The following is a 225,951-nucleotide window of genomic DNA, read 5'->3' as shown; positions in this document are numbered from 1 at the left end:
GCTGCTGGGCTCGCTCCTGCAGGTGCTCAAGTTCAACGTGGACCGCAAGGCTCAGCGCGTGCGCGTGTTCGAGCTGGGTCGTGTGTTCTTCAAGGACGAGTCCGTGGTTGACTCCGACACCACCGTCAAGGGCTTTTACCAGCCCATGCGCGTGGCGGGTCTGGCCTACGGCGCTGCCGACCAGCTGCAGTGGGGCAGGGCAGAGGCCAAGGTCGACTTCTACGACGTCAAGGGCGATGTGGAAGCGTTGCTGGCCCCGGCCAAGCCCGTGTTCGAGCCTGCCGAACATCCCGCCATGCACCCCGGCCGCTGCGCACGCGTGCTGCTGGACGGCAGGGCCATCGGCTTTGTCGGCGAGCTGCATCCCCAGTGGCGCCAGGAATGGGATCTGGCCCAGGCTCCCGTGATGTTCGAGCTGGAACTCGATGCCGTGCTGGCCCGCGAGGTCCCCGTGTTCAAGCCCGTGGCCAAGCACCAGGCCGTGGAGCGCGACATTGCCGTGGTCGTCAAGGAAGCCGTGACCCACGCCCAGGTGATGGAAGCCGTGCAGCAAGGTGTGCAGGGCGGCATTCTGCGCTCGGCCGTGCTGTTCGACGTATTCCGTCCCAAGAAGCTGAAGGCGGGTGAGGAAGCGGCGCCGGGCAGCCTGGCCCAGGACGAAAAGAGCCTGGCCGTGCGTCTGACGCTGGGCAGCGACACCGCGTCGCTGACCGATGCGGAAATCGATGCCGCCATGCAGGGCACAATTGCAGCTCTGGTTGAACGCGTTGCGGCTCGCCTGCGTTGATATGTTCAATCCACAAGGAGATCGACCCATGGAGCTTGCCGTAGAGAGCATCGACAGCCCCGCGTTGACCAAGGCGCAGCTGGCCGATCTGCTGTTTGACGAAATCGGTTTGAACAAGCGCGAAGCCAAGGATATGGTGGATGCGTTTTTCGACCTGATCTCGCAAAAGCTGGTGGAAGGCGAAGATGTCAAGCTTTCGGGCTTTGGCAACTTCCAGATTCGCACCAAGGCACCACGTCCCGGTCGCAACCCGCGCACTGGCGAGCTGATTCCCATCGCTGCGCGCCGCGTGGTGACCTTCCATGCCAGCAGCAAGCTCAAGGAGCTGATCCAGGGCGAGAGTTCGGGATCTTAAGCAATTGGCACACGGCTGATGCACTGTCAAGCGGAGCATCGGTCATTGAAGAGCTGACAGTCTTGCGTCGCGTGCGGTGCAAGGTCCTGTCAGCTCTTCGCGCTATATTGCTAGGACTTGCACAAACAGGAATGCATGGCGGGCATTTCTAATGACAAAACACCGTGCCTGACCCGAATTTGCGCAAGTCGTGATTGCATATCTTTCACCCATCCCTTCACTGACCGCTTGCAACCAGCCATGGCTTCTTCTTTGCCAGCAATTCCCGCCAAGCGCTATTTCACCATCGGTGAGGTCGCGGATCTTTGCGACGTCAAGCCTCATGTGCTGCGTTACTGGGAGCAGGAGTTTGTGCAGCTCAAGCCCATGAAGCGTCGTGGCAACCGCCGTTACTACCAGCATCATGAGGTGTTGATGGTGCGTCGCATTCGCGAGCTGCTTTACGAGCAGGGCTTCACCATCAGCGGTGCACGAAATCGTCTGCGCGAACTGGTGACGGGTCACGGCAGGGCAGTCGAGCAGCAGCCGGTGCTTGTGCATCCGGCCCTGCCCCTGCAGGAGGAAGAGCTGGCGCAAAGCCATCTGCTGGCTGCAATGCTGGAACAGGGCCGCTCGGAGCCTGCCGGTGCAATGGGCATGGAGGAGGTCAAAGAGGAGCTTTTGCAGATCAGGGCGCTGCTTTCTCTTTGATGTTGAATTTCTGTGTATAATTCAAGTCTTCGGAATGTAGCGCAGCCTGGTAGCGCACTTGCATGGGGTGCAAGGGGTCGCGAGTTCGAATCCCGCCATTCCGACCAATTAGACAAGGGCTTCTGACTATTCAGTCAGGAGCCCTTTTTCTATTGCGGATCAATTCATTGTCAATTGTTCGATTACGACTTTGAATGCAGGCTGATTTCACTTTGTAGCGCGTGCGCCGCTATGGCTGCGGTGCTGGAAGCGGTATTGATTCTTAATTTCTTTGATATAAAGAAGGAATGAAAAGAATTGCCAATTCCCGGCAAAAAATTCGAAGTTCGGCTAGTTGAGTGGTTTTTTGAAACAAATCCTTGCATGCCTTGTGCTAGATTTGCAACTGAATCCATTTGTTTGATGGTGTTGCCAGGAGATCTGCCATCAACGCACGGCTTCGCATGCAGGGTTATGCGTCAAGAACACCGGCCGGAAACCGGAGGCTCCGCCTTGCTATCGTGGAAAGGAAAATCTCCAAATGCGCTGTGTCTAGCCTATAGACGCTCCACAGCCTGTCCGCGCGATTTGTTTGGCCAAGGGGTTGGCGATGTCATCCCTGTACCACTGCTGAGTGGTGGCTCGTCAAGCAAAAATAGTGAGTTTTGTCGATCAGGCAACAAGCTTGACCTGGCCGTCAGTCTCCTGTGCGGTGTTGGCATGACGCCAAAGGCTGTGAGCACGAGAGTTACAGAATTCCATTTTGCGAGTTCTGAGGCCGTATGCAATGCCTTTTCGGGCAGCAGCGAGCCGATCCACATTAACAACCAGCTTCCGCGGGAACGATTTGTAGAAGTCGTACCGATTGCTCTCGTCAATTTGTTGGCGGGCTAGGCATCGCATTGCCCGGTCGGAGTCAAACAAGAGGGATAACAATGAAATTCAGTCAGATTGCACAAGTGGTAGCCACTCTGGGTGTGGCCTCGTGGGCCATGGGGGGTATGGCTCAGACGACCATGAATGCGCAACAAGCCAACGAGCAGGGTGTTGCACTGCAAAAGGTTGTCGAGCAGGCACTGATGACTCATCCGGAAGTGCAGGCGCGCTTTCAGGATTTCAGTTCGTCCGCTGAAGGTCAGAATGTGGCTCGGGGAGGTTGGCGTCCGCAAGTTACCGCGCAGGGTTGGGTCGGTCGCGAGTGGCGTAGCCATATTCAGGATGCTCCATCGCAGAACTGGAGCCGTCCGGGCTGGAACCTGCAACTGCGTCAGCTGATCTTTGATGGCTTCACCACTAGCAGCAATATCCGTCAGTTGGGCTTTGAGAAGCTGGCCAAGTTCTACGATCTGCGCGCCACCACTGAAAATTTGGCCAATGATGTTGTCGCCGCCTATCTGGATGTGCAGCGTTATCGCGAAATGGAAAAGCTGGCCCGTGAGAATTTCGGCACGCACCAGGTGACGCTGGGGCAGTTGCGTGAGCGCCAACAGTCCGGCGTGGGCCGCGGTGTTGACCTGGAGCAGGCAAGTGGTCGTCTGTCGCTGGCGCAGACCAATCTGATGACCGAGAGCAACAACCTCAACGATGTGCTGCAGCGCTACCGCCGCGTGGTGGGTGAGTATCCTGCGGCCACGCTGGACCCGGTGCCCGATGTGAGTGCCAAGCTGCCTGCTTCCGGGGTGGCCAAGGATTTCGGCGAGTCGCTGCGCGCGAGTCCGCTGCTATTGTCGAAGCAGGCTCTGGTGCAAGCGGCGGAGGCCGGTCAGAAGGCTGCCAAGGGGGCGCATATGCCCAAGCTCGAGCTGCTGGCGTCCACGGGGCGTGATCGTGATCAGAATTCGCCGGCCTACTGGGATGTGCAGAGTTCGCGAGTGCAGCTGATGCTGACTTACAACCTGTACCGCGGTGGTGCAGACGAGGCGCGCCTGCGTCAGACGATTGCCCAGGGCTATGCCGCACAGGACGTGCGCGATTACACCTGCCGAAACCTCCAGCAGGAACTGTCGATTACCTGGAACAACATGGCCCGCCTGCGTCAGCAAACGCCGTTCCTGCGTGAGCATGTTCTTTCCACGGCCAAGGTTCGCGTGGCGTATCAGCAGCAATTCAAGATCGGTCAGCGTTCGCTGCTGGATTTGCTCAATACGGAAAACGAGTTGTTCGATGCCCAGCGCGCTCTGGTCAACGCTCAATATGACCTGAAAAAGGCCGAGTACCAGTGGCTGACCTTGTCCAGCCAGATCCTACCTGTACTGGGGCTCGCGCAGCCGCATGACGACAGCCGTCCGGATGAGCAGCAGGCGCTGAACTTGCCGGATGATCTGCTGCGTAGCTGCAAATCCTCGGTGCCTGACACCAGCAATCTGACGCCTGTGCCTGCCAGCGCGGCGGTTGATCTGGGGGCTCCAGCCCAGGCGCCGGTATCTGGTGCGGCTGGCCGCCAGTGATAGCTGGTGGTGTCTGGCGCAGCTTTTAGTGGGAGTTGATGAACAAGATGGATAAAAGCGATTCACCACCTTCGGAGCAGTCCTCCCGGCAGGAGTTGTCGGCACTGGATGCGGATTTCATCCGCGTTCTCGAGGATTTGATTGACGCCTTGCTTGCCAATGGGGCTTTGCGCTTGACGGATCTTCCGCCGCAGGCGCTCGACAAGCTGAACCAGCGCAAGCAGGCGCGCCAGCGTATGCGTAATTCGCTGGACTTGATTGATGACGACGAAGAGCTTTTATAGGTTGATTGTTGAAGATGACCAGACCAGACTTTGAGCCTTCATTGGCATCGAGCAACGGTACGGATGCGACTCAGAAGACCGGGCAAGGTTCTATGCCGGAAGCCGCGGCAGCGGCGGAGCAGGCCGGCCCGGCCTTTCTGGGAGCGCGAAGCTCGGCGCGTGCACCGGCGGGGGACTGGCGCATGCCGGCCCATGAGACCCATGCTGATCCCTTGCTGGATTGCTTGGTGCAGCTCACCCACCTGCATGGCAAGCCCTATACGGCTCAGGCACTAAGCAATGGTCTGCCGTTGGTGGATCAGCGCCTGACGCCTTCATTGCTGGCTCGGGCTGCGGCTCGCGCACAGTTCAGCACGCGTATCGTGCAGCGCAGTCTTGACGACGTTCCTCAGGGCTTGCTGCCGGCAATTTTGATTCTCCATGGAGACCGTGCCTGTCTGTTGCTCAGAGCGCTGGAGAGTGGTCGCTTCCTGTTGCAGTATCCGGAGTCGGAGAGTCCGGTCGAGGTAGAGGCCCAGGTCTTGCAGCAGGACTACGCTGGGCTGATGTGCTTTGTGCGTCCGCAGTTTCGCTTCGAGCCGCGCTCCGTGCAGCAAGGCATGGAGCCCCGCAGCAGTCACTGGTTCTGGGCGGTGATCCTTGAGAATCGACGCTTGTACCGCGATGCCCTGTTGGCAGCCGTACTCATCAATGTCTTCGCACTGGCAATGCCCTTGTTCAGCATGAATGTGTATGACCGGGTGGTGCCCAACAACGCGGTGGAAACATTGTGGGTGCTGGCTATCGGCATTTCTTTGGTGCTGATCTTCAACTTTGTGCTGACGACGACGCGTGCCTATGTTGTGGATGCCGCGAGCAAGCGTGTGGATGTGCAGTTGTCCGCGCAGATCATGGAGCGCGTCCTGGACTTGCGCATGGAGAGCCGACCCGCATCCGTCGGTTCGTTTGCGGCCAATCTGCGCTCATTTGAGTCGGTTCGTGACTTCATTGCGTCTGCAAGTCTCACGACCTTGGTGGATCTGCCTTTTGTGCTTCTGTTTTTGGTGGCGATTGCATGGGTTTCGCCCTGGATGCTGATTCCGCCTGTGGTGGCGATCGCAGCGATCTTGCTGGTTTCCTTCTGGGCCCAGGCACGCATGGAGAGTCTGACGCTCAAGACCTTTCAGGCTTCGTCTCAGCGCAACGCGCTGCTCGTGGAGTCGCTGACCAACCTGGAGGCGGTCAAGACACTCAATGCCCAAAGCGGAGTGCAGCGGCTGTGGGAGAGTTCCACTCAGTACATTGCCTATATGGGGGGCAAGATCAAGTTCATCTCGTCCGGTACGGTGAACTTCGTTCAGACCTTGCAGCAACTGGTCACCATAGCCGTGGTCGTCATCGGCGTGTACCAGGTGCAGGATGCGTCACTTTCCATGGGTGGCATCATTGCAGCTTCCATGATTGCAGGGCGTTGTCTGGCACCCTTTGGTCAGGTGGCGGGGCTGATGATGCAGTTTCACAATGCGCGTACCTCGCTCAATTCCATTGACAACTATATGAAGATGCCGGTCGAGCACGAGGCTGAGCGCGAATTCGTCTCACGTCCGGATCTGCGTGGCGCCATCGAGTTTCGCAATGTCAGCTTCAGCTATCCGGGAAGCGAGCAGGCCAGTCTTTCGGGGGTGAGCTTTTCGCTCCGGCCTGGCGAACGGGTTGGCATCATTGGGCGTATCGGTTCAGGCAAAACCACGCTTGAAAAGCTGGTCCTGGGTCTGTATCAGCCCAGTGAAGGCTCGGTTCTGATCGATGGTATGGATGCCCGTCAGATAGACCCGGTGGATCTGCGTCGGGCCATCGGGCATGTGCCGCAGGACCCGATGCTGTTCTATGGCAGCTTGAAGCACAACTTGCTGGTGGGCGCGCCATTCGCGGATGAGACGGACATGCTGCATGCGGCACGCATCGCGGGTGTGGATGATTTCGCGGCGCGTAATCCCAAGGGCTACGACATGTTGGTTGGCGAGCGGGGCGAGTCACTTTCTGGCGGCCAGCGCCAATCCATTGCTGTCGCTCGTGCCCTGATCAATGACCCGGCCATATTGTTGCTGGATGAGCCTAGCAGCAATCTGGATAACCAGAGCGAGGCACAACTCAAACGTCGTCTGGAAGAGGCTTCCCAGGGCAAGACCATTTTGCTGGTTACTCATCGCACGGCCTTGTTGACCTTGGTTGACCGGCTGATCGTGATTGATGGCGGCAGAATTGTTGCCGATGGAGCCAAGGATCAGGTGATCGAGGCCCTGAAGCAGGGGCGGATTGGTGGAGTAGGAGGGCGAGCATGAGCGAGTCCAAACCAGAAAAAAAGCCGTCGCACTTCAAGGGTGCGCTCAAGGAGCGTTGGACGCGAGTGGAGCGATGGCTGCTTGACGGCAGCGAGGTTGTCGGAACGCATCGGCCAGATGACCTCAAGGCCGATGCGCAGTGGGCTGCCGGGCAGCAGCAGGCGCGTGGTTCGCGTCTGTTGATATGGGTATCTCTGGTCACCGTGGTGGTTCTGCTGCTCTGGGCTTGCCTGGGTCGCATTGATGAAGTGGTGCGAGGCCAGGGCAAGGTGGTTCCTTCTCGTCAGGTTCAGGTGGTGCAAAGCCTGGATGGTGGCATCGTCAAGGAAATTCTGGTGCATCCCGGCGAGCATGTGGAGCAGGGGCAGGTCATCTTGCGCATCGATCCAACGCGCTACAGCTCATCCCTGGGTGAGAACAAGGCCGAACTTCTGGCCTTGAAGGCCAAGGCCGCGCGTCTTCAGGCCCTGGCATCGGGCGAGCCTTTCAAGGCTCCGGAAGATGTGCAGGCTCTGGCGCCTCAGTTGGTGGAGATGGAGCGGCGCATGTGGGAAAGCCGCTCCCAGGAGCTCAACACCAACGTCAATATTGCGCGTGACCAGCTGCGCCAACGTCAGCAAGAGCTGCGCGAAACCCAGGCCAATCGCGACCAGGCCTCGTCCAGTTGCAGCTTGACGTCCGAAGAGCTTTCGGTGACTCGCCCCTTGCTCAAGAGCGGGGCAGTGTCCGAAGTGGATTTGCTGCGCCTGCAGCGTGATGTGGCTCGCTTCTGTGGCGAGGCCAAGGCGGCCGGTGCGCAAATCGGGCGCATTCAGGCCGCGATTCAGGAAGCGGAGCGCAAGATTCAGGAGTCGGAACTGAATATGCGCAATCAGTCTCGCTCCGAGCTCTCGGAAACCCAGGCCAAACTGGGCACCCTGGAGCAGGGCAAGGTGGCGCTGGAGGATCGCGTCAAGCTGGCCGAGGTGCGCGCGCCCGTGCGCGGCACGGTCAACACCTTGATGGCGAATACCGTCGGCGGTGTCGTGCAGCCGGGCAAGGACATCCTAGACATCGTGCCGCTGGATGACACCTTGTTGATGGAAGTGCAAATCAATCCACGCGATATCGGCTTCCTGCATTTTGGTCAGCAGGCCGAAGTGAAGTTCACTGCCTATGACTTTGCCATCTATGGAGGTCTGCAGGGGAAACTGGAGCAGATCGGTGCCAACACCATTACCGACGAAAAGGGGAACTCCTTTTATATCGTGAAGGTGCGCACGGAGAAGGCTCACGTGGGCGATGACTCGCGCCCCATCATTCCCGGTATGCAGGCCGAGGTGCATATCCTCACGGGCAAGCGCACCCTGATGCAGTATCTGCTCAAGCCGATTCTGCGTGCCAAGTCCAACGCATTGATCGAACGTTAGTTCATGGATCGCCAACAATTACAAAGGAACTCTATGAATGCCTTGCCTGTATTGATGCTGACTCAGGATGCCACGCTGTGGCAGGAATGGCAGCAGATCGCAGGCCCTCAGTGGATGCCTGCGCGCGGCCAGAGCCTGGCCGATTTGCAACGTTGGAAGCAGCAAGGTCGTACCGTGGTGGTGCTGGATGCAGCCCTGCCATCCTTGCCCGAGTCGACTGCGGCCCGCTGGATTGAGCTGCTGAAGGATCTTCAGGTTCTGGTTCTCAGCAACCGTCCTCGCGATGAGGAGGGGCGAAACCTGCTGTCCCGCGGAGCATCGGGCTACGCCCATGCGCAATCGAGCCCGGAGGTGCTGTCGCGGATGCTGCAAAGCATGGCTGGCGGCAATATCTGGCTCGGACGCTCTTTGCTGCAGCGTTTGCTGCGCGATGTGGACGCCCGCCTGCCTGAGCAGGAGTCAGACTGGGCCGAGCCGTTGTCGGCACGCGAGCAGGAGGTGGCCCGCTATGCATCGCTGGGCGACAGCAATGCCGAGATCGCCGAGCGCATGTCTATCAGCGAGCGTACCGTGCGCGCCCATCTGTCTGCGGTTTTTGAAAAGCTGCAGGTACAGGATCGATTGGCGCTGACCCTGAGGGTTCACGGTATCGGGCGCAAGCAGCTGGCTTGAACCTGATTTTTGGGCTGCTGATGAATACATAGTCACCTCTTTCCTCTCGAGTGCCTGTTGCTGAAAAGCCTGAAGCCTGCATATTGCAGGCTTCAGGCTTTTTTGATTTACAGCAGCAGAGATCGAATAAAACAGATCCCGATTGGCTTTGGCGCCAATAGTGCTGTGGGGCCTTGGCTTCTAACATTCAGCTGAAATATTGGAGAGGTGCCTTTGTGCACCTTCACTTTTTAATCTGACTGGATAGGCAGACCCTCATGGCAGCTCAAACCGTTCTCGTTACCAAACTCACTGGCCAAGCTTGGATGCGTGGTCCTGATGGCAATCTGACGGAACTCCGTGAAGGCATGCGCATCCCCGCTGACGCCGAGATAGTGACGGCTTCCGGCAGCACCGTGCAGTTGCAGGTGGGTGGCCAGCCACCGCTGATGGTGGGCGAGAATCAGGATGTGCATCTCACTGCGGACCTGATTCAGCCGCCCACCGTGGAAGAGGCTGCTGTGGCGAGCCCCGCGAATGCACAGATTGACCAGATCATTGCGGCCATCAACGCTGGCCAGGATCCGTTCGATGAGCTGGATCCCACGGCGGCCACATTGTCGGGCGGCAGCGAGGGTGGCAGTACTTTTGTGCGCCTTTCCAGCATCATTGAGGCAGTGTCGCCGCTGGCGCTGGAGTATGGACGTTCTGTACCAGCGACTACCGTCCTTCCACTTTTTAGTGGGGTGAGCGCTTTGGCGGACAACACGGATCAAGTTACGCCGCCTCAGCCTGTCACAAGCATTCCCCAGGCAAGTGCTGATTCGGGTGCGATCTTCGAAGATGCCGTATCTGCCTTGCAAGGCAATGTGCTCGCCAACGACAGGTTGGGTGAAGGGACTCTGACAGAACATCGAGTTGTTCTGGTCGGTGCAGATCAAGGGCAGTACGGCAAGATTACCCTCAATTCCGATGGCAGCTACAGCTATCAGCTTGATAGCAGCTTGAATGCTGTGCAGGCATTGGGTGTGGGTGAGACCCTGGTCGAAACTTTTACGTATACCCTGGTCGATAAAGACGGCGCCAGTTCTTCTGCGACATTGACTGTCACCATCGTTGGCACCAATGACGATCCCGTCCTCACCGGCAAGGCCGATGGGGCTTTGGCCGAAGACGGCGTGTCGGTGGTCACCGGCAAGCTCGACGTGGCCGATGTCGACATCACCGATACCCACAGCTGGAGCGTCAGCAACGAAGGTAAGGGTCAGTACGGCAGCTTCTCGGTCGACCAGAACGGCGAGTGGACCTACGTGCTGAACAACGACGATCCCAAGGTGCAGGCCCTGGCCGAAGGTCAGAAGGTCACCGACACCATCACCGTGACCGTCGACGACGGCCACGGCGGCACAGCGACTCAGACCATCACCGTCACCATCACTGGTACCAACGACGGTCCGGTTTCCACTTCCATTTCCGACACTTCGGGCATCGATGCTCAAACCGGTGTGAGCTATGACGTATCCAGCCATTTCTCGGACCCTGACACCAGCGATAAGCTCACCTACACTGCGACCGGCTTGCCGCCCGGCCTGAGCATCGATCCGAACACCGGCCTAATCACTGGCAGCATCGATCATTCCGCTTCGCAGGGCGGCAACAACGGTGTCTACACGGTCACCGTGACTGCGACCGACCCGTCCGGTGCTACGACCTCCCAGAATTTCAACTGGGACGTTACCAACCCGGCCCCCTCTGCTGCCGACGATACTGGTACCACGGACGAGGACACCACGCTCAACGTCGACGCTCAGAACGGCGTCCTGGTCAATGACGTTGACCCGGATGGCGACATCCTGACTGTCTCGCAAGTCAATGGTGCCACTGCCAGCGTGGGCACGCCGACGGCTGGCTCCAACGGCGGTACGTTCATCCTGAATGCCGACGGTTCGTACTCGTTCAACCCCGGCAATGCTTTCCAGTACCTGGCTACCGGCCAGACGGCAACCAGCTCGATCACCTATACCGTCACGGACAGTGAAGGCGGTACCAGCACCGCCACGCTGACCATCACCATCACGGGCCAGACGGATGCGCCCCCGGTCATCACCCCCGAGGACAGTGACGGCACGGTCACCGGCGCCCACAACAGCGTGGTCGAAGGCACGGGCGACACCGTCACCGGCTCCGTGACCGTCACCGCCGAAGCCGGCATCGCCGGCGTCACCGTCGGCGGCCAGGACGTCACCGGCGCCACCGCCGCCACCCCGGTCGTCATCACCACCGACAAGGGCATCCTGACCGTCAGCGGCTACGACGCTGCCAGCGGCAAGATCACCTACACCTACCAGGAAACCGGCGGCGCCGACGACCACACGGCAGGCGACGACAGCGTCCAGGACCACTTCACCGTCACCGTCACCGACGTGGCCGGCAAGTCCACCAGCAACGACCTGGTCATCCAGATCATCGACACCGCCCCCGTGGCCAAGGACGATGACGGCGGCACCGTCACCGAAGACGCCACCGCTGCGATCACCGGCAACGTGCTGACCAACGACACGCTCGGCGCCGATGCCAGCACGGTTGTCATCACCACCGGCGACGCCAAGTACGGCACGCTGGTGGACAACGGCGACGGCACCTGGTCGTACCAGCTCAACAACAGCCTGTCCGCTGTCCAAGCCTTGAAGGCGGGCCAGCTCCTGACCGAAACCATCCGGTATACCGTTACCGATGCTGATGGCGACTCCAGCGTGGCAGTGCTGACCATTACGATCAAGGGCACTAACGACATCCCCGTAGTGACCAATGATGCGAAGTCGGTCACCGAAGACGCGGGTGTATCCGACGGCAAGCTCAGCGTGAACGGCGCCGTCACCATCAGCGATGCTGACACCGGCGAGTCCACCTTCAATACCGGCAGCCTCAAGTTCACCGGCAGCACGCATGTCGGCGGCCAGCTGGGCGGCATCACGATCAACCCCGACGGAACCTACACCTACAAGGTCGACAATGCCGCGGTGCAGTTCCTGAAGGCCGGCCAGTCCATCGTCGAGACCTACACGGTCGCCTCCGCCGACGGTACCGCCACCAGCACCATCACCATCACCATCAACGGCACCAACGACGTGCCGACGGTGACAAACGATGCCAAGTCGGTCACCGAAGACGTGGGTGTCTCCGGCGGCAAGCTCAGCGTGAACGGCGCCGTCACCATCAACGACACCGACACCGGCGAGTCGACCTTCAACGCGGGCAGCCTCAAGTTCACCGGCTCCACGCATACTGGCGGCCAATTGGGCACCATCGACATCAACCCCGACGGCACCTACACCTACAAGGTCGATAACGCCGCGGTGCAGTTCCTGAAGGCTGGTCAGTCGATCGTTGAAACCTACACGGTTGCCTCCGCCGATGGCACCGCCACCAGCACCATCACCATCACCATCAACGGCACCAACGATGTACCGCTGCTCCAGGCCCAAACCAACCAGGGTCTGGAAGACCACTCGGTGTCCGGCAACGTGCTTGTCGGCGCCACCGATAAGGACGGCGACACGCTGACCGTCGCTGAATTCACGATCAACGGCACGAAGTACACGGCAGGCTCCACGGCCAACGTCATTGGCGTCGGTGCGATCTTCATCAAAGCCGACGGCAGCTATATCTTCACGCCGAACGCCAACTGGAACGGGGTAGTCCCGACAATCACGTACACCGTATCGGACGGCACCGCCCAGGTTTCCTCCACGCTGAACATCAATGTCCTGCCGGTCAACGATGCTCCCGTATCCAAGGACGGTTTCGGCCATGTGACCGAAGGCAAGGACTACGTGTTCGGCACGAAGGACTTCGCGTTCTCGGATCCAGTGGAAGGCCATTCGATGAAGTCGGTGATCATCGATTCCCTACCTTCCGGTGGCACGCTGTACTTCAATGGCCAGGCTGTGACGCAAGGTCAAGAGATCAGCGCGGCGGATTTGCTGGGTGGCAAGCTGGTGTATACGCCGAATGCCTCGAACGTCGGCGAAAACGCCGGCGCATCCTTCCAGTTCCATGTCAAGGACACTGGCGGTACCGCCAACGGCGGCCAGGACTCGTCCAGTCAGCAGACATTCACACTGCACGTGGATCAGTTCGCGACGGGCAACAACGGCGACGAAACCGTGAAGGGAGGTTCGGGCGACGACGTGCTGCTGGGAGACCAGGGCGGCATGCTGAAGAACGTGACGCCGGGCACCAGCTACAACATCGCGCTGGTACTGGACCTGTCGGGTTCGATGGACTACACCTGGGGCAGTGGTTCCAACCAGGAAAAGCGCCTCGATACTGCCAAAAAAGCACTCAAATCGCTGCTGGAAAATCAGCTGGCAAACCACGATGGCACTATCAACGTGTCGCTGATCACGTTCGCGGATAGCAGCGCCAAGATGCAAAAGGCCATCTCTGGTCTGACCCCCGACAATGTCGATCAGATGGTGAACATCCTGCTGGGTCTGAAGGCTGACGGCGGCACGCCGTATGGCGCCGCTTTCCATGAAACCAAGTCCTGGTTTGACGGACAGCCCACGGTGGATAGCAACGGTAACGCGTACAAGAACCTGACATTCTTCCTGACCGACGGTGAACCCACTTCCGAAGGGCTGTGGGGCTATGACCGCAACACTGAGTTCAGCTCCCTGGCCGGCGTCAGCGAAGTACATGGCATCGGCATCGGCTCGGGCGTCTCCACCTCGACGCTGAACAACTACGACAACACCGGCGGCCGCTTCTCCACTGGTGGATCAGTCTACGTAGATTTCTCCGGAGGAAGCTCCCCCACGGGCGCGAATAATCCGAACACGTGGCAACAGGACGGCACGGGTTCCGTGACGAGAATTGGCAGCAACAACAACAATGGCAGCAATAGCTACAAAATGCGCGTCACGGATACCTCCGCTGACGGTCAGGCATTTACCGTGACCATGAATGCGGCCAACAAGATTACGGTAACCAATCCCGCTGGCGCCTCGTTCGGATTCGATGCAACTGTCGCAAACAAGAATACGGGCGATACATTCAAGTGGGTTCTGTTGAAGTGGAACGGTTCGGAATGGAAGGAAGTTGAGTCTGGTACCGACGCCAATACCAAGACGAGCGGGATTTATGGTCCGGGCGACTACCTCTATCAGTTCGTTCTGAACGACAAGACCTCGGGTAGCAGCCAACTCCGCGTGGACATCGACAACATCCGTACGTACACCACCGGCCGTACCGACAACTCGCAGGTCGTACTCAATCCGTCGGACCTAGCGACTGCGCTGATCGGCGGCAGCACGACCAGCGAACTTGCGCCTGTCGGCAACGACAAGATCTTCGGCGGCGACGGCCATGACATCCTGTTCGGGGATGCGATCAACACGGACCAGCTGCCGTGGGGTGTCAACGGCAATCCCGCCAAACCCGCCGATTACCTGGACGGGTCCGGCCTGGATGGACTCAAGCAGTTTCTGTTCCTGAAGAACGGCGTACAACCTACGGACGCCGATCTGCACAAGTTCATCTCGGATAACCATGGGATGTTCGACGTGCAGGGCGATACGCGTGGCGGTAGTGACGAATTGCATGGCGGCAACGGCAACGACATCATTTACGGCCAGGGCGGCAACGACACTCTGTTCGGCGACGATGGCAATGACATCCTTTACGGTGGAGTTGGCAACGATACATTGGATGGGGGCTCCGGCAACGACACGTTGATTGGTGGCAAGGGCGACGATATTCTGATCGGCGGAGCGGGCGACGATATCTTTGTCTGGCTCAAGGGCGATCAGGGAACACCTGACGCTCCTGCCAAGGATGTGATCAACGACTTCGGCAAGGGCGGCTCCGACGTCAACGGCAATGATGTGCTGGACCTGCATGATCTGCTGCAAGGAGAGGAGAGCAGCACGGATCTGTCCAAGTTCCTGAACTTCTCCAAGAGTGGTGCAGATACCGTACTCAAGGTCTCTACCGATGGAAATTTGGGTACCTCAGGCTCCAACTACGATCAACTGATCACGTTCAAGGGAGTGGATCTCACCGCTGGGCACTCGTTGACCAGCACGGCGGATCAGAACGCCTTGATCAAGGAGCTGATCGATCAAGGCAAGCTCAAGATCGACCACAGCTGATAAGCAGTCCCCGGTGAGGTCAGGCAGAAGTCTTGAAATATCAAGTCTTCTGCCTCTTCGCTCGGCTGTGATCGGCAGGTTGTTTCAAGAACTTGCTTGATTGGTTACATTTGTGAGCATTGAATCTTGTCTGTGTTCTCGTCGACCTTTCAAGATTCATAGCAGTCATCACAATATTTACAGGCGTCTCAAGCAATTTATGTCTTGCGCGCTTGCTCTTTTTGCAACTCGCTTGAGTACTTCGCCCAGCCTACTGTTTCCACAGCCCGTGGAAAAAACGCAGCGCCTGTCGCGCAGAGGTATGCTTTTGTATGGCTCGGCGATTCTCGGAGCCTGGGCGCTGCAGAACGGGTTTGAAGCCGTTGCGCTGGATTTCGACGGCGAGCGGCTGCAGAGCAGCATGCAGTCCCGCTATGGTGCCGCAGGTGTCCAGAGGCTGGGTCAGTGGCTGACGATGCTGCAAGCCCAGAAAGACAGGTCGCTGCAGCAGCAACTGCCGGCCGTCAACACGTTCTGGAATCGCGCAGTGCTGCAGTCGGAGGACAGCGTCCTCTGGTCCCAGTCGGACTATTGGGCCACGCCCCTTGAAACCCTGGGCAGGGGGGCTGGAGACTGCGAGGATTACGTGATTGGCAAGTATTTCTCGCTGCTGCGCCTGGGCATCGCGGTAGAGAAACTGCGCCTGATCTATGTGCGTGCCCGCCTGGGGGGCGTGGGTAGTACGCAGAGCATTGCGCATATGGTGCTGGGCTATTACGAGACACCCGCAGCCGAGCCGCTGGTGCTGGACAGTCTGCTGGACAACATCATGCCGGCAAGCCAGCGCAAGGACTTGACTCCTGTATTCAGCTTCAATGCACAGGGTGTATATGTCGCGGGCGCACAGCCTGCTTCGGTGGACAGGATCACGCGTTGGCGCGATCTGCTGGCGCGCATGAAGCAGGAAGGTTTTTTGCCATGAATGCCATGTTTGGCAGTGCGGACAGTGGGGCGATGTTGAATGGTCGACACAGATAAGGCAGCAAGATGTCGTTGTTAAAACAACTTTTGATCAGCGTGACGGTGGCCATTGTGGCAATCTTGATCGGCACCCTGGCTTTCAGCATCGGTGCTGCGCGCCAGTATCTGGATGGGCAGTTGCAGTCCGAGAGCGAGAACGCAGCATCTTCGCTGGCCTTGTCGCTGTCGCAGCCGGCCAACCAGGATCCGGTCACGCAGGAGTTGCTGATGATGGCCTTGTTCGATGGCGGGCAGTTCAAGCTGATCCGCCTGGCGTCCCCGCAGGGCGAGACCTTGTTCGAGCGCAGACGCGACAACGGCGTTACCGATGGTTCTGCCTCTGCAGCCAAGCTCAAGGACAGTGCTGCTCCGCCGTGGTTTGTGGAGATGCTGCCGCTGCGTTCGCCAAAGGCAGAGCGTGTGATCAGCGACGGCTGGAAGCAGGTTGGGCAATTGACGCTGGTTGTGGACAACAGCTATGCGAGCCAGGCACTGTGGGGCAGCAGCGTGCGCTTGACGGGTGTGGTGGTGCTGGCCGGGCTGGCCTGGGCTTTCTTTGTAGTCCTGCTGTTCAGATGGTTTCGCAAGGTCTTGCAGCAGGAAATCTCGGCACAGGTTCAGGCGATTGGACGTCAAGCCGGCAGTGAGGTACTGGCGAAGCCCGCCAGGGCCGTCGTTGCCGAGCTGGTGCCCGTACTCAGTGCCATTGCAGACACCCGAGAGCGGGTGCAGGCTACGGCGCAGGAGCAAATGGCGCGTATCGAATCACTGGAGCTGGAGGTCAATCGTGATCCTGTTACTCAGCTGCCGAATCGCAAATACTTTGTCAATGAGTTGCGTCGTGCGCTCAGCGGAGCTGATGGCGTTGCGGCACATGGCCATGTGATGCTGTTCAGGCAGCGAGATCTGCTGGCTCTGAATGCGCAGATGTCCCGAGCCAGTGCCGATGCCTGGCTGGCCGCGATGGGTGAACAGGTCAATCAGGTGTTGAGGGGGCGTGCCGAGTGCAAGGCTCAGCTGGCACGCCTCAATGGCTCGGACTTTGTGGTTCTCATGCCGGCCCTGGCCGGGCCCCAGGCCATGTCGCTGGTGCAGCAGATCCGACAGGTGCTGCTGTCCATGCGTGTGACCTTGAGCAGCGGCCAATGGTGCCGCTGGAGCTTTGCCCTGACCGATTACTCGGCATCGAGTTCGGTCACAGGCGTGCTTGCGCGGCTGGACTACGGTCTGATGCGAGCCGAGAGTTCGGGCCAGGCAGAGGTGGAGTATGTGACCTACGGGGATGATGAGGTGGTCTCTGATCTGGCTGGGGAAACCTTGTGGCGTCAGATGCTGATTGGTTCATTGGAGGCTCGGGATACGCTTTCCCTGTCCGTTCAGCCCCTGCAATTCAGGGGCAGGTATGGGCTGCAGGAGCGTGGCGAAGCCTCGCTCTCGCTATGCACTGCTTCAGGTGAGACCTTGATGGGGTCGTTGTTCCTGCCGGTCGCCGTGCGCCTGGGCTTGTCGGCAGAATTCGATTTGCGAGCGGTGGCCCTCGGGGCTGCGTGGCTTGAACAGAACGACTGCGAGCTGGTCATTCGAATCTCCTTGCCCTCGCTGGCTCAGCCGGACTTCCTGGGGCGACTGCGTGAAGAGCTGAACGCTCCGGGATGGGCGCGCCGCTTGCCGCTACTCTGTCTGGAGTTGGATGCGCACGGACTTGCGGCGTATCCCGATGAAGTCACTGAATTCTGCCAGGCCATGGCAATGGCTGGTGTGGGCGTGGGGCTGCGTCGCCTGGATCAGCAGCCCATGGGCTTGACCAAGCTCCATACCTTGCCGCTGCGCTATGTGAAGCTGGGGGGAGAATTCTCGGAGCAGGCTGCGCAAAGCCCTGGTGCCTTGCATCTGTTGCAAGCCATCGTCGAGACTGCGACAGGGCTTGGAATTCAAGTGGTGGTGACCGATGTCGTCAATGCGGAGGCTGCGAAGCTGTTGCATCAGCAAAACGCGTTGACGCTGGCTACTTGAAATGACTGATCTTCCATGAAAAGAAAAAGGGGCGCATGAAGCGCCCCTTTTTATGGGTCTTGTGCTCCTAATGAGCTTCGCTCTGGTCGGCGATCTGCACACGCTTGGCATAGCGCTGCGCCAGCACGGCGCAGACCATGAGCTGTATCTGATGAAACAGCATCAGCGGCAGCACGATTGCACCCACGGAGGCGGCGGGAAAGAGCACATTGGCCATGGGAATACCACTGACCATGCTTTTCTTGGAGCCGCAGAAAACGAGAGTGATCTCGTCCTCCTTGCTGAAGCCCAGGCGGCGTGCACCCCAGGTGGTGATGAGGAGCACGACGGCCAGCAGAATGCAGCACAACACGATCAAGCCCAGCAGCGAGGGCAGTGGTGTCTGCTTCCACAGGCCGCTGATGACGGCAGCACTGAAGGCCGCATAGACCACAAACAGGATGGAGCCCTGGTCCACCAGCTTGATGATGGACGCGCGACGCTGCAAAAAGCCGCCGATCACGGGGCGCATCAGATGGCCGATGACAAAGGGCAGAAGCAGCGTCATGGCAATCTTGCCAATGGCATGCAAGGCATCGCCGCCTTCCGCATTCTTGTGCAGGATCAGGCTCACCAGAATCGGCGTGACCAGAATGCCCAGCAAGGTGGAGGCGGACGCGCTGCACACGGCGGCGGGCACATTGCCGCGCGCCATGGAGGTGAAGGCAATCGCCGATTGCACCGTGGCGGGCAGGGTGCAAAGAAACAGCACGCCGATATACATCTCGGTGGTGACCATGGGCGAAAGCACCGGGCGCAGTACCAGTCCCAGAACGGGGAACAGTACAAAGGTGGCGATGAAGATCCAGATATGCAGGCGCCAGTGACCTATGCCCGCCAGGATGGCCTGGCGCGAGAGCTTGGCGCCATGCAGAAAGAACAGCAGGCTGACGATGCCTGTGGTGACAATTTCCACATACTCGGCCAACTGGCCGGATGCAGGCAGAAAGCTGGCGAGGACGACGGTGGCAATCAAAGCCAGCGTGAAGTTATCGGGGACAAAGCGGGGGCGAGACATATTCTTGAACTGAAGCCATCCATGCAAAGCACCGGGCCGGTGCGCGATGGCTGCGTATTGGACACGCAATCCATTTAAAAGAGAAATGGATTTATTCGATAGACCTATAATTTTTTGATATGAATATCAGCCTGCGTCAACTACGTGCCTTTGTGGCAGTGGCCCAAAGCAGCAGTTTCAGTCGTGCGGCCGACGCCCTGGCATTGACCCAGCCTGCCGTCAGCCGCAATGTGACGGATCTGGAGCAGGCCTTGGGCTTGCTGCTGCTGCATCGCACCACGCGTGAGGTGGAGCTGACCGAAGCCGGACGTCTGCTATTGGGTAATCTCTCGCGCGTGCTGGAGGACCTGGATGCCTGTCTGCTGGAGGTGCAGGGCCTGGCGACACAGCGCAAGGGGCGCGTCAAAGTGGCAAGCAGTCCCACACTTTCCGCGAATCTGCTGCCGCAATGCATTGCGCGTGGCAGACAGCAGTCGCCGGGCGTCAATATCCAGCTGCTCGATCGTATTCAAAGCGATGTGCTGCTCAGCGTGCGCAGCGGGGAGGTGGATTTTGGGGTGGTGATTGACCCATCCGAGAAACAGGACCTGCATGCACAGACCATCCTGACCGAGCCTTTTTGTCTGGTCTGCCTTTCCTCGAATGGCCTGGCGCGCAAGCAAGAGGTGCACTGGGCACAGCTGGCGGGTGAATCGTTGGTGTTGCTCGATCATGCATCGGGCAGCCGACGCCTGATCGATGCCGCACTGCAGGCGCATGGCGCGGCTGCATCGGTGGTGCAGGAGGTGGGGCATACGGCCACCATCTACAGCATGGTGCAGCAAGGTCTGGGTTTGAGCGTGGTGCCGCGTCTCGCTATTCCCTCGGCCTGGGCAACTCAGGCTGCTACGACCGCGGCAGCTGGTAGTGCCGCTTTGGTCAGCCGTCCTCTGGTGCCCAAGGTGCAGCGCAGCATCATGCTGGTCAAGCGGCAGCAGCGTGAGCTATCGCCTGTCGCGCATCTGGTCTGGGATCTGATTGCAGAGGAGGCGGTCGATCTGCTGGGCGAATAGCGGTTCAGGGCCTGAGCACGATGCGTGAATCAATCACCAGCCCTTGCGGTTGCGGCGCGACATATACCGGCTGGGGCGGGGCTACATAAACAGGTTGTGGCGCATAGTAGGCATCTGGGCGGTTTCTGCACTTGCGCTTTTCCTTGTACTCGCCATTGCTCTTCCACTTGCGCTCCACTTTGCAGTGGCCGTCCCAGTACTCTTCTTTGTGCTCGCGCTTGTGGTGGTGATGGTGATGGCGGTCATGTGCCTGGCTGCTCAGTGGTGTGGCAATCAGCACCACAGGCAGGCAGATGGAAACAAGAGCAAGGATTTTCTTCATGGTGGGTGGGGCAGTCCATGGTCCGAGCCATGGCCGCATCGGTTTCAAAACGCTACGAGCATAAGCGCAATGCACCGAAGAGACTGTATCAATTCATGAGCGAGACTTGTGCTGTGGCTGTGCGCCGGACGTGCGTGAGGTGCTGGTTCTTATAAGAAAGAGAGCGGCTTGTGCTTGAAATACATTAGCCTTGACATGATTTCTATCTGAAATCAAGTAAATTCAATCGGAACAAGCTATTCAAAACATAGCTGTTCAATAGATGGCTGCTTTGACCTGGACCGTGGTAGATGCAACCACTTGAATGCCATGGCTTCAGGGGGGCATTGATCTCGCAAACCGGCGCCGGGATTGGCTGAGCCTTGCAAGACCGCTTTGAGCCAGATCACCTGTTTCCTATCGAGGCATGTCTGCGCCAGAAGAGGCTTCGAACTGCTGGATTGCAAGTCTGGGCCATGGCGGCCGCTTTCCGGGCAGATGTTTCCTGACGGTATTGCCTTGGTTGCTGTAGCTGGCGCGTGCTGGCAGGTGATGGCTCGGCGCTGGTGCCGTCTATCGCCGGATCAGCGGCTCCATAGGGGACAGGGCCCATGTCCTGCTCACTGGATGGATCACCCGTCTGCCTGCCGTTCCCATCGGCAAGCCGGGCAGGCAGAGCCTGAATGGCTTCTGTCGATGGGCACCAGGCACAGTTTGGCAGATGCTGCCGCAGCCCTGGGATCTGTACCGTATGTTTCTTTGGGCAGGAATGATCGCTGCGGCCGCGTTGGCAGCGATTGAACCGTAGCTTCAGATTCTGCCTCGTCTGCTGCTCTGTTCCATGTCGTTTCACGAGATGGTGGAAAATCCGTCCGACCCTGTCCAATCTGAGCAGGGAAACAGCAGGCAATGCAAAAGTGCCGCTCTTGCCAGGTTGACGATGAGAGGAATGTCGAGGTGTGGTGTCGAAAGAAGAAGAGGGAGACCGGCGTCACCAGTCGTGATGGCGTGTGCAAAGTTCTGGCTGCCAAGCGCGATGCTCAACTGGCGACTAGTCTGTTGTTGGTAATCTGGGTCTCCGTACTGGTGGCCACCAGCTGGCAAATCTGGTCGGCGCATCAGCGCACACTGAGCGAGATTGATACCAACAATCGCAATCTTGCACAGACGCTGAACACCTATGCCGAGGGTGTCTTCACCCAGAGCTCCATGCTGCTGCTCGGCATGCTTGAGCGGCTGGAGGTGGAGGGCACCACGCCTGAGCATCTGGTCCGCATGCAACAGCTGGTCGCTCGCCAGGAGCATCTGCTTTCCCAGCTCAACGAATTGCTCGTCATCGATGCGAGCGGTAAATGGCTCATGTCATCGAGAGGGAGATTTCTCGAGGGAACCAACAGCGCTGACCGTCGCTTTTTTTCATATCACCGGGATAACCCGTCGCACCAGATCTTCATCGGTGCGCCCATACGCAGCCGTTCTACGGGTGAATGGGTGCTTACCATCAGCCGGCGATTTGAGAACCAGGAAGGCGACTTTGCCGGGGTCATCGTTGTCGTGCTGGGGATAGAGAACTTTCTGCACTTGTTCGGCAAGATCGATGTCGGCGAGCAAGGATCTATTGGATTGGTAATGACCAGCGGACAGTTGCTGGTGCGCTATCCATTTCGTGAGCAGGATCTGGGGCACGACTTCTCTCGCTCACCCAACTTTCGGCGCTACTACTCAAACCTGAAATCCGGCACGGCGTCCTTTGAGTCCGGCATAGATGGAACGGAAAGGCTATATGCCTTCAGGAGCAATGATCGTTATCCCATTTTCACGGTGGTGGCCCGGGGGCGGAATGAGGCACTGCAAGCCTGGAGAAGCCAGGCGCTGCTGACGGCAGGTGTGGTGCTAGGACTGCTGGCAGTTGTCACACTGATAGGCTGGCGCCTGATCCTGCTCATCCGACAGCGTGCGCAGGCCGAGACATCCTTGATGGCAGTGCGTGAGAAGTTATTGGATGCCAACCTCGAACTGGAGCGGTTGGCTACCCTGGATTCATTGACAGGGCTGGCGAACCGGCGACGCTTCGACGAGGTACTGCAACTGGAGGTCCGGCGTGCCGCGCGTGACGGGACGGTGCTCTCGCTTTTGCTCATCGATCTGGATCATTTCAAGGGCTTTAACGACCGCTATGGTCATGTCGCCGGTGACGAATGCCTGAAAGCGGTGTCGCGGCAGCTGGAGCTCTCGGCCAAGCGCTCAGGGGATCTGGCAGCACGTTACGGCGGAGAGGAACTTGCCATCATTCTTCCCAATACCGCGCTGGAGGGAGGCATGCGCGTTGCCGAGGAGTTGCTGAAGTGCATACGAGGACTGGGCATTGCCCATGAGTCCAGCCAATTCGGCCATGTCACTGTGAGCATAGGAGCGGCAAGCATGCAGGGCAGGCATGGACTGGCGAGTCCGCTGGATCTGGTTGAAGCGGCCGATCAAGCCCTGTATCGGGCCAAGGCGGCTGGACGCAATCGTGCCGAGTGCTGAGCTGTCGGAGCTGGTCTCTCGGATCCTTTGACGACCGTCAAGCAATCTGAGGGCGCGAGCCGTCATTTCAAATCCGTAGTCTTGCCAAAGGGGAACGCTGCCTGGAGGTATTTGTCGAGCCATGGCCAAGAGGTCGGCGCAGGGCGCAGCAAAAGCACCGAAGCCGGCTAGCGTATTCCTGCGAATATCTGGTCTGAACACTGCTGCCCGCGAAGGCATGCCGGTTGGCCTATCGCATGATTCACGACAGGGCATCATGTAGATGTATGGTTGATGCTGGCTCTGATGGTTATGAGCTGCATCGACGCCAGCGCTACGTGCAGGAAGGTCGCAGATCTACAAGGAAGTTCAACACTTGCAGCGAGAGGCTGGTGCTGGGATGAGGCCGGCGATAGCAACGCCACCGGTGACTGGTGGCGGACTTTGTGTATGCCTGATTCCAGGCTGGATGTGCAGGCTGCGGGAATCTCAAGCAAATGGCGTGAGAGTGCCTCAGCGATCCATATCGACACGCGCTGAAGGCAGTGCGAGCGTCGAAGAGCCAGAGCTGAACGCTGCGATCTGCATCTGGAGCAGGCGGAGCTTGCAATTGAGCTGCAGGCCGGGTGCTTGCGCGGCCCCGTGATCCTGCAGCTGACACAAGCATGTCAGAGCTGGTGACCGTAGCGCACCAGATCAACTGCCGAAGCTTAGTGGCGACGCTGCTGCGGTGCAGGGTTGCTGTTGTTGGAACGCTCGATATGACGGAAGGTCAGGCGACCCTTGTTCAGATCATAGGGAGACATCTCCAGCGTTACCTTGTCGCCGGCCAGCACGCGAATACGGTGCTTGCGCATCTTGCCGCCGGAATAGGCAATCAGCTGGTGGCCGTTGTCCAGCGTCACACGGAAGCGGGCGTCCGGCAAAACCTCGTCCACTCTGCCTTGCATTTCAATCAATTCTTCTTTGGCCAAAATATTTCCTTTCTACAAAGAGGTCAGTTCAACTGGTTGTCCAGCACCATGCTGCGCCCCTCGGCGAGGGCATATTTGCTGGCCATATCCGGGGTGTCGAACTGGCGGATAAACCTGAAAATCCGATCATAGGTTCCGCGTCGGATGGAAACCGCTGCAGCAACCTTGCCGGAGTGAGTCATTTGGGTGAGGGCAGTCACAATGTAGTTGCCGACACGCTCTGTGATTTGTTCTGTGTGCATATCGAGTCAACGGGCGGCACAAACCCAGGGCAGGGCATGCCGACCAATGAAAAATGAAGGAATCCGGCTCTGATGAGCCAAGATCAATAAGCCAGCCGCTTGCGGGTGGCTTGTGCTTCTTGCCATGGAGTGCTATGGCTGTATGGAACCAAGCGTGGGCAACGTGAGAACTGCCTGAGAGATACTGCGCAGGGCAAGTGCCACGCAGCAATCTGCAGATTATAAAGCATTGTTCTTTTATGCGCAAATCGTGATGAAACTGAGGAGCGGCAAAAGAAAAAGCCCCAGGCTCTTGCGAACCTGGGGCTTTTATTCTGGTGCCGGAGAGATGAATCGAACACCCGACCTTCTCATTACGAATGAGCTGCTCTACCGACTGAGCTACACCGGCGATAAGCTATAGATTATAGCGCTTTTTCATCGGCCTCGAGGTGGTAGCTGGTCACGCGTTCCACTTCGTTCTTGGAGCCGAGGACGACGCTCACGCGCTCGTGCAATTGCGTTGGCTGGATGTCCAGGATGCGCTGGCGGCCGTTGGTGGCCATGCCGCCAGCCTGTTCGACCAGCCAGCTCATGGGGTTGGCTTCGTACATCAGGCGCAGCTTGCCAGCCTTTTGCGGCTCGCGCTTGTCCCAGGGGTACATGAAGATGCCGCCGCGGCACAGGATGCGGTGCACGTCGGCCACCATGGCAGCCACCCAGCGCATATTGAAGTTCTTGCCGCGCGGGCCGTCGACGCCGGCCAGGCATTCGTCCACATAGCGCTTCACGGGGGCATCCCAGTGGCGCATATTGGACATGTTGATGGCGAATTCCTTGGTGTCTTCGGGGATCTTGACGTTTTCCTCGATGAGCACGAACGAGCCCTGCTCGCGGTCCAGCGTGAACATGGAGACACCGTCGCCCACGGTCAGCACCAGGGTGGTCTGGGGACCGTAGATGCAGTAGCCTGCAGCCACTTGCTGGGTGCCGGGCTGCATGAAGTCGCTGTCGTGCACGCCTGGGTGGCCTTCAGGCTTCTTGAGCACGCTGAAGATGGTGCCGATGGACATGTTGATGTCGATATTGGACGAGCCGTCCAGGGGGTCGAACATCAGCAGGTATTCGCCCTGGGGGTAGCGGTTGGGCACCACATAGATGCCTTCCATTTCCTCCGATGCCATCGCGGCCAGGTGACCGCCCCATTCATTGGCTTCAATCAGGGTTTCGTTGGCGATGATGTCCAGCTTTTTCTGCACTTCGCCCTGCACGTTTTCACTGCCGGCCGTACCCATGACGTCGCCGAGCTCACCTTTGTTCACGGCAAAGCTGATGCGCTTGCAGGCGCGGGCCACCACTTCCAGCAGCAGGCGCAGCTGGCCCGGGATGAGCCCGTCAACACGTTGTTGCTCGACCAGATAGCGGGTCAGGCTGATGTTTTTCTTCATACTTCAACTCCTTGATATTCGATGCAAATCTGAAATGGACAGAAAACAGGGCAGGGCATCTGCCTTCATGGACGACGCCCCGCAGTGTGCTGCTCCAGTTCCGCCAGCAGTTCCTTGACGCGGGTTTGCTGCTCGCTGTCTTTCTGGTTCAGCGCGTATTGTTCATAGCGGGCCAGCCATTGGCGGGCCTGCGGTTCTTGCTTTTGCTCATGGGCAAGGACCATGAGCTGGAAATAGCTGTCGTAGACAGTGGCATGGTCTTGCGCCGCCTGCGCAATCTGCAGGCGCTCCTGAAGATAGGTGGCAGCCTGCTTCAGATCGCCCAGCTCATAGCAATTTTGCGCAATGTTGGTGAGTACACCGCGTATTTGCTGCAGCTTGCCCATGACTTTGAGGCGTTCACGCGCGACAGGAAGCAGTCGCTCGTTGGCTTGCCTTGCCTCGCGAAATTGCCCCAGTTCATGCAGCAGATATCCTTCGTCCTCATAGACGCCGAGAATCTGCATCTGGCTCGGAAAATCCAGAGCCCGCGCAGGCTTCACGCTTTCGTCCCAGCGCATCTCGGTCGGCAGCTCGGCGATCCGTGGCAGCGGGTACAGAGCCTGAAAGGCTTTGACCTGCCTGAGCGCCGCTTCATGCTGACCGGCCTGCGCCAGCCAGCGAATGCCGGAGTAGCGCAGGAAGAACTGTGCATAGGACAGCTCGGGGTCTGCCTGGGCGCCGGGCAAAGCGGTCAGCGCCGTGCTGGCTGCCTTGGCAGCCTCCTTGGGCATGCTGCGGCGTGCATAGACGCTGGCTTGGGTGTAGTAGAGCCGGAAGCGGTCGCGTGCAGCGGCTCCGGGCTTTTTCAGCAACGGCTCCAGCGCCTGCAGATCGGCACTCATGGTGCTGCCGCTGAAGCTGCCGCCTTCGTCGAAGACCGTGGCATACAAGGGCGAAAAACGCGCTTCGAAACCTGCGTCCGGCCTGGCGGCCTGGGCGCCCAGCGACATGCTCGCCGCAGCGACGGCAAGGGTCTGTAAGCCCCGGGCCGCGCGTCGAGCAAGCATGTGCAGGTCCATCAGTCCGCCAGGGCGCGGGTGATGACCTCGCGCACGTCGTTGGACAGATCGGGCTTGGCTGCCACGCGGGCGATGGCCTCGCGGGCGGCAGAGCGGTAGGGCTCGGCCAGCTTTTTCCAGCGATCCATCACACGGGCCAGACGGGACGCCACCTGCGGATTGAAGCCATCGATCTCGATCACGCGATCGGCCCAGAACACATAGCCCGCCGCATCGGCGCGGTGGAAGGCGCCGGCATTGTTGCAGTAGCTGAAGATCAGGCTGCGTGCGCGGTTGGGGTTCTTGATCTGGAAGTCGGCATGCTTCATCAGCGCCTTGACGGCCGGAAGCACATCGCCGCCGCGGTCGCTGGCTGCACCCTGCAGGGCAAACCATTTGTCCAGCACCAGTGCATCCTGCTTGAACAGAGCATGGAAGCGCTGCAGTGCCTGCTCGGCCAGAGGGCTGGCGCTGTAGACCAGAGCGGAGAGGGCGGCCATACGGTCCGTCATATTGCCGGCGTCCTTGCAGCGCTGGTAGGCCTTGCCGGGCCAGACCGTGTCGCCAGTCCGGGCGGCTTGCAGGCACAGCATGGACAGGGCGCGGCCTGCCAGTGCACGGCGGCCGGCGCTGACATGGTCGGGGCGGTAGGCTCCGGTGTCGCGGTCGGCCTCCCAGGCGGCTTCCCACTCGGGCTGCAGCGCGGTCGCCAGTTGCAAGATCATGGCTTCGCGCACCGCATGAACGCGCTGCGGATCGACCTCGGCCAGCTGTTCGGCGATATAGCTCTCGGACGGCAGCGTGAGAACCAGGTCCTTGAAAGCCGCATCCAGCTTGTCATCACGCAGCACGCGGCGCATGGCTTCGATGAAGTCTGCCGGCAGGATCTCGGCACTGACTTCGCCGCTGGCAGCGATCGCCTTGAGGGCATAGCGCAGGCCCAGGCGCTGGCTGGCTTCCCATTGGTTGAAGGGGTCGCTGTCATGGGCCAGCAGGGTCAGCAGATCGGCATCGCTGAATTCATGCTCCAGCACCACCGGGGCACTGAAGCTGCGCAGCAGCGAGGGCACGGGGGCTTCGCTCACATTGCTGAAGACAAAGCTTTGCTCGGCTTCGGTCAGCACTAGCATGCGGCTGGCGACTGCGTGGGCTGCATCTTCGCCCTGCAATTGCAGGGCGATGGGCTGGCCGCTGGCCGTGAGCAGACCCATTTGCACGGGAATGACGAACGGCAGTTTCTCGACCTGGCCCACGGTGGGCGCGCAGCTTTGCGACAGCGTCAGCGTATAGGTCTGGGCGTCGGCATCGTACTGACCCACGGCCTTGAGCACAGGCGTGCCGGCCTGGCTGTACCAGCGGCGGAACTGCTGCAGATGCTGGGCCAAGGGAGAGTCGGGGTTGGCGTCGGCAATGGCCTGCGAGAAGTCGTCGCAGGTCACGGCCTGGCCGTCATGGCGCTCGAAGTACAGCTTCATGCCCCTGGCAAAGCCTTCGCGGCCGACCAGGTTGTGCTGCATGCGCACGACTTCCGCACCTTTTTCGTAGATCGTGACCGTGTAGAAGTTGTTGATCTCGATATAGCTGTCGGGGCGCACGGGGTGGGCCATGGGGCCTGCATCCTCGGGGAACTGCACGGTGCGCAGCACGCGCACATCGTCGATGCGCTTGACGGCGCGGGCCGAGGCCGTGCCCGCCATGTCCATGCTGAACTCCTGATCGCGGAAGACCGTGAGGCCTTCCTTGAGACTCAGCTGGAACCAGTCGCGGCAGGTGACGCGGTCACCCGTCCAGTTATGGAAGTATTCGTGACCGACGACGGATTCGATATTGGCGTAATCGGTGTCGGTGGCCGTGGCCTGGCTGGCCAGAACATACTTGGTGTTGAAGATGTTCAGGCCCTTGTTCTCCATGGCGCCCATGTTGAAGTCGCTGGTGGCGACGATCATGAAGCGGTCCAGATCCAGGCTCAGGCCGAAGCGGGCCTCGTCCCATGCAACGGAGTGCATGAGGGAGTTCATGGCGTGCTCGGTCTTTTCGAGGTCGCCGGGGCGCACATAGACCTGCAGCAGGTGATCGCGGCCGGCACGGCTCTTGATCTTCTGCTCGCGGGCCACCAGATTGCCGGCCACCAGCGCAAACAGGTAGCTGGGCTTTTTGTGCGGATCGACCCACTTGGCAAAGTGGCGGCCGTCTTCCAGGTCGCCGGACTCCACCAGATTGCCGTTGGACAGCAGCACCGGGTACTGGGCCTTGCTGGCGCGCAGCGTGACGGTGTACATGGCCATCACGTCGGGGCGGTCCAGGAAGTAGGTGATGCGGCGGAAACCTTCTGCCTCGCACTGCGTGAAGAACGTGTCCTCGCTCACATACAAGCCCATGAGCTTGGTGTTCTTGATGGGGGCGCAGGTGGTGAAGATCTCCAGCTCCACGGGCTCGTTGCCCTCGGGCAGGTTCTCCAGCACCAGCTGGTCGCCATCCATCTTGAAGGAGGTTCCACCGCCGTTGACCATCACCCGCGCCAGATTCAGCTCGTCGCCGTCCAGGCGCAGCGCCTGTGCCGGCACTTCGGGGTTGCGGCGCACGCGCATCTTGCTGAGCACGCGCGTCTTGGTCGGGTCCAGGTCAAAAGTCAGATCTACCGTGTCGATCCACCAGGCCGGAGCCTCGTAGTCGGCACGGTAAATGGCGGTGGCCGGGGCTTGCCCGTCACGCAGTTGCAGCATATCGATTCCTTTCTAGGATCAGAGGCCTTGCTTGAGCGAGGCTTCGATAAACACATCCAGGTCGCCGTCCAGCACCTTCTGGGTGGCCGAGACTTCGACGTTGGTGCGCAAGTCCTTGATGCGGCTGTTGTCCAGCACATAGGAGCGGATCTGGTGACCCCAGCCCACATCGGTCTTGGTGTCCTCGAGCTTTTGCTGCTCTTCCATGCGCTTGCGCATCTCGAAGTCGTACAGCCTGGAGCGCAGGCGCTGCCATGCCACGTCACGGTTGCTATGCTGCGAGCGACCGTCCTGGCACTGCACCACGATGCCCGTGGGGATGTGGGTCAGGCGCACGGCCGAGTCGGTCTTGTTGATGTGCTGACCGCCGGCGCCCGAGGCGCGGTAGGTGTCGGTGCGCACATCCGACGGATTGATGTTGATCTCGATGGAGTCATCGATCTCGGGGTAGACGAACAGCGAGGAAAAGCTGGTGTGACGGCCGCCCGAGCTGTCGAAGGGCGACTTGCGCACCAGACGGTGCACGCCGGTTTCGGTGCGCAGCAGGCCGTAGGCATACTCGCCTTCGACCTTGATGGTGGCGCTCTTGATGCCGGCTACGTCACCCGGAGTCTCTTCTTCGACAGTGGCCTTGAAGCCCTTGCGCTCGGCGTACTTCAGGTACTGGCGCAGCAGCATGCTGGCCCAGTCGCAGGCTTCGGTGCCGCCGGCGCCGGCCTGGATGTCGATGAAGCAGTTGAGCGGATCGGCTTCGCCGCCGAACATGCGGCGGAACTCGAGCTCCTCGATCAGCGGCTTGAGCTTGGCGGTTTCGGCTTCGATGGTTTCAAGGCCGGCATCATCGCCTTCTTCCTTGCTCATCTCGAACAGCTCGGAATTGTCGGCCAGTTCGGTGGTGAGCTTCTCCAGGGTCAGCACGACGGAGTCGAGCGACTTCTTCTCCTTGCCCAGCTCCTGTGCCTTCTTGGGGTCGTTCCAGACGGCAGGGTCTTCCAGTGAGGCGTTTACCGTGCGCAGGCGTTCGTACTTGGCATCGTAGTCAAAGATACCTCCGGAGATCTGCCGTGCGTTCGGCCAGATCTTGGAGGGTGTTGCCGATAGAGTTGACGCGTTCTGCTTCCATGGTGAATCCGTTGTTCTTGCTGATAAATAAGGGCTGATTTTCTCATGCCGGACGGCTGTAAGGATGCAATGGCCTTCGACAGGGCTTTTGAGTGCTTCATCGGGGTGTCTTTTGAGCCCAGCTATGCCCCTGATACCACCATCGGTTTTATTCATGAATGCCGTTACTCGAGGTAACAAATTCTGAATAGAATTCGCAGGCGCGCGCAGTGTGTACGCGCTTTCAGGCAGTTTCCCCTATTCCCCATCTCGCAGGTGCCAGACCTTGCAGGTCGCTCAGGCGCCCAATTCCCCCATGAACTTCTTTCGCAACCTCAAGCTGGCCAACAAGCTGCTGGTGTCTTTTGTGCTGATCCTGCTGATCAGTGCGGTATCGGGTCTGTACGGCCTGGTCCAGATGGAGCGTGTCAATGCCACGGCCACCGATCTGGCGCGCCAGTGGCTGCCGGCGGCCCGCAACCTGCAGGACATGCGTTATCAGCTTCAGCGTTATCGCTCGCAGACCATGCAGCATGTGATGGCGCAGTCGTCCGAGGAAATGGCGGTCTATGACAAGAGCATGCCCAAGCTCTGGGACGAACTGGTCCAGAACCAGCAGTCGTATGCCAAGTACGTGAGGACCGACAAGGAGCGAGCCCTGCTGGCCGAAATCGGCGAGGAGCTCAAGGCCTATGCCGTGCAGACGGCCAAGGTGGTGGATCTGTCGCACCAGTTGCTCAATGATGACGCCAGCGAAATCTTGCGCGGCGAGTCGCTCAAGATCAGCCGCGGCATCAATACACGGCTGGACGCTCTCAGCGAGATCAACCATCAGGCGACCGAGGAAACCAATCAGGCCGGCGATGACCTGTATGCCGCTGCCCGCTGGTGGGTGATGGCGCTGCTGCTGGGCTCCATCGTCATCGGTGTGGCGCTGGCGGTGCTGATCGCACGCTCCATCTCGCGTCCTTTGCAGTCGGCCGTTCAACTGGCCCAGTCCGTGGCTGCGGGCGATCTGAGCGCCAGTATCACTGTGCAAAGCCAGGATGAGGTGGGCCAGTTGCTGCAGGCGCTCAAGGACATGAATACAAGCCTGCAACGCATCGTGGGTCAGGTGCGCCAGGGCACGGACTCGATTGCCTCGGCAAGCAGCCAGATTGCCAGCGGCAACCAGGATCTGTCCTCGCGCACCGAAGAGCAGGCCAGCTCGCTGGAGCAGACGGCAGCCTCCATGGAGGAGTTGACCGCCACCGTGCAGCAGAACGCCGGCAATGCACAGCAGGCCAATCAGATGGCGTCTGCCGCATCGCAGGTGGCCGTACGCGGTGGAGCCACCGTGGCCCAGGTGGTGCAGACCATGTCGGCCATCAACGAGTCCTCGCGCAAGATCGTGGACATCATCGGCGTGATCGACTCCATCGCCTTCCAGACCAATATCCTGGCGCTGAACGCGGCGGTGGAAGCGGCCCGTGCGGGTGACCAGGGCCGTGGCTTTGCCGTGGTGGCCTCCGAAGTGCGCACCCTGGCCCAGCGCTCGGCCGAGGCGGCCAAGCAGATCAAGCAGCTGATCGACGACTCCGTGAGCAAGGTGCAGGAAGGCAGCACCCAGGTCGACGAGGCCGGCAGGACCATGGACGAGATCGTGATGAGCGTGCGCCGTGTCACCGACATCATGGGCGAGATCTCGGTGGCCAGCCACCAGCAGACCTCGGGCATCGAGCAGGTCACCCAGGCCGTGACGCAGATGGATCAGATGACCCAGCAGAACGCCGCCCTGGTGGAGGAGGCGGCGGCCGCGACCGATGCGCTGCGCAGCCAGGCCGCCGCGCTGGCCGAGACGGTGAGCTTCTTCAAGCTCGGCGCTCAGTCCGGTCTGCAGGCCACACCGGCCCTGGCGCCTGCGGCGCTCAGGTCCGCGCCTGCCAGGGCTGCGATCAAGGTTCCGGCCCCGCTCAAGGTCCCGTCGGCTGCGCTCAGGCGTCCCGCGATGTCGGCTGCGAGCAAGCCGCCGGTTCTGAGCCCCGGGAAAAGCGCAGCAGCACCCCAGTCGCAAAAGGCCGCGACGGCAGACGATGGCGAGTGGGAGAGCTTCTAAGTCCGGTGGCCGGCTTGGGTCCGGGTCTTGCTATTGACAGGGAAGCGGCTTCCGCATCATTTCATTAAGTTTTGGAATGTTTTATATCTGAAATCATTTGATTTCATGCGAGAGAAGCTTCCTTATTGATAGCAGATCTGCAGTCGGTCTTTCCCATGAAAAACACCCCGCAGCTTCGCTGACGGGGTGTTCTTGTTTCCGGGGCAGGAGCTGCGCAAGCCGCTCCTGCCGCCTTGCATCAGCCGCCGCGCGTGATGGGCACTTCGGCGTTCTTGCCGTAGCTGCCGTATTTGCCCAGCTCCCACTTGGCAATCGCGTTGCGGTGCACCTCGTCGGGGCCGTCGGCAAAGCGCAGCGTGCGTGCTGCGGCATAGGCATAGGCCAGCGGGAAGTCGTCGCACATGCCGCCGCCGCCGTGGACCTGCATGGCCCAGTCTATGACCTGGCAGGCCATGCTGGGGGCCACTACCTTGATCATGGCGATCTCGGTTCTGGCCACCTTGTTGCCGGCCACGTCCATCAGCCAGGCGGCTTTGAGCGTGAGCAGGCGCGCCATGTCGATCTTGCAGCGCGCTTCGGCAATGCGCTCCTGCGTCACGGTCTGCTGGGCCACGCTCTTGCCGAAGGCCACGCGGCTGCTGGCGCGCTTGCACATCAGCTCCAGCGCACGCTCGGCTAGGCCGATCAGGCGCATGCAGTGGTGAATGCGGCCGGGGCCGAGGCGGCCCTGGGCGATCTCGAAGCCGCGTCCTTCGCCCAGCAGGATGTTGCCGACGGGAACGCGCACGTTCTCGAAGTACATCTCCATATGGCCGTGGGGTGCATCGTCATAGCCCATCACGTTCAGAGGACGCGCGATGCGGATGCCCTTGGCATCGGCCGGGATGATGATCATGCTCTGCTGCGAATGCTTGGCCGCTTCTGGGTCGGTCTTGCCCATGGTGATGAAGACCTGGCAGCGAGGATCGCCGGCACCCGAGATCCACCACTTGTGACCGTTGATCACGTATTCGTCGCCCTGGCGCTCGATACGGGTGCAGATATTGGTGGCGTCGGAGGAGGCGACTTCGGGCTCGGTCATGGCGAAGGCCGAGCGGATCTTGCCTTCCAGCAGGGGCTTGAGCCAGCGCTCCTTGAGCTCGGCACTGCCGTAGCGGGCAATGGTCTCCATATTGCCGGTATCCGGCGCGGAGCAGTTGAAGACTTCGGAAGCCCATGGCACGCGGCCCATGATCTCGGCCAGCGGTGCGTATTCCTGATTGGTCAGGCCCGCGCCGTGGTAGCCCGAAGCCTCGGCGCTGTCCACGGGCAGAAACAGATTCCACAGGCCCGCGGCCTGGGCCTTGGGCTTGAGCTTTTCAATGGTTTGCAGCGGCGTCCAGCGCTTGCCGGCGGCCGTGTTGGCCTGCATCTCGTCGGCATATTCCTTTTCCGCCGGGTAGATGTAGTCGTCCATGAACTTGAGCAGGCGTTGCTGCAAGTCCTTGGTTTTGGGCGAGTAGTCGAAGTCCATGAGTGCTCCTTTTATTGTGGGACGGTCAAGTTGCGTGGTGGTGGATAAAAAGTCAGGCGCGCTGGGCAAAGGACCAGGCCAGTTCCGCCATGGGGCGGGCGGTGTCGCCCGAGGCCTTGGCCTGGGCGCTGGAGGCCGTGCCGGCCTCGACGCGCTTCGCAATGCCTTGCAAGATGGCGGCGATGCGGAACATGTTGTAGGCCAGGTAGAAGTTCCAGTCGCGCTGCAGCGTGGCCACATCGGCAATGCCGGTGCGCTGGCAGTAGCGCTGGATGTAGTCGTGCTCGGCAGGGATGCCCAGACCTGCGATGTCCAGCCCCGCGATGCCGCGGCCCAGCTCGGCCGGGATATGCCAGCTCATGCAGTGGTAGCTGAAGTCGGCCAGCGGGTGCCCCAGCGTGGACAGCTCCCAGTCCAGCACGGCAATCACGCGCGGCTCGGTGGGGTGGAACATCAGATTGTCCAGGCGGTAGTCGCCATGCACGATGGAGACACGTCCCTCGTCGCGTGCGCTGGCCGGCATATGGGCGGGCAGCCACTCCATCAGCTTGTCCATCTCGGGGATGGGCTGGGTCACGGAGGCCACATACTGCTTGCTCCAGCGACCGATCTGGCGCTCGAAGTAATTGCCGCTCTTGCCGTAGTCGGCCAGGCCGCGCTCGGCAAACTTCACGCTGTGCAGGGCCGCGATCACGCGATTCATCTCGTCGTAGATCTCGGCGCGTTGCGCAGGCGTCATGCCGGGCAGGGACTGGTCCCAGAGCACACGGCCTTCCATGAATTCCATGATGTAGAAGGCGCGTCCGATGACGGATTCATCCTCGCACAGCGCATACATATGCGGCACGGGCACATCTGTGCCGGCCAGGCCCTTCATGACACGGTATTCGCGCTCGATCGCATGGGCCGAAGGCAGCAGCTTGGCCACGGGACCGGGCTTGGCGCGCATCACATAGCTACGGCCGGGCGTGATCAGCTTGTAGGTGGGGTTGGACTGGCCGCCCTTGAACATCTCCACCTGCAGCGGACCTTCAAAGCCCTGGACATGCCGGCTCATCCAGTTGGTCATGGCATCGATATCAAACGCATGCTGATCGGAAACCGCGCGGGTGCCGACGAAATGCTCATAAGTGCTCATGCTGTCTCAGTCCTTTGTTCGATTTGTGATGGGCAAGGCGCAGCCCGCCACGCCGCACAAAAGTGCAGCGAGCGAATGCGTGAAATGGGAGTGCTGCCGCAGAACGCGGCAAGAGAGAAACGAAGGTGAAAACTGGCGCGATCCCCGCCAGAGATGCCGAGCAAGAGCCGTCTCGCGGCGATGGCATCGTCCCCCTCCCGCAAGCGCAGCGAAGCGAGAGAGGGGGAAGCGGCAAGGCCGCTCAGGGGGTGAATCAGTGATCCGTGTCTGCAATGCGCAGCAGCGTCACCCGGTCGCGCACGATGAGGCCACCCGGCTCGATGCGAATCACTTCCTCGCGCTCCATGGACTTGAGCTCCTGGTTCACGCGCTGGCGCGAGGCGCCCAGCAACTGGGCCAGCTCTTCCTGGGCCAGATGCAGGCCGATGCGGATTTCGTTGCTGTCCGACAGGCTCATCACGCCATAGCTGCGCGTCAGGTGCAGCAACTGCTTGGCCAGGCGCGCGCGCAGCGGCAAGGTGTTGAGGTCTTCCACCAGGCCGTAGAGCTGACGTACTCGGCGTGCATTGAGGCGCAAGATCGCTTCGGAAAACTCCACATGCTCTGCCAGAATGCGCTTGAAGTCCGCCTTGGAGACGCACAGCAACGTGGTCTCGCCATGTGCATAGGCGTCGTGAGTGCGCTTGTCGCCATCTAGAATCGCCACATCCCCGAACCAGATGCCCGGCTCCACATAGGTCAGCGTGATCTGCTTGCCCGTGATGGAGGTGGAGCTGACCCGCACCGCGCCACGTGCGCAGGCAATCCACTCCTCGGGCGGTTCGCCGCGAGCGCAGATGAGCATGCCATCTTTGTATCGTTTGACGTAAGCGCATCGAAGAATGTCGTGCCGCAAAGAGGGCGAAAGGGATGAAAACCAGCGACCAGAGTTGATCGCCTCACGTTCTTCCATACTAAGAATTGGCTCGTCCATGTTCTGTCTTATGCGTGACTGGTAACCGCCCCATTGTCGCGTGTGGGACCGGCTGTGCCGCAACTGCGGGGCTCAGGGTTGTCACCTGTGTGTCCGCTTTTACCGCGAACAGGGCTTGCGCCGATCAAGAAAACCCAGCAGATATGCGGTCTGCACAGCGGCTGCCAGCAAAAATGCCCGCTGGCTGCGGGCATTCAATCTTGTCATTTCCGGAGTTTCGTGCCCCAGGCATGTCCGGCACTGCTGCATTCGTTGAGCATGCAGTAAAAAAAAGCTGCCAGCACCTATATCAAGCGCTGGCAGCCATTAAGTTGGAAGTAGATGCGCTCAGGCTGCGGCCTCCATGCGCTGCAGCAGATGCTGGGCTGCTGCCTCTGGATCGGGGGCGTTGACCAGGGCGCGTACCACGGCCACCGAGCCCACGCCCGTGGCACGAACGGCGGGGAACAGGTCTTCGGAAATACCGCCAATCGCGACCAGCGGGTATTGCTGCATCAGTCGCACATAGGCCGCCAGACGCGCCAGACCTTGCGGGGCCGTCGCCATCTTCTTGAGCGTGGTCGGGAATACGGCGCCCAGGGCGATATAGCTGGGCTGGACGGCATGGGCGCGCACCATCTCGGCGTAGCCATGGGTGGAGACGCCCAAGCGGGTGCCCGAGGTGCGGATGGTCTCCAGATCGCGCTGGCCGATCACGTCCAGGTCTTCCTGGCCCACATGGATGCCGTAGGCGCCTGCGTCCAGCGCGGCCTGCCAGTGATCGTTGATGAACAGGCGTGCATGTGTGCCCTTGACGGCTTCGACAGCAGCCTTGACTTCACGGGCCACAGCGGCCTGGTCGCCGGATTTGAAGCGCAGCTGCACCGTGGGCACACCCGCACGGGCCATGCGGCCCACCCATTCGGCCGTGGGCAGCACGCCATACAGGCCCAGCTCGCGCGGGCAGTGGGCAAAGGCCTGGGCCGGGTCGGCCTTGCCGAGACCGAAGTCGCGTGGGTCGTCGGGCCAGTGGGTGGCATCGAAGTGATTGTTGCGCTCGCTCTGGCACTGCCAGGCCTGGGCCAGTGTCTGCGCATCTACGGCGATAAAGCCCAGCTGGCTGCAGGCCTCCAGCGCGGCCAGATAGGCGGGCTCCTGGCGCAGTGCGGGCGGCACGGGCTGTGGCGTCAGCTCGACCGAGTTGGCATCGTGGTGCAGCTGGGCGCCAAAGTTGGCACTGTGCTGGTGGATGATGGCTTGCACCAGGGCCTTGATTTCTGGGGAGTCCATGGGCCGGCCTTTATTCCTGATGCCAGAAAGGGGTGCCCAGCACGGGCGTGCTGGGCTGGGCTGCGTTCTGCTCTGCCATGGCGCCAGCGCGCCAGGCGGCGTGACCGGCATTGACGGCATCGGAGAACGCGCCGGCCATGGCCACGGGGTCTTCGGACAGGGCCACGGCGGTGTTCAGCAGCACGGCGTCATACCCCCACTCCATCACGGTGCAGGCGTGGGAGGGACGGCCCAGGCCGGCATCGACGATCAGCGGCACCTTCAGGCGCTCGCGCAGCATCTGCATGGCATAGGGGTTGATGGGGCCGCGGCCGGTGCCGATGGGCGCGGCCCAGGGCATGACGGCCTGGCAGCCCACGTCGACGAGCTTTTGGCACAGCACCAGATCGTAGGTGGTGTAGGGCAGGACCTGGAAGCCGTCTTTGATGAGGATGGAGGCAGCCTCCACCAGATTGAGCGTGTCGGGCTGCAGCGTGTAGTCGTCGCCGATCAGCTCCAGCTTGATCCAGGGTGTGTCGAAGACTTCGCGCGCCATATGGGCCGTGGTCACGGCTTCCTGGATGGTCATGCAGCCTGCCGTGTTGGGCAGCACGGGCACATTGAGCTTGCGCAGCAGCTCCCAGAAGCTGGCACCGGTCTCGGCGGCATTGCTGCCCTGGCGGCGCAGCGAGGCCGTGACCATGGCGGGCCTGGAACGCTCCACAGCGGCTTCGAGAATCGCCGGCGAGGGGTAGCGCGAGGTGCCCAGCAGCAAGCGGCTTTCAAAACGCTGGCCGTAGAGAACCAGGGCGTCGTCGGTGGTTTTGGTATTCATGATTTATCTATATCTCTTGTCTTTGTATCGCAATGCGCGTGAAGCCCAATGAACCTCAAACAGGCATGTGCCAAGTCAGTGACACCGAGCATGAACCGCCTCGCTGCGAGGGTGTCGTCCCCTTGGGGAAGGCGCGAAGCGACTCAGGGGGATTCATTCCTAGCCGCCAGTCACCGGAGAGATGACTTCCATCCTGTCGCCCTCACTGAGCGGATGGTCGGTGTACTGCGTCTTGGGCACGAACACCGTGTTGACCGCCACGGCAAACGGGGGCTTGGCCTGCATCTGCGCCAGCGCATCGGCCACGGTGGCATGGGCTGGCAGCTCGGTGGCTTGCTGGTTGAGAGTGATCTTCATGGCATGAAACGGAAAATAAAGCGGGTGCTAAGTTAAACCTCTGCACGACGGTGCTTGCGTGCGCCGGGGGTGCAAGTGCTGTGCGCCAAAGTTCGGGCTCGCAGCTCAGCCGCGATGCACGGCGACATCGAACTCGCGCGCCAGCGGCGAGTCGTTGTGGTCCACCAGCTCCAGCACCACGTCCAGCATGGCGGGCGAGATCATGAAGCCGTGGCGGTAGAGGCCGTTGACTTCCATGACGCGTGGCGTCAGCAGGCGCACGGCGGGCAGATTATCGGGCAGGGTGGGGCGGCACTGGGTGGCGATCTCCACAATCCGGCCTTCGGCAAAGCCGGAGTGCACGGTATAGGCAGCGCTCAGCAGCTCCAGCGTGGAGCGCACGCTGGCCGGCGACATATCGTCGGACTCGATCTCGGTCGCGCCAATCACGAACAGGTGGTCTTCCTTGGGCGCGATATAGATGGGGTAGCGCGGATGGATCAGGCGCGTGGGGCGCTGCAGCGTGACTTCGGGCGCGTGGATGCGCACCACCTCGCCGCGAATGCCGCGCAGTTGCTTCCACTGGCTGCGGGCCCCCAGGCCCCGGCAGTCGAACACGAAGTCGGGCTGGCCGACCTCACCGGGGCGGAAGTCGCCGATCTCGCGCGGGCTGTCCCAGTGCAGCTGCACGCCCAGGGCGCTGAGCTTGTCGACCAGCGCCGTCAGCAACTGGCGGTTGTCGAGCTGGCCTTCGCCGGGAAGATAGACGGCCTGGTTGAAGCGTCCCTGCAGCGCGGGCTCGCAGTCCTGCAGCGCCGCGCCGGTCTTCTCCTGCATGGCCGGCAGGCTGGGGTTGATGCGCCGGTTTTTCTCCAGCAGACCGAAAAAGCGCGCCGCATCGCCCTGATCCTGGCGGTGCCAGAGAATCAGCGTGCCGTTTTGCTGCAGGAACACATGCTGCTCGAGCTGAGCTATGAGCTCGGGCCAGCGCTTGAGTCCATGCTGGCCCATGCGCACCACGCCGGGCTCGGTAATGGCCGACTCGGCCAGCGGCGCCAGCATGGCGGCTGCCACGCGCGCCGCAGCGCCATCGCCTTGCGGGCCATGCGCGTCATAGAGGTCGATGGCATGACCGCGCTGGGCCAGGGCCAGGGCCAGCAGACGGCCCATGAGGCCGCCACCGAGAATTGCGATCTTTGAAGAAGCTTGTAGCAATGACATGTGCAAATCGTTTTCCATCCGGACACAGGAACAGGGCCATGTGCAGGACAAAACGCGGCATGCCTTGCGGCTTGTGAAACTCCCCACGCCAGCATGACCTGGATCGGGTGCAGGGGGCGCAGGGCACGGATGGTGCTCTGATGCGCAGCCGTTGGCTGGCGCAGCCCCAGGGTGTTTCTCAGTCCGCACAGGCTGCTTGCCTGCGGGACACCCCTGTTTCGTCCGTTGGACATTACAGCACAACCGCAAACAGCACGCATTGACCATGCGCATGGGCGATAATTTTTGCCATGACAGTGATTGCTTCTTCCCCCATCTCCGGCGCCGCAAAAAAGCGCTATGCACGCGTGCTCTCCATCGCCGGCTCGGACAGCGGCGGCGGCGCCGGCATCCAGGCCGACCTCAAGACCTGTGCGGCTCTGGGCTGCTACGGCATGACGGCTATCACGGCCATCACCGTGCAGAACACGCTGGGCGTGACGGGTATTCATGGCATTCCGCTGGATACCGTGCGCGGCCAGATCGATGCCGTTGTGCAGGACATAGGCGTCGATGCCGTCAAGATCGGCATGCTGGCAACCCCCGATGTGGTGAGCGTGGTGGCGGATGCGATTCGTCGCCACCGGGTCAGGAACGTGGTGCTGGACCCGGTGATGGTGGCCACCAGCGGCGATCGCCTGATCGTTCCCGAGACGGCCCAGGCGCTGGTGCAGGAGCTGTTCCCGCTGGCTACGGTGATTACCCCCAATCTGGATGAAGCAGCTTTGCTGCTGGGTCGCAACATCGAAGGCATTGGAGCGCTGGATGCGGCCGTGGCCGATCTGCTGGCCATGGGGGCGCCGGCCGTATTGCTCAAGGGCGGGCATCTGAGCGGTGATCTGGTCATGGATGTGCTGGGCCGGCAAGGCCGGCCGGCTGGCGACTATCTGCGCCTGCAGTCGCAGCGCATCGTCACCCATAACGGCCATGGCACGGGCTGCACGCTGTCGTCGGCGATTGCCTCCTTCCTGGCCCAGGGGCTGGCGCTGGAGGCCGCAGTGACCGAGGCGCGCCGCTATATTCTGGGTGCCATCGAGGCAGGAGCCGAGGTCTATACCGGCCAGGGCCATGGCCCCCTCAATCACGGCTATGCGCCACGAGCGCAGCTGATCGTCGAAGGCTGATTGCCGCCGGCGCCCGCAAAAAAGGCCTGCAGCTGCAGGCCTTTGCTTTGGGTGTTCGTGTTGTAGGGCTTACCAGCCCCAGACCAGATTCTTGGCCACCCAGCCGCTTTGGCCATTGCTGCGCTGGACCTGGGCCCAGCTGCCTTGCTTTTTCAGAGTCTGCAGCACCTCATGCTGCTCCAGCTTGCCTACCCGGTTGTGTTTCTGGCCGGGGCCGGAGCGCAGATTGGCCGTGCGCGCCGTCACCACCATGTGCGGGCTCTTGCTGGTCAGCGGAGCGTGGACCCAACCTAGCGTCGACTCATAGTCCTTCACGCGCAGCCACTGGCCCTTGCGCTGGGTGACTTGCAGCGGATAGCCCTTGCTCAGTTCCCAGAGGGTTGCGGAGCGGGTGTTGGGCTGCTCGCGCACATTCACGGTCTTGCCCTTGATGCTGACAAATTCCTGGGCTTGTGCGAGGGCCGGCAGCAGGCCGGCGGTGAGCGCACCCAGCGCGATCAGGCTTGAAGTGGCGGCGGTGCGGATCCAGCGGTTGCAAGGCACGAGGCAGATTCTCCTTTTATCGATTGAAAACAGGCTGTAACCCTCATCGGACTTGCGTGGCTAGCTATAGTTCCTGTAGAAAGCTGACAGGGGCTGAACGCCCGACAGCCATGAAGGAATGCCATGAACCAGCCAACCAGCGCCTATGGGCGCGCCTCGTTGACGACTCGATTGACGCTTGCATTGACAGCTCTGGCAGCAGCGACGCTGCTGACCGCCTGCCAGAGTAGGGCGTCGGCGAATGCTCCGGCTGCAACACCTGCCGCTGCTGCGGCGGCAAAGGCGGGGGACCCGCAGATGCTGGGCCAGCAATTGCTGGCCGCTGCCGCGCAGGGCGATGCCGTGGCGGTGCGCAACCTGCTGGCCGGCAACGCGCCTGTCGACGTGCAGGACGCCCGGGGCAATACCCCGTTGCTGCTGGCCACGGCTGCCAACCATATCGAGGTGGCGCGATCGCTGCTGATGCATGGTGCCAGCCCCAATATCCAGAACCAGATGCAGGACAGCTCCTATCTGCTGGCCGGCGCGCAGGGCCGGCTGGAGATTGTGCGCATGACGATCTCCTATGGCGCCGATCTCAAGAGCACCAACCGCTATGGCGGCACGGCCCTGATTCCGGCTTGCGAGCGCGGCCATCTGGAAACCGCCCAGGCGCTGATCATGGCTGGTGTGGATGTGAACCATGTCAACCGGCTGGGCTGGACCTGCCTGATGGAGGCCGTGGTGCTCAGCGATGGCGGGCCGCGCCATCAGGCCATCATCCAGGCCTTGATCGACGCGAAGGCGGATCTGAATCTGCCCGACAAGGATGGGGTGACGGCCCTGGCCCATGCACGCCAGCGCGGGCAGAAGGCCGTGGTGCAGCTGCTCCAGGCCGCGGGCGCTAGGTAAGTAATAGAGAAAATGGCTGAAGCGCTCTGTTAGAGGGCGCTTTTCGCTATTGATTTTGATTTTTTATCAGGCGGCAACGGAGCGAGGCTGCGGCTGGCGTGTGGCGACTGCCGCCGCAAAGGTCAGCGCCAGCGTGGGCAGTGCCGAACCCAGGGCCGTGCTGACATAGGGCAGCAGGTGATAGAAGGCAATGCCCAGCACCCAGATGGCCACGGCATCCCAGCGCACGGCGGGCGCTTTTTGCATCAGTTGCACGGCATCGGTGCCAAAGGCCAGGCGCCCCAGCATCACGCCGAACAGCGGCACAAAGCAGGAGCTGAGCAACAGCAGAAACGGCTCCAGGCTGTGCATGGGCAGCACCATGGCCAGTGCCGTGCACAGGGCCGCGATCAGCAGGCCCCAGCGGCGAATGCTCCAGCGCGGTTGCAGGCTGTGGGCCGACATGGCACCCGAGTAGGCATCGCCATAGGCGTTGTCCACCTCGTCGATCAGAATCAGCGACAGGGCAATCAGCCCGCCCTGGGCCAGCAGCAGGGCCGTGACCAGGTCTTCGCTGGGCAGGGTCAGGGCCACCAGCACGCCCAGGGAGTAGCACCAGATATTGGCCAGGGCAAAGCCGGTCCAGGCGCCCGTCAGCGCGGACTTGCCGCTTTTGCCGTGGCGCGCATAGTCGGCCACCAGTGGCAGCCAGCTGATGGGCATGGCGATCACCAGATCGACAGCGCCGAGCATGCTCATGCCGCCCGCACCCTCGCGGGCCAGCAAGTTGCCCAGGCCGGTGGCGCCGGCCATTTTGAGGAATTGCCAGCTCAGCCACAGCAGCGAGGCAATCACCAGCGGCAAGGCCACGCGCGAGATGATGCGGCGTACCAGGGTGGTCATGGAGCCGCTCATCAGCAGCAGAATCACGCCACCCCAGAGCAGCGTGGCCAGCCAGGGCCAGTAGGCGGCGCCCATGGTGCCGCTTTGCTTACCCAGCGCCACGGTGGCGTCGCGCATCACCACCAGCTCGAAACTGCCCCAGCCCAGCAGCTGGATGATGTTGAGCACGATAGGCAGTCGTGCGAAGTGGCGGCCGTAGACGCTGTGCATCAGCCCGGCGCTGGACAGGCCGCTGTCGCAACCCAGCTTGCCCACCCAGCCCAGCAGGCCGGCGCCGATCAGCGAGCCGATACCGATCGCGATCAGCGCATGCAGCGGGCTGAGCGCTGGCAGCAGATAGGCCCCCATCTGCATGACCAGCAGGCCCACGCCCAGACTGAACCACAGCGAGGCATGGTCGCGCCAGGCAAAGACGCGCTCCTGGGCCGTCACCGGGGCCAGGGCCCGATTGGCCGATGTGGAAGAAGATGAATTCATGAATGCTCCGCCAGAAAAACGAAGCAGGGGCCGCATGGTTGGCGCGGCAGGCCATCAAAGACATGGCGAGTCGCGGTCTGACACCTTGGACAGCTTCCCTGCGCGAGGATGATCTCGGGCAAGCGGTCGTCAAGACACCGCTTGCGCAATCAGGTTCAAAGGGACTCTCTCAGCCCTGACCGGTCATGGTCAGGACACCCCCAGCATTGCTGCCTGCCTTGGGCCGCAGCGAGCGCGATTGTGCCAGACATGCCGCGTCGGGGCAGAACTGCAGCGCAAAGCTGTGTTGCAAATGCTTGCAAATCAGGGCGCCTGTCCTGACCCCGTTGCGTCTGCTGCTGCGTTTCAGCCTCCGACAAGTTTGTTTCATGCCGCTGTGGCTGTATCTTGAGGAGGCCTTGTCCATGTTGTCTGTCCGTATCGAACCCCAGGTTCCAGGTTTCTTGCTGTCGCGCGGTCGTCTGCTGCGCGCTTCGCTGCTCTGCGCTGCCGCGCTGGCGCTGGCCGCGCCGGCCTCGGCCTGGACGCGTGGCAACCACAAGCTGGCCCAGGTCAGCATCATCGAACGTGCCACGGGCCGGGTACTGCCCCAGTACAGTCACGAGGGGGAGCTGTGGGTGGTGGGCCGTCCCGGTGCCAACTATGCGGTGCGCATCCGCAACCTCGAGAGCCGCCGCATCATGGGCGTCATCAGCGTCGACGGGGTCAATGCCATCAACGGCCGCACGGCGAGCTCTCGCGCCGAAGGCGGCTATGTGCTGGATGCGGGCGACAGCTATGACGTGCGGGGCTGGCGCAAGAGCAATGACAACGTGGCCGCGTTCTACTTCTCGCAAAGCGATATGTCCTATGCCGCCAGAACCGGCAGGCCGCAGGATGTTGGCGTGATCGGGGTCGCACTGTACCGCGAAAAGCTGCCCGAGCCAGCTGCCTACCAGGGGCCGCTCCATGAGCCCGAAGCCTCGGTCGGCGCCTCGTCGGCTGAATCTGCGGCGGCGGATGTCGCTGTGCCGCAGGCCGCCAGCAAGAGCCGCAGCGCCGAGCGTCGGGCACCATCGGCCTCGCCAGCCCCCTCGCTGGGTACGGGCCATGGCGCGGTGGAGCGCTCGCAAGTCACCCAGGTGGACTTCGAGGCCGATACAGACCAGCCCCGGCAGATGGTGCGTATCCGTTACGACAGCTATGCCAATCTGGTCGCCAGAGGCGTCATTCGCGAGCCTCGTCCACGGCCGACCCAGCCGCGCGCGCCCAATCCTTTCCCGGGGGACAACGGCTTTGTGCCGGATCCACCCCGCAACTGAGTTGAATGCGCCGTCGTCGGAGTTTGCATAATCGCAGGCATGCTTGCACCGTCGCTTGCCCAAGCCCAACCCGCCGATGAAGCCCTGATGTGCAGCTATGCCGCAGGGCAGGCCACAGCTTTCGAGACGCTTTATTCCCGGCACAGCCTGCGCATATGGCGCTATTTCTATCGAAACACCGGCGATGCGGCGCTGGCCGACGATCTGGCGCAGGACCTCTGGTTTGCCGTGGTGGATAGCGCCGCCCGTTATGGGGTGCGCAGCAAGTTCACGACCTGGCTGTTCACCATGGCGCACAACCGCCTGGTCGATCACTGGCGCAGGCAGCGGCCGGGCATCAGCCTGTCGGCAGACACGCCAGAGTCCATGCGGCTGGCCGAAAGCCTGTTTGCGGCCTCGGGCTTCGAGCCCGAGCAGCAACTTGATCGCCAGCTCATGGCCCAGGCCATTCTGTCTGCACTGGCCCGGCTCCCGGCCGAGCAGCGCGAGTGTTTTCTGCTGCAGGTCGAGGCTGATCTGACGCTGGCCGAAATTGCCCAGGCCACCGGCGTTGCCGAGGAAACGGCCAAGAGCCGTTTGCGCTATGCGCGTACCAAATTACGCGCCGCGCTGGAGGAACTGGCATGAATATGCACCCCGAAAACCCGTCCGGCGACGACAAGCCCGATGCGCTGCGCGAGCTCTACCACGAGGCTGTGGCAGAGGACCGTGGCCCCAGTGTGCAAAGCAGCGCTGCCATCCTCAAGCGCGCACGCCAGCGCGCGGAAGGTGTGGGGCAGGAGCCCACGGAGCCTATGGACAAGCCTGCAGCCAATGACCGCTTCTGGCTGCGTCATGCGCTGGGCGGATTGGCGGCAGTCGGACTGGTGGGCTGGCTGATGCTGCAGCATGCCGCTTGGTGGCGTGGCCCGGACAAGGAGGGCGAGCGAGATTCCAGGGCCGAAGCAGTCGTCCAGCCAGCTGAATCGCAGCCGGCTCCGGCCGTTGAGGATGCGGATCGCGCCGCCGTGGCGGAATCGGCTCCGAGCGCAGCGGCGCTGGCGCAGAAATCCACGGAAAAAAAGACTCGAATCCAGGCAAAGAAAACACCAGAAGCTATGGATATGGAAGCATCTATAGCTGCATCAGCCCCTGTGCTGCGGCCAGAGGCTGCTCCGGCCTCGGGTGCGGCAGCCTCTGCCAGACTGGCGCGCTCCGCAAAGCCGGCTGCCGAAGCGCCATCCCGCAGCGATGAGACCACAGAATCTGCTGCCACGGCGGAGGCCATGGCGCCGCAGATCTCCAGGTCAAGCGCGCAATTGCCGCTATGCCCCTTGACGGCTGAGGTGCATGGCAACACGCAAGCTGCAAAAGAGGGGGCAGACAAAGCCTCTGGCATCGCAGGCAAGCCCCAGGATTGCCGCCCGCGAAAGCATGGGGAAACGCAGCCGGATGATGCCAAACCTGGGCAGAATGCTTCTAAATATATAGCGGATCCGCCGCAATGAGACAAAAAAAGCCCGCTTGACGCGGGCTTGGGTGATGGTCTGGCCAGTACTTTTGGGTACTGACGTTAGATCATGTTACTGGATTTTTGCGCTTTTGCGCAGCTGATCTTGGAACTGCTGCTCTTTTTGCTGCTGCAGCTGTTGCGTGATCTGGGGTTTGACATCTTCAAACTTGGGCATTTCGGCCTGACGCTCGTCATCCATGCGGATGATGTGCCAGCCGAACTGGCTCTTGACGGGCGCGTCGGTCATCTCGCCCTTCTTGAGCTTGATCAGGGCTTCGGTGAACTCGGGTACGTAGTTGTTGGGGTTGGCCCAGTCCAGATCACCGCCACGGGCACCCGATCCGGGATCCTTGGATTCCTTCTTGGCGATGTCTTCAAACTTCTTGCCGGCCTTCACCTCGGCAATGATGGCCTTGGCGCGGTCTTCGGATTCCACCAGGATGTGGCTGGCCTTGTATTCCTTACCGCCATTGGCAGCGACGAATTTGTCGTACTCGGCCTTGGCTTCGGCATCGGTCACGGGGTTCTTCTTGCGGAAGTCGTCAAACAGCGCGCGGATCAGCACGGTCTGGCGTGCCATTTCCATCTGCTGCTTGTAGGCTTCGGAGCCGGCCAGACCGCGACGGTTGGCTTCCTGCATGAAGATTTCACGCGCGATGACTTCATCCTTGATCATCTTTTCCATCTCGGGCACAACAGGCTGGCCGCTGGCTTCGATCTGGGTCTTCAAGGCATTGACGCGGGCCATGGGAACGGCCTTGCCATTGACGATGGCCACATTCTGGGCCGAGGCGGACAGGGCGGCTGCGCCCAGAACAGCGGCGGCCACGATGCGGGCCAGTTGCTTTTGTTTCATGCTCATTCGAGTTGTGATTGAGAAAAGTGAGTGAAGTTCAGTCCATACGCAACAGGCTCCCGTCAAGGAGCCTGTGGTCAGAACAGTGCGTTCTCAAAGTACTTCAATGGCGATGGCATGAACACCCTGGTCAATGAAGTCTTGCAGTGCATCATACACAAGGCGGTGGCGTGCCACGCGGGTTTTTCCATCAAAGGCAGGGCCGGCGATGCGCACGCGAAAATGCGTGCCCACACCGCTGTCGTTGGCTCCGGCATGACCGGCATGCTGATAGCTCTCGTCGATGACTTCGAGTCTGGTCGGGGCCAGGCGCTGGCGCAAGGCGGCGTCCATGGCTTGGGCACTGATGGTCAGGCTCATGGCTGCTTGTCCTTGGCTTCGGCCGCGTTGGGCACGCCGTCCTGGGGCAGGTAGCGGCTCATGTAGATGGCTTGCGCAATCACGAACACCACCATCAGTCCCATGCCACCAAACAGCTTGAAGTTGACCCAGGTATCGGTGTCGAAGTTATAGGCTACCCAGATGTTGAGTCCGCCCATGGCGGCGAAGAAAGCGGTCCAGGCCCAGTTGAGCTTGAGCCAGATGGCGTCGGGCAGTTGCAGCTGCGCGCCCATGACGGAGCGCAGCAGGTTCTTTTTGAACACCAGCTGACCGATCAGCAGCGCACCGCCCATGAGCCAGTACAGCACCGTGGGCTTCCATTTGATGAAGTTGTCGTCATGGGCCAGTAAAGTGGCGCCGCCGAACAGTACGATGACGCCCAGGCTCATCCATTGCATGGGCTCGATCTTGCCGGTCTTGAAGCGCAGATAGGCGATCTGCACCACGGTGGCGACAATGGCCACGGCTGTGGCGGTGTAAATGCCCCAGACCTTGAAGGCCACGAAAAACAGGATGATGGGAAAGAAATCAATCAGCAGCTTCATGCGCGAAATGGTAGTCGTTCTGAAATTCAGACTGCGTAGCAGCGGCAAGGTTCCCGGTGCTGCGAGCAAAGCCGCATCATGCACCAAAGCCCAGGTCATACTGTGAGCAAAGCCTTGTGCGCCGGACGGAATCAGCTATCAAAGCTGATACGCAACGCCAGCGCAGCAAGCCCGATTGGAAGCGTAGCCCTTGCTGCCCAAGCCTTGGCAGCTCTTATTTTTGGGGCTCGTTCTGGAAATCCAGCGAGGCCGAGTTCATGCAGTAGCGCAGGCCGGTGTCGGTGGGTCCGTCGGGAAAGACATGGCCCAGATGAGCTCCGCAGTTGCTGCATACCGTCTCGGTGCGCACCATGCCGTGGCTGCGGTCCACGATATTGGTGATGGCGCCGGGCACGGCCTGGTCAAAGCTGGGCCAGCCACAGCCGGCGTCAAACTTGGTGTGGGAGTCGAACAGCTTGTTGCCGCAGCATATGCAGTGGTAGCTGCCATCGGCCCAGAACTGCTCGTATTTGCCGGTGAACGGCCTTTCGGTGGCTGCGTGGCGTGTGACCTGGAAGGCCGCGGCTTCGGCACCCTTGTCCTGCAGCAGGGCTTGCCATTCTTGGTCGGATTTCTGGACAGGAAAGCTCATGATGAACAGCTGATTTCAATCGAGGAAGCCCAGTCGGGCGGGAAGCCGGCCCAGTCGGCGTGGTCCGGGTGCGATTCATAAGGCGCTTGCAGCACCGCCAGCATTTGCTGCACAGGCGCAAAGTCGCCTGCCTGGGCGGCGCGAATCACGGTCTCGCCCAGATGGTTGCGCAGCACAAAGCGCGGATTGGATTTTTGCATCAAATCGAAGGCTTGCGCTTGATCCACTTGCGCCAGTTGCTCTGAATAAGTGAGTGACCAAGCATCAAAGCTGGCGCGATCCAGAATGATGTCACGCAGTGGCTCAAAGTCAATTTTCGTTTCCTGCCTCTGTGCAACTGCATCAGTCAGGCGGCTGAAGAAAATGGTGTAGTCCACCTTGCTGTCTGCCAGGATCTGCAGCAGCGGGTTGACCAGCTGCGCAAAGCGGCCTTCGGTGGCAGGCGTGCCGGCCTCGTTCTCGGGCAGGCCCAGCTTGGCCAGCATCTGGCGCGCATAGGCGGCGGGAAAGACGGTCTTGTACGACTCCAGCGCTGCAATCGTCAGTTCTTCGTCGCCGATCAGCGGCAGTAGGGCCTGGCCCAGGCAGTAGAGATTCCAGTAGGCCACCTGGGGCTGGCGGTTAAAGGCATAGCGGCCCTGGCTGTCGCTGTGGTTGCAGATATGGCCGGGGTCGAATGCGTCGAGAAACTGGAAGGGGCCGTAGTCGATGGTCAGGCCCAGAATGCTCATATTGTCGGTATTCATCACACCGTGGCAAAAACCCACGCCTTGCCACTGGGCCATCAGCCGGGCAGTGCGTTCGCTCACGGCCTGCAGCAAATTGGCGTAGGGGTTTCCGTTCAGTGCAGCGGCCGTACGACATTCCGGGTAATGCTGGTCTATGACCAGGTCGGCCAGGGCTTTGAGTTCGGTCAGCATGTCGCGCGCGGCGAAATGCTCGAAATGGCCGAAGCGGATGAAGCTCTCGGCCACACGGGTCACGACGGCGGCGGTCTCCATGGTCTCGCGTGCCACGGGCAGGGGCGAGCCCGTCAGCGCCAGCGCTCGCGTGGTGGGAATGCCCAGAGCTGCCATCGCTTCGCTGCAGAGAAATTCGCGAATCGACGAACGCAAGACCGCCCGGCCGTCGCCCATGCGCGAATAGGGGGTGCGGCCTGCGCCCTTGAGCTGGACTTCAAAGCCCTGCTCAGTCTCGCCCAGCAGAATGGCACGGCCATCGCCAAGCTGGCCGGCCCAGACGCCGAACTGGTGGCCGCTATAGACAGTGGCCAGCGGCTTGCTGTCACTATGGCCCTGAGTAGTCAGAGCATTGCCGCTGAGGATTTGCAGCGCTTCGGCGCTGTGCAGCCATTCGGGGTTCAGACCCATCCAGCGGGCCGTGCTGGTGCTGGTGGCAATCCAGTGCGGCTCGGGTACGGGCGTGGGTTGCAGATAGGTGAAAAAAGCCGGGCCCAGGGCTTCGAAGCGGCCGGGCTTGCGCCATTGCGGGGCAGGGGATTCGCTCATGCAATCATTGTGCTTGAGCAGCATCAAGGACAGGGTTTGCAGGGTTGTTGAGCCGGTTTCCGTTGGAGGGCGGCCTAGGTTTTTCCCTGAGTGCGCGCACATCGTTCAGAGGGAGGATGTGGACAAAGGTCGCCAAGGTTACGCATTGGTGACAGTCCTCAGATGACGGCCCGGAAGCCCGCGCTAGGATGCTTCCCGATCATCACAACGATATCCAGGAGACTGCCAATGTTGGGTCTGATGCAAAGCCAGCCGCTGTTGATTTCTTCCCTGATCGAGTTTGCCGCTCGCAACCATGCCGATGGAGAGATAGTCTCCCGCCGTGTGGAAGGCGATATCCACCGCTATACCTACAAGGATCTGGCGGCGCGCTCGCGTCAGCTTGCCAACAAGCTCGATGCCATGGGCCTGGCCCAGGGCGACAGGGTGGCCAGTCTGGCCTGGAATGGCTATCGTCACATGGAGATGTATTTTGGCGTCAGCGGCTCGGGCCGGGTGCTGCACACCGTCAATCCGCGCCTGCACCCCGAGCAGGTCGCTTGGATTGTCAACCACGCCGAAGACAAGGTGCTGTGCTTTGACCTGACCTTTTTACCCATCATCCAGGCCGTGCATGCCAAATGCCCGCAGGTGCAGCAATGGGTGGTGCTCTGCGATGCAGACCGGCTGCCGGCAGACAGCGGCATTCCCGGCCTCGTCAGCTACGAGAGCTGGATTGCGGGCCAGTCCAATCAATACCGCTGGCCGCAGTTTGACGAGAACACCGCCTCCAGCATGTGCTACACCAGCGGCACCACGGGCAACCCCAAGGCCGTGCTCTACAGCCACCGCTCCAGCACGCTGCACGCCTATGCTGCAGCGCTGCCCGATGTGATGTGCCTGTCGGCCCGTGATTCGGTGCTGCCCGTGGTCCCCATGTTCCACGTCAATGCCTGGGGTCTGCCCTATTCGGCGGCGCTCACGGGCTGCAAGATGGTTTTTCCGGGCCCGGCGCTCGACGGCAAGTCGGTCTATGAGCTGATCGAGTCGGAAGGCGTGACCTTTGCTGCTGGCGTGCCCACCGTCTGGCAGATGCTGCTCGGCTATATGAAGCCGGGTGGCCTACGTTTTTCCAAGCTCAATCGCACGGTGATCGGCGGCTCCGCCTGCCCGCCAGCCATGATCACGGCCTTCCAGGACGACTACGGCGTGGAGGTGCTGCACGCCTGGGGCATGACGGAGATGAGTCCGCTGGGCACGCTGTGCACGCTCAAGAACAAGCATCTGGAACTGCCCAAGGAAGAGCAGATGAAGATCCTGCAGAAGCAGGGGCGCGCGATCTATGGTGTGGAGATGAAGATCGTCAACGATGCCGGCGACGAGCAGCCCTGGGATGGCAAGAGCTATGGCGACCTGCTGGTGCGCGGCCCCTGGATCATCGACAGCTATTACAAAGGCAGCGGCAACCCCCTGGTGCGCGGGGCTGACGGCCACGGTTGGTTCCCGACGGGGGATGTGGCGACGATAGACCCCGACGGCTATATGCAGATCACCGACCGCAGCAAGGATGTGATCAAGTCCGGCGGCGAATGGATCAGCTCCATCGATATTGAAAACATCGCCATGGCCAACCCGGCCGTGGCCATGGCGGCCTGCATAGGTATGCCGCATCCAAAGTGGGACGAGCGTCCCATTGTGGCTGTGGTCAAGAAGCCCGGCGCGGAAATCACGCGTGAGGAGCTGCTGAAGTTCTATGAGGGCAAGACGGCCAAGTGGCAGATTCCCGATGATGTGGTGTTTGTGGAAGCTATTCCGATCGGTGCCACAGGCAAGATGCTCAAGACCCGTCTGCGCGAGGAACTCAAGGACTACCAACTGCCCACGGCGGTCTGAGCGGCCCCCGGCCAGGCCAGAGCAAAGCCATCATCGTGAGATGATGGCTTTTTTGTCTGTGCCTCTTCTGGCGCCATTGGTTGACATCCATGCCTTCAGCTTCCGGTTTTTGCGACTGCTCGCCACCCTCGATATCGGATGGTGGTCGTGCCCACGACTTGCCGCGGCGCCAGCTTCTCGGAGCCGCCTTGCTGGGCGGGCTGGGTGCATGGAGTCTGCCTGCAGCAGCCTGCGGGTCAGAGACTGTCGCCCCGGCCGCACCGCGCAATGTGTGTCTGGAATGTCTGGCACGCCGGGCACAGCAGCGCTCAGCCTTTGTGAACAAGGAGTTGCCATGAGCGCCGGGCCGCTGTGGCCGCAAACAAGGCCTGCACGCAAGAGCTAGCCTCTGCGCTGGTCGCAGCTTAATTCGACCGGCAAGCCAGCAGGCAAGCCCTTGCAGCTGTATCTGTTGCTGGATGCGGCGCAGAACAGTGACTTGTTGGCACAGGTGCCGGAAATCGGTGCCGAGGCCTTGTTTGCTTTCACGCGCGCGAGCAAGGAGGGCAAGCTCAGTCCCTGGTTGGTACACCTCGGCAGCACTGCTCAGGCCTTGAAAAGGCCACAGCAGAATTTTCTCGAGGCCGTGCTCGATGTGGTGCAGGCCAGCCCTTGTGCCAGCTTGCTGGCAAGCGAGTGCGAGATGCCGGTGCTGCTGGCCCATCTGCGCCTGGTCATGGATCCAAGACTGCCTGGCGGCGACGGCAGCTATCTTGCCTTCTGGGACCCTGCCGTGCTGGCGGCCTTGCTCGGACAAAGCGATCCGGACACGCAAACCGGCGTCGAACCCGTGCTGCGCCCCGCCCAGTGCCTGGCCTTGCTGGGTCCGGTTGCACGCTGGTGGTGCTGGAGTCGATCGGGCCGGTTGCATGAATATGCGGTGGCTGATTTTGCCGGGCCTGCGGCGCCCCTGCCACTTCAGTTCAGCACCGCTCAGGTCGATGCGTTGGTAAAGGGCAATGTGCCCGATCTGCTGATCTATTACCTGAATCTGAACCAGGTCCATCTGCGCGACAGATTGCCGCCGCTGGCAATGCATTGGTTTGCGCGTCAGCAACTGGAATTTGCGCGCCGCCATGGGCTTGCTGGTACGCGCGATCTGCTCAACTATCTGTGTCTGGCGCTGATTGCAGGAGCACGCTTTGATCAATTGCCCGGAGTGGCCGAACTGCTGGCCAAGGTCAAGGCCGGCAGGCTGAGCTTCGACGAGTTGATGCGCGATATAGGCCCGCTTCTGGAGGATAGGGAACTGCCGGAACCGCAGGTGCTGACCAGCTCCAGCGGCCTGCCGCTGACGGAAAGCCAGTTGCCGCTCTAGGCCGCTGAATCGGATAAGTCTCTGCATTTTTATAGGCGGGCGCCGGCAGCTATTGTTTTGGGAGCTTCGGCCTGAGGTAAACCCTGCAGTCGCCAAAGTGATATGCGCTAGGGCAACCCCCAGGCTGCAGGCGCTGGCTTGCCCTTTAGTCTGGGCGTCGCTCATAACCACCAACGGAGACGCTCTATGAAGTTTGCAATCAAGGCTTTGACAGCATCGGTGATCCTGGCGTGCGCGGGGAGTGCGATGGCGCAGAAGGGTGAGACCGTCAAGGTCGCCTGGATTGACCCGCTCTCGGGCCTGATGGCAGCGCTGGGATCCAATCAGCTCAAAAGCCTGCAGTACGTGGCCGAGGAAATCAACAAGAGCAGTGCTTCGGGGGTGAAGTTCGAAATCATCGGCATCGACAACAAGCTCAGCCCGCAGGAGACCACGGCCGCGCTGCGTTCGGCCATGGACCAGGGCGTGCGCTATGTGTTCCAGGGCAATGGCTCGGGCCCGGCGCTGGCCATCATGGATGCGCTGGAAAAGCACAATGCGCGCAACAAGGGCAAGGAGGTCGTGTTCCTCAACTATGCGGCGGTGGACCCGGACCTGACCAACAGCAAATGCAGCTACTGGCATTTCCGCCTTGATGCCGATACTTCCATGAAGATGGAGGCCTTGACCACGTATATGAAGGACGTACCCGAGATCAAGAAGGTCTATCTGATCAACCAGAACTACTCGCATGGCCAGCAGGTGTCCAAGTACGCCAAGGAGATGCTCAAGCGCAAGCGCCCCGATGTGGAAATCGTGGGTGATGACTTCTCTCCGCTGGCCCAGGTGCGCGACTTCGCGCCCTATGTGGCCAAGATCAAGCAGTCGGGCGCAGACACGGTGATCACGGGCAACTGGGGTTCGGACCTGGCGCTGCTCATCAAGGCCGCCAACGATGCGGGCCTGAACAACGTCAAGTTCTACACCTATTACGCCATTGCCACGGGCGCTCCCACGGCCATGGGTGCGGCGGCGGCCGGCAAGGTCTATATGGTGGGCTACGGCCACCTGAACATGCCCGGCGCCATGGACAAGATCGTCAAGGGCTTCAAGGCCAAGGTCAACGAGGATATGTACACCGGCACCGTGTACACGGGGCTGAACATGCTCGATCAGGCTTTTGCAAAAGCCAAGACAACCGATCCGGTCAAGGTCGCCGCGACCATGGAGGGCATGAAGTTCCAGAACTACAACGGCGAGGTCGAGATGCGCAAGACCGATCACCAGCTGCAGCAGGGCCTGTACATCGCGCGATGGGAGAAGGCCGGCGGCAAATACCCCATGGACTCCGAGAACACGGGTTATACCTTTGCTCCCGTGAAGTACTTCGAGCCCTATGTGGCCAGCACCCCCACCAGTTGCCAGATGAAACGCCCCTCCTGAGCGGGGAGGCGGGATCGATATTCGGGGCGCCCTGGTGGCGTCCTTTTTTATTCCCTGGTTTCATTCGTCTGCAAGTGCGAGCAGCTGTCGCACAAGTGTCGCCAATTGCCGCGAATCGGCCTTGGAAGTCGCATGCGTGATAGTTCCTAAGGCTTTCCCCAGCGGGAAAAAGTCTACCGACCGGTAGATTGTCGGCAGTCGCTAGCAAAAACAATGAAAGGAGACAAGTATGAAATGGGTTATGCGTGCGGTGGCCCTCTCGGCTATGGCTGTGAGTGCAGGTGGTGCATGGGCTCAGAAGGGTGAAACCGTCAAGGTCGCCTGGATTGATCCCTTGTCGGGTCTGATGGCTGCCGTGGGAACGAATCAGCTCAAGACTTTTCAGCTGCTGGCGGAAGAGTTCAACAAGAAAAACGCCTCGGGCGTGAAGTTCGAGGTCGTGGCGCTGGACAACAAGCTCAGCCCGCAGGAGACCACGGCCGCGCTGCGCTCGGCCATGGATCAGGGCGTGCGCTATGTGACGCAGGGAAATGGCTCGGGACCGGCGCTGGCCATCATGGATGCGCTGGAAAAGCACAACAATCGCAACAAGGGCAAGGAGCTGCTCTATCTGAACTACGCGGCGGTGGATCCCGATCTCACCAACAACAAATGCAGCTACTGGCATTTCCGTCTCGATGCCGATACCTCCATGAAGATGGAGGCATTGACCACATTCATGAAGGACGATGCCGAGGTCAAAAAGGTCTATCTGATCAACCAGAACTACGGTCATGGTCAGCAGGTGTCCAAATACGCCAAGGACCTGCTCAAGAAAAAGCGCCCCGATGTGCAGATCGTGGGTGATGACTTCTCTCCGCTGGCCCAGGTGCGCGACTTTGCACCCTATGTGGCCAAGATCAAGCAGTCGGGGGCCGATACGGTGATCACCGGCAACTGGGGAGCGGATCTGTCGCTGCTGCTCAAGGCCGCCAATGATGCGGGGATGAACAACGTCAAGTTCTATACCTACTATGCCTTCGGTCCTGGGGGGCCTACTGCCATGGGCGCAGCGTCCGAGGGCAAGGTCTATACCGTGACTTACGGGCACTACAACATGGGTGCGCCGATTCAGGCCAGCATGGAAAGCTTCAAGAAGAAGTTCAATGATGATCTGACGCAAAGCTCCATCTACCATGTGTTCGCCTTGCTGGATGCAGCCTTTGTCAAGACAGGCTCCACCGACCCGGTCAAGGTGGCGGCGGCACTCGAGGGCATGAAGCTCAAGAGCTTTAACGGCGAGGTCGAGATGCGCAAGAGCGACCACCAACTGCAGCAAGGCCTGTATATCTCCAGGTGGCAGAAGGCTGGCGGCAAGTTCCCCTATGACGCGGAAAACACCGGTTACACCTTCGCCCCCGTGAAGTACTACGAGCCCTATGTGGCCAGCACGCCCACCAGTTGCCAGATGAAGCGTCCGTCCTGAATCAGGCTCACTCTCCCTCGTGCTGCAGCATCCGTACCCACAAGAACGCATAACAGGTGCAGTGCTGCCGCAGTCTTTTTGCTCATGAGAACAAGGCAAGTCGATGACGCCTGAATTTTTCACCATATCGATGCTCAACGGTGTGAGCTACGGGCTGCTGCTCTTCATGCTCAGCTCAGGCCTGACGCTGATCTTCAGCATGATGGGCGTGCTTAATTTCGCTCACACCAGTTTCTACATGCTGGGTGCGTACTTCGCATACACGCTCAGCGGCATCATCGGGTTCTGGCCCGCGCTCTTTCTCTGCCCCCTGCTGGTGGGCGTGCTGGGGGCGCTGTTCGAGCGCTACAGCCTGCGCCGCGTGCACAAATATGGTCATGTGCCCGAGTTGCTGGTGACTTTTGGCCTGTCCTATCTGATTCTCGAGGTGGTGCAGCTGGTATGGGGGCGGGGAACCGTGCCTTATGCGCTGCCGTCGGCGCTGCAGGGACCGCTGTTTACCTTGTATGGCACACAGTTCCCCAAGTCGCGCTCCTTTGTGATGCTGGTGGCGCTGCTGATGCTGGTGGCCGTCTGGCTGCTGCTGACGCGCACACGCATCGGCCTGGTGATTCAGGCCGCGCTCAAGAACCCCGAAATGGTGGAGGCGCTGGGCCACAACGTACCGCGTGTCTTCATGCTGGTGTTTGGCGGTGGCTGCGCGCTGGCCGGCCTGGCCGGCGTGATCGGCGGCAACACCTATGTGACCGAGCCAGCCATGGCTGCCTCCGTGGGCTCCATCATTTTCGTGGTGGTGGTGGTCGGCGGCATGGGTTCGCTGGCCGGGGCTTTCGTGGCCTCGCTGCTGATCGGTCTGGTGCAGACCTTTGCCGTGGCGCTGGACTGGTCTCTGGCCGGCCTGTTCACCTCCATGGGCCATCAGGTCAATGAGTCCACCTTCGGTTGGCCCGTGCTGCGGCTGACGCTGTCGCAGGTCGCGCCGATCCTGCCTTACCTGTTCCTGGTGCTGATTCTGATCTTCCGCCCCAAGGGCTTGCTGGGTACCAGAGGGGATTGAGCCATGTCTTCGATTGCAAAAACATCCATGAATTCTTCTGCTGCCGACAAAGCTCGGTCCCAGGGACATTACCGCTTCAAGCCCTTGAACATAGGGCGAATTCTGATCTGGGGCCTGTTTGCGCTGGCGCTGATCGTGGCACCGCTGATTTTCACCAGCTCGCTGGCTCTGACCATGCTCAGCCAGATCGGCTATCTGATCATCATCTGCCTGTCCTACAACATCCTGCTGGGGCAGGGCGGCATGCTGAGCTTCGGTCATGCGGTCTACACCGGCCTGGGGTCGTTCCTGGCCATTCATGCCATGAACAAGGCCGCTGCAGGCGAGATGGCCATTCCGCTGGTGCTGATTCCCATCGTGGGCGGCCTGGCGGGCATGTTCTTCGCCGCGATCTTCGGCTATGTGACGACCAAGAAATCCGGCACCACCTTTGCCATGATCACCATGGGACTGGGAGAGCTGGTGGCGTCCATGGCGCTGATGTTTCCCGAGTTCTTCGGCGGCGAGGGCGGCATCACAACGGACCGGGTCTACAGCAAGTTCTTCGGGCTGGATTTCGGCTCGGGCCTGCAGGTGTACTACCTGATTGCCGTGTATTGCTTTGTCTGCACGGCTGCCATGTTCGCCTTCACCGGCACACCGCTGGGGCGCATGCTGAACGCCGTGCGCGACAACCCCGAGCGTGTCGAGTTCGTGGGCTACAACACTCAACGCGTGCGCTACTTCGCTTTCATCATTGCAGGCTTTTTTGCCGGCATTGGTGGCGGGTTGACAGCCATCAATTTCGAGATCATCACGGCCATGGACAGCGTCAGCGTGGTGCGCTCGGGAGGCTATCTGCTGTTCACCTTCCTGGGCGGTGCCACCTTCTTCTTCGGCCCCATCATCGGTGCCGTACTGCTGGTGCTGGCATCGGTGCTGCTGTCCGAGCTGACCAAGGCCTGGCTGCTGTACCTGGGCCTGGTGTTCCTGCTCATGGTCATGTATGCCCCCGGCGGTGTGGCCAGCCTGATCATGATGAATCTGCGTGTGGCCAAGTTCGGGCATTTCAAGCGCCTGCTGATGCCCTATCTGGGCATTCTGGCGGCGGGCATAGTGACGGTGATCGGTGCAGCCTCGCTGATCGAGATGATCTATCACATGCAGCTCAATGCGGCTCTGGGCCCCAAGGTGCCGTTCATGGGAGCCGAGCTGGACACCAGTGCTGCTGCCACCTGGACCGTGGCGATCGTGGTGTTCGTGGTCGGCATGGGCCTGCTGGAGGGCGTGCGCCGACTGACGGCCCGTCGCTGGGGCCGGATACAGGAAGCGATCGAAGAAAGCATCAAGAAAGGGGAGGGCTGAACCATGTCCAGCATCGCCATCCATCAACCGGCTGCGCAAGCGGTGCAGCAGTCGGCTCATGCGCTGGAGCTGCGCGATCTGCGCAAGAGCTTCGGCAAGACAGAAATCATTCGCGGCGCCAATCTGGCGGTCAATGCGGGCGAGCGCGTCGCCATCATCGGCCCCAACGGTGCGGGTAAGAGCACGTTGTTCAATCTGATCAGCGGCCGCTTCGAGCCCAGCAGTGGCGAGGTGCTGCTGCACGGCCAGCGCATTGACGGAAAAAAGCCTTTCGAGATCAATCGCATGGGGCTGTCGCGCAGCTTTCAGATCACGAATATCTTTCCCAAGCTTTCGGTGTTTGAAAACCTGCGCTGCAGCGTGCTCTGGAGCCTGGGCTACCGCTACAGCTTCTGGCGTTTTCTCTCCAATCTGCACGATGCCAATGAACGTGCCAACGAGCTGATGGAGATGATCGGTTTGCACCGCAAGCGCGACACGCTCGCGGTGAACCTGACCTATGCCGAGCAGCGCGCTCTGGAGATCGGCATCACCATCGGCGGGGGTGCCAGCGTCATCCTGCTCGACGAACCTACGGCAGGCATGAGCAATAGCGAAACCGCGCATTTCATTCAGCTGATCAAGAAGGTCACCGAAGGCAAGACGCTGTTGACCGTGGAGCACGACATGGGCGTGGTCTTCGGACTCGCGGACAAGATTGCCGTGGTGGTCTATGGCGAGGTCATCGCCTATGACACTCCCGAAGCCGTGCGTGCCAATGCGCGGGTGCAGGAGGCCTACCTGGGCTCCTCCGTCGCCGATCAACAGGCCTCTGCGCATTGAAGGAGTCCCCATGCTAAAGATCAATGATTTGCACGCCTATTACGGCAAAAGCCATGTGCTGCATGGCGTGGACTTCGAGGTCCATGCCGGCGAGATCGTGGCCTTGCTGGGGCGTAACGGCTCGGGCCGCTCCACCACAGCCAAGGCCATCATGGGCCTGGTGCACTGGGAGGGGGCACTGGACTGGAAAGGCAAGAACCTGCATGGCAAAAAAGCCTACGAGGTGGCCCATCTGGGTATCGGTTATGTGCCGGAGAGCCGCGATGTCTTCCCCAATCTGACCGTGCATCAGAACCTGATGCTGGGGCAGAAAGGCAAGGGCAAAGGCAGTCGCTGGGGCTTCGACGATATGTATGCCATGTTTCCCCGCCTCAAGGAGCGTCAGCACACCGAGGCCGGTGTGATGTCGGGCGGCGAGCAGCAGATGCTCACGCTCTGCCGCACGCTGATGGGTGACCCGGATCTCATCATCATCGACGAACCCACGGAAGGGCTGGCACCCAAGATCGTGGAGCTGGTGGGCGAATACCTCAAGAAGATCAAGGATCGTGGCGTGTCCGTGCTGCTGATCGAGCAAAAGCTGACCATCGCCATGAATATCTCGGACCGGGCGCTGGTCATGGGTCATGGGCATATTGTTTTTGATGGAACTCCCGAAACCCTCAGGGCGAACGAAAAGGTTCGCAAGGAGTGGCTGGAGGTTTGAGCTGACACACCCCTTGAGCGGCTTTGCCGCTTCCCCCTCTCTCGCTTTGCGGGAGGGGGACGACATCCTTGCTGCGGGGCGGTGGGGTCGCCCAGGCCCTTGCTTGATGTCTCTGACATGAGGTGTGCTCATTCTGTGAGCTGTCTCGCTCAGGACAAGCATCAGTTGCGCAACGCAGCAAAATTCGGAAAATAAAAAACGCACGACCGTTCTTTTCTATTTATTGAACAGGGGACAACAGCATGACTGCTGAATACAAAGTGGACGGAGCCATCGCCGTCATTACCTTGAACAACCCGCCGGTCAACGGCCTGGGTCTGGCCACCAGACGAGGTGTGGTTGAGGGTTTGCGCCAGGCTCTGGCGGATGACGCCGTCAAGGCCATCGTCATTACCGGCGCCGGCAAGGCCTTCTCCGGCGGAGCCGATATCACCGAGTTCGGCAAGGAAGATGCCTACCGCGAGCCGCATCTGATTTCGGTCATCCAGCAACTGGACCTGTCGACCAAGCCTGTGATCGCCGCGATTCACAGCGTTTGCATGGGAGGCGGGCTGGAGCTGGCGCTGGGCTGTCATTACCGCATTGCGGCCCCCGGCACGGCCGTGGCGCTGCCCGAGGTTAAGCTGGGTCTTCTGCCAGGCGCCGGCGGCACCCAGCGCCTGCCGCGCGTACTGGGTGTGGAAACCGCACTCAACATGATTGTCAGCGGCGAGACCGTGATGAGCGAAATGCTGGCCATGCTGCTTGGCCAGAAGCTGTTCAGCAAGATGTCTGCTTCGGCCGAGACGCTGCTGGCCGAGGCCAAGGCCTTGGCGCTGGAGGTCGCCGATGTCCGCCCGCTGCCGCGTGTGCGCGACCTGTCCTGCAAGCATCCCCAGGGCGAGGCCTATTTCGAGTTTGCCGCCACCATGGTGCAGGGCATGTCCAAGAACTTCCCTGCGCCCCTGCGCTGCCTGGAAGCCGTCAAGAACGCCACGACCAAGAAGTTCGACGACGGCATGGTGGCCGAGCGCGAAGCCTTCATGCAGCTGATGATGACTCCCGAGTCGCGTTCGCTGCGCCATCTGTTCATGGCCGAACGTGCCGCCTCCAAGATCCCCGACGTGCTTGGCGATACACCGGTGCGCGAGATCCGCGCCGTGGGCGTGATCGGTGCCGGCACCATGGGCGGCGGCATTTCCATGAACTTCCTGAATGCGGGCATTCCCGTCACGATCCTGGAGACCAAGCAGGAAGCCCTGGATCGCGGCGTGGCGACCATTCGCAAGAACTACGAGGCCCAGGTCAAGAAGGGCAAGCTCTCCGAGCAGAAGTACGAGCAGCGCATGGGCCTGCTGTCCACCACGCTCAACTATGGCGATCTGAAGAATGCCGACCTCATCATCGAGGCCGTGTTCGAGGAGCTGGGCGTGAAGGAGCAGGTCTTCAAGCAGCTCGATGAAGTGGCCAAGCCCGGCGCGATTCTGGCATCCAACACTTCCACGCTCGATGTGGACAAGATCGCCGCCTTCACCAAGCGTCCGCAGGACGTGGTGGGCATGCATTTCTTCAGTCCCGCCAATGTGATGAAGCTGCTGGAAGTGGTGCGCGGCAAGGCCACGGCCAAGGATGTACTGGCCACGGTGATGAAGGTAGGAAAGAAGATCAAGAAGACGGCCGTGGTCTCGGGCGTCTGCGACGGCTTCATCGGCAACCGCATGATCGAGCAGTACTCCCGCCAGGCCGGCTTCCTGCTGGACGAAGGTGCATCGCCACAGCAGGTCGACAAGGCCATCGAGAAGTTCGGCTTTGCCATGGGTCCGTTCCGCATGGGCGATCTGGCGGGCAACGACATCGGCTGGGCGATTCGCAAGCGCCGCTATGTCGAAAAACCCGATATGAAGTACAGCGCCAGTGCGGACCGTCTGTGCGAGCTGGGCCGCTTCGGCCAGAAGACCGGTGCGGGCTGGTATGACTATGTGCCCGGCAAGCGCGATGCCATCCCTTCGGAGGTGGTGGCCAAGATGATCGACGAGCATCGCAAGAGCCTGGGTATCACGCCGCGCAAGATCTCCGACGAGGAAATCGTGCAGCGCCTGGTTTATGCGCTGGTCAACGAAGGCGCGCAGATTCTGGAGGACGGCATTGCTAGCAAGTCCGGCGATATCGACATGGTGTATCTGACCGGCTACGGCTTTCCTCTGTGGCGCGGCGGCCCCATGCACTATGCGGGCGAAGTCGGCCTGTTCAACGTGGTTCAGGCCATGGGCCGCTTTGCCCAGAACCCCAACGACGATGCCAAGTTCTGGCAGCCCGCGCCGCTGCTGGCCAAGTTGGCCGCCGAAGGCAAGCAGTTCAGCTAGGCGCGGACGATCTGCCACGAAAAACCCAGAATCAAAGGACAGAACATGACATCCGCAGTGATTGTTTCTACCGCGCGCACTCCGCTGGCCAAGAGCTGGAAGGGCGCTTTCAACATGACTTATGGCCCCACCCTGGGCGCCCACGCCGTCAAGGCGGCTGTGGAGCGCGCCGGCATTGAGGGTGCCGAGGTCGAGGACGTGATCATGGGCATGTCCCTGCCCGAGGGCACGACCGGCGGCAACGTCGCCCGTCTGATCGCCATGCGTGCAGGTCTGCCGGTCACGACATCGGGCCTGACCATCAACCGCTTCTGCTCCTCGGGCCTGCAGGCGATTGCGCTGGCTGCCCAGCGCATCATCGCGGGCGAGAACGATGTGCTGGTGGCGGGCGGCCTGGAGAGCATCTCCTGCGTGCAGCCTCACCTGAATCCGCACATGGCTTTCGATCCCGAGCTGACGGCCATGAAGCCCGAGATCTACTGGAGCATGCTGCAGACTGCCGAGCAGGTGGCCAAGCGCTACAACATCAGCCGCGATGCCCAGGATGAGTATGGCGCTTCCAGCCAGCAGAAAGCGGCTGCGGCACAGGCGGCCGGCCTGTTCGAAGCGGAAATCGCCCCCATGAAGACCGTCATGGGCGTGGCCGACAAGGTGCGCGGTCTGATCACCAAGGAGGTGACCGTCAGCAAGGACGAGGGCATCCGTGAGGGTACGACCAAGGAAGGCATCAGCGGCCTGCGCAGCGCGCTGCCCGGCGGCGTGATCACGGCCGGCAATGCGAGCCAGTTCTCCGACGGGGCAGGCGCCTGCGCCGTGGTCAGCGAGGAATACGCCTCGCGCAAGGGCCTCAAGCCCCTGGGCCGTTTCCTCGGCTTTGCCGTGGCCGGCTGCGAGCCCGACGAAATGGGCATCGGCCCCATCTACGCCATTCCCAAGGTGCTCAAGAAGCTGGGTCTGTCGATCAACGATATCGACCTGTGGGAGCTCAATGAAGCCTTTGCCGTGCAGGTCATCTACTGCCGCGACAAGCTGGGCATTCCGGCCGACAGGCTCAACGTCAACGGCGGCGCGATTGCCGTGGGGCACCCCTATGGTGTATCGGGCCAGCGCCTGACGGGTCATGCACTGATAGAAGGCAAGCGCCGTGGCGCCAAGCGCGTCTGCGTGACCATGTGCATCGGCGGCGGCATGGGCGCGGCAGGCGTGTTTGAAGTCCTGTAAGCAGGGCTTGGTCAAGCCGTCTTCTGGCCACCTTGGGGTGGGAGCAGGAGGCGGCTTTTTTTCTCCTCTGGATATGTGAAATTGATAGCTTCAAGCGCTTTATCCATAAGCGATGAAGCCTGTTTTGATGGGTAATCTATGCGCCTGCGTTCCACCATTGACTTTCTGCTCTACGACTGGCTGCAGGCCGAAGGCCTGACCAGCCGTTCGCGCTTTGCCGATCATTCGCGTGATACTTTTGATGCGGTGATGGATACCTGCGAGCGCATCGCGCGCGAGAAATACGCGCCCTTCAACCGCACGGTGGACTTGCAGGAGCCGCAGTTCGATGGCGAGAAGGTCATCCTGCCTCAATGCACCTATGAAGCCCGCGAAGCCTATGCCGAATCGGGCATGCTCAGCGCGGCCCAGGACTACGAGATGGGCGGCATGCAGCTGCCCTATACCGTGGAGGCTGCGGCCAACTGCTTTTTCGCAGCGGCTTCGATCAGCATTGGCTCGAACATGCTGACCTCGGGCAATGCCAACGCCATCATGGCCCATGGCACCGAGCGGCAGAAAAAAGTCTTTGCCGCCAACGAGTTCAACGGCCGTTGGGCGGGCACCATGGCCTTGTCCGAGCCGCAGGCGGGCTCCTCGCTGTCGGATATCGCCACGCGCGCCGAGCCCGATGGCGTCGAGCATGAGAGTGACGCGCTGGGGCCGCGCTATCGCCTCAAGGGCAACAAGATGTGGATCAGCTCGGGCGACCACGAAATGACCGAGAACATCGTGCACCTGGTGCTGGCCAAGATTCCCGGCGCCGATGGCAAGACCATTGCCGGCGTGAAGGGAATTTCGCTGTTCATCGTGCCCAAGAAGCTGGTCGATGCCGAGGGGCGGCTGACCGGAGAGCGCAACGACGTGGCCCTGGCGGGCCTCAACCACAAGCTGGGCTGGCGCGGCACGACCAATACCTTGCTCAATTTCGGCGAAGGCAAATACCCGGTGCGCGGTCAGCATGGCGGAGGCCTGGACGGGCGCGGCGCGGGTGCGATCGGCTATCTGGTCGGCAAGCCCGGCGAGGGCCTCAAATGCATGTTCCACATGATGAACGAGGCGCGCATCTCCATCGGCATGGCGGCCTCCATGCTGGGCATGGCGGGCTACCACGCCAGTCTCGAATATGCGCAAAGCCGTCCACAGGGCAGGCCCATAGGCGAGGGGGGCAAGGATGCGAGCAAGCCGCAGTCGCGCATCATCGAACATGCCGACGTCAAACGCATGCTGCTGGCGCAAAAGGCCTATTGCGAAGGTGCGCTGGCCTTGAACCTGCTGTGCGCCAGATTGGTGGACGAACAGTACACGGGCGAAGCACAGCAGGCGGCAGAAGCCAGGCTGCTGCTGGAGGTGCTGACGCCGGTGGCCAAGAGCTGGCCCAGCGAGTTCTGCCTGGAGGCCAATTCGCTGGCGATCCAGATCCATGGCGGCTATGGTTATACGCGCGATTTCGCGGTCGAGCAGTACTGGCGCGACAACCGCCTGAACATGATTCACGAGGGCACTCATGGCATCCAGGCCATGGATCTACTGGGCCGCAAGGTCGTCATGGATGGCGGCAAGGGCCTGCAGCTGCTGGCTGCACGCATCAACGTCACCATCCAGCGAGCCATGCAGCATGAGAAGCTGGGCACCTATGCCAATCAACTGGCGCGTGCGCTGGCTGATGTAGGCGCCGCCACCAAGGCGGCCTGGGCGAGCGGCAACCCCCAGGAGGCCTTGGCCAATGCCGTGCCCTATATGCAGGCCTTCGGTCATCTGGTGCTGGCCTGGATCTGGCTGGATGTGGCGCTGGCCGTACTGACCATGGACAAAGATCTGGCGATTGCCGCCCACCGCGGCAGCATGGCGGCGCAGCGCTACTTCTTCCATTACGAGTTGCCGCGCATCGGCGCCTGGCTGCAGGTGGTCAAGGCGCGCGACATGACCTGTGCCGGGCTGGAGGAAGAGGCGTTCTGAGCCTCGCAGCGCTGCAAAAAAGGCCCGCTGATGCGGGCCTTTCTCATGGAGCAGGTTCAGCTCAGGGCTTTTCGCAGTTGCCGCTCATACCCACCATGCCGGACAGCTTTTGAAGGCTGGAGCGCTGTTTCAGGCAGTCCTGATAGCTGGCTTCGGCGGCCTTTTGCTGCGCTACCTGAGTGGCCTTGGCGCGTTCGGCGCGCAACTGGGCGATGCGTTCGCGAATCTGCGGCATCAGTGCAGTGGCGGCCTTCTCGCCTTCCACAATCGCATGGCTGCGCTGCGCGAAGTCGGCCGGGCCGATGTCCAGCACCTTGGGACGAATGATGATGTCGGCTCGCGCCAGCTCGGCCTGGCCCAGCTTCTGGCCCATGATGGCAATCGACTGATTGAGCGCTCCCAGCATATTGGCCGGGGTCTTGCCGCTGGCCTTGTTGGAGATGTCCACGGCGATCACGATGTCCGCACCCAGATTGCGCACGGCATCCACCGGCACGGGGCTGACAATGCCGCCGTCCACATAGTGGTACTTGCCGATGGTGACGGGCTGGAACACGCCCGGCACGCTGCTGGAGGCGCGTACGGCCTGGCCCACGTTGCCGCGTGCAAACACCGTGCGTTCACCGTCCTCCAGGCGCGTGGAGATGGCGACAAAGGGCTTGGCCATCTGCTCCAGCGGTTTGCGGTGGACTTGTTCATTCACATAGTCCTCAAGCTTCTGGCCCAGTACCAGACCGCCAGCGGACAGTTGCAGGTCGCGGATCTTGGCTTCGTCCAGCGCCACGGCTTTTTCCTGCAGCTCAAAGGCGTTCATGCCGCTTGCATAGAGCGCACCCACCACGCTGCCGGCGCTGGTGCCGGCCACGAATGAGGGCGTGAGGCCGTTGGCCTCGAGCATCTTGATGACGCCGATGTGGGCAAAGCCCTTGGCCGCACCGCCGCCCAGCGCCAGGCCGATCTTGATCGGGGGGGCTGATGTAGTTGCGGTGGGCGGCTCGGGTGTCGCTGCGGGGCTGGGGGGATTGCTGCCGCAGGCGGCAAGGCCAAGCAGACTCAAACAGACCAAGGGGCGCAAAAAAGCATTCAGGCGCATGCCGGGAAATCCTGCTGTCATTAGGGCGCAAAGTATAGCGACGGGTGTTTGATGCGTTGGCATACTGGTTTTGATCGTCAAAAAGCATAGCTTCCTGTGCTTGATGGCAAATAGTTTGGGGCATGTATCCTTTGTTTGGCCTATGCGTGCCGATGCGGCTGTGCAGACAATGTTCTCATCACAAGCAAGTGGCTGGCCCGCTCTGACGGCGCGACAGGACGAACGCCTGTGCGCTCTGTCCCTGTCGCAGGTCCGGCACGATCAAGAGGCAGCAAATGTCGCAAAGCAATACATGGCAGGCCGGCGCCACAACGGCACAGGCCTCGGTCTGGTGGGTGGGCTTCGGCCTGGTGGTGGGAGTGCTGGGGGCAGCGCTGATCAGTCCGCTTTATGCGCTCTATCAGCAAGCCTGGCAGTTGCGGCCCAGCGATATCTCGCTGATCTATGTGCTCTATATGTGCGGTGGCCTGTGCGCTCTGCTGTTTCTGGGGCGCCTGCCTGACCGCATCGGCTTTCAGCGCGTGATGCAGTGCTTTCTGTGTCTCACGCTGGCGGGCACCCTGATCTCCATGCTGGCCTGGAATCTGCCCAGCCTGATCGTCGGGCGTTTCATGGTGGGAGTGTCATCAAGCCTCATCACCATCAGCGCCACCACGGGCCTGACACTGCTGGCGGCCAGCGGAAGCACCCATCTACAGCCTCAGCGGGTGGCCATGGTGGCCAGCTTTCTCAATGTGCTGGGCTTTGGTCTGGGACCCTTGATCGGTGGTGTGGCGGGGCAGTGGCTGCCTCAGCCCTTGACGACGGCCTATCTGGTGCCGCTGGTGCTGGGCTGCATCGGTGTGGCGGGCGTTGTCGCGCTCAAGCTGCCGGAGTCGGTGCGGCGGGATCCGGGCCAACTGGGGCAGGCCCAGGGCCGCCTGCACTGGCGGGACTGTCTGCCGCGGCTGACCTGGCCTGTGCGCGAGGATTCCCTGGCCTTTGCACTGACCTGCGGCTACCCGTTCGTGGCGTTTGGCGTATTCGGGCTGTATGCCTCCATGGCGCCGCTGTTTCTGCAGCAGATGATTCCCTGGAGCGGCCCTGTGGTCAGCGGTACGGCCATTGCGGTGATTTTGCTCGTCTCTGCAGGCATTCAGCTGGTGGCTGCCAGCCTGCCGCTGCACCGCTGCGGTTTTGCCGGCATGGCGCTGCTGGTGCTCAGCAACGGCATGCTGTTGCTGAATCTGCAACTGCGATCAACGCTGCTGTTCATCGTGGGCGTGTGTTTGACGGCACTGGGGCATGGCATGTGCATGCTGGCCGGCATGACCATGGTGGGCCGTCTTGCCAGGCCCGACAACCGGGCAGGTATGTTGTCTACCTATCAGACCATCGGTTTGCTGGGCTCCATGCTGCCCATGATGGCAGTGGGCTGGATTGCAGACCACTGGAGCGTCCAGCTGGCCGTGAGCCTGTTTGCCTGCTTTGTGATGCTGTTGGCTACCCTGCTGGGCTTGGCATTTGCACGCCATCCTCGCATGCAAGGGGTTGCGGATTAGCGCATGGCTTGCATAGAGTTTCTGTAAATCACAGAAGAAAACATTTATTAATCAAATGTCACAAATTCGGACAAATTTGTCCTACAGGGATGCGGGAAAAGTTCGTATCCGAGCCAAAATGGTGGTTCGTTACAGTTGACCGTCATGTTTTTGCAAGCATTAAGGGAGAAATCGATATGACCACTATGTTCAAGCGTTCCGCTCAAGTTCTGGCCATTACCGCCTTGGCCTTTGGCTTGGCTGCCTGCGGCAAGTCCGACGACAACAAGACCGCTGGCCAGAAGCTCGATTCCGCCATTTCCCAGACCGAGAAGGCTGCGGAAAATGCTGGCAGCAAGATTGAAGAAGGTACGGCCAAGGCCGGCGATGCAGCTGCCGATGCATTGGCCAAGGCTGGTGAAGCTACTGGTGCCGCCATGGAAAAGGCTGGCAACAAGATGGAGGAAGGCGCTGCCAAGGCGGGTGCTGCCCTCGATGACGCTGGCATCACCGCTGCCGTCAAGACCGATTTGATCAAGGCTCCGGAAATCAGCGCTCTGCAGATCAATGTGGACACCAAGGGCGGCGCAGTGACCCTGACCGGCACCGTGCCCAGCGAAGCCGTCAAGACCCAGGCCGGCGAGATCGCCAAGGCTGCCAAGGGCGTGACCTCGGTCAACAACAATCTGACCGTGAAGGCTGGCTGATACCTTTCGGCCTGCATCTCGCATGAAGCCAGAGCGCGTAAGCCCTCTGGCTTTTTTGTGCTCGCATGGCACTAAGATCAGGGCATGACCCAAGCCGACCACAAGCTTTCCACCCATCTGATTCACCATCCCTACAAGGCTCCGACGGACTTCGAAGGCCCGCAGCCGGCCGTGCACAAGGCGTCGACCGTGTACTTCGAGAACGTGCAGGCCATGCGCGAGCGCCGTTGGCTGGACAAGAGCAGCTACACCTACGGTCTGCATGGCACGCCCACGACCTACACCCTGGAAGAGCGTCTGGCATCGCTGGAGGGCGGTCTGCAATGCCTGCTGGTACCCAGCGGCCTGGCCGCGATTGCCACGGTGTCGCTGGCGCTGCTCAGGACGGGTGACGAGGTGCTGGTGCCCGATAACGTATACGGTCCCAACAAGACGCTGACCGAGGGCGAGCTGGCCCATTTCGGCATTCGCCATCAGTATTACGACCCCATGTGTGTCGAAGACCTGGCAGCCAAGATCACGCCGGCCACCAAGCTGGTCTGGCTGGAGGCTCCTGGCTCGGTAACCATGGAGTTTCCCGATCTCGTCGAGCAGGTGCGCCTGTGCCGAGCCAGGGGTGTGACCATGGTGTTGGACAACACCTGGGGCGCGGGTCTGGCTTTCCGTCCCTTCGACCTGCTGGGCGATGGCAGCCTGGGCGTCGATGTCACGGTCCATGCCCTGACCAAATACCCCAGCGGCGGCGGCGATGTGCTGATGGGCAGCATCATCACGCGCAACCAGCCACTGCATATGCGTATCAAGCTCGCGCACATGCGCCTGGGCCTGGGGGTGAGCGGCAACGACGCCGAAGCCGTGCTGCGCAGCCTGCCCAGCATCGGTCTGCGCTATCACGCACAGGATCGCTCGGCACGCCAGCTGGCGCAGTGGCTGGCCGCCCAGAGTGCCGTGGCGCAGGTCTTGCACCCCGCCATGCCTGACGCCCCGGGCCATGCTTGCTGGAAACAGCTGTGCGGACAAGGCCAGAGCCAGGATGGCGTGGCTGCCGGTTTGTTCAGCGTGGTTATCGACGAGCGCTTCGATCAGGCGGCCGTGGATCGCTTCTGCGACAGCCTGCGCCTGTTCAAGCTGGGCTACAGCTGGGGCGGGCCGGTGAGCCTGGTCGTGCCCTACGAGTTGCCCGAGATGCGCAGCCGTGCCACACCCCATATCAAGGCAGGGACCGTGGTGCGCTTTGCCATCGGCCTCGAAGATACTAGCGATCTGCAGGCCGATCTGGCCCAGGCCCTGCACAAGGCCTTTGGTTGAAGCTATTTACATAGGAGCTAGCAGCGATTGTTGAGAAGCGATTCCAATGCTTTTATTGACTGAAGTCAATAAAAGCTGGGCGCTATAAGCTCTTGTTTTAATAGTGAAAACGCGGGGGCTGGCATGCGGGCTTTCCGCAATGCAGATTCGAGGTTGAGCGGGTAACTTGTTCCTGTCAGCGGCCGCCACCGAGGTGCGGCACGGGCGACAAGGAGGGTCTCGCATGCAAGCTTCCCCTGTTTCCGAAGTCAAGGCCGAGTCCGGCAATCTGCAGATTCTGCAATTGCGCTGGAGCGAGCCTTGGCAATGGCTGCTGCTGGGCCTGAGCGATGTGCGTCGCGCACCCTTCATTGCGCTGTTCTACGGCCTGTGTTTCTGGGGCATGGCACGTCTGATGGCCTGGGTGTTTCGCTCCAGCCCCGAATATCTGATGTCCATGGCCAGCGGCTGTCTGCTGGTCGGCCCCTTCCTGGCCATGGGTCTGTACTACGTCAGCAAGCAGCTGGAGCAGGGCAAGCCCGTTCTGCTGTCGGAGTCGTTGACCTGCTGGGACAAGCATCTGGCCAGCATGGGCATGCTGGTCATGGTGCTGATGGTGCTGGAGATGCTCTGGGGGCGCGCCGCCATGGTGGTGTTCGCCATTTCGTTCGATACCGGCATGCCCAGTACGGCAACCCTGCTGCAGACCCTGCTGCGGCCCGAGAACTGGGAGTTCCTGCTGGGCTACACCGCGGTTGGCGGGATATTTGCTGCCTTGGTGTTTGCCAGCATGGTGGTTTCACTGCCCGCCATTCTCGATCTGGATACCGATGCGCTGACGGCCTGCATTACCAGCATGCGCGTGGTGGGCGCCAACACGGGCGTGATGCTGCTGTGGGGGCTGATCATCACCGTGTTGATCGCGGCCTCGCTGCTGTTCTACAGTGTGGGTCTGATTGTCATCGGGCCGCTGCTGGGCTGTGCCAGCTGGCATGCCTATAAGGCCAGCGTCCGCGCCGAAAGCAAGGAGATCGCTGCCTGAGGCGCAATGAGGGGGATGCCATGGAGTTCTGGAACTGGTTGAAAAAAGTCTTCTCGCCTCAGTCCGGCGTGCCGGGGCGCAGCGCTGATTCGCAGCTGGCCTGGACTTCGGCAAGCAGCCGTGAAGACGGCAGCGACGTCTTCAACGACAGCTATTTTTGTGGCTCGGGCAGTGGCGAAGGTGTCTGCAGCTCGGACAGCGGTGACTCCGGCGGCGATGGCGGAGGTAGCGGCGACTGAGGCCGCGCGGCCGCCGTTTATTTCAGCAAAGGCCTGAGCTTGGGCCAGACGTTGGCCAGCATCTGTGGCTGAGCCTGGGCATTGGGGTGAATGCGGTCGCTCTGAAACCATCGCTCGGCGTCCGCAGCATCGCCGATGCCCGACAGCAGAAACGGCACCAGCGGCAGCTTTTGCGCGTCGGCAATGCTCCTGAACATATCGGCAAACTGCTCGGTATATGCCGCTCCATAGTTGGGAGGTACCTGCATGCCCACCAGCAGCACCTGGGCCCCGGCCTCCCTGGCGGCCTTGATCATGACTTCCAGATTCTGCTGCGTGCTCTGCAGCGCCAGGCCGCGCAATGCATCGTTGCCGCCCAGCTCCAGAATCAAGATGCCCGGCTCATGCTGCCGGAGCAGCGATGCCAGGCGCGCTCTGCCGCCGGCCGTGGTCTCGCCGCTGATGCTGGCATTGACCACCTTGCGCGGATTCTTTTCGTCATTCATGCGCTGCTGAAGCAACTGCACCCAGCCCTTGCCGCGCGTCAGGCCGTATTCGGCGCTCAGAGAATCGCCAAGCACCAGCACCGGGCCGGGTTTCGCGCCGGGAGCGGCCTTGGCCGGCTCCTTGTTCCTGGCGGGCGATGAGGCCACTGCCGCACCGCAAGCCCCTGAAATGGCGAGCGTCAGAGCAACAGCGATACAGTGACGGCGCTGCAGTGCAAAGTGCTGGCTGCGACTCTTGACGTTTTTGCTATCCAATTGATTCATGTCCACAACTCTTGCCATTCCTTTGATTGCCGTTGAGCAGCTGTCCAAATCGGTGAGCGATTCCACAGGCGTGCTGGATATTTTGCGGGATATCAATCTGAGTTTCACTGCCGGCGAAACCGTTGCCATTGTGGGTGCCTCCGGCTCGGGTAAAAGCACTTTGCTGTCGATTCTGGCCGGCCTCGATACCCCCAGTCGCGGCACGGTCCGCCTGCTGGGCCAGGATCTGTTTGCACTCAGCGAGGACGACCGGGCTGCGGTGCGGGCACAGAAGATGGGCTTTGTCTTCCAGAGCTTTCAGTTGCTGGGCAATCTCACGGCGCTGGAAAACGTCATGCTGCCGCTGGAGCTGGCGGGTCAGCGCGATGCGAGAGCACGGGCTTCGCAGATGCTGGAGCGCGTGGGCCTGGGCCAGCGTCTCAATCACTATCCCAGGCTGATGTCGGGCGGCGAGCAGCAGCGAGTGGCCCTGGCGCGTGCTTTTGTGGTGGAGCCGGCCGTGCTGCTGGCCGACGAGCCCACCGGCAGCCTGGACTTCGCCACGGGCCAGACCATCATGGAGCTGATGTTTGCGCTCAACCGCGAGCGCGGCACGACTCTGATCCTGGTTACGCATGACCGCGAGATTGCGGCGCAATGTGATCGAAGCATCACCATAGAAGCCGGGCGCTCTGTCTGAAAAACCAAAAGGCCTGTGTGATCACAGGCCTTTTTGGAGATCTGGCGCTCATCAAATAAGCGCTTGCAGCTATTAAATCCGTGGATTCTGAGTTCAAGCCTCAGATGCGCGCGACTTCCAGTCCAGCCCTGCGCTCTGCGGCGCGGCAGGCGGCTGCGGTAAACAGCACGTCGGTCGAGGAATTGAGGGCTGTCTCGGTCGAATCCTGAATCACGCCGATCACATAGCCGACACCTACCACCTGCATTGCCACATCGTTGGGGATGTTGAACAGGCTGCAGGCCAGCGGAATCAGCAGCAGCGAGCCACCGGGTACGCCCGAGGCACCGCAGGCACAGACCGCAGAGACCACGCACAGCAGTATGGCAGTGGGAATGTCCACCGAGATATTGAGCGTATGGGCAGCGGCCAGTGTCAGCACGCTGATGGTGACGGCAGCGCCGGCCATATTGATGGTGGCGCCCAGCGGGATGGAGATGCTGTAGGTGTTCTCGTCGAGCCTGAGTTTCTGGGCTAGGGCCAGATTGACGGGAATGTTGGCTCCCGAGCTGCGCGTGAAGAAGGCGGTCACTGCGCTTTCGCGCAGGCAGGTCAGCACCAGCGGGTAGGGATTGCGGCGAGTCTGTGTCCAGACAATGACTGGGTTGATCACCAGTGCCACAAACACCATGCAGCCGACCAGCACGGCCAGCAGATGGGCGTAGTCCTTGAGTGCTTCCAGCCCGCCGGAGGAGAAGGTGGCGACCACCAGGCCGAAGATGCCGAAGGGGGCCAGACGGATCACGCCTTGAATCACGCGGGTGATGGCATGGCCAAAGTCCTCCACCATGGTGCGGGTGGTGGGTGTGGCGTGGCGTAGTGCCAGGCCCAGCGCGATAGCCCAGGCAAGAATGCCGATGTAGTTGGCGTTCAGCAATGCATTGACGGGGTTGTCGAACAGGCTTTGGACGACGGTGCTCAGCACCTGGCTGATCTCGCCGGGCACGCTCTGGACTTTGGGCGCTTCACGAAAGTGAATCACCGAGGGAAAGAGCGCGCTGGCTGCAACGGCCACGCAGGCCGCCGCCAGCGTGCCGATGACATACAGCCAGAGCACGGGCTTGATTTGCGTTTCCTGGCCGGGGCGGTGGCTGCTGACGGCCGCCATGACCAGCAGCAGCACCAGAACCGGAGCGACAGCCTTGAGCGCGGCAATGAACAAGCTGCCCAACAGGGAAACCGACTGGGCGGCGGCCGGCCATAGCCAGGCTACCAGTCCGCCCAGAATCAGGGCAATCAGAATCTGCAGCACCAGGCTGCTGCGGTTGAACCAATCGAGCAAGGCGTTGAGCATGCTGGGTATTCGTTATGGGATTGGAGGGGGATGCAAACACGTAAGCCTCCTCATGCCGGACATGAAGAGGCTATATGCGTGAATGCAGGGGCAACAGGCTCGAGCCTGTTGTCAGTCGTTCTGGGTGGCAGTGGAGCTTCATGTAAAGACTCGCACTCGGAAAAAGCTATGCTGGTGCTGCTTGATGAGCCGGCGCCTTGCCCGTTGGGGGCGCAGTGTAGCGGCAATGGAAAACCTCAGCTGCCAGCCCAGACATGGCCCTGCGAGTCTCAGGTCTGCCGTAAACGCCGGGATAATGTGGCCCCATGTCGTCCCCCAAAGTTCTTTTCGGCTTTCACGCCGTAGGCGTGCGTCTGAAGACCGCCCCCCAATCCATCATTGAAGTCTATTTCGAGGCTTCGCGTCGCGATGCGCGCATGCGCCAGTTTCTGGATCGTGCCAAGGAGGCCGGTGTGCGTCTGATCGAGGCGGATGCCCTGCGCATTGCCAAGCTGGCTGGCTCTCACGGCCATCAGGGCGTGGCTGCGCGCGTGGAAGAAGTCAAGGACACACGTACGCTCGACGAGTTGCTCGACGACCTGGAGGAGGAGGGGGTGAAAGCTCCGCTGCTGCTGGTGCTCGACGGTGTGACCGATCCGCACAACCTGGGGGCCTGCCTGCGTGTAGCCGACGGTGCCGGCGTGCATGCCGTGATCGCCCCCAAGGACCATGCGGCCGGCATCAATGCCACCGTGGCCAAGGTGGCCAGCGGTGCGGCCGAGACCGTGCCTTACTTTATGGTCACCAATCTGGCCCGCACGCTCAAGGAACTCAAGGAGCGCGGCATCTGGATCATCGGTACCAGCGGCGATGCCGACAAACATCTCTACCAGATGGATCTGACCGGACCGACGGCACTGGTGCTGGGGGCCGAGGGCGATGGCATGCGCCAGCTTACCCGCAAGACCTGCGATGCGCTGGTCAGCATTCCCATGCAGGGCGCGGTGGAGAGCCTGAATGTGTCCGTGGCCAGCGGTGTGTGTCTTTATGAGGCATTGCGCCAGCGCCTGGCCGCAGCCGTTGCGATCAAGGCCTGAGCCGGCTGGCCCTGCTACTGAAAAGAAAGCAAGGCGTGGCAGCGAAAGCAGCCGCGCCTTTTTTGTGGGCCCGGCCGAACCGTTCTCAGACGGCCGGCAGATCGGCTGGCGTCGTGCAGTCCGGATGCAGCATGCGCTGTACGGTGCGTGCCAGCTCGCCAATCTCCATGGGCTTGTTCAGCACCACATAGCGGCATTCCTGAGCATGCGGCACTTCGGCCTCTTCGCTGCTGGTCATGAGGATGAGCGGAATGAGAACATGCTCACGGGCCAGCTTTTCCTGCATTTTTGCGATGCTCAAGGCGCCGGAAAACTCATCGGCGGCAATGATGAGATCCACCTTCATGCCGCTGTTGATATAGCGCAGCGCGACTTCGGGTAGATAGGCGGTCACGACCTGATAACCAAGTCCGTAGAGCACCTGGGCCATGGCATTGCGCGTGGCCAGATCGGGCTCAATGAGCAAAATCGTTTCCTGCCGGCCCGCCGGGGCCGAGGCTTGCGGGCTCTGCGGCACGACCGGTTGTGCGCGCGGAAAGTACAGGCTCACGATGGTGCCCAGGCCTGGGGTGCTTTCCACCTCGATCAGACCCTGGACATGGTCCATGAAGTTCTTGACCATGGGCAGACCCAGGCCCGCGCCCTTGCCTTCGGGCTTGGTGGTGAAGAACATGTCGAAGATGCGGGCCTTGATCTCTTCACTCATGCCCATGCCGTTGTCGGCCACGCTGATCATTACGTAGTCACCCGCATGGCTGGCGCGCTTGAGCAGCACGTTCTCTGCGGTCAGCGTGATCTGGCCGTGTTCTTCGGTGGCATCACGCGCATTGATGCAGAGATTGATCAGTGAGTTCTCGAAATACAGCTTGTCCACGCTGATGGGCCAGATGCTGGACGCCATGTGCAGCTGCAGTTCAGCGTTGTGGCCGACGGCCTTGCTCAGCAGAGGCTCCAGATCCTGCACCAGTGCACGGGGGTCGGCAGCGGCCAGCTGCATGGATTTGCGACTGCTGAACCCGGTCAGATGCGATGCCAGGCTGCCCGCTTTCTGAATGGTGTTGAGTATCACATCCACATGTTCGAGCTGCTCGGGCTCACCCAGCTGCTTTTCCAGCATGCCGGCATGCAGGCCGGTGATGAAAAGCAGGTTCTTCATGTCATGCGCGACACCGGCAGACAACTGGTTCACCATGCCCATTTTCTGGGCCTGGGCGAGGTAGGTTTCGGCCTGATCCAGCGCCTGCTGCTTGAGTCTCAGCTGGTGGCTCAGCGTGGTGATCTGGTCGCGCAGCTGATTCTCGGATTGCCGGAGGCTGTCTATGCCCAGGTTGGCACCGACCCAGTAGAGAATCCTGCCCTGCGCATTCTTGACGGGAGACAGCGACGAAAAAAACCAGTGGAACTGTCCGTCATGGCGCTTGATGCGCAGCCGGTATCCCGTCGGCTTTTCGGTGATCAGGGCGCGCGACAGACCTGTGTTGACGGTCGCCAGATCGTCGGGATGCACGATATCAATCCAGATGCCTTCGCGCAGGCTCAGGGGGCGTACTTCACGGTAGGCGTATTCATGCAGGGCCCGGTTGAGCCAGGTCACCTCTCCATGGGGTGTTGCAATCCAGACCTGGTAGGGCAGGTGGTCCAGAAAGTCCTCAAAGCGGTTGACATGCCCCAGCCCGAGTTCGTCATCGGGTTCACGAAACGAGGTTTCGGTCGGCAATACATAGCATTGCACCGCTTCTGCCGTGCCATTGCCCTGAATCGGTGAAAAATGCCAGAGCCCGGGGTGATCGGGCAAGTTTGCGGTCGCTTCCAGGCCTGTCTCCATGCACTGCCTGATAGCCAGCCTGGCTGTTTCCAGAATCTCGCGTTCGGGAATGCCGGGTGCCTGGTGACTGGGCTGCAGAAGGCGCTGCAATGCAGGATTGGCAAAGCGCAGTTCCAATGTTTGGACATCAACAAGACCCCATGCCAATGCTGCAGGCGTCATGGCTTGCTGAAGTGCGAACAATTGGCCCGATTCGTTCATATGCTGGTGTGGTGCAATATCAGGCAAAGAAGAAGCTCCGCAGAGGAATTCAAGTATTCCACGTTGCAACTAGATTTTTGAGGTTATAGCCTTGGTTCAAGCACTTATTGACAATTCTTCGACGTCCTTGGGTGCGATTGCCTGCGTGCGTCGCTGGCTGGGCGAGGCGCAGCGACTGGCCGTGCTAACCGGGGCCGGTGTCAGCGCCGAGTCGGGAGTGCCCACTTTCAGGGAGGATGCAGACGGGTATTGGTCCCAGTTCAAGCCCGAGGAAATGGCCAGCGAGGCGGGGTACCGCCGCGATCCGGCTCATGTCTGGCGCTGGTACGAGCACCGACGTGCGCTGGTTGCCAAGGTGACCCCCAATGAGGGGCATCTGGCGCTGGCGCGTTGGGCAAGGCAGCATCCCGGTCGAATGACACTCATCACGCAGAACGTGGATGGCCTGCACCAGCAGGCGGGCAGTGAAGATGTGCTGAGCCTGCATGGGGAGCTGAGCAGGAATCGCTGGCTGAATCGCCGCTGTGCGTCCTGCGACATGGAGCAGGTTGTTCCGGGCGAGCCGCCTCATTGCGCCGCCTGCGGCAATCTGCTGCGGCCTGCCGTCGTGTGGTTTGGCGAGTCTCTGCCCGGCCAGACCTGGGCCAGGGCGGAGCAGGCGGCAGAGCAATGTCAGCTGATGCTGGTGATCGGCACGTCGGGCGCCGTCTACCCGGCAGCAGGTTTGGCCAAGATCGCCAGGCGCAACCGGGCGCGCGTGGTCATCATCAACCCGCATGCCAGCGAGCTGGACTCGGTGGCCGACCAGATGATCGCCATGCCATCGGCACAGGTGCTGCCCTTGCTGCTGGCAAGTCCCGCGTAGGCCAGCATTGGATTGCTAGCGGCTGTCTCAGTAAGGAGACTGCTTTGGCAGTTGACGCCGATCTTCCAACCCCGGGGGGCGGTACTGCGTTTACACCCAGCCCAGTGCCCCCAGCGCCGCGCCGGCAGCCAGCAGCCACAGCAGATGAATGCGTGTGCGCCATACCAGCAATGTGCATGCAAGGCTCAGCAGCCATAGCTTCCAGTCCTTGCCCGGGTTGCCGCTGGCGCTGCCCAGCAGCCAGCCTGTCGCCAGCAGCAGGCCAATCACCAGCGGAGCCATGCCTTGCTTGAAGGCGCGCACGCCGCGTTTGTCCCGGTTGCGCTGACCCCAGCGCGAGGCCTGCCAGGTCAGCAGCGAGCTGGGCAGCAAAATGCCCACCATGCTCACCGCAACACCCAGTGCTCCCAGTCCCCAAGCCACCGGGCCGGCGCCGCCTCCCGCATTCAGACCCACGTTCCAGCCCAGCAGGGCGATGAACAACACATTGGGGCCGGGGGCGGCCTGGGCAATGGCGATGGAACTGGTGAACTGGGTTTCCGACAGCCAGCGATTGCCGTCGACCAGATAGCGGTGCATATCGGGCGCAGCAGTGATGGCTCCACCCACGGCCATCAGCGACAGCGTCAGGAAATAGGCAAAAAGATGCAGCCAGTCCATGGTCTGCAGCTCGATCGTCAGCGTGCTCATGCCAGCCTCCGGTAGGTCAGCACGCAGCCTGTTGCGCCCACCAGCAGCAAGGCCCAGAACAGCGGCAGGCGCAGCACGGCCACCAGCACAAAGGCGGCGATGGCCAGCCCTGCGCAATACCACTTGCCCAGCGGGTGCTTGCGCAGTGTGCCAGCCAGCTTCAGGCCCATGCCGGCCACCAGCCCTGCCGCCACGGCGCCCATGCCGCGCAGTGCTCCGGCGACGGCCGGGTTGGCCGCGAACTGGGTATAGAGCAGGGTGAGGCTGATGACCGCCAGCATGGGAAACGTCAGCATTCCGCACAACCCCACGACGGCACCGCGCCAGCCGAAGTAGCGTTCGCCCAGCATGATGGACAGATTCACCACATTGGGGCCGGGCATGATCTGCGCCACGGCCCAGTCTTCGATGAATTCTTCGTTGCTCAACCACTGGCGCTTTTCCACCAACTCGCGCTGGACCACGGCCAGTACGCCGCCAAAGCCCTGCAAGGCCAGAAAGGTCAGCGACCAGAAAAGCTCGCGCAGATCGCGTGGGCGAGGGCGCGAGATGGCGGTTGGGGCAGGGGTGGTGCTCATAAGTGCCCCGGGGGCGGATGTCGGGTGATCGGGCGGTGCCGCTCATGCTAACCCTGTAGATCGATACTCCGCGCGGCCAAGCCATCTTCAGTGGAGACAGGGGCATCTGTTGCGCAGATGGCGCAAGCCAGGGTCATATCAAAGAGTGACTGCCTAGCTGCCTAGATGTCGCCCAGAATTTCTTCGAGATCTGCTCCGTCTGCATCGGCCTCCAGACGCAGGCTGCCCTGAATGTGATCAAGGTGCTTGAGCATCAATTGTTCGGCCTGCTCGCTGTTGCCTGCAATGATGGCGTCGACAACGGCTTCATGTTCGTCCACCAGGCAGCAGGTATTGACGGCAGACTCGTAGAGAGAAATGGTCAGGCAGGTCAGCGTTGACAGCTCACGCATGCTGCGAAGCAGTGCAGAGTTGCCCGCGAGTTCGGCCAGCAGCACGTGGAACTCGCCTGATAGGCGGACGGTGGCGCGTTTGTCCGCATTTTTTCTAGCGTCTCGCTCGGCCTTGAGGTGGGCCTGGAGTCTGCGAATCTTGGTATTGTCGACATGTTTGACCAGGCGCTGTACCACACCTGGTTCGATCAGGCGGCGCGCTTCAAACACATCCAAGGCCTGATCAATGCTCGGCTTGGCGACAAAAGCACCGCGTTGGGGGAAAAGCTCCACCATCTGCTCGCGGGCCATGCGGGCCAGAACCTCACGAACCCGGGCGCGGCTGGTGTTGAAGATGCTGGCTAGCCTGTCTTCTCCCAGCTTGGTGCCCGGTAGCAAACGATGTTCATGGATGGCAGTCGCAATGCGCGAAGCCATTTCATCTACGGTGATTTCGGAGCGGGAGGCGCTGTTTCGATTGTTCACTTTAAAAGCCGTTTTTGTCGACATGTGGGTGAATTCTAGTATCGGCTGGCAAGCCTCCCGATAGACGCGCGGCATGAGGCTTCTTTGAAGCCTTTACGGCAGCTTGCTCAGGAGCTGAGTCAGTCCAGGAGGAAGGTTCTTGAAGTCCTTGCGTGGCGGCTTGGCGAAGCTGCCGGCCCGGGCGGGCGCGGGAGCCAGCGAGACTAGGCTTTGCGCATGGTTGACGGCGCTGGAGACGCCGTCAACCGCGGGCACCGGCAACTGGTGCTTGATGGAGCGGGCCAGGCCTGCCAGCGGCGCGCCGGCGATGATCAGCACATCGGCGCCGTCATCATGAAAGGCGGCTTCGCACAGGGCCTGCAAGCGCGCTGCATGATCGTCCTGAACGCTGCCGATGTCGCGCAGCGGCTCATCGAGACAACGGATGCTGGCCAAGCGGTCAATCAGGCCATTGCGCTCCACCATGTCGCGATACCAGGCCGTGATGCGCCTGGAGATGGCGATGATGGAAAAGCGTTTGCCCAGCATGCAGGCGCTCATGAGCGCGGACTCCGTCATGCCCAGCACGGGGATGTCCAGCGCCTCGCGCAGGCCTTCGAGGCCCGGATCGCCAAAGGCCGCCAGGATGACGGCGTCATGCTGGTGCGCATGTTCGGCGGCCAGCTCGGCCACGGCATAGGCTGCGATCATGGCCTCGAAACGCGTCTCGATATAAGCCACGCCCATGGGCGCGGTCATCATGGTGATTTCCGTGCCCGGCGCGGCGGCCAGCCTGGCCTCTTTCTCGATGAGGGCGGTGACACTCTCGGAGATATTGGGGTTGATGATGAGCAGTTTCATGGTGTGTTCGTGAAGAGGTTTTACTCCGTTTCTCAATCAACCGAGTGGGCGAAGGCGAAGCGCAGGCAGTGCTGTAGCACGACAAGCGAAGCCGACAAAGTAATCGGTTGATTTAGAAATGGATTCAGAAGCGGGCCTGGTGGCGCTTGGGCAGCAGTGTGGGCGCGCCGCGCTGCAGGAAGCGGCCGCCGCCGGAGCGGCCGTGGAACTGCTCGCCGTCCCAGACTACCTGTCCCGCAGACAGGGTGAGGCAGGGCCAGGCCTTGAGCTGCTGGCCTTCATAGGGCGTGTAGTCCACGTTGTGGTGCAGATCGCGGTTGCTGATGGCGCGTTCGCCTTCCTGCCAGACCACGAGGTCGGCATCGGCGCCGATGGCAATGCTGCCCTTGCGCGGATGCAGGCCGTAGACCTTGGCCGGGTTGGTGGAGGTCAGTTCCACGAAGCGGTTGAGTGTCATGCGGCCCGTCAGCACACCATGCGTGTAGAGCAGCGACAGGCGGGTCTCGATGCCAGGAATACCGTTGGGAATGTGGCCAAAGGAAACCTCCTCGCCATTGGGCTTCTTGCCTTCGGGTGAATCGTAGTTGAACGGCGCATGGTCCGAGGAGAACACGGTGAACAGGCCGTCGTTCAGCCCGTTCCAGATCACTTCCTGGTTGGCCTGGTCGCGCGGCGGTGGGCTGCACACGCACTTGGCACCCTGATAACTGTCGTCTATGCCCAGGTCTTCTGCGCTCAGGAACAGGTATTGCGGGCAGGTTTCGGCCATGATGTTCATGCCGTGGGAGCGGGCCCAGCGGATCTGCTCGACAGCCTCGCGGCCCGACACGTGGACGATGAGAATGGGTACGTCGGCCAGCTCGGACAGGGCAATGGCGCGGTGGGTGGCTTCGCGCTCCACCAGCATGGGGCGAGAGACCGCGTGGTAGCGCGGAGCGGAGCGGCCGCTGGCTTCCAGGCGCTTGGTCAGCCACTGGATGCAGTCGGCGTTCTCGGCATGGATCATGGCAGTGGCGTCGTACTTGCGCGCCACGTCCAGCACGTCGAGGATCTGGCCGTCGTTGAGCTTCAGATCGTCATAGGTCATGTAGATCTTGAAGGAGGTATAGCCTTCGCGGATCAACTGGGGCAGTTCCTTCTCCAGAACTTCGGGCGTGGGGTCGCTGACGATCATGTGGAAACCGTAGTCCACGTGGGCCTTGCCGTCGGCACGGCGGTGGTAGTCCTCCACGGCCGCGCGCAGCGACTGGCCCTTGGCCTGGGCGGCGAACGGAATCACGGTGGTGGTGCCGCCGCAGGCAGCGGCGCGCGTGCCGCTGTCGAAGTCGTCGGCCATGCGCACCGGCGGTTCCATGGGTTGGTCCAGGTGGCAGTGGGCGTCGATGCCGCCGGGCGTGACCACGCGGCCGGCAGCGTCATATTCGCGGGCGCCGGCGGGCAGGTTGGTGCCCAGCTGGACAATCTTGCCGTCGCGGATGGCTATATCGGATTCAAAGATGTCGCTGGCGGTGGCAACGCGCGCATTGCGCACTACGAGATCAAATTCGCTGGATTTCATGCTGAATATCAGAGTTTCGGGGTGTCGGTAGGGTCTGCCGGTGCTCCGGACTTGCCCTGGTGTTGTGATGCGAGTTCGAGTTCGCGCGCCAACGCCTTGTGGCGGGCGGGCGTGGGTTTGGCATGGGCCTGGTTGCTCAGCGCGGGCAGCACGTAGTCATTGACCATGCGGCGGATGGCCAGCACGTTCCGGGATTCGCGCAGGCCGCCTTCGATGGGCAGCATGCTGGTCATGACCACCACGGCATTGCGCTCGGGCAATACCACGATGAACTGGCCCTTGAAGCCCATGGCGTGGGTTTCGGGCTCGGTGGCGACGATGTCGTTGATCCACCAGTAATAGCCATACCATGGCGCCGAGGCGGGCGCGGTCATGGTACGGACCCAGGCCTGGGAGACGATCTGCTTGCCGTCCCAGCGGCCGCCGGTCAGCACCAGCTGGCCTAGCTTGGCCATATCCACGGCGCGCAGGCGCAGCCCCCAGCCGGAGGAGACCAGGCCCTTGTCGTCAGCCCGCTCCCAGGCGTAATGGCTCATGCCCATGGGCTTGAAGAGTCTCTCCTTCGCAAAGTCCTGCAGTGGCATACCGGCGTCGGCCCCCAGCGTGGCGCTGGCCAGGATGGGGTTGACGTCGGTGTAGTCGAAGGTCGTGCCGGGCGCTACCTTGGGCGTGGTTTCGGCCGCCAGCTTGAGACGGTCGGGGGCGCCGTAGTAGATGGGGTCGTCGGTGGGTTTGAAGTTGTAGATCAGGCCCGTGGACATGGACAGCACATGCCGCAGTTCAATGGATTGCTTGTCGGAGAAGGCGTCCTGGAGGTCGGGGCGGGCCTTGGCCAGGATGGGCGCCACTTTCTCGTCGAGCTTGCTGTGGCCCTCGTCCACCAGAACGCCGGCGGCCAGGGCCGTCACGTTCTTGGTGATGGAGTACAGCTCGTAGTTGTGGTTGCGCGTCAGGCCCTGGCTGTAGCGCTCATAGATCAGCTTGCCGTCCTTGACGACGAGAAAGCTGCGCACGTCGAGGTTTTCCTTGCGGATCATCTCGGACAACTGAACCAGAGGGCGCGAATCCACGCCTACGGACTCGGGGGCGGCAGCAGGGAAATCAGGACTCGCCTGGACGGCGACGGAGTTGCGGCTGGCTGGCGTGGCGGCATATGTGCTCAGGGTTGAGGCGATGGCCGTGGCGCAGGTCAGGGCCAAGGCTCGGCGTGTGGGCAAAGGCATGGGGTTCTCCATCAAAGTGTCCAGGCGAGGCGGGGCGGTACTTAGACCGGGATCTTCTTGCTGTAGTCGATCACGATCGACGAGCAGACGAACAGGCCTGCGCCTGCAGCAGCGAAGAGCATCATGGCCATGTCGTAGGAGCCGGTGGCCTGCACGATCACGCCCACCAGAATGGGTACGCCGATGCCGGCGAAGTTGCCGCCCAGGTTCATGACGCCGCCCAGGAAGCCAACGCGCTTGCGGGTGCCCAGAATGGAGGGAACGCACCAGAACAGACCGCACCAGCGCAGGAAGAACAGCGTTACCGACAGCAGGATCACGATGGTCACGGGGTCCTTGAAGCGGGCCACGTTGTAGATGGCGATGGTGGCGATGATCGAGGCGATACCGAACAGCGTGCGCAGCACCTTGGCTTGCGAAGCGCCCGCAGCCTTCCACTTGTCGGCAATCCAGCCGCCGACCATCTCACCGACGAAGCCGGAGAAGAACATGATGAACACGGCGCCGCCCATCTGCTTGATGTCCATGCCATGCACCTTGGACAGGTAGGTGGGCATCCAGGTCAGCAGGCCGTAGAACAGCGCGTTGAAGCACATCCAGCCGAAGAACATGCCCCATACCGAGCGGTACTTGAAGAAGTCCATCACCTTGCCGCTGGCATGGGCGGGTTCGGCGGCGAGGTCGGCGGCATGTGCTTCCTCGATGAAGGCAGCTTCGGCTTCATTGACGCCGGCGTGCTCACGGGGATGGTTGCGGATATACCACCAGGCAAAGACACCCGCGATCATGGTGCCAACGCCCGCGACGACGAAGGATACGCGCCAGGAGTCGAAGTGAGTCAGCAGGCCGGCGATGATCAGCGCGCCCAGGGCCGCGCCCAGCGGTGCGCCACCGTCCAGCAGCGTGGCGCCGCGGCCGCGTTCGTTCTGGGTCATCCAGATGCCGTTGAGCTTGCCGCCTGCGGGGTAGATGGGGGCCTCGGAGGCGCCCAGACCCAGACGGGTGATCAGCAGCGACACCCAGCCGGTGCAAGCTGCGGCGATGGCCTGGAAGAAGCCCCAACCCAGGGTGGAGCAGACGATGACCACGCGTGGGCCGAAACGGTCGGCCAGCATGCCGCCGGGAATCTGCATGAAGGCATAGGTCCAGAAGAAGGAGCTCATCAGCAGGCCCTGAACGGCAGGGCTGAGATCGAACTCCTTGGCGATCATGGGCATGGCCACGGACAGCGATGCGCGGTCAATGTAATTGACCGCGATCAGGAAAAGCATCATCAGGAAGATCTTCCAGCGCACCTTGGTCGGCGCTGCCGCCGCCTGTGGCGCGGCAAGTGTGGTTGGGTTTTGCATCTCGGGTCTCGCTCCATCGGTTGGTTGGTTGTTCGATGTGAGGTCGAAATCTAAATGTCGACAATATTGTCAACAATATCGTAAACACCTATTTGGGAATTTTTCTATGAAATACGCTGTGAGGTGCAAGGTGGCGACGCAGTGAAGATTTTCTTGTCAGATAACTTTGAGCGATTTGATTTTGATTTATTGTCAACAATATTGTTGACGTTTGTTTGGGCGAGGTGAACAATGCCGGCCAACCGGTTTGCCGGTTGGCCATACAACGGAGACAAGCAAGATGACTGCAACTACGACATGCCTGGGCGTGCTCACGCCTTCTTCCAACACCGCGCTGGAGCCTCTGACCAGCGCGCTGGCTGCCAGTGCCGGCAACTGCTCGGCCCATTTTTCGCGCTTCACGGTGACCGAGATTTCGCTGGCCGAGGGGGCACTGAACCAGTTTGACGACAGCAAGATCCTGGCCGCCGCCGAGCTGCTGGCCGATGCCAAGGTGGACGTGATCGGCTGGAGCGGCACGGCCGCAGGATGGCGTGGCTTTGAGACCGACATGCGGCTGTGCGAGCGTATTGCCGAGCGCACCGGCATCAAGGCCACGACGGCCATCCTGGCGCTCAATGAGCTGATGGAAAAGCTCTCCGTGAAGAAGCTGGCCATCGTCAGCCCGTACACGGCGGACGTGCAGCAATGCATCGTCAACAACTACCGCGCCGCAGGCGTCGAGACCACGGCAGAGCGCCATCTGGACATCTCGGTCAACCACAGCTTTGCGCTGGTGGAGCCCGAGCAGCTGCTGCAACTCATCGGCAACGTGATCGAAGAGGGCAAGCCCGACGCCGTCGTGACCTACTGCACCAATTTGCGCGCTGCGCACCTGGCCGAAGAGGTGGAGCGCCGTTGGGGCGTGCCGCTGCTCGATACCGTGAGCACCACGGTCTGGGGCATGCTGCGCGCGGTCGGGCGTGATCCTTCCTCCGTCAAAGGCTGGGGCCGTCTGTTCGATATTGCATGATGAAGGCCTTAGAGGGCGACACTGACCGATTCATAAGGAGACAACCATCGTGAAACTGCTTCGCTATGGCAGCGCGGGTGCGGAGCGCCCGGGCGTGCTGGACGCCGACGGCGTGCTGCGTGATGCATCGGCCCTGGTGCCCGATTGGGGCCCGGGCCAGCTAGGTCCCGATGCGCTGGAGCGCATACGGCATACGGACTGGAGCCGTTTGCCCAGGGTTGACGGAACGCCGCGCCTGGGCTGCCCCGTGGCACAGGTGGGCAAGCTGGTCTGTGCGGGCCTCAACTATGCCGACCACGCGGCCGAGGCCGGACTGCCAGCGCCGGCCGAACCCGTGCTGTTCATGAAGGCCGTGACGGCGATCTGCGGTCCGGGCGATGCGGTACAGATTCCGCAGGGCGCGGACAAGGTCGACTGGGAGGTGGAGCTGGGCGTTGTCATCGGCAGCCGCGCGCGGCGCGTGACCGAGGCGCAGGCTCTGTCCCATGTGGCCGGCTATCTGTTGGCCAACGATGTGTCCGAGCGTGGCTGGCAATTGGAGCGTGGCGGCACCTGGACCAAGGGCAAGAGCCATGACACGTTTGCACCGCTGGGCCCCTGGCTGGTGACGGCCGACGAAATTACCGATCCGCATCGCGTGGGCCTGTGGCTGGAAGTCAACGGCAAGCGCATGCAGAACGGCAATACGGCCAACTTCATTTTCAGCCTGCCCACGCTCATTTCGTATATCAGCCAGTTCATGACGCTGGAGCCGGGGGACGTGGTGCTGACCGGCACACCGGCAGGCGTGGGCCTGGGACAAAAGCCAGAGCCCGTCTTCCTCAAGTCCGGCGACGTGGTGCGGCTGGGAGCTGACGGACTGGGCGAGCAGCGCCAGGTCTGCGTGGCGGTGAACTGACGCAGCTTTTTCCCGGAGAGCTGGTTTTCAGAGCTTTCCGGGAGAAGCCGGGCCGGAAGGCGTGCGCTTTTCTTCGGCCGGTTGGAGTTGCTGGGCCTGCTTGATATCGATTCGCCTAGCCGTGATCCTGGCCACGCATTCGAGTTTTTGCAGGTCCTTGGCCGTCAGGCTTTCATCGGCCGCCTGGCTGAAGCAGCACAGCGTGCCGTAGACCTTGCCGCTGGCCAGCACGATGGGCGTGCTCAGATGGGCGCCCACGCGAAAAGGAGTTGCAGGCAGCTTGGCAAAGGCAGGGTGGCTGGCCGCATCGTGGACCAGGCCGGGCAGAATGCCGTCGAGCACGCACTGGCAAAACGACTCTTCCAGGGGGCTGCCGCCGCCAGTGGCAATCAATTCCTTGCCGGGGGCGGTATCGACATGCTGGAACATACGCTGGCCATTGCGGATCTCTGAGACAAAAATCACCTCCATATTGAGGTGCTGGCGCAGCTCCTGCAGGACCAGGCGCACGTTTTCATCGACCAGTTCGTCGCTTCGATCTGCCGTGGCCAGCAACAATTCGCTGACCCGTACCTCCAGTGCCTCCGGTGCGTAATCCCAGTTGTGAATTGCCATCTCTCAAACCTCTGAGTGTCGCGTAAAAAAATCTCGGGCCATTGTGGCCGAGCAAACAGGGTTCTCAAGTTAACAATACGTGAGACTTCATAGCGAATCCTGGCCGGTCACCGGACTGGCGATGCGGTCGGCTGCAGCCGTCTGGTCGGTCTGGGGCTGAATCAGTGCCAGCACCTGGGCGTGCAGCTCGGCCGGCACGGCGATCAGCTCCATATTCAGCACACGGGCCATTTCCTGCAGAGTGGAAAAGCGTGGGTCTACATCGCCAGTTTCAGTGCGTTGTACGGCCATGCGTGACAGGCCGGCACGTTCGGCCAGATCGGCCTGGGTGATGCGGGCGGTCTTGCGGGCCTGGGCCAGAGTCGTGATGAGTTCGGAAATCATGCGTATCAATATACGCTTTGTAGCGCGGTACAAAAGCATGGCACCTGCTGGAGGGTGTTTCCCCCGGTCAGGCGGACCGCCGCAGTCTGCCATGCCGCTGCCATACTGCGAGGGCATGGTGGTGATGGTTCATCGAACAACAGGAGTGCGCAATTGGACTGGATAGCAATGCAGCTGAGCCACGAGAGCGTCAAGCTCTGGCTATCCGTGGGCTGGTCGCTGTATGTCATCGTGGTGGGCATCTGGATCTTGCTGCAGCGCAGCCAGCCGATTGCCACGCTGAGCTGGCTGTTGTCCATGGCAGCGCTACCTGTGGTGGGTCTGATGGTCTATTACTACTTCGGTCCGCAACGCATGAAGCGCCAGCGTATCAAGCGGTTGCGCTCGCGCAAGCGTTCGCGTGTGCGCAACAGCATGCAAAAGCTAAGGGAACGCATTCCGGCCCAGCAGGAGCGCCTGCGTCAGGTGGCACGGCTGGTTGGCATGACCAGCGATTTCCCGGTAAGCACGGCCACCTCCATGCAGTTGCTGGTGGGCGGAGCCGTGACCTTTGATGCGATTGCGGAGGCTGTGAGCGCCGCACGCCACCATGTGCATCTGGAGTACTACATCTACGAGCCCGATCAGACCGGCACGGCCTTGCGTGATTTGCTGATCGATAAAGCCCGTGAGGGTGTGCAGGTGCGTCTGCTGGTGGATGCTCTGGGCTCCAAGAAGCTGGGGCGCAAATTTCTGGAGCCGCTGCTGCAGGCCGGGGCCGAGGTGCTGCGCTTTCACGACGCCAAGATAGGGCGGAGGCTGCGGCCTGTGGTCAATTTCCGCACCCACCGCAAGATTCTGGTCTGCGATGGCAAGGTGGGCTTTACGGGCGGCGTGAACGTCACCGATGAAGAGAACGAGCGCATTTGTGACGATGCTTATCATGACGTGCATCTCAGGGTCGAAGGCGCCGTCGTCAACTGGCTGCAGACAGTGTTCCTCGAGGACTGGGCCTACACCCGCAGCGACAATCCGCACCGCCTGCCCGACGATCTCGATGACCTGCTGCCCGATTGCGAAGACGGCCCCATCCCCATGCAGGTCGTGACCTCGGGGCCCGACGACCAGCTTGACGCCATCTACCGCGCCTATCTGGCGGCCATCAACGCAGCCCAGCAACGCATCTTGCTGACCACGCCGTATTTTGTGCCGACAGAAGGCGCGCTCACCGCTCTCACCAATGCCGCGCTGCGCGGTGTGGAAGTCCGTATCCTCGTGCCCAAGAAGTCGGATTCGCTATTGGTGACGGCCGCTGCGCGCTCCTATTTTGACGAGCTGATTCGCTGTGGTGTGCATATCTATGAATACGCGGCCAGCATGCTGCACTCCAAGACCTTGGTGGTCGATGACAATATGGCGATGATCGGCACGGCCAATTTTGACTATCGCAGCTTTTTCCTCAACTACGAGGTCTGTGTGATCGGTTACGGGCCAGAGCTGAATCAGGCCATCGCTGCGCAGTTCGAGGCCGACCTGGGCCAGGCCCGAATGGTGCAATATCGCAGCGAAAAAGGTCTGCGGCGACGGCTGGTCGGTTCCGTGGCCCGATTGACATCGCCGCTGCTGTAATGAGTGAAACAGTGAACCATTGTGTGGATGCTCTGGCGCTGTGGCGCCTGCAAGACTGGCTGCATGCGCACCCGCGTGTGGTGGTTATTGGTGGCGCCGGCTGCAGCACCGAAGTCGGAATCCCCGACTATCGTGACCGCAACGGACAGTGGAAGCGCCCCCAGCCCGTGACCTATCAGGCCTTCATGGGCGATGTGCTGGTGCGTCAGCGCTACTGGGCGCGTTCCATGCTGGGCTGGCGCGTGATGGGTCAGGCGCGGCCCGGTTCCGCCCATCAGGCTCTGGCGCGACTGGAGCAGCAAGGCCGACTGGAGTTGCTGATCACCCAGAATGTCGATGGCCTGCATGATGCGGCCGGCAGCCTGAATATCGTGGACCTGCACGGGCGCATCGACACCGTGCGCTGCATGGACTGCGACAAGCGCTCTGCCCGTGCCGATCTGCAGCAGCGGCTGCTGGCGCTGAACCCGGCCTGGGTTGAACTGTATGCAGCACCGGCGCCCGATGGCGATGCCGATCTGGAAAACCAGGACTTCAGCCATTTTGTCGTGCCGGCCTGCCCACATTGCGGAACAGGCCTGATCAAGCCCGATGTGGTGTTCTTTGGCGAGACCGTGCCGCGTGAACGCGTGCAGACCTGCATGGCTGCCGTGGCCAGGGCCGACGCCGTGCTGATCGCCGGCTCTTCATTGATGGTGTATTCGGGTTACCGCTTTGCGCTGGCAGCGCATGAGCAGGGCAAGTCCATCGTGGCCATCAATCAAGGCGTGACAAGGGCCGATGCATTGCTGGCTTTCAAGGTGGAGGCCGATGTGGGTCAGGTCCTGATGGGCCTGATCGAGGCAAGCTAGCTCACTCCCTCCGCGCCTCGTTGAAGTCAAGGATGGCAGCATGCCTCTGGTGTCGCCGATCACGGTCTCGAGTTCGGCGCCACCGGTCGGATGGAAATCGTGGCACAGCTGCGGCGCATGGCTGCACTTCATTAAGTGGCGGGGAGTGCCAAGAGATTTTGTGTGCCGCCATAGAGCCGCAGCCCCGGCGTGAAACTCATGGCGGAGCTTGCGTTGAGCGCATCGCTGCCGGAATGTACGGTGCAGGTAGCCTGGTTCCTGCGAGTTAGAGGGGCGCGTCTTGCGCGTCGGCTCGGTTGACTTTCGCACGGAGGTTCGCTGTTGGCGCGGATCGCAGGTCATAGCGAAAGCCTGGCCTGCGCGCCGTGCGGCATCCGAACGCCGTCTTCACCCCGGGAGCGCTTGATTTCTGTCGGATGTTTTTAGGCTGCTGACTCAAGCGCGGCAAGGGCTCAGTCACCAGAGCACGATCTGCGAGCAACGGAAGAGCGATAGCCTGCGCCCCTTGTCATCGAACAAGGTGGCCGACCAGACCTGCGTTGTCCTTCCCAGATGTTCGGCCACGGCCTCCACGCGCAAGACTCCTTGCTTCGCAGTACCAAGGAAGTTGGATTTCAGCTCCAGTGTCGTGAATCCTTTCGCGCCCTCCGGTAGATGAGCCAGGGTTGCATAGCCGGCGCAGGTGTCGGCCAGCATCACCTGTGTGGCAGCATGTAGAAAGCCATTGGGAGCCATCATCCACGGCGCAATAGTCAGCTCCATGGTCATGCGGCCTTCGGCAAGTGCCAGCGGTCGTGCGCCAAAGGTATCGGGCAGTGTGCCGCGCTGGCGTTCAAGCAGACTGTCCAGGGTTTCGGTGCTACGGAGCATCATGGTTTCCTTGAGTGGAGTTGAAGTCTTGGTCTCTGTCGATATGAGCTCACGGTCTCTCCAGCACCGTAGCAATACCTTGCCCACCGCCGATGCATTGGGTGGCCAGGGCATATCGTCCCTGCCGTCGTGAAAGCAAGGCCGCTGCCTTGCCCGTGATGCGCGCACCAGTGGCGCCAAGTGGATGACCGATGGCCAGTCCGCCGCCGTCAATATTCACGGTCGCCATGTCCAGGCCGAGGTCCCGGATGCAGGCCAGCGCCTGCGAAGAGAAAGCTTCGTTGATCTCAACCACATCCAGATCGGCCACAGAGAGACCTGCACGGGCCAGCGCCTTGCGCGTGGCAGGGATCGGGCCTATGCCCATGATCGATGGGTCCACTCCCACGGTCGCGAAGCTGCGGATGCGCGCCAGTGCCTGCAGACCATGGCGTTCGGCAAAATCGTCTCGGGTGACCAGCACGGCCGCAGCACCATCGGTCAACGGCGACGATGTGCCCGCCGTGACCACTCCATCTGGCCTGAAAGCGGGCTTGAGCCCGGCCAGGGCCTCCAGTGTGGTGCCGGGGCGTATGCAGCCGTCGGCATCCAGCAGCTCTCCGCTTGGTAAAAGAATAGGCACGATTTCATCGACCAGCAGACCCTGGTCGCGGGCCGCGGCGGCTTTCAGATGGGATTGCAGTGCCAGCAACTCCTGGTCGGCGCGGTTTACCTCCCATCTCTGCGCTACGTTTTCCGCTGTTTCGCCCATTGAAATATAGGCGTCGGTATTTGCCTGCAACAAGGGGTTCGGGGAGAAGTTGAAGCCGCCCTGCGGAACCATCGTCATGGACTCCACGCCCACACAGAGGAAGGCGTCGCCCATGCCGGCCTCGATCTGCGCTGCGGCAATATGAACGGCCTGCATCGACGAGCCGCAAAAGCGGTTCACAGTCATGCCGCCCACGGTTTCGGGCAGGCCAGCCAGCAGGCCGACGATGCGCGCCAGATTGTTGCCTTGTGCGGCCTCGGGGTAGGCACAGCCGAGGATCACATCCTCCAATAGTGAAGGATCCAGGTCGGAGCGCTTCAGCAACCCCTGCACAACCTGGGCTGCCAGCGTGTCCGGCCGCACTTCGGCCAGGCGGCCTTTGCGGGCGAATTGGAATGGCGAGCGCGCATAAGCTGCAATAACGGCTTTCATGACATGGGCTCCTTGCGATAGTCAGTGCGCGGCGGCGTAGCGCTGGGCGACGATGTTGCTGGACAGCTGGCCTGCCATAGCTCGGCGTGCGGCCTCATAGGCATCCCACTTCTCGCCAGCATGCAGCGAGGGGATCGAGACCTTTTCTCCTCGCTCAAACCCCAGCAGTGCTGCATCGACGAGGTCTTCGGCGCTCATCACGATGCTTGCATCCAGGTTCTCTATCGGCAATCCACCGATGGCCCAGAAGTCCGTGGCCGTAGCGCCAGGCAACACTGCCTGCACCCGAACACCTTTGTCAGTCAACTCATGCTGAAGCGACTGACTGAAGGCAAGCACAAAAGCCTTGCTGGCACCGTAGACGCCATTCAGCGTCTCGGGGGAGATGGCGACGATGGACGCAATGTTGATGATCGCTCCACGTCCGCGAGCCACGAAGCCAGGAGCCGCCGCATAGGCCAGCCGCATAGGTACCGTGGCATTCAGATCGACCATGCGGGTCATCTTTTCAACGTCGCTGTGCAGCAGGGGCGTATGTGTGCCCATGCCCGCGTTGTTGACCAGCAAGGTGATGCTGGCGTCCGTGCGCAATTGCTCTTCCACGCGCGCCAGTTCAGCGCGGTTGTTCAGGTCGGTCGGCAGGACTTCTACCGCACGGCCGGTGCGAGTGCTGATGCTGCTCGCCAGCGCGTTCAGCTGTTCGCGGTTGCGGGCGACCAGGATCAGGTCATAGCCACGCTGAGCGAGCTTTTCTGCATATAGCGCACCGATGCCGCTGGACGCCCCGGTAATGAGGGCTGTACCGAGATGGGTTTGTGCCATGGTGAAACTCCTTGAGGTTGATGGATGTTGTCCATGGCCTGAATGGTGCGATGTGCGGGGTTTGTCGTAAATGACGTATATAGTCATGAAAAAGGACATTGGAAAGGACGTTCCTTATGCACCGCATCGGTTACATGCTGCCGGAAGGCTTCCAAGTCATGGCGCTGGCCACCCAGGCCGTGTTCGAACTCGCCAACCTGATGGTGGAGAAGCCCTTTTATGAGGTGGAAACCTATGCGATGAGTGGTACGGCCCGAGCCTCGGCCGGGCTTGCATTGCAGGCAAAGCCCCTCACCGTACACAGCAGGGCAGACACCTGGCTGGTTGCGGGCAACCTCACTCCAAGGGACTTCGCTCCGGCACCGGAACTGATCCGGTTACTGAGCAAGGTGGCGGTATCCGCGCGGCGCGTGGCCGGTCTGTGCACGGGCGCTTTCCTGCTGGGCGACGCGGGCCTGCTTGACGGACGCCGCGCCACCACGCACTGGTATTGGGCCGAGGCCTTGCAGCAGCGCCACCCACAGGCGCAGATTGAGGCCGACCGCATCTACATCGCCGACGGACCGATCTGGACCTCTGCCGGTATGACTGCGGAGATCGACCTGGCGTTGGCGCTGGTGGAAAAAGACCTGGGCGCGAAGGTTGCACGGTCGGTTGCACATCGCTTGGTCATGCACCAGCGCCGCTCGGGCGGACAGTCACAGCACTCGGAGATGCTCAAGCTGGCACCCAAGTCAGACCGTATCCAGCAGGCGTTGGAGCATGCACGGCGCAACCTTTCTCAAGCACTGAGTGTGGAAGAGCTGGCCGAGGCTGCCAGCTTGAGTCCACGCCAGTTCAGCCGGGTGTTCACGGCCGAGACGGGCCAGTCCCCCGCCAAAGCCGTGGAGGGCCTTCGGCTTGAAGCCGCGCGGCTGATGATTGAGGGCAGTCGGCATCCGCTGGAGGTGATTGCTCGGGAGACAGGTTTTCGTGACCGGCGCCATATGCGCGAAGCCTTCCTGCGCGGCTTCGGCATGCCGCCACAGGCCGTACGGCGCGAAGCTCGGGTGGAACTGTAAAACACCTGTACACGTTCCGTGAAACGCGTAACTTGCACCTTGCGTGGAGCGACCAGCCGGGCCCCGAGCCAACTGGCCATGATGACAATCTGTGAACTGCGAAGTACCGCCGCAGCCGGCGGGGATATGCGAGTACTTGGATGTCTGCTCTAGCGCGGGGAGGCAGCTCCCCCAGAATCCCGATCCATCACCGTCTCGAATAAGAACAGAGTTGCTGTCAGAGGTGATGACTGGCGGGCATCACGCAGGGCTGGCCGTTGTAATGCTCCCAAGGAGCCACTGGCAGCAGGTCTTGGTGTGTGGAGTTGCTCATCGTCTACGCATATCTGCTGCAAAGCACTGAGTTGTGCAACGACACCGATAGGTTCAAAAGCGGCAGGCTTGACGCCTCACCGCCTTTGCTCACTGGATCTGCTCGGAAGCTCCCTCAAAAAGTTTCCCAGTCATCGCCATTCTTATTCGTAACCTGCTGTGTTCCAGCGATAGCAACTGGGCGACGCAGCACAGGGGACTTGGTGGCCATGAGGGGCTTTGGAGGCGACTCCGATACCTTTGCCACTGTTGCCGTTTTTGTCGGGTTGACCGACGCTGCCTGCATTGCGGAAGAAGCATGTTGTTCGTGCCCTGACAACTTGAAGACTGCCACCGCTTCGACCAGGGCCTGTGCTTGGTTGTGCAAGCTGCTGGCTGCGGCAGCCATTTCCTCGACCAAGGCCGCGTTCTGCTGCGTGGTTTGATCCATTTGGGTAACGGCTTCCCCAATCTGGGCCATGCCCGAGCTTTGCTCATGGCTGGCAGCGCTGATTTCACCCATGATATCGGTGACGCGCCGAATGGCTGTGACCACACCGGTCATGGTCTCGCCAGCTTTGTCCACGAGCAAGGAACCCTGCTCCACGCGCTGGACACTGGTGGTAATGAGCTGCTTGATCTCCTTGGCGGCCTCCGCCGAGCGTCCAGCCAGAGCCCGCACTTCGCTTGCTACCACTGCAAAGCCTCGTCCTTGCTCACCGGCGCGGGCAGCTTCGACGGCGGCATTCAAAGCCAGAATATTGGTCTGGAAAGCGATGCCATCAATGACACCGATGATGTCGGCAATCTTGTGGCTGCTTTCATTGATGCTCTTCATGGTCTCCACTACCTCTGCGACCACTTCACCGCCCTGTGTAGCCACAGAGGATGCATTCACTGCCATCTGATTGGCCTGGCGTGCGTTGTCGGCATTCTGTTTGACCGTCGCACTCAACTGTTCCATGGACGCAGCAGTTTGCTCAAGAGCACTTGCTTGCTCTTCCGTGCGGCTGGATAGGTCGTTATTGCCCATGGCGATCTGAGCGCTGCCCGAAGCAACTCCCTGAGCATTGCCGCGCACCGCCGACACCGTGCTCACGAGGCTGTGTTGCATGCGTTGCAGCGCACTCAACAGTTGACCGGTTTCATCCTGAGATTTCACCGTGATCTGGCCGCTGAGGTCACCTCTGGCCACACGGTCGGCTGCTGCCATGGCCAGGGACAGGGGGCGGGTGATGGAGCGAGTGATTGTGATGGCAAGGGTCACCGCTAGAAGAATGGCGATTGCACTTGTCGCCAACACTTCCTGAAACAGATTGTCGGCAGCAGCTTCTGCCTTCTGGCTGGCCACGTCGGAGCTTTGGGTCTGGTGATCCAGCATGCTGCGGATCACCCGCTGATATTCGAGCTGGTTGGGGCGCAGTTGGGTTTCCAGCAACCTCAAGGCTTCATCTCTTTGCCCCTGATCGATCAGTCCAATAAATTCATCACCGGATTTGAGGAAGGTCAGACGGCGCAGCTTCAGCTCCTCCAGCAGCGATTGGCCCAGGCCCGAGTGAGTGTGCTTGCCCAGCGAATCCATTTCTGCAGCCAGCTCGGTGCGGGTCTTCTGAATCATGGCACGTGCCGAGGCCTGGAGCGTCTCCGTGGAAAAGATCGCGAGGTTGCGGAACTGAATCGCCTGTTCATTGGCGCCATCCGTGATGGTGTTCAGAGTGCGAATGATCGGGATTTGCTTCTGGGTAATGTCAGTGAGGGCTGAGCGCTGAGTCGACGACCCCCAAAGTGCAACGCCTCCCAGCAGTAGTATCAGCACCATCAATGTCATGAACGAGAAAGTCAGCCGAGTGGAAATTTTCAAACGATCCATTTCGTGCGCCTCCTTTAGCAGCCAATGCTTTCGGTTTGAGAGCTCGTGTCAGTTTGTGTCCATGCATTCAAAGTGTAACTTTTTGCAAGTTCCAGGGGCACCTTTTTATGAGTGATTGCGGCTTCTGAGCGACAGAGCCCAAGTCCTTGCCTTCTTCCTCCTTGTCGAACCGTATGAGCGCTGTTCCCTGTCTACTGATTTGCGTCATCCCGTCCTGCACTTTGGAGTAGCCGCCTGGACGCCAAAGCCAAGCTTTTCTGCAGGCCAGGTCGAGATCTGCTCCAACTTTCGCTGGATGGCTCCCACTCGGTTCACTGCAATGTTTCAGCCAATGCCGCAGTGCCATGCGCCGGCAGAGCAAGACCGAGCTCCGATTGAGTCAAGGGTGGATATGCGCCAAGGACTACCTTGACGACTATGTCCCATGCAAGACGTGCAGCAGCATCAGCAGCAGCGGCATGGTCACCAGGGCCAGCAGTGTGGAAAGGGCAATGCTGGCCACCACCTCATCCTCGGCAACCCGGTAGCGCTGGGTGAATAGCAGTGCGTTGGCGCCCACGGGCAAGGCCGAGCAGATCAGCATCACCCCCATGGCCGGGCCACGCAGTTGAAGTGTCCAGGCGCAGACGAGAAACACAAGTGGATGCACCAGCGACTTGACCAGCGTGATGCGCATCGCGGGTCGCCAGTAAGCTCCGATCCTGGTATAGGCCAGCGTGATGCCGACGAGCAGCAACGCCATGGGACCCATGGCCGAGCCGAGCATCTTGAGTGAGGTATCCAGCACGTCAGGCAGAGGCCAGCCTGTCAATGACCACAGCAGGCCGGCCAGAATCGGCAAAGGCACGGGGTGGATGACGCTATTGCGCACTGCCTGCCAGACAGTGCGCCCCATGGACCGTTTGTTGTGGATGTCGTCCGCATGCTGTTCGCGGGAGGATGCCAGCTCGAACACCATGGTCGCGGCCGTCAGCAATACCAGGGCATGCACCGAGATCAAGGTGAACAGCGTCACCAGTCCCCGCTCGCCAAAGGCCAGGCCCACGAGCGGTACGCCGATCATGGCTGCATTGCTGAACATGCTGGCCAATCCGCGCGCCGCAGCCAGAGTGTTGAAGCCGTAGACCAGCATCGTTGTCACGAATACGATGATGGCCGACAGGAAATACACGCCAATCGGTCGGTAATCCAATTCGCCGATATGGACCTGAGCCATGGTGCGAAACAGCAGTGAAGGCAGCAGCAATAGGAACACAAGGTTGGACATATCCTTGACTGCTGCCTGTCGCACCAGCCCGACACGTGCCAAGCCAAACCCCGTACCGATCAACGCAATCACCGGTAGTAGGGCCGCTACTGCGGAACCATTCATTCAACTCTCCAACAAAACCGAATCGCTGCCTGCACCTTGCTCCAAGCTTGGGCATATGCACTTCTCGAGCGCTGAGCTTAACGCCTCTGTCCACTCGTTTTCGGAGCCTGCTTCCCCTGTGCGCTATCGCACAGCCTGCTAAATGAGCAAGTCTTGGTTGCTATTGAGCGAGGTGAAGCCCCAGCCTGGCTTGCCTGATTCACCGGCGAGCAGCAACGTCATATCGTGCCTTTGCTTGAGTGCGGCGGCACGCATGACCTCCGGTGGCAGGTGTACACCCGGAATGGCTTTCTGTTCAATGGCTTGCACTCATGCCTTCGGTGGCCTTGATCCGATCGGCCACTGAGTACACCTCTTGGCCTTGGTGCGGCTCCTCACGCGGCCCGCGCTGTGGTTGCAGCTTTCCAAGCTCTCGGGGTTGCACATGGCCTGGAAAGGCCAGGCAATCATCTGGCGTGCGGCGGCATCATTGGCCGTCATCACTTTCTGTTTGACCGCTTGCAGCTGCAGTCCGTCATTGCCGCCTGCCGCGCATCGACCGCGATGCCCGATACGGGCTGCAAGTTGTTTGACCAGGTGCGCCAGCAAAAAAAACGTGGTCAACGATGCAGACCGGCCGCGCAAATTTCTGCACAAATTTGGTTTGAATTGGGAGCCGCTTAAACAATCATATTGATAGCGGCTTGCGTTTTATCCATAAGCGCTAAAGGCCAAAAAGGCTTTAAGTTGATGAACTGAGCCGCAAGCTGTGCCGGTTCGCAGGCATACTTCGGGCCCATGGCTCATACCTTCTTCTGGCACGACTACGAAACCTTTGGCGCCCAACCGCGCTACGACCGTCCCGCGCAGTTTGCGGGCATACGCACGGATGACCAGCTCAACGAAATCGGCGAGCCCGTGATGTGGTACTGCCAGCCGGCCAATGACTATCTGCCCGACCCGCAATCCTGTCTGATCACGGGCATTACGCCCCAGCGGGCGCTGGAGCAAGGGGTTGTCGAGCATGAATTTGCAGCGCTGATCGAGGCCGAGCTGGCGCAGGCCGGCACGGTGGGCGTGGGTTACAACACCATTCGTTTCGACGACGAGATCACGCGCTTCATGTTCTGGCGCAATCTCATCGACCCTTATGCGCGCGAATGGCAGAACGGCTGCGGCCGCTGGGATTTGCTCGACGTGGTGCGCATGGTCTATGCGCTGCGTCCCGAAGGCATTCAGTGGCCCAGGAAAGAAGACGGCACGCCCAGCTTCAAACTCGAGGACCTGGCCCGCGCCAATGGACTGCTGCACGAGCAGGCCCACGATGCGCTGAGCGATGTGCGCGCCACGATTGCTCTGGCCCGGCTGATTCGCGAAAAGCAGCCGCGCCTGTTTGACTTTGCCTTTGGTCTGCATAAAAAGGACGGCGCTCTGCGCGAGATGGGCCTGCCCGCCACGCAGGAGCACGCGCGTCCCTTTCTGCATGTGACCGGCATGATCAGCCCCGCGCGTGGCTGTCTGGGCGTGATGTGGCCGCTGGCCACCCACCCGACCAACAAGAACGAAGTCATCTGCTGGGATCTGGCGGCCGACCCGGCCGAGCTTTCGGGCATCAGCATCGAGGACCTGCGCCTGCGTCTGTTCACGCGTCAGGCCGAGCTGCCCGAGGGCGTGACCCGTCTGCCCATCAAGAGCATCCACGTCAACAAGTCGCCCATGGTGGTGGGAAGCCTCAAAACCCTGAGTCCCGCGATGGCCGAAAAATGGGGCGTGGACCTGGAGCTGGCGCTGCAGCATGCGGCGATTGCCCGTGACCTGCCTGATATGAGCGCGCAATGGAAGGCGGTCTTCACGCGCGAGGCGGGCGAGCCGCTGGATGCCGACCAGGATCTGTATGGCGGCTTTGTGGGCAATGAGGACCGTCGCCGTCTGGAGCGCATCAAGCGCCTCTCGCCCCAGGAGCTGGCGCTGGACAAGACCGGCTTTGACGATGCACGCCTGACCGAGCTGGCCTGGCGCTATCGTGCGCGCAATTTCCCTCAGACGCTCGATGCCGGGGAGCAGCAGCGCTGGGAGCAGCACCGTGCAGCCTGCCTGATCGAAGGCCAGGGCGGGGCGCGCACGGCGGAGCAGATGTTCGCCATGATCGATGCGCTGTCGGAGTCCGTGGACGAGCGCGGCGAGGAGATTCTGGGCGATCTCTACGACTACGGCAGCAATCTGGTTCCCGAAAGCTGAGCGTAGCCGTTCAACTGAGCCGCATCAGCGCTCCTGCGGCAGGGTGCGTCTGGCAAGCTCGGTGAGCAGTGCGATGAGCACCCGCGCCGGCTCGCTCAGGTGCCGCTCGGCGCGATGCACCAGGCCCACGTCGCGGTGGAAGGTGTGCGCCCCCAGGTCGATGGCGCGCACGGCCGCGGGCCATCGACGCTGCGCCGCGGTCTGGGGAACCAGGGCCACGCCCACGCCGTTGGACACCAGCTTGACGATGGCTTCCAGCTCGTCGGCTTCGCACACTTCCTTCAGCGTGAAGTGCATGCTGCGCAGGAAACGGTCGACCTGACGGCCGCCAAACGAGGCCCGGTCGTAACGTATGAAGGGCTGGCTGGCCAGCAGCTCGGCCCAGTCGTCGCCCCGGGTGGCGCGCGGCACCAGCAGCCGGAAAGGCTCGTGCGCCAGCGCCGTCCAGCGCAGATCGCTTTGCAGCGCAAAGGGCGGGCGTATCAGCGCGGCCATGTCCAGCTCGCCCGCATCCACCAGATTCATCAGTTGCAGCGACACGCCGGGAATGATGCGTGTGCGGCATTGGGGGAACTGCTGGTGGAGTCTGGCCAGCGCATCGGGCAGCAGGGAACGCTGCAGCGATGCTATGGAGCCCAACTGCACTGAAATGCTGGCGGGCTGACCCTGTCCCGAAGAACCCAGGTTGGCGTACAGCCGCAGCAGCTCCTGCGCCTGCAGCAGCACCTGCTGTCCCATCTTGTTCAGACGGGCCGTGCGGCCGATGCGGTCGAACAAGGCGAACCCCAATTCACTTTCCAGGCGCTGCATCTGTGCGCTGACGGCGGCCTGGGTCAAGCCTATCCGGTCGCCCGCCGCAGCGAAGGTGCCTTCGCGGGCCACGGCGATGAAGGTGTTCAGCTCTTTCAACATTCATAAATTTTATTTGTGTATTTGGAAAAAATATATTGATTTTGTTTTTTATCAAGGTTTTTTACGATGGCTGCAGTCTCAGGCATGCGCCGGGTCAGCCGCGATGCCGGACATCGAGGTCCAACGCAGCCAGGCCTTGTCTGCAGGCTTTTCCCGACCCTTGACTCGACCCCATAACGATTTCCGGAGTTTCCCCATGAGCCTGTCTCCCTTTCATTTGGCCATTCCCGTGTATGACCTGCCCGCGGCACGCCGTTTCTATGGCGAAGTGTTCGGCCTGCCCGAAGGGCGCTCCAGCACGCAGTGGGTGGACTTCGACTTCTACGGCCACCAGTTGGTGATCCACGAGCATCCGAAGACTGTCTCCCAGGACAGCGCCCACACCAATCCAGTCGACGGCCACGACGTCCCGGTGCCGCACTTCGGCATCGTGCTCGCATGGCCGCAATGGGAGGCCCTGGCCGAGCGCCTCAAGTCCTTTGGCACCGAATTCGTCATCGAGCCCTACATCCGCTTCAAGGGGCAGGTGGGCGAGCAGGCCACCATGTTCCTGCTCGACCCCTGCGGCAATGCGCTGGAGTTCAAGGCTTTCAAGGACATGAGCCAGCTGTTCGCCAAGTAGGCGGCGAGTTGCGTCCGGGCCTGTTCCCGCAGCGCCCGCAAAGCGATGTTTTTCTCCAGGCAAGAACAAAAAGGATTGAGCGATGAAAGTCACATTGAGCCATATCGTCATGGGGGCGGCGGCCTGCCTGGCCGGCGCAGCGCAGGCCGAGACGCTGGACAGGATCAGGGATACGGGCGTGGTGACCATGGGCGTGCGCGAGGCCTCGGGCACCATGTCCTACACCCTGGGCAACGGCAAGTACGCGGGCTTCCATGTGGAGCTGTGCGAGAAGGCGCTGGCACGCGTGCAGCAGCAGTTGAAGCTACCGCGGCTGGAGATCCGCTACCAGATGGTGACGGCGCAAAACCGCGTGCCCCTGGTCGCCAACGGCACGGTGGATGTGGAATGCGGCACTACCACCAACAATGCGGCGCGTCAGAAGGAGGTGGCGTTCGCGCCCACGGTCTACATGGAGGAGGTGCGCACGGCAGTGCGCAAGAGCTCGGGCATTACCGAGGTGGCGCAGCTCAAGGGACGCAACGTGGCCGCGACCACGGGCGCCACGGCCGTGACCCTGCTCAGGCGCTTCAGCAAGGAAAAGGGCGTGGACTTCAATGTGCTGATGGCCAAGGACAATGCCGAATGCTTCATCCTGCTGGAGACGGGCCGCGCGGATGCCTGCGTGGCGGACGGCCAGATCCTGGCGTCGGGACTGTCGCGGTTGCGTGATCCGGGGCAATACGCCATCGTGGGCGAGCCCTTCAGCGTGGAGCCCATTGCCATCATGCTGGACAGGAAGTCGCCTGAATTCAAGAAGCTGTTCGATGCCCAGATCCGCGAGATGACATCCAGCGGCGACGTCGCCGCGCTCTACGACAAGTGGTTCATGAAGCCCGTGCCGCCGACGGGAGTGGCCATCAATCTGCCGGCATCGGAGGCGACGCGGGCCGCCTGGGCCGCTCCCAGTGACAAGCCGCTGGAGGACTATGTGGCGGTGCGCCTCGTGTTGGGCCGCACGCAATAGCGTCAGGCCATGGCGTGAATGACGACGCCCGCCTGTCCTAGGCCACGGCCCGCTGCAGATTGCTGCGGGCCTGCTGCTCCAGCAGGGCGTGGAAGTGCGAGGTGGCGTAGATGGCCTGGCGCTGAAGAAAGCCCTTGAGCACCTGCCTGCGCTTGAGCGCATAGATGGGGCGCGGCACCCAGGCGTATTCGGCACGCACCTGGGAGTCGTACTCGGCAAACCGGTCGGGGGCGGCACCGAGGATGGCCAGGTCGATGTCCACGAGCAACCGGGCCTCATCGTCCTCGGGCGTGGACTCATGGCAGGTGGCCATGATGAGGGCCTGCACGCGCCGGCAGGCGGCCTCGTCCGCGCCGCTGTTGCCCAGGACCTGGGCCGCCCAGCGTGCGCTGCGCAGCTCATTGTCCTTGCCCTTGACGTCGTAGACGGCGTCATGGAACCAAAGCGAGATCTCCACTTCGCCAGGGTGCCGGGCCTGGTCCGCCACGGTTTCGAAATGTGCCAGACATTCGCCAAGATGCTGCAGCGTGTGGTAGTGGCGCTGCGGCTCGGCATAGGCGGCCAGCAGGGCCTGCTGCAGGCCTTGAGACGGTGTGGCGTGAAGCGCCTGCCAGGCACGCAGCCAGGAGCGCTCAAAGAGGGGGTCTGAAGCTGTCATGCGGTTTCCCGGACATCAACCAAAAAAGCGGTAGCAAACCACGATGGCGGCGACCACGCCAGCCAGCTCGGCCACCAGCGCGCAGGGCACGGCATGGCGCGCACGCTGAATGCCCACGGCACCAAAGTACACGGCCAGCACGTAGAACGTGGTTTCGGTGCTGCCCTGAATCGTGGCTGCGGCCAGAGCCGCAAAGCTGTCCACGCCCTGGCTTTGCATGGTCTCGATCAGCATGGCACGGGCCGCGCTACCTGAAAAGGGCTTGACCAGCGCCGTGGGCAGGGCATCGACAAAGCGGGCATCCATGCCCAGGACGTCCACCGTCCAGCGGATGGCCGACAGTGCATATTCCAGTGCCCCCGAGGCACGAAACACACCCACGGCGCAAAGCATGGCGACCAGATAGGGCAGAAGGTTCCGGGCCACGTCAAAACCCTCCTTGGCGCCCTCGATAAAGCTGTCGTACACGGCCACCTTGCGCAATGCACCCAGACCCACGAACAGCACGATCAGCGCAAACAGCGTGAGGTTACCCATGAGCGAGGAAAGCTGGGCCAGCGCTGCCGCGCTGAGCGTGGCCAGAAAGGCCATGAAGGCTGCCAGCGCCAGCCCCACGGGCACCAGATAGGCCAGCACCACGGGACTGAACAGGGGCAGCCGCTGCACGAATGCGACGCTGAACAGGCCCACCAGTGTGGAAGCGGAAGTGGCCAGCAGAATCGGCAGGAAGACCAGCGTCGGATCGGCCGCACCCTGCTGCATGCGGTACATGAAAATGGTGACTGGCAGCAGCGTCAGCGACGAGGCATTGAGCACGAGAAACAGAATCTGCGCATTGGTCGCGGTGTCGGGCTTCGGGTTCAGCTCCTGCAGAGCGCGCATGGCCTTGAGGCCCATGGGCGTGGCAGCGTTGTCCAGCCCCAGCCCGTTGGCGGCAAAGTTCAGCGTAATCAGGCCCAGTGCGGGGTGACCGCGCGGTACCTCGGGCATGAGCTTGGCAAACAGCGGGCCCAGCATTTTTGCCAGCCATTCGACCACCCCCGCTTTTTCTGCGATGCGCAGAAAGCCCAGCCACAGCGTGAGCGTGCCAAACAGCAGCACCATCACTTCGACGGACAGCCTGGCCATGGCAAACAGGGCCTGCACCATGGACGAGAACACATCTGCCTGACCGCCCAGCAGCCACTGCGCGAGCGCAGCTGCCGCTGCCACGAGAAAAAAACCGAGCCACAAGGCATTGAGCATATAAGCGCCTGTTTTGTACTGCAGCCGATTGTGGCGCGAAACCGGGGCTGCAATGGCACACTGTGGCTCCTTGGTTGCCCGGGTGAGTATGGCGGGCCCTCAGATGTTTTGAATCAGACAGGGACAGTGGACGGATGACAGCAAAGCAAGTTCTCTGGGAGCAGCCCTATGGCAAGGGGCTGGCCCTGTTGATGTGTCTGTTCGGCTTTCTTGGCCTGATGAGCGGATGGATGTTGCTGGAGGCCGATTTTTCAGACGGCTGGCGCACTGCTGCCAGGATCCAGTGGGCGCTGGTGCTGCAGGCCATGCTGGCGCTGAACTCGGCCATGTGCTTCACGCTGGTGTGGCTGCTGTGGACGCGCAATCGCTCGGCTCTGCTGCTGGGCGTTCTTTACGTGGTGCTCGGCGCGGTCAGCCAGGCTGGCATGTTCTGGTATGTCAGAAGGCTCGGCAGCCAGGTCGATATGCTGTCGCTAGGCCTGTGGCTGGGGGAGGCCATCTTCTGGTTCTGTATTGTGGGCTATCTCTACTGGCTCAAAAGCCGCGGCGTGCTGCGCTGATCCGCATTCAAGGCTTTGCCAGCACGCGCATCAATTGCCCATTGGATGAATCGGTGAGCAGGTACAGCAGGCCGTCCGGTCCCTGGCGCACATCGCGTACGCGCTGGCCCAGGCGCGGGAGCAACACTTCGGTGGCGGTGACCTTGCCATCGGCAATCTGCAGGCGCTGCAACTGCATGGCCTTGAGCGCACCCGTGATGAAGGAGCCTTTCCAGGCCATGCCATAGCGCTCGCTGCTCAGATAGGCGAGTCCTGAGGTCGCGATGGACGGTACCCAGTAATGACGGGGTTGCTCCATGCCCGCCTTTTCGGTGATGCCGGCACCGATCTTGCCGCCTCCATAGTTCTCGCCATAGGTGATGACGGGCCAGCCGTAATTCTTGCCCGGCTCGATGCGGTTGAGTTCATCGCCGCCCTGCGGGCCATGTTCCGTCATCCAGAGCTCGTCATCTGGCCCCAGTGCGGCGCCCTGGCTGTTGCGGTGGCCATAGCTCCAGATCTCGGCCAGCGCATCGGGGCTGCCCGCAAAGGGGTTGTCGCGAGGCACGCTGCCATCCTTGTTGACGCGCACGATCTTGCCCAGGTGAGTCTGCAGATTCTGGGCCTCCTGCATGGCCTTGTAGCGCTCTCCGAGCGTCAGAAACAGCGAGCCGTCGGGTTTGCCGTTGACTTTGCGTTCCACGATGCGGCAGCCGAAGTGCAGGGCCGAATCGATCTTGGGACGCTGGCTGAACAGAATCTGAACGTTTTCCAGGGCGCTGGCGTCGGCCGAGAGCCGGGCTTTGGCCATGGCCGTGCTGTTCTTGCCCCGGTCGGCTCCCTGCCCCGGTTCCGAGAAGCAGAAATAGAGCTGGCGGTTGCTGGCAAAGTCGCTGTCCAGCACCACATCCAGCAGGCCGCCTTGCCCGGCGACGGCGATGGCAGGAAGACCTTTGAGCGGGGCGTTGAGCCTGCCCTCTGCCTCCACAATGCGCATGCGGCCAGGGCGCTCCGTCACCAGATAGCGCCCGTCCGGCAAAAAGGCCAGTGCCCAGGGGTGCTCCAGCCCTGTTGTCACGGTTTGCGTGTCCAGCCCGGCGGCAGCCAGGGCTTGCGAGCCGAGCAGGGCCAGCACGCTGCAGTTCAGGGCTTGAACGGTGATGCGGTACATGTTTTCTCCTCTTCGGTGCTGGGCGACTGTGCGCTGTTTGCCTGTGTTTATGACCTGGGCTTGATGCAGTTTGCCGACAAAAGATTGCGCGCGGGTGTATAAATCCGGCTTTTGCTCGCCGCAGTTTTGGCGGGCGGCTTGTGTGTGCACAACGCAGGCTTGGACCATATTCAACAAGGAACGCAGCCATGGGCGCGCAATGGAAAGCAAAGGGCAAGGCGCTGGTCGCCGATGCCAAGGGTAAGCTGTTTGGCAAGCTGGTCAAGGAAATCATGGTTGCTGCGCGCCTGGGCGGCGGCGATCCTGCAGCCAATTCGCGTCTGCGCATGGCGGTGGAAGCGGCCCGCAAGGCTTCCATGCCCAAGGACACGCTGGATCGCGCCATCAAGAAGGGCGCCGGCGTTGGTGCCGACGCCGTGAACTATTCCAGCGTGCTGTTTGAAGGCTATGCCCCCCATCGCGTGCCCGTGATGGTGGAGTGCCTGACCGACAATCCCAATCGCACGGCTCCCAATATGCGTGTCTGCTTCCGCAAGGGCCAGATGAGCGCCGTGGCCTGGGATTTTGACCATGTGGGCATGATCGAAGGCGAGCCCGAGAATGGCGCCGACGTCGAAATGGCCGCCATCGAAGCCGGCGCGCAGGACTTCGAAGCTGGCGAAGAAGAAGGCACCACCCTGTTTATTACCGATATTGCCGATCTGGACGCCGTGAGCAAGGCTTTGCCCGCGCAAGGCATCAAGGTGCTGTCGGTCAAGCTGGGCTACAAGGCCAAGAACCCCATCAGCATGAGCAGCCTGTCCGCCGAGCAACAGGAAGAAGTGCAGGAATTCCTGGCCGGTCTGGAAAACGACGACGATGTTCAGCATGTCTACGCCGGTCTGGTGGACTGAAGTCATTGCCGTCTGGCAAAGAGAGCGGCCCTGGGCCGCTCTTTTTTTGACTTTTCCCTGGCCTACGGGCGGGCAGCGGTTTTCTATACTGCAAGGCTGCTGAACTGCCTTGTGGATTGCCTTCATGTATTTTTTGCCTCGCATCCCCGTGCCTGTTTCCCTGACTGCCATGGCGGTGGTCTTGCTGCTGGCAGGCCCTGCGCCGCAGGCGGCTGAACCTGAAAGGCAGACGGGGGTTGCCCGACAGGCTGATTCGCCTGGCGAACAGGATTCGCCTTTTTTCAGGTTGCGCCGTGCCGTGGTCGAGGCGGCACAGGCCAGACACTGGGACGATGCCATCGCCCAGGCGCGCAAGCTGCTGGACATGACGCTGCCGCGTGGCAATCCTTACGAGCAGCTCGATGCTTCTGGTTTGCTCTACGCCTTGCTTTATCAGCAAGGGCAGTACGCGCAGGCCGTGTTGCAGACCGATCAGATGATGGCTCTGGCTGCAGCCGAGGACTACGACCCGGTCAGCGGTCAGATGCAGGCGCTGATACAGCGCGGTCTGACGGCCGCCATGATGGCCGGTGATCAGGGCGCACTGACTCGCTATCTGCAGGCGCTCCAGCAGGAGTCCAAGGCTTTTGCGCCGCTGTGGCAGTGGAATATGGCAGGCAAGCAACTGCACTACCAGGCAGCTCAGCTCAGCGTGCCGCTGGTGCAGGGGCGCTGGGTACTGGTCCAGCTGGAGCCGGCCCGGGATCGCAACGACTCCGCGAACCTGGAGTACGTCTATCTGAAGCCCGATGGCAGGCGCCTGCGGGTCCGCATGCGGCTCGGTTATGACGATGGTCTGAAAGACATGGACGCTGCAGCCAGGCAGAAGTCGTTGCTGCAGGAGCGCAGCATTTTTGCCGGCGAGCAGACGCCAGAGCCTGGGCTCAGGCTGCCGGCCCTGCCGTTTGCCGACGCCGTGCAAAGCCAGCAGGCCAGCCGCGAGAAAAGAGAAGAGGGGAGGCCCGACATCCTGCATCTGGGCTGGGGGCTGGTGCGCGGTAACTGGAGACTGAGCCTGCATGCCGAGCAATTGGACAGCGAGCGTGACAGCGCACTGCAGCAACTGCCCCAGCTGTGGCAGGCCATGCAATGGCCCAAAGCGCCCGAGCTGCCAACCGAGCTACCGCGCCAGGAGCGCGAGGTGAGCAATGCCTGGCGGGTCGATGACGACTGGCCCAGGGCCGGCCAACTGGCCCGCGCGGCCCTGGCCGATGCGCAGTTCCCCGCCGAGCTGGCGCGCCTGAATACGGTGGCTGGCATCTCGGCCTTCAAGGCAGGTCAGCAAGCCGAGGCCGGCCGCTATCTGGATCAGGCACTGCAGGCCTGGCCCTATGTCAGCCTGTTCAGGCTGGAGTCCGAGCTGGTGGACCTGGCCCAGCAATATGGGGCCGAGCTGGCGGCGCAGCAGGGTCGCGACGCCGATGCCGCACGACTGATGCGCCAGTACCTGCGCAATGCCGGCGGGCTGCAGAACATCTGGATGCAGGCCCAGGACCCGAAGGTGGCCGACCTGGAAAATCGGCATACCGGCATGGTGCTGCCCATGCGTGCGGCGGGTTTTCATCTGCAGGAGCCGCGGGACTCGCAGCGCATGATGTACCGCGATCTGATGACCGGACAGCTGCTGGGCCTGACCACGGGGCTGAAGATCCCCGAGTCCGACGAAGCGCAGGAAAAGCTGTTGCGTACCGCGCTGGAAAAGCAGTTCCGCTTGAAGGCGGGGAGCTTGAAGAAGCGCAGCTTCACTGCGCAGACGCGCTCCAGGGATCGCCGGCCTGAAGGTCGGCAATGGACGTTTGAAGTGAGCCCGCAGGAGAGCCGGCCGGGCGCAGCGCCCGTCAAGCATGTCGTCTTCTGGATCGTTGATCAGGGCGAAAGCCGCGCCATCCTGCGCGCCTCGGTGGCGAGCTTGCGCGAGCAAACCCGGGCCGAGCAGCTGGCGCAGGCGCTGAGCTGGTAGCTTTTTAACTATCGATTCTTATTTGATAGCTGCTTTCGAAGGCTGAGTATGTGATTGCTACTGATTTCTCTGAAATTCATCGGCAATCAGCGCCAGCCCCTGCTGGTAGCTGGTGACGGCAAACCCCGGAAATGTCTGCTTGAATTTGCTGGAGTCAAACAGATTGTCGTGGGCATAGCGGGGCAGCAGCTCTTGCAGCTCGGCCACGGGTTTGGAGATCAGGCCGGCAGCGCTCAGTGCCCAGCGGGGCAGCCTGTGATGGCGGCAAGAGCGGCCAAAGCTCTGGCTGGCCCAGTCGATCAGCTGCTTGTAGTTGGGGCGTGCATCGTCGCATGGCAGATGCCAGGTCTGGCCGTAAGCATCGGGCGTGTTGCCCAGCAAGGCCAGTGAGCGGCTGGCATCGGGGGTCCAGATCAGGGTGCGCAGACGGTCGTCTCGCACCGGGGCCAGCGGTGTCTTGCCGGCCTTGAGCCTGTCAATCACCAGAGTGTTGGTAATGCTCTGCGTCTGGGCCGGGCCGTAGAACTCGGGCGCCCGCGCGATCAGAACGGGAATCTCCCCGCGCTCCATCTCGGACAGCACCCTCTCGGCCATGGCGGCGCGCACCCGGCCTTTGCGCCCCACGGGGGCGAATGCCGTCTGCTCGGTCTGCAGTTGTGCGTCCTGCGGGTACATATAGGTGTTGTCGAAATAGACAAACGGGGCGCCCGCAGCGCGGCTGGCCGCCAGTGCGTTGTGCAGCATGGTCGGAAACTGCTGCTCCCAAAGCTGGGTATCGGGAGGCAGGCCTGCGGTGAAATAGACCACGCTGCTGCCCTGAACGGCTCTGGCTGTCTGCTCTGCATCTAGCAGGTCGGCGGCTTCGAGCAGGTCTGTGTCATGTATCTTGCGCGGCCTGCGGCTCACCAGCTTGAGCTCATCGCTGTAGTTGCGCTTGAGTTCGCGCGCCAGCTCGGTGGCGATCTGTCCGTTGGCGCCCAATATGGTCTGCATTCCTGCTCCTTGATGAATAGCTTCACCAGCCTTGATGACCGGGAATGACGCAAGCGTAAGCTTGAAGCTTGGTTCAAGGTCAAGCGCAATTTGCGCAGGAATGACGGGCCCTCCCGCCCTGCCCGGAAAGAGCGCAGGCTTGGGCGAGGAGTAGCGCGCTCAGCCAGCAGTTGCTATTCAGTCAGCCATCTACTCACCGCTTTGCGCTCAGTTCAACTGCTGGCTATGAACCAGTCGCAGCGCCCTCTGGAATTCCTGGGCCATGGCAGAAAGTGCCTTGCCCCGTCGCGAGATCAAACCGATGCTGCGTAGTACCTGCGGCTCTACCAACGGGATGCCGCAGAGATCGGTCCCGCTGATCGCATGCTGAGGGACTGCGCCCACGCCCACCCCGCGCCGAACCAGGCTCAGCAGGCTGGGAACATGCTGAACTTCGCATACCCAATGGGGCTGGGTGACGGTGTTTGACAGAGCCTGGTCGATGAGCAGGCGATTGCCGCTGCCTTGCGCTTGAGTGACACAGTCCTGGTGTGCCAGTTCGCTCCAGCTAATGCTGCTGCGGGTGGCCAGAGGATGGTCTTTGCGGCAGGCCAGCACAAAAGACTCCGAAGCCAGTTCTTCGAAGTCGAGGTCAGGCTCGCTGGCTCCGAGATAGCCGATTCCGAAATCCACTTCGGAGCGCGCCACGGTCAGCAGGATATCTGCAGCGGGTTGGTCCAGGATGCGCAGCCGAATGCGAGAGAACTGCTTCTTGATCTGATGGATGGCGCTCGCCACCACCGTATCCACCACCGAAGGGATGCAGGCAATGGTCACCAGACCGTGCAGCCGTTCGTTGAGTTCGGTCATCCCTATCAGCGAGGCCTCCAGCTCGGCCAGCACATGCTGGGCACGAGGCAAGAAAACCCGTCCCATGGCATTGAGTTCCACTTTGCGAGTGGTGCGCTCCAGAAGCTTGAGCGACAGGGCCTGCTCCAGTTTCTCGACCCGTCTCGACAAGGCCGGTTGTGAGATGTGCAGCAACTCGGCTGCGCGTCTGAAACTGGCCAGCTCTGCCACAGCCACAAAGGCTTTGAGATCAGCAATGTCGAAATTCATTTGAAAAACGCATCAATGAGAAGATTTTTTGCAATTTACTGCATTAATTAAATCACTGATCATTCGTCCAGAACATAAGAAACGGAGACGAAATGCAAGGCTTGGGTGATTTCAGAAAAGCGTGGCTCGCCGCAGCCGCTGGATTGATGCTGGTGAATTCGGCAACAGCGCAGGGGAAGTGGCCCGAGCGGCCCATTACGCTGGTTGTTCCTTTTGTGGCGGGTGGCGGCACAGACAGCATCGCACGTGACATAGCCAGCCAGTTGTCCCACCGCTTTGGTCAGCCCGTGGTCGTTGACAACAAGGGCGGGGCTGGTGGATCCATAGGTGCGAACTTTGTGGCAAAAGCCAAGCCTGACGGCTACACGCTGCTGTTTGCAACATCCACTTTCGCGACGAACGCAGCCATTGATCCCAAGCTGCCCTACAAGCCGGAAACAGACTTTGCTCCGGTGGCAATGATCGGTCGTGGGCCTCTGCTTTTGGTAACCAACAAGGCACTGGGGGCGAAGTCGGTCGCGGATCTGCCCAAGATTGCCAAAACACGCGAAGGCGGCATCAATTACTGTTCAGCCGGCGCAGGCAGCATCAACCACCTGTCTGGCGAACTTTTCAGGCAGCAGGCGACGCTTCCAATGACGCATGTCCCCTTCAAAGGCAGCGGCCCTGCTGCGCTGGAACTGCTGGCAGGTCGTGTGGATGCATTCTTTGCCACGGTGCCGACCATTCTTCCGCACCTCAAGACCGGCAAGCTGGAGCTTCTGGCCGTCACCAGTGCTCAGCGCTCCAGCCTGTTTCCGCAGGTGCCCACCATGGCAGAAGCCGGGATCAAGGGCTATGACGTGACCACATGGTGGGGTGTGCTTGCGCCTGCCGGGGTGTCACCAGAAATCGTGAATCAGCTCAATCAGGCCGTCAATGCAGCCGCCGCCGCTGAGCCAGTGCGCTCGCGTCTCAAGCATGAAGGTGCAACGCCGATTTCCCTGAGCCCGAAAGCCTTTGCCGCCGAACTTCACGATGAGCTGGGCAAGTGGAACGCTGTGGCAAGCAAGCCTGGCATGGAGCTCTGAGCATGTTGCTATCCCACGATCCATCAGGCCTGGTGTCGAGAAGACAGGTGCTGGCTGCCATCTGCACTGGCTCTGCTGCGGCGGTCGCGAACATGGCAAGAGCGCAGGCAGGCTTTCCCGGGCGGCCAGTCACCGTCGTCGTTCCATATGCGCCAGGAGGACAGGGCGATGTATTCGCACGACTGATTTCCAACGATCTGGGCAAGGCACTTGGGCAATCTGTCATCGTTGACAACCGTCCTGGCGCCAGTGGAGCGCTGGGTACACGCATGGTGGTGCGCGCTCCCGCCGATGGCTTGACGCTGCTGCTGGGCCAGACCGGAGAGATCGCCATCAACGGTGCGGCCATGAAGAGCCCAGGCTATGACAGCCTGAAGGATCTGCAAGGTGTGGCCCTGGTTGGCGACTCTCCGCTGGTGCTGGCGGTTCCTGCCGGCGCACCATGGAAATCGCTGGACGATCTGATCGCCGCTGCCAAAGCAGCGCCAGGCAAGGTGGCATACGCTTCGTCCGGTACGGCAACGCCAGGACATCTGGCAGCAGCAGCCCTTGCAGAGGCCGCCAAAGTTCAGATGGCCCATATTCCCTACAAGGGGGCCGGCCAGGCGATCACCGACCTCATTGGAGCGCAGGTGCAGTTCTTCATGGCCAGCACGCCATCCATCCTGTCACATATCAAAGGCGGCAAGGTGCGCGCATTGGCTGTCACCGGTGTGGAGCCCATTGCGGCCCTGCCAGGGGTGCCCACGGTTGCAGAGAAATTTCCGGGTTTTGAATTCAGCCTCTGGGGGGGCTACTTCGCTCCCAGGCAGACGCCGGCGCCCGTGGTGCAACTGCTGTCGCAAAGAATCAACCAGGTCGTGCAGCAGCCTGCGTTGAAGGCACGTTTCGAGGCAGAAGGCACTTTGGTCAAAAGCTATACGCCGCAGGAGGTGGATGCTTTTGTCCGCAAGGAAATCACCAAATACCGGCAACTGGTCCGAAGCACTTCCGTATTGATCGATTAAGCGTTGAAAAAAGAGAGTTGAGTATGAAATTGGTTGTATTGCCCGGCGATGGAATCGGCCCGGAAACCATGGCCGCCACAGTGGAGGTGCTGGAGGTTGTATCTCAAAAGTTTGATCTGAATCTGGCCCTGGATCACGATGTCGCCGGCCACGAGAGCCTGCGCAAATATGGTGCGACGGTCACGCCGGAACTCCTGGCCAAGGTCAAGGCCGCTGATGGCCTGATGCTCGGCCCCATGGCCACCTACGACTTCAAGGACGAAGCCAAGGGGGAGATCAACCCCTCCAAGTTCTTCCGCAAGGAGCTGGACTTGTTTGCCAACATCCGGCCGGCGCGAACCTGGGCTGGCGTGCCACACAAGGTGGATGATTTCGATCTGGTCGTGGTTCGTGAAAACACCGAAGGCTTTTACGCAGATCGCAACATTGCATCGGGCGGCAGTGAAATGCTGATCACGCCGGATGTGGTCGTCTCTCTTCGCCGGATCACCCGCGAATGCTGCGCACGCGTGGCGCGTTCGGCCTTCGAGCTGGCCCAGCGCCGGCGCAAGCATGTCAGCATCGTCCACAAGGCCAATGTGCTCAAGCTGGGCGACGGCATGTTCATTGAAGAATGTCAGCGTGTCGCCAAGGATTTTCCAGAGATCGAAGTCGATGAATTCATCGTCGACGCGATGATGGCCCATGTGGTGCGTGCGCCTCAACGCTTCGACGTCATCGTCACGACCAATATGTTCGGTGACATCCTCTCTGATCTGACGGCCGAGCTGTCCGGCAGTCTGGGCCTGGGAGGCTCCGTCAATGCTGGCCAGCAATACGCGATGGGGCAAGCGGCTCATGGATCTGCGCCGGACATCGCAGGCCAGGACATCGCCAATCCGTTTTCGCTGATCTTGTCGGCAAGCCAGTTGCTGAACTGGTACGGTCAGCGCAGCAATGACATACGTTTTGTGCGGGCCAGCGAGGCCATCGTCACCTGTGCAGGCCAGGCTGTCGAGCATGGCGAGGCCACGCGCGATGTGGGCGGTCAGCTCGGCACGGCGGCCACAGGCCGCAAGCTGTCACAGCGTATCGCTGCGTTGACGCTGTGAAGCCAGGCAAGGCGAAGTCATGGAGGTAGTTGACCGAAGTTCGAGGACGGGTGCAGAGCCCCCGGCTTTGCGCTGCGACACGCATACCCATGTATTCGGGCTGCAGCAGCAATATCCCATGGATCCAATGCGGCACTACACACCGCACCAAGCATCTGTTCAGGCGCTGCGGCAACATTTGCAGGCCATCGGCATGCAGCGCGTGGTGCTGGTGCAGCCAAGCGTTTACGGGTTTGACAACCAGTGCCTGCTGGATGCTCTGGCCGAGCTCGGCGACAGTGCTCGTGGCGTGGCAGTAGCACCGCGCGAAGTCAGCGAGGCTCAGCTGAAGGTCTGGCATGCAGCAGGTGTGCGAGCAATCCGTGTGAACCTGCAAAGCTCGGGCAACGAAGACGTCGCCTCGGCTTGCAACGAACTCTCATACTGGAGTGAACGCGTTTGCCATCTGGGCTGGAGTATCCAGCTATACATGGCTTACCCGGTGCTGCAAGCCGTGAGCACGCATCTGAGTCGGTTGCCGGGGTCTTATGTCCTGGACCATTTCGCAATGGTGCCGTTCTCGGCAACAGCATCTCAAGATGACGGATTGCTGCTGCGGCTTGCAGAAAGTGGCCGGATATTCGTCAAGCTTTCCGCGCCTTATCGTCTGGCTGAAGCGCAATGGGCCCGCGCCTGGGCAAGACATCTGGTGAGCCATGCTCCACAGGGAGTGCTATGGGGCAGTGACTGGCCGCATACAGCCAGGGATGCTGGCGTCCCCGCCTTGGAACCTAGCCAGTTCCGCATGGTGCCCACCCAGACCATCCAGCAGGACATAGGCCGCTGGCTGATGGATGACGACGAGCAGCAACAGGTGCTGGTGAAAAATCCGGCGCGCCTGTTCGGCTGGGCTTGGGATTGAGTGCTCAATGGGGCTGAAAGTGTCCAGCACATCGGGGCGCAACCGCCTGGCTGCTTCAAAGACAAAGCGCTGGAGCGCCTTGCCAAGGGTGAGGGCTCGCGGGCAGCAGCACCTACCCAAAACATGCCCGGCATCTCAAGGCTGCCAATAGGCCCAGTCCCTTGGGTCCTTTGGCAGAGGCCATCAACCAGAGCCACCTGAGCCGCGGATTCCGCCAAGCTTCAGTGCAGCGCGGCACCCGAGGGGACGACGACACCGTACAAATCGGCAATGGTGGCCAGCGCGCTGTGGTGCAGCTGCACTGCCTCCACCTCTGCCACGGCACTGCGCAAGGGGCGCGTGGCGCAGGCATCAGCCACGATGGTCGGCTGGTTGCCGCGCAGAAAGGCTCCCTCTGCCGTGAATGTCACGCACATATGGGTCATGAAGCCGATGATGATGAGTTGCTGGCGGTCTGCTGCGTCCACCAGCTCCCCGAGATTGGTTCCCACAAAGCTGTTGGGGGCCTGCTTCACCACCACGGCTTCGCCGTTGATGGGTGCCACGCTGGCGTGAATCTGCCCGATGTCCTCCGTGATGTCGTAGGCAGAGCCCGCGCCGCCGTCATGCATCACGTGAATGATCTTTGTTCCCGCAGCACGTGCGCGGGCAAGCAGGGCTGAAGCTGCTTCCAGCGCGGGTTTCCAGCCCGTGAGTTCCATCACGCCGCGCGTGTAGGTGTTCTGGTAGTCCACCAGCACCAAGGTGGCGTTGGCCAGGGTGGCAGGCGAGGTGTCGAGGGCGTTGAGTTCTCTCAGGGTCTTGGAGGGGGTCATGGTCCGGCTTCCTTATCAATGTTGAGCGATGAAGGAATGGTAGGAATGCGGGATGATGTCTGCAATGTCATATAACATGCAGATTCAGACATTCTCTGCAGGCAGCACATGGAACGCCTCATCGTCATCGTCCTGTTCAACCAGGTGGATCTGCTGGACATGACCGGTCCCGCCGAAGTGTTCTCGCTACTCGAGCGCGAGATGGATCAGCCCACAGGCTATCGTGTGGTGCTGGCGGCCGAGACATTGGAGGCAGTGCAGACCTCCGCGGGTGTGCGCGTGCTGCCTGACACCACCTTTGCCCAGTTGGCGCGCAAGCGCATCGACACGCTGGTAGTGCCCGGCGCGGTACAAAGGAATGCGGCGCGCGAACTGCGCGCCGTGGTCGATCCGCAAGTCGTGTCGTGGGTGAAGAAGCTGGCTGCCCGCACCCGCCGCGTCACCTCTGTCTGCGTGGGCGCACATGTGCTCGCCGCAGCAGGGTTGCTGGATGGCAAGCGTGTCACCACGCACTGGTCCACCGCGCAGCAGCTGGCGGCAGAGTACCCAGCCGTTACCGTGGATGCCGAGCCGATCTTTATCCGCGAGGGCAATCTGTGGACGGGCGCGGGCCTGACAGCCTGTTTGGATCTGGCGCTGGCCCTGGTGGCAGACGACTTTGGTGAGCCAGCAGCGCAGCGTGTGGCCCGGCAGCTCGTCATGTTCCTGAAGCGGCCCGGCGGGCAGAGCCAGTTCAGCGTAGCCATAGCCCAACCTTCGACCACACGCCGCATGGACGCGCTACGCCATTACATAGCGCAGAACGTCGCCAGGCCGCTCACGCTGCCGCTGCTGGCCGAACGAATCCACGTCAGCGAGCGACAATTGGCCCGCCTGTTCAAGACCGAGCTGTGCACCACGCCTGCCGCGTATATAGAGTCCGTGCGCGTGGAGATGGCGCGCAACCGCCTTGAGACGTCTGATGAGTCTTTGGTACGCATCGCCATCGCCTGCGGCCTGAGCACCACCGATACGCTGACTCGTGCATTCCGCCGGCAACTGAACACCACGCCTGCCGAATACCGCAGCCGATTTCGCACCCATGAATGAAGAGTCCAGCCGCAGAACCGGGCAACTCATGCGAAGCTACTCCCCAAGCGAGCAAACCAGGCGTCACTGGTTCGCAGCTTGCAAGCGCTGCAGTGCAGAGTGTTTTGCTCGCTCTGGTTCGTAAAGCTTTCGGTTGAAACGGATATCGGATGCCGGGTCATGCATAGGGCGTGTCTGTCAGAGACTGGCATCAATCTCTGCATCGATACGGAAGCTCAGCGGGCGAGCAGGTATCGCAGAATTGCTTTTTGCACGGGCAGCAATAACGACTTTTGACTGTACCCGGAGAAGCGGGGGTATTGCACCGGGTCAAATGCAATCTCGCGCCCAATGGAAAATGGCGGTGTAGCAAGCAGCATGGGCATGTCCATGCAATCCAGATCGGCCACAGTAAGTGACTTAGCCATTGCTTCGGCACTGCTTGGCCAGCCATCGGTAATGACAATGTCAGCGGCTCGGGATGGAGTTGATGAAAATTCAACGTATGGCAGGGTCTCATGCAGCCGTTCATCGCAGATATGCATGATGGGCAGTTGCAGCGAGAAAGCCAGCTCGTGCCACGACCGCAGCACATTGGTTGGCGGGCCCCACAAGCAGATTCGGGCTTGCTCAATGGGCGCTATCGACCTGTCAATGTAGAAAGCGTCAGTCAGCACCTCACATGGATGCCCCAGGCTGGACATGGCATTGATTACCGGGCGTTGTGACGCAAAGGCAAACTCCGCGAGGCGCTGATGATTGGATTCCCTCACGACATAGGCATCGTAAAAAGGGTCGAGATAGCCGGCCAGATCGGCAGCTCTCTCGGGCGTTTTGAGCAAATTGGGTAACTCGACAAATGACAAGCCAAGCTCTTGAAACGCCTGGATGAAGCTTGTGCGAGTACGAATGCCGTTGCCTTCAAACGACCAGCCCACCTTGCCCTGGAGAGGTTGGCAGGGCGTATCGACGAGCGCCCAAATGGCACGCACTCGCTCAGCGTTCAGTTGCGAAAGGTCTATAAGGTTCATGACATGTCGCTCGGCGTGACTCTAGGCAGTATCTCAGAGACTTTGCCTTCAAGCGCCGCAGTCTGGCGAGCCACCCCCAAAGCCACAACTCGTCAGCAATTGTGCTTGACCGAGAGTTGCGATTGAGCTGCCGCGGGTTTCGACCTGTTGCGGCCGTTTGAGTCTTAGTGGTCAGCGCTTTCTGTTCAGCGGATGCCGCCACACATTGCACCAGCATCAAACCGCTTCAAAATGCTCCTTGACTGTATGAATGAAATCCTCCACGGCTTTGGGGCGGTGCTGGTGGGTCGGAAGAACGTAGGAACATTCAAACGGAATCATCGGAAACAAAGGGCGGCTGACCACCAGGGGATCTTTGAAGTTCGCTGCGGTGAATGGATCCACGACTGTGATTCCCAAGTTGCCTCGGACAAAATTGCAGGCTGAATAGGCAAGAGTTGTCTCAATCGGCCTTTGATAATCGATGCCGGCATCACGCAGAGCGGACTCCAACCGAGCTCGCAGTGGGTTGTTCTGGCCCAGCGAGATGATCTGTTCACCGCGCAGGTCGTGGAGATGAACCAAGTCCTGTGCGGCCAATCGATGGCCCGCTTGCATGACGCAAACGGCGGGGACACTTTTTAAAGGAAAGGTGTCGACACCCGGATATTCTGCTTGGAGTTGGTGTACGAATCCCACATCAATCTGATTTGCGGCCGCCAACTCTAAAACACTGAGTGAGTTCCTGACGTCGAGCGAAACTTCAACGCCTGGTCGCGACGCCGAATACTGGTTGATGCACTCGCACAAGACATTGAGGGCAAGGGCGCTGAGCGATGCAATTCGAAGGCGGCCAATGCGTACAGACTTGAGATCCCGCGCAACACGCTCGACTTGTTCGATGCCTCGATAGAACAAGTCGACCTCCCGGAACAGCACTTGTGCCTCAGCTCCCGGAATGAGGCGATTGCCCTCTCTGCGGAACAGACGTATTCCGATGGTCTTTTCCAGGTCCTTGATCAGTCTGCTGACCGCCGGCTGGCTCACCTGTAATCGCTCTGCCGCGACGGTCATGCTGCCTGTGAGCATCACTTTGCGGAAAGCATCTAGCTGTCTTGGGTTGAGTTCCATGCCTCCTACTGTAAGTTGTTGCGTGCTCTAAGGTGCATAACATTTTGTTATGTGCGTCAAATTGAATATGGGGTTGTGTTATGTGTTCGTGCAATTCATCATTTAGTCATTCACGGAACAACAGATACATCTGCTGTAGAAAAAATGACATCAAATACCGAAACCCTTTTGACAGATGCCCGTCTCAAGTCTCCTGCTGCTGCACGACATTTGAAATACAACGAATTACCAAAGCTTGAAGGAGAGAAGAGGAAATTCGATGAATTTATGGCGGTTGATTTAGCTCACACCACAATGCTGGTGGAGCAGGAGATTATTTCTTTCGACGCTGGGCGTGCAATATTGGAGCAGTTGCTCGCCGCTAGAAAATTGGGGCAAGAGGATTTTCCTGTCGATATCCGAAAAGGCAGCTTTTTACTGCAGATTGAATCTTTTTTATTTTCGGAAGTTGGCGAAGATATCGGTGGTCAGATGCATACCGGCCGCAGTCGCATTGACCAAGGTGCAACCGTTCGCAGGCTCTATCAGCGCAATCGCATGCTTGATGTGATTGCGCAGTTGGTCTCATTTCAGGCGGTGATTGTCGAGAAAGCTGGCAGACATGCGAGCACCATCATGCCCGGATACACCCACATGCAGCAGGCACAGCCCTGGGTTTTCGGCCACTACCTGCTCAGTTTCAGTTCTCGGCTGCACGATAGCTTCGAGCGCCTCACCCAGGCGTTTGCGCGGGTCAATCGCAACCCGTTGGGCGCAGTCGGGCTGGCGGGAACTTCCTGGCCTCTGAACCGCAGGCGCACTACACAACTGCTGGGTTTTGATGGTCTGATCGAGAATTCGAAGCTGGGTCGTGAAGCCTTCTACGGTGTTGACGCATTGAGTGCACTGTCGTTCGTGATGGCCGATCTCAATGATCTGGCGACAGACCTGCACATCTGGTCAAGCAGCGAGTTTGGTCTCGTGGAGTGCGACGACAGCTACTGCGGGACAAGCAGCATCTTTCCGCAGAAGAAGAATCCTTCAGCCCTGGAAACCATCCGCCGCGCAGCCGGCGGGTCGGTGACCTGGGTCACAACCGCACTGGCTACTTTCCGGGGCGAAGGCACGGGCGACCAGGCAATGCGGGAGCTACCGGTGCTGGATGAGGCTCTGACGACGACCGAGGCAATGCTGGACCTGTTCACCGGTGTCATGGAAACGCTCATCGTCCATGAAGATCGCATGGCCCAATCACTGGAGAGCAGCTGGTGTACGTCCAGCAACCTCGCAGACCTCATCGTGCGTGAGTGCAAGCTGTCTTTTCGCCAAGTCCATCATATTGTTGCGCGCCTTGTTCGCGACAGCTTGGCAGCAGGTGTTCCGCCTTATGAACTGACTGGTGCGATGCTTGACAAGGCCGCCGTGGATATCGGAGGAAAACCGCTGGGTCTGAGCGACGAATTTATTCAGGCGGCACTGAACCCGCGCCGTTTTGTGGAGACTCGCATAACGGATGGGAGTGTGGGCCCTGCCCAGGTGGCCAAGCTACTCGGCCAAGCGCTGACGGACAACGCAGGTGATATTGGTTGGCTGCATAGCACTAGGCTGAAGCTGGATGCTGCCAATGATGAGCTGGAGCATGCCGTCAACGAGATTGTTCAGGCCTCGATTCACGCGTGACCACCTGTCGGGCAGTGCGCCGACAGCCTGCCCTGCGCCGAGATTTTCGAATAAAGAAGACAAGAACAGCCCTGCCATACCCTCAATGGCAAATGCCTTAAACCTCAGTTGAAAACCCCATTTCCTGACCCACTGGATACTCCGATGATTAAGCACCTTGCAGCTCTCGCGGCCGTACTGACTCTTTCGTTCAATGCAGCCGCAGACACCTATCCCTCCAAGGCTATTACCCTGGTGGTGCCGTTTCCTCCAGGTGGAACCGTTAACTTGATGGGGCGCCTCATCGCAGATCGCATGGGATCACTTTTGGGCCAACCAGTGGTGGTGGACAACCGCGCGGGGGCCGGCGGTACGATTGGTGCAGCCTACGCTGCGAAAGCTCAGGCAGATGGATACACCTTGCTGATGGGCTCCATGGGGCAAGCTGTGCAGCCGCTGCTGTACAAGAAGCTGTCTTTCAACGGCAACAAGGCTTTTACGCCGGTAGCCACCTTTGCCACGGTGCCAAATGTTCTGGCCGTATCCACTAACACTCCTGCGAAGAATCTCTCCGAGTTCGTGGCCTATGCAAAGGCCCACCCAGGTGGCCTGAACATGGCGTCCGCAGGTATCGGCTCCATCAATCATCTGACAGGTGAGATGTTCGAGAGTCGTGCGAACATCAAGCTGACCCATATTCCTTACAAGGGGGCGTCGCCAGCCACCACAGATCTGCAGGCAGGGCAGGTCAACGTTCTATTTGCGAACCTGCCCAATGTTCTGCCGTTCGCCAAGAGTGGCAAGGTGCGGTTGCTGGGAATCGCATCGGACAAGCGCGCGGCCGCTATTCCAGAAGTTCCCACATTTGCCGAGGGTGGTGTGAAGGATGTGGTTGTTGAATCCTGGTATGGAATCATGGCTCCGGCTGGAACTTCGCCTGCCATCGTCAAGAAGCTCCAAGATACGATCCTGGCGATTGCACATGAGAAGGATTTTGTGGCTCATCTGGCTGAGCAGGGTGCATATCCGTATCCCAACAATGCGGCCGACTTCGCCAAGCTGATGGATATGGAAGTAAGGCGCTGGACCGGGATCATCCAGAGCGCGAAGATCTCAATGGACTAACTAAGCCTCAGTCATCCCCTCCAGGCCCGTCAGTCTGACGGCGCAAGCTGGCGGTTATGGAGGTAGACGGGTACAACTCGATATGGCAGACCGTGAATTAATTGTTCCACCGATGATGCAATCCATAGTGGAGCGTGCGGGGTATGTGCCGGCCGTGAAGGTCGGCGCTACCGTTTTCTGTGCCGGGCAGGTTGGGCGCACCATTGATCTAGAAGTGATTGGTGATCCCGAGGCGCAATTTCTGGCCTGTTGGGAGAATCTGCGCGCAGTGCTGGAAGCGGCAGGATGCACATTTGAGGATGTGGTTGATATGACCACCTACCATGTGCAGATGAGCAAACATATGCCCGTGTTTCGCGCGGTGAAGAATAGGGTTTTTCCACGCGGCACCTGCGCATGGACGTCAATAGGCGTTGCTGAACTCGCACATCCAGGCTTGCTGGTCGAGATCAAGTGCATGGCGGTAAAGCGAGAGTGGGAGCCAGCAGCGCCCTTGGCTGCAGAGCGGACTTCTGCCTGAGGCTTGAAGTATTGAACTGGAAAAGATGGTGGCCAGAACTTCAGGTTCTTCAGGCACTTGATGTCACAGCAGCGGATCAAGCAATGGCATTGGGTGTCTTAGCGAACGCTGACATACATCGCAAGCGAATTGCTTGGATGACAGGCGAAAACAGTCGCATAACCCGATTTCCTCAATGGCCGATCAACGACACTCGCAGATCGGCCCTAGTTCGCGCTTGCTTGGGCCTGGCCTTGCCGGAACCTAAGGAGGAGTGTACTGAGCTTGATCCTCGAAGTTCATTGACCACTCAGGCGCTTGCCAAATGACACTGCATAGGCCTGCGAGCGAAAGCGGAGCACCGGATCATTGGTGGGCGCAATGCCGTCGGCCATCACCATCGGATCAAAGTTGACCGGCTCGCACAAGCCTCCTTTCTGAGTCGAAGCGCTCGTGATCGTCAAGGTGCCAGCCTTGAACTCAGGTCGCTGTGCGGGCCATGATTGCGTGGGGTCGTCCTGCGGATCACCCGGCTGCCCGACTGTCACCAGCATGTCCCAGCGAGCCGGTTTTTTCGATGTGCTGCTGATCAAGGCAGTTTCCAGAAAGTCCGTCCCAGCCGTCTTCAGCGCCTCGTTGCTTAGCGGTTTCTCCCCTTCCTGCGGTACGAAGCGCCAGCGCACCAGAGTCACCTTGTCCTGTGCATTGATGAACTTGAAGGTGTGAATGCCAAAGAATGCGCTGCGGGTGTAGCTGTCGGGAGGGTTGTGGCTGGCCAGGTATTGCGCCTGAGCCAGGCTGTCAGGATGGGAGGCCCGAAATGCTTTGAGCTTTTCCGGATCCGGCTTGCCGGTGGCCGGATCGGGGCGCTGAGCTTCGGTCAAGTCCAGAAACGTTCCGGGGTGGGCGGCACCAAACATGGGGGTGTTCAACATGGACATCTGGTGCAACTGGCCCTTGGGGAGCTTGAATTGCAAGGCCATTCCACGCGCGCTTTGGGCAACATCTGGAACCTTGGGGTTTCCTCCTGCCAGCGAGAAGCGCGCAATCACCGCAACGGCTTGGCCGGAAAACAGTGCGGAGCGTGAGTAGCTGGCAGCCTCGGCGGTAGCGGTGAACTCGCCCACTGCGCAGCTCCCCTTGATGTGATTGCGGCGCTCTCCCTGATGCACGCCAAAGGTCGCTTCCAGGGCCTGGACCACCCGCGGTGCCGTCACTTCCTGCTCGGCTGCCAGGGTGAACGCCGGCGGCACCACCATGACACAGCTCAGCGCGAGCTTCATTTTTCTGAACTTCATTGTTTCTTCCTCTTGATGATCCAGGCTTGAGTTCTCAGGGTTTGGCGATGTGCCAGCTGTTGTTGAGCAATCCATCTCCTGTTCTGTCTTCGGGCTTGGCATCCTTGGCCCAGTAATAGAGAGGACGGCCCTTGTAGGCCCATTGCTGATCACCGTTGTCGCGGACAACCAGGCTCCAGTCACCGGTAGCCGTCGCACCCGGGGCCACCATCAGAGGCGGCCAGTTCGTGGCGCAGCCGCCGTTGCATACGCTCTTGCCGGATCCGGCGGCATCCTTGTCGAAGACATAAAGCGTCATCTGGTTGGGGCCCACGAGCACACCATTCATGGCAGAAGCCGGCGTCTGCGCCTGGGCGGCAGTTGTCACGGCGCAGGCCGCCAGGAACACCGAGGTGAGGGTGGCGAAGGAAGCGAGACGGGTCATGGAGATCTCCTTGAGGTTGACCTGCTGTAAACAGTTCAAGGGCGCTGTTTATTCCATTGAAATCTCTGGCCGTTCATCCTCCGAGACTGCCCGGGCAGAAATCGTCGTACTGCGCGCAAGGCGATCTGACCATTGGTATCCGATAGGGATCGGTGCTTCCACTTCTTGACGCATAGGCTTCGCCAGCCTCAACGACCGGGAATGGTGCAGGCGTGAGCTTGAACTCTGGTTCAAGGTCAAGCGCGGATTGCGCGAGAATGACGCACATGAAGATCGGAGAACTCGCCCAGCGCACAGGTCTTGCCGCATCGCGCATTCGTTTCTACGAACGCATCGGCCTGCTGGGCATTGCCCAGCGCCAGGCCAACGGCTATCGCAGCTATCCCGAAGAGGCGGTGCTGGCGCTCAGGCTGATTGCCACGGCGCAGCGGGCCGGCTTCAGCCTGCAGGAGCTGCGCTAGCTGCTGCCAGAGGATCTGGAGCAGTGGCAGCATGACGAGTTGCTGGACACGCTGCGTCGCAAGCTGCAGAGCATCGATCTGATGCTGGCACAGCTGACGCAAAATCGCGCCGAACTGGGCGAGCTGATCGCACAGATCGAGGCCAGACCCGAAGACATGGACTGCGCCGGCAATGCAAGGCGCGTGCTGTCGCAAATGCGCTTGCTGGGGCGGGATGAGGAGGCGGCTGGCCGGCCCGCTCAGCCCAGCAACTGAGCCACCTGCAGGGCAGTGGCCCGGGCCGACTGCGGGTTCTGCCCGGTCACCAGCCTGCCGTCCGTCACGACCTTGGAGACAAAGGGCAGCCAGGCTTTCTCATATTGGGCACCGCGCTGGCGCATCAGCGCTTCGGCGTTGTACGGCACTTTGCCGGCCACGCCGGCCAGCTTTTCCTCCAGCCAGGAAAAGCCAGTCAGCCGGCGCCCGGCGACCAGCAGCGAGCCATCGGACAGACGGGTTTCTAGCAGACCGCAATAGCCGTGACAGACCGAGGCAACGACGCCACCGCGTTCATGGATGTCGCGCGTGATGCGCTGCAGCCCCTGCGAGGATGGAAAGTCCCACATCACTGCATGGCCGCCGGCGAAATAAATGGCATCAAAGTCTTGCGCGTCCATGGCATCAGGGGCGGCCGTATTGGAGAGCAGGGCCATGCGCGCTGCATCCGCCAGCCATGCCCTGGCCGTGGTATCCCGGTTCGGCCATTTCAGCGAGCGCGGCTCCAGCGGCGAGCGGCCGCCAAGCGGGCTGACCAGGTGTTGCGCGTAACCCCGCCGTGCAAAGACCTCCCAGGCATGGCTGAGCTCCGACAGCCACAGGCCGGTGGGTTCGGCAGGGTCATCGTAGTGGGCGACGTTGCTGACGACGTGAAGAATGCGACGGGGCATGGGGAGTCTCCTGTGGCTCCCAACTTAAGCTTGAAGTGCAGTTCAATGTCAAGCATGCAGTGTGCCCGAGGTATTCCTGTTTTGATAGCTTTTATCGCTTTGTGAGTAAGGAATTGAGCTGGTTTTTATTGATATTTTCCGAGCCGCGCTGCCAGCCATCCCGCTTTGTGATGGGGGCTGGCCCCAGCCAGGCTGCCGAGGTTTGCTTTATGCGTTAAGTTTCAAGCTGCTGTCCCTGAGTGTGTGCATGCTTGGCGGACCTGAGTTTCCCGGATTTGTCTTGAAAGGTGCCCATGGTGCACAAGCGTTCTCTTGTAAAAGCCCTGGCGGTTGCCGCCCTGGCACCTGCCGCATTGCTGGCCCAGGCCCAGGATCTGGCCGTGACCGTCGGGGTGACGGCCGGCCCCCACGCCCAGATTGCCGAAGTGGCCAGGCAGGTTGCCGCCAGGCAGGGCCTGAAGGTCAGGCTGGTGGAGTTTGGCGACTTCATCCAGCCCAATGCGGCGCTGTCCGCCGGTGATATCGACGCCAACATCTATCAGCATCAACCCTTCCTCGATGCCCAGAACAAGGACCGTGGCTACAAGCTGGTGCCCGTGGCCAAGGCCGTGAACCAGCAAATGGGCGTGTACTCCAGGAAGGTCAGGAAGCTGGCCGACCTCAAGAGCGGCGCGCGCGTGGGCATTCCCAACGACCCCACCAATGGCTCGCGTGCCCTGATGGTGCTGGCCAAGCAGGGATTGATCACGCTCAAGGCCGATGCCGGTGCGCGTACCTCCGTGCTCGACATCACGGCCAACCCCGGAAAGCTCAGGTTTGTCGAGCTCGAAGCCGCCCAACTGGCCCGCGCCCTCGATGATCTGGATGCGGCGGCCGTCAACAGCAGCTACGCCGTGGCAGCCGGCCTGTCTCCCCAGGGCGATTCGCTGGCGCTGGAAGATGTGAACACGCCTTATGTGACCGTGCTCATCGTCACGCGTGCCGGCCATGAAAACAGCAAAGGCCTGCAGGCCTTTGTGAAGGCCTACCAGTCACCCGAGGTCAAAGCCTTTGTGGAAAAGACCTTCAAGGGTGCTTACACAACCGCATGGTGAGCGCATGAATCAGCCCTGGAATCAACTGGACGCGGCGCTGTTCGAGCGCGCCAAGACCTTGCTGGACGAGGAATGGCTGCGCCGTGATGCCGATCTGGCGCCGCTGCTGCCTGTGGTGCTGGAGCGCGGCGTGGGCCAGGATTGGCACAAGGCCGGCACTTTTCGCCACCATCTGGCAGGCGTGGCGCGCTCTCTGGCGCTGTGGCAGCAACCCAGGCAGGTGCGCCAGCTGGGTCTCTTACACAGCGTCTACGGCAATGCCTTTGTCGATCTGGTCAAGTTCGATGCCGGCAATGAGCGCGAGCAGCTCAAGCGCCTGGTCGGGGAGCAGGCCGAGCGTCTGGTCTATCTGTTCTGCACCATGAGCCGTACCCAGTTCGTGCAAAAGCTGCTGGCGGGCGAGCTGGGAGCCGACGGCAGCCTGCAGATCGAGCGCAACGGCCCCGAGCCGCGCGAGACCATCAGGCTCACGGCCTATGAAGTGGCTGTGTTCGCGATCGTCAGCATGGCCGACAGCATGGAGCAGTGGTTCAGCTGGCAGGAAGACATCTATTCGCGCTTCCCGGCCGTGGACCACAGCCGTCAGCAGGCCGTGCACTGGGCGGCGTCGCTGTGGCCCGGCCCCATGCGCCCCAGCAGCCGTATGCTCAGCCAGATCAGCGGCCTGGGCCGGGCGCTGCAGCATCCTGTGCTCAAGACCCAGCTGCCGCTGCCGCCGGTGTTTGCGAACTGCAGTCAGCTGCTGAGCGCGGGCAACGAGGCTGCGGCCGTGGCGCTGTACTGGTCGGTGATCCAGCTCGATCAGCCGCTGGTCGATCTGGACGCTGCCACCGCCACGTTGGAGCAGGCCGTGGCCCTCAACCCCTGGGTGGGCGAGCCGCAGATGGTGCTGGCCCAGCTGTACCTGAGCGCGGGCCGCAACACCGATGCGGCCAGGGCCGCAGAGAGCGCGCTGCAGTGCTTTTGCACCTGGGGCAATGCCTGGGACAAGCGCGTGCAGTGGGATGCCTGGATCGCCTGGACGCGTATCTTGCTGCAGTCGGCCCGGCAGGGCAGCTGGCCTGCTCGGCTGGACAAGCTCAACAATATGGCGCTGAATCAGATCTGAACTGGATCTGAATTGATAGCTGTCAGCGCTTGATACATAAGCGCTGTAGGCTGTTTTAAGCGTGAAAAAAGCCCCAAGGCTTTGCGCCTGGGGCTTTTTGTTGGCAAGCAGCCGTGCTTACTTGGTGCCGAAGATACGGTCGCCTGCATCACCCAGGCCGGGCAGGATGTAGCCATGGCTGTCCAGCTCGCGGTCCACGGCGGCGGTATAGATGTCCACATCGGGGTGGGCGGCCTGCATGGTCTTCACGCCTTCGGGGGCGGCCAGCAGGCACATGAACTTGATGGACTTGGGCGCGCTCTTGTCCTTGAGCTGCTGCACGGCCGCCACGGCCGAGTTGCCGGTCGCCAGCATGGGGTCGACCACGATCACGTCGCGCTCGCCCATGTTTTCGGGCATCTTGTAGTAGTACTCGACGGGCTTGAGGGTCTCGGGGTCGCGAAACAGGCCGATGTGACCGATGCGCGCGCCGGGCACCACGTTGAGCATGCCGTCCAGGAAGCCGTTGCCTGCACGCAGAATGGAAACCAGCGCCAGCTTCTTGCCGTCAATGACCTTGCCCATGGTTTTTTCCATGGGGGTTTCGATCTCGACATCCTGCAGCGGGAAGTCGCGTGTCAACTCATAGGCCATCAGCGTGGACAGCTCGCCCAGCATGCGGCGAAAGCTGTTGGTCGATGCTTCCTTGCGGCGCATCAGCGTCAGTTTGTGCTGGACCAGAGGGTGGTCGATCAAATGCAGAGTGCTCATGTTCTTGGTCTTTGTGGTGAAGGCAGGCAGGCCCGCTTGTGGCGGACTCGTGCTTGCAAAAAATGGGATCAGGCGGATGCGGGCCGGGCCGCAACGGACGCTATTTTCGCTGTCACTCGGACAGCAGGCTGGCAAAACGCTCTAAATCCACATTGCCGCCGCTGATCACGATGCCCACGCGCTTGCCCTTGAGCGGCAAACCACCGTGGATGGCGGCTGCCAGAGACAGCGATCCCGTAGGCTCGACCACGATTTTCATGCGCTCGGCATAAAAGCGCATGGCCTGGACCAATTGCTCGTCGTTGACGGTAAGAACTTCGTTCACTCGCTGCTGGATGATGGCAAAGGTCAGATCGCCAGGCGCCTGGGTCTGGGCACCGTCGGCAATGGTGCGCGGCGTATCGATCTTGACGATATGGCCGGCGCGCAGCGACTGCTGCACATCGTTGCCGGCCTCGGGCTCGACGCCGATCACCTTGCATTGCGGCGCCAGGGCGTTGGCGGCCAGCAGGCTGCCGGAGAGCAGGCCGCCGCCGCCCAGGCAGACAAACAGATAGTCCAGATCCGGCACTTCCTCCAGCAGTTCCTTGACCGCCGTGCCCTGGCCGGCGATCACGTCGCGATGGTTGTAAGGCGGGATCAGTGTCATGCCGCGCTCGGTCGCCAGCTTGTGGGCGATGGCTTCGCGGTCTTCGGTGAAGCGGTTGTAGGTGACGACCTGGGCGCCATAGCCGCGCGTGGCCGCCATCTTGGAAGCCGGTGCATCCTCGGGCATGACGATCAGGGCTGGCATGTCCAGCAACTGGGCCGCCTGGGCAATCGCCTGGGCATGGTTGCCGGAGGAAAAGGCCAGGGCGCCGCCCTTGCGCTGCTCGGGCGTGAACTGCGCCAGAGCGTTGTAGGCGCCGCGAAACTTGAAAGCGCCTATGCGCTGCAGGTTCTCGCATTTGAAGAACAGGCGCGCGCCCAGCTGTTCGTCCATGGTGCGGCTGGTCAGTACCGGCGTGCGATGGGCTACGCCCTGCAGGCGCTGGGCAGCGGCCACGACATCGTCATAAGTGGGCAGGGGGGCGGTGTTTGTGCTCATGGCAGGACAGGCTGAGGTGGTGACTGAACCCATGATAACGGCGCGTACTCCACTTCAACCCGAATCGCTGCGTAGTCGCTTGGCTCCATGTCGATGGCGCTCAGCGGGCCATCGAAAAGATAGAGGAATACGAGCAGAAAAGGCATGTAGCCCTTTATTGGAAAGGGATGATGGCTATTCAATCAGGAGCGATCGCCCACTTTGGGCAGCGCTGGTGCAAAAGCCTGCAGCGGCTCCAGCGGGGGGAAGTCGCCGGCGCGCTTGGCCTGCATGGCACCCACGGCCTCCATGACATGGCGGTTGCTCCAGATGCCGCTCTGCACCCAGCCCATCTGCTGCAGCGAGTCGCTCACGCTGTGGTCGCGTGCGTAGTTGATCACCTGCTTGCTGCCCCAGATGGCCACGGGCGGCTTGGCCGCAATCTCGCGCGCGCAGGCGAGAGCTGCTGTGACGGTGGCTTCGGGCGTGTCGTAGACGGCGTTGACCAGACCGTGGCTGGCGGCCTCCTGCGCAGTCATGCGGCGGCCGGTGTAGGCCAGCTCCTTGACGATGCCCAGCGGCATCAGCTTGGGCAGGCGCTGCAGACTGCCCAGGTCGGCGGTCATGCCGATATTGATCTCCTGCACGCAGAAAAAGGACTCGGCGCTGGCATAGCGTATGCAGGCTGTGGCCACCAGGTCCAGCCCACCGCCCACGCAGGCGCCCTGAATGGCGCAGATCACCGGCATGCGCAGGGCTTCGATCTTGTTGAAGGTGGACTGCAGCTGGGCCAGGGTGTCGATGATGGCGGCGCGGCCCTCGGGCGTGCGGTCGTTGGGCGCAAAGGCGGGGTCGGCAAAGGTCTCGAGTGCCATGCCGGCGCAAAAATGCTTGCCCGTGCTGCTGATGACCAGCGCGCGCGACTGGCCGCTGCGCTGCAGCGTATCCAGCACCAGGTCCAGCTCCTGCCAGAACCTGGGGTTCAGGGTGTTGAAGGCATCGGGGCGGTTGAGCACCAGATGGGCGATATGGTCGACCAGGTCCAGGCGAAAGCTGCTCAGACCGGCGGTCAGCAAGGTGTCGTCAGAGGTGTGGGGCATGCCGCATGGTGTCTTGCGGCGCCTGGCGGGCCAGTCACAAGCGTGACTGCCCCGGGCAAACCGGGGTGGCCGGCCGGCATGCCCCTGCCGGCTCAGGCCGTCAGCGCCGGTGCTCTGTCTGCGGCCTGAACCTTGAACACGGACACCATGCCGGTCAGACGCTGGGCCTGGTCGCTCAGCGAGACTGCGGCCGCCGTGGATTCCTCGACCAGGGCGGCATTCTGCTGCGTCATCTGGTCCAGGTTGGTCACGGCCTGGTTGACCTGGCTGATGCCGTCATGCTGCTCCATGGCGGAGGCACTGATCTCGCCAATCATGTCCGAAACCTTGCCGACGCTGCTGACGATTTCCTCCATCACGCGCCCCGCCTGGGAAACCTGGTCTGCGCCTTCCTGGGCGGCATCCACGGACGTGGTGATAAGCGCCTTGATCTCCTTGGCGGCCTCGGCACTGCGGTGGGCCAGGGCGCGCACTTCGCCGGCGACCACGGCAAAGCCCCGGCCTTGTTCGCCGGCGCGTGCGGCCTCGACTGCCGCGTTGAGGGCCAGGATATTGGTCTGGAAGGCGATGGAGTCGATCACGCCGATGATGTCGGAGATGCGGTGCGCGCTGTCGCTGATGCGTCCCATGCTGCTGACCACGGACTGAACCACATGGCCGCCGCGCTGGGCGACCTGTGCGGCATTGCCTGCCAGATGGTTGGCCTGGCGGGCGGTGTCCGAGGCCTGGGCGACGGTGGCGGTCAGCTGTTCCATGCTGGCCGCGGTTTCCTCAAGATTGGCGGCAGTCTGCTCGGTGCGTGCAGACAGGTCATGGTTGCCGGTGGCGATTTCGGCCGATGCGGTGCTGATGGAGTGCACGCTGGTGCGTACATCGGCCACCAGGCTGCGCAGTTGAGCTGCCATGGTCGAGACGGAGCTCAGCAGGCGGCCGAACTCGTCATGGCGGTCGTTGCTGGCGGTTACCGTGAGATCGCCCTGTGCAATGGCCTGGGTCAGCTCCACGGCTTCATTCAAAGGCTGGGTGATGGAGCGGGTCAGGGCCAGTGCCAGGCCCAGTGCGGCGGTCAGTACCAGGGCCTGTACCGCCCAGGACAGCCAGATCGCTTTTTGCTGGTCTTGCTGCAACTGAAGGCTGGCTGCGTCGCGCTGCTGTTCCTGCAGCTTCACAAAGTCCTGCAGCGAATCGACATAACGGCCGATGGCGCCCAGATACTGCAGGCGGATGAAGTCGCGCATGGCTTCGATATCGCCGGTCAGCTTGATCTCGCGTGCCTGCTTGTTCAGCGCCAGAACTTCGGCGCGCACGGCTGCGATCTTCTGCAGGGCAGCCTTGTCGGCATCGCTTTGAGCCAGTTTGATGACCTGTGCCTGCAGCGCCCCATTGACGGCCACGCCTTCGCTGACACGCTCGTCCATGCGCTGGGTCAGCGCTTCGTCGGTGGTCATGTTGCTGGTGAGCACGCGTTCGCCCGTGGTCTCGGTCGCACCTTTCCACTGAAGGGCGAGATTGATGCGATTGTCATAGTCGGTCAGGGTCTGCATGCCGGCCTGCAGGGCCTGGGTGGACGAGTGCTGGTTCCATAGCGAGACGGCCAGCATCATGGTCAGAAGCCCGCCCAAAGTGCACCACAGCTTGGTGGATACACGCCATTGATTGAATTGCATTGGCTGAAAATTTGCAAAAGCACTGCCCGGCCCGAGCGAACTGGTGGTCTGCGGCAAGACTGGGCAGCGTGGTTAGCGTAGAGGAAAGAAGCAGCTGTGCCTGCCGGCAGCAGCACATGTCCAAGAGACTGGCGGTTGGCACCAGGGATGGATTTATTATGTATCGACATAATGACTGCCGCCTTGAGCGTTTTCTGTCCGGCGGGCATAAAAAAGGCCTGCTGAAGCAGGCCCTTGGAGCGAGTGGGCGCGTTGGGCTCAGCGCTTCTTGTTGCCCAGAATGCCGCCCAGCACGCCGCGCAGAATCTCCTTGCCCAGGCTGTTGCCCACCGTGCGCACCGTGGACTTGGCCATGGTCTGCACCAGACCGTCGTGCTGGCCGCCGCGCGGGCCGGTACGGCCGAACAGCAGCTCCTTGAGTCCGTCCATCATGGAGTCTGTGGTACTGGCTTGCTGGGTCGAGTCTGCCGCTGTGGCAGCGGCAGGGGCGTCACCGGGCTTGGCAGGTGTGGCGCTCGCAGTACGGTCGCGCAATATTTCGAAGGCCGACTCGCGGTCCACGGCTTTCTCATAGACGCCGGCGACCAGGGAACCCTCGATCAGCGCCTTGCGCTGCTCGGCCGTGATGGGGCCGAGCTGGCTGCCGGGCGGAATCACGAACACGCGCTCGGTCACGCTGGGACGGCCTTTTTCGTCGAGGAAGCTGATCAGGGCTTCGCCCACGGCCAGCTCGGTGATGGCGGCGGCAATATCCAGGCCCGGATTGGGGCGCATGGTGGAGGCGGCCGAGGCCACGGCTTTCTGGTCGCGCGGGGTGAAGGCGCGCAAGGCGTGCTGCACGCGGTTGCCCAGCTGGCCGAGCACGCTGTCGGGAACGTCCAGCGGGTTCTGGGTGACGAAGTACACACCCACGCCCTTGGAGCGCACCAGGCGCACGACCAGTTCGATGCGTTCGATCAGCACCTTGGGTGCATCGTTGAACAGCAGGTGGGCCTCGTCAAAGAAAAACACGAGCTTGGGCTTCTCGGGGTCGCCGATTTCCGGCAGTTGCTCGAACAGTTCGGACAGAAGCCAGAGCAAAAAGGTCGAGTACAGGCGCGGCGCATTCATCAGCTTGTCGGCCGCCAGCACGTTGATCACGCCCATGCCGTTGGCATCGGTCTGCATCAGGTCGTTGATGTCGAGCATGGGCTCGCCAAAGAACTTGTCGCCGCCCTGGCTTTCAATGGTCAGCAGGCCGCGTTGTATGGCTCCCACGCTGGCCGAGCTGATGTTGCCGTACTGGGTGGTGAACTGCTTGGCGTTGTCGCCCACAAAGTTCAGCATGGCGCGCAGGTCCTTGAGGTCCAGCAGCAGCATACCGTTGTCGTCGGCGATCTTGAACACCAGATTGAGCACGCCCATCTGGGTCTCGTTCAGGTTCAGCATGCGGCCGATGAGCAGCGGGCCCATGTCCGAGATGGTGGCGCGCACGGGGTGGCCCTGCTCGCCGAACACATCCCACAGCGTTGCAGGGCAGGCCAGGGGCTGGGGCAGCGTCAGGCCGCGCTCCTTGAGCGAGGTGGCCAGCTTGCCTTCGATCTTGCCGGCCTGGCTGATGCCGCTCAGGTCTCCCTTGACGTCGGCCATGAAGACCGGCACGCCGATCTGCGAGAAGCTTTCGGCCAGTTTTTGCAGCGTGACGGTCTTGCCGGTACCGGTTGCGCCGGTGATCAGGCCATGCCGATTGGCCAGTCCGGGCAGCAGGACACATTCTGTGGCAGAGTGCTGGGCAATCAAAAGGGGTGAAGCCATTTCGGGTTTCCTCTGGGGGGGCATGCAGTCAAAAGTAAAATCGCTCCCGCTAGGTTAAATCAAATATCAAAGGATTCCCTGTGGCAGGACACAGCAAATGGGCCAACATCCAGCACCGCAAGGGTCGCCAGGATGAAAAACGTGGCCGCATCTGGACGCGCATCATTCGTGAAATCATGGTTGCCGCCCGCCAGGGTGGGGGCGATCTGAGCGCCAACCCGCGTCTGCGTCTGGCGGTGGACAAGGCCAAGGCAGCCAATATGCCGGCCGACAATATCAAGCGCAATATCGACAAGGCCACCGGCAACCTCGACGGCGTGACCTACGAGGAAATCCGTTACGAAGGCTATGGCATCGGCGGCGCGGCCATCATTGTGGACACAATGACGGACAATCGCGTACGTACGGTGGCCGATGTTCGCCACGCATTCAGCAAGTACGGCGGCAATATGGGTACCGAAGGCTCGGTGGCCTTCCAGTTCAAGCATGTGGGTCAGATCATGTTTGCCCCCGGTACGGACGAAGAAAAAGTCATGGAGATCGCGCTGGAAGCTGGTGCCGAGGATGTGATCACCGATGACGAAGGTGGCATCGAGGTGCTGACGGCACCCGGCGACTTTGAAGCCGTGCGTGATGCACTGCAGGCTGCCGGCTTTACCACCGACATGGCCGAGGTGACCATGCGCCCCGAAAATACAATCGCTCTTGAAGGCGATGATGCAGCTCGCATGCAGAAGCTGCTGGACATGATTGAAGACTTGGATGACGTTCAGGACGTCTACCACAACGCAGAACTATGAAAATTCTTGTGATTGGCGGCGGTGGCCGTGAGCACGCTCTGGCGTGGAAGTTGGCCGAATCGCCCAAGGCGACCAAGGTCTATGTGGCTCCCGGTAACGGTGGCACTGCCCTGGCTGGCGGCAAGCTGGAGAACCTCAACATCACTGATGTGAAGGCTCTGCGCGAATGGGCTCAGGCCGAAAAGATTGCCGTGACCGTGGTGGGGCCCGAGGCTCCGCTGGCGGCCGGTGTGGTCGATGAGTTCCGTGCCCACGGACTCAAGGTCTTCGGCCCGACCAAGACTGCAGCGCAGCTGGAGTCTTCCAAGGCCTTTTCCAAGGACTTCATGGCGCGCCACAGCATTCCCACGGCGCAATATGAAACCTTCACCGACGCCGTCGCGGCCCACGCCTATGTGGATCGCCTGGGTGCTCCCATCGTTATCAAGGCCGACGGCCTGGCGGCCGGCAAGGGAGTGGTTGTGGCCATGTCGCTGCAGGAAGCCCATGATGCCGTGGACTTCATGCTGGTGGACAACAAGTACGGTGTCCAGCACAACGAAGGCGGTGCACGCGTCGTGATCGAGGAGTTCCTCGAAGGCGAGGAAGCCAGCTTCATCGTGCTGTGCGACGGCAAGAACGTGCTGGCGCTGGCGACCAGCCAGGACCACAAGCGCCTGAAGGATGGCGACCAGGGCCCCAATACCGGCGGCATGGGCGCTTATTCGCCTGCGCCCGTGGTGACTGCCGATGTGCATGCCCGCGCCATGCGCGAGATCATCCTGCCCACCATCCGCGGCATGGAAAAAGACGGCGTACCTTACACCGGCTTCCTGTACGCAGGTCTGATGATCGACAAGGCCGGTCATCTCAAGACACTGGAATTCAACTGCCGCATGGGCGATCCGGAAACCCAGCCCATCATGATGCGCCTGAAGAGTGATCTGGTGGACGTGATGCTGGCTGCCTGCGAAGTCAAGCTGGACCAACTGGAACTGCAATGGGATCGCCGCACCGCATTGGGCGTGGTCATGGCTGCTGCCGGCTACCCCGAAGACCCGCGCAAGGGCGATGTCATCACGGGTCTGCCCGCCGCAGCCGACGATGCCATGGTCTTCCATGCCGGCACCCAGCTGGGCGATGACGGCCAGCCCGTGACCAGCGGTGGCCGCGTGCTGTGTGTGACCGTACTGGCCGACAGCGTCAAGCAGGCGCAGCAGAAGGTCTATGACGTGGCACGCGGCATCCATTTCGATGGTGCCCAGTATCGCCGCGACATCGGCTTCCGCGCCGTCAAGAAAGCCGACTGATGACCCAGGCATCCTCAACTTCCGTGGCTGATCAGCTGCCTGCGGCCGAGGTGCGTGAGTACCTGATGGGTCTGCAGACCCGCATCACCGAGGCGCTGGAAGCGATCGAAGGCGAGGGTGGTGCGCGGTTTCTGTCAGATGCCTGGCACAAGGAGCCAGGCGAGAAGCTGCAAGGCAACGGCGTCACCAAGATCATGGAGGGCGGGCGCGTGTTCGAGCGCGCAGGCTGCGGTTTCTCGCATGTGCGCGGGCCACAGCTGCCGCCTTCGGCCACACAGCACCGGCCCGAGCTGGCAGGGGCACCGTTCGAGGCCATGGGCGTGTCGCTGGTGTTTCATCCGCGCAACCCCCTGGTTCCCACGGTGCACATGAATGTGCGCATGATTTCGGCCGGCCATGAGGGGCAGCCCAAGACCTGCTGGTTTGGCGGCGGCATGGATTTGACGCCGGTCTACGGCTTTGAGGAAGATGCCGTGCATTTCCACCAGACCTGCCGCGATGCGCTGGCAGCGTTTGGCGAGCCGCTCTATCCACGCTTCAAGCAATGGTGCGACGAGTACTTCTTTCTCAAGCATCGCAACGAGCAGCGCGGCATTGGCGGCATCTTCTTCGATGACTTCAGCGAACTGGGACAGCAGCAGAGCTTTGCCATGCTGCGCTCGGTTGGCGATGCCTTTCTGAAGGCCTATCTGCCCATCGTGGAACGCCGCCGGAATGCGGAGTACACGCAGCAGCAGGTGGATTTCCAGCGCTACCGTCGTGGCCGCTATGTGGAATTCAACCTGGTCTGGGACCGGGGCACGCATTTCGGCCTGCAGTCCGGCGGCCGCACGGAGTCCATCCTGCTGTCCATGCCCCCTCATGCGGACTGGAGCTATCAGCGTGAGGATGCGCCCGGTACGCCCGAGCGCGATCTTCTCGAGAAATTCCTGATTCGCCGTGACTGGCTCTGAGGCGCAGGCCTCTGTCCGGTAGGCCGGATTCCCCCTGTTGATCGGGCATAAGGCCCTGTCAGCAGGGAAATTTTTAGAAAACTATAATTTCCATAGCTGGATGCGCGCTATCGACTGGCGCGTCAACCTTTTTCAATGCGTGAAGAGCACAGGCCCTGGCGGTCTGGACGCCTATGTCAACCCAACCCTGATACGGGTGTGGCGCGGCACACGCTATATTGATCCCATCATTTACTGATTCCATCGCCTGATGACCACCTCCACCAAATCGGATTCCGCAGCCAAGCGCGACGTCACCAAACTCCAGCGAGCCATTGTTGACGGCCTCGAAGACGTCAAGGCCCACGACATCCAGGTGTTCAACACCGAAGCGCTGTCCCCGCTGTTCGAGCGCGTGATCGTGGCCTCGGGTACCTCCAATCGCCAGACCAAGGCACTTGCCTCCAGCGTGCGTGAAGCCGTCAAGGAAGCAGGGTTTCCCGTGCCCCGTCAGGAAGGTGAGCAAAACGGCGAATGGATCATCGTGGACTGCGGCTCGGTGGTCTGCCACATCATGCAGCCGGCCATTCGCCAGTACTACCGCCTGGAAGAAATCTGGGGCGAGACACCGGTGCGCATGAAGATCGGTGCCGCCAAGCCCAAGCCCGCCGAAGTGGCCGCCAAGAAGCTGGCGGCTAGGCAGGCCGTGGACAAGGCTGCTGCGGAAAACACCGTGGTCGAGAAAAAGCCCGCTGCCAAGAAGACTGCGGCCAAGAAGCCCGCCAGCAAGACGGCTGCCGGTGCCAAGCCTGCAGCCAAGAAGCCCGCTGCCAAGTCCGCCGCCGCCAAGACGGTCAAGACCGTGGTCGTCAAGCCCAGCACTCCCCGTACTGCCAAGCCGGCTGCCGCCAAACCCGCAGCCAAGCGTGCTCCCCGCGCCAAGGCCTAAATGAAGCTGACCATCGTGGCCGTAGGCCTGCATGTGCCCGACTGGGCGCAGACGGCCTACGACGATTATGCCAAGCGCTTTCCGTCCGAACTCAAGGTTGAACTCAAGGCCGTCAAGACCGAGCCGCGCGGCTCCAAGACGCTGGAGACCCTGTATGCGGCAGAGCGCAAGCGTATCGAAGCAGCCATCCCCAGAGGCACCCGCATCGTGGTGCTTGACGAGCGCGGCACCAATCTGACCACCAAGGCGCTGGCCCAGCGCCTCAAGGGCTGGCAGCTAGAGAGCGACGACGTGGCCCTGGTCATTGGCGGCCCCGACGGTCTGGACCCTGAGTTCAAGGCCGCAGCCCATGAGCGCATCCGTCTCTCGGATCTGACCCTGCCGCATGCCATGGTGCGCGTGCTGCTGATCGAGCAGCTCTATCGCGCCTGGTCGGTCAATGCCGGTCATCCCTATCACCGCGAATAAGCGCTTGTGATCGGACTCTGCGTGCAATTTCACGCAGTGCGTGATACTATGATTTTGATAGCCTGTCGCGCTTGATATATGGGCGCTAGAGGCCATTTTTAATCAAAATCATGGCGCCATTTCTCTATCTTGCATCCCAAAGTCCCCGCCGTCGTCAACTGCTCGAGCAGCTGGGCGTGGCGCATGAATTGCTGCTGCCCAATGTAGCCGGCGATATCGCCGAGGATGCGGAGGCCATAGAGGCCGAGCTGGCCGGGGAAGACCCCCATGACTATGTGCAGCGCGTGACGGCGGGCAAGCTCGATGCGGCCGTGGCCCGCCATGCGCGGCGTGGTCTGCCGGCAGCGCCCATTCTGTGCTCCGACACCACCGTTGCACTGGGCAAGCAGATTCTGGGCAAGCCCGCCGATGCCGAAGACGCGCGACGCATCCTGCGTCTGCTCTCCGGGGCCGAGCATGAGGTGCTGACCGCCGTGGCGCTGCAAAGCGGCGCGCGGCGTCTGCAGGCCCTGTCGGTGTCCACCGTGCGCTTTGCGCCCATGACCGAAGCGCAGATCGATGCCTATGTGGTCACGGGCGAGCCCATGGGCAAGGCCGGTGCCTATGGCATACAGGGCAGGGCGGCCGCGCATATTGCGCAGATCAGCGGCAGCTATTCGGCCATCATGGGCCTGCCGGTTTATGAAACTGCCGAGCTTTTGCGCCAGTTGGGCTGGTCGCTCTGAACCTTTGGCGCAATCAGCACTCTGTTCTTGAAGCTTCCCCCAAGGGAAGGTCTGCATGGCAGCTGTCTTGCGCCAGCCATGCGCGCGTCGCACACTAGGCGCAGCAAAAGCCAGGACATATAAAGAAAGAACGACAGTCAATGCAGCAAGATATTCTGATCAACTGGTCGCCGCAGGAAACGCGGGTGGCGATTGTCGAAAACGGCGCCGTGCAGGAGCTGCACATGGAGCGCCCGCTGGAGCGGGGACTCGTCGGCAACATCTATCTGGGCAAGGTCTCGCGTGTGTTGCCCGGCATGCAGTCCGCCTTCATCGATATCGGCCTGGAGCGTGCGGCCTTTCTGCATGTGGCCGATGTCTGGCAGCGTCAGGAAAGCGGCGAAGCGCCGATGTTCGCGCGCAAGGACCAGCCGCTGATACCCATCGAAAAGCAGGTGTTCGAAGGCCAGTCCATCATGGTGCAGGTCATCAAGGACCCCATAGGGACCAAGGGTGCGCGCCTGTCCACTCAGATCAGCATTGCCGGGCGTCTGCTGGTGTTTCTGCCCCAGGACGACCATATCGGCATCTCCCAGAAAATTCCCCAGAACGAGCGCGACGCCTTGCGTGCCCGTTTGCAGGAGCTGGTCGGCACCAAGGAGGGGGGCGGCGGTGGCGGCTTCATTCTGCGCACCAATGGCGAGGAGTCCAGCGATGCCGAGCTGGCCGATGACATCCGCTATCTGCGCAAGACCTGGGCGCGCATCAAGGATGCGGCGCAGAAGCTGCCCGTCATGTCGGTGCTGCACCAGGATCTGAACCTGCTGCAGCGTGTGCTGCGGGATCTGGTCGGCGAGAACACCCAGAGCATTCGCATCGATTCGCGCGAGCAGTTTGCGCTGCTCAAGAGCTTTGGCCAGGAATACATGCCGGCGGCCGTGCCCAAGCTTGCGCTGTACAAGGGCGAGCGTCCGATCTTCGACCTCTACAACATCGACGAGGAAATCGCGCGCGCGCTGGGGCGGCGTGTGGACCTGAAGTCGGGCGGCTATCTGATCGTCGATCAGACCGAAGCCCTGACCACCATCGATGTGAATACCGGCGGCTATGTCGGTGCGCGCAATTTTGACGACACCATCTTCAAGACCAATCTGGAAGCGGCGCAAGCCATTGCGCGTCAGTTGCGGCTGCGCAATCTGGGCGGCATCGTCATCGTGGACTTCATCGACATGGTGCGCGAGGAGCATCAGGGCGAGGTGCTCTCCGAATTCCGCCGCCAGCTGGCGCGTGACCGCGTCAAGACCATGGCCGGCGGCTTCTCTCAGCTGGGCCTGGTGGAGATGACGCGCAAGCGTACGCGCGAGTCGCTGGCCCATATGCTGTGCGAGCCCTGCGCCGCCTGCTCCGGCAAGGGCAATGTCAAGACCGCGCGCAGCATCTGCTACGAGGTGCTGCGTGAAATCCTGCGCGAAGCGCGCCAGTTCAATCCGCATGAGTTCCGCGTCGTGGCGTCACCCAAGGTGGTGGAGATGTTTCTCGACGAGGAAAGCCAGCATCTGGCCAGTCTTTCGGACTTCATCGGCAAGCCCATTTCGCTGCAGGCCGAGACTGCGATGGCGCAGGAGCAATACGATATCGTGCTGCTCTGAATGAGAGCAGGAATAGTCCTGACACGGACGAATATCTTGCAGGGTCAGTACCTACGGATCAGGGAAAAGCGTGTGCTGGCCCAGCCTGATGCTGAAGGGTGATCTTTGCACGGCCTCATGGGTGCTGCGCGATAGAGCCGAGGGAGCGTGCTGTTGGACTCACGTCTGGGCTCTCCAGCCAGGCCTTGCTCTGGCTGCTTTACGCGGGCTTGTGGCAGAGATCAGGGTACAGGTGCAGCCGTGGAGCGCCCCAGCCTTGTTGAAACCCGAGACGAAGTCGCGAACGGACTGAAGCATGCGGAAGCTGGTGGCGGATTGCCCTGCGGTCGTTTGCCCAGGTCGGGCAACTGTACGCAGCCCGCCTGCAAATGCAGCTCCCGGATGCTGCCATCCCGTTCCGCCAGACCATCGGCTTTGCGCAATCGTTGCTCCCGGCCGGAGGCGATTGAGAGTGCAAAAGCATGCTGCTGAACATCGGTGTCGGAGGATGCCCTCAATACTCGATTTTGACGCTGCCGGCATCGCCTTCGCTGGTGGCCTTGCGCAGCGCCTGCGTGAAGATGCTGGTCGAAACATTGGCAAAGTAACGAGCACCCCATGCGGCGTATTTCTGCTCGGCCTCATGGGTGAGCGCTACCGTGCCCGCGCATTTGCCGGCAGCGGTTACGGCGCGAATGGTGCGCTCCATGGCATTTTCGACATCCGGAGCAGCCCAGTTGTTGTCAAAGCCCATGGCGTGCGACAGATCGTTGGGACCGATGAAGACGGCGTCCACACCGTCGACTGCGGCGATCTCGGCGGCGTTGCGTACGCCTTCGGGAGTCTCGATCATCACGATGAGCGAGATGTCACGGTTGCTGCGTTCGGTGTGCGGCATGCCGCCAAACGCGCCGTAGCCAGCCGCACGCGTGCTGAACGCGCTGCCGCGTTGGCCAATGCGGGGGTAGCGCACCTTGCTGACCAGCTCGCGGGCTTTCGCCGCCGTACTGACCATCGGAATCTGCACGGCGCCAGCGCCCATATCGAGCACGCGGGGCAGGTCGTGTTCCAGGCAGCGCACCACGGGAATTATTCCGCTGGCCCGTGCTGCGCGAAGCATGTTCTCGGTGGTCTCCAGGTCAGCGCAGCCGTGTTCGTTGTCGATGATCACGAAGCGGAAACCGGCATAGGCGCACATCTCGATGATGGCGGGGCTCGGCAAGCCGTTGAAGAGGCCGCGGATGCGTTCCGTTCCATACAGCAGGGGTTGGAGGCGGGTATCGATGGGGTGGCGGATGTCCATTGTGTGTCTCCTGTCGCTTGGTATTGTGGTCAGTGGATCTCATCGGCGTCGTGCATGGCTGTCCGCGACATGTACACGCTGAGTTGGCCGGCTGCATGAGGGCGATGCAGTGTGCCAGTTGCGCAGGACACGGTGACCTGAGCGCCACGGCGGCGTGTCCGGTGCATTTGGGTAGGCTTTGGAGAGAAAGAGCGCAGACACGGATGCGTGCCGTGCCTGCAATGCCCACGACGGAGGGCAGGGCTCGAACGCGGCCTCCATGCAGCTGTCGAAGAGGGCGGGCCTGTTCATGGCCCGTTGCAGCGCATTGCGGATGACGGGTGCACCGATATTGCGCAGGGAGCTGATGATTCCGAGGGGCGCATGGAATAAGGTGTGGCTCAATCAATGGTCAGATTGTTGGACTTGATGAGCTTGTCGAATTTGACGGTTTCATCCCGGATGAACTTTCTGAAGTGCTCGCTGGACATCGAGCGGGCGGTGAAACCCTGGGCGGCGAGCCGTTCCTGGACGGAGGCAGTGTTCAGAATGCTCACCACTTCCCTGTTCAGATACTGCACCACAGGTGCGGGCGTGGCGTCCGGTGCCAGCAGGCCGAGCCAGGTCGCCGCTTCGAAGCCGGGCACACCCGCTTCGCTCAGGGTGGGTAGATCGGGTTGCAGCGGCGAGCGCTTGAGGCTGGTGATGGCAAGCGCTTTGGCCTGGCCGTTCCTGGCAAAGGCGAGCGCCGTGGCCATATTGTCGAACTGCATGTCTATCTGGTTGCCTGCCAAGTCCACCAATGACTGGCTGCTTCCCTTGTACGGCACATGCACGGCCTTGCCGCCGATGCGCTCGAGCATCATCAGCGTAGTCAGGTGTTGCGAGGTGCCGTTGCCGCTGCTGCCGTAGGAGATCGCGTCTGGTTTGGATTTGATGGCGGCGGTCAGTTCCTGCAGGTTCGTGGCACCGGACTTCTTGCTGGCCAGCAGCACCAGTGGTGTGTCGGCCAGTTCGGTGATGGGGGCGAAATCCTTGTCGACGTTGTAACCAACCTTCTTGAGCAGCACCGGATTGACGGCCAGCGCCGTCTGCGTGCCCAGCAGCAGTGTGTAGCCATCGCCCTTGGCACGGGCCACATATTCCGTACCGATGCCGCCGCCAGCGCCGGGCTTGTTATCCACCACCACGGCGGTGCCCCAGCGCTTGCCGAGCTCATCGGCCACCAGCCGAGCGATGATGTCCGTTGCGCCTCCGGGTGCGAACGGCACGACGATGACCACGCGGCCGCTGTGCGGATAGCCATCGGGTCCTGCCGGTGTGGTCATGCTCTTTGCATGGCTCGTCCATGTGGCAAGGCCGCTGCAGGCCAGAGCGGTCTGGGCTGCCAGCAGGATGGTGCGGCGTTTGAGCGAGGAAAACTGGAAAGGAGGTGCTGTTTTCACGGGGTCTCTCTCTGGATCGTAGGATCGTTGTTGTGAGTGATGCTCTGAGTGCGGTATCTCTGCGGTGTGGGTCAATGGATTTCAGGCCGCCACGCGGCCGACGGTGGCACGCTCCACCAGACGGGCGGGTATGACCACATTGCGTGGGTTGACTTCTCCCTGCATCTGCTCGTGCAGCAATGTCACCGTGGCGCTGACCATGTCTTCCACGCTTTGAACCACGGTGGTGAGCTGGTAGGCCCCCCAGGCGGCCTGAGGCACATCGTCGAAACCCACAACGGCTACGTCTTGCGGAACGCGCAAGCCGAGTTCCTGGCGCAGTACGTCCATGGCGGCGATGGCCATGTGGTCGTTGGCGACGAAGACCGCCTCGGGCCTGTGTCGCGCATCGGCGAACAGATCTCGTGTGGCTTGCCGGGCGCCTTCGAAACTGAAGTTGCCGACGGCGCGGCTGTGCAGCGACAGCCGGGCTTCCTCCAGGGCATCCAGAAAGCCACGTTCGCGATCGAGGTTGGTGGAGGAATTTTCCAGACCTGCCAGAAATGCGAGTCTGCGGTAGCCACGAGACACGAGCAGCTCCGCGATCATGCGACCACCACGGTAGTTGTCCGAGGTGACGGAACTGGTGATAGGGCGGGCAAACCCACCCGTATCAGGCACACGGTTGAACATCACCACTGGCACACCCGCATCGGTACAGGTCTTGGTCAGGGCAGGGGACAGCACGGTGGACGCCATCACCACGCCGTCCACCTGGTACTGCAGGATGTCGGTGAGTACGGCATCGGCTTCGTCCATCTCGCTGATGAACATGAGCACGTGGTAGCCCTGCTTCTGCAGTTTCTGCGACAGCGCCTGTATCACCAGCGGATAGAACTGATTTTCGAGATAGCTCATTACCAGCGCGATCATCCTGCTGCGCCGGGTGATGAGGCTGCGCGCCAAGGCGTTGGGCCGGTAGCCCAAGGTCTGAGCGGCCAGAATCACCTTGGCGCGCGTGTTTTCCGAGACGCTTGCCCCGGGGGTGAAGGTGCGGCTGACGGCGGATTGGGAGACCTCCGCGAGGCGCGCAACGTCCTGTGCAGTTACCTGTAGTTTCATGCCGCTGTCCATCCTCCATCGAGCATCAGGGCGCTGCCAGTGACTAGGCTTGAGGCATCGCTGGCCAGGAACACGGCGGCCCCCATGATTTCCTCCGTCCGTCCGAGGCGCCCCAGTGCAATGCGCTCTAGCACCCAGTTTTTGAAGCCCGGTTGCCGGAACATGTCTGCGGTCATCTCGGTCTCGATGAAGGTCGGACACAGCGTGTTCACACGGATGCCAGACCTGCCCAGCTCCCACGCCAAGGCCTTTGTCATGCCTTCCAGCGCATGTTTGGAGGCGCAATACAGCGTGCGACCGGGGCTTCCGACGAGGCCCATCTGCGACGAGACGTTGATCAGGCTGCCGCCTTGCCCCGCTTTCAGCATGCTGCGCGCGACTGCACGCGAAACATAGAACGCGGCCTTCACATTCAGGTTCAGCACGGCATCAATGTCTTCGTTGCCCAGCTCCACCAGGTGCCTGGGACGGTTCATGCCGGCGTTGTTCACGAGAATGTGGAAAGGCGCATGGGCATCAAGCAGTGCATCCACGCTCTGCGGCTTGGTGACATCAAGCACCACATGGTCGCAGGCGCTGCCACCCAACTCGGCGTTGATTCGTGCACAGGCGTCGCGCAGTTCGGGCTCGGATCGCGCAGCCAGCGTGACGGTGGCGCCAGCCTCTGCCAGTGCAACGGCAATGGCCAGACCAATGCCGCGGCTACCGCCTGTCACGAGTGCGCGCTTGCCATCCAGCCGGAAGCTGGGGGTACGGGGCAGTGCGTTCATGCTCATGCCTCTACCGGCACGGGCTGGTACCAAGGCACTTCAGGGCGGGTGCCATAGCGGCGCACACGGATGTTGGCCTGTTCGCCGTGGCCCGCGAAGTTCTCCATATGGCAAAGGCGCGAGCAGTATTCCCCCATCAGCGCGCTGGCTTCGTCGGTGATCACGCGCTGGTAGGTGCAGGTCTTGAGGAACTTGCCCACCCACAGGCCCCCGGTGTAGCGCGCCGCCTTGTTCGTCGGCAGGGTGTGGTTGGTACCAATCACCTTGTCGCCAAAGCTCACGTTGGTGCGTGGCCCCAAGAACAGGGCTCCATAGTTGCTCATATTCTTGAGGAAATAATCGGGGTCCCGCGTCATCACCTGAACATGCTCGGAGGCCAGGTCGTCGGCCACCTGCAGCATTTCCGCGTCGCTGTCGCAGACGATGACCTCGCCATATTCGGCCCAGCTTTGCGCAGCGATGGCGGCGGTGGGCAGGATCTTGAGTTGACGCTCCACTTCGACCATGGTGTCGCGAGCGAGTTTTTCGCTCGTGGTCAGCAGCACCGCAGGACTGGTGGGCCCATGCTCTGCCTGGCCCAGCAGGTCAACCGCGCAGATTTCGGCATCCACGGAGTCGTCAGCGATCACCAGTGTCTCGGTGGGGCCGGCAAACAGGTCGATGCCCACGCGGCCGAACAACTGGCGCTTGGCTTCGGCAACGAACATATTGCCCGGTCCGACCAGCATGTCCACCGGCGCGATGCTCTGCGTGCCCACGGCCATGGCCACCACGGCCTGCACACCGCCGAGCACCAGAATCTCGTCGGCACCAGCCATGTCCATGGCGGTGACGATAGCAGGGTGGGGCTTGCCCTGGAACGGTGGCGCGGTGGAAACCACGCGCTTGACACCCGCCACCTTGGCGGTGAGCACGCTCATGTGGGCAGAGGCCAGCAGCGGGTACTTGCCGCCTGGGATGTAGCAACCCACGGCGCTCACGGGAATGTGCCGGTGGCCGAGAACGACGCCAGGATAGGTTTCCACCTCCACGTCCTTCATCGAGTCGCGCTGGATCTGGGCAAAGTTGCGCACTTGCTTCTGGGCAAAGGCAATGTCCTCGATCTCGCGGGCAGAGAGGCTCTTGCGGGCGGCTTCGATCTCGGCGCGGCTGAGGCGGAAATCCCGTGGATCCCAGTTGTCGAACTTGCGGCTGTACTCGCGCACGGCTTCGTCGCCGCGGGTTTCTATGTCCTTGATGATGCCTTCGACAGTGGCACGCACCTTGGCGTCGTCATCTGCTCGAACTTGCATTTCCTTGCCGCGTTTGAGATATCTGATCATCAGGCTTCCTATCAGTGGGTCAGTAGAGGTTTTGCATACGTATGCAGAGCACTTTCAGTGGCTTGCATTCGTATGCAAATAGGGGTTTTTACTGGGTTTTGTGAGTCCCTGAGTGCACGCCAAAGGACGAGAGCTCTCAATAAGCAGCGCTGCATGGTGCTGCTGCGCGGGGCGACAGTGTGAAGCGCCGACCGCGCTGCCGCTGGCCAGCAAGCTGCGGCTTCAAGCGAAACGAGGCGCCAGGGCGCCTCGTTTCATATGCACGTCGAAAACAGGTGCAATGGCTTAGTGCTTGGCCGCTGCAACAGCGATGGCTTCGCCATCCCGATCGGCGTAGGTCAGCCCTTTGGGGGCGACCAGCCAGTAGAAGAAGGCTCCCAGCCCTGCGGCAATGAACCAGGAAAATGCTGAGACGGATTGCAGATAGGGCACAAAGGCGAAGAGCAGCGAAATCAGGGCTGATGGAATCAGCGCCTGAATGGCTCTGGGGTTGAAGCCGTTGCGGTAGTGATAGGGGCTGTTCGCATTCTGGGTGTACAGAGCCACCACATCCACGCGTTGCTTGCGGATGAGCCAGTAATCGGCCATGACGATCCCGAACAGAGGGCCGAGCAGAGAGCCCAGACCGCCGAGGAAGTACACGATCACCACGGGCGAGCTGTAGAGGTTCCAGGGCAGGATGACAAAGCCCAGGATGGCGCTGACCAGGGCGGCTTTGCGGAAGTTGAGCTTTCTGGGCAGCAGATTGGTCAGAGCCAGTGCGGGAGCTACAAAGTTCGCCATCAGATTGACGGCAATGGTCAGGATGATCAGCGCAAAGCTGGCCAGTATCAGCAGAGGCTTGCTGGGAATCTTCTGGATGATGTCCACGGGGCTGCTGATGAGCGTGCCGTCAATGGAGAGCTGACCGCCGGTCAGGATCACGACGATCAGACCGAAGACCATCATATTGATGGGAATGCCCCAGAAATTGCCCTTGATCACCGCGCTGCGCGAAGTCGTGCCCCGTGTGAAGTCGCAGAAATTCAGAACAAAAGTGCCGTAGAGCGCCACCCAGAGCGAGGCGGCTCCCAGAATCTGCACCCACTTGGAGCCATGGGCCTGCACGGAAGGTGCCGACCAGTGCAACTGCCCGCCCGAGCTGTGGAGAATCCAGCCCGCCAGAGCAATAAAGGTCATGAAGATCACCGGGCCGGCGAAGGCCTCGTACTTGCGAATGCTCTCCATGCCCCAGCAGGCGATGACGACCTGTACCACCCAGAGCAGCGTAAAGCTGATCCAGCCCAGCAGCGGCAGCCCCAGCATCGTCTGCTCCGCCAGTGGCTGCCATTGCGGCAGCAGCATCAGCACCAGCACATCGAGCACCTTGGAGGCCAGATAGGTCTGGATGCCAAACCAAGCGATGGCCACGCCGCCCCGTATCAGCGCCGGTATCTGCGCGCCGCGCGTGCCAAAGCTGATGCGGCTCATGACGGGAAAGGGGACGCCTGTCTTGCAGCCCATGAAGCCGGAGAGGTTCAGAAGCGCGAAAAGAAAGGCGGCGCCCAGCAGCAGAGCCGTCAGGATCTGCCCGCCGCTGAAGCCCAGGGCAAACAGGCCGATGGCAAAAGAGTAGTTGCCTAGATTGTGAACATCGTTGACCCAGAGGGTGAACAGGCTGTAGGCGCTCCAGGATCGACCTTCTTTTGCGGTGGGAGCCAGGTCTGCGTTGTAGAGCGCCGGTGAGACGCCTGGCGGCAAGCCTGGTTGCAGTCGGGGCGCTGCGGTGCTGGGGCTGGGGGCGAAGTGGCCGCCTTCGTTGATTGCTAGGTCTCTCATTTTTGCCTTTATGGGGAGCAGCCGCGTGTCCGGTGCATCGGCTTTTCTCAGGCAATCTGTTCCATCTCACCCAAACAACGCGACATTGGCATGTCCGGGCTTGGGGGCGCCAGACATGCAATCCGATGCTTTGGAGATGAGAGATATCAAGCAACAATCTTGAACATCATCTTGTATACATCGGATAAGTCGAAAAATGTATACAACCCATCAAGGGCTCGAATTGGTGGGAACCCTTGGTCATTGGAGTGCCTACAAATAGTTCCGAATGGGCTGGCTTGCTGCAGCGGTGGTGCGCGCTCCGGCAGCGTGGGATAGGCAGCAGGAGGGCCGGGCCACGAGAGGCTGGAGCAAGGTAAGCAACGGTAAACTGCAGCCTGCCGCGGCAGTCCCTTGTCGTGGCATCCTGAGCAGCAATGGACCGTGTCCTGTGCTGCGCGCCGCCCTGTTGATTGAACGGAGAGTCATGCAGAAGGTATTGTTTTGATTGCCAAGACAAAGATTGCGGAGCGTCTGATCGAGTCCATCCTGACCGGAAGATTGCGGCCCGGGGTGAGGCTGGGCGAGCAGGATATTGCCGATTTGTTCCAGGTCAGCCGTACCTTGGTGCGCGAAGCGCTGATCCAGTTGCAGGCGCGTGGCTTTGTCGAGGTGCGCTCGCGTGTCGGGTGGTATGTGGCCGAGCCCTCGTTTGAGGAGGCCCAGGAGACCTATGCCGCGCGGCGCGTTGTGGAGTCGGGTATGTTGCGCGATGCAGGCAAGCCGCTGCAGGCGGCACTCAAGCGCCTGCGTCAGCATATTGCGGATGAGCAGGAGTCCATCGCTGCCGACGATGCTGCCAAGCGCAGCTCGCTGCTCGCGGACTTTCATATCTGTCTGGCCGAATGCCTGGGCAATCGTTTTTTGACGTCGATGATCGTCGACCTGTCGGCGAGGTCGATGCTGGCTGCGGCGCTATATCACTCCAAGGCAGAAGCCAAGGTCTCCAATGACGATCATGCTGCGATCGTCGAGGCTCTGGCCGAAGGCGATACCGCCAAGGCGGAGCAATTGATGATTGCGCATATCGACGCCCTGAAGTCGCGCCTGGACGAGGGGCTGGCCGGAAATCGCCGAGAGCGCGACCGTCTGCGCGCCATCCTGATTGCGCAGCATTAGCCCAACGCTTCAGTGTCCTGGCTGTGTAGACCCGCTCTGCCTGGAAAGCTCATTCCATCAATGGCACTCGGCGGTCCGCGCCAGCAATACAGGCAGCAGCGATGGCCACAGTACGTTCTAGAGATTCAAAAAATAGCGGCCAGCGCTTTATCCATAAGCGCTGGCCGCTATTTCCATGTATTTCACGATGGGGCGGAGCGTTGCCACCCCGCCTTCAGGTCCAGGATCAAAACAGATCCATGGGCAATGCCATCACGCTGGCCGCGCCGTTGATCACGGCATCGGCCTGACCGGGTACCCGGGACAGGATATGTTCGGCATAGAACTGTGCCGTGGCCAGCTTGGCCTGCATGAAGGCCGCGTCCTGGCCCTTGGCCAGCAGGTCTTGCGCAGCCAGCACCGAGCGGCCCAGCTGCCAGCCGGCGACCAGATTGCCGGTGAGCATCAGATAGGGAACGCTGCCGGCATAAGCGGCATTGGGGTCGGCCTTGGCCTTTGCCACGATGAAGTCCACCACCTGCACAAAGGCCTGACGGGCCTGGGCCAGATTCCTGGCAACGGCCTTGGCCGTGTCAGTGCCGCTGGCAGTGAGGGCGGCTTCGGTCTTCTCGATCTGGGCGGCAATGGCCTTGGCGGTCTGGCCGCCATCACGCGCGGTCTTGCGGCCGACCAGGTCATTGGCCTGGATGGCGGTCGTGCCTTCGTAGATGGTCAGGATCTTGGCGTCGCGGTAGTACTGGGCGGCGCCTGTTTCCTCGATGAAGCCCATGCCGCCATGCACCTGCACGCCCAGGCTGGTGACTTCCAGGCTCATTTCGGTGCTGTAGCCCTTGACCAGGGGCACCATGAATTCATAGAAGGTCTGGTTGGCCTGGCGCACCTCTGCATTGGGGTGGTTGTGGGCGGCATCGTAGGCGGCAGCGGCCGTGGTGGCCATGGCGCGGCAGCCCTCGTTGCTGGCGCGCATGGTCATCAGCATGCGGCGCACATCGGGGTGGTGGATGATGGTGGCGCTGGCCTTGACCGAGCCGTCGACGGGGCGGCTTTGCACGCGCTCCTTTGCGTAGGCCACGGCGTGCTGGTAGGCACGCTCGGCCACGGCCAGGCCCTGCAGGCCCACGGCATAGCGCGCGGCGTTCATCATGATGAACATGTATTCGAGGCCGCGGTTTTCCTCGCCCACGAGGTAGCCGATGGCTCCACCGTTGTCGCCAAATTGCAGCACGGCCGTGGGCGAGGCCTTGATGCCCATCTTGTGCTCGATGCTGACGCAGTGCACATCGTTGCGCTTGCCCAAGGAGCCGTCCTGGTTCACGAGGAACTTGGGCACGACGAACAGGCTGATCCCCTTGACGCCCTCGGGAGCGCCGGCCACGCGGGCCAGCACCAGGTGGACGATGTTGTCCGCCATATCGTGCTCGCCATAGGTGATGAAGATCTTGGTGCCGAAGACCTTGTAGCTGCCGTCGCCCTGAGGCTCGGCCCTGGTGCGCACCAGGGCCAGATCGGAGCCGGCCTGGGGCTCGGTCAGGTTCATGGTGCCGGTCCACTCGCCGGTGACCAGCTTTTCCAGGTAGGTGGACTTGAGCTCGTCACTGCCGGCAGTGAGCAACGCCTCGATGGCGCCGTCGGTCAGCAGCGGGCACAGAGCAAAGCTCAGGTTGGCGCTGTTGAGCATCTCGATACAGGCCGCGCCAATGGTCTTGGGCAGGCCCTGGCCGCCAAAGTCCGCAGGGTGCTGCAGGCCTTGCCAGCCGCCTTCGGCATATTGCTTGAAGGCATCGGCAAAGCCGGGAGTCGTCGTGACCACTCCATCCTTGAAGGACGAGGGATTGACATCGCCTGGCACATTCAGGGGAGCGACCACGCCTTCGCAAAGCTTGGCGCATTCTTCGAGAACGGCCTGCGCGGTTTCCAGCCCCGCATCTTCAAAGCCGGGAATCTGGGCGACCTGCTCGATCTGGGCCAGATGCTCCATGTCGAACAGCATGTCTTTGATGGGCGCTTTGTAGGTCATCGTCTCTGTTTCCTTGAATGCTGGCCCGGCTGGCTGCCAGACCTGGGTTGTGCCTTGGATTGTTGGGGATGTTGCCCGCCACGGATGGCAGGGGCTTCCCTCGACTTCATGTCCGGCGCCTAGCAAGAATGCCAGGCCCTCGCATTGGTTTGACGTTTACGTAAACGGAATGATTCTAGAGGCTGGGACGGGCTTGCCGCAGTCGCAGACGCGCAATATGGTGGCCAACGCTTGCGGCAAGCTTTCATTCAAAGAGAAACTTTGAAGTTAAATTTTTTGACTTGGTATTTACCCGTGGTGTCGCGTAAAGACAAGAGAGCGGCGTTCTCGGGAAATGTCCTGGAGAAGAATTCCCATAAATTCAACCCAGTCTGAATGGAGTGATACCGGGGATATGGCTTAAGTCATTGATTCGTATTGATTCTGTTCGAGGTGAGGCCGTGTGCTGTATCACCTTTCGATTGGTATCTGACTGGGAGTTTGTATGGCTAAAGTAATCCGTTATCACGAAGTTGGCGGCCCCGAGGTGCTGCGGCAGGAAGAAATTGAAGTCGGCCAACCCGGTCCAGGTCAGGTCCGCCTCAAGCAAGGTGCTGTGGCCTTGAACTTTGCCGATACCTATTTCCGCTCCGGTCTGTATCCCGCGCCTTTGCCCGCGGGCGTGGGCAGCGAGGCTTGCGGCACGATCACGGCCGTGGGCGACGGCGTGACGGATTTAAAGGTCGGCGACCGCGTGACCTATACCGGCGCATTGAACACCATCGGCGCTTACGCCACGGAGCGCCTGATTTCCGCTGCCCCCCTGATCCGTCTGCCTGACAACATCAGCTTTGAAACCGCGGCAGCCATCACCATGCGTGGACTGACGGCGGCTTACCTGATGCGCCGCATCTGGGACTTCAAGAAGGGCGACACCATCTTGCTGCATGCTGCAGCCGGTGGCGTGGGTCTGCTGGTGTCGCAGTGGGCAAAGCTGGAAGGCCTGAACGTGATCGGCACCGTCTCCAGCGATGCCAAGGCCGAAGTGGCCAGGGCCAACGGCTGCGTTCACACCATCAACTACAGCCATGAAGATGTGGCCAAGCGTGTGCGTGAACTGACGGATGGCATGGGCGTGAATGCCGTCTTCGACAGCGTGGGCAAGGACACTTTCGAAGGCTCGCTCAACAGCCTCAAGGTGCGCGGCCTGATGGTCTGTCTGGGCACGGCCTCCGGCTCCATTCCTCCATTCAACCCGCAGATTCTGGCCGGCAAGGGCTCGCTCTTCCTGACCCGTCCCGCATCGGCGCATTACATCGCCGACCCCACGGAGCGTGCAGAGCTGGCCAACGAGCTGTTCGCCCATGTGGCCGAAGGCCGTATCAAGGTGGACATCAGCAAGCGCTATGTGCTGGAAGACGCCGTGCAGGCTCACCGTGATCTGGAAGCCCGCAAGATTGTGGGATCGGCCATCTTCACGCTCTGAGATATCGAAGGCAGCACTACGGTATGAAAGGGCTGAGCCATTCAGCCCTTTTTTGTATCAACCTTGGTGACTGCCCAAAGAAATAAATGTCATGACTCAAAGCTCTGCTGCAACGACACTGCAGGTCGACTTTTCGCTGGACCTGATCTGCCCTTGGTGCTGGATCGGTCTGCGCAATCTGCTGGCCGCCCGTGAGATGCTGCTGGCCAGATATCCCGACCAGCAGCTTGCAATCCATTGGCATGCAGACACTCTGCTGCCCCAGATCCCGGAGCATGGAGTGCCTTACCAGGCCTTCTACGAAGCCCGGCTCGGTGGCCCCAGAGCCGTGGAGGTTCGCCGTGCCCAGGTGCGTTCGGCGGCCCACGCGGCGGGCCTGCAGATCAATCATGCGCTGATTGAAACCTTCCCCAGCACGCGCCTGGTTTGTGCGTTGGTCAACTACGCCCAGACTCTGCTCGATGGCGAATCCATGATCCGCTTTGTGGAGTCCATCTTTGCCGCTTACTTTGTGCAGGGCCGCGATATAGGCTCGGTCATGGTGCTGCAGCAGCTGGCGCACTCGGCAGCACTGGACTGGAATCCTTCCCGCTTTGATGCGCTGCGCTACCAAAGCGAGGCCGGCCACACCGGCGGCGTGCCGCATATGGTGTTCAACCAGCGTCTGCAGGTGACGGGTGCGGTGGCGCCCGCGGAGCTGCTGCGCGCCATGGAGCATGCCCGTGTTGCCAACAGCATCTTCGCCTGATACCGCATTGCTGGCCGCTGGCGCCGTGCGGGAATTGCCGCCTGGCGGGCGAAAGCTGGTTTTCACGCCTGGTGGCCAGAGCATCCTGCTGCTGAATGTCGAAGGCGAGTTCTATGCCTTGGAGAACAGCTGCCCGCATGCGGGTGCCTCCATGGCCGGCGGCAATTGCGATGCTCATGTGCTGAGCTGCCCCGCGCATGGACTCAAGTTCGATATCCGCAGCGGCAGGTGCACGGCATCGCCGCAGATGACGATCCCGCTCTACGAAGTTCTTGTCAGGCAGGGACTGCTCTGGCTCAAACCGCCTGACAACTGCTGCTGAACCATCGAGCGCCGATGTGCGATGAAGAAGGCCCGCGGATTTTCTCTGCGGGCCTTTTTCTATGGTTTCAGGATTGATGTCCGCTGGCCGGCAACCGGCAACCGGCAACCGGCGGGCGCCGGTTGCCATGGATCGGACTCAGAACGTGTGGCGAATGCCGATGTCAAAGCCCGAAGCATTGCCGCCTGCGACTGGAATCGGGCCTTGCAGCGCGCCCGTGGCCACCGGCAGGTTGATGCTGCCGCGGTTGTCTACATAGGCATAGGTGCCGTAGAGTGCGGTGCGCTTGGAGAGGTTGTGCACATAGCCCACGGCGTACTTGTTGGAGCTGCTGCCGCTGTTGTCATTGCGGTTCAGGCGCATGAAGCTCATGGGAATGTTGCCGTTGCCGACCTTCCAGATGGCTCCCAGCTGCCAGTAGCGTACATGGTCGGCATTGTCCAGACCTGCCAGGCGGTTGCCGGTGCGGTGATCGGCAGCCAGAACCATGAGGCGGTGGCCCTCCCAGAGGTAGGATGCGGCGGCATTGATCTGCCTGTAGTCGTCGGCGACACGGTTCTTGGTGGACGTGATGGCGACGGCTGCATCCCAGTTATCGCCTCCATAGCCCAGGCGTGCACCATAGACGCGGCCGTCCTGGCGGTTGGGGCCGGCATCGTTTTCACCGAATGCAGTCATCAACTGGTAGAACAGGCCTTTGCAACTGGAGCTGGAGCAGCCGGGCGAGAAGTAGCCAATGCTGTTCGATGCCCGAAAGCCCGTCACAGTGGTGCCGTGCAGCACATGCAGGCTCATGCCCACGCCCAGGCGAAAGGGGTCGTAGTTGAACATGTTCCAGAAGGCGGGCACATAGTCGCGGCCCAGACGTACCTCGCCCCATTGCTTGCTCTGCAGATAGACCAGGGCCTTGCGGTTGAAGCTCAGACCGTTGCTGCTGCCTGCCCCCGAAGGCTGGTTGTTGGTGTTGGAGGCCTGGCCGGTGCCGTTGTCGGTATTGAGGCCCGCCTCCAGATCAAAGCCGGCGGCCAGACCGCTGCCGAGATCTTCACGGCCCTTGAAGCCCAGGCGGCTGGCCTGATTGCCGCTGGAGGTCAGCATCTGACGCGAGCCTGCGCCAGCGCCTCGGTAGTTGGATACGGCCATATCCACTACGCCATAGACCTGCACAGAGGATTGTGCCGAGGCCGCCAGCGGCACCAGCGTGCATGCGAGAACGCTCAGCGCATTGAAAGCCATTTTTTTTGTAGTCATTCATGTCTCCTTGAACCGTTGAAAAAAGATGCCTGATGGCAAACCGACGAAAAACACTGCCGGGCAAGGCCGGGCCTGGGAATGGGGTGAGGGCGCAGGCAAGCTCCAGCTCTAGTCCCGCAAAAGGACTTGAGCCGGGTGCAGCTGCCCACGGTGCCAAGGGTGGGCACCGGGCAGAGGTCTTGAATCAGATAAGTAATGGAGCCGCTTGAGAGCCACTGCTCAAGGACCCGGGCCTCAGTTTTCGGGCTTGTAGCCTATGGACTTGAGTAGGGCTGCCTGCTTGCGGCTGGCCTCTTTGAGGTCGGCCGTCATTTCTGCCGTGGTAAGGGGCTGGCCGGGCTCCATGCCCACCGTGGCGAGCTGTTTGAGCACGGACTCCTTGCGGAAATGTGCCAGCGCCACATCCCGCAGCTTCTGCTGGATGACGGCCGGGGTTTGCGGGTGGGACCACAGGGCGAACCAGCCGGGTTTGGACAGCTGCGGATAGCCCAGCTCCGTGAACGTCGGCACGTCGGGCAGGGCTTGCAGGCGGGTCGGGTAGACGGCGGCCAGTGCCTTGATCTTGCCGCTGCGAATCAGGGGGAGCGAAGTGGTGACGCCATCGAACATCACCGGGATATGACCACCCATGAGATCCACCAGCGCAGGGGGCGAGCCCTTGTAGCCCACATGGCGCATATTGATCTTGGCCAACTGGCCCAGCAGCATGCCCGTTGTGACCCTTCAGGCCCGTGGCGTAGGAGGCAAAGTCCACGCAGTCGCGTTGCTGTCTGGCGTAGCTGATGAATTCGGGCAGGGTCTGGAACGGCAGATCCTTGTTGGCGACCATGACCAGGCCGGTGCGTGTGAGCTGGGCCAGCGGCGTCAGGTCCTTGAACGGGTCGAAACTGACTTTCTGGGCCAGGGGCGCCTCGCTCAGTGCTCCGTCCTGAATCACCAGAAAGGTGTAGCCGCTTTTGCCATGGGACTTGAGGTCCTGGATGCCGATGGCCCCCGAGGCACCGGCCTTGGATTCCACGATCACGGGCTGCTTGAGCTCTTGCTGCATGCCCTCTGCCAGCAGACGGGCCAGGGTGTCAGCTGTGCCACCGGCAGGCCCGGTGACGATCAGGCGTATGGGCCTGGTCGGCCAGTCCGTGGTCTGTTCGGCCTGTGCGGGCAAGGCCAGGCTGGCGGCCACGGCCATGACGGCCAGGCCTAATTTCCGGCGCAGTGCGCAGGCTGTCGCGGTGCGAAAACCTGCGGTGTCCACTGAATTGCGCGAGGCGGGTGTCGTTGCCTTCATTGCTTGTCTCCTTCAATGGGGAGATCTGGCTCCCCATCTGCGCGCACCTTTTATATATTGTGGGTGGCTGCGCATTCATCGTGATGGTCTTCAGGCGGCTCAGGCCGTTGGCTCGGGCTGTCGGGCTTCGATCCGAGCCTGCAAATCCTCGATCAGCTGTTTTGCCTGCGGCCAGGGACCGTGGCCCGAGGCCGGGTTCAGGTGGCCCTGGGGGCCCAGCTCCACCAGCTCGCTCCCCCAGTCGCGCGCAAAGCCGCGCGCGCGCTCCAACTGGGTCAGCGGGTCATTGCTGCTGGCTGCCAGCAGTGTGGGAAACGGCAGGCGCTGGCGCGGGATGGGCGTCCAGCCGTGGGCTGTCAGCACATCCTTGGGGGGATAGCCGGCAGGCATCTGGGTTTCCACATCGGCGGGGGCTGCAAGCAAGGCTCCGAGAATGGGGCGGGCTCGGCGCAGCGCCCAGTGCGCGACCATCATGCAGCCGGCGCTGTGTGCCACGATGATGACGGGGCCGTCGATACCGTCCAGTGCTCGGTCGATCGCGTCCAGGCGGGCCTGGCAACTGAGCTTGTCCTGCTCCAGCGGTGGCACGGTGACGCAGGGGACGGACTGCGCAGTCAGTTCCTTGGCCAGCAGCGTCTGCCAGTGCTCTTGCACATGGTCGCGCAGGCCGGGGATGATGAGAATCGTGTGCTTCAAGGTCATCTTCTGTCTCCTGGCTCAGTCCGTGGGGCCGCCGATGATGGCGGTGCGTTCCATCTTGCGGTGGCAGGGCTGGTAGTCCATCACAGCGTAGTGCTGGGTGGAGCGGTTGTCCCAGAAGGCTACGCTGTTTTTGCTCCATTTGAAGCGCACCTGGTACTCGGGAATCATGGCCTGGCTGGTGAGGTAATTGAGCAGTTGCGAGGAGCCGGGCGATTTGTCTAGGCCGAAGCGCACATTGGCAGGTGTGTTGTAGTTGGTGAAATGGGTGGTGAAGCTGCTGTTGACGAACAGAATCTTCTCGCCGGTTTCGGGGTGGATGCGGACCACGGGGTGCTCGGCGTCGGGGTATTGGGCCTTGAGTGCCAGGCGTTTTTCGATAGGCATGACGGCACCAAAGCTCGCTTCGATGCTATGGCGGGCACGCAGATGCTCGATCTTGACCTTGATGTCGTCTGGCAGGTTCTCATAGGCCATCACCATGTTCACCCACATGGTGTCGCCGCCCACGGGCGGGCATTCAACGCAGCGCAGCACGCAGCCCATGGGGGGCTGCTCGCGCCAGGTGGCGTCGGTGTGCCATGAGTTCTCGTTGCGGTCCAGAGGGTTGTCGGGGGTCTTGTAGATCTGCACCAGGCCAGGGTGCTCGGGGTGGCTTCCCACCACCGGGTGGTCTTCCAGCTCGCCAAATTTGCGCGCAAACGCCACATGCTCGGCGCGTGTGATGTCCTGGTCGCGGAAAAAGATCACGCGGTGCTTGAGCAGTGCCTGGCGGATTTCGGCCATCAAGCCCTCGTCCTCTGCGGCCGCTCCCAGGTGAACGTTGGACAGCTCCGCACCGATGGAGCAGGTCAGAGGATTGACTTCCAGCGAGCGGGTCAAAGAGCTGGAGCGGATAAGGGCGGGTGCTGCGCCAACCTCGTTTTTCATTGGGAAGTCTCCTTATAGAATCAATGTCGCCAGTGTGAAAACTCCCCTCGATCGGCGCTTGTCATTACATGACTGGTGCTTTGCAATTAGTGCCAAGTTAGTGAAACCCCATGGCCTCTCTCGTTCGCGCAGCCTGCTTGACCAATTACGCCGAAGTCGCTCAGGCTTCGGGGCTGAATGGCGCGCGCATGCTGCTCGATGCCGGCCTGAACCCCGGTGTGCTCGACGAGCCGGATCTGATGATTCCGGTGGACAAGGTGGGGCGTTTGCTGCAGGCCTCGGCCACGCAGTCGGGCAATGAAAGCTTTGGTCTGTGCATGGCGCGCTCGCGCCTGCTGTCCAATATGGGGCCGGTGGGCCTGCTGATTCGCGATCAGGCTACGCTGCGCGATTCGCTGAACCTGCTGGTGCGCCATCTGGCCCTGCTCAACGGCGCCATGACGCTGGAGCTGGACGAGCAGGCCGACACGGTGCTGATCCGTGAGCTGTTGCTGGCCGGCCGTGCCCATGAGCCTACGCGTCAGCGCGTGGAGCTGGCGCTGGGCGTGATGGTGCGCGCCATTCGGCAGCTGATAGGTCGCGACTGGCAGCCTCGCATGGTGTGTTTCGAGCACGCCGCGCCCAAGGACCTGAGCATGCATCACCTGATGTTCGGCCCGCGCGTGCAGTTCAATCAGGAGTTCAACTGCATTGTCTGCGTCAAGGCCGATCTCGATACACGCAACGAGTTTGCCGATCCTGCCATGGTGCGCTATGCCCAGAAGCTGCTGGAGTCCGTGGCGCCCACGAGCGAGGAAGCGGTGCTGGACGATGTGCGCCGGACCATCTTGCTGCTGTTGCCCAGCGGTCGCTGCAGCATAGAGAAGGTCAGCGAGCACCTGGGTGTGGTGCCACGCACCATTCAGCGCCGGCTGACGGAAAAGGGGCAGAGCTTTTCTTCTCTGATGAACGATATCCGCAAGGAACTGGCCGTGCGCTATGTGTTTGAGAGCAACCGCTCTCTGACCGAAGTGGCCGAGCTGTTGGGCTTTACGGCCCCCAGCAGTTTTTCGCGCTGGTATCAGAGCCAGTTTGGCTGCAGTGCCAAGGACAGCCGTGCCAAGGCACAGACCGAAGGCACGGGCGGCGCATAAAAAAGCGGGCCGCAGGGGCCCGCCAAACACACTACCAAAGTGCCGCCCCTGGGAGAGGGCGGCTACGCCAGCGTCCTTCAGTTGCTGGCGATTCTGAGCTTGCTCAGAATTTTGCGGTTCTGCTCCACCGTGTTCAGCATTTTTTGTTGCAGCTCAGTCATCGTGCTGGGCTGGGGTGCGTCAAAGCCCTGGGTTTTGAGCTGCGTCTGGAACTTTGGGGATTGGGTCACCTTGTCCATCTCCTGGCGCACCTTCTGGATCAGGGGCGGGGGCGTGCTGCTGAGCACGAACAGTCCCACACTCGCATCGGGCAGAACAAAGTCGGGCATGTTCTGCTCGGCAAAGCTGGGCACATCGGGTAGCAGGCGCGAGCGGTTGGGCGAGACCACGCCCAGAGCCTTGACCTTGCCGGCCTTGACCAGCGGGGCGGCATTGGTCACCACTTCAAAGGTCAGTTGTACCTGGTTGCCGATCAGATCGACGATGGCAGGGGCCGAGCCCTTGTAGGGCACGGCGGTGATCTTGCCGCCGCTTTTCTCGCTCAGCAACTCACCCAGCATGTCGGAACGAGTGCCGGGGCTCAGGTTGGCGATATTGATCGGGCTGCTGCTCTTTTTTGCATAGTCCAGCACCTCCTGAATCCTGTTGGGGGGAAAGCTGTTGTTGGCCACCAGCATATGCACCATGGAGGCCACATCCGAGACATAGGTGAATGTCTTGTGTACGTCAAACGGCGTCTTCACGGTGAGTGGAAAGTCGGTCCAGATGCTGGAGGGCGCAATCATCAGCGTATGCCAGTCGGCAGGTGCATTCATCACGGCGCGCTCGGCAATCACGGCCGAGCCGCCGGGCTTGTTGTCCACCACCACGGGCTGGCCTAGATTGGTCTGCAGATGATCGGCCACCAGGCGCGCCACACCATCGGTGATGCCACCAGGAGGCGCAGGAACGACGAGGCGGATGGGTTTGACGGGCCAGGCGGGTGCTGGGGTCTGGGCTTGTACGGAGGTGCTGACCATTGCGCCGACGCAAAGAATTGCGGCGCAGGAACGCAGGTTTTGAACAATGTTTCGCATGTGTGGGCTCCTAAATGGAGTTGCTCAGATGGCGCTGGAGGGAGAGTCTGTGACCCTCATCTTCAAGAACGTAAGCATTCAGCGCCTGCTTTGCAGCGGCGTTATCGGCTCTGGCTTGCAAGACGCGAATCACTGGCATCACTTGCGGGCCGGGTGGTCCTGCAAAATTCACAGCGGTTGTCATTGATGTCTCCTGTCGTTTTTTCATGGGGGGCAGACATTCGGCATGACGCCGATCTCTGTCTCGCAGGGGGGGCAGACCCAACGAATAGGTGATCCGCTGAATCGGCCGGCATGTCCCTGCGCTCTTGTGCTTGGGGTGTAGGAATGCACCAATTCATGATGGAGGTCCGCAAGTTCGGTGACTTGGCGTTTCATGCCTGCGACTTCGCATTTGATGACTGCAGTACTCCGCACTTACCCGATGTAGGGCTGCAGCCTGCATGGCTTCGAGCGTGCTTGAGGCGCGGTATGGGCGCCTTGCAATCGGAGCCGCGAGGAGGGGGGGGATCGCAGGTTGCCGATGGTGCGCAGCAGTCGCCTGGACTTTTGCAGTGCATGAACCGATTTCGTCTCTCTGTTGCCTGCCCCAATCACCTTCAGGCCTGGTTTGCCGGCCTTGTCGCGTTTGAGAAAGCGCGTGTCTTGAAATGCAAAGTGGCATCTCACACGGCATTTGATACTGGCCTCACGCATCGGCAATGGCCTGAAATCGGCTGATGCAGTTTGTCCAGACACTGATTTCTCGCACTCAAACCGGAGACAACAACCATGAACTTTCTTGACGGTCACCTGTATCCCGAAAACCAGCAACCGCTGATCATCACTGCCGCTCCCTACGCTCCGGGCTGGATTCCCTCGGACTTCCCCGAGGACATCCCCATCACGATGGAAGAGCAGATTCAGAAGGCCGTGGACTGCTATGAGGCCGGTGCCACCGTGCTGCATCTGCATGTGCGTGAAGACGACGGCAAGGGCAGCAAGCGTCTGTCCAAGTTCAACGAGCTTATTGCCGGTGTGCGTGAGCGTGTGCCCGAGATGATCATCCAGGTCGGCGGCTCCATCAGCTTTGCGCCCGAAGGCCCGGATGGCGAAGCCAAGTGGCTCTCCGACGATACCCGCCATATGCTGGCCGAGCTGACTCCGGTACCCGACCAGGTGACGGTGACCGTGAACACCACGCAGATGAACGTGACCGAGCATGCCGGCGAGGATGACTTCCGCGGTGTCTCGCGCGGTTTCCCGCATCTGCACAAGACCTACAAGGACATGATTGTTCCCTCGAACCCCAGCTTCGTTGAAGAACATATCCGTCGCCTGTCCGAAAAGGGCATCCAGAGCGCCTTCCAGGTCTACAACATCAACAGTTTCGAGACCATAGAGCGCATGATCCGCCGCGGCGTCTACAAGGGCCCGCTGGTCATGAACTGGGTCGCCATCAGCGGCGGCATGGACCAGGCCAATATCTACAACCTGGCCAATATGCTGCGCGCCGTGCCCGACAACGCCATCGTGACGGTGGAAAGCTCGGTGCTGAACGTGCTGCCCATCAATATGATCGGCATGGCCCTGGGCCTGCATGTGCGCTGCGGTATCGAAGACGTGCTGTGGAATCAGACCCGCACCGGCAAGATGAGCACCGTGGAGCAGATCAAGCAACTGGTGCGTATTGCGGGCGAGTTCGGTCGCCCGATTGCCACGGCCCAGCAGGCCCGCGAGATCAAGCAGATCGGCGTGTTCTACGAAACCGCCGACGAAACCCTGGCCAGGAACGGCTTCGCGCCCAACCGCAAGGGCGCCAACCAGGGCTTTCTGCGCAAGCCCATGGACGCTGTGGCCTGAGTCTCAAAGCCCGGGTGACCGGGCCCGGCTCATCTAGCCGCTGTGCGTTTGTCACGCTTGCCTGGTGGATGCGTGGCCAAGCGCCTACCCCCGCCGACTTCCTTGAGAAGTCGGCTTTTTTATTTCTCTGGATTCAAGCCCGCAGATAAAGGTCTTCGCCGCGCACGTTGCGCTCCTGCAGGATTTCTCCGACCGCCAGCAGCTCATCCAGATGCTGGGAAATGCTTCGCGTCTCGGCCCCCTGTACCCAGGGCGCATCAAAGCCTTGCGGGTAGAGCAGGCGCTGCTCCACCATCTGCGAGAGCGTCATGGGCCGCTGCCTCAGCCATTCGAGAATGCGTGCACCGCGCTCGTCAATGACCGCAGCAAAGCGCTTGAGGTCTCGCAGAAACGCCTCGCGTTCCGTGTAAATGCCCTTGTGGTGCGAGGTCACCCAGACCCGGGCATCGATCTCGGGCAGCCGCGCCAGGCTGCGGCGAAAGTCCGCCAGACAGGAGCAGGCATCGCCGTAATAAGGGCCGAAGCCTGTCAGGTCGATATCGCCGATAAAGGCAACACCTTCGGGCTCGATCAGCAGCACGGTATGGCCGGCGGTATGGCCAGGCATATGAATGGCGTGAATCTGCGACTGACCCAGCTCCCAGACGGCTCCATCTTCGTAGCCCTTGGCATCGGGTCTGGGGGCGTAGAAGAATTCGCTCTCCAGCTTGTTGCGCATGATGTCGGCCTGAGCCGAATCGACCCAGCCAAAGGTGGCAACCAGGCCCTCCCAGCTTAGCAAGGCCGCAAGATCGCCTACATGAGCAAAGACCTGTGCGTCTGGTAGGCGGTGCAGGCCGGCCATATGGTCTTCATGCACATGACCCATCACCACCAGCTCGGTGGCATCGAACTCGGTCCCGATGTGGTTGGCAACGATAGGCGTATCCAGCGCTGCCAGCGTATCGCTGCCGCGAATCATGATCTGGTTGCCGTCCGGATACTTGCCGCCCTTGGCGCCGCGAAACACCGTCACGCGGCCGAACTGGTGGCGCTGTATGTCTGTCTGGGCTGTGTCGGTGGGATGCATCATGGTCTGAGTGGAGGAAAGTGAAGCCGGCTTCTGCGAAGATTAAGACCTTGGATGTATTTGCGCTGTCACCACAGCGCTTTGAAAGACGAGTCGGAGATGACCCAACAAGACAAACAGGCTCAGGAAGCCCATCTGATCGAGCACCCCATCAAAAGCGAGCTGGTGCATCAGGGCAGTTTTCTGCAAGTAAAGCTTGATACCGTGCGCCTGCCCCATGGCGGTCAGGCCACGCGCGAGTATGTGGTGCACCCCGGCGCCGTGGTGGTGATAGGCCTGCTCGACGATGGCCGCGTGCTGCTGGAGCGGCAGTTTCGCTACCCCGTGGGCCGGGTCATGACGGAGTTTCCCGCAGGCAAGCTCGATGCGGGCGAGCAGCCGCTGCTCTGCGCCCAGCGCGAGCTGCTGGAGGAGACCGGCTACAGTGCGCGCGAATGGGCTTATGCCGGGCCCATGCATCTGGCGATCGGCTACTCGGACGAAGTCATTCACATCTTCTTTGCGCGCGGCCTGACTGCAGGCGAGCGCCAGCTCGATGCCGACGAGTTTCTCGATGTCTGCAGCATGACACCTGCCGAGTTGCTGGACGGCGTGCGTAGCGGCCAGGTCACCGATGCCAAGACCTTGAGCTGCTGTCTGTGGTTGCAGAATGTGCAAAGCGGTGCCTGGTCTCTGGAGTGGAAGCCGGCTTGACTTTTTGATAGCTGCTTGCGCACGTCGAAAATGGGTTTTAGCTATGAAAGTGCCTGAAATTCATATCAGTCGGGCGCTGGCTGCTTCTTTTTCGGGATTGCCTGATGCCAGCCAGTGTTTGTCGTCGGGTGATGACAGGCGCTGCATGACCTTCCTATAAACTGGTGCCATGCACCATGGCGTGCCACCTCTATTTGAATGAGGGTTGCAGTCTGAAGCGGTGTTCAGGAGTGTTTCATGGAATCGTCAGAGCTTGAGGATGACAGCGTTTTCGAGAGTGCGGCCGAGCTGTTCAAAGCCATGGCTGCGCCCATGCGGCTGAAGATCATCAGCGCGCTGTGCAACGGAGAGAAAAACGTCTCCGAGCTGCTGGCTTCCATAGACACGACCCAGCCCAATATGTCTCAGCACCTGAACACGCTGTATCAGTCCGGCATTCTGGGCCGCAGGCGTGAAGGGGTCAGCATCTACTACTTCATCGCCAACGAGAAGGTCGTCCATATGTGCCGCACCATCTGTGTGCAGATTGCCATCGAACAGAACTGATGGCTTGAGCCCCAAAAGAAGAAAGGCGCACCGTGCGCCTTTTTTCATGGCCCCATGCGGTTCAGGGCTTGAGATAGACAAAGCCCTCTTTGGCCTGCAGGCGTGCGACTTCGGCCACACCGGAGGGGACGACCGAGGCTTCCATCAGCAGGCTTGAGGCCTCGAGCTTGCGCGTTTGCAGCGTGTTGTTGCAGACCTTGAACTCCACGCCGCGCCCCACCAGTGCGCTGACCTGGCCGCTGAACTCGCGGCCCTTGCTGTCCTTGGCATTGTTCAGCAGAAAGTCTATGCCGGGCCCATGGGTGACCACCACGATCTTGTCCGTGGGCGAGGCATTGAGTTCGTTATTGATATTGGCGAGTATGGCGGCCGCGGTCTCCACTCCGGTGTTGACGTGATAGACCACTTTCACATCCTGAGCGGCGGCAATCGCCGTACACAGGGCAAAGCTCAGGGCAACAAGTTGGCGCTTCATCGAAGGTCTCCTGTGGGGTCTGTAGGCATCAGGGAAGATGCTGCTGGTTAAATATTGCCACTTGCTTATATTAACGATGACGCAAACATTCAAAAATAGGGCAAGCGCTAGTGGCGACATGCATGCATGACGCGCTGCCCATGCAGGGGAGACAAAGCCATGACAAGCTGGGCAGGAGCTGTGCTGAGGAGCTTTGTGTGGGCAGCGATTGCAGCGACAGGTACAGCGGCAGCGCATGATGCAGCCCCGAGGTCGTTCATTCCGCAAGCGGCCAGCAAGCACGTGATGGAGTTGCAACAGGTGGCTGCCAATGTGTTTTTTGTGCAGGGCGTATCGGCGCTGGGCAGCCCGGCCAATCGCAACTTCATCTCCAATGCAGGCTTTGTCATCACCCATGACAGCGTGGTCGTGATCGATGCGCTGGGTTCGCCCGCACTGGCCGAGGAGCTGGTGCAGAAAATCCGTACGCTGACGCCCAAACCCATCAGCCATGTGCTGCTGACCCACTATCACGCCGACCACATCTATGGCTTGCAGGTGTTCGAGGCTCTGGGCGCAAAGATCGTGGCCCATGTTCAGGCGCGTGAATACATCAACTCAGAGACCGCGCATCTGCGGCTTGAGGCTTCGCGTAAGGATCTGGCACCCTGGGTCGACCGGAACACGCAGCTGGTGTCGGCGAACCAATGGGTGTCGGGCGACAGCTCCACACTCAGGGTCGGGGGCGTGGATTTTGTGCTGCAGCATATGGGGCCATCGCATACGCCGGAGGATACGGCCATCTTCCTGCCGCAAAGCGGCGTGCTCTTCATCGGCGATGTGGTGTTTCGCAACCGCATTCCCTATGTGGGCCAGGCCGACAGCCGGCACTGGATTGCCGCGCTGGACGAGTTGCTCAAGCTGCCCGTCAAGGTCATGGTGCCGGGCCACGGCCCGGCCTCCGAGCAGCCGCGTCAGGACATGCAGCTGACGCGAGACTATCTGCACTATCTGCGCGAGGCCATGGGCAAGGCCGCAGCCAACCTCGACCCGTTTGACGAGGCCTATCAGACGACGGACTGGTCCAGGTTCTCGGCTTATCCGCTGTTCAAGGAAGCCAATCGCATGAATGCCTACAACACCTTTTTGTTGATGGAGCAGGAAAAGCAGTGATGGAAGCAGCCAGCTCCTTTCGTGCCCGCAGAAGACTGTGCTTGCAGCTTTTGCTGGCGGGTGCGGCCCCGGCATGGGCGGGGCTCGATGCCTCGGAGCGTCTGCTGCCCACCAGCCAGAGCCTGCAGCACGACCTGGCCTTGGCGCTGGCTGGCAAGCAGCCGCTGGTGGTGATGGCCAGCCTGCACGGCTGCCCGTTCTGCAAGCTGGTGCGCGAGCATCATCTGCTGCCGCTGCAGCGCTCCGGAGCCCTGGTGACCCAGATTCATTTTCTGTCGTCCGAGCCTTTGCGGGACTGGGATGGCGTGACGACCACGCATGGCGGCATGGTCAGGCAACTGGGCATAGAGGTGGCGCCGACCGTGCTCTTTTATGGAGCCGCTCACAAGGAGGTGGCCGAGCGTTTGAGCGGCAGCTCCATCCCCGACTTCTATGGCGCTTATCTGGAGCAGCGTATGCAGACGGCGCGCGCGGCGGTGCAGGGACGCTGAGCTTCGTTGTTCCTGCTGGGGAAGAACGAGGGTTAGCGCGGGATTTCAAATTCGGCGTCCTGCCCGATACTTTAAATAACAACATGCTTATATATAAATATAAGGAGACCAAGCGATGAAAACTGCATCCTGGCTGAGTGGCTTGACGGTGCTGCTGGGGCTGGCTGTTCCCGCACTGGCACAGGCGGATCAGGCATTGGCGCAGAAGAACGCCTGCATGGCCTGCCATGCGGCGGACAAGAAGCTGGTAGGCCCGGCGTTCCAGGATGTGGCTAGGAAATATGCGGCCCAGGCTGATGCGCAGACCTATCTGGTCAAAAGCATCAAGGCCGGTGGCTCCGGCAAATGGGGGCCGGTGCCCATGCCCGCCCAGCCAGCACTCAGCGATGCAGACACCCAGACGCTGGCGGCCTGGATTCTCAAGGGCTCCAAATGAAACAGGTGTGTCGTGCTTTCCCGGTGAGTGCCACCAACGATCAAAGAGAGAGCTTATGCAAAGCCAGTTGATGGGAAAGGTGCGCAAGGCACCCGAGAACTTTGTGCGGGCGGACGATGTAGGTACGGTGTTTGCCGAAGCCAGGGCAGGTCGGCGTGACTTCATTCGCGGGGCTTTCGCGGCTGCGGCGGCCGGCGCGGCAGCCGTCCATGCGCAGGGCCGGCAGGCCACGAGCGGCGATGGAGATCCGAATATTCTGGAGCTGCCCGCACACAGCAAGGGCCTGGGCCAGCCGGTAGTCACCGACGGCTACGGCAAGCCCTCCAGATACGAGGCCAATGTGCAGCGCCGCCAGAGCCCGGGGCTGACCCAGACCAAGCAGGCCTCGGTATCGTTTGCGCCGCTGCAGTCGCTGTTCGGCATCGTCACGCCCAGCGGTCTGCATTTCGAGCGTCACCATCAGGGCTGGTGGGATATCGACCCTTCCAAGCACCGACTGATGATCAACGGTCTGGTGAAGAATCCCAAGGTCTTCACCATGGACGAGATCATGCGTCTGCCTTCGGTGTCGCGCTTTCATTTCATCGAATGCGGCGCCAACACCGGCATGGAGTGGGGCAATGTGGCCGTGCCCACGGTGCAGTACACACACGGCATGCTGTCGTGCAGCGAGTTCACGGGCGTGCCCCTGATCACCCTGCTGGAGATGGCCGGGGCCGATCTGAAAAAAGGCAGGTTCATCCTGGCCGAGGGAGCCGACGGCTCGTCGATGACGCGCACCATTCCCGTGGAGTTGATCACTTCCGGTGAGGTGCTGGTCGCCTATGGCCAGAACGGCGAGATGCTGCGGCCCGAGCAGGGCTATCCGCTGCGCCTGGTGGTGCCGGGCGTGCAAGGTGTGAGCTGGGTGAAGTATCTGCGCCGTATCGAAGTCGGTGATATGCCGTATGCGGCCAAGGACGAGGCGATCCACTATGTCGATCTGATGCCTGACGGACAGCACCGCCAGTACTCGAGCATTCAGGAATGCAAGAGTGTGGTCACGACGCCTTCCGGTGGGCAGATGCTGCTGGACAAGGGTTTCTACAACATCACGGGGCTGGCCTGGTCGGGCCGCGGCAAGGTCAGGCGCGTGGATGTGAGCGTCGACGGCGGTCGCAACTGGCGCACGGCTCGGCTCGAAGGGCCGGTGATGGGCAAATGCCTGACGCGCTTCAATCTGGACTGGGTCTGGAATGGCGAGGAATGCATCATCCAGAGCCGCGCCATGGATGAGACCGGCTATGTGCAGCCCACCTACCAGCAACTGCGTGCCGCGCGCGGCACGCGCTCCATCTATCACAACAATTCCATCCAGTCCTGGGCGGTACGTGCCAACGGGGAGGTCGCGAATGTTCAGCTTGCATAAACCTCTGCTCCTGCTGGCGCTGCTTGCCATGGGCGTGGCCGCCGGACCCGCTGCGGCGCAGAGCAAGTCTGCCGACGACCGCTATCCCGGCGTGGGCCGCAATGCCACGAGCAAGGAGGTTCTGGCCTGGGATATCGATGTGCGCCCTGACTTCAAGGGGCTGCCCGCGGGCTCGGGCTCGGTGCAAAAAGGCATGGATGTGTGGGAGGCCAAATGTGCATCCTGCCATGGGGTGTTTGGCGAATCCAACGAGGTGTTCAGCCCGCTGGTCGGCGGCACCACGGCCGAGGACATCAAGACCGGGCATGTGGCGCGGCTCAAGGATCCGGCCTTTCCGGGCCGCACGACCATGATGAAGGTGGCCACGGTCTCCACGCTGTGGGATTACATCAACCGGGCCATGCCCTGGAATGCGCCCAAGTCGCTGTCCACCGAAGAGGTGTATGCCGTCACGGCCTATCTGCTCAACCTTGGCGGTGTGGTGCCCGAGAACTTCACGCTCAGCGACAGGAATATCGCCGAGGTGCAGCAGAAGCTGCCCAACCGCAACGGCATGACGACCCGGCACGCGCTGTGGCCCGGCAACGAGTTCGGCAAAGGCGCCAGGCCCGATGTGCTGGCCACTGCCTGCATGAGCAACTGCGGCCCCGAGCCCAGGCTGCGCTCGGCCTTGCCCGAGCATGCCAGCAACAACCACGGCAATCTGGCTCAGCAGAACCGGCTGGTCGGTGCCCAGCGTGGCATCGAGACCGATGGCGGTGCAAGCAAGGCGGTCAAGCCTGCGGTTGACAGGAAATCGGGCAGTGCGGCACCGACGGCCTTGCTGGAAAAGAACGCCTGCATGGCTTGCCACGGCATGGCGCAGAAACTCGTCGGCCCGGCCTTCAGCGAAATTGCCAGCAAGCACAGTGGCCAGCAGGACTATCTGGCAAACAAGATCAGGGTCGGAGGCTCGGGCGTCTGGGGATCAACACCCATGCCACCTCAGCCCAATCTCAGCGATGCTGATGCCAAGGTAATTGCCCAGTGGCTGGCGGCGGGCGCCAAGCCCTGATGCAGCTTGTGTCGTGCGACTGTGAAGTGAATGAAAAGGAGACAAAGATGAAACGTAGAGACGCCCTCAGGAACAGTGCGGCCGTGCTCGGCATGCTGGTGGCTGCCGGCCTGCTGCCGCAAGCAGCGCAGGCTGCCTATAACAAGACCGCTTTCGACGCCAAGACCGTGGCCGATGTGCTCAAGGCCATGGGAGCTGCCGCGCCTGCCGAGAGCAAGGATGTGACGCTGACCGCGCCCGACATTGCCGAAAACGGTGCTGTCGTACCCCTGGGGGCCGCGACTACCCTGCCCAATGTGAAGCAGATGCTGGTGCTGGTGGAAAAGAACCCCAACACGCTGGTGGCGGCCTTTACCGTCAACGAGGCGCTGGAAGCCAATTTCCTGACGCGCGCCAAGCTGGGCCAGTCCTCGGATGTCTATGCAGTGGCCATCACCAATGACGGCAAGGCCTTCTATGCCAAGAAGGAAGTCAAGGTCACCCTCGGTGGCTGCGGCGGTTGATTGAAAAAAGTCATCTGAAACAGGAGAAGAACATGGCTGATCCAATGCGTATTCGTGCCCAGGCTGCGGGTGACAAGACCACCGTGCGCGTGCTGATGTCCCATGAAATGGAGACCGGCCAGCGCAAGGATGCGGAAGGCAAGACCGTGCCCGCCTGGTTTATTCAGGAGGTGACGGCCGCGCACAACGGCAAGCAGGTGCTGCAGGCTGAGTGGGGGCCTGCGGTTTCCAAGAACCCGTTTCTGCAGTTCGTGGTCAAGGGAGCCAAGGCTGGCGACAAGATTTCGGTGAGCTGGAAGGACAACAAGGGCGAGACCCGTACGGATGAAGCGACCGTGAGCTGAGCACGGCAGAGACAGCGGCTGGCCGTCGGCCAGCATTCACCCAAGTCCAGAATCAATCAAAAAACAGAGAGGTGCCCCATGAGACATTCCTCCCCGGGTCAGGCGGCTGCCGCCGTGCTGGCCTTGTGCATGGCCGCGCCGGTGCTGGCGCAAAAGTCCACGGCCGACGGCATTGCCGAGTACCGCGAGATGCTGCAGGACGGCAACCCCGCCGAGCTGTTCGAGATGAAGGGCGAGGAGCTGTGGAAGCAAAAGCGCGGCCCCCGCAAGGCGTCCATGGAGCAGTGCGATCTGGGCAAGGGGCCGGGCGTGGTCAAGGGCGCATTTGTGGAGCTGCCGCGCTATTTTGCCGACACGGGCAAGGTGCAGGATCTGGAGTCGCGCCTGCTGACCTGCATGGAAAGGCTGCAGGGGCTGGACGCGCAAAAGATTGCGGCAACACCGTTCGGCAAGGACGAGCAAAAGAACATGGAAGGGCTGGTGGCCTGGATTTCATCGCAGTCCAAAGGCATGAAGTTCAACCTGCCCCAAGGCCATGCGCAGGAAAGGCAGATGTATGAGGCGGGCAAGCGCATGTTCTATATGCGCGGCGGCCCGCATGACTTTGCCTGTGCTTCCTGCCATGGTGCGGACGGCAAGCGTATCCGCATGCAGGATCTGCCTAATCTGACCAGGAACCCCGGGGCAGCGGAAGGCTTTGGCGCCTGGCCCGCCTATCGGGTCTCATCGGGCGAGCTTTGGAGCATGCAGCGCCGCCTCAACGACTGCTTCCGTCAGCAGCGCTTTCCCTATCCAGGTTACGCCAGCGACGTGACGGTGGCGCTGGGAGTATTCATGGGCGTCAACGGCAAGGGCGGGACGTCGACCGCACCGGCAATCAAGCGATAAGGAGGCCCCATGCGCAAGCAAAAATACATGCCGTACCTGGCCGTGGCCGCATCGTTGCTGGTGCTGGGCTGTGCTTCCGTCGACGGGGCGGTGGACATCGATGCCTTGACGGCCAAGATGGTGCAGACCTCTTTCCGCGATCAGGGCATCGCCAAGGTCGATCGCCTGCAGCAGGACGAATCGAATGCGGCCTGCAGCGCTGCCGATGCATCCGGCAAGCCGCTGGCGCCTGCGCGTGCGCAAGCCATCGAAGCTGCCAATCTCAAAACCGTCAAATGGCCTCAGGATGGCAAGCTGGTCGGCGACTGGAAGGAGGGCGAAAAGATCGCCCAGAACGGCCGGGGCATGACCTGGAGCGACAAGGCGGGCAGCGCCAATGGCGGCAATTGCTACAACTGCCACCAGATCAGCAGGGAGGAGATCTCCTTTGGCACGCTGGGTCCCAGTCTCTACAACTATGGAAAGATTCGCGGCATCAAGGATCCGGCCAGTGCCGAATCCAGAGCCATCGTCGAGTACACCTGGGGCAAGATCTGGAACGCCAAGGCCTACAACGCCTGCTCGGGCATGCCCCGCTTCGGTCACTCCGGCATCCTCACCGAAGCACAGACACGAGATCTTGTCGCCTTGCTTGTCGATCCTGCCTCTCCCGTCAACAAATAGCTTCCTCTGAGCGGCTATGCCGCTTGCCCCCACTCTCGCGTTGCTTCGCAATTCGAGAGTGGATGACCCTTCGAGCCCCTTGCCTGGCATCTGCCAAGCAGTTGTGGCGCGCAGCATTACGCACACAACTTATGCAAATTCGGATCAGGCAGGGTAGAAATGCCCGTGCTTGTCTCCTTGTTCGCATAGGTACCAACGGATATCAGCATGAGTCTTTCCAAACGCGAATTTCTGCAAGTGCTCGCGGCAGCCAGTGTCTCGGGGATGGGATTGCAGCGCTATGCCTACGCCGATCAGTCGCTGGCCGACAAGGCCTTGTATGAGGTGGCACCGTTCGGCAATGTGTCCCTGTTGCATATGACGGACTGCCATGCTCAGCTCAACCCGATTCACTTCCGCGAGCCCAGTGTCAATCTCGGTATCGCTGCGATGAAGAACCAGCGCCCGCACCTAGTGGGCGAGCATCTGCTGCACTCCGTGGGCATCAAGCCAGGCACGGCGTCGGCCCATGCCTTCAGCTATCTGGACTTCGAGGCGGCAGCCAGGCGCTACGGCAAGGTGGGTGGGTTTGCCCATCTGTCCACACTGGTCAAGCGCATGCGCGCCTCGCGTCCTGGCGCACTGCTGCTGGACGGCGGCGATACCTGGCAGGGCTCGGCCACATCGCTGTGGACCAATGCCCAGGACATGGTCGATGCCTGCAAGCTGCTGGGCGTGGACGTGATGACGGGCCACTGGGAGTTCACCTACGGCATGCAGCGTGTGCAGGAGATCATCGACAAGGACTTCGGTACGCAGACCGACTTTGTGGCGCAAAACGTCAAGACGGCCGATTTCGGCGATCCGGTGTTCAAGCCCTATGTGATCCGCGAGATCAACGGCGTACCCGTGGCCATCATCGGTCAGGCCTTTCCGTACACGCCGATCGCCAACCCGCGCTATATGGTGGCGGACTGGAGCTTCGGCATCCAGGACGACAATCTGCAGAAGATGGTGGACGAGGTTCGCGCCAAGGGCGCCAAGGTGGTGGTCGTGCTCTCGCACAACGGCATGGACGTGGACCTCAAGATGGCCGGCCGCGTGCGCGGCATAGATGCCATCCTGGGCGGCCACACGCACGACGGCATGCCAGTGCCCACGCTGGTGCAGAACGCGGGCGGCAAGACCATCGTCACCAACGCGGGCTCGAACGGCAAGTTTCTCGGTGTGCTGGATTTTGATGTGAGGGACGGCAAGGTACGTGGCTTCCAGTACCGCCTGCTGCCGGTGTTCGCCAACATCCTGCCTGCCGATGCCCAGATGCAGGCGCTGATCACCCGGGTGCGTGCGCCCTATGAAAGCCGGCTGGGCGAAGTGCTGGCGCGCACCGACGGCACGCTGTACCGCCGCGGCAACTTCAACGGTACGGGCGACCAGTTGCTGCTGGATGCCATGATGGAGGTGCAGAATGCGCCGATTGCCTTCTCGCCGGGCTTTCGCTGGGGGACCTCGCTGCTGGCCGGGCAGGACATCACGCGCGAATGGCTGATGGACATGACGGCCACCACCTATTCCTATGCCACGGTGACCGAGATGACGGGGGCCACGATCAAGACCGTGCTCGAAGACGTGGCCGACAATCTCTTCAACCCCGATCCCTATTACCAGCAGGGCGGCGACATGGTGCGCGTGGGCGGCCTGCAATACCAGTGCGACCCGGTGGCCGGCGCGGGACGGCGCATCAGCGACATGCGCCTGAACGACCAACTGCTGGAGGCGGACAAGAAATACAAGGTGGCCGGCTGGGCGCCGGTGGCCGAAGAAGCCAAGACGGCCGGCAACAAGCCCATCTGGGAGCTGGTCGAGCCCTGGCTCAAGGACCGCAAGACGCTGGGGCCGCGCCGGCTCGACGAGCCCAGACTGATCAATGTCGGCGGCAACCAGGGACTGGCCAAGGCCTGAGAAAAGTCGATTGGAAAGCCGATTAAGACAGTGTTAGCGCGCGGGCTGGGGTATATGCCAATGCCTTGAAGCCGGGCCGCGCCGTCCAATGCCCGCATGAGTCCTGCCGAGTTTGAATCCCTGACGGCCACCGTTCTGGTGGCCATTTTGTTGCTGGCCGCCGTGTTGGGCTTCGTGATGCGCGAGACCCGCTTTTGCACCGTGGGTGCCATCAGCGATGTGGTGTATCTGCAGGACTGGGGACGGGCGCGCCAGTGGTGCATGGCCATCGCCGTGAGCATGCTGGGCTTCACGGCGCTGGCGCTGTGGGGCCAGTTGCAGGTGGGCGATGCCCTGTATGCCAGCCGCCGCCTGCTGTGGCTGTCGGCCCTGGCGGGAGGGCTGCTGTTTGGCGGCGGCATGGTGCTGGCATCGGGGTGCGGGGCCAGGAATCTGACCCGGCTGGGCAGCGGCAGCCTCAAGGCGCTGGTGGTGCTGCTGGTCATGGGCGTGGCCGCTTTTGCCACGCTCAAGGGCATTACCGCCGTGGCGCGGGTGCGCTGGCTGGACAGCGTGCATCTTGAATTCGCGGGCCCGGCCCTGCTGCCCGAATGGCTGGCCGGCCATATGGCCTGGCCCTTGACGCTGCTGCGCGGCGTGCTGGGCCTGGGTCTGGGGGGCTTGCTGTTGCTGCTGGCCTTCGATCCCCGGCCCGGCGCCGAGCGCAGCCGCTCCCTGCTGCTGGGCGGGCTGCTGGTCGGCCTGTGCGTGACGGCGGCTTGGTGGCTAGGAGGCCATCTGGCGCTGGTGGCCGAGCACCCCGAGACGCTGGAGCAGGTCTATGCCGCGACCTATAGCGGCCGTATCGAGGCCTTCAGCTTTGTCACGCCGGTGGCGCACACGCTGGACTGGTTGATGTTCTTCAGCGATCGCAACAAGGTGCTGACCTGGGGCATTGCCTCGGTGGCAGGCGTGATCCTGGGCAGCTTTGTCCATGCGCTGTGGCGCAGGGACTTCCAGTGGCAGGGCTTTGCCGACCGCAGGGATCTGGCCCGCCATCTGCTGGGCGGACTGCTGATGGGCGTGGGTGGGGTGACGGCCATGGGCTGCACCGTGGGCCAGGGCATCAGCGCGATTTCCATGCTCAGCCTGGGCAGCTTTGTGGCCCTTGCCGGCATTGTGCTGGGGGCGGTGCTGATGCTGCGCCATCTGGCAGAGACGGCATGAAGTTTCTCTAATTCGATAGCTGCTTGCGCCTGCTGATAAACAGATCCAGCATGAAAACATGTTGAAAACGAGAAAAGGAGCGCAGTAGGCGCTCCTTTTTTATGGGCCACAGCGTTTCAGAGCTTGCGCAGGCGCGCGGCAGCCTCGATCAGGGTTTCGTCCTTTTTGGCAAAGCAAAAGCGCACCACGCGCTGATCGAAACCGTCGCCGTAGAAGGCCGACAGCGGAATCGCGGCCACGCCGATTTCCCGGACCAGCCACTGGCAGAAATCGGCCTCGTTGAGATCGGAGACCGTGGAGATGTCGGCACAGAGGAAATAGGTGCCGGCCGTGGGCAGCAGTTTCAGGCGCGAGCCCTGCAGGCCGCCAAGGAACAGATCGCGCTTGGCCTGGTAGAAGGCCGAAAGCTCCAGATAGGGCGCCGGGTCCTGCATGTACTGCGCGAGACCCGCCTGCATGGGCGTGTTCACGGTGAACACATTGAACTGGTGCACCTTGCGGAATTCGGCGCTGAGGGCGGCGGGCGCGGCCACGGTGCCGACCTTCCAGCCCGTGACGTGGTAGGTCTTGCCAAAGCTGGAGACGATGAAGGCGCGCTCGGCCAGGCCCGGGTAGCGGGCGCTGCTCAGATGCTGGGCGCCGTCGAAGACCATGTGCTCGTAGACCTCGTCGCTGATCAGCAGCACATTGGTAGGGGCCAGCAGGGCCTCGAGCTGGCGCATTTCCGCATCGGTCCAGATGGTGGCGCTGGGGTTGTGCGGGCTGTTGATGATCAGCAGGCGCGTGCGCGGCGTGATGGCGGCGGCGATCCTGGCAAAGTCGGGACGGAAGCTGCCGGGCGTCAGCGGCACCCGCACGGCCACGCCGCCGGCCATCTCGATATTGGGCACATAGCTGTCGTAGCAGGGATCGAGCACGATGACTTCATCACCTGCATGCACGGTGGCCAGGATGGCGGTGAGAATGGCCTGGGTGGCGCCGGCGGTGATGGTGATTTCGCTGCCCGCGTCATAGCGGCGGCCGTGCAGCGCCTCGATCTTGGCGGCCACGGCCTCGCGCAGCGCGGGCCAGCCCGTCATGGGCGGGTACTGGTTGTGACCGGCGCGCATGGCGTCGTTGACAGCGTCGAGCAGCCTGGGGTCGCAACCGAAGTCGGGGAAGCCCTGGCCCAGATTGACGGCCTTGTGCTCGGCGGCCAGCGCCGACATGACGGTGAAAATGGTGGTGCCCACATTGGGCAGCTTGCTGGGGAAGTTGGGAGTCACGATAGTCTTGCAATGCATGGGCTGGGCGCACAGGCACCAGCCCTTGAGGCGGGCCGGATCAGAGCCCGAAGTCGTCCACGCTGCCGTTCATGGCGCGCATGATGAGGTCGCGCGAGAGACGGTCGCTGAGCAGCTCGGCAAACCGGTAGACGAAGTTGCGCAGGTATGCGCCGCGCTTGATGGCCACGCGCGCCACGCTGGTGCCGAACAGATGGCCGACGGGGCGTACCACCAGGTCGTTGACGGTGTCGTCGCGCATGGCCATCTCGGCCACGATGCCGATGCCCAGGCCCAGACGCACATAGGTCTTGATCACGTCGGCATCGATGGCTTCCAGCACGATATGCGGATGCAGGCGGCGCATCTCGAAGGCATGGTCGATCTTGCCGCGTCCGGTAAAGGACGGGTGGTAGGTGATCAGGGCCTCCTGGGCGATGTCTTCCAGCGTGATGCGCTCTTTCTGCGCCAGCGGGTGGCCCGTGGGGATGACCAGCACGTGTTGCCATTCGTAGCAGGGCAGGGTCACCAGATCGGGGTAGTCGGCCAGCGATTCCGTGGCCATGCCGATCTCGGCCACTTCGTCGATCACCATGCGCGCGACTTCGGCGGGCGTGGCCTGGTGCAGGCTGATGGTGACCTTGGGATAGAGCTCGCGCAGGCGTGCCACGGCGGGCGGCAGCACATAGCGGGCCTGGGTGTGGGTGGTGGCGATGCTCAGCGTGCCGCTGTCCTGGGCGCTGTACTGCTCGCCGATGCGCTTGAGGTTGCCCACTTCGCGCATGATCAGCTCGATGCTCTTGAGGACTTCCTGTCCGGGCTCGGTGATGCGCTTGAGACGCTTGCCGTGGCGGGCAAAGATATCGATGCCCAGCTCTTCTTCAAGCTCGATGATGGCTTTGGAGACTCCGGGCTGGGAGGTGTGCAGGGCCTTGGCCGCCTCGGTGAGGTTGAGATTGCGGCGGGCGGCTTCCTGAACGAAGCGGAATTGATGCAGGTTCATGACGGCATGGACTAAGAACTTGCATCATTATGCTTCAAATATCTAAAGAAGCTATTTTTTATTTGAAATCTGTATGTTTGAGCGCTTAGGTGCCGGCAGCCGCCTCTATCGCCAGCTGCGCCAGCAGGGACGTGACGCGCGGATTCTCACCCGCAGCGGTCTGCAGATCGAACCGACAGAGGGGGTGCTGCCGGCGCAATTCGTCCAGAAGACGCGGAATGTCTTCTCGTGCATGTTTACCAGTACCGAGAAACAGCGGCAGCACGATCAGATGTTGGACACCTTGCGCAATCAGGGTCTGCGTGGCTGCAGGCAGATCCGGGGCACAGGCGTCCAGATAGGCGCAGATGCAGGGCAGGTCGGGCCGCATTGCCTGTACCCGCTGATGCACGGCTTCTATGGGCTGGCGCCAGAGAGCGTCTCTGGAGCCATGGGCCAACAGGATCAGACCGGCCCGGGCTGGAGAGTGGTTGGCTGCGTCATCCATGGCTAGCGCCTCAGTACCAGCCAGCCAAAGGCCGAGAGCGATAGCGCGGTGTAGAGCAGGCCCGGCGCCGCAGCGGCCAGCCAGGGCCACCAGGATTGCAGGGTGCCGATATAGCCGAACACGTTGTTGAGCAGGAAGAAGCTGATGCCGGCCATCACTCCGCCGAACACATAGGCCGTGATACCGCCCGAGCGGAAATGAAGATAGGCAAAAGGCAGGGCGAGCACCACCATCACCAGGCAGCTCAGCGGGTAGAAGACCTTGCGCCAGAACTCGATTTCGTACTTCTGCGCCGCCTGGCCGTTGTCCTGCAGATGGCGTATGAACTGGAACAGCGCAATCGTGGTCATGCGATCGGGCTTGAGCAGCGCTCCCGAAACCATGGCCGCAGTGACCTTGGTGGGCCAGTTCATGCTGGCTTCGCTGATTGGGCTTAGCTTGGTGACATCGCCATCCTGGGACACCTTGCTGCCTTGCACGCCCTGCAGCGTCCACTGCTCGCTGTCTTCGTCGACCTGGGCCGACTGGGCGTTGATCTGGGCGGCGATGCGGCCCTTGCTGTCGAACTCGAAGATGCGCACATTGACGAAGTCACCAGGGCTCTTGACGGCGCCGACGTTGATGGCGACCGAGTGATTGCCCTGTTTTTCCTTGAGCCAGGCACCGGTGGCGCCTCGGGAGATCTGGCCTTTGCTGACCACACGCAGTTTCTGGCTGAAGTTGTCGGCAGCGGGGGCAATGTAGTCACCCACCAGCACCGTGAGGACTACAAAGCTCATACCCAGTACCAGCAGCGTGCGCAGCGCCAGCCAGGGGCCCATGCCGCTGGTGCGCATGATGGTGAATTCCGAACTCTGGGCGAACTTGGCCATCACGAAGATGGCGCCGATCAGCACGGCAATCGGCATCAGCTCGTAGAGGTGGCCCGGAATGGATAGAGTCACGAACAGCAGCGCGCGCGTGGCGGTGTAGCCGGCATTGCCACTGCCCACCCAGCGCATCTCATCGACCAGATCAAAAAAGAAGAACAGCGCCAGAAAGGCCAGCGAGACGTACAGGACGGCCTGTATGACTTCGCGATAGATCAGGTTGCGCAGAACTTTCATCGTGCGCTCTCCTGAGGTTTGCCCGAGCGCCGCAGCAGATCACGCGGTGACCAGCGGAAGTGGCGCGCCAGCAATACCAGCACGCTGACGATCAGGATGCTTCCATGCAGCAAGCCCAGAATGCCCCACATGCCTATCTTGTTGGCGCTGACCCAGCTCTCGCCCAGGGTCATGAGGTTGTAGTAAACGATAAAGGCGAAGAGGGCGATCATCAGGCTGCTGCTATTGCCCGCACGCGGGTTCACGCTGGAGATGGCCAGGCCCAGAATGACAAAATTCAGCGCGGCAAAGGGCAGGCCCAGGCGCCATGCCAGCACCGAGCGGGCGATCGGCTCGTCCTTGCCGATCAAGTCCTTGGTGGGCATGCTGCGCGCCGCCATCTCCTCAATGGTGACGGGGTTGTCGTTGTCGACCTGCACGCCGTATTCCTTGAATTCGGTAATGCGCACCGAGCCGTCGTCGCTGCGCGTCTCCATGCGCTGGCCGTCCTCCAGGATCACCATGCGCTGGCCCTTGATGACGGCCAGATGCGCGCCCTTGGCGGAGGTCACGGACTCCTTGCCGGGGTCGCGCGAGACCACGAAGACATTGCTGGCAGCCATATCCGAAGGGGAATCCTTGTCGACGAAGAACACGCGTGTGCCGCCCGCCGATTCCTGGAACTCGCCGGGAGCGATGCGATCCAGGTCGCTGCGCTGCTGGAACTGGGTCTTGATCTGCTCAATTTGCTGATAAGACCAGGGCAGCACGCCCAGTGCCAGGACGGCCGTGATGAGAATCACGGGCCAGGCAAAGCGCAGCAGAGGCTTGAGCAAACTGGCCAGACCCTGGCCGGCGGCAAACCAGATGACCATCTCGCTGTCGCGGTACATGCGGGAAAGAGAGCCCACAATGGCGACAAACAGACTCAGGCCCAGAATGGTCGGGAGTTGTCCGAGCACGGTGAAACCCATGACCAGCATCACGTCGGAAGGGCTGACACTGCCCTTGTAAGCCTGACCCAGGGTGCGGATCAGCATCATGGTCATCACCACAGTGATCAGAACCACGGCCGTCGCACCAAAGCTGCGGGCCAGCTCTTTGCGTATGGATGAATCGAATAACATTGGCTAAAAGGAAAACACCGATTATGAACTTTGAACTGAAGGCTCTGACCGCTGCCGCTGCAGCGCGCGAAAAATGTGATTTGCTGTTGGTGCTGGTTTCTGAACAGGCAGCATCGGGCACATTCGGCAGCGACGCCATCGGAGCCATGGTGGCGCATGCGGTGAAGCAGGGTGATTTTGCCCTGTCTTGCGGCAAGCAATTGCCTTTGTACCAAGTGCCCGCCATTGCCGCGCGTCGTGTGGTGCTGTTGGGCGTGGGTGCTGGTACTCCCAAGGACGTGCGCAATGCCTTGGCCGGCTGCGGCGCGGTGCTCAAGACCGAAGGCATTGCCAAGGCCGTTGTGAGCTTTGCCTTTGATGCCGATGTCCAGGCTGTAGCGGCTGCCGTGCAGGCGGTTGCCGATGCGACCTACCTCTATACCCACACCAAATCCCAGGCCAAGCCCATTGCACTGACCAAGCTCGTGCTGGGCGTATCGTCCAAGACGGCTGCTGTTACCGCTGCTTTCAATGCCGCAGTGGCGCAGCAGGAGGGTGTGGCCATGGCCCGCGAATGGGCCAACCGCCCGGCCAACCATGCAACGCCAACCTTGCTGGCCAATGCTGCCAAGAGCATTGCCAAGGCAGCACGCATGAGCTGCAAGATTCACGGCCCTGCCGATGTGGCCAAGTTGGGCATGGGCGCTTTCATGGCGGTGGCCCAGGGCTCGCGTGAGCCCCTGCGCTTCATCGAATTGCACTACAACGGTGCGGCCAAGAGCGTGGCTCCCATCGTGCTGGTGGGCAAGGGCATCACTTTTGACACGGGCGGCATATCGCTCAAGCCTGCAGCCGAGATGGACGAGATGAAGTTCGACATGGGCGGTGCTGCCAGCGTGCTGGGCGTGTTCCAGGCGCTGGCCAGGCTGCAGCCGGCCATCAATGTCGTGGGCCTGATCCCTGCATGCGAGAACATGCCCGACGGTGCGGCCGTCAAGCCCGGCGATGTGGTGACCAGCATGAGCGGCCAGACCATCGAGATCCTCAACACGGACGCAGAAGGCCGCCTGGTTCTGTGCGATGTGCTGCATTACGCAGCGCGTTTCAAGCCCTCTGCGCTGGTCGATATGGCCACGCTGACTGGCGCTTGCGTGATCGCCCTGGGCGGTTTGCGCAGCGGCCTGTTTTCGACCAGTGACGAGCTGGCAGCCGCGTTGCAGACCGCTGGCGATGTGGCGCTTGATCCTTGCTGGCGCATGCCTCTGGACGAGGAGTACGCCGATGGCCTCAAGAGCAATTTCGCGGACATGGGCAATGTGGCAGGGCGCGCCGCAGGTGCGGTGACAGCCGCCAAGTTCCTGCAGAAGTTCGTGGGCGATATTCCATGGGCGCATCTGGATATTGCCGGTACCGCCTGGAAGAGCGGTGCCGCCAAGGGCGCTACGGGTCGCCCCGTAGGCCTGCTGGTGCAATATCTGCTGGGTCAGGAAGGCCGGGTTTCCGCTGCAGCAGCGACTGCTGCCAGGACTCCGGTGGCTCGCAAGAGTGCTGCCAAACCTGCGGCTTCGCGCCGCACGCGTGTGACTGCCAAGGCTTCGGCTTAAGAAAAGTCGGCAGATACGGCCTAATTGCAGGCCGTATCTGCCGCCAAGAGTTGTGACAGAAATTGCCTTTCATTTCAATGCACCAGACAAGCTGGGCTATGTGTGCCGATTCGCACGCAAGGCCCTGCGTCATGGTGCGCGCATCGTGGTTCTGGGAGATGGAGCTGCGCTGAGCCGGCTTTCGCCCCGTTTGTGGAGCGTGTCGGCCACGGATTTTCTCGCGCATGCTTCCGAGTCGGATGGAGCGCAGATGCTTGCTGCTTCTCCCGTCATCCTGGCCGAACACCTGCAGGACTTGCCTCATTACGATGTGCTGGTCAATCTCACGCCGCAGGTGCCATCGGGGTTTGAGCGCTTTGCGCGCGTGGTGGAAATCGTTTCTTCCGGCGATGAGATGGATCGCCAGGATGCGCGTGCCCGCTGGCGCGACTATGCAGCGCGTGGTTTCTCCATTGTTCGGCACGATCTGAATCTCAAGGGCTAGGTCATGAACTCCTCATCCAAAGTTCCGCCACGCTTCGTCCCTACCTTGACCGAGGTAGTCCAGCCCGAAGCTGCCGCGCCCGAAGACACTGCGGACAGCGCTCAGTCGGCGCCGCCGGAGCCGTCTCAGGGCGCTGCGCAGCAGGTGCTAGGCCCGCGGACGCTGGGAGACAGCGTTGTCCCTCTGGCGAGGCCGTCGTTTCACACCTCATGGCTGGCGGATGGTCTCTACGGCCGTGGTCGGCCTGCAGGTATTCCGCATCAGTTGCCCCCTTTGCCGGAGTCCCTGCCGCCGCAGCAGTCATTTGCTCAGAGCATGGCTGGGGAGGTGGTAGACGCAACATCGGCCGGGCAGGTGGAGCCTGAGACTGAGTTGGTAGCTACCGAACTCGTGGAGGCATTTCCGCTCGCAGACCAGGCGGAGCAGCCATCCGTTACGGACGCTGACCAACCCCAGGATGAAGAACTTCAACCCGGGTCTGAGGCACTCGATGAGGAAGCCTCCGAGCCACTCGTCCAGTCACAAGATGTGGAGCAGGCCGCTGAACCCGCCCCGGTCGTCGAGGCCGCCGGCCTGCAGCAGGCACTGGATGCGCACGGTGCCGTGGTGGCCGAAGAATATCTGGTCCACCGGCTCATGCAACGAGTGGATCTTGTGCTGGAGCAGAAGCTCAAGGAAGCAATAGCTCAGGTTGTGGAGGCACAGACCCGGTCCATGGTGCTTCGCCTTCGTGAAGAAGTGGAGACCGTGGTGCGTCAATCGGTCTACGAGGCCGTGGAGGCCGAGTTGGCGCAGCAAGCCCAAGCCCCGCAGTAATCGCCGAGCTCTCGCGGTTAGCGGTTCAAACGCAGTGGGCCGCTGAAAACTTCAGGATTCAGGATGTTGCTGGGCTGGCCGTCGGCAAAGTTCACAACGTTCTCAAATGCAGCACGGAAATACAGCTCATAGCTGTCCTGCTCCACGTAGCCGATATGGGGCGTGCAGATGCAGTTCTCCAGTCTCAGCAGGGCATGGCCTTGCAAGATTGGCTCGCTCTCGAATACATCGATCGCGGCCAGGCCCGGGCGGCCACGGTTCAAGGCACAGAGCAATGCTTCGGGCTCCACCAGTTCGGCGCGCGAGGTATTGACGAACAAGGCTGTCGGCTTCATGCGTGCCAGCTCCTGTGCCGTCACAATGCCGCGCGTCGCGTCGTGCAGACGCAGATGCAGCGACAGCACATCGCATTGTTCAAAAAAAGCTTCCTTGGACGGGGCGCTCAGATAACCATCGGCCTCGGCTTTGTGACGAGAGGCTTCGCTGCCCCAAACACAGACCTGCATGCCAAAGGCCTTGCCATAGCCCGCCACCAGTTGCCCGATGCGGCCGTAGCCCCAGATACCCAGCATGCGCCCGCGCAGCACGCTGCCCAGTCCGAAGTTGGGCGGCATGGAGGCCGCCTTGAGACCGGACTGCTGCCATGCACCATGTTTGAGATTGGAGATGTACTGCGGCAGACGGCGCATGGCCGACATGATCAGCGACCAGGTCAGCTCTGCCGGAGCAATGGGAGAGCCCACGCCCTCTGCAATCGCCACACCACGTTCGGTGCAGGCCTGCACATCGATATGGGCGCCAGCCTTGCCCGTCTGGGCAATCAGCTTGAGCCGGGGCAGTTTATCGAGCAGCTGGCGCGAGATCTGGGTGCGTTCGCGAATCAGGACGATGACATCCGCGTCGCGCAGTCGAACCGAGAGCTGACCCACGCCCTTGATGGTGTTGGTATAGACCTTTGCGTTGAAGGCATCGAGCAGCTTGGCGCAATCGAGCTTGCGAACCGCGTCTTGGTAATCGTCCAGGATAACGATGTTCACCACTGGAATCCTTAAATAAGTGGCTGAGTTTATTGAATGAAATTCAATGCGATCAAAGGCTTAGGATTGCTTCTGTGAAAACTTACGCCAAATCGACGCCACCACATTCCCTACGCGCACCCTACACACTCCAGAGCTTAGCGTAGGTTTGGCGCAGGTTTTGAAAGCTACGCTGGCCCAAGGAATTGGCATGTATCTTGATGCCCATGTCGCAAAAGCTCTGTCCGCTGGGAATGCTATTGTGATCCAAGGTTGTCCTGGGTTGCGACTGGAGGCTGCTGCGTCAGCTAAAAGTTGGGTTTATAGGTATAAGTCCTTGGTAGACCGGCGCATGTGACAGGTCGAGTTCTGGACTTGGCCGAGTACCTGTTTCACCGATGTATCCAAGCCCCTCCCGAGGAGGCAGTGGAAGCGATTCCGAGTCATGTGATTCCCGGTGCGGCTGGCATCTGTCGCTGCCACAAATACGACGCCGAGACGCAGCAATGGTTGCAGCCGTCTGGCACTGGGGCTCTAGGCCGTTGTTCAGGCCGATGCTGTGTGACTGCGAAGAGGCTTTTTTGGCGCCGGTGTTTTCTGGTGACTGCAATCGGGACAAGAGTGCTTGTTCGCCCAGTCGTCAAGAGCGCCAGCCAGCGTCCCGTACCGATTTGTAGAGCTTGGGGGCAACTCGTCTTGCCGAGCGAGGCGCTCAAAGGTCTTCCCGGACAGGCCTGGCAGTTGGGCAGCGACTTCTTTGGCGATGATTCTGGGAGGTCTTGCCTGGGAGGTGCATCTTTGATTCAGTCATGAAAAGCCTGCTCAGAGGAGGGGCCGGGGCGAGTGTTGCGGGTGTGGGTGATCGCAAGCTGCGGTTTCTTGACGGACCTGTGACGAACCAAGGAAACCGATGTGATTTGGAGGAGATTTGCAGGGCTTTCGGCACAATTGCTAACATTCGGTCGTTCATCAGTCCACTTAGCAAATGGACTCCACCTTCTGAGTCTCAGAGCATGGGTCACCACAATTGCGTTGCCGCGTGAATGAGCTTTTCTGATCCGCCAATTCATGCCTAGCAATTTGCAGCTCTACTTGTTGGTCGCGCCGGTATGCATAACGGCACTGGGCGCACTCATGGCTTTTTGCTGGCTTGCACAGCGCCGCTCAGTGTTTCTGCTCTCGACGGCTTGTGGGTTGACACTTACGGGGCTTGCCTTGGGTTGGCAATGCTTGACACCTCACGGACAACTGGTTCGGTGGGCTGTTTACACCGGGCCCATCTATCTGCTTGGTGCCTGGCTCTGTACCTGGGGCGTCGCTCAAAAATTTTCTGTCTCCTCATATCCCAAGATCTCGGCCCTGGTATCGATCGTCGTGGTTGCTGCTCTTTACGAGTACAGCATCGTGCAGGACAACATTGCTGCACGAGTGCTCTGGCTGAACACAGGGCTTGGCGTCATTCACTTCATACCGTTTCCTGCCATCGCGCTAAAAAAAGTCAGACGTGACGGGCTGGAGAAGCTGCTCTACCAGTCCTACGGGGCCTTTGCGATCTATACAGTGCTCAGGCCCATCATGGTGCTGTTTCTTGGATTCACTGAGCTCCAGGACATGCTCAGCTCCATTTACTGGTTGGTCACCATGCTGGGCTCGCTATTGTTCAGCCTGGTGTTCTCGGGCCTCATGCTCATCGTTTCGATGAGGGATGCAATGGCAACACTCAGAGACGAGCGCAATCACGACATGCTGACTGGCGTGTTGAATCGTCGCGGCTTCTGGGAGTTTGCAGACCCGCTGGCCCGGGATCGAAAAGCGCAACCGCTTTCCATCGTGGTAGCGGATCTGGATCACTTCAAGCGGGTCAACGACAACTGGGGGCACGAGTATGGCGACGGAGTACTCAAGGCCGTCGCGGAAGTCATACAGGCAAGTGTCCGCGGCACCGATCTAGTGGCTCGCTTTGGAGGCGAAGAATTTGTGCTGCTGTTGACCCATGCCGACATTGAGACTGCACAACGTGTGGCACAGCGTATTCGTGCCGGAGCGGTCGAGATCATTGCGCCATTGCCCGATGGTCAGCGCGTGACCTTGAGCATGGGTATCGTGGTCAGTCCATTCGGCAGCGATCTGCGCGAAGCCGTAATGAGGGCTGACCAGCAACTCTACAAGGCCAAGGAGCTTGGGCGCGATCAGGTCGTCGCGCATGGACCCGGGGACGTCGCGGCAGCGGCGTGAGATGCCGGAGGCACTCAGCTCTTCTTGCTGAAGAGTGACGGCCGCTCGGCGGACTGCGCTGCATCGCGCATAAATGGCGGCACGGACAATACAAGCAAAAGAGCCGCCAGCGGAACCACGCAGATGAAGCCGATATGCTTGAAGCCGAGTGCACCGGTAATGCCGCCCAGCACAAACATCAAGATCAGCCCTGCGGACACCTTCATACGGCGCCAGTCATGCCGAACCAGGGGTGATAGTTGCAGGCCGGCGTTGGCATGGCGCTTCCAGAAGAACATCTTGCCCAGTTCCATGCCCAGATCCGTGAAATTGCCGGTCATGTGCGTGGTGCGAGTGCTGCCGCCGGATGTCTTGGAACCCACGGCATTCTGCAAACCCATCATGAAGGACAGCAGCAGCACGGTCAGCGGCACTGCAAAGGGCGTGTTCCATGTCAAGGTGACTGTGCCCATCAGGCCGAAGGCAATCAGCATGACGGCCTCCAGCATCAGTGGCAGGGCATAGACGCTGTACAGATGGCGTTTGCGCCCCCAGTTCACCAGCAACGCGCAGACGGCCGCGCCCGTTGTAAAGGCGATGATGGCACCAAGCGCATTCAGCAGCAGCTTGGCGTTCTCAAGCACCAGGCCGTCAGCCAGTTGAGAGGCAAAGCCCGTCATGTGCGAGGTATACATCCGCAGCACAAGAAAGCCGCCAGCGTTGACCGCGCCCGCGTTAAAGGCCAGCAGCAGACCCAGGGCGATATTGGTGGACGGCGTGCGATGCCGGTTGGTGAGATGGCGAAGTCTGCGCATCAAGGATTCCACTGACAAAAGTGCACCCATGACGGGGTGCATCAATGCTGACAAACTGGTTTGCCAGCGACCATGCAGGAATCATTGTGGGCCAAGTTGGATACGTGAGCTGCCAGGTGCGCGATGGCATGGGGCAGCGAATTCACCGGCTTACATCAGCAATGCCATGGGGTGGTCTGCCGGTAGGGTGTGTTCAAAGCTGATGTCCGGGTAAGTGCGGCCTTCCACATGAACGCGGTCCCGGCCAGCATTTTTGGCGCTGTACAGCAACTGGTCGGCTTGCCTCAGTGCACCTTCAAGCTGGTCGGCATTGCTGATTGAAGTGATGCCAAAGCTCAGCGTCAGGGCTGGCCCTTTCGGCAATAGCTCCCGGTCATTTCTCAACTCCAGGCCAATGCGCTTGGCGACTTGCTCGGCACCTTGCAAATCGATCTTTGTCAGCAGAACCATAAACTCTTCACCGCCGAAGCGTGCAACCAGATCATTGCTGCGCACATTGTGCTGCATCGCTCTGGCGACAAGCTGCAAGACCTCGTCACCTTTGTCGTGCCCCCAGTTGTCGTTGATGCGTTTGAAATGATCAATATCGCTGGCCAGAAGCGCCATGGGATACAGGCGCTGGTCGGCCAGGCGATGCTGTGCGGCTTCACTGAATGCGCGGCGATTCAGTATCTGGGTCAGAGCATCCAGGTCGCGTTCAGTGCGCAGTTGACGGACTGTGTCCCTGATGGTGACTGCACAGACTAAAACCGTGAAGAGCAATGCAAAAAGCAAAATACTCATCAGCGTTGTCAGCCAATAGGTTGAACTGGGATCCATGGCATCGCCGAGACCGTTATGCGCGAAAGTCGCGACCAGCGTCGGGCGCAGCATGGTAAAGACGGCATAAGACATATAGGACCACAGCAAAATCCTATCCAGCCAGTCGTTGGTGAGGCCTCGTTTGAGAACTGCCGGCACTGGCAGCAAGAGCATCAGAGCTACGCCTATGCCGAATGTGTGCAGCCGACCCACCTGGTTCTGTGCCACGTTGGCGAAATAGTAGAGCGAGGCCAGCGTCGCGGCACACAAGACAAGGGCAGCAAGCGGATATGTGGGTACGCACCGACGCTCTGAAAAGCTCTTGGAGAAACACCAAGCTCCCGCCAGAAACAGTGCGTTGACGAGAACCACATAGTGATTGAGGACTTCAAACCTCAGCACGCTGCGAATGCTGATGGACATTGCGGTTAGCAGGAAAGCGGCGCACAGCCAGAGCAGAAAGCGTTGCTTGGGCTGGGTCGCCCAGCACACTCCCAGCAGGCCGGCCAGGAAGAGCAGGGACAGAGATGGCATCAACACAAAGATGTGGTCGTTGCTCGTATGCATACACACAGCCCTTCTGCTAGTGATCACCAACAGACAGGCCAGACTGGCCATATCTCTAGTCAAATCTAAATGCCAAGGCGGCCATTAATGTGTCAGCCGCTCATCTTCCGGATCAGAAATTAACAACTTCTTGCGATTTCTGACAGTTCACTTTTCCTTTTTTTGGAGGTGAAATAACTAAAAGTGACATTGGCTGACAGAGTGCCGCCAGCATCGTCGGTGCCAACCCTTAGCCCATATGGATGAAGGAAACGAGGGATTGATGCGAATCAGGATTTTTGGCGGCGCAGCTGAAAAGGCAGCATTTGCTACATTGAACCCATGAAAAAAGCACTTGGAACCACCAGCGCAGTACTTTCTGCACTTGCCATCAGCGGTTGCGCCCAGCCTCAGCCCGCTACGCCTGTGATCGGCATGGCCAACCCAGCATCGGTGTACTGCGCCAAGCTGGGCGGCAAGACCCGCATCGAGAAGACCACTGCCGGAGAGCGCGGCATATGCGTGCTGCCCAACGGCATGGAAGTCGACGAGTGGGAGCTGTTCCGCCGCGACCACCCTGCAAAGTAACCGAACCGTAGTCTTTACACTGGCGGGCTCAAGTGTTGGTAGGCGCCTGGTGCGCGGAGGATGACGCGGGCATGTACCTCGCTGAGGTCAAGGGGGCGGCGTGACCCATCGCGTCTCCGTGAATAGAAAACAAACAAACCCACACTGCGCAGGCTGGGTGGGCTGGATCTGGACAGTTCAGCCAGCGTTACCAATGGGTACTGTGTTGGCTGTGCCCAAAACAGTCAGCACCGCGCCGCCTTGGGTCTGCGCAAAGAAGTCAGCCGTTCTTGGTGCAACTGCATTCGATCTGCTTGCTGTATGCAAATCTGAAAAATATGTGCGAACTTGTGGCGCTTTAGATGGGTCGCGTTGGTCCCCTGTATGTCAAAGCATGCTTTTTGCTGCCAGCCGTGGATTGGGCGGCGCAAGCGGTGCCGTACCGCATGCAGCAATTGGTAACTGATAAGCGCTCCTGACAATGCCATGCGAATGACATAGTGATAAGTTTTTTCATCTGTCCTTCGGCTCACCAGCTATACCTGAAGAATTCCTTGGGGGCTCGAGGTGCAGCTCTTATGAAGGAGAAAATCATGGCCACTCCAGTCAGCGTTGAGAAGCTAGAAGTCAGGTCACACAGCGAGCCCGATGAACTTCGCACACCTAGCAAAACTCGCGTGGAGCTCGTAAAGCTTCAGGGCTACACGATTGGACGGTTCAACTTTGAGCCCGGATGGCGCTGGTCCGAATGCATCAAGCCCGTGGTGAAGACCGAATACTGCCAACTCTCGCATGTGGGGCACGTCGTTTCGGGAAAGCTCACCGTTCAAATGCAGGACGGCTCTCAGAAAATGCTCAGTGCAGGGGAGTCCTACGCCATCCCACCCGGTCATGATGCCTGGGTCGAAGGGACTGAGCCTTTTGTCGGCCTTGAGGTGCTGAGTGCAGAGGTCTACGCAAAACCTTCCGAGTAACGCTCGCGCAAGTGCTTGCGGGCTTGCCATAGCAGATCGAGGTAGCGGTAGTACATGCCAAGCGCTCGGCAAAAAAGCCTGCTGGGCCTGGAACCTTGCGGGCTTTTGTCTGCTTGGCGGGCGCTTTCGAGCTTCTGAATTGGTGATCGCGTTGCGCTTGCCCTATCTGCATTTGAAAGTGTGCTGCTACTGATGGCTGGGCTGTTGCCGGCTTCGCAGACACCAACCTAAGCTTCCTCGAACCTTATCGGACCGATGTACCCAAGCGTCGAGTGCCGTCGCGTCGGGTTGTAGAACCGCTCTATGTAATCGAACACATCCGACTTCGCTTGCTTGCGCTAGCGGTAGACCTTGCGAGCCGTGCGCTCCGTCTTCAGGCTACTGAAGAAGCTTTCCATTGCCGAGTTGTCCCAGACTTCGCCAGCACGGCTCATGCTGCACACGATGCCTTGCTCATTCGGCAGACGCTGGAAGTGCTCGCTGGTGTACTGGCTGCCCTGGTCAGAGCGATGCAGCAATTCCTGCGGCCGTCCACGACGCCAAACAGCCATCATCAGCGCATCCGCCACAAGCTGGCTGGTCATGCCGGACTGCATTGACCAGCCGACGATGCGTCGCGAGTACAGGTCCAGCACCACCGCCACATACAGCCAGCCTGCAGCCGTCCAGATATAGATAAAGTCGGCCACCCACTTGCGGTTCGGTGCATCGGCCTTGAACTGGCGGCCCAGCAAGTTGCCTGTGCTGGCGCTGCGCTCGCCATGGTCCTTAGGCAAGCCTCGGCGACGAGGAAGAGCCTGTAGCGCCTGCTTACGCAGCAATCGTGATACGGTGCAGTCCAGCTCCCCCAATGCCAGCACGTCATGCCGGATGCGCCGTGCCCCGTATGTTCGGTCGCTCCCCAAGAGACTTTGTCGCACCTGCGAACCCAACCGTTCATCACTCAGGCTACGCTGGCTGCGTGGCCTCGCCAACCAGGCATAGAAGCCACTTCGCGAGACACCGAGCGTCTCGCACATCAGATTCATCAGCCAGACCCCTCGGTGTTTCGCAACGAAGCCGAGCTTCACATTGACTCCTTGGCGAAGAAGGCCGTGGCTTTTTTCAGGATGTCGCGCTTCATCTTGAGCTTGGCAACTTCCTTGCGCAGCCGCTCAATCTCGACCTGCTCGGACTTCATCACGCCCGCTGCAGGAAACGCTTGCTGCGGGCCCACCGTCAGCTCGCGTACCCATGCCCTCAGCCGCGTCTCATGCACATCTAGGTCGCGTGCAGCTTGCGTCACTGCAACGCCTCGTTCGGTCACCAGCCTGGCCGCTTCAGCCTTGAATTCCCGGCTGAACTGCCGTCTCGTTCCCATAAACCACCTCCGGTTTCATCTTCCACCTTCACAAGGTGTCTTTAAAACCGGCAACAGCCCAGACATCGTCTGGATTGAACTAGCTGTCTTGCTTTCCATAGTGGACAGCAGTCAGCTGTGTTGGCTGTCGCGGTGCTGCAGATATTGCCGTGCGGTGTCGATGGGGTATGGGCTGTTCGCGGGGGGCTGCGGGGCGGTAGATCAGGGTTTTTCACGCAGGCACTGGACGGTGTGGGCGTCCAGCCATTCGGCGTGCATGCCCGGGCAGGCGAACTCGTCGCGCACGGATTTGGTGAGGGTGGTGGGCTCGTCTGCCTGGGCGTTGGGGGTGGCAAGCCACAGTACGCCCATGAAGATGGCGGCGACGAGGATCAGGGATTCGATGATCTTTTCCATGATATTTCTCCGGTCTGGCGCTTGTCAGGAAAACGCCTGTGGCTATCAAAATCGATGAAGTTGACCGTTCACAGCGGCCAGGCTTCCGGGGTGGTGGCAATGACGACGGCCACGCCGATGAGGCAAAAGATCCCCAGGAGGCTGAGGCCCCATTGCGCGGCGGTCAGTAGCTTTGTTCCAAGACCGGGGCGATCAAGAGCAGGACTGTCAGGAGCAGCGCGAGCAGGGCGGTGGGGATGTGTGGCCATTTCACAGGCCTCCCTTCTCGCGCAGGCGCTGCACGAGGTCTTCATCAACGGGTTGAGGAACGGTGCTGTACAGCATGGAGTCTCCTTTTGGCGAGAAGCAGGCCCGCTGGATGGGCGGGGGCGGATAAAAAAGACCAGCGCTCTTGAGAGCAGGCGAAACCAACAAAGGTATGGAGTGAATGCGCTTCGCGCTCTGGCGCAGCAAGCTGTTGCTTTGAATTTTACTGTTGTTTTTATCAGTGCTGTTCATTTGTACAGTAGTTTAAATTTACCCTGTACAGCGCGTCAACAGACATCGACCTCATGTGTTGCGTGCCTGCACTGAGCGCCTACCGGCAAAGAAAAAGCCCACCGGCGTTGGCTGGTGGGCTTGCGTGTAAAGGCCGATGCCTTGCGGCGTGCCTGGGGAAGCAGAGGGAGGGTAGAGAACCTCAGGCTCGGCAGAAAGCAATGGGTATCATCACCATCTGGTGTGATCGCTCAGACCGCAGCTCACGGCTTGTGCACTACGGCTTTTGATAAAGCGTATTTCAGGCCTCGATTTTGAGCAATACCTTGTATCAGGAGCAATCACACCGGATGGCCCCGCTTGACCCTGCGGGGAGAGGTCGCGCTTAAGGCCCGCGGGGCCAGGAGGCTACATTTGAAAATCTCCGCGCAAAAAAAGCCGACCGCGAGGTGGGCTGAACTCCAACTGGTTGGCGGCCGGCGCCGACCGGCCTGCGGTTCTTCTTGAGTTTGGGCACTAGCGCATGTGTGGTTGCGTGCCGGGGTTAGACAAAGGGCACACCGTAGTGGTCATAAACACGGCGGCCGTAGTCGTCGGTGTATTCGGGCAATGTGCCTCCCTCGTAGCGAGGGGCGTTTTCAAGTCGTTCCTTGGTGACAGAGACCACGTACCCGCCTTGGCTGGGTTCGTATTTGAGGCTATCCCACGGCAGTGGGTAGAGATCTGAGCCGATGCCCAGGAAACCGCCAAACTGCATCACTGCATATCGAATCTTGCCGGTGAGCTTGTCGATCATCAGTGAGTCGATAGCTCCCAGCTTGTCGCCGTTGGGGTTGTAGACGTTGGTGCCGTTGACACGATCGGATGAGATGACAGGTGAGGCTGGCTGCATTCCTGCTCCTTTCTTTGCGTTGTACAGAACAACGCTGGCAAGCTGGGCCAGCGCTGAGACGCTCACATTCACTGCTGGGGCGTTTTGTGCTGCTGCCCAGGCTGCTGTTGCTGAGCAGGGGTCTTCTGCTGTCCTGGGGTTTGCTGTTGCTGCTGGCCGGGTTGGCTGGTGTTCTGGCCTGGTTGGCGTTGCCCAGGGTTTTGCTGCTGCTGTTGCTGCTTGTCCTGTTGGTTGGGGCTGTGCTGCTGGTTCGCTTGTTGCGTCATGTCCTTCACTCCTTCAGGTTGGTGATCAGCAAACCGGGCTGGCTTGCTGTGTGGGCATGGTCGCCGAGTCATGGAAAACCCTTCTGTAGGAGAACGTGGCGCAACGCTGAATTTTGTGAGTTCACGGCCATTACGTAGCATTTGGTTTACGTTTGAGGCGGAACTCTCGATATTCCTCACAGTATTCATCCGGACGCGCAGCAGGATGTGGTGGGTTCTGGGCTCATTCAGGATTGCGGTCGCTGCCTCCCCGATGCAATTCGCTCCGACCGCCGTACCCTAAGGCGGGTCTACCGGCAGGCTCTATGCCCTGGTGAAGGGAGTTGCCGTGATTCCGCCAGTCCTGCCGTGCTGCCCTTGTCCGCACTCGAAAGGCCCATTGGCTTTTTCCAGAGCTAGCCGTTTTGATAGCTTCCGGCGTTTGATGGATAAGCGCTGGACGCCTATTTGACCTAAATGTCTGGATGCGGAGAAAAGTCCCTGCAACTACTGGTTGGCAGGGGCTGTTTTGTTCAGGCCAGGCAGTTCAGGTCGTAGCCCACCATGAAGAGTGAAGCTTCCATGGCGCGCATGCGATCGGGTTGGCCTGGAAACAGGCTGGGGGTCTTGCGCAGGGTCTCGGCCATTACCCAGGCCAGCCGCACCTTGGCGCCTGCCCAGCGCTGGGGCGTGCTTTGGCTGGTGTAGAGCAGGGTGCCGGGCGTCGGTGGCTGGTCAAATAGGCAAGCCAGTTTGTGCTGGGGCTTCTGGCTGCCGCCGGCCAGCGGGAAGCTCAGTGTATCGGGCAGGTGGGGCCTTCCGCTGCTGCGGCGCCAGAACTCCACCAGTGCGGCCGCTGCGGCGCTGACCCGTGAGTCATAGATGGGCAAGCCTTCGGCTGAATAAAAGGCGTGCACCTTGGTGAGCATGGAGTTCATGAGCCGCACTGTCGGAAAGCCGGTGCGCAGGCTGGCTGAGCCAAGCGCCATTTCCTGGTGGGTCTGGGCGATGTAGTGGCTGATGTTCGTGCCAAGGCTCACAAGAAAGGGCCGCGCGCCTTCCTTGGGGTTTCGCTCGCCGCCCCAGTCCAGCACATCGCTACAGGCGGCCAGGGTGGCTGTCGCATCGTTGGCCTGCACGGCAGCGCGCAGCTTGGCAGAAAGAGCGCTTGTCTTGATGCACGACTCGGCCCAGTCGCCCGTTGCCAGGCCAGTCGCCCGCCAGCGGTAGTGATGAGGTACCAGATCGGCAAAACGGGTGGTGGCTTTCAAGCCCGTGGGTACGTAGCTGGAAGAGCGAATGTTCAACTGAATCTGTCGCAGGGGGAGTGTGGCTGCAAGCCAGTCGGTAAAGCCAATGACTTCGGGCTGTTGCAGGAATTCGGTGCGGTTCATTGATGCCTTGTGGCCTGTCGGATTTCTTGTTTTGGTCAGTTCGTGCTGCTTTGACATTGTCGCCCGGCGCGGGCGGCTGATGGAGCAAGGAAAGGCAGGCAGCAGCAATGAGTACGCACGCTCCCTGGTTTGTCCGGCGGCGGTGTGTCGAGCGCGTTTCCAGGCTCTGACTCCTCGGTGGTTGAGGAGGCTTCATGCGCTGAAACCGAGCGAGATCGCGCACCAGGTAATCCATTGCTATGGAGGGCCTGGCGCAGCCTGGTTCGCCCGCAGCGATTGCCATCGCCTATGCCATTGCTGCACGCGGCGTTGCAGCCGCAGGTCTGACGGGCTGGGTGTTGGCTATTCGCAGGTGGTGATCAAAACCTGAACGTCGCTCCGACGATCGGACCGCTCTGGCTGAAGTCCAGTCGCTTGCCGTTGTCGCGGTAGTCCACGCTCAGGTGGCGGTAGCCTACGGACACAAAAATGTTTTCTTTGACCTGGTAGTTCACCGAGGCATGAACCTGCCAGGTGAACTTCGAGCCCACATCCAGGCCGCCCATATCGGCATACACCAAGCTGGACCAGCGCGGCGCAATGTCGTAGCGCCAGCGTGCGGCGACCACGGGGTCGACGAACGAGGTGTTGGACTGCGCGGCAGCCACCCCCGGCACATTCACTTCGGCCTTGATCTGCCACAGGCGCAGGCCCGCCATCAGGTCGAAGCTTGATTGGGGGCTCAGCATCCAGTTGTGCCCGCCGGTCATCGTCAGCGAGGTCTGACGAATCCTGGCATTTGCGCTCAGGCCCAGGGGCAGGGCGGCCTGGTCCGATGTGGCTGCGTAGCTGAAGTCGCCCTGCAGCACATGGCTTCCCTTGCGCGCCGTGCCGTTCACAAAGGCTGCAGCGTCCAGATTCTCCAGAATGTCCGAGAACGATTTGTTCACACTCACCGTGGGCGCTCCCCTGAACGGGCGGACGCTGCCGTCCAGCCCCGTCATCCATACATAGGGCGTGAGCTGATAGCGCCATGCATCGGCCGCCGCTTTGTCCTGAGCCCAGGCCGGCGTGACTGCCAGCAGGCTCGCGGTCAGCGCCGCCGCAGCCATGCCCGGAGTGGTGTTGATGTGCTGGGTCATTTGTCTCCCTTACAGCGTGTTCTTGTACACCTTGCCATCCTTCATGATCAGGTGCAGGTTCTGTTCCGGGTTGCTCAGGAAGTCCAGATTCACTGTCGGGTCGCCGTCGGCCACCAGAAGATCGGCAAATGCGCCAGGGGCGATGCGGCCCAGCGGTTGGGGATAGGGGGTGCGCTCGCCCGACAGGGCCAGCAGTTCGCCGTTGCTGCCCGTGGCCTGCTTCAGCAACGTCATCGGGTCGTAAAAGCGCGTCAGCTTGGCCAGTTGCTTGCCTTGTGTGACAGTGCCCTTGGGGCTGAACAGAATGTCCGTGCCCCAGCCTGTCTTGATACCGTACTTCTGCGCCATCTCATAGGCGCGCACCGTGCCCTGGGCCACGCGTGACTGGCTCTCGCGGCGCACAGCATCGGTGTAGGGGTTGGCGTCCTCGTCCTGCAAAAACGGTTGCAGGCTCCACCACACGCCCTCGTCGCGCATCATGCGCACGCTTTCTTCGTCGGCCAACTGGCCGTGTTCGATGCTCTTCACGCCCGCCTTGATGGCACGCTTGATGCCTTTGGGCGTGTAAACATGCGACATCACATAGGTGTTCCAGTCAGCGGCGGCTTCCACGCCGGCGCGCAGCTCCTTCTCGGTGAACTGGGTGCTGTCCAGCGGGTCGTACAGCGATGCCACGCCGCCTCCCGCCAGCATCTTGATTTGCGATGCCCCCAGCATCAGCTGTTCGCGTACGCGGCGCAGAACCTCTGCCTCGCCGTCCGCAATCATGGCCACGCCGGTTTGCTCCACCATGCTCAGCGGCTCGTTCGCTGCACGCGGAATATCGCTGCGCAGGCGGAAGTCGCCATGCCCCGAGGTCTGAGAAATCATCGCCCCGCTGGGATAGATGCGAGGGCCGGGGATCATGCCCTCGTCGATCGCGCGCTTGAGTGCAAAGGCGGGGCCGCCCGCGTCGCGCACCGCGGTAAAGCCGCGCATCAGCGTGCGCTGCGCCTCTTGTGCGGCGGAGATGTACAGATAGCCCAGATCTGCCGTCATGGCCGTCATTTGCGGCACGGCCGCCAGCATGGTGTGCCAGTGCGTATCGATCATGCCCGGCATCACCAGCTTGCCCTGGCAGTCGATCACTTGCGCACCGTCCACCTTCTCGCCGGCAGAGGGCAGGGCGGCAATCAGCTTGCCCTGGATCAGCACCTGCACGCCCTGGCGCACCGACTTGCCCGTACCGTCAAACAGGCGCAGATTGGTCAGCAACACGGGGCGGCCGGCCGGTCTGGCCGCTCCGCCCACGCCTGTCTCGGCAGCATGCAGGGCCACAAATGGCGCCATCATGGCCGCCACTCCGCCCACAAACATGCGGCGCGACATATCGCTCATCACCCGCTCATGCAGCAACTGGCACACCACGCTGCCGCAGGTGCAGGATCTCGGGCGAATCGGGCCGGTCTGCCACGCCAGGCCGGCATCGGTTGCGATTGCGTGACTCATCTGCTTTTCCCTTTTTTCAAAATGAACAAGAGACGCCGCTGCCGACGTGACAAATGGAACCAACAGTTCACAATTTGATGCGGCGATGCTACACGACGATCGGCCCATGAAAAAGCGCCCCACCGCACGAGGGCGATGGGGCGTTGCTTGCATTATGAGAGCGGCCGGGAAGTGGCAGCGCTGCAGTCGATCAGACCTAAACCGGGCGGTGCACCAGAACCGGAATGCTGCTGTTGACCAGTACGCGCTGGGTTTCGCTGCCTAGCAAAATGCCCGCAATGCCCTTGCGGCCGTGTGATGCCATGCAGATCAGGTCGCAGTTACCCTCCTTCGCCTGCTTGATGATGGCCTGATTGATGGAGATATTCGTTACCCGCACCGTCTGGCAGGCCACGCCCTCGGTCCTGGCAATGTCCAGGGCAGCGTGCAATACCTGATCTGCTTCCTTCTGGGCGCTCTTGTCGAGCTCGGCGGAGTTGTAGGCGATCAGCGCCTCTGCTCCGTAAATCATGGCTGCGTAATCCGGCATCACATACAGCGCGGTCACCTGTGCGCCTTGTTCCTTTGCCAGTTGTATGCCTGCGCGCAGCGCGGCCTCAGAAAGTTTCGAGCCGTCCGTAGGAATCAAAATGTGCTTGAACATATCCAGCCTCCTTGCGCATGGGTGCGCGTCTTGTTGCCAAATCAATTCGATCTATCACTAAGCTCATCCTCACACTCCAGGGCTGCTAATGCAACACCTTGAAATGAGTATTCAGACGGTTTCTTGATGGGAATCAAATTCATGAGGTTGCAGGTAGAAGCCACCTCAAGCCCTTATCCATAAAGCGTTAGAAGCTATCAAAAGCAGACGATCCGAGTTCTGGGAACGTTGCGTCAGTCACAGGGAGCAGGCCGTTGCCAGTTTGGCCAGTCGGGTATCGGCCGCACCGATGATCTCACCGTCGGCAATGCGCCACGGCAGGCTCTCGAAGGAGGCTGGCATCAGGTCGGCTGCAATCGGCTGTGCATGAGTAGGGGCGGCGTAATTCAGGTTCGGCAGATGGCTGCTGCGCGCTCATTTGTCGGCATCGCCCTGTATCAAGGTCATGAACGCAGTGCGGTGCGTCTAGGCAGCAGCCTTTGTGAGCAGATTGAAGGCTAGCCCCATGCACCGGGTGTCGGCCGTCTGGTGCGCATGGCCTCCATGCGATGAAAGGCATCCATACAGGCCAGTTTGAAGGCAAGCGCCTTCTTGCCCGTAAGGCCCGTGGCCAGCAGCGCAAGGCCATCGCGGGCGATGCGGTAATCGGGGAGTGTGCGACCTGTGGAGCCCGCGAATTCGGCCGGGACGTGGAGTCCCGTGATGGTGCTAATCAGATTTCAACTGCGGCCCTTGCCGTGGGGTTGGGCGTGGGCTCGCCAATCTTGTGCAAGGTGTTGCGGTCGGTATGGGCAAAAGGCTCGCTCTGGCCGGGGATGGTCAACGTAGTTTCCTGCTCGTACGACCAGGTGCCGTCCGAGTGCTTGGTGACGGTGATGGTATAGGCGTCGGTTCTGAAGGCGTGCTCCAGAAACGGGTTGCTAGAGATGCCGTTGACGGTGGAGTCGCGCTCGGCCCTGAGAGTGAAGCTGGTGGCGTCGGCCGTGGTCTTGCCCGTGGCCATGGCGGTCTGTCCGCGCGGGATGGTCAGGGTCTGGATGATGTTGCCGGTGGCAGGCTCCCACAACCAGTAGCCGACCTGGTCGTGAAAGGTTTCCACATCGTCGGGCTTGACGATGCGTGTGTGGTAGCGCAGGCCATAGAAGAGCTGTGGCCCGTTGGTTTGCGCATCGATGGGCTGGCATTCCATGTGCTCGATAAAGGCCTGCTTTTCAGGCCCGTCAGCCTTGGGATTGATATCCAGGCCGCGCTTGCCAGTCCAGATGCCGGCCATGCCGGTGAGGGGGCCGAGGTTGGCCAGGGTATTCACATCGGGCGTGGGCTCGGTGTAGATGTCTTTGGGAAAGTTTTCCATATCGTGTAACGGGCTTTCACTTTGAATCTGTTGAAGCCAGTTTACAAGCCATGGACTGAGGGGTTCTTGACAGCAGTCAAGCTGTCAGGTGCTTTCTTCGGTGGTGAGCGTAAAGCGTGCACTTTCGCCGCGCTGGGCGGCTTCACGCGTGAGGAAGATCAGCACGCGATAGCTGGCACCACGCTCGATGCGGAAGGTGCAGATGTTGTTGTTGGCCGAGCCTTGGCATAGAGGCTGGGCAGAGCCGTCCTTGAAGACGTTCATCTGGCTGGACGGGTTGTTGGTGTTGAGCGTGACGGTCATGCGCTGGAAGGGACGCGTTTCGAGCCCGTATTGCACGATGCCGTTGCCCGTGATCTGGCCGCTGTAGGAGTTGGTGTAGCCGCCCGGAGTTGTAAAGGCGGCCTGTGCCATGGAGCTGCTGCTGAGATGTAGCGTCATGAGACTGAGCAGGGCAGCAGTTGCAAGCATCGGTTGGAAGCGGGTCATGCAACTCTCCTGAATGTGTTGGACAGGATGGCGCTCCTGGCGCAGCGACGGGTGTCTATGCCGACAGCCAATCCACCATCCTCCACCGCCGCGCCCTAGCGGCAGGAGACATTGCGCCAACTGAATTTGCCGTCGTTAAAGAACTCTGTCCATACCGACATGATGGGAGCCTGACGGTAAGAGAACGTAATCTGGTTAGGGATCTTTGGCCCTAGTGCGGCAGGCTGTCCATCCTTGTCGAAGACCTTGACGATGTAGAGCGTGACGCCTCCATCCTCGTCTGTGTGCAGGACTACCCGGTAGTCCTTGGTGAAGAGATCCCAGTCGAATTGCTTGGTCACATACGTGTGCAGCCGGACAAAAGCGCGGTTCGCGTTCTTGGCGGCAGGATTAACTTTTCTCATGACAACACTCCCTGTTGCTCAGCGACTTGCCGCAGGACCTGCGAGCTGACATTTCATTGCATTTGACTGATGTTGTATCAAGAGGATGTAAGGAAGTATGTAGGCACTTACAGATCGCGCTAATGGATAGAGCAGATCTGATGTGTGAGCTTCTTTGAAGCTCTGAGGAGGTGCTTTGCCGGTGCCGCTGTCATCTTTTCTTGATGAAGTAGCCGTGCTAAGTAACTGAGTGAAAAGATAGATTTTTTTAATGAAATCTATCTTGAGCTGGCATGGGTTTGAGCGTAAAGATTGCCTGATGATGACAATTTTTAGAGGGGCACATTGAATTTCAGAATGACGATGCTCTAGGCCTGAGTCATCGAAAGAAGGGCTGAATCGCCTTGCCTGAATTCCAACAAGCAAGTCATCGGTAGGTACTCCCGAAAGACTTGGCAATGCGGTGGCTGAGCAGCTGGCAAGCGTCCAAAAGCCAGCTTGTCCAATCCTTGATACATGCCACCGTGCAGGCTCAGGGTTCACCGTGGCTCTGGCCAGTCTCGCTTTGCCAGCTGTCTCTCAGGCCAGTCATCAAGCAGTGTTAAACCCTGAACCTATTGGTGATGTAGATTTTGTTTCTGCTGCACTTTTCGGTAAATTGGGCGTAGGAAAATTCTGATTTTGATGCGCAAGTGGCGATCTAGCCCGATGCCCTACTGAATTCAAAAAAAAGCCCATGTCCCACCACCTGCAATACACTTTTGCCTCCCGTCTAGATGCCTGGATCAGGCATATGAAGCTGGCCAAGCCTTGCCATACGCAGCAGATGGCTTATGAGCTGGTGATCGACAGCTGGGTGCAAACCAATGCAGAGCTCGGTGCTTCGCAGGAATTTTTGAAGGCCTTGCGCCGGCGTCGGCTGTGCGAGGAGCATGGCTGGCGGGGGGTGAATACGAGTGTTGCGCACTGGGATCTGGATGATGCACACACTGTGCGGATCTATCTGCACGAAGACGGCTCCATCGTGGTGCAGCAAATGGACTCGCAGAATCTCCAGATTCTGTTCACCTTGCCAGGGCATCGCGAGCGATTGGGAGAAGTATCGGAGCGATGTGCCTAGCAGCCAAAAAAATGCCCGCGCAAGGCGGGCAAGTTTTGGGGTCCTCTCGATCCGGTTCTGCAGCTCACACAGTCAATGCATTTGAATAGTTGGCAGAGGCGTTACTTTGGCCTCAATCGCCGTTTATCGCTCTTGCACTGTTGCTGACGCGTTTGAACGGTTGACAGGTTGCCCCATCGGGTGCGGCCAGCAACTCCTGACTGGCTGGCCTGCATTTTGCAGCCATGACTTGCAAGTCGCTTGAGCCCATCTTGTATCGAGGCAAGCGTGCGACATGCAGGACTGCTATTCGATATTTCTGGCTCCTTAATGTTTGCCGGTGGAGGCGGGCCGGTGTACCAGCACCGGGACATGGCTGTGCGTCAGAACGCGCTGGGTTTCGCTGCCCAGCAAAATTCCACCGATACCTTTGCGACCGTGTGAAGCCATGCAAATCAGGTCGCATTGCAATTCCTGTGCCTGCTGAACAATGGCTTGGTAAACAGAGGCGTGGGTGACTCGCACAAAGTTGCAGGGTACGCCTTCAGGCTTGGCAATCTGGTCAACGAACTGCAAAGCCGCATCTGCATCGCTGTTGGCACTTCGCTCGAACTCTGTGCTGTTGTAAGTCAGCAGTGCGTCTGCGCCGTAGATGATGGCTCGGTAGTCGGGCATGACATAAAGGCCGGTCACCTTGGCGCCTTGTTCACGCGCGAGCAGAACGCCAGCACGCACGGCAGCCTCTGACAGTTTGGTGCCATCGGTGGGAATGAGCAGGTGCTTGAACATGTTCAGCCTCCTGATGCCGGAAGATGTGCCTGAGAATCAATTTATTCCAATATTTCGAGCCGCGCAATGCCTAGTTCTTGATGCAGCAGAGTTGTAGACAGGAGGTAAGACTCTGTAACGGGGCCGATCGCGTCGAGTTGTCTCATTCCTCGGGCGAAGGAGGAACGCGATTGAGGATTTCGCCAGTGGCCTCTATCTCGAACTGCTGCGGATTGAGCCAGTTGACCTCCTGATGATCGGCAGTTTCAAAGTAAATGGTAGACGGGCGTATGGAGACGCCATGCGGCATGTCGACCTCATCAAAACTCTGATAGACCAGAATCAGGCGCAGGTCTCCATTGGCGTCTTTGGCCTGTATGTGCTGCAAGAGCTTGCGGTAGGCACTCATAAGACGCCCTCGTTGACATGTGTATATGAATGTTTCCACTGTCGAAGAGGTGCCGCAATACCCTGATCCGGGTATCCGTTCTGACGCATATTCGCGCCTGACAAGGAGTTTGGAAGGCTGCGAGGCTTGTGCGAAATGCGTTCCGGCGTACAGGCGCAGGCAGAGCATCGGCAAATAATTTACATGGCGATCCAGATCGTTCGGCGTAAACACAGAGGGCCTGCTCTGGCGATATCGAGTTTTTGGCCTATGCACTGCTGGCAGAGTTGTCTGGCGCCATATCTGCCAGCCGATGGGTAAAGAGCGTTGAGATGGCTTCCTGTTGGATGCATAGGGAAGCTTTGTTGCATCGCCTGCAGGCCTATCGCGGGTCGGGCTCGAGGTTGCATGGGTGCAGGCAGTCAAACCTCACTGTGCTTTCAGACTTGCGGGGCTGTTTGCTCATGGAGTGCCATACGCTCCAGCGCGGCACAGACATCGGCCATGCGTCCGCAGATCAGCAGGCATTCGGGCTGCTTGCGTGGTTCTCGCTGCACGATTTTGAGAAGTCGTGGAGAAGCTGCTTGCCTAGACTCGTCGGTTATTGGCGATTGCAGCTCTGGTGTCGCTGCAAAGGTTTGAGGACAAAGCGTATTGCTGCCCAGGCGACTGCGGCCGCGGTTGGCGCGCATGACAGGAATGCTGATCTGCTTCGCCTTTGGACGATTGGTAGTGAAGGATGCAGGTTTTGCAGCGGTGTCGCTTGCATCATCGGAGCTGAAGTTCGGGTTGAGCGACAGCGTGGCAGGCAGGCTTTTAAGGGTCAGGCGTGTCAACGCCTGCAGTGATGTGGCGAATCCCATTTGGCAACTCCTTTGATGACCTTGCGGCATGGATAAGGGCAGGATTGCATTCTTCCGACAAAGCTCCGCCCAGGGCGAAGCTCAACGGCTTCGCGCCTACCACCTGGGCTTGAGAGGGAAAGAGGCTCGGTGCCTCCGCTGCATAGGCGGAGGGACGCCGTCTGCCGTTTACATGAACATGCTGTTGCGGATAAGGCCTACGGCCAGGCCTTCGATGGCGAATGGCTCTTCAGGATCGACGTGAATGATCTTGTAGTCGGGGTTCTCGGGCAGCAGCTCGATGCCTTGAGGCGTGCGCTTGAAGCGCTTGACGGTCACGTCGTCGCCGAGGCGGGCCACCACAATCTGGCCGTTGCGCGCTTCATGCGTGGCCTGTACTGCCAGCAGATCGCCGTCCATGATTCCCGCGTCACGCATGGACATGCCGCGGACCTTGAGCAGGTAATCGGGCTTGGCGGCAAACAGGCTGGGCTCGACCGAATAGCTCTGATCGATATGTTCCTGGGCCAGAATAGGCGAGCCAGCAGCGACGCGGCCGACCAGGGGAAGCACCAGCGGGGCCAGGGCCGTGAGCGGCAGCGCAAAGCTGGCACCGCGTGCCGCATTGATGTTGCGCACGGTATCGGCGCGCAGGCGAATGCCGCGCGATGTGCCGCTGACCAGATCTATGACGCCCTTGCGGGCGAGTGCCTGCAAATGCTCTTCTGCAGCATTGGCCGACTTGAAGCCAAAGGTGCTGGCAATCTCGGCCCGGGTAGGAGGCGCACCCGTGCGAGCGATGGTGGACTGGATGAGGTCCAGAATCTGCTGCTGGCGGGGAGTGAGCTTGGGGTGGTCCATGGGCATTCCTTGATCGATCGATGATGAATACTGTGTGTTCATCCAGTACCTGTATTTTTAATCAGTTTGAAGAGGACTGCAAGTGGAACGTGACAAAAATATCCTCATCCTGGGCACGGGTGGCACGATTGCCGGTGTCGCCGAGCAGGCCAGCACCAGCGTGGGCTACCGCGCGGCCCAGCTGGGCGTGGCTCAACTGCTGCAGGCCGTGCCGGACCTGGAGTGCGTTGCCGCTGCGTCGCTTCAGGCGGAACAACTGGCGCAACTGGACAGCAAGGATATGGATCATGCGACATGGCATGCGCTCGCGCTGCGCTGTGCCGAGCTGCTCGCGCGTGATGATGTGAGCGGCATCGTGATCACCCACGGCACCGACACCCTGGAGGAAACCGCCTGGTTTCTGCAATGCGTTCTGCGTCCGGCAAAGCCCGTGGTGCTGACCTGTGCCATGCGCCCGGCCACGGCCATCTCGGCCGACGGCCCCGGCAATCTGCGCGATGCCGTGGCCTGTGCGGCCGATGCACAGGCCGCCGGTCGAGGCGTGCTGGCGGTGATGGCGGGCAGGGTGTTCAGCGCACGCCAGGTGCGCAAGGTGCATCCTTACCGCGTGGATGCCTTCGATGGCAGTGGCGCCGGCCCGCAGGGCTGGGTGGAGGAAGGGCGTCTGCGCTGGGCAACGGGCGGGCTGCCAAGAGCCGCTGCGGCTGGCTCGCCTGCAATCGCTTTAGCGCCCGCAGGTCAATGGCCCCAGGTGGAGCTGCTGCACAGCCATGCGGGCTGCAACAGTGCCGTGGCGCTGGCGGTGATGCAGGCCTGGCATGCGGCAGGCGTGCGTGCCGTGGTGGTGGTGGGCACGGGCAATGGCACGGTCCATCAGGCATTGGTGCCAGCCTTGGACTGGGCGCAGGCGCAGGGCATGGCTTTGCGCATCACGACCCGGTGCGAGGAGGGGCCGGTGGTGGAAGCTGATGGAGCGCGGGATAGCCGTGTGAGCAGACTGCCGGCGGCCAAGGCCAGAATCAGCCTGATGCTGGAGCTGATGGGCTGGCCTTGTGCATTGGGTTGATGCTCTTATTCTGAGAGCTGCTGGCCGGTGTTGATGCGGGGTATTGACTGCATTTCTGTCTGAAATTCAATGAATGTAGGCGCAGAAAGCTATGAATGTTGATGACTGCAACGCCATCCTCGGTGCAGCTTTCCCGCATCGGACGGAGGCCGGTCGGAAGGCCTTGAGCTTTGATAAAAAAGGCCGGTGAAGACACCGGCCTTTTTTGCACAGAGATGCCTGACCGCGAAAAGTCGGCAAGGCTCCGTGAGCGAGTGATCAGGAAGCCAGAGCGGCCAGAGCGCGCTCGGTGATTTCTTCCACGCTACCTGTGCCGCTGATAGCGCGGTACTTGGGGGCCGCTGCTGCATCGGCCTTGGCCCAGTTGCTGTAGTAGTCCACCAGAGGACGGGTCTGGCTGCTGTAGACGTCCAGGCGCTTCTTGACGGTTTCTTCTTTGTCGTCTTCGCGCTGCACCAGGTCTTCACCGGTCACATCGTCCTTGCCTTCCACCTTGGGAGGGTTGAACTTGACGTGGTAGGTCCGGCCCGAGGCGGGGTGGCTGCGGCGGCCGCTCATGCGTTCGATGATGGCGTCGAAGGGCACATCGATTTCCAGCACATAGTCCAGCTTCACGCCGGCGGCCTTCATGGCATCGGCCTGGGGGATGGTGCGGGGGAAGCCGTCAAACAGGAAACCCTTGGCGCAGTCGGGCTGAGCAATGCGCTCCTTGACCAGGTTGATGATCAGATCGTCGCTGACCAGCTGGCCGGCGTCCATCACGGCCTTGGCTTGCAGACCCAGAGGGGTGCCAGCCTTGACGGCCGCGCGCAGCATGTCGCCCGTGGAGATTTGAGGGATACCGTACTTTTGGCAAATAAAGGCCGCCTGAGTGCCTTTGCCGGCGCCGGGTGCACCCAACAAAATCAGTTTCATGGAAATCCTTGAGGAGAGTAGAAATTCTTGCTGGCCTAGGCAGACGGGTGGTCGTCCGTAGTCCCCGGGCCGTATTTTTTCGCGGGCAAGGATAGCACGCACAAGACCAACACAGGCTTACACAATTCAGTCAAGGCTGTCACAAGTGCGGCCAATTGAAGGCATGTATCCGCTGCAAACGCGATTGCTGTAGTTGTAATCCAGGTGCCGAAGTCGTTACATATGCTATTCGGACTATGCGGAAAGTATAGCGATCAGCGCTTTCCTGGACTGGCTCAGGGCCCTTTGGGACGGCGTGCGCGGACTGGGCAGCTGCTGGCTTGATGCGTGAGCAGCCCTGGATGAAGACGGCCTGCGCACCGGTGTCGCCAAAGTGCGCAGGTCTTTTTTTCAACCAGCAAAAACAGCGCGCACGCGCTCTAGGTCTTCGGGCGTGTCGACGCCGGCACCCGGTGCATCGGGCGTGATATGCACGGCAATGCGGTGGCCGTGCCAGAGGGCGCGCAGCTGCTCCAGCTGCTCCATGGCTTCGGTGGGGGCGGGCGCGAGTTGCGGGAACTCGCGCAGAAAACCGGCCTTGTAGCTGTAGATGCCAATATGGCGCAGCGGTGTGAAACCTGGGTGACCGGCCTTGGGGGCCGCTGTCTGCCACCAGGCTTCATCACCGTGGTCGCGCGAGAAAGGGATGGGCGCGCGGCTGAAATAGCTGGCCAGACCTTTGGCGTCACAGACCACCTTCACCACATTCGGGTTGCGGTAGTCCGTCAGGCTATCAATAGGATGGGCGGCTGTGCCCATGCTGGCTTCGGGGCGGGCCAGCAGCAGTTGCGCCACGGCCTCGATGAGCCTGGGGTCGATCAGCGGCTCGTCGCCCTGCACATTGACGACCACATCGTCGCCGGACAGGCCCAGCTGCGCACAGGCTTCGGCCAGACGGTCGCTACCGCTGGGATGATCCTTGCGCGTCAGGATGGCCTGGATGCCATGCTCGGCGCAGGCCGCCACAATGCTTTCGTCGTCGGCCGCCACCACGCAGCGGGCTGCACCGGCCAGAGCCGCGCGTTGGGCCACGCGCACCACCATGGGCAGGCCGGCAATATCGGCCAGCGGCTTGCCGGGCAGACGGGTCGAGGACAGGCGGGCCGGGATCAGTACCGTATAGCTCATGGCTTATTGCTTTTCTTCTTCCAGCTCATCGTCGGACAGGGTGCGGGCTTCGTTTTCCAGCAGTACCGGGATGCCGTCGCGCACGGGGTAGGCCAGACGCGCGCTGTGGCTGATCAGCTCCTGATGCTCGCGGTCAAAGCGCAGCGGGCCCTTGGTGACGGGGCAGACCAGCAGTTCGAGAAGTTTGGCGTCCATGGAATATTCCTGCAAAACGGGATGAGGGCGCCAGCAGGGGGGCTGGCGCAGCAAAAAGAGATGATCAGCCGGGGGCCGATCCATAGGCTCAATGATAGTCAGGCTGGCTTGTCATCGCGGCGAATATTGGCGTTGGCCTTGGTCAGCTGCGCATCCAGCAGCTCCCAGAAGGCCTGCGGCAGCTGCAGCTTGAGGGGCACGGCCCAGGCTTCAGGATGGCTGCGCCAGAGCTTGACGGCATCTTTTTCGGTGCAAATCAAGGGTTTGTCGTTTTCCAGCTTGCGCGAGAAGCTCTCGAAATCATAGTGATCAGGCAGGGCCTGGGTTGCTGCCGGAGTGATGCCCTGGGCGGCCAGCATGGCAAAAAAGGACTCGGGGCGTGCCACGGCGGCCACGGCCTCAGGGCTCTGGTCGGCCAGGCTGCGCAGTGGGATGCTCTGGCCATGGCCGTTAGAGGCGGTGTCGGCCAGGCTGCGCTGCAGCGCGAAAGCCGGGGAACTTCCCAGCGGCCTGGGCGGTTGGCCGGCATGCAGTATGGCCGTCACCGGGCGGGGCCAGGGCTCGCGCAGCGGGCCTGCGGGCAGCAGAAAGCCGTTTCCGACTCCTTCATCATTGAAGACGCACAGCTCCACATCGCGTGCCAGGGCCAGATGTTGCAGGCCGTCGTCGCTCACGATCACATCGACCTGCGGGTGGCGCTGGCGCAGCGCCTGCGCCGCCTCCATGCGCCTGGAGGCGACAAAGACCGGCACGCCGGTGCTGCGCGCCAGCAGGGCGGGCTCGTCGCCGACCTCGCTGGCGGGGCTGTCCGGCAGGGCCTCGCGGCAATCCTGCCCGTTCTCGATCCTGCGGCCATAGCCGCGCGAGATGATGGCCGGCCGCCAGCCCCTGGCCTTGAGGTGGGCCACCACGGCCTGGGTCACAGGGGTCTTGCCCGCGCCGCCCGCAATCACATTGCCGACAACGATGACGGGCAACCCCGTGCTTTGCTGGCGGCCGCGCATGCGCCTGGCGTTCCAGGCCTGCAGCATGCGATAGAGCAGCGATAGCGGCCACAGCAGCCAGGCACCCGCGCCACGCCGGCGCCAGAGGGCGCGCAAGCCATGTTGTGAGGTGGATGCTTGGACGGTGTTTTGAGGCATAGGGGTTCGGATCATACGGGCGCGGCCGGAGTTCCCGCAGCCAACCGGCCTGCGTGATGCACAAATACCCGAACGCTGATCCCGGAAGCCTGAGGTCAGAAGCTGCCAAACAGGCTGCCCAGCGCCACGATGACGGCAAGGGCTGCGACGGCTGGGACGATGGCCACCATGGCAATGTCCAGATAGGACTGGCGATGCGTGAGCCGGCAGATGCCCAGCAGGGTGATGACGGCGCCGTTGTGCGGCAAGGTGTCCAGCCCGCCCGTGGCCACGGCCGTGACGCGGTGCAGCAACTGGGGCGACAGGCCGGCGGCCTCGCCCATCTGCAGCCAGGTGCTGCCCAGGGTCTGCAGGGCAATGCTCATGCCACCCGAGGCCGAACCGGTGATGCCGGCCAGAATATTGATGGCAATCGACATCGAGATCAGCGGGTTGTCCGGGTAGATGTTGAGCACCGCATCGCGTATCAGCGTGAAGCCTGCCAGCGAGGCGATGACCGCACCATAACCGACCTGGGAGGCCGTGTTCAGCAGCGGCAGGGCCGAGGCGCTGGCGCCTTCGTCGAGCAGTTGCTTGAGCTGTGGCAGGCGGCTCCACCATAAGGCGACCAGCAGGCAGATTGCCGCGGTCAGGGCCGCAATCACGGCCCAGATGCCGCGCAGCGCCTCGATGCTGGTGGCGCCGAAACGGGCTTCGGCCAGATAGCGCGTGTCCAGACCTGGAAGTACATGCACCGATAAAAGATAGTTCAGAGCGATCACCACGGCAACAGGCAGCAAGGCCTTGCTCAGCTCCAGACGACTGGGGGCGGCCTCTGCTGCCGGAGCAAGTTCGTTCGCCGGCTGCTGGGCTTCATCCTCGGCGGTAAAGCCTTCGCCCCTGGAGCGCGCCTGCGCGCTGCGCCAGTGCAGCCACCACAGGCCGAGCATCAGCATTACGGCTGCGGCGATCAGGCCCAGCCCCGGCGCTGCAAATGGCGTGGTTCCGAAATAGGGCATGGGAATCGCATTCTGGATGGCCGGCGTGCCGGGCAGTGCCGTCATGGTGAAGGTAAAGGCTCCCAGCGCAATCGTGGCCGGCATGAGACGGCGCGGGATGTCGGCGCGCCTAAAAAGCGCTTGGGCGATGGGATACACCGCAAAGGCCACGACAAACAAGGAAACTCCGCCGTAGGTGAGAACGGCACAGGCCAGCACCACGGCGAGTATGGCGCGCCGCTCGCCCAGTGCTGCCGCAATGCCCTGGGCAATGATGTGAGCAGCCCCAGAGGCCTCCATCAGCTTGCCGAAGACCGCGCCCAGCAAGAACAGCGGAAAGTAGGCGATGACAAAGCCGCCAAGGCTGACCATGAAGATCTGGGTGTAGCTGGCCAGCATCAGCTCCGGTGCACCGAAGGCCACGGCCAGCAGGGCTGTCAGTGGCGCCAGCAGCAGCACGCTGACGCCGCGATAGGCCAAGGTGATGAGCAGACCGAGTGAAAGAACGATCCCCAAAATGCTGATCACATGCACCTCCCTAAGCAAACCGTTCAGTCACGGCGTTCAAGTCCAAAGCAGCGCAGCCTGTGGCGGGCCGGCAGCAGCCAGCCAAAGGAGGCTTGATTCTGCCGTCCAGCCCGGCCTGCTCTGCTGCTGCGGTGCAGCTTCGCCACACAGGTGCTGCGCTGCAGGCCCATTGCGCAGCCTCATCGCGACACAGGTATGACAGCGCCGGACCGGCTCGCGCCGCCCAGGTCTAGAAAGGACGGCTGCCCAGCGTTTCCACCACATGCTCCATGAAGCCGGTGATGCTCGCTGCCAGCGCGGTGTTTCGATAGTAGAGCGCATTGATGGGCTGACAGAGGTCCAGCGTCTGCTTGCTGAACAACTGCACCAGATTTCCTTGCTCGCGCTCAGATCGAGGCCAAGGGCCCGACCCGCCATATCGGTATCTCCAACTTCAATATCGAGCTGACCCGTCAGGCCATCGCGGCCGTGGGCCAGGGCGAGATTGCCACCAACCAGATCGAGCTGAACCCCTATCTGCAAGGCTACAAGTTGACGAGCTTTCCTCAAAGAGCAGGGCATTCAGGTCACTTCGTACATGACCCTGGCCTACGGCAAGGTGCTCAAGGGCCCGGTGCTGGCCAAGATCGCGGCCAAGCACAACGCCACGGTGGCGCAGCTAGCCCCTGGTCTGGGCACTGCAGCTGGGCTATGCGGTGATTCGAGAACCTGGCCTGCAACCTGCTGGCGCGCGACCTCAAGCTGGATGCCGAGGACATGGCGTTGATCGCCGCGCTGGAGCACAACGGGCGATAAGTCAGCCCTGATGACCTGACCCATGTGTGGACTGATACTGGTGCCGTATTTGGCCCTTAACCGGGCCGCTTGGGCTGCCAATCCTGCCGCAGCGAGCAGGCCAGAGTACTCTGGCGACGTTTGCGTTTTCTCTTGAGCCAGCGTTCTAGCTTTTTCGCTTGGTCTGGTGTGGCGATCAGGCGCAGGTTCTGGCGTAGCAGGCTTTCGCTGGCGGCAAGATCATTCAGCTCTCCGAGAGGTTGCTGGATTTTCTTGAGGCGTTTGAGCAGACGGTGATGATCTTTGGGCAGCAGAGGTTCGAACAGCTCCAGCAGATAACGAGTTTTCTTGCCAGCCTTTCTGACATCGTGAAATGCTTCGATATCTGGCTTGTTCGCAGCTATTGTCCACTTGATGCGGCGGTGCAACTGCCGCCTGGACTTTGCGACCCGTGCTTCGGCAAGTGCTCCCAATCGCAGCGGGCGAGGCTTGGCGCGCACGCTTGCCTCTGTTTGTGTCAGAGTTCTCAGCAGACATGTCTGTATATGCGCAGGTGACAGGATTTCTCTGCCAGCCTGCAAGGCTGCCTCGCGAGCGACGTATATTGCGGCAATGCCGGCTGCACTGCATTTGTCATGACGGCGCAGCAGCTCGATCAGAATGTCGTAGTCGCGGGCCTTGCCTGCTGCGCTGGCAATCGATTTCAGGCAGCCGCGATGCCGTGCATATTCCTCGGCGCCCATCAGGGGGCGGTAGAGCCACCATAGCGTCAGCAGGTTGCGCAGCGCGACGCGCAATTGATGAATCCCCTCGGCGGCGGGCTCTCGGGCTATGTGCCAAGCCTGTTCGACTGCCGAGTCGACAAGCGGGGATGCGATAGCTGAAAACGCCACTGCGGCGTCTGGTTTGCCTTTGCCCATACGAACTCCCGGGGCAGCTTTCATGAGGCTGAGACAAGCTTGCGACTAGCAAAGCGATGCTCCGGCCCGCATTGCTCTCGCTGCTGTTTGCCACAGTGTGCCATGTTCCCTGCCCTATGTCCGTGGGCAACTTCTGAATCGCGGCGGGAGCGTTCAGGTCGGTGACTGGCTTGGGCCGTGATGAATCTGAAGGCCTGATTTGGCTACTACAGATTGGCAACGAACACGGGCAGGCTCAAGGCTGCTTCTGCACCAGGACCGTTCGGCCCAGATCAGATCAACGAGACCCGGCCCGCGTTCAACGCACACTGGAGCCGGGAGATCGGGCGCTGACGGCCCCTGCCCGCGGCCGGCCAAAAAGCGCAAAATCTGCAAAGGCCGGCCCGCTACATTGCTCTCCAAGGAGACCGCATGAAGCCCGCAACCCTGAATCACTATGGCCAGCGCCTGGAACCCGTCCTGCGCTGGCTGGCAAGCCACCCCGATGCCGACCCGGACCTGTACCGGCTGGCCGAGCTGGCCTGCCTGTCACCGTACCACTTCCATAGGGTCTACCGCGCCATGATGGGGGAGACGGTGAACGCCACCGTGCAGCGCATCCGCATGCACCGCGCGGCGGTGGCGCTGGGGAATTCCGAGGCTTCCTTGCGCGAGGTGGCGCAGCGCGCCGGCTATGAGTCGGACGCAGCGTTCAACCGGGCATTCGGCGCGACCTTCGGCATATCGCCGGGGCGCTACCGGGCTGTCCGCTCCCGTCCCTTTGACCCACAGGAGCTAGGCATGTATCCCATCAAGATCGAAACCTTTTCGGGCGCGACGCTGGCGGTCCTGTCGCATCGCGGCAGCTACCAGGAAATCGGCCCGCTGTTCACGCGCGCCTTTATGCTGGCCGTCAGCCGTGGCATCGCGCAGCCGGAATCTATCGTTTATGGCGTGTATTTCGACGACCCCGAGCAGGTGCCGGCGAGCCAGCTGCGCTCCATGGCAGGCATGTCCGTGGCGGCCGACGCCGACCTGGGCGGCGAGCTGGAGCGCTTTGAGATTCCGCAAGGCCGTTGCGCCATCCTCACCTACACCGGGCCCTACAACGAGATGGACAAGCCCTACAACTGGATGTTCTCTCAATGGCTGCCGGCCAGCGGCGAGGTGCCGGCCGACTTCCCCATGTTCGAGCAGTACCTGAACGATCCGCGCACCACGCCGCCGGCGCAATTGCAGACGCGTATCTGTCTGCCGTTGAAATAGCAGGCGGACACGCGTCCGAGCCTTGCGCGCTCAGCGGGCCGGCGTCTGGAAGCTGACCTGGGCCGGACGGCCCGGCAGGTTCAGGGTGGCGGTGGCGGGCGGCGTGCTCGCCACCACCTGGCCTGCGCGCAGCACCATCAGGCGGGTGGGGCGCAGCGCCTCGACGGCGTCGCGCGCGTGCAGCAGCACCAGGTCGGCGCGCTTGCCGACCGCCAGGCCGGTTTCATCCAGGCCCAGGATCTTGGTCGGCGTGGTGGTGACGGCGTCGAAACAGGCGCGCATGGCGTCCTGGCCCGTCATCTGGGCCACCTGCAGGCCCATGTGGGCCACTTCCAGCATGTCGCCTGAACCCAGGCTGTACCAGGGGCCATCACGCAGTCATGGCCGAAAGCCACGGGCACGCTAGCGGCCAGCAGCTCGGGCACGCGCGTCATGCTGCGGCGCTTCGGATAGGTGTCGTGGCGGCCTTGCAGCGTGATGTTGCTCAGCGGGTTGGCGACGGCCGACACGCCGGCTTCGCGCATCAGCGGAATCAGCTTGGAGACGTAATAGTTGTCCATGGAGTGCATGGACGTCAGGTGCGAACTCGTCACGCGGCCTTGCAGGCTCAGGCGCTGCGTGTGGTACGCCAGCGTGTCGATGTGGCGCGACTCTTGCCTCAGTCGGCGATATGTCCTGCGACGACGGCGAGCTCTGAAGAGGGGTCAATGGCGCAGCCGAAAGGCAGCCGGCCATGTGTGCTGGAGACAAGACTGAAGCGTAGCTGCCTCGTCTGTGCGTCATGCCAGCAATAGAAAAGCATGGGCACATTTCCACTCAATTGCTTTGTCTGGCTGCCGCGACCTGCCCGATGAAGTCGGCAAGGGCTTCTGCGCTGATGCCCCGGGACTCCTCATCGTCCGGAGAAAAGCACCACAGATTGGACGATGCCTCGTGGTTGATGTCGGCGGCGTCGATGACGATCTCGTCATCGCGCGCCATGGACAGCCATCTGCCTAAAGTCGGCGAATCCTTCATCGGGTTTTGTGAATGTCGAGGACCGGTCAATGGAGTTTGCTGTAGCGGTGCTTGTATCGACGCAGCGGTTGATGAGCGCATCCTCGAGAAGCTGGTAGCCAGTCATTGTGATGAGCGCTAAGCTTGCGGCCTCTACCTCAGGAGTCTCGCATGCCACAGACCATTCGACTGCACCGTGTGATCAAAGCTCCGCCCGAGCGCGTCTATCGGGCCTTCACGACCCCAGAAGCCATGGTCAAGTGGTTGCCGCCCCATGGTTTCGCGGCGCAGGTGCATGAATTTGACGCCCGCGTGGGCGGCCGCTATCGCATGAGCTTCATCAATTTTTCCGCCAACAGTCAAAACAGCTTTGGCGGCGAGTTTCTGGAGCTGGTGCCGGGCCAGCGCATACGCCATACCGACCGCTTCGAGGACCCGAATCTGCCGGGTGAAATGATCACCACCGTGACCTTGAAAGCCGTGTTTTGCGGCACCGAGCTGCATGTGGTGCAGGAGGGCGTTCCCGACATGATTCCCGAGCAGGCCTGCTATCTGGGTTGGCAGGAGTCGCTGCAGCTGCTTGCCCTCCTGGTGGAGCCGACCATCCCTGACGGAGCGTGAAAGCGACGCAGAGCGCGACATTGACGGCCTGAGGTCAATGCATGGCGTGATCCATGCGTCGGCGATCCAAGAGAGGTGCAAAACAAAAAAGCCCGCTTTGCAGCGGGCTGTCTTGCTTGCAAGCTCTGGTTTTGCTTGCGATGTTTGGTAGGCGCGATTGGACTCGAACCAACGACCCCCACCATGTCAAGGTGGTGCTCTAACCAGCTGAGCTACGCGCCTGTCGTCGATGGGATGAATTCTAGCAGCGGAAAAATGGTGGTTTGGGCAAAGTCGCGACTTTTTTGCGTTCGAGCCCTATTTTTCTCATTCTGCAACCCAGCCAAGGCTTGGCTGGGAGCTGCTGATTCGCTACTAAACTTTGATGTGTTTTCCATCAATTGAATCGGCAACCCCATGACAAAAGCACAAGCAGGCATTCTGGCGTCTCTTCCTGAACAGGGGCGCTATGTTTTTTTTACCCTGGCCGGTGCAGGTGCAGATTTGCAGAACAGTCTGAAGAAATTGCAGACCAGTGTTGACGGTCAGCAGGTAGTGGCGGGTCTGGGACTGCAGGTGCTGCAGCAACTGGACAAGAAACTGCCGCTGATGCGCGAGTTCCCGCACCTCAAGGGCCCGCAGTTCGAAGCACCCAGCACACCTTATGCGCTGTGCCTGTGGCTGCGCGGCGATCAACGTGGTGAGCTGATCGCCCTGACGGCCAAGCTGACCAACTTGCTGGCACCGGTCTTCAAGCTTGATCACATCGTGGATGCCTTTGTGCACCAGCGCTCGGACAACGGTCATGGCCGTGATCTGACCGGTTATGAAGACGGCACCGAGAACCCCGAGGACGATGAGGCCGTGGCAGCCGGCATTGCGGCAGAGCAGGGGGCAGGCATGGACGGCTGCAGCTACTGGGCCTTGCAACAGTGGGAACATGACTACTCGGCCTTTGGCTGCATGAGCACCACGGAGCAGGACCATGCCGTGGGTCGTCGCCGCAGCGACAACGAGGAGCTGGACGATGCCCCTGAATCGGCCCATGTCAAGCGCACGGCGCAGGAGAGCTTTGAGCCGCAAGCCTTTGTGGTGCGACGCTCCATGCCCTGGTGGAGCGTCAGCCCGCAGGGCAGTGATCGCAGCGGCTTGATGTTCTCCGCCTTTGGCTGCAGCTTTGACGCTTTCGAGGCTCAGATGCGCCGCATGCTGGGCATGGATGACGGCATCAGCGACGGACTGTTCCGCTTTTCCAGGCCGCTGACGGGCTGCTATTTCTGGTGTCCGCCGGTTTCTGGCGGCAAGCTGGATCTGACGGTGCTGGGACTCCAGGCCTGAGAAATGGCATGGGTGCAAAGAAAAACGGGCCATCTGGCCCGTTTTTTCATGTGCTGCCCATTCCCCGAGGGGCTCCTAGTTGGCCTTGCCTGCACTGGCCGAGGTCTGGGTGGCAAACGTGATCTGCGACAGTCCCGCGTGGCGGGCCGCTTCCATGACGGTCACCACCGACTGGTGCGGGGAGTTGGCATCGGCACTGATGATGACCACGCTGTCACTGCCCGCTGTTGCCGCACCGGACAGGGCGGCGGCAACAGAGGAGACGCTGCGGTCATCCACGCCTTGCTTGTTGACGGAGTAGCGGCCGTCAGCGGAGACGCCGACGATGATTTCCTTGGGGCGATCACGTTGCTGCTCGGTGTCGGCCACGGGCAAGGTCAGCTGCAGCTCGGTGAACTTGCTGTAAGTGGTGGAGAGCATCAAAAAGATCAGCACCACCAGCAGCACGTCGATGAAGGCGATCAGATTGATCTCGGGCTCATCGCGGTGACGAGGACGGAAGTTCATGATGGATGCGTTCCGCTTCTTACTTGGCAGGCTTGAGGCGACCCAGATGGCGCACAAACTGCTCGGACGCCAGTTCCATGCCCAGCAGATAGCCGTCCACACGGGCACGGAAATAGCGCCAGAAGATCAGCGACGGAATGGCCACCATCAGGCCGAATGCCGTGTTGTAGAGCGCAATCGAGATGCCATGGGCGAGTTGGGCGGGATTGCCGGCGCCGGAGCTGGCTCCGGGCTGGGAGCCGAAAATCTCGATCATGCCGATCACCGTGCCCAACAGGCCCAGCAGCGGCGCGGCCGAGGCAATGGTGGCCAGGGCGCTCAAATATTTTTCCAGCTTGTGGGCGGCGGCGCGGCCCGCGCCTTCCATGGCCGAGCGCAGCTCTTCCTCGCTGCTTTCGGGATGTGCCTGGCGGGTACGCAGACCAGTGGCCAGAACCTCACCCAATACCGAGCTTTGGGCCAGTTGCTGGGTGGTTTCAGCGCTGGGCAGGTGCTTGGTGGAGACCGAAATCGCTTCATTGAGCAGATTGGTCGGCGCGACCTTGCTGGCTTTCAGCGAGGCAAAGCGCTCAAAAATCAGGGCCAGGGCCAAAATCGAGCAGGCAATCAAAGGCCAGATAGGCCATCCTGCGGCTTGTATGATCGACAGCAACGTTGCTCTCCCTCGTCGTTCAGAAATTGCAGCCGACGATTATGACCCACTGCCGTGCCGCTGCGACCCGTTTTTACAGGCCTCATACGGTAGGCTTGAGCCAGCACAGCAAGATCGTGCGGCAGCGCTTGAAGCGAACGGAGCTTGGAGCGGCAGAGCAGTCACAAAGAGCTTGCGATTATTTGCGAATGCTTTCGCGTATATCACAGAAATCTGTGGATAACTTTGTGATCTAGTTGCTATGCCGGGCGGTTGTCTGCTTCGCTTTAAAGGCTTGTTACGAGTTTGACACCTGTGTGAAGCCTTATAAGTTGTTTTAAATCAATAAGATGGATGATGTTCCTCATGCGCTGTTTAGGATTTTTCCGGCTTTGTCGCCGACAGGGCTGGACGCCGACATCTGTGGAGAATCCGGCCCGCGTAAGACCTCGCTGACACCGCATGAATTCAATGTTTGAACGTCCAAACCCAGCAGCCACGCCGCATGTGTGGGAAGTTGGCGCGCTATGCCACGCCATTGGCGATGCCTTGCAGGCGCGCTTCAATCCGGTCGGGGTGCGTGGCGAGCTCAGTGGCTTTTCGCGCGCTGCCAGCGGGCATTGCTATTTCAACCTCAAGGACGCGAGCGGGCAGATTCGCTGTGCCATGTTCCGTCGTGCGGCCGAGCAGGTCGGCTTCTCGCCGCGTGATGGAGAGTTGGTCGAAGTCAGAGGGCGTCTAGGTGTCTACGAGCAGCGTGGCGATCTGCAACTGGTGGTGGAGAGCATGCAGCGAGCCGGGCAGGGGGCACTGTTCGAGCAGTTTTTGCGCCTCAAGGCCCAGCTGGAGTCCGAGGGACTGTTCGACCCTGCGCGCAAGAGGCCGCTGCCACCCTTGCCGCGCGGCATCGGCTTGGTCACGTCCCTGGGCGCGGCCGCCTTGCACGATGTGGTGACGGCGCTGCGCCGTCGCGTGCCACATATTCCGGTGGTGATCGTGCCGGCTTTGGTGCAAGGCGCACAGGCGCCGCAGTCGCTGGTGCAGGCATTGTCAAAACTGTATCGGCTGGCGCGAGACGGGCAAGGCCCAAGCGGCAATTTGCCTGCTGACCCCGCGCGGCAGCCGGTGATTGACACCATCTTGCTGGTGCGCGGTGGCGGCTCGCTGGAAGACCTGTGGGCCTTCAACGATGAACAGCTGGCGCGCACCATTGTGCAAAGCCCGGTGCCGCTGATCAGCGGCGTGGGTCACGAAACCGACTTCACCATTGCCGATTTTTGCGCCGACCTGCGCGCGCCCACGCCCACGGCTGCGGCCGAGCTGGCAGCCCAGCCGCGCGAGGTCTGGTTGGGTGCGCTGGCTCTGGCCCAGGACCGTATGGACAACGCGGTGCAGCGTGTGCTGGACCGCCAGGCCCAGCGCCTGGATATCGCTGCACAGCGTTTGGGGCGGCCCAGCGAGCAACTGGCGCGCAACCAGCTGCAGCTCAGCCGGCAGGCACAGCGGCTGCGCCATGCGATGCTACTTAAATTGCAGCATTTATCGCAGAGTCAGAAGGCACTTCAGGCTAATTTGCCTAATATTCTCCGACGCAGTCTGGAGCAGCAAAAGCAGCAGCTCGATCGCATCGACCTGCGCTTGCAGTTGTTGGACCCTCGCCTGGTGCTGCAGCGCGGCTATGCCTTGCTGACGGATGAACGGGGCAGGCCTGTGACCCGGGTCGGACAGGCCGTGCCGGGAGCGGCGCTGAAGGCCCAGTTGTCGGACGGGTCGGTGGATGTGGTGGTCACTCAGCCGCGTCTGCTTTGAGGCTCGCCAGCCACAAGCTGGCCACAAAACACCTGCACGCGCACCGGGTTCTTCATCAGAACTCTTTTGCAATCGGAGCAGGCAATGCATCAGGGGCCAGTGTTCATGCGCTGTAAGCCGTTAGCGGATGCTTTTGGCTGCGTGTGCAATAGTCCTGATGAGTGGCGCGCAGCCTCTCAGTTCTTTCTACAATGGTTCGGTTAGTGCAATACTTGACGTCTGTAGTACAGCAATGTGCCGGCCGGCACAGCGGTCACCGCTCAGGCGCCTTGGCACTGGACGGCCCCCAAAAATTTCAACCACGAGGAAAACCATCATGGAACGCACTCTGCCCCCCCTGCCATACGCTATCGATGCACTGGCTCCGTTCGGTTACAGCCAGGAAACCCTGGAATTCCACCATGGCAAGCACCATAACGCCTATGTGGTGAACCTGAACAACCTGCAAAAGGGCACCGAATTCGAAAACATGGATCTGGAAGAAGTCGTCAAGAAGTCTTCCGGCGGCATCTACAACAACGCTGCCCAGATCTGGAACCACACTTTCTTCTGGAACTGCATGACCCCCAACGGCGGAGCAGAGCCTACAGGTGCTCTGGCTGATGCCATCAACAAGAAGTGGGGCTCCTACGCCGAGTTCAAGAAGGCTTTCGTGGCTTCCGCTGCCGGGAACTTCGGTTCCGGCTGGACCTGGCTGGTGAAGAAGGCCGACGGTTCCGTGGACATCGTCAACATGGGCGCTGCCGGTACCCCCCTGACCACCGCCGACAAGGCGCTGCTGACCGTGGACGTGTGGGAACACGCTTACTACATCGACTACCGCAACCTGCGTCCCAAGTTTGTCGAAACCTTCCTGGAAAAGCTGGTGAACTGGAAGTTCGCCGAAGCCAACTTCGCTGCCTGATCACGGCAATACGGCATCAGGTCTGCGGCTGCACGGCTCGGACCTGATCGTTGGCAAAAACCTCCGCAAGGAGGTTTTTTTATGCCTGTCTGCTAAGAATGAGGAGTTTTAGGTCTCCAGTCTTGATACGGAAAGTGCAGGCGGCTATGTTTTTGATGACCTATTGATGCATGGGAGAGACTGGCATGGAGGAGCGTGAAGGCCTGGGCAGTCAGGCGGTTTCCGGGCTAATAGAGGCAGGCGCTCGCATGCCCGTGTACTTTCTCTGCCATGGCGCCGGCCCCTGGCCCTGGGTGCCGGAGATGCACGACTGGCATGCGCTGATGGCTGAGGGCTTGCGCAATATTCCGTGTCAACTGGCGCGCAGGCCCAGGGCCGTGTTGCTGATCTCCGCCCATTGGGAGGAGCCGGTTTTCACCGTGCAGAGTGCCGCCCATCCTGGCATGCTGTATGACTATGGCGGCTTTCCGCCGCAGACCTATAACCTGCATTACCGTGCGCCCGGCTCGTCTGAGCTGGCAGGCAGGGTGCAGCAGTTGCTGGCGCAGGCTGGAGAGGACGTGCGGGCTGATGACCAGCGCGGCTACGACCATGGCATGTTTGTGCCCATGGCTGTGATCTATCCGCAGGCCGATGTGCCGGTGCTTCAGCTCAGCCTGCGCAGCAATCTGCACGCTGCAGAACATCTGGCCGTAGGCCGTGCGCTGGCCCCGTTGCGCGACGAGGGAGTTCTCATCATTGGCAGCGGCTCCAGCTATCACAATATGCGTAGCTTCGGCCCCGTAGGGCGGGCGCCTTCCAAGCTGTTTGACGATTGGTTGGCCGAGACGCTGATGCTGATGACACCTGCCGCGCGCAGCCAGCGGCTGGCCGATTGGGATCGGGCTCCCGGCGCGCGTATGGCCCATCCGCGGGAGGAGCATCTGCTGCCGCTGATGGTGGTGGTGGGGGCGGCCGAGCAGGACCTGGCCCGCCGCGTTTACTTTGAAGAGGCCTTCATGGACTCAGCCACGCTGTCCAGTTACTGCCTTCAGGCCGGGGCGTAGCTCAGAGCTCCGCTTATTCTTGCTCGTCCAGTGGGCCATTCAAGAATTCTTCTCTGTCATCGTCAATCGAGTCGGCGGACGCTTGAAGATAGGCTGAGAAGCTGGGGGCAATCCAGCAGATCTGGTCGGGGTCGTGCACATAGGCAATGATCTGGCCGCGCTGTCCTTCAGGACCGGGATGATGATCGACCATTAGCACGATGTCGCCATAGAAGCTGGCAAACGGCTGCCAGCCGGCGTGCCACCAGCACCCGCTCAGGCGAGGATCCTGGGATGCGGGCCCGGCCAGATCCCACATGCGCTGGGCCCGCTTTTCCATGCGGAGTGCCTGGGCCATGGCCTGCGGTGGCATGAGAAGGTCCAGTGCATCCACAAAGCCTGGCCGCTGAAACAGGGGCTGGGTGCTGTCGGTGCTGCTGCCTGCAGTCAGGCACCAGAATGCGGCAAGATTGGTATCCAGAGGCCCCAGCGCGGCGGCCAAAGCGGCCAGATCCTGTTCGCTGGCCGGCGGCAAGAGGTGAAAGCGTAGCTGGAATGCAGCATACACAGCATGCAAATGCGCAAGATATTGGTCAGGTGTCATGGTGGCTGGCGTAGTAGTCCGAGGTAAGTGAATTGGACAGCGAGGTCGGACTGACAGCGGGTGTTGGGGAATGACTGCTTGGGTACAAAGTGCGGCTCTTTGGATTTTCAGTGTAGTGAATCCACGGTCTTTGCTTCATGTCAACACTCGTTGCGCCAGAGGCATTCATTGTGTTGCATTGACCAGCTGAATCCACAGCCAGAGGTGGTCATTGTGTTGCGCTGACCAGTTGAGTTCATAGACGATAGCGATCAGCATAGCGCCACTGGCGTGCTTGCTTTTTTGCTTAGCGCATTTGAAGCACTTCTTGTGTGCTTGGAACTCAGTCCGAGGCCGGAATCTATAAGGCCTGCGATTGCTTTTGGTTTTTCCCTTTGAATATCATTTAAATCAAATAGATGCCTGATGCTTATAAATTTGAAGAATTGCAATATTGTACGAAGTCGGCAGTGAGAATGTATTGAGCTCTGAATGTGCGAAGTGCGGGGGAAAGGAGAGAGCCTTGTAACCGCAGGATTATTTTTTCTCTCTATAGGCTATTAGTTGCCGGCTGAGTTTTTTGAATTTGTTGGCATAAAATTTCAGGCGTAAATATGAAATTTATGAGTCTATTTTTTGTTGCTAGGCGCGTGATTTCATGTAGTTGGCTATCCGGAGAAGGAGGATTTATCCCGTAGCTGGCATTTTGTGAAATCTTCGGCCCATTGCTGAAAATCGCTAGAAGGCATAGGTTTGGCGATGTAGTAGCCTTGTGCAATATCACAGCCAAGATCTTTGAGCAGATCCCAGTGCTCTTTGGTTTCCACACCTTCGGCAACTGTCTTCCGTCCGAGATCATGCACGAGATCAATGGTGGAGCGCACAATCGTGGCAGAATCCCGGTCGCGATGCATTGCCGAAACGAATGACTGGTCGATCTTGATGTAATCTACTGGTAATTTTTGTAGATAGCTCAATGAGGAGTACCCTGTTCCAAAATCGTCCACATAAAGAGGAATCCCCGCATCGCTCATCTCACTCAGTGCTCTTAGAGCATATTCAGCATGCTCCATTACGGTGCTTTCCGTAATCTCGATTTCCAATAGTCCGGTTGACACAGAGCGCTCTGAATGCCATTGGCGATACTTGGCGAAAAGCTGTTCATCTCTGAAGTTTCGCGCGGAGAGATTGATTGCAATAGGAACAGCACAACCTTTTTCCTGCCAGTTCTGCAGCAGATCAAGAGCTGCGACAATGACCCACTCCGTCAAAGGCTTGATCAGGCCTGTTTGCTCAGCCAAGTCGATAAACAATCCGGGAGGAATTAGTCCTTTAAGCGGATGCATCCAGCGTACCAAGGCCTCTGCTCCACAGATTTTTCCGGAAGAAAAATCAACTTTTGGCTGTAAAAATAGTCGCAACTGGTTGCCTGCAATGGCTCGCCGAAGTTCCCCCGCCATGGTCAAGCGTCCCGCTTGATTTTTCTGATGCGACGGGTCAAATACGCACTGGCTCAATCCGCGGGCCTTGGCTTGATGGGTGGCCTTTCCCATTTGACGCAATAGTTCGTCGGCGGTTGTACCGTGTTCGGGAAACAAAGCTATGCCGGCTCTTGCGCTGACATCCAATTCAATATCTGCGATCGGAAAAGGGCGGGAAATGGTTTTTTCCAACTCTTCGGCCAAGGCTACGGCAGAACCTCTATCCAGAGTGGGCGCTAATACTGCGAATTCGTCTCCGCGTAAACGCGCAATATGTGCAGAATCAGGAATGCTTTGCCTTAGGCGCTCTCCGAAGTCTCTGAGAATCTGGTCCCCATTAGAGAAACCTAGCACTTCGTTGATTTCTCGAAGACGTTCAATATTGAATTGCAAAGCCGCGATTGGTTCTGGATGTGAAGAGATTTCCTCAATTTTCGCAGTCAGAATTTCCCTGAATTCAATCGAATTGGGTAGTCCAGTCAAGGAATCATGGCGCAGCATATGATTCATCTCTGCTTGCACACGTAGTTGTTCTGAGCGTGTACGCAGAATGGAAATGCCAAAGGCTAAATCGTCCGCTGACTCGGTCAGCAATGCGATTTCATCTTCGCCGAACGCGTTCGGTTCGGTGTCATAAATGGATAGCGCACCAATGACTTCGCCCTCAACCAATAAAGGGCAAGATACACCTGATTTCAGTTCACCAAGCTTGTCGCTCCATCGAACATGGTTGGAATCTACGCGCATGTCTCGGACAAATTGAACCTTGCCGCTGCGAATTGCGCTAGATGTCAGACTTTGGCCTAGCTCCGTATCGGCTGCTATGAGCCCTAGACTGCGAAGTGCTTCTATACCGCCTGGATAATTGCACTCGGCCATCGGACGTAGTTGTTGATCTGGCTCGTCACCCGAATACCAGACTGCAGCCATGCCATAGCCTCCTGCAGCCACGATGGCTCGGCACATGTTTTCAAGCAGACTCTGTTCTTCGCTGGCACGTAGCATGGTGCGATTACCGGCGCTCAAGGTTCGCAGTCCGCGGCCAATATGCTCTAACTCATGCACTCGTTGTTCAAGTTCCCCATTGAGCGTCTGAATACGTTCTTCATAGTGCTTGCGCTCAGTAATATCTGTGCCCAATACGTAATAGCCAGCAACCGTTCCATCCGCTTGGTGTTTGGGAACATACTGAATAGTCTGCCAAACTCCCGGAAAGGGCTGCCAATCATATGTTTGCGGCTCTCCTGCGAGGACCTTGCCGATCAGATCATTGGCAACAACATAGCGTTCCTCTCCGAGGATTTTTCTTACCGACTCACCAGTGATGTCTTCACGGTCAGGTGCAAAGCACTCCCGGTACTGAGTGTTGACGTACTCGTAGTGCTGTTGTGCATTAACGTAGGCAATCAGCGCCGGAACGGCGCTGATGACGTTGTGCAAATGGCTTTGAATCTCATGCCATTGCAAAGTGCGTTGGTGCACGTCGGCTTCAAGTGACGCGTTTTGCTCACGGATGATTCGTTGTGCCTTTCGCTCCAGAGTAACGTCCCGAAAGACTAGTACCGCACCTCGTAGTTGGCCTTTGGAATCGCGGATGGGGGCGGCGCTATCAGAGATTGGACGTTCGGTGCCATCTCTGGCAATGATTGAGGTGTAGTCGGCAAGTACCTGCACTTCCCCGGTGGCTAGCACCGTTGCTACAGGAATGTGAGCAGGCTCGCGGGTCTGCTCATGAATGATATTGAATACTTCCTCGATAGAGCGGCCTTGA

At 61.0% G+C, this 225,951-nt stretch carries 208 protein-coding genes, 3 tRNA genes and 6 pseudogenes (2 of these 217 cut by a window edge); 104 read left to right on the top strand and 113 right to left on the bottom strand.

Going from position 1 to position 225,951, the window contains the following annotated elements:
- From pheT to CTR2_RS17910, 12 genes are all read left to right on the top strand, one after another.
- Positions 1-787, top strand: partial view of a phenylalanine--tRNA ligase subunit beta gene (gene pheT, locus CTR2_RS17965; protein ID WP_087082162.1) — the final stretch only. 1,667 nt of this gene lie to the left of the window's left edge; 787 of the gene's 2,454 nt are visible here — the last part of the coding sequence; its start codon lies off the left edge, out of view; its stop codon occupies positions 785-787.
- Between the two features lie 28 nt (positions 788-815).
- On the top strand, positions 816-1,142 hold the full coding sequence (locus CTR2_RS17960) for an integration host factor subunit alpha (RefSeq protein ID WP_003053575.1): 327 nt from the start codon (positions 816-818) through the stop codon (positions 1,140-1,142).
- Positions 1,143-1,382: 240 nt separating this feature from the next.
- Positions 1,383-1,832 (top strand): MerR family transcriptional regulator, encoded by a 450-nt coding sequence (locus tag CTR2_RS17955; protein WP_087082164.1) that lies wholly within the window; start codon positions 1,383-1,385, stop codon positions 1,830-1,832.
- A gap of 30 nt (positions 1,833-1,862) precedes the next feature.
- A tRNA-Pro gene (locus CTR2_RS17950) sits at positions 1,863-1,939 on the top strand.
- An 807-nt stretch (positions 1,940-2,746) separates the two neighbouring features.
- Entirely contained in the window at positions 2,747-4,258 is a 1,512-nt protein-coding gene (locus tag CTR2_RS17945) for a TolC family outer membrane protein (RefSeq protein ID WP_087082168.1), read from the top strand.
- A 38-nt stretch (positions 4,259-4,296) separates the two neighbouring features.
- A complete protein-coding gene (locus CTR2_RS17940; protein WP_087082170.1) occupies positions 4,297-4,542 on the top strand; it encodes a hypothetical protein in 246 nt (81 codons plus the stop codon).
- A gap of 182 nt (positions 4,543-4,724) precedes the next feature.
- The gene (locus CTR2_RS17935; protein ID WP_176391709.1) at positions 4,725-6,863 is read left to right on the top strand and encodes a type I secretion system permease/ATPase; all 2,139 of its coding nucleotides are present in this window, start codon (positions 4,725-4,727) and stop codon (positions 6,861-6,863) included.
- Positions 6,860-8,272, top strand: a complete 1,413-nt coding sequence (locus CTR2_RS17930; protein WP_087082174.1) for an HlyD family type I secretion periplasmic adaptor subunit — start codon at positions 6,860-6,862, stop codon at positions 8,270-8,272. Before CTR2_RS17935 ends, CTR2_RS17930 begins: the two co-directional genes overlap by 4 nt.
- Positions 8,273-8,305: 33 nt before the next feature.
- Entirely contained in the window at positions 8,306-8,944 is a 639-nt protein-coding gene (locus tag CTR2_RS17925; protein WP_087082176.1) for a response regulator transcription factor, read from the top strand.
- 257 nt (positions 8,945-9,201) lie between these two features.
- Positions 9,202-15,078 carry a retention module-containing protein gene (locus CTR2_RS17920; protein ID WP_087082178.1) on the top strand — a complete coding sequence of 1,959 codons (5,877 nt, stop codon included), beginning with the start codon at positions 9,202-9,204 and terminating at the stop codon, positions 15,076-15,078.
- A 232-nt stretch (positions 15,079-15,310) separates the two neighbouring features.
- Positions 15,311-16,039 (top strand): transglutaminase-like cysteine peptidase, encoded by a 729-nt coding sequence (locus CTR2_RS17915; protein WP_087082180.1) that lies wholly within the window; start codon positions 15,311-15,313, stop codon positions 16,037-16,039.
- Positions 16,040-16,104: 65 nt separating this feature from the next.
- Positions 16,105-18,090: a bifunctional diguanylate cyclase/phosphodiesterase gene (locus CTR2_RS17910; RefSeq protein WP_254913262.1), complete on the top strand. Its 1,986-nt coding sequence runs from the start codon at positions 16,105-16,107 to the stop codon at positions 18,088-18,090.
- Between the two features lie 67 nt (positions 18,091-18,157).
- Here CTR2_RS17910 and CTR2_RS17905 read toward each other — a convergent pair whose 3' ends face one another.
- On the bottom strand, positions 18,158-19,147 hold the full coding sequence (locus CTR2_RS17905) for a bile acid:sodium symporter family protein (RefSeq protein ID WP_087082184.1): 990 nt from the start codon (positions 19,145-19,147) through the stop codon (positions 18,158-18,160).
- Positions 19,148-19,266: 119 nt separating this feature from the next.
- Here CTR2_RS17905 and CTR2_RS17900 point away from each other — a divergent pair, with 119 nt between their 5' ends.
- On the top strand, positions 19,267-20,199 hold the full coding sequence (locus CTR2_RS17900; protein ID WP_087082185.1) for a LysR family transcriptional regulator: 933 nt from the start codon (positions 19,267-19,269) through the stop codon (positions 20,197-20,199).
- 4 nt (positions 20,200-20,203) lie between these two features.
- On the opposite strand, the gene CTR2_RS17895 is transcribed toward CTR2_RS17900, so the two are convergent.
- Positions 20,204-20,521: a hypothetical protein gene (locus CTR2_RS17895; protein ID WP_034366026.1), complete on the bottom strand. Its 318-nt coding sequence runs from the start codon at positions 20,519-20,521 to the stop codon at positions 20,204-20,206.
- A gap of 936 nt (positions 20,522-21,457) precedes the next feature.
- Here CTR2_RS17895 and CTR2_RS17890 point away from each other — a divergent pair.
- On the top strand, positions 21,458-23,026 hold the full coding sequence (locus CTR2_RS17890) for a sensor domain-containing diguanylate cyclase (RefSeq protein ID WP_087082187.1): 1,569 nt from the start codon (positions 21,458-21,460) through the stop codon (positions 23,024-23,026).
- Positions 23,027-23,715: 689 nt separating this feature from the next.
- Here the strand turns inward: CTR2_RS17890 and infA are convergent.
- From infA to prfB, 7 genes are all read right to left on the bottom strand, one after another.
- On the bottom strand, positions 23,716-23,979 hold the full coding sequence (gene infA, locus CTR2_RS17885) for a translation initiation factor IF-1 (protein ID WP_003061434.1): 264 nt from the start codon (positions 23,977-23,979) through the stop codon (positions 23,716-23,718).
- 23 nt (positions 23,980-24,002) lie between these two features.
- Entirely contained in the window at positions 24,003-24,221 is a 219-nt protein-coding gene (locus tag CTR2_RS17880) for a hypothetical protein (RefSeq protein WP_003053604.1), read from the bottom strand.
- A gap of 315 nt (positions 24,222-24,536) precedes the next feature.
- A tRNA-Thr gene (locus tag CTR2_RS17875) sits at positions 24,537-24,612 on the bottom strand.
- A gap of 13 nt (positions 24,613-24,625) precedes the next feature.
- Entirely contained in the window at positions 24,626-25,648 is a 1,023-nt protein-coding gene (locus CTR2_RS17870) for a class 1 fructose-bisphosphatase (protein ID WP_087082189.1), read from the bottom strand.
- Positions 25,649-25,713: 65 nt separating this feature from the next.
- Entirely contained in the window at positions 25,714-26,697 is a 984-nt protein-coding gene (locus CTR2_RS17865) for a hypothetical protein (RefSeq protein ID WP_238707726.1), read from the bottom strand.
- An 11-nt stretch (positions 26,698-26,708) separates the two neighbouring features.
- The gene (gene pepN / locus CTR2_RS17860; RefSeq protein ID WP_087082192.1) at positions 26,709-29,411 is read right to left on the bottom strand and encodes an aminopeptidase N; all 2,703 of its coding nucleotides are present in this window, start codon (positions 29,409-29,411) and stop codon (positions 26,709-26,711) included.
- Positions 29,412-29,429: 18 nt separating this feature from the next.
- A protein-coding gene (prfB, locus tag CTR2_RS17855) for a peptide chain release factor 2 (RefSeq protein ID WP_100086375.1) occupies positions 29,430-30,534 on the bottom strand; the annotation gives its coding sequence in 2 pieces (ribosomal slippage) (positions 29,430-30,452 and positions 30,454-30,534; 1,104 coding nt in all).
- A gap of 294 nt (positions 30,535-30,828) precedes the next feature.
- Here prfB and CTR2_RS17850 point away from each other — a divergent pair.
- On the top strand, positions 30,829-32,607 hold the full coding sequence (locus tag CTR2_RS17850; protein ID WP_087082194.1) for a methyl-accepting chemotaxis protein: 1,779 nt from the start codon (positions 30,829-30,831) through the stop codon (positions 32,605-32,607).
- 238 nt (positions 32,608-32,845) lie between these two features.
- On the opposite strand, the gene CTR2_RS17845 is transcribed toward CTR2_RS17850, so the two are convergent.
- The 7 genes from CTR2_RS17845 to CTR2_RS17815 form a co-directional block, all read right to left on the bottom strand.
- Entirely contained in the window at positions 32,846-34,120 is a 1,275-nt protein-coding gene (locus CTR2_RS17845) for an acyl-CoA dehydrogenase family protein (RefSeq protein WP_087082196.1), read from the bottom strand.
- A 52-nt stretch (positions 34,121-34,172) separates the two neighbouring features.
- Positions 34,173-35,258, bottom strand: coding sequence for a phosphotransferase (locus CTR2_RS17840; RefSeq protein WP_087082198.1), 1,086 nt, complete (start codon positions 35,256-35,258; stop codon positions 34,173-34,175).
- Between the two features lie 253 nt (positions 35,259-35,511).
- Positions 35,512-36,231 carry a Crp/Fnr family transcriptional regulator gene (locus CTR2_RS17835; protein WP_034349335.1) on the bottom strand — a complete coding sequence of 240 codons (720 nt, stop codon included), beginning with the start codon at positions 36,229-36,231 and terminating at the stop codon, positions 35,512-35,514.
- A 327-nt stretch (positions 36,232-36,558) separates the two neighbouring features.
- The gene (gene thiE, locus CTR2_RS17830; RefSeq protein ID WP_087082199.1) at positions 36,559-37,500 is read right to left on the bottom strand and encodes a thiamine phosphate synthase; all 942 of its coding nucleotides are present in this window, start codon (positions 37,498-37,500) and stop codon (positions 36,559-36,561) included.
- Positions 37,501-37,510: 10 nt separating this feature from the next.
- Positions 37,511-38,314, bottom strand: coding sequence for a thiazole synthase (locus tag CTR2_RS17825; RefSeq protein WP_087082201.1), 804 nt, complete (start codon positions 38,312-38,314; stop codon positions 37,511-37,513).
- Between the two features lie 159 nt (positions 38,315-38,473).
- Positions 38,474-38,671, bottom strand: a complete 198-nt coding sequence (gene thiS / locus CTR2_RS17820) for a sulfur carrier protein ThiS (RefSeq protein ID WP_087082203.1) — start codon at positions 38,669-38,671, stop codon at positions 38,474-38,476.
- Between the two features lie 105 nt (positions 38,672-38,776).
- Positions 38,777-39,871 (bottom strand): FAD-dependent oxidoreductase, encoded by a 1,095-nt coding sequence (locus CTR2_RS17815; protein WP_087082205.1) that lies wholly within the window; start codon positions 39,869-39,871, stop codon positions 38,777-38,779.
- 290 nt (positions 39,872-40,161) lie between these two features.
- Between CTR2_RS17815 and thiD the strand changes: the two genes are divergently transcribed.
- Positions 40,162-41,034: a bifunctional hydroxymethylpyrimidine kinase/phosphomethylpyrimidine kinase gene (thiD, locus tag CTR2_RS17810; RefSeq protein ID WP_087082207.1), complete on the top strand. Its 873-nt coding sequence runs from the start codon at positions 40,162-40,164 to the stop codon at positions 41,032-41,034.
- Positions 41,035-41,103: 69 nt separating this feature from the next.
- Here thiD and CTR2_RS17805 read toward each other — a convergent pair whose 3' ends face one another.
- On the bottom strand, positions 41,104-41,577 hold the full coding sequence (locus tag CTR2_RS17805) for an SH3 domain-containing protein (RefSeq protein ID WP_003077863.1): 474 nt from the start codon (positions 41,575-41,577) through the stop codon (positions 41,104-41,106).
- Positions 41,578-41,700: 123 nt separating this feature from the next.
- On the opposite strand from CTR2_RS17805, the gene CTR2_RS17800 reads away from it, so the two are divergent.
- Positions 41,701-42,468, top strand: coding sequence for an ankyrin repeat domain-containing protein (locus CTR2_RS17800; protein ID WP_087082209.1), 768 nt, complete (start codon positions 41,701-41,703; stop codon positions 42,466-42,468).
- Between the two features lie 66 nt (positions 42,469-42,534).
- Here the strand turns inward: CTR2_RS17800 and CTR2_RS17795 are convergent, their stop codons facing one another.
- Complete coding sequence (locus tag CTR2_RS17795; protein WP_087082211.1) at positions 42,535-43,827, bottom strand: purine-cytosine permease family protein; 1,293 nt, start codon at positions 43,825-43,827, stop codon at positions 42,535-42,537.
- A 404-nt stretch (positions 43,828-44,231) separates the two neighbouring features.
- On the opposite strand from CTR2_RS17795, the gene CTR2_RS17790 reads away from it, so the two are divergent.
- From CTR2_RS17790 to CTR2_RS17780, 3 genes are read left to right on the top strand one after another with little or no spacing between them, the layout of a single operon-like run.
- Positions 44,232-45,128 (top strand): hypothetical protein, encoded by an 897-nt coding sequence (locus tag CTR2_RS17790; RefSeq protein ID WP_087084523.1) that lies wholly within the window; start codon positions 44,232-44,234, stop codon positions 45,126-45,128.
- A 39-nt stretch (positions 45,129-45,167) separates the two neighbouring features.
- Positions 45,168-45,755: an RNA polymerase sigma factor gene (locus CTR2_RS17785; RefSeq protein ID WP_087082215.1), complete on the top strand. Its 588-nt coding sequence runs from the start codon at positions 45,168-45,170 to the stop codon at positions 45,753-45,755.
- Positions 45,752-46,615 carry a hypothetical protein gene (locus CTR2_RS17780; RefSeq protein WP_087082218.1) on the top strand — a complete coding sequence of 288 codons (864 nt, stop codon included), beginning with the start codon at positions 45,752-45,754 and terminating at the stop codon, positions 46,613-46,615. The genes CTR2_RS17785 and CTR2_RS17780 overlap by 4 nt, the downstream gene beginning before the upstream one ends.
- Positions 46,616-46,690: 75 nt before the next feature.
- Here the strand turns inward: CTR2_RS17780 and CTR2_RS17775 are convergent, their stop codons facing one another.
- The 5 genes from CTR2_RS17775 to CTR2_RS17755 form a co-directional block, all read right to left on the bottom strand.
- Positions 46,691-47,476 carry a peptidylprolyl isomerase gene (locus CTR2_RS17775; RefSeq protein WP_034358635.1) on the bottom strand — a complete coding sequence of 262 codons (786 nt, stop codon included), beginning with the start codon at positions 47,474-47,476 and terminating at the stop codon, positions 46,691-46,693.
- A 93-nt stretch (positions 47,477-47,569) separates the two neighbouring features.
- Complete coding sequence (locus CTR2_RS17770; protein ID WP_087082220.1) at positions 47,570-47,836, bottom strand: BolA family protein; 267 nt, start codon at positions 47,834-47,836, stop codon at positions 47,570-47,572.
- A complete protein-coding gene (locus tag CTR2_RS17765; protein WP_087082222.1) occupies positions 47,833-48,402 on the bottom strand; it encodes a septation protein A in 570 nt (189 codons plus the stop codon). Before CTR2_RS17765 ends, CTR2_RS17770 begins: the two co-directional genes overlap by 4 nt.
- A 214-nt stretch (positions 48,403-48,616) precedes the next feature.
- A complete protein-coding gene (gene msrB / locus CTR2_RS17760) occupies positions 48,617-49,033 on the bottom strand; it encodes a peptide-methionine (R)-S-oxide reductase MsrB (protein ID WP_087082224.1) in 417 nt (138 codons plus the stop codon).
- Positions 49,030-50,565 carry a protein adenylyltransferase SelO gene (locus tag CTR2_RS17755; protein WP_140400999.1) on the bottom strand — a complete coding sequence of 512 codons (1,536 nt, stop codon included), beginning with the start codon at positions 50,563-50,565 and terminating at the stop codon, positions 49,030-49,032. Before CTR2_RS17755 ends, msrB begins: the two co-directional genes overlap by 4 nt.
- 204 nt (positions 50,566-50,769) lie before the next feature.
- On the opposite strand from CTR2_RS17755, the gene CTR2_RS17750 reads away from it, so the two are divergent.
- The 12 genes from CTR2_RS17750 (at position 50,770) to CTR2_RS17695 (ending at position 66,147) form a co-directional block, all read left to right on the top strand.
- Positions 50,770-52,413: a 3-(methylthio)propionyl-CoA ligase gene (locus CTR2_RS17750; protein ID WP_087082226.1), complete on the top strand. Its 1,644-nt coding sequence runs from the start codon at positions 50,770-50,772 to the stop codon at positions 52,411-52,413.
- An 89-nt stretch (positions 52,414-52,502) separates the two neighbouring features.
- Positions 52,503-52,751, top strand: coding sequence for a hypothetical protein (locus CTR2_RS17745; protein ID WP_310220981.1), 249 nt, complete (start codon positions 52,503-52,505; stop codon positions 52,749-52,751).
- 98 nt (positions 52,752-52,849) lie between these two features.
- Positions 52,850-53,770, top strand: a complete 921-nt coding sequence (locus CTR2_RS17740) for a DUF4123 domain-containing protein (RefSeq protein WP_254913263.1) — start codon at positions 52,850-52,852, stop codon at positions 53,768-53,770.
- Positions 53,771-53,956: 186 nt separating this feature from the next.
- Positions 53,957-55,192: a branched-chain amino acid ABC transporter substrate-binding protein gene (locus tag CTR2_RS17735; RefSeq protein ID WP_087082229.1), complete on the top strand. Its 1,236-nt coding sequence runs from the start codon at positions 53,957-53,959 to the stop codon at positions 55,190-55,192.
- Between the two features lie 229 nt (positions 55,193-55,421).
- Positions 55,422-56,657: a branched-chain amino acid ABC transporter substrate-binding protein gene (locus tag CTR2_RS17730; RefSeq protein ID WP_087082231.1), complete on the top strand. Its 1,236-nt coding sequence runs from the start codon at positions 55,422-55,424 to the stop codon at positions 56,655-56,657.
- 103 nt (positions 56,658-56,760) lie between these two features.
- Positions 56,761-57,714, top strand: coding sequence for a branched-chain amino acid ABC transporter permease (locus CTR2_RS17725; RefSeq protein WP_087082233.1), 954 nt, complete (start codon positions 56,761-56,763; stop codon positions 57,712-57,714).
- A 3-nt stretch (positions 57,715-57,717) separates the two neighbouring features.
- Positions 57,718-59,058: a branched-chain amino acid ABC transporter permease gene (locus tag CTR2_RS17720; protein ID WP_087082235.1), complete on the top strand. Its 1,341-nt coding sequence runs from the start codon at positions 57,718-57,720 to the stop codon at positions 59,056-59,058.
- 3 nt (positions 59,059-59,061) lie between these two features.
- On the top strand, positions 59,062-59,880 hold the full coding sequence (locus tag CTR2_RS17715; protein WP_012838914.1) for an ABC transporter ATP-binding protein: 819 nt from the start codon (positions 59,062-59,064) through the stop codon (positions 59,878-59,880).
- 10 nt (positions 59,881-59,890) lie between these two features.
- Positions 59,891-60,586 (top strand): ABC transporter ATP-binding protein, encoded by a 696-nt coding sequence (locus CTR2_RS17710; RefSeq protein ID WP_003069489.1) that lies wholly within the window; start codon positions 59,891-59,893, stop codon positions 60,584-60,586.
- A gap of 242 nt (positions 60,587-60,828) precedes the next feature.
- Positions 60,829-62,928, top strand: coding sequence for a 3-hydroxyacyl-CoA dehydrogenase NAD-binding domain-containing protein (locus CTR2_RS17705; RefSeq protein ID WP_087082237.1), 2,100 nt, complete (start codon positions 60,829-60,831; stop codon positions 62,926-62,928).
- Between the two features lie 45 nt (positions 62,929-62,973).
- Positions 62,974-64,149 carry an acetyl-CoA C-acyltransferase gene (locus CTR2_RS17700; protein WP_003069486.1) on the top strand — a complete coding sequence of 392 codons (1,176 nt, stop codon included), beginning with the start codon at positions 62,974-62,976 and terminating at the stop codon, positions 64,147-64,149.
- Between the two features lie 138 nt (positions 64,150-64,287).
- Complete coding sequence (locus tag CTR2_RS17695) at positions 64,288-66,147, top strand: acyl-CoA dehydrogenase (RefSeq protein WP_087082239.1); 1,860 nt, start codon at positions 64,288-64,290, stop codon at positions 66,145-66,147.
- A gap of 61 nt (positions 66,148-66,208) precedes the next feature.
- On the opposite strand, the gene CTR2_RS17690 is transcribed toward CTR2_RS17695, so the two are convergent.
- Positions 66,209-67,240, bottom strand: a complete 1,032-nt coding sequence (locus tag CTR2_RS17690; protein ID WP_087084525.1) for a patatin-like phospholipase family protein — start codon at positions 67,238-67,240, stop codon at positions 66,209-66,211.
- A gap of 275 nt (positions 67,241-67,515) precedes the next feature.
- Between CTR2_RS17690 and CTR2_RS17685 the strand changes: the two genes are divergently transcribed.
- The 5 genes from CTR2_RS17685 (at position 67,516) to CTR2_RS17665 (ending at position 72,035) form a co-directional block, all read left to right on the top strand.
- Positions 67,516-68,781 carry an MFS transporter gene (locus tag CTR2_RS17685; RefSeq protein ID WP_087082241.1) on the top strand — a complete coding sequence of 422 codons (1,266 nt, stop codon included), beginning with the start codon at positions 67,516-67,518 and terminating at the stop codon, positions 68,779-68,781.
- A gap of 176 nt (positions 68,782-68,957) precedes the next feature.
- Complete coding sequence (locus CTR2_RS17680) at positions 68,958-69,467, top strand: BON domain-containing protein (RefSeq protein WP_003069479.1); 510 nt, start codon at positions 68,958-68,960, stop codon at positions 69,465-69,467.
- 84 nt (positions 69,468-69,551) lie between these two features.
- Entirely contained in the window at positions 69,552-70,775 is a 1,224-nt protein-coding gene (locus CTR2_RS17675; RefSeq protein WP_087082243.1) for a PLP-dependent transferase, read from the top strand.
- Positions 70,776-70,998: 223 nt separating this feature from the next.
- The gene (locus CTR2_RS17670) at positions 70,999-71,796 is read left to right on the top strand and encodes a DUF2189 domain-containing protein (protein WP_087082245.1); all 798 of its coding nucleotides are present in this window, start codon (positions 70,999-71,001) and stop codon (positions 71,794-71,796) included.
- A 20-nt stretch (positions 71,797-71,816) separates the two neighbouring features.
- On the top strand, positions 71,817-72,035 hold the full coding sequence (locus CTR2_RS17665; RefSeq protein WP_087082247.1) for a hypothetical protein: 219 nt from the start codon (positions 71,817-71,819) through the stop codon (positions 72,033-72,035).
- Positions 72,036-72,052: 17 nt separating this feature from the next.
- Here the strand turns inward: CTR2_RS17665 and CTR2_RS17660 are convergent, their stop codons facing one another.
- Complete coding sequence (locus CTR2_RS17660) at positions 72,053-72,784, bottom strand: arylesterase (protein WP_087082249.1); 732 nt, start codon at positions 72,782-72,784, stop codon at positions 72,053-72,055.
- Between CTR2_RS17660 and CTR2_RS17655 the strand changes: the two genes are divergently transcribed.
- The gene (locus CTR2_RS17655) at positions 72,783-73,463 is read left to right on the top strand and encodes an ABC transporter ATP-binding protein (RefSeq protein ID WP_003069470.1); all 681 of its coding nucleotides are present in this window, start codon (positions 72,783-72,785) and stop codon (positions 73,461-73,463) included. The genes CTR2_RS17660 and CTR2_RS17655 overlap by 2 nt on opposite strands.
- A gap of 100 nt (positions 73,464-73,563) precedes the next feature.
- Here CTR2_RS17655 and sstT read toward each other — a convergent pair whose 3' ends face one another.
- Positions 73,564-74,796: a serine/threonine transporter SstT gene (gene sstT / locus CTR2_RS17650; RefSeq protein WP_003069469.1), complete on the bottom strand. Its 1,233-nt coding sequence runs from the start codon at positions 74,794-74,796 to the stop codon at positions 73,564-73,566.
- 305 nt (positions 74,797-75,101) lie between these two features.
- On the opposite strand from sstT, the gene rlmB reads away from it, so the two are divergent.
- Complete coding sequence (gene rlmB, locus CTR2_RS17645; protein WP_087082251.1) at positions 75,102-75,872, top strand: 23S rRNA (guanosine(2251)-2'-O)-methyltransferase RlmB; 771 nt, start codon at positions 75,102-75,104, stop codon at positions 75,870-75,872.
- An 85-nt stretch (positions 75,873-75,957) separates the two neighbouring features.
- Here the strand turns inward: rlmB and CTR2_RS17640 are convergent, their stop codons facing one another.
- On the bottom strand, positions 75,958-77,898 hold the full coding sequence (locus tag CTR2_RS17640) for a hybrid sensor histidine kinase/response regulator (protein ID WP_087082253.1): 1,941 nt from the start codon (positions 77,896-77,898) through the stop codon (positions 75,958-75,960).
- 91 nt (positions 77,899-77,989) lie between these two features.
- Between CTR2_RS17640 and CTR2_RS17635 the strand changes: the two genes are divergently transcribed.
- Positions 77,990-78,763, top strand: coding sequence for an SIR2 family NAD-dependent protein deacylase (locus CTR2_RS17635; RefSeq protein WP_087082255.1), 774 nt, complete (start codon positions 77,990-77,992; stop codon positions 78,761-78,763).
- Between the two features lie 90 nt (positions 78,764-78,853).
- Here the strand turns inward: CTR2_RS17635 and CTR2_RS17630 are convergent, their stop codons facing one another.
- The 7 genes from CTR2_RS17630 to CTR2_RS17600 form a co-directional block, all read right to left on the bottom strand.
- A complete protein-coding gene (locus CTR2_RS17630; RefSeq protein WP_087082257.1) occupies positions 78,854-79,453 on the bottom strand; it encodes a chromate transporter in 600 nt (199 codons plus the stop codon).
- Positions 79,450-80,031 (bottom strand): chromate transporter, encoded by a 582-nt coding sequence (locus CTR2_RS17625; RefSeq protein WP_087082259.1) that lies wholly within the window; start codon positions 80,029-80,031, stop codon positions 79,450-79,452. Before CTR2_RS17625 ends, CTR2_RS17630 begins: the two co-directional genes overlap by 4 nt.
- Before the next feature lie 161 nt (positions 80,032-80,192).
- Positions 80,193-80,840, bottom strand: a complete 648-nt coding sequence (locus CTR2_RS17620; RefSeq protein WP_087084526.1) for a GntR family transcriptional regulator — start codon at positions 80,838-80,840, stop codon at positions 80,193-80,195.
- 141 nt (positions 80,841-80,981) lie between these two features.
- Positions 80,982-81,728 carry an aspartate/glutamate racemase family protein gene (locus tag CTR2_RS17615; RefSeq protein ID WP_087082261.1) on the bottom strand — a complete coding sequence of 249 codons (747 nt, stop codon included), beginning with the start codon at positions 81,726-81,728 and terminating at the stop codon, positions 80,982-80,984.
- 124 nt (positions 81,729-81,852) lie between these two features.
- On the bottom strand, positions 81,853-83,286 hold the full coding sequence (gene hydA / locus CTR2_RS17610) for a dihydropyrimidinase (RefSeq protein WP_087082262.1): 1,434 nt from the start codon (positions 83,284-83,286) through the stop codon (positions 81,853-81,855).
- An 8-nt stretch (positions 83,287-83,294) separates the two neighbouring features.
- Complete coding sequence (locus CTR2_RS17605) at positions 83,295-84,521, bottom strand: serine hydrolase domain-containing protein (protein WP_087082264.1); 1,227 nt, start codon at positions 84,519-84,521, stop codon at positions 83,295-83,297.
- Positions 84,522-84,550: 29 nt separating this feature from the next.
- Entirely contained in the window at positions 84,551-85,858 is a 1,308-nt protein-coding gene (locus CTR2_RS17600) for an MFS transporter (protein ID WP_034409885.1), read from the bottom strand.
- Between the two features lie 280 nt (positions 85,859-86,138).
- Here CTR2_RS17600 and CTR2_RS17595 point away from each other — a divergent pair, with 280 nt between their 5' ends.
- Complete coding sequence (locus CTR2_RS17595) at positions 86,139-86,870, top strand: maleate cis-trans isomerase family protein (RefSeq protein WP_087082266.1); 732 nt, start codon at positions 86,139-86,141, stop codon at positions 86,868-86,870.
- Positions 86,871-86,919: 49 nt separating this feature from the next.
- A complete protein-coding gene (locus tag CTR2_RS17590; RefSeq protein WP_087082268.1) occupies positions 86,920-87,768 on the top strand; it encodes a fumarylacetoacetate hydrolase family protein in 849 nt (282 codons plus the stop codon).
- Positions 87,769-87,795: 27 nt separating this feature from the next.
- On the opposite strand, the gene CTR2_RS17585 is transcribed toward CTR2_RS17590, so the two are convergent.
- On the bottom strand, positions 87,796-88,383 hold the full coding sequence (locus tag CTR2_RS17585; RefSeq protein WP_087082270.1) for a GAF domain-containing protein: 588 nt from the start codon (positions 88,381-88,383) through the stop codon (positions 87,796-87,798).
- A gap of 87 nt (positions 88,384-88,470) precedes the next feature.
- On the bottom strand, positions 88,471-88,767 hold the full coding sequence (locus tag CTR2_RS17580; RefSeq protein ID WP_087082272.1) for a helix-turn-helix transcriptional regulator: 297 nt from the start codon (positions 88,765-88,767) through the stop codon (positions 88,471-88,473).
- A gap of 168 nt (positions 88,768-88,935) precedes the next feature.
- Here CTR2_RS17580 and cls point away from each other — a divergent pair, with 168 nt between their 5' ends.
- Positions 88,936-90,375 carry a cardiolipin synthase gene (gene cls, locus CTR2_RS17575; RefSeq protein WP_409021399.1) on the top strand — a complete coding sequence of 480 codons (1,440 nt, stop codon included), beginning with the start codon at positions 88,936-88,938 and terminating at the stop codon, positions 90,373-90,375.
- Positions 90,375-91,226, top strand: coding sequence for an NAD-dependent protein deacetylase (locus CTR2_RS17570; protein WP_087082276.1), 852 nt, complete (start codon positions 90,375-90,377; stop codon positions 91,224-91,226). The genes cls and CTR2_RS17570 overlap by 1 nt, the downstream gene beginning before the upstream one ends.
- A gap of 456 nt (positions 91,227-91,682) precedes the next feature.
- Here CTR2_RS17570 and CTR2_RS17565 read toward each other — a convergent pair whose 3' ends face one another.
- The 3 genes from CTR2_RS17565 to CTR2_RS17555 are packed head-to-tail and all read right to left on the bottom strand — an operon-like array spanning position 91,683 to position 94,101.
- Complete coding sequence (locus CTR2_RS17565) at positions 91,683-92,099, bottom strand: PaaI family thioesterase (protein WP_087082278.1); 417 nt, start codon at positions 92,097-92,099, stop codon at positions 91,683-91,685.
- Positions 92,100-92,145: 46 nt separating this feature from the next.
- Complete coding sequence (locus CTR2_RS17560) at positions 92,146-93,279, bottom strand: thiolase family protein (protein WP_087082280.1); 1,134 nt, start codon at positions 93,277-93,279, stop codon at positions 92,146-92,148.
- 21 nt (positions 93,280-93,300) lie between these two features.
- Entirely contained in the window at positions 93,301-94,101 is an 801-nt protein-coding gene (locus tag CTR2_RS17555) for an SDR family NAD(P)-dependent oxidoreductase (protein WP_087082283.1), read from the bottom strand.
- Positions 94,102-94,217: 116 nt separating this feature from the next.
- Here CTR2_RS17555 and CTR2_RS17550 point away from each other — a divergent pair, with 116 nt between their 5' ends.
- Positions 94,218-95,162, top strand: coding sequence for a GlxA family transcriptional regulator (locus CTR2_RS17550; protein WP_054075060.1), 945 nt, complete (start codon positions 94,218-94,220; stop codon positions 95,160-95,162).
- 427 nt (positions 95,163-95,589) lie between these two features.
- Here the strand turns inward: CTR2_RS17550 and CTR2_RS17545 are convergent, their stop codons facing one another.
- From CTR2_RS17545 to CTR2_RS17535, 3 genes are all read right to left on the bottom strand, one after another.
- Positions 95,590-97,323, bottom strand: coding sequence for a methyl-accepting chemotaxis protein (locus CTR2_RS17545; protein WP_087082285.1), 1,734 nt, complete (start codon positions 97,321-97,323; stop codon positions 95,590-95,592).
- A gap of 415 nt (positions 97,324-97,738) precedes the next feature.
- Positions 97,739-98,695, bottom strand: coding sequence for an AEC family transporter (locus CTR2_RS17540; RefSeq protein WP_087082288.1), 957 nt, complete (start codon positions 98,693-98,695; stop codon positions 97,739-97,741).
- A 138-nt stretch (positions 98,696-98,833) separates the two neighbouring features.
- Entirely contained in the window at positions 98,834-99,004 is a 171-nt protein-coding gene (locus CTR2_RS17535; RefSeq protein WP_176391621.1) for a hypothetical protein, read from the bottom strand.
- Between the two features lie 81 nt (positions 99,005-99,085).
- Between CTR2_RS17535 and CTR2_RS17530 the strand changes: the two genes are divergently transcribed.
- Together CTR2_RS17530 and sbcB are read left to right on the top strand one after the other, a co-directional pair.
- Positions 99,086-99,358, top strand: coding sequence for a hypothetical protein (locus CTR2_RS17530; RefSeq protein WP_254913265.1), 273 nt, complete (start codon positions 99,086-99,088; stop codon positions 99,356-99,358).
- Positions 99,359-99,472: 114 nt separating this feature from the next.
- A complete protein-coding gene (gene sbcB, locus CTR2_RS17525; RefSeq protein WP_087082290.1) occupies positions 99,473-100,912 on the top strand; it encodes an exodeoxyribonuclease I in 1,440 nt (479 codons plus the stop codon).
- Between the two features lie 24 nt (positions 100,913-100,936).
- On the opposite strand, the gene CTR2_RS17520 is transcribed toward sbcB, so the two are convergent.
- Positions 100,937-101,824, bottom strand: coding sequence for a LysR family transcriptional regulator (locus tag CTR2_RS17520; RefSeq protein ID WP_087082292.1), 888 nt, complete (start codon positions 101,822-101,824; stop codon positions 100,937-100,939).
- Between the two features lie 196 nt (positions 101,825-102,020).
- Between CTR2_RS17520 and CTR2_RS17515 the strand changes: the two genes are divergently transcribed.
- Both CTR2_RS17515 and CTR2_RS17510 read left to right on the top strand, forming a co-directional pair.
- A complete protein-coding gene (locus CTR2_RS17515) occupies positions 102,021-102,446 on the top strand; it encodes a VOC family protein (RefSeq protein WP_034358420.1) in 426 nt (141 codons plus the stop codon).
- Between the two features lie 82 nt (positions 102,447-102,528).
- Positions 102,529-103,452, top strand: coding sequence for an amino acid ABC transporter substrate-binding protein (locus tag CTR2_RS17510; protein ID WP_087082294.1), 924 nt, complete (start codon positions 102,529-102,531; stop codon positions 103,450-103,452).
- A gap of 37 nt (positions 103,453-103,489) precedes the next feature.
- Here CTR2_RS17510 and CTR2_RS17505 read toward each other — a convergent pair whose 3' ends face one another.
- Together CTR2_RS17505 and CTR2_RS17500 are read right to left on the bottom strand one after the other, a co-directional pair.
- The gene (locus CTR2_RS17505; RefSeq protein WP_087082296.1) at positions 103,490-104,110 is read right to left on the bottom strand and encodes an HD domain-containing protein; all 621 of its coding nucleotides are present in this window, start codon (positions 104,108-104,110) and stop codon (positions 103,490-103,492) included.
- A 15-nt stretch (positions 104,111-104,125) separates the two neighbouring features.
- Entirely contained in the window at positions 104,126-105,355 is a 1,230-nt protein-coding gene (locus CTR2_RS17500; protein WP_087082298.1) for a nucleoside recognition domain-containing protein, read from the bottom strand.
- Positions 105,356-105,489: 134 nt separating this feature from the next.
- Between CTR2_RS17500 and CTR2_RS17495 the strand changes: the two genes are divergently transcribed.
- Positions 105,490-105,915 (top strand): virulence factor MviN, encoded by a 426-nt coding sequence (locus tag CTR2_RS17495; RefSeq protein WP_087082300.1) that lies wholly within the window; start codon positions 105,490-105,492, stop codon positions 105,913-105,915.
- 7 nt (positions 105,916-105,922) lie between these two features.
- On the opposite strand, the gene CTR2_RS17490 is transcribed toward CTR2_RS17495, so the two are convergent.
- Positions 105,923-107,065: a PQQ-dependent sugar dehydrogenase gene (locus CTR2_RS17490; RefSeq protein WP_087082302.1), complete on the bottom strand. Its 1,143-nt coding sequence runs from the start codon at positions 107,063-107,065 to the stop codon at positions 105,923-105,925.
- Positions 107,066-107,253: 188 nt separating this feature from the next.
- On the opposite strand from CTR2_RS17490, the gene CTR2_RS17485 reads away from it, so the two are divergent.
- Entirely contained in the window at positions 107,254-107,958 is a 705-nt protein-coding gene (locus CTR2_RS17485) for a YebC/PmpR family DNA-binding transcriptional regulator (protein WP_003053809.1), read from the top strand.
- Positions 107,959-108,082: 124 nt separating this feature from the next.
- The gene (locus CTR2_RS17480) at positions 108,083-109,957 is read left to right on the top strand and encodes a hypothetical protein (RefSeq protein WP_254913266.1); all 1,875 of its coding nucleotides are present in this window, start codon (positions 108,083-108,085) and stop codon (positions 109,955-109,957) included.
- Positions 109,958-110,014: 57 nt separating this feature from the next.
- Here CTR2_RS17480 and CTR2_RS17475 read toward each other — a convergent pair whose 3' ends face one another.
- Complete coding sequence (locus CTR2_RS17475) at positions 110,015-110,950, bottom strand: NAD-dependent epimerase/dehydratase family protein (protein WP_087082304.1); 936 nt, start codon at positions 110,948-110,950, stop codon at positions 110,015-110,017.
- Between the two features lie 207 nt (positions 110,951-111,157).
- Entirely contained in the window at positions 111,158-112,048 is an 891-nt protein-coding gene (locus CTR2_RS17470; RefSeq protein ID WP_087082306.1) for a LysR family transcriptional regulator, read from the bottom strand.
- A 92-nt stretch (positions 112,049-112,140) separates the two neighbouring features.
- Between CTR2_RS17470 and CTR2_RS17465 the strand changes: the two genes are divergently transcribed.
- Genes CTR2_RS17465 through CTR2_RS17450 form a run of 4 tightly spaced genes read left to right on the top strand, consistent with a single transcriptional unit; the run spans position 112,141 to position 116,117 of the window.
- Positions 112,141-113,118, top strand: coding sequence for a tripartite tricarboxylate transporter substrate binding protein (locus tag CTR2_RS17465; protein WP_087082308.1), 978 nt, complete (start codon positions 112,141-112,143; stop codon positions 113,116-113,118).
- A 2-nt stretch (positions 113,119-113,120) separates the two neighbouring features.
- Positions 113,121-114,125: a Bug family tripartite tricarboxylate transporter substrate binding protein gene (locus CTR2_RS17460; protein ID WP_254913267.1), complete on the top strand. Its 1,005-nt coding sequence runs from the start codon at positions 113,121-113,123 to the stop codon at positions 114,123-114,125.
- Positions 114,126-114,148: 23 nt separating this feature from the next.
- Complete coding sequence (locus CTR2_RS17455; RefSeq protein ID WP_087082310.1) at positions 114,149-115,216, top strand: isocitrate/isopropylmalate dehydrogenase family protein; 1,068 nt, start codon at positions 114,149-114,151, stop codon at positions 115,214-115,216.
- Between the two features lie 19 nt (positions 115,217-115,235).
- A complete protein-coding gene (locus tag CTR2_RS17450) occupies positions 115,236-116,117 on the top strand; it encodes an amidohydrolase family protein (RefSeq protein ID WP_087082312.1) in 882 nt (293 codons plus the stop codon).
- Between the two features lie 221 nt (positions 116,118-116,338).
- Here the strand turns inward: CTR2_RS17450 and CTR2_RS17445 are convergent, their stop codons facing one another.
- Complete coding sequence (locus tag CTR2_RS17445) at positions 116,339-116,932, bottom strand: isochorismatase family protein (RefSeq protein ID WP_087082314.1); 594 nt, start codon at positions 116,930-116,932, stop codon at positions 116,339-116,341.
- Positions 116,933-117,040: 108 nt separating this feature from the next.
- Between CTR2_RS17445 and CTR2_RS17440 the strand changes: the two genes are divergently transcribed.
- Positions 117,041-118,021, top strand: a complete 981-nt coding sequence (locus CTR2_RS17440) for a GlxA family transcriptional regulator (RefSeq protein ID WP_087082315.1) — start codon at positions 117,041-117,043, stop codon at positions 118,019-118,021.
- Between the two features lie 215 nt (positions 118,022-118,236).
- Here CTR2_RS17440 and CTR2_RS17435 read toward each other — a convergent pair whose 3' ends face one another.
- Both CTR2_RS17435 and CTR2_RS17430 read right to left on the bottom strand, forming a co-directional pair.
- Positions 118,237-119,031: an ornithine carbamoyltransferase gene (locus CTR2_RS17435; RefSeq protein ID WP_087082317.1), complete on the bottom strand. Its 795-nt coding sequence runs from the start codon at positions 119,029-119,031 to the stop codon at positions 118,237-118,239.
- 216 nt (positions 119,032-119,247) lie between these two features.
- Positions 119,248-120,141: a LysR substrate-binding domain-containing protein gene (locus CTR2_RS17430; RefSeq protein ID WP_087082319.1), complete on the bottom strand. Its 894-nt coding sequence runs from the start codon at positions 120,139-120,141 to the stop codon at positions 119,248-119,250.
- A gap of 51 nt (positions 120,142-120,192) precedes the next feature.
- Here CTR2_RS17430 and argH point away from each other — a divergent pair, with 51 nt between their 5' ends.
- The 3 genes from argH to CTR2_RS17415 all read left to right on the top strand — a co-directional run bounded on the left by argH (position 120,193) and on the right by CTR2_RS17415 (position 123,424).
- Positions 120,193-121,800, top strand: a complete 1,608-nt coding sequence (argH, locus tag CTR2_RS17425; RefSeq protein WP_238707731.1) for an argininosuccinate lyase — start codon at positions 120,193-120,195, stop codon at positions 121,798-121,800.
- A 144-nt stretch (positions 121,801-121,944) separates the two neighbouring features.
- On the top strand, positions 121,945-122,904 hold the full coding sequence (locus tag CTR2_RS17420) for a Bug family tripartite tricarboxylate transporter substrate binding protein (protein WP_087082323.1): 960 nt from the start codon (positions 121,945-121,947) through the stop codon (positions 122,902-122,904).
- Between the two features lie 82 nt (positions 122,905-122,986).
- A complete protein-coding gene (locus CTR2_RS17415) occupies positions 122,987-123,424 on the top strand; it encodes a RidA family protein (protein WP_087082325.1) in 438 nt (145 codons plus the stop codon).
- A gap of 278 nt (positions 123,425-123,702) precedes the next feature.
- Here CTR2_RS17415 and CTR2_RS17410 read toward each other — a convergent pair whose 3' ends face one another.
- Positions 123,703-124,701 carry a catalase family peroxidase gene (locus CTR2_RS17410; RefSeq protein ID WP_254913268.1) on the bottom strand — a complete coding sequence of 333 codons (999 nt, stop codon included), beginning with the start codon at positions 124,699-124,701 and terminating at the stop codon, positions 123,703-123,705.
- A gap of 34 nt (positions 124,702-124,735) precedes the next feature.
- On the bottom strand, positions 124,736-125,125 hold the full coding sequence (locus tag CTR2_RS17405; RefSeq protein WP_087082328.1) for a COG4315 family predicted lipoprotein: 390 nt from the start codon (positions 125,123-125,125) through the stop codon (positions 124,736-124,738).
- Positions 125,126-125,391: 266 nt separating this feature from the next.
- Between CTR2_RS17405 and CTR2_RS17400 the strand changes: the two are divergent.
- A pseudogene (locus CTR2_RS17400) lies at positions 125,392-125,841 on the top strand (MerR family transcriptional regulator).
- On the opposite strand, the gene CTR2_RS17395 reads toward CTR2_RS17400, so the two are convergent.
- Positions 125,826-126,512, bottom strand: coding sequence for a type 1 glutamine amidotransferase domain-containing protein (locus CTR2_RS17395; protein WP_087082330.1), 687 nt, complete (start codon positions 126,510-126,512; stop codon positions 125,826-125,828). The pseudogene CTR2_RS17400 and the gene CTR2_RS17395 overlap by 16 nt on opposite strands.
- 293 nt (positions 126,513-126,805) lie before the next feature.
- On the opposite strand from CTR2_RS17395, the gene CTR2_RS17390 reads away from it, so the two are divergent.
- Together CTR2_RS17390 and CTR2_RS17385 are read left to right on the top strand one after the other, a co-directional pair.
- Positions 126,806-127,606 (top strand): MetQ/NlpA family ABC transporter substrate-binding protein, encoded by an 801-nt coding sequence (locus CTR2_RS17390; RefSeq protein ID WP_087082332.1) that lies wholly within the window; start codon positions 126,806-126,808, stop codon positions 127,604-127,606.
- 4 nt (positions 127,607-127,610) lie between these two features.
- Positions 127,611-128,714 carry a DUF6817 domain-containing protein gene (locus CTR2_RS17385; protein ID WP_087082334.1) on the top strand — a complete coding sequence of 368 codons (1,104 nt, stop codon included), beginning with the start codon at positions 127,611-127,613 and terminating at the stop codon, positions 128,712-128,714.
- A gap of 117 nt (positions 128,715-128,831) precedes the next feature.
- Here the strand turns inward: CTR2_RS17385 and upp are convergent, their stop codons facing one another.
- The 5 genes from upp to CTR2_RS17360 all read right to left on the bottom strand — a co-directional run bounded on the left by upp (position 128,832) and on the right by CTR2_RS17360 (position 135,091).
- Positions 128,832-129,464: a uracil phosphoribosyltransferase gene (gene upp, locus CTR2_RS17380; RefSeq protein WP_003062768.1), complete on the bottom strand. Its 633-nt coding sequence runs from the start codon at positions 129,462-129,464 to the stop codon at positions 128,832-128,834.
- A gap of 112 nt (positions 129,465-129,576) precedes the next feature.
- Complete coding sequence (locus CTR2_RS17375) at positions 129,577-130,551, bottom strand: threo-3-hydroxy-L-aspartate ammonia-lyase (protein WP_003062769.1); 975 nt, start codon at positions 130,549-130,551, stop codon at positions 129,577-129,579.
- A gap of 182 nt (positions 130,552-130,733) precedes the next feature.
- The gene (locus CTR2_RS17370) at positions 130,734-131,630 is read right to left on the bottom strand and encodes an enoyl-CoA hydratase-related protein (RefSeq protein WP_087082336.1); all 897 of its coding nucleotides are present in this window, start codon (positions 131,628-131,630) and stop codon (positions 130,734-130,736) included.
- 92 nt (positions 131,631-131,722) lie between these two features.
- Positions 131,723-133,297, bottom strand: coding sequence for a methyl-accepting chemotaxis protein (locus CTR2_RS17365; protein ID WP_087082338.1), 1,575 nt, complete (start codon positions 133,295-133,297; stop codon positions 131,723-131,725).
- A 258-nt stretch (positions 133,298-133,555) separates the two neighbouring features.
- On the bottom strand, positions 133,556-135,091 hold the full coding sequence (locus CTR2_RS17360) for a helicase HerA-like C-terminal domain-containing protein (RefSeq protein ID WP_087082340.1): 1,536 nt from the start codon (positions 135,089-135,091) through the stop codon (positions 133,556-133,558).
- Between the two features lie 80 nt (positions 135,092-135,171).
- Here CTR2_RS17360 and CTR2_RS17355 point away from each other — a divergent pair, with 80 nt between their 5' ends.
- The 7 genes from CTR2_RS17355 (at position 135,172) to rng (ending at position 141,882) form a co-directional block, all read left to right on the top strand.
- Entirely contained in the window at positions 135,172-135,891 is a 720-nt protein-coding gene (locus CTR2_RS17355) for a YebC/PmpR family DNA-binding transcriptional regulator (protein WP_087082342.1), read from the top strand.
- Positions 135,888-137,180 carry a phosphoribosylamine--glycine ligase gene (gene purD, locus CTR2_RS17350; protein ID WP_087082344.1) on the top strand — a complete coding sequence of 431 codons (1,293 nt, stop codon included), beginning with the start codon at positions 135,888-135,890 and terminating at the stop codon, positions 137,178-137,180. Before CTR2_RS17355 ends, purD begins: the two co-directional genes overlap by 4 nt.
- Positions 137,180-138,133: an oxygen-dependent coproporphyrinogen oxidase gene (hemF, locus tag CTR2_RS17345; protein ID WP_087082346.1), complete on the top strand. Its 954-nt coding sequence runs from the start codon at positions 137,180-137,182 to the stop codon at positions 138,131-138,133. Before purD ends, hemF begins: the two co-directional genes overlap by 1 nt.
- A 250-nt stretch (positions 138,134-138,383) precedes the next feature.
- The gene (gene rsfS / locus CTR2_RS17340) at positions 138,384-139,061 is read left to right on the top strand and encodes a ribosome silencing factor (RefSeq protein WP_087082348.1); all 678 of its coding nucleotides are present in this window, start codon (positions 138,384-138,386) and stop codon (positions 139,059-139,061) included.
- Complete coding sequence (rlmH, locus tag CTR2_RS17335; protein WP_087082350.1) at positions 139,062-139,529, top strand: 23S rRNA (pseudouridine(1915)-N(3))-methyltransferase RlmH; 468 nt, start codon at positions 139,062-139,064, stop codon at positions 139,527-139,529.
- Between the two features lie 110 nt (positions 139,530-139,639).
- Positions 139,640-140,254, top strand: coding sequence for a Maf family protein (locus tag CTR2_RS17330; RefSeq protein WP_087082352.1), 615 nt, complete (start codon positions 139,640-139,642; stop codon positions 140,252-140,254).
- Between the two features lie 140 nt (positions 140,255-140,394).
- Positions 140,395-141,882 carry a ribonuclease G gene (gene rng, locus CTR2_RS17325; RefSeq protein WP_087082354.1) on the top strand — a complete coding sequence of 496 codons (1,488 nt, stop codon included), beginning with the start codon at positions 140,395-140,397 and terminating at the stop codon, positions 141,880-141,882.
- A 493-nt stretch (positions 141,883-142,375) separates the two neighbouring features.
- Here the strand turns inward: rng and CTR2_RS17320 are convergent, their stop codons facing one another.
- The 6 genes from CTR2_RS17320 to CTR2_RS17295 form a co-directional block, all read right to left on the bottom strand.
- A complete protein-coding gene (locus CTR2_RS17320) occupies positions 142,376-143,164 on the bottom strand; it encodes an HpcH/HpaI aldolase family protein (protein ID WP_087082356.1) in 789 nt (262 codons plus the stop codon).
- Between the two features lie 380 nt (positions 143,165-143,544).
- A complete protein-coding gene (locus CTR2_RS17315) occupies positions 143,545-144,588 on the bottom strand; it encodes a Bug family tripartite tricarboxylate transporter substrate binding protein (protein WP_254913271.1) in 1,044 nt (347 codons plus the stop codon).
- A gap of 81 nt (positions 144,589-144,669) precedes the next feature.
- Entirely contained in the window at positions 144,670-145,689 is a 1,020-nt protein-coding gene (locus CTR2_RS17310) for a LacI family DNA-binding transcriptional regulator (RefSeq protein ID WP_087084530.1), read from the bottom strand.
- The gene (locus tag CTR2_RS17305) at positions 145,686-146,459 is read right to left on the bottom strand and encodes an SDR family NAD(P)-dependent oxidoreductase (protein WP_087084531.1); all 774 of its coding nucleotides are present in this window, start codon (positions 146,457-146,459) and stop codon (positions 145,686-145,688) included. Before CTR2_RS17305 ends, CTR2_RS17310 begins: the two co-directional genes overlap by 4 nt.
- Before the next feature lie 2 nt (positions 146,460-146,461).
- A complete protein-coding gene (gene hisD, locus CTR2_RS17300) occupies positions 146,462-147,781 on the bottom strand; it encodes a histidinol dehydrogenase (RefSeq protein ID WP_087082358.1) in 1,320 nt (439 codons plus the stop codon).
- A 285-nt stretch (positions 147,782-148,066) separates the two neighbouring features.
- A complete protein-coding gene (locus CTR2_RS17295; RefSeq protein WP_087082360.1) occupies positions 148,067-149,599 on the bottom strand; it encodes an NCS1 family nucleobase:cation symporter-1 in 1,533 nt (510 codons plus the stop codon).
- Between the two features lie 483 nt (positions 149,600-150,082).
- Between CTR2_RS17295 and CTR2_RS17290 the strand changes: the two genes are divergently transcribed.
- The gene (locus CTR2_RS17290; RefSeq protein ID WP_254913272.1) at positions 150,083-150,757 is read left to right on the top strand and encodes a GntR family transcriptional regulator; all 675 of its coding nucleotides are present in this window, start codon (positions 150,083-150,085) and stop codon (positions 150,755-150,757) included.
- A gap of 226 nt (positions 150,758-150,983) precedes the next feature.
- Here CTR2_RS17290 and CTR2_RS17285 read toward each other — a convergent pair whose 3' ends face one another.
- A complete protein-coding gene (locus CTR2_RS17285) occupies positions 150,984-152,774 on the bottom strand; it encodes an acyl-CoA dehydrogenase (protein ID WP_087082364.1) in 1,791 nt (596 codons plus the stop codon).
- Between the two features lie 484 nt (positions 152,775-153,258).
- Between CTR2_RS17285 and CTR2_RS17280 the strand changes: the two genes are divergently transcribed.
- The 3 genes from CTR2_RS17280 to CTR2_RS17270 all read left to right on the top strand — a co-directional run bounded on the left by CTR2_RS17280 (position 153,259) and on the right by CTR2_RS17270 (position 155,309).
- Positions 153,259-154,239: a quinone oxidoreductase family protein gene (locus CTR2_RS17280; RefSeq protein ID WP_087082366.1), complete on the top strand. Its 981-nt coding sequence runs from the start codon at positions 153,259-153,261 to the stop codon at positions 154,237-154,239.
- Positions 154,240-154,330: 91 nt separating this feature from the next.
- The gene (locus CTR2_RS17275; protein ID WP_087082368.1) at positions 154,331-154,987 is read left to right on the top strand and encodes a DsbA family protein; all 657 of its coding nucleotides are present in this window, start codon (positions 154,331-154,333) and stop codon (positions 154,985-154,987) included.
- A complete protein-coding gene (locus tag CTR2_RS17270) occupies positions 154,956-155,309 on the top strand; it encodes a Rieske (2Fe-2S) protein (RefSeq protein WP_087082370.1) in 354 nt (117 codons plus the stop codon). Before CTR2_RS17275 ends, CTR2_RS17270 begins: the two co-directional genes overlap by 32 nt.
- Before the next feature lie 138 nt (positions 155,310-155,447).
- Here CTR2_RS17270 and CTR2_RS17265 read toward each other — a convergent pair whose 3' ends face one another.
- From CTR2_RS17265 to CTR2_RS17250, 4 genes and pseudogenes are all read right to left on the bottom strand, one after another.
- Complete coding sequence (locus CTR2_RS17265) at positions 155,448-156,560, bottom strand: porin (RefSeq protein ID WP_254913273.1); 1,113 nt, start codon at positions 156,558-156,560, stop codon at positions 155,448-155,450.
- 237 nt (positions 156,561-156,797) lie between these two features.
- Positions 156,798-157,848: pseudogene (locus tag CTR2_RS17260) on the bottom strand (Bug family tripartite tricarboxylate transporter substrate binding protein).
- Positions 157,849-157,947: 99 nt separating this feature from the next.
- The gene (locus CTR2_RS17255) at positions 157,948-158,550 is read right to left on the bottom strand and encodes an RBBP9/YdeN family alpha/beta hydrolase (protein ID WP_087082374.1); all 603 of its coding nucleotides are present in this window, start codon (positions 158,548-158,550) and stop codon (positions 157,948-157,950) included.
- A gap of 15 nt (positions 158,551-158,565) precedes the next feature.
- Positions 158,566-159,477 (bottom strand): TauD/TfdA dioxygenase family protein, encoded by a 912-nt coding sequence (locus tag CTR2_RS17250; protein WP_052088092.1) that lies wholly within the window; start codon positions 159,475-159,477, stop codon positions 158,566-158,568.
- Positions 159,478-159,587: 110 nt separating this feature from the next.
- Between CTR2_RS17250 and CTR2_RS17245 the strand changes: the two genes are divergently transcribed.
- Entirely contained in the window at positions 159,588-160,610 is a 1,023-nt protein-coding gene (locus tag CTR2_RS17245) for an AraC family transcriptional regulator (protein ID WP_087082376.1), read from the top strand.
- Between the two features lie 77 nt (positions 160,611-160,687).
- Here CTR2_RS17245 and CTR2_RS17240 read toward each other — a convergent pair whose 3' ends face one another.
- Complete coding sequence (locus tag CTR2_RS17240) at positions 160,688-161,686, bottom strand: Bug family tripartite tricarboxylate transporter substrate binding protein (protein ID WP_254913274.1); 999 nt, start codon at positions 161,684-161,686, stop codon at positions 160,688-160,690.
- A 771-nt stretch (positions 161,687-162,457) separates the two neighbouring features.
- Between CTR2_RS17240 and CTR2_RS17235 the strand changes: the two genes are divergently transcribed.
- Positions 162,458-163,528 (top strand): beta-keto acid cleavage family enzyme, encoded by a 1,071-nt coding sequence (locus CTR2_RS17235; RefSeq protein ID WP_034358362.1) that lies wholly within the window; start codon positions 162,458-162,460, stop codon positions 163,526-163,528.
- 133 nt (positions 163,529-163,661) lie between these two features.
- On the opposite strand, the gene CTR2_RS17230 is transcribed toward CTR2_RS17235, so the two are convergent.
- Positions 163,662-164,600: an MBL fold metallo-hydrolase gene (locus CTR2_RS17230; RefSeq protein ID WP_087082382.1), complete on the bottom strand. Its 939-nt coding sequence runs from the start codon at positions 164,598-164,600 to the stop codon at positions 163,662-163,664.
- Between the two features lie 96 nt (positions 164,601-164,696).
- On the opposite strand from CTR2_RS17230, the gene CTR2_RS17225 reads away from it, so the two are divergent.
- Entirely contained in the window at positions 164,697-165,290 is a 594-nt protein-coding gene (locus CTR2_RS17225) for an NUDIX domain-containing protein (protein ID WP_176391622.1), read from the top strand.
- Positions 165,291-165,527: 237 nt separating this feature from the next.
- Complete coding sequence (locus CTR2_RS17220) at positions 165,528-165,836, top strand: ArsR/SmtB family transcription factor (RefSeq protein WP_003053925.1); 309 nt, start codon at positions 165,528-165,530, stop codon at positions 165,834-165,836.
- Between the two features lie 61 nt (positions 165,837-165,897).
- Here CTR2_RS17220 and CTR2_RS17215 read toward each other — a convergent pair whose 3' ends face one another.
- A complete protein-coding gene (locus tag CTR2_RS17215) occupies positions 165,898-166,311 on the bottom strand; it encodes a DsrE family protein (protein WP_003075680.1) in 414 nt (137 codons plus the stop codon).
- 159 nt (positions 166,312-166,470) lie between these two features.
- Between CTR2_RS17215 and CTR2_RS17210 the strand changes: the two genes are divergently transcribed.
- The 11 genes from CTR2_RS17210 (at position 166,471) to CTR2_RS17160 (ending at position 176,397) form a co-directional block, all read left to right on the top strand.
- Positions 166,471-167,463, top strand: coding sequence for an MBL fold metallo-hydrolase (locus CTR2_RS17210; RefSeq protein ID WP_087082386.1), 993 nt, complete (start codon positions 166,471-166,473; stop codon positions 167,461-167,463).
- Positions 167,463-167,954, top strand: a complete 492-nt coding sequence (locus tag CTR2_RS17205) for a thioredoxin domain-containing protein (protein WP_087082388.1) — start codon at positions 167,463-167,465, stop codon at positions 167,952-167,954. Before CTR2_RS17210 ends, CTR2_RS17205 begins: the two co-directional genes overlap by 1 nt.
- A gap of 115 nt (positions 167,955-168,069) precedes the next feature.
- A complete protein-coding gene (locus tag CTR2_RS17200) occupies positions 168,070-168,390 on the top strand; it encodes a c-type cytochrome (RefSeq protein ID WP_087082390.1) in 321 nt (106 codons plus the stop codon).
- A 55-nt stretch (positions 168,391-168,445) separates the two neighbouring features.
- Positions 168,446-169,798, top strand: coding sequence for a sulfite dehydrogenase (soxC, locus tag CTR2_RS17195; protein WP_087082392.1), 1,353 nt, complete (start codon positions 168,446-168,448; stop codon positions 169,796-169,798).
- Positions 169,782-170,852 carry a c-type cytochrome gene (locus tag CTR2_RS17190; protein WP_087082394.1) on the top strand — a complete coding sequence of 357 codons (1,071 nt, stop codon included), beginning with the start codon at positions 169,782-169,784 and terminating at the stop codon, positions 170,850-170,852. Before soxC ends, CTR2_RS17190 begins: the two co-directional genes overlap by 17 nt.
- Positions 170,853-170,899: 47 nt before the next feature.
- Complete coding sequence (gene soxY, locus CTR2_RS17185) at positions 170,900-171,355, top strand: thiosulfate oxidation carrier protein SoxY (RefSeq protein ID WP_087084532.1); 456 nt, start codon at positions 170,900-170,902, stop codon at positions 171,353-171,355.
- 32 nt (positions 171,356-171,387) lie between these two features.
- Positions 171,388-171,699, top strand: coding sequence for a thiosulfate oxidation carrier complex protein SoxZ (gene soxZ / locus CTR2_RS17180; RefSeq protein ID WP_003053938.1), 312 nt, complete (start codon positions 171,388-171,390; stop codon positions 171,697-171,699).
- Between the two features lie 78 nt (positions 171,700-171,777).
- Positions 171,778-172,587 carry a sulfur oxidation c-type cytochrome SoxA gene (gene soxA, locus CTR2_RS17175; protein ID WP_039050609.1) on the top strand — a complete coding sequence of 270 codons (810 nt, stop codon included), beginning with the start codon at positions 171,778-171,780 and terminating at the stop codon, positions 172,585-172,587.
- A gap of 9 nt (positions 172,588-172,596) precedes the next feature.
- Positions 172,597-173,250, top strand: coding sequence for a sulfur oxidation c-type cytochrome SoxX (soxX, locus tag CTR2_RS17170; protein WP_087082396.1), 654 nt, complete (start codon positions 172,597-172,599; stop codon positions 173,248-173,250).
- 207 nt (positions 173,251-173,457) lie between these two features.
- Complete coding sequence (gene soxB, locus CTR2_RS17165; RefSeq protein ID WP_087082398.1) at positions 173,458-175,191, top strand: thiosulfohydrolase SoxB; 1,734 nt, start codon at positions 173,458-173,460, stop codon at positions 175,189-175,191.
- 96 nt (positions 175,192-175,287) lie between these two features.
- Positions 175,288-176,397, top strand: a complete 1,110-nt coding sequence (locus CTR2_RS17160) for a YeeE/YedE family protein (RefSeq protein WP_087082400.1) — start codon at positions 175,288-175,290, stop codon at positions 176,395-176,397.
- A gap of 116 nt (positions 176,398-176,513) precedes the next feature.
- On the opposite strand, the gene CTR2_RS17155 is transcribed toward CTR2_RS17160, so the two are convergent.
- From CTR2_RS17155 to lptF, 5 genes are all read right to left on the bottom strand, one after another.
- The gene (locus CTR2_RS17155; protein ID WP_087082402.1) at positions 176,514-177,680 is read right to left on the bottom strand and encodes a pyridoxal phosphate-dependent aminotransferase; all 1,167 of its coding nucleotides are present in this window, start codon (positions 177,678-177,680) and stop codon (positions 176,514-176,516) included.
- 40 nt (positions 177,681-177,720) lie between these two features.
- Positions 177,721-178,662: a CysB family HTH-type transcriptional regulator gene (locus tag CTR2_RS17150; RefSeq protein WP_003075706.1), complete on the bottom strand. Its 942-nt coding sequence runs from the start codon at positions 178,660-178,662 to the stop codon at positions 177,721-177,723.
- 85 nt (positions 178,663-178,747) lie between these two features.
- Positions 178,748-179,149: a sirohydrochlorin chelatase gene (locus tag CTR2_RS17145; RefSeq protein ID WP_087082404.1), complete on the bottom strand. Its 402-nt coding sequence runs from the start codon at positions 179,147-179,149 to the stop codon at positions 178,748-178,750.
- 2 nt (positions 179,150-179,151) lie between these two features.
- Complete coding sequence (lptG, locus tag CTR2_RS17140) at positions 179,152-180,255, bottom strand: LPS export ABC transporter permease LptG (protein ID WP_087082406.1); 1,104 nt, start codon at positions 180,253-180,255, stop codon at positions 179,152-179,154.
- Positions 180,252-181,361 carry an LPS export ABC transporter permease LptF gene (lptF, locus tag CTR2_RS17135; protein ID WP_087082408.1) on the bottom strand — a complete coding sequence of 370 codons (1,110 nt, stop codon included), beginning with the start codon at positions 181,359-181,361 and terminating at the stop codon, positions 180,252-180,254. The genes lptG and lptF overlap by 4 nt, the downstream gene beginning before the upstream one ends.
- 23 nt (positions 181,362-181,384) lie before the next feature.
- Between lptF and CTR2_RS17130 the strand changes: the two genes are divergently transcribed.
- Genes CTR2_RS17130 through CTR2_RS17120 form a run of 3 tightly spaced genes read left to right on the top strand, consistent with a single transcriptional unit; the run spans position 181,385 to position 184,244 of the window.
- On the top strand, positions 181,385-182,944 hold the full coding sequence (locus CTR2_RS17130) for a leucyl aminopeptidase (protein WP_087082410.1): 1,560 nt from the start codon (positions 181,385-181,387) through the stop codon (positions 182,942-182,944).
- Positions 182,945-182,996: 52 nt separating this feature from the next.
- Positions 182,997-183,428 (top strand): DNA polymerase III subunit chi, encoded by a 432-nt coding sequence (locus tag CTR2_RS17125; protein WP_087082412.1) that lies wholly within the window; start codon positions 182,997-182,999, stop codon positions 183,426-183,428.
- Positions 183,429-183,431: 3 nt separating this feature from the next.
- Positions 183,432-184,244, top strand: a complete 813-nt coding sequence (locus CTR2_RS17120; RefSeq protein ID WP_087082413.1) for a hypothetical protein — start codon at positions 183,432-183,434, stop codon at positions 184,242-184,244.
- Between the two features lie 17 nt (positions 184,245-184,261).
- On the opposite strand, the gene CTR2_RS17115 is transcribed toward CTR2_RS17120, so the two are convergent.
- Entirely contained in the window at positions 184,262-185,281 is a 1,020-nt protein-coding gene (locus CTR2_RS17115; protein ID WP_087084533.1) for a D-2-hydroxyacid dehydrogenase family protein, read from the bottom strand.
- A gap of 1,047 nt (positions 185,282-186,328) precedes the next feature.
- Here CTR2_RS17115 and CTR2_RS17110 point away from each other — a divergent pair.
- Positions 186,329-187,495 (top strand): GGDEF domain-containing protein, encoded by a 1,167-nt coding sequence (locus tag CTR2_RS17110; RefSeq protein ID WP_087082415.1) that lies wholly within the window; start codon positions 186,329-186,331, stop codon positions 187,493-187,495.
- Between the two features lie 14 nt (positions 187,496-187,509).
- Here the strand turns inward: CTR2_RS17110 and CTR2_RS17105 are convergent, their stop codons facing one another.
- Positions 187,510-188,289, bottom strand: a complete 780-nt coding sequence (locus tag CTR2_RS17105; protein WP_087082417.1) for a YoaK family protein — start codon at positions 188,287-188,289, stop codon at positions 187,510-187,512.
- Positions 188,290-188,439: 150 nt separating this feature from the next.
- Entirely contained in the window at positions 188,440-189,657 is a 1,218-nt protein-coding gene (locus tag CTR2_RS17100) for a GGDEF domain-containing protein (RefSeq protein ID WP_087082419.1), read from the bottom strand.
- Positions 189,658-189,978: 321 nt separating this feature from the next.
- On the opposite strand from CTR2_RS17100, the gene CTR2_RS17095 reads away from it, so the two are divergent.
- The gene (locus CTR2_RS17095; RefSeq protein ID WP_087082421.1) at positions 189,979-190,224 is read left to right on the top strand and encodes a putative hemolysin; all 246 of its coding nucleotides are present in this window, start codon (positions 189,979-189,981) and stop codon (positions 190,222-190,224) included.
- Between the two features lie 572 nt (positions 190,225-190,796).
- On the top strand, positions 190,797-191,177 hold the full coding sequence (locus tag CTR2_RS17090; RefSeq protein WP_034389780.1) for a cupin domain-containing protein: 381 nt from the start codon (positions 190,797-190,799) through the stop codon (positions 191,175-191,177).
- Between the two features lie 227 nt (positions 191,178-191,404).
- Here CTR2_RS17090 and CTR2_RS17085 read toward each other — a convergent pair.
- The 14 genes and pseudogenes from CTR2_RS17085 to CTR2_RS17020 form a co-directional block, all read right to left on the bottom strand.
- Positions 191,405-192,537 (bottom strand): annotated as a pseudogene (locus CTR2_RS17085) (IS3 family transposase).
- Positions 192,538-192,738: 201 nt separating this feature from the next.
- Positions 192,739-192,933 carry a hypothetical protein gene (locus CTR2_RS17080; RefSeq protein ID WP_003053971.1) on the bottom strand — a complete coding sequence of 65 codons (195 nt, stop codon included), beginning with the start codon at positions 192,931-192,933 and terminating at the stop codon, positions 192,739-192,741.
- Positions 192,934-193,182: 249 nt separating this feature from the next.
- The gene (locus CTR2_RS17075) at positions 193,183-193,431 is read right to left on the bottom strand and encodes a hypothetical protein (protein ID WP_176391556.1); all 249 of its coding nucleotides are present in this window, start codon (positions 193,429-193,431) and stop codon (positions 193,183-193,185) included.
- A gap of 523 nt (positions 193,432-193,954) precedes the next feature.
- Positions 193,955-194,302 carry a PRC-barrel domain-containing protein gene (locus tag CTR2_RS17070; protein WP_012838823.1) on the bottom strand — a complete coding sequence of 116 codons (348 nt, stop codon included), beginning with the start codon at positions 194,300-194,302 and terminating at the stop codon, positions 193,955-193,957.
- 68 nt (positions 194,303-194,370) lie between these two features.
- Entirely contained in the window at positions 194,371-194,568 is a 198-nt protein-coding gene (locus tag CTR2_RS17065; RefSeq protein WP_087082424.1) for a hypothetical protein, read from the bottom strand.
- 512 nt (positions 194,569-195,080) lie between these two features.
- Entirely contained in the window at positions 195,081-195,941 is an 861-nt protein-coding gene (locus CTR2_RS17060; RefSeq protein WP_087082426.1) for a hypothetical protein, read from the bottom strand.
- Positions 195,942-196,300: 359 nt separating this feature from the next.
- Entirely contained in the window at positions 196,301-197,062 is a 762-nt protein-coding gene (locus CTR2_RS17055; protein WP_087082428.1) for a YfaZ family outer membrane protein, read from the bottom strand.
- A 9-nt stretch (positions 197,063-197,071) separates the two neighbouring features.
- Complete coding sequence (locus tag CTR2_RS17050; RefSeq protein WP_087082429.1) at positions 197,072-198,550, bottom strand: metal-dependent hydrolase family protein; 1,479 nt, start codon at positions 198,548-198,550, stop codon at positions 197,072-197,074.
- Positions 198,551-198,746: 196 nt separating this feature from the next.
- Positions 198,747-199,193, bottom strand: coding sequence for a universal stress protein (locus CTR2_RS17045; protein ID WP_087082431.1), 447 nt, complete (start codon positions 199,191-199,193; stop codon positions 198,747-198,749).
- Between the two features lie 497 nt (positions 199,194-199,690).
- A complete protein-coding gene (locus tag CTR2_RS17040) occupies positions 199,691-199,897 on the bottom strand; it encodes a Rha family transcriptional regulator (protein ID WP_409021398.1) in 207 nt (68 codons plus the stop codon).
- An 8-nt stretch (positions 199,898-199,905) separates the two neighbouring features.
- Positions 199,906-200,547: an FABP family protein gene (locus CTR2_RS17035; protein WP_087082433.1), complete on the bottom strand. Its 642-nt coding sequence runs from the start codon at positions 200,545-200,547 to the stop codon at positions 199,906-199,908.
- Between the two features lie 84 nt (positions 200,548-200,631).
- Positions 200,632-201,036 (bottom strand): hypothetical protein, encoded by a 405-nt coding sequence (locus CTR2_RS17030; RefSeq protein ID WP_003062872.1) that lies wholly within the window; start codon positions 201,034-201,036, stop codon positions 200,632-200,634.
- Positions 201,037-201,131: 95 nt separating this feature from the next.
- Positions 201,132-201,440, bottom strand: coding sequence for a hypothetical protein (locus CTR2_RS17025; RefSeq protein ID WP_003053988.1), 309 nt, complete (start codon positions 201,438-201,440; stop codon positions 201,132-201,134).
- Positions 201,441-201,458: 18 nt separating this feature from the next.
- The gene (locus tag CTR2_RS17020; protein WP_140401001.1) at positions 201,459-201,962 is read right to left on the bottom strand and encodes a hypothetical protein; all 504 of its coding nucleotides are present in this window, start codon (positions 201,960-201,962) and stop codon (positions 201,459-201,461) included.
- Between the two features lie 250 nt (positions 201,963-202,212).
- Between CTR2_RS17020 and CTR2_RS17015 the strand changes: the two genes are divergently transcribed.
- Positions 202,213-202,539: a hypothetical protein gene (locus CTR2_RS17015; RefSeq protein WP_003075735.1), complete on the top strand. Its 327-nt coding sequence runs from the start codon at positions 202,213-202,215 to the stop codon at positions 202,537-202,539.
- A gap of 306 nt (positions 202,540-202,845) precedes the next feature.
- On the opposite strand, the gene CTR2_RS17010 is transcribed toward CTR2_RS17015, so the two are convergent.
- The 4 genes from CTR2_RS17010 to lexA form a co-directional block, all read right to left on the bottom strand.
- Entirely contained in the window at positions 202,846-203,307 is a 462-nt protein-coding gene (locus tag CTR2_RS17010) for a universal stress protein (RefSeq protein ID WP_087082435.1), read from the bottom strand.
- A 142-nt stretch (positions 203,308-203,449) separates the two neighbouring features.
- Positions 203,450-203,695, bottom strand: coding sequence for a hypothetical protein (locus CTR2_RS17005; protein WP_087082437.1), 246 nt, complete (start codon positions 203,693-203,695; stop codon positions 203,450-203,452).
- A 419-nt stretch (positions 203,696-204,114) separates the two neighbouring features.
- A complete protein-coding gene (locus CTR2_RS17000; protein ID WP_087082439.1) occupies positions 204,115-204,537 on the bottom strand; it encodes a hypothetical protein in 423 nt (140 codons plus the stop codon).
- A gap of 168 nt (positions 204,538-204,705) precedes the next feature.
- Positions 204,706-205,377, bottom strand: a complete 672-nt coding sequence (gene lexA / locus CTR2_RS16995) for a transcriptional repressor LexA (protein ID WP_003075740.1) — start codon at positions 205,375-205,377, stop codon at positions 204,706-204,708.
- A gap of 82 nt (positions 205,378-205,459) precedes the next feature.
- Here lexA and CTR2_RS16990 point away from each other — a divergent pair, with 82 nt between their 5' ends.
- Positions 205,460-206,443 carry an asparaginase gene (locus CTR2_RS16990; protein ID WP_087082441.1) on the top strand — a complete coding sequence of 328 codons (984 nt, stop codon included), beginning with the start codon at positions 205,460-205,462 and terminating at the stop codon, positions 206,441-206,443.
- Between the two features lie 258 nt (positions 206,444-206,701).
- On the opposite strand, the gene adk is transcribed toward CTR2_RS16990, so the two are convergent.
- The 6 genes and pseudogenes from adk to CTR2_RS16960 all read right to left on the bottom strand — a co-directional run.
- Complete coding sequence (gene adk, locus CTR2_RS16985; protein ID WP_003062884.1) at positions 206,702-207,358, bottom strand: adenylate kinase; 657 nt, start codon at positions 207,356-207,358, stop codon at positions 206,702-206,704.
- A gap of 390 nt (positions 207,359-207,748) precedes the next feature.
- A complete protein-coding gene (gene kdsB / locus CTR2_RS16980) occupies positions 207,749-208,525 on the bottom strand; it encodes a 3-deoxy-manno-octulosonate cytidylyltransferase (protein ID WP_087082443.1) in 777 nt (258 codons plus the stop codon).
- A 3-nt stretch (positions 208,526-208,528) separates the two neighbouring features.
- Positions 208,529-208,720 carry a Trm112 family protein gene (locus CTR2_RS16975; RefSeq protein WP_003054006.1) on the bottom strand — a complete coding sequence of 64 codons (192 nt, stop codon included), beginning with the start codon at positions 208,718-208,720 and terminating at the stop codon, positions 208,529-208,531.
- Between the two features lie 98 nt (positions 208,721-208,818).
- Positions 208,819-209,862, bottom strand: coding sequence for a tetraacyldisaccharide 4'-kinase (lpxK, locus tag CTR2_RS16970; protein ID WP_087082446.1), 1,044 nt, complete (start codon positions 209,860-209,862; stop codon positions 208,819-208,821).
- A 95-nt stretch (positions 209,863-209,957) separates the two neighbouring features.
- The gene (locus CTR2_RS16965) at positions 209,958-211,367 is read right to left on the bottom strand and encodes a GntP family permease (RefSeq protein ID WP_087084535.1); all 1,410 of its coding nucleotides are present in this window, start codon (positions 211,365-211,367) and stop codon (positions 209,958-209,960) included.
- Between the two features lie 229 nt (positions 211,368-211,596).
- Positions 211,597-211,755: pseudogene (locus CTR2_RS16960) on the bottom strand (LysR family transcriptional regulator); the annotation flags it as partial.
- On the opposite strand from CTR2_RS16960, the pseudogene CTR2_RS16955 reads away from it, so the two are divergent.
- Positions 211,746-212,162, top strand: a pseudogene (locus CTR2_RS16955) (aldo/keto reductase); the annotation flags it as partial. The pseudogenes CTR2_RS16960 and CTR2_RS16955 overlap by 10 nt on opposite strands.
- Before the next feature lie 56 nt (positions 212,163-212,218).
- Here CTR2_RS16955 and CTR2_RS16950 read toward each other — a convergent pair.
- Positions 212,219-213,061, bottom strand: coding sequence for a CHAD domain-containing protein (locus CTR2_RS16950; protein ID WP_087082448.1), 843 nt, complete (start codon positions 213,059-213,061; stop codon positions 212,219-212,221).
- Positions 213,062-213,472: 411 nt separating this feature from the next.
- Between CTR2_RS16950 and CTR2_RS16945 the strand changes: the two genes are divergently transcribed.
- Positions 213,473-214,306, top strand: coding sequence for an AraC family transcriptional regulator (locus CTR2_RS16945; protein ID WP_087082450.1), 834 nt, complete (start codon positions 213,473-213,475; stop codon positions 214,304-214,306).
- A 30-nt stretch (positions 214,307-214,336) separates the two neighbouring features.
- Here the strand turns inward: CTR2_RS16945 and CTR2_RS16940 are convergent.
- A pseudogene (locus CTR2_RS16940) lies at positions 214,337-214,956 on the bottom strand (amidohydrolase family protein); the annotation flags it as partial.
- Positions 214,957-215,122: 166 nt separating this feature from the next.
- Entirely contained in the window at positions 215,123-215,323 is a 201-nt protein-coding gene (locus CTR2_RS16935) for a hypothetical protein (RefSeq protein ID WP_310220854.1), read from the bottom strand.
- Between the two features lie 150 nt (positions 215,324-215,473).
- Between CTR2_RS16935 and CTR2_RS16930 the strand changes: the two genes are divergently transcribed.
- Complete coding sequence (locus CTR2_RS16930; protein ID WP_087082452.1) at positions 215,474-215,923, top strand: SRPBCC family protein; 450 nt, start codon at positions 215,474-215,476, stop codon at positions 215,921-215,923.
- Positions 215,924-216,068: 145 nt separating this feature from the next.
- On the opposite strand, the gene CTR2_RS16925 is transcribed toward CTR2_RS16930, so the two are convergent.
- Positions 216,069-216,145: transfer RNA gene (locus tag CTR2_RS16925), tRNA-Val, on the bottom strand.
- A 174-nt stretch (positions 216,146-216,319) separates the two neighbouring features.
- On the opposite strand from CTR2_RS16925, the gene CTR2_RS16920 reads away from it, so the two are divergent.
- The gene (locus CTR2_RS16920) at positions 216,320-217,240 is read left to right on the top strand and encodes a Dyp-type peroxidase (protein ID WP_087082454.1); all 921 of its coding nucleotides are present in this window, start codon (positions 216,320-216,322) and stop codon (positions 217,238-217,240) included.
- A gap of 75 nt (positions 217,241-217,315) precedes the next feature.
- On the opposite strand, the gene CTR2_RS16915 is transcribed toward CTR2_RS16920, so the two are convergent.
- Together CTR2_RS16915 and CTR2_RS16910 are read right to left on the bottom strand one after the other, a co-directional pair.
- On the bottom strand, positions 217,316-217,747 hold the full coding sequence (locus CTR2_RS16915; RefSeq protein ID WP_087082456.1) for an ExbD/TolR family protein: 432 nt from the start codon (positions 217,745-217,747) through the stop codon (positions 217,316-217,318).
- A gap of 19 nt (positions 217,748-217,766) precedes the next feature.
- Entirely contained in the window at positions 217,767-218,399 is a 633-nt protein-coding gene (locus tag CTR2_RS16910) for a MotA/TolQ/ExbB proton channel family protein (RefSeq protein ID WP_087082458.1), read from the bottom strand.
- Positions 218,400-218,849: 450 nt separating this feature from the next.
- Between CTR2_RS16910 and xseA the strand changes: the two genes are divergently transcribed.
- The 3 genes from xseA (at position 218,850) to CTR2_RS16895 (ending at position 222,137) form a co-directional block, all read left to right on the top strand.
- On the top strand, positions 218,850-220,187 hold the full coding sequence (gene xseA, locus CTR2_RS16905) for an exodeoxyribonuclease VII large subunit (protein WP_087082460.1): 1,338 nt from the start codon (positions 218,850-218,852) through the stop codon (positions 220,185-220,187).
- A 316-nt stretch (positions 220,188-220,503) separates the two neighbouring features.
- A complete protein-coding gene (locus tag CTR2_RS16900) occupies positions 220,504-221,091 on the top strand; it encodes a superoxide dismutase (protein ID WP_003054032.1) in 588 nt (195 codons plus the stop codon).
- A 185-nt stretch (positions 221,092-221,276) separates the two neighbouring features.
- A complete protein-coding gene (locus CTR2_RS16895; protein ID WP_087082462.1) occupies positions 221,277-222,137 on the top strand; it encodes a DODA-type extradiol aromatic ring-opening family dioxygenase in 861 nt (286 codons plus the stop codon).
- 13 nt (positions 222,138-222,150) lie between these two features.
- Here the strand turns inward: CTR2_RS16895 and CTR2_RS16890 are convergent, their stop codons facing one another.
- Both CTR2_RS16890 and CTR2_RS16885 read right to left on the bottom strand, forming a co-directional pair.
- Positions 222,151-222,720 carry an SMI1/KNR4 family protein gene (locus CTR2_RS16890; protein WP_087082464.1) on the bottom strand — a complete coding sequence of 190 codons (570 nt, stop codon included), beginning with the start codon at positions 222,718-222,720 and terminating at the stop codon, positions 222,151-222,153.
- Positions 222,721-223,367: 647 nt separating this feature from the next.
- Positions 223,368-225,951 carry the 3' portion of an EAL domain-containing protein gene (locus tag CTR2_RS16885; RefSeq protein ID WP_087082466.1) on the bottom strand. Its footprint extends 794 nt past the window's final position, so 2,584 of the gene's 3,378 nt are visible here — the last part of the coding sequence; the start codon falls outside the window, past its right edge; its stop codon occupies positions 223,368-223,370.

It is taken from the genome of Comamonas thiooxydans (genome assembly GCF_002157685.2).
In the GTDB taxonomy this organism is placed as follows: domain Bacteria; phylum Pseudomonadota; class Gammaproteobacteria; order Burkholderiales; family Burkholderiaceae_C; genus Comamonas; species Comamonas testosteroni_H.
Note: the sequence above shows the minus strand (reverse complement) of the source record. Positions and strands in the feature narration are given on the sequence as shown.

Excerpts from the sequence above, each read along its gene's own strand:
- CTR2_RS17960 (WP_003053575.1), top strand. The coding sequence starts at position 816 with ATGGAGCTTGCCGTAGAGAGCATCGACAGCCCCGCGTTGACCAAGGCG.
- CTR2_RS17955 (WP_087082164.1), top strand. The coding sequence starts at position 1,383 with ATGGCTTCTTCTTTGCCAGCAATTCCCGCCAAGCGCTATTTCACCATC.
- CTR2_RS17945 (WP_087082168.1), top strand. The coding sequence starts at position 2,747 with ATGAAATTCAGTCAGATTGCACAAGTGGTAGCCACTCTGGGTGTGGCC.
- CTR2_RS17940 (WP_087082170.1), top strand. The coding sequence starts at position 4,297 with ATGAACAAGATGGATAAAAGCGATTCACCACCTTCGGAGCAGTCCTCC.
- CTR2_RS17935 (WP_176391709.1), top strand. The coding sequence starts at position 4,725 with ATGCCGGCCCATGAGACCCATGCTGATCCCTTGCTGGATTGCTTGGTG.
- CTR2_RS17930 (WP_087082174.1), top strand. The coding sequence starts at position 6,860 with ATGAGCGAGTCCAAACCAGAAAAAAAGCCGTCGCACTTCAAGGGTGCG.
- CTR2_RS17925 (WP_087082176.1), top strand. The coding sequence starts at position 8,306 with ATGAATGCCTTGCCTGTATTGATGCTGACTCAGGATGCCACGCTGTGG.
- CTR2_RS17920 (WP_087082178.1), top strand. The coding sequence starts at position 9,202 with ATGGCAGCTCAAACCGTTCTCGTTACCAAACTCACTGGCCAAGCTTGG.
- CTR2_RS17910 (WP_254913262.1), top strand. The coding sequence starts at position 16,105 with ATGTCGTTGTTAAAACAACTTTTGATCAGCGTGACGGTGGCCATTGTG.
- CTR2_RS17905 (WP_087082184.1), bottom strand. The coding sequence starts at position 19,147 with ATGTCTCGCCCCCGCTTTGTCCCCGATAACTTCACGCTGGCTTTGATT.
- CTR2_RS17900 (WP_087082185.1), top strand. The coding sequence starts at position 19,267 with ATGAATATCAGCCTGCGTCAACTACGTGCCTTTGTGGCAGTGGCCCAA.
- CTR2_RS17895 (WP_034366026.1), bottom strand. The coding sequence starts at position 20,521 with ATGAAGAAAATCCTTGCTCTTGTTTCCATCTGCCTGCCTGTGGTGCTG.
- CTR2_RS17880 (WP_003053604.1), bottom strand. The coding sequence starts at position 24,221 with ATGCACACAGAACAAATCACAGAGCGTGTCGGCAACTACATTGTGACT.
- CTR2_RS17870 (WP_087082189.1), bottom strand. The coding sequence starts at position 25,648 with ATGAAGAAAAACATCAGCCTGACCCGCTATCTGGTCGAGCAACAACGT.
- CTR2_RS17865 (WP_238707726.1), bottom strand. The coding sequence starts at position 26,697 with ATGCTTGCTCGACGCGCGGCCCGGGGCTTACAGACCCTTGCCGTCGCT.
- pepN (WP_087082192.1), bottom strand. The coding sequence starts at position 29,411 with ATGCTGCAACTGCGTGACGGGCAAGCCCCGGCCACCGCCATTTACCGT.
- CTR2_RS17850 (WP_087082194.1), top strand. The coding sequence starts at position 30,829 with ATGAACTTCTTTCGCAACCTCAAGCTGGCCAACAAGCTGCTGGTGTCT.
- CTR2_RS17845 (WP_087082196.1), bottom strand. The coding sequence starts at position 34,120 with ATGGACTTCGACTACTCGCCCAAAACCAAGGACTTGCAGCAACGCCTG.
- CTR2_RS17840 (WP_087082198.1), bottom strand. The coding sequence starts at position 35,258 with ATGAGCACTTATGAGCATTTCGTCGGCACCCGCGCGGTTTCCGATCAG.
- CTR2_RS17835 (WP_034349335.1), bottom strand. The coding sequence starts at position 36,231 with ATGGACGAGCCAATTCTTAGTATGGAAGAACGTGAGGCGATCAACTCT.
- thiE (WP_087082199.1), bottom strand. The coding sequence starts at position 37,500 with ATGGACTCCCCAGAAATCAAGGCCCTGGTGCAAGCCATCATCCACCAG.
- CTR2_RS17825 (WP_087082201.1), bottom strand. The coding sequence starts at position 38,314 with ATGAATACCAAAACCACCGACGACGCCCTGGTTCTCTACGGCCAGCGT.
- thiS (WP_087082203.1), bottom strand. The coding sequence starts at position 38,671 with ATGAAGATCACTCTCAACCAGCAAGCCACCGAGCTGCCAGCCCATGCC.
- CTR2_RS17815 (WP_087082205.1), bottom strand. The coding sequence starts at position 39,871 with ATGTCATTGCTACAAGCTTCTTCAAAGATCGCAATTCTCGGTGGCGGC.
- thiD (WP_087082207.1), top strand. The coding sequence starts at position 40,162 with ATGACAGTGATTGCTTCTTCCCCCATCTCCGGCGCCGCAAAAAAGCGC.
- CTR2_RS17800 (WP_087082209.1), top strand. The coding sequence starts at position 41,701 with ATGAACCAGCCAACCAGCGCCTATGGGCGCGCCTCGTTGACGACTCGA.
- CTR2_RS17795 (WP_087082211.1), bottom strand. The coding sequence starts at position 43,827 with ATGAATTCATCTTCTTCCACATCGGCCAATCGGGCCCTGGCCCCGGTG.
- CTR2_RS17790 (WP_087084523.1), top strand. The coding sequence starts at position 44,232 with ATGTTGTCTGTCCGTATCGAACCCCAGGTTCCAGGTTTCTTGCTGTCG.
- CTR2_RS17785 (WP_087082215.1), top strand. The coding sequence starts at position 45,168 with ATGCTTGCACCGTCGCTTGCCCAAGCCCAACCCGCCGATGAAGCCCTG.
- CTR2_RS17780 (WP_087082218.1), top strand. The coding sequence starts at position 45,752 with ATGAATATGCACCCCGAAAACCCGTCCGGCGACGACAAGCCCGATGCG.
- CTR2_RS17775 (WP_034358635.1), bottom strand. The coding sequence starts at position 47,476 with ATGAAACAAAAGCAACTGGCCCGCATCGTGGCCGCCGCTGTTCTGGGC.
- CTR2_RS17770 (WP_087082220.1), bottom strand. The coding sequence starts at position 47,836 with ATGAGCCTGACCATCAGTGCCCAAGCCATGGACGCCGCCTTGCGCCAG.
- CTR2_RS17765 (WP_087082222.1), bottom strand. The coding sequence starts at position 48,402 with ATGAAGCTGCTGATTGATTTCTTTCCCATCATCCTGTTTTTCGTGGCC.
- msrB (WP_087082224.1), bottom strand. The coding sequence starts at position 49,033 with ATGAGCTTTCCTGTCCAGAAATCCGACCAAGAATGGCAAGCCCTGCTG.
- CTR2_RS17755 (WP_140400999.1), bottom strand. The coding sequence starts at position 50,565 with ATGCTGCTCAAGCACAATGATTGCATGAGCGAATCCCCTGCCCCGCAA.
- CTR2_RS17750 (WP_087082226.1), top strand. The coding sequence starts at position 50,770 with ATGTTGGGTCTGATGCAAAGCCAGCCGCTGTTGATTTCTTCCCTGATC.
- CTR2_RS17745 (WP_310220981.1), top strand. The coding sequence starts at position 52,503 with ATGCCTTCAGCTTCCGGTTTTTGCGACTGCTCGCCACCCTCGATATCG.
- CTR2_RS17735 (WP_087082229.1), top strand. The coding sequence starts at position 53,957 with ATGAAGTTTGCAATCAAGGCTTTGACAGCATCGGTGATCCTGGCGTGC.
- CTR2_RS17730 (WP_087082231.1), top strand. The coding sequence starts at position 55,422 with ATGAAATGGGTTATGCGTGCGGTGGCCCTCTCGGCTATGGCTGTGAGT.
- CTR2_RS17725 (WP_087082233.1), top strand. The coding sequence starts at position 56,761 with ATGACGCCTGAATTTTTCACCATATCGATGCTCAACGGTGTGAGCTAC.
- CTR2_RS17720 (WP_087082235.1), top strand. The coding sequence starts at position 57,718 with ATGTCTTCGATTGCAAAAACATCCATGAATTCTTCTGCTGCCGACAAA.
- CTR2_RS17715 (WP_012838914.1), top strand. The coding sequence starts at position 59,062 with ATGTCCAGCATCGCCATCCATCAACCGGCTGCGCAAGCGGTGCAGCAG.
- CTR2_RS17710 (WP_003069489.1), top strand. The coding sequence starts at position 59,891 with ATGCTAAAGATCAATGATTTGCACGCCTATTACGGCAAAAGCCATGTG.
- CTR2_RS17705 (WP_087082237.1), top strand. The coding sequence starts at position 60,829 with ATGACTGCTGAATACAAAGTGGACGGAGCCATCGCCGTCATTACCTTG.
- CTR2_RS17700 (WP_003069486.1), top strand. The coding sequence starts at position 62,974 with ATGACATCCGCAGTGATTGTTTCTACCGCGCGCACTCCGCTGGCCAAG.
- CTR2_RS17695 (WP_087082239.1), top strand. The coding sequence starts at position 64,288 with ATGCGCCTGCGTTCCACCATTGACTTTCTGCTCTACGACTGGCTGCAG.
- CTR2_RS17690 (WP_087084525.1), bottom strand. The coding sequence starts at position 67,240 with ATGCGCCTGAATGCTTTTTTGCGCCCCTTGGTCTGTTTGAGTCTGCTT.
- CTR2_RS17685 (WP_087082241.1), top strand. The coding sequence starts at position 67,516 with ATGTCGCAAAGCAATACATGGCAGGCCGGCGCCACAACGGCACAGGCC.
- CTR2_RS17680 (WP_003069479.1), top strand. The coding sequence starts at position 68,958 with ATGACCACTATGTTCAAGCGTTCCGCTCAAGTTCTGGCCATTACCGCC.
- CTR2_RS17675 (WP_087082243.1), top strand. The coding sequence starts at position 69,552 with ATGACCCAAGCCGACCACAAGCTTTCCACCCATCTGATTCACCATCCC.
- CTR2_RS17670 (WP_087082245.1), top strand. The coding sequence starts at position 70,999 with ATGCAAGCTTCCCCTGTTTCCGAAGTCAAGGCCGAGTCCGGCAATCTG.
- CTR2_RS17665 (WP_087082247.1), top strand. The coding sequence starts at position 71,817 with ATGGAGTTCTGGAACTGGTTGAAAAAAGTCTTCTCGCCTCAGTCCGGC.
- CTR2_RS17655 (WP_003069470.1), top strand. The coding sequence starts at position 72,783 with ATGTCCACAACTCTTGCCATTCCTTTGATTGCCGTTGAGCAGCTGTCC.
- CTR2_RS17660 (WP_087082249.1), bottom strand. The coding sequence starts at position 72,784 with ATGAATCAATTGGATAGCAAAAACGTCAAGAGTCGCAGCCAGCACTTT.
- sstT (WP_003069469.1), bottom strand. The coding sequence starts at position 74,796 with ATGCTCAACGCCTTGCTCGATTGGTTCAACCGCAGCAGCCTGGTGCTG.
- rlmB (WP_087082251.1), top strand. The coding sequence starts at position 75,102 with ATGTCGTCCCCCAAAGTTCTTTTCGGCTTTCACGCCGTAGGCGTGCGT.
- CTR2_RS17640 (WP_087082253.1), bottom strand. The coding sequence starts at position 77,898 with ATGAACGAATCGGGCCAATTGTTCGCACTTCAGCAAGCCATGACGCCT.
- CTR2_RS17630 (WP_087082257.1), bottom strand. The coding sequence starts at position 79,453 with ATGAGCACGCTGACGATCGAGCTGCAGACCATGGACTGGCTGCATCTT.
- CTR2_RS17625 (WP_087082259.1), bottom strand. The coding sequence starts at position 80,031 with ATGAGCACCACCCCTGCCCCAACCGCCATCTCGCGCCCTCGCCCACGC.
- CTR2_RS17620 (WP_087084526.1), bottom strand. The coding sequence starts at position 80,840 with ATGGCTTCGCGCATTGCGACTGCCATCCATGAACATCGTTTGCTACCG.
- CTR2_RS17615 (WP_087082261.1), bottom strand. The coding sequence starts at position 81,728 with ATGAAACTGCTCATCATCAACCCCAATATCTCCGAGAGTGTCACCGCC.
- hydA (WP_087082262.1), bottom strand. The coding sequence starts at position 83,286 with ATGAAATCCAGCGAATTTGATCTCGTAGTGCGCAATGCGCGCGTTGCC.
- CTR2_RS17605 (WP_087082264.1), bottom strand. The coding sequence starts at position 84,521 with ATGGAGAACCCCATGCCTTTGCCCACACGCCGAGCCTTGGCCCTGACC.
- CTR2_RS17600 (WP_034409885.1), bottom strand. The coding sequence starts at position 85,858 with ATGCAAAACCCAACCACACTTGCCGCGCCACAGGCGGCGGCAGCGCCG.
- CTR2_RS17595 (WP_087082266.1), top strand. The coding sequence starts at position 86,139 with ATGACTGCAACTACGACATGCCTGGGCGTGCTCACGCCTTCTTCCAAC.
- CTR2_RS17585 (WP_087082270.1), bottom strand. The coding sequence starts at position 88,383 with ATGGCAATTCACAACTGGGATTACGCACCGGAGGCACTGGAGGTACGG.
- CTR2_RS17580 (WP_087082272.1), bottom strand. The coding sequence starts at position 88,767 with ATGATTTCCGAACTCATCACGACTCTGGCCCAGGCCCGCAAGACCGCC.
- cls (WP_409021399.1), top strand. The coding sequence starts at position 88,936 with ATGCAGCTGAGCCACGAGAGCGTCAAGCTCTGGCTATCCGTGGGCTGG.
- CTR2_RS17570 (WP_087082276.1), top strand. The coding sequence starts at position 90,375 with ATGAGTGAAACAGTGAACCATTGTGTGGATGCTCTGGCGCTGTGGCGC.
- CTR2_RS17565 (WP_087082278.1), bottom strand. The coding sequence starts at position 92,099 with ATGATGCTCCGTAGCACCGAAACCCTGGACAGTCTGCTTGAACGCCAG.
- CTR2_RS17560 (WP_087082280.1), bottom strand. The coding sequence starts at position 93,279 with ATGAAAGCCGTTATTGCAGCTTATGCGCGCTCGCCATTCCAATTCGCC.
- CTR2_RS17555 (WP_087082283.1), bottom strand. The coding sequence starts at position 94,101 with ATGGCACAAACCCATCTCGGTACAGCCCTCATTACCGGGGCGTCCAGC.
- CTR2_RS17550 (WP_054075060.1), top strand. The coding sequence starts at position 94,218 with ATGCACCGCATCGGTTACATGCTGCCGGAAGGCTTCCAAGTCATGGCG.
- CTR2_RS17545 (WP_087082285.1), bottom strand. The coding sequence starts at position 97,323 with ATGGATCGTTTGAAAATTTCCACTCGGCTGACTTTCTCGTTCATGACA.
- CTR2_RS17540 (WP_087082288.1), bottom strand. The coding sequence starts at position 98,695 with ATGAATGGTTCCGCAGTAGCGGCCCTACTACCGGTGATTGCGTTGATC.
- sbcB (WP_087082290.1), top strand. The coding sequence starts at position 99,473 with ATGGCTCATACCTTCTTCTGGCACGACTACGAAACCTTTGGCGCCCAA.
- CTR2_RS17520 (WP_087082292.1), bottom strand. The coding sequence starts at position 101,824 with ATGTTGAAAGAGCTGAACACCTTCATCGCCGTGGCCCGCGAAGGCACC.
- CTR2_RS17515 (WP_034358420.1), top strand. The coding sequence starts at position 102,021 with ATGAGCCTGTCTCCCTTTCATTTGGCCATTCCCGTGTATGACCTGCCC.
- CTR2_RS17510 (WP_087082294.1), top strand. The coding sequence starts at position 102,529 with ATGAAAGTCACATTGAGCCATATCGTCATGGGGGCGGCGGCCTGCCTG.
- CTR2_RS17505 (WP_087082296.1), bottom strand. The coding sequence starts at position 104,110 with ATGACAGCTTCAGACCCCCTCTTTGAGCGCTCCTGGCTGCGTGCCTGG.
- CTR2_RS17500 (WP_087082298.1), bottom strand. The coding sequence starts at position 105,355 with ATGCTCAATGCCTTGTGGCTCGGTTTTTTTCTCGTGGCAGCGGCAGCT.
- CTR2_RS17495 (WP_087082300.1), top strand. The coding sequence starts at position 105,490 with ATGACAGCAAAGCAAGTTCTCTGGGAGCAGCCCTATGGCAAGGGGCTG.
- CTR2_RS17490 (WP_087082302.1), bottom strand. The coding sequence starts at position 107,065 with ATGTACCGCATCACCGTTCAAGCCCTGAACTGCAGCGTGCTGGCCCTG.
- CTR2_RS17485 (WP_003053809.1), top strand. The coding sequence starts at position 107,254 with ATGGGCGCGCAATGGAAAGCAAAGGGCAAGGCGCTGGTCGCCGATGCC.
- CTR2_RS17480 (WP_254913266.1), top strand. The coding sequence starts at position 108,083 with ATGTATTTTTTGCCTCGCATCCCCGTGCCTGTTTCCCTGACTGCCATG.
- CTR2_RS17475 (WP_087082304.1), bottom strand. The coding sequence starts at position 110,950 with ATGCAGACCATATTGGGCGCCAACGGACAGATCGCCACCGAGCTGGCG.
- CTR2_RS17470 (WP_087082306.1), bottom strand. The coding sequence starts at position 112,048 with ATGAATTTCGACATTGCTGATCTCAAAGCCTTTGTGGCTGTGGCAGAG.
- CTR2_RS17465 (WP_087082308.1), top strand. The coding sequence starts at position 112,141 with ATGCAAGGCTTGGGTGATTTCAGAAAAGCGTGGCTCGCCGCAGCCGCT.
- CTR2_RS17460 (WP_254913267.1), top strand. The coding sequence starts at position 113,121 with ATGTTGCTATCCCACGATCCATCAGGCCTGGTGTCGAGAAGACAGGTG.
- CTR2_RS17455 (WP_087082310.1), top strand. The coding sequence starts at position 114,149 with ATGAAATTGGTTGTATTGCCCGGCGATGGAATCGGCCCGGAAACCATG.
- CTR2_RS17450 (WP_087082312.1), top strand. The coding sequence starts at position 115,236 with ATGGAGGTAGTTGACCGAAGTTCGAGGACGGGTGCAGAGCCCCCGGCT.
- CTR2_RS17445 (WP_087082314.1), bottom strand. The coding sequence starts at position 116,932 with ATGACCCCCTCCAAGACCCTGAGAGAACTCAACGCCCTCGACACCTCG.
- CTR2_RS17440 (WP_087082315.1), top strand. The coding sequence starts at position 117,041 with ATGGAACGCCTCATCGTCATCGTCCTGTTCAACCAGGTGGATCTGCTG.
- CTR2_RS17435 (WP_087082317.1), bottom strand. The coding sequence starts at position 119,031 with ATGAACCTTATAGACCTTTCGCAACTGAACGCTGAGCGAGTGCGTGCC.
- CTR2_RS17430 (WP_087082319.1), bottom strand. The coding sequence starts at position 120,141 with ATGGAACTCAACCCAAGACAGCTAGATGCTTTCCGCAAAGTGATGCTC.
- CTR2_RS17420 (WP_087082323.1), top strand. The coding sequence starts at position 121,945 with ATGATTAAGCACCTTGCAGCTCTCGCGGCCGTACTGACTCTTTCGTTC.
- CTR2_RS17415 (WP_087082325.1), top strand. The coding sequence starts at position 122,987 with ATGGCAGACCGTGAATTAATTGTTCCACCGATGATGCAATCCATAGTG.
- CTR2_RS17410 (WP_254913268.1), bottom strand. The coding sequence starts at position 124,701 with ATGAAGTTCAGAAAAATGAAGCTCGCGCTGAGCTGTGTCATGGTGGTG.
- CTR2_RS17405 (WP_087082328.1), bottom strand. The coding sequence starts at position 125,125 with ATGACCCGTCTCGCTTCCTTCGCCACCCTCACCTCGGTGTTCCTGGCG.
- CTR2_RS17395 (WP_087082330.1), bottom strand. The coding sequence starts at position 126,512 with ATGCCCCGTCGCATTCTTCACGTCGTCAGCAACGTCGCCCACTACGAT.
- CTR2_RS17390 (WP_087082332.1), top strand. The coding sequence starts at position 126,806 with ATGGTGCACAAGCGTTCTCTTGTAAAAGCCCTGGCGGTTGCCGCCCTG.
- CTR2_RS17385 (WP_087082334.1), top strand. The coding sequence starts at position 127,611 with ATGAATCAGCCCTGGAATCAACTGGACGCGGCGCTGTTCGAGCGCGCC.
- upp (WP_003062768.1), bottom strand. The coding sequence starts at position 129,464 with ATGAGCACTCTGCATTTGATCGACCACCCTCTGGTCCAGCACAAACTG.
- CTR2_RS17375 (WP_003062769.1), bottom strand. The coding sequence starts at position 130,551 with ATGAGCACAAACACCGCCCCCCTGCCCACTTATGACGATGTCGTGGCC.
- CTR2_RS17370 (WP_087082336.1), bottom strand. The coding sequence starts at position 131,630 with ATGCCCCACACCTCTGACGACACCTTGCTGACCGCCGGTCTGAGCAGC.
- CTR2_RS17365 (WP_087082338.1), bottom strand. The coding sequence starts at position 133,297 with ATGCAATTCAATCAATGGCGTGTATCCACCAAGCTGTGGTGCACTTTG.
- CTR2_RS17360 (WP_087082340.1), bottom strand. The coding sequence starts at position 135,091 with ATGGCTTCACCCCTTTTGATTGCCCAGCACTCTGCCACAGAATGTGTC.
- purD (WP_087082344.1), top strand. The coding sequence starts at position 135,888 with ATGAAAATTCTTGTGATTGGCGGCGGTGGCCGTGAGCACGCTCTGGCG.
- hemF (WP_087082346.1), top strand. The coding sequence starts at position 137,180 with ATGACCCAGGCATCCTCAACTTCCGTGGCTGATCAGCTGCCTGCGGCC.
- rsfS (WP_087082348.1), top strand. The coding sequence starts at position 138,384 with ATGACCACCTCCACCAAATCGGATTCCGCAGCCAAGCGCGACGTCACC.
- rlmH (WP_087082350.1), top strand. The coding sequence starts at position 139,062 with ATGAAGCTGACCATCGTGGCCGTAGGCCTGCATGTGCCCGACTGGGCG.
- CTR2_RS17330 (WP_087082352.1), top strand. The coding sequence starts at position 139,640 with ATGGCGCCATTTCTCTATCTTGCATCCCAAAGTCCCCGCCGTCGTCAA.
- rng (WP_087082354.1), top strand. The coding sequence starts at position 140,395 with ATGCAGCAAGATATTCTGATCAACTGGTCGCCGCAGGAAACGCGGGTG.
- CTR2_RS17320 (WP_087082356.1), bottom strand. The coding sequence starts at position 143,164 with ATGGACATCCGCCACCCCATCGATACCCGCCTCCAACCCCTGCTGTAT.
- CTR2_RS17310 (WP_087084530.1), bottom strand. The coding sequence starts at position 145,689 with ATGAAACTACAGGTAACTGCACAGGACGTTGCGCGCCTCGCGGAGGTC.
- CTR2_RS17305 (WP_087084531.1), bottom strand. The coding sequence starts at position 146,459 with ATGAACGCACTGCCCCGTACCCCCAGCTTCCGGCTGGATGGCAAGCGC.
- hisD (WP_087082358.1), bottom strand. The coding sequence starts at position 147,781 with ATGATCAGATATCTCAAACGCGGCAAGGAAATGCAAGTTCGAGCAGAT.
- CTR2_RS17295 (WP_087082360.1), bottom strand. The coding sequence starts at position 149,599 with ATGAGAGACCTAGCAATCAACGAAGGCGGCCACTTCGCCCCCAGCCCC.
- CTR2_RS17285 (WP_087082364.1), bottom strand. The coding sequence starts at position 152,774 with ATGACCTACAAAGCGCCCATCAAAGACATGCTGTTCGACATGGAGCAT.
- CTR2_RS17280 (WP_087082366.1), top strand. The coding sequence starts at position 153,259 with ATGGCTAAAGTAATCCGTTATCACGAAGTTGGCGGCCCCGAGGTGCTG.
- CTR2_RS17275 (WP_087082368.1), top strand. The coding sequence starts at position 154,331 with ATGACTCAAAGCTCTGCTGCAACGACACTGCAGGTCGACTTTTCGCTG.
- CTR2_RS17270 (WP_087082370.1), top strand. The coding sequence starts at position 154,956 with ATGCCCGTGTTGCCAACAGCATCTTCGCCTGATACCGCATTGCTGGCC.
- CTR2_RS17265 (WP_254913273.1), bottom strand. The coding sequence starts at position 156,560 with ATGACTACAAAAAAAATGGCTTTCAATGCGCTGAGCGTTCTCGCATGC.
- CTR2_RS17255 (WP_087082374.1), bottom strand. The coding sequence starts at position 158,550 with ATGACCTTGAAGCACACGATTCTCATCATCCCCGGCCTGCGCGACCAT.
- CTR2_RS17250 (WP_052088092.1), bottom strand. The coding sequence starts at position 159,477 with ATGAAAAACGAGGTTGGCGCAGCACCCGCCCTTATCCGCTCCAGCTCT.
- CTR2_RS17245 (WP_087082376.1), top strand. The coding sequence starts at position 159,588 with ATGGCCTCTCTCGTTCGCGCAGCCTGCTTGACCAATTACGCCGAAGTC.
- CTR2_RS17240 (WP_254913274.1), bottom strand. The coding sequence starts at position 161,686 with ATGCGAAACATTGTTCAAAACCTGCGTTCCTGCGCCGCAATTCTTTGC.
- CTR2_RS17235 (WP_034358362.1), top strand. The coding sequence starts at position 162,458 with ATGAACTTTCTTGACGGTCACCTGTATCCCGAAAACCAGCAACCGCTG.
- CTR2_RS17230 (WP_087082382.1), bottom strand. The coding sequence starts at position 164,600 with ATGATGCATCCCACCGACACAGCCCAGACAGACATACAGCGCCACCAG.
- CTR2_RS17225 (WP_176391622.1), top strand. The coding sequence starts at position 164,697 with ATGACCCAACAAGACAAACAGGCTCAGGAAGCCCATCTGATCGAGCAC.
- CTR2_RS17220 (WP_003053925.1), top strand. The coding sequence starts at position 165,528 with ATGGAATCGTCAGAGCTTGAGGATGACAGCGTTTTCGAGAGTGCGGCC.
- CTR2_RS17215 (WP_003075680.1), bottom strand. The coding sequence starts at position 166,311 with ATGAAGCGCCAACTTGTTGCCCTGAGCTTTGCCCTGTGTACGGCGATT.
- CTR2_RS17210 (WP_087082386.1), top strand. The coding sequence starts at position 166,471 with ATGACAAGCTGGGCAGGAGCTGTGCTGAGGAGCTTTGTGTGGGCAGCG.
- CTR2_RS17205 (WP_087082388.1), top strand. The coding sequence starts at position 167,463 with ATGGAAGCAGCCAGCTCCTTTCGTGCCCGCAGAAGACTGTGCTTGCAG.
- CTR2_RS17200 (WP_087082390.1), top strand. The coding sequence starts at position 168,070 with ATGAAAACTGCATCCTGGCTGAGTGGCTTGACGGTGCTGCTGGGGCTG.
- soxC (WP_087082392.1), top strand. The coding sequence starts at position 168,446 with ATGCAAAGCCAGTTGATGGGAAAGGTGCGCAAGGCACCCGAGAACTTT.
- CTR2_RS17190 (WP_087082394.1), top strand. The coding sequence starts at position 169,782 with ATGTTCAGCTTGCATAAACCTCTGCTCCTGCTGGCGCTGCTTGCCATG.
- soxY (WP_087084532.1), top strand. The coding sequence starts at position 170,900 with ATGAAACGTAGAGACGCCCTCAGGAACAGTGCGGCCGTGCTCGGCATG.
- soxZ (WP_003053938.1), top strand. The coding sequence starts at position 171,388 with ATGGCTGATCCAATGCGTATTCGTGCCCAGGCTGCGGGTGACAAGACC.
- soxA (WP_039050609.1), top strand. The coding sequence starts at position 171,778 with ATGAGACATTCCTCCCCGGGTCAGGCGGCTGCCGCCGTGCTGGCCTTG.
- soxX (WP_087082396.1), top strand. The coding sequence starts at position 172,597 with ATGCGCAAGCAAAAATACATGCCGTACCTGGCCGTGGCCGCATCGTTG.
- soxB (WP_087082398.1), top strand. The coding sequence starts at position 173,458 with ATGAGTCTTTCCAAACGCGAATTTCTGCAAGTGCTCGCGGCAGCCAGT.
- CTR2_RS17160 (WP_087082400.1), top strand. The coding sequence starts at position 175,288 with ATGAGTCCTGCCGAGTTTGAATCCCTGACGGCCACCGTTCTGGTGGCC.
- CTR2_RS17155 (WP_087082402.1), bottom strand. The coding sequence starts at position 177,680 with ATGCATTGCAAGACTATCGTGACTCCCAACTTCCCCAGCAAGCTGCCC.
- CTR2_RS17150 (WP_003075706.1), bottom strand. The coding sequence starts at position 178,662 with ATGAACCTGCATCAATTCCGCTTCGTTCAGGAAGCCGCCCGCCGCAAT.
- CTR2_RS17145 (WP_087082404.1), bottom strand. The coding sequence starts at position 179,149 with ATGGATGACGCAGCCAACCACTCTCCAGCCCGGGCCGGTCTGATCCTG.
- lptG (WP_087082406.1), bottom strand. The coding sequence starts at position 180,255 with ATGAAAGTTCTGCGCAACCTGATCTATCGCGAAGTCATACAGGCCGTC.
- lptF (WP_087082408.1), bottom strand. The coding sequence starts at position 181,361 with ATGTTATTCGATTCATCCATACGCAAAGAGCTGGCCCGCAGCTTTGGT.
- CTR2_RS17130 (WP_087082410.1), top strand. The coding sequence starts at position 181,385 with ATGAACTTTGAACTGAAGGCTCTGACCGCTGCCGCTGCAGCGCGCGAA.
- CTR2_RS17120 (WP_087082413.1), top strand. The coding sequence starts at position 183,432 with ATGAACTCCTCATCCAAAGTTCCGCCACGCTTCGTCCCTACCTTGACC.
- CTR2_RS17110 (WP_087082415.1), top strand. The coding sequence starts at position 186,329 with ATGCCTAGCAATTTGCAGCTCTACTTGTTGGTCGCGCCGGTATGCATA.
- CTR2_RS17105 (WP_087082417.1), bottom strand. The coding sequence starts at position 188,289 with ATGCGCAGACTTCGCCATCTCACCAACCGGCATCGCACGCCGTCCACC.
- CTR2_RS17100 (WP_087082419.1), bottom strand. The coding sequence starts at position 189,657 with ATGCATACGAGCAACGACCACATCTTTGTGTTGATGCCATCTCTGTCC.
- CTR2_RS17095 (WP_087082421.1), top strand. The coding sequence starts at position 189,979 with ATGAAAAAAGCACTTGGAACCACCAGCGCAGTACTTTCTGCACTTGCC.
- CTR2_RS17090 (WP_034389780.1), top strand. The coding sequence starts at position 190,797 with ATGGCCACTCCAGTCAGCGTTGAGAAGCTAGAAGTCAGGTCACACAGC.
- CTR2_RS17080 (WP_003053971.1), bottom strand. The coding sequence starts at position 192,933 with ATGGAAAAGATCATCGAATCCCTGATCCTCGTCGCCGCCATCTTCATG.
- CTR2_RS17075 (WP_176391556.1), bottom strand. The coding sequence starts at position 193,431 with ATGAACAGCACTGATAAAAACAACAGTAAAATTCAAAGCAACAGCTTG.
- CTR2_RS17070 (WP_012838823.1), bottom strand. The coding sequence starts at position 194,302 with ATGCAGCCAGCCTCACCTGTCATCTCATCCGATCGTGTCAACGGCACC.
- CTR2_RS17065 (WP_087082424.1), bottom strand. The coding sequence starts at position 194,568 with ATGACGCAACAAGCGAACCAGCAGCACAGCCCCAACCAACAGGACAAG.
- CTR2_RS17060 (WP_087082426.1), bottom strand. The coding sequence starts at position 195,941 with ATGAACCGCACCGAATTCCTGCAACAGCCCGAAGTCATTGGCTTTACC.
- CTR2_RS17055 (WP_087082428.1), bottom strand. The coding sequence starts at position 197,062 with ATGACCCAGCACATCAACACCACTCCGGGCATGGCTGCGGCGGCGCTG.
- CTR2_RS17050 (WP_087082429.1), bottom strand. The coding sequence starts at position 198,550 with ATGAGTCACGCAATCGCAACCGATGCCGGCCTGGCGTGGCAGACCGGC.
- CTR2_RS17045 (WP_087082431.1), bottom strand. The coding sequence starts at position 199,193 with ATGTTCAAGCACATTTTGATTCCTACGGACGGCTCGAAACTTTCTGAG.
- CTR2_RS17035 (WP_087082433.1), bottom strand. The coding sequence starts at position 200,547 with ATGGAAAACTTTCCCAAAGACATCTACACCGAGCCCACGCCCGATGTG.
- CTR2_RS17030 (WP_003062872.1), bottom strand. The coding sequence starts at position 201,036 with ATGACCCGCTTCCAACCGATGCTTGCAACTGCTGCCCTGCTCAGTCTC.
- CTR2_RS17025 (WP_003053988.1), bottom strand. The coding sequence starts at position 201,440 with ATGAGAAAAGTTAATCCTGCCGCCAAGAACGCGAACCGCGCTTTTGTC.
- CTR2_RS17015 (WP_003075735.1), top strand. The coding sequence starts at position 202,213 with ATGAAGCTGGCCAAGCCTTGCCATACGCAGCAGATGGCTTATGAGCTG.
- CTR2_RS17010 (WP_087082435.1), bottom strand. The coding sequence starts at position 203,307 with ATGTTCAAGCACCTGCTCATTCCCACCGATGGCACCAAACTGTCAGAG.
- CTR2_RS17005 (WP_087082437.1), bottom strand. The coding sequence starts at position 203,695 with ATGAGTGCCTACCGCAAGCTCTTGCAGCACATACAGGCCAAAGACGCC.
- CTR2_RS17000 (WP_087082439.1), bottom strand. The coding sequence starts at position 204,537 with ATGGGATTCGCCACATCACTGCAGGCGTTGACACGCCTGACCCTTAAA.
- lexA (WP_003075740.1), bottom strand. The coding sequence starts at position 205,377 with ATGGACCACCCCAAGCTCACTCCCCGCCAGCAGCAGATTCTGGACCTC.
- adk (WP_003062884.1), bottom strand. The coding sequence starts at position 207,358 with ATGAAACTGATTTTGTTGGGTGCACCCGGCGCCGGCAAAGGCACTCAG.
- kdsB (WP_087082443.1), bottom strand. The coding sequence starts at position 208,525 with ATGAGCTATACGGTACTGATCCCGGCCCGCCTGTCCTCGACCCGTCTG.
- CTR2_RS16975 (WP_003054006.1), bottom strand. The coding sequence starts at position 208,720 with ATGGACGCCAAACTTCTCGAACTGCTGGTCTGCCCCGTCACCAAGGGC.
- lpxK (WP_087082446.1), bottom strand. The coding sequence starts at position 209,862 with ATGCCTCAAAACACCGTCCAAGCATCCACCTCACAACATGGCTTGCGC.
- CTR2_RS16950 (WP_087082448.1), bottom strand. The coding sequence starts at position 213,061 with ATGGGCAAAGGCAAACCAGACGCCGCAGTGGCGTTTTCAGCTATCGCA.
- CTR2_RS16945 (WP_087082450.1), top strand. The coding sequence starts at position 213,473 with ATGAAGCCCGCAACCCTGAATCACTATGGCCAGCGCCTGGAACCCGTC.
- CTR2_RS16935 (WP_310220854.1), bottom strand. The coding sequence starts at position 215,323 with ATGAAGGATTCGCCGACTTTAGGCAGATGGCTGTCCATGGCGCGCGAT.
- CTR2_RS16930 (WP_087082452.1), top strand. The coding sequence starts at position 215,474 with ATGCCACAGACCATTCGACTGCACCGTGTGATCAAAGCTCCGCCCGAG.
- CTR2_RS16920 (WP_087082454.1), top strand. The coding sequence starts at position 216,320 with ATGACAAAAGCACAAGCAGGCATTCTGGCGTCTCTTCCTGAACAGGGG.
- CTR2_RS16915 (WP_087082456.1), bottom strand. The coding sequence starts at position 217,747 with ATGAACTTCCGTCCTCGTCACCGCGATGAGCCCGAGATCAATCTGATC.
- xseA (WP_087082460.1), top strand. The coding sequence starts at position 218,850 with ATGTTTGAACGTCCAAACCCAGCAGCCACGCCGCATGTGTGGGAAGTT.
- CTR2_RS16900 (WP_003054032.1), top strand. The coding sequence starts at position 220,504 with ATGGAACGCACTCTGCCCCCCCTGCCATACGCTATCGATGCACTGGCT.
- CTR2_RS16895 (WP_087082462.1), top strand. The coding sequence starts at position 221,277 with ATGGAGGAGCGTGAAGGCCTGGGCAGTCAGGCGGTTTCCGGGCTAATA.
- CTR2_RS16890 (WP_087082464.1), bottom strand. The coding sequence starts at position 222,720 with ATGACACCTGACCAATATCTTGCGCATTTGCATGCTGTGTATGCTGCA.